This window comes from Actinacidiphila sp. bgisy144, from assembly GCF_057708105.1.
Map to the genome: position 1 here is coordinate 115343 of NZ_JBYIRM010000005.1, position 229079 is coordinate 344421.

189 protein-coding genes, 4 tRNA genes, 1 other RNA gene, 4 pseudogenes and 1 riboswitch (1 of these 199 cut by a window edge) are annotated in these 229079 nt (G+C 72.8%); of the genes and pseudogenes, 109 read left to right on the forward strand and 89 right to left on the reverse strand.

Annotated features, from left to right (window positions below):
• From AC3EVP_RS07810 to AC3EVP_RS07830, 5 genes are all read left to right on the forward strand, one after another.
• On the forward strand, positions 1–240 hold the 3' end of the coding sequence (locus AC3EVP_RS07810; RefSeq protein ID WP_435127535.1) for a phosphocholine-specific phospholipase C. Its footprint begins 1824 nt before the window's first position; 240 of the gene's 2064 nt are visible here — the last part of the coding sequence; the start codon falls outside the window, past its left edge; its stop codon occupies positions 238–240.
• A 212-nt stretch (positions 241–452) separates the two neighbouring features.
• Positions 453–752, forward strand: a complete 300-nt coding sequence (locus tag AC3EVP_RS07815; protein ID WP_488179793.1) for an SCO0607 family lipoprotein — start codon at positions 453–455, stop codon at positions 750–752.
• 48 nt (positions 753–800) lie between these two features.
• A complete protein-coding gene (locus tag AC3EVP_RS07820; protein WP_435127538.1) occupies positions 801–1415 on the forward strand; it encodes an SMI1/KNR4 family protein in 615 nt (204 codons plus the stop codon).
• Between the two features lie 331 nt (positions 1416–1746).
• Positions 1747–2049 carry a hypothetical protein gene (locus tag AC3EVP_RS07825; protein ID WP_335971571.1) on the forward strand — a complete coding sequence of 101 codons (303 nt, stop codon included), beginning with the start codon at positions 1747–1749 and terminating at the stop codon, positions 2047–2049.
• 502 nt (positions 2050–2551) lie between these two features.
• Entirely contained in the window at positions 2552–3394 is an 843-nt protein-coding gene (locus tag AC3EVP_RS07830; RefSeq protein ID WP_335971570.1) for a glycoside hydrolase domain-containing protein, read from the forward strand.
• A gap of 100 nt (positions 3395–3494) precedes the next feature.
• Here the strand turns inward: AC3EVP_RS07830 and AC3EVP_RS07835 are convergent, their stop codons facing one another.
• On the reverse strand, positions 3495–4076 hold the full coding sequence (locus tag AC3EVP_RS07835; RefSeq protein ID WP_435127541.1) for a SigE family RNA polymerase sigma factor: 582 nt from the start codon (positions 4074–4076) through the stop codon (positions 3495–3497).
• 242 nt (positions 4077–4318) lie between these two features.
• On the opposite strand from AC3EVP_RS07835, the gene AC3EVP_RS07840 reads away from it, so the two are divergent.
• Positions 4319–5965 carry a long-chain fatty acid--CoA ligase gene (locus AC3EVP_RS07840; protein WP_435127543.1) on the forward strand — a complete coding sequence of 549 codons (1647 nt, stop codon included), beginning with the start codon at positions 4319–4321 and terminating at the stop codon, positions 5963–5965.
• A gap of 74 nt (positions 5966–6039) precedes the next feature.
• Here the strand turns inward: AC3EVP_RS07840 and AC3EVP_RS07845 are convergent, their stop codons facing one another.
• The gene (locus tag AC3EVP_RS07845; RefSeq protein ID WP_435127545.1) at positions 6040–10029 is read right to left on the reverse strand and encodes a hybrid sensor histidine kinase/response regulator; all 3990 of its coding nucleotides are present in this window, start codon (positions 10027–10029) and stop codon (positions 6040–6042) included.
• A gap of 326 nt (positions 10030–10355) precedes the next feature.
• The gene (locus AC3EVP_RS07850) at positions 10356–11015 is read right to left on the reverse strand and encodes an SSI family serine proteinase inhibitor (protein WP_435127547.1); all 660 of its coding nucleotides are present in this window, start codon (positions 11013–11015) and stop codon (positions 10356–10358) included.
• 194 nt (positions 11016–11209) lie between these two features.
• Between AC3EVP_RS07850 and AC3EVP_RS07855 the strand changes: the two genes are divergently transcribed.
• Together AC3EVP_RS07855 and AC3EVP_RS07860 are read left to right on the forward strand one after the other, a co-directional pair.
• Positions 11210–11303 (forward strand) — tRNA-Ser (locus AC3EVP_RS07855).
• A 189-nt stretch (positions 11304–11492) separates the two neighbouring features.
• Positions 11493–11565 (forward strand) — tRNA-Arg (locus AC3EVP_RS07860).
• A 158-nt stretch (positions 11566–11723) separates the two neighbouring features.
• On the opposite strand, the gene AC3EVP_RS07865 is transcribed toward AC3EVP_RS07860, so the two are convergent.
• On the reverse strand, positions 11724–14024 hold the full coding sequence (locus AC3EVP_RS07865) for an eCIS core domain-containing protein (protein ID WP_435127549.1): 2301 nt from the start codon (positions 14022–14024) through the stop codon (positions 11724–11726).
• A gap of 270 nt (positions 14025–14294) precedes the next feature.
• Here AC3EVP_RS07865 and AC3EVP_RS07870 point away from each other — a divergent pair, with 270 nt between their 5' ends.
• Positions 14295–15215, forward strand: coding sequence for an NADP-dependent oxidoreductase (locus tag AC3EVP_RS07870; protein ID WP_435127551.1), 921 nt, complete (start codon positions 14295–14297; stop codon positions 15213–15215).
• A 73-nt stretch (positions 15216–15288) separates the two neighbouring features.
• Here the strand turns inward: AC3EVP_RS07870 and AC3EVP_RS07875 are convergent, their stop codons facing one another.
• The 6 genes from AC3EVP_RS07875 to AC3EVP_RS07900 form a co-directional block, all read right to left on the reverse strand.
• Positions 15289–16515 carry an alpha-L-fucosidase gene (locus AC3EVP_RS07875; RefSeq protein ID WP_435127553.1) on the reverse strand — a complete coding sequence of 409 codons (1227 nt, stop codon included), beginning with the start codon at positions 16513–16515 and terminating at the stop codon, positions 15289–15291.
• A 126-nt stretch (positions 16516–16641) separates the two neighbouring features.
• Positions 16642–17688 carry a hydroxyacid dehydrogenase gene (locus AC3EVP_RS07880; RefSeq protein ID WP_435127555.1) on the reverse strand — a complete coding sequence of 349 codons (1047 nt, stop codon included), beginning with the start codon at positions 17686–17688 and terminating at the stop codon, positions 16642–16644.
• 116 nt (positions 17689–17804) lie between these two features.
• The gene (locus AC3EVP_RS07885; RefSeq protein ID WP_435127557.1) at positions 17805–18716 is read right to left on the reverse strand and encodes a carbohydrate ABC transporter permease; all 912 of its coding nucleotides are present in this window, start codon (positions 18714–18716) and stop codon (positions 17805–17807) included.
• Positions 18713–19654 (reverse strand): carbohydrate ABC transporter permease, encoded by a 942-nt coding sequence (locus AC3EVP_RS07890; RefSeq protein ID WP_435127559.1) that lies wholly within the window; start codon positions 19652–19654, stop codon positions 18713–18715. The genes AC3EVP_RS07885 and AC3EVP_RS07890 overlap by 4 nt, the downstream gene beginning before the upstream one ends.
• Positions 19655–19666: 12 nt before the next feature.
• Positions 19667–20986, reverse strand: coding sequence for an ABC transporter substrate-binding protein (locus AC3EVP_RS07895; protein WP_435127561.1), 1320 nt, complete (start codon positions 20984–20986; stop codon positions 19667–19669).
• Positions 20987–21090: 104 nt separating this feature from the next.
• Entirely contained in the window at positions 21091–22167 is a 1077-nt protein-coding gene (locus AC3EVP_RS07900; RefSeq protein WP_435127563.1) for a LacI family DNA-binding transcriptional regulator, read from the reverse strand.
• Positions 22168–22347: 180 nt separating this feature from the next.
• Here AC3EVP_RS07900 and AC3EVP_RS07905 point away from each other — a divergent pair, with 180 nt between their 5' ends.
• Positions 22348–24753: a polysaccharide lyase 8 family protein gene (locus tag AC3EVP_RS07905; RefSeq protein ID WP_435127565.1), complete on the forward strand. Its 2406-nt coding sequence runs from the start codon at positions 22348–22350 to the stop codon at positions 24751–24753.
• 109 nt (positions 24754–24862) lie between these two features.
• A complete protein-coding gene (locus tag AC3EVP_RS07910) occupies positions 24863–26020 on the forward strand; it encodes a COG1470 family protein (protein ID WP_435127567.1) in 1158 nt (385 codons plus the stop codon).
• 27 nt (positions 26021–26047) lie between these two features.
• Here AC3EVP_RS07910 and hemC read toward each other — a convergent pair whose 3' ends face one another.
• The 3 genes from hemC to AC3EVP_RS07925 are packed head-to-tail and all read right to left on the reverse strand — an operon-like array spanning position 26048 to position 29398.
• Positions 26048–27010 (reverse strand): hydroxymethylbilane synthase, encoded by a 963-nt coding sequence (hemC, locus tag AC3EVP_RS07915; protein WP_435127569.1) that lies wholly within the window; start codon positions 27008–27010, stop codon positions 26048–26050.
• A 58-nt stretch (positions 27011–27068) separates the two neighbouring features.
• The gene (locus tag AC3EVP_RS07920) at positions 27069–28532 is read right to left on the reverse strand and encodes a hypothetical protein (RefSeq protein ID WP_435127571.1); all 1464 of its coding nucleotides are present in this window, start codon (positions 28530–28532) and stop codon (positions 27069–27071) included.
• Complete coding sequence (locus AC3EVP_RS07925) at positions 28529–29398, reverse strand: class I SAM-dependent methyltransferase (protein WP_335971507.1); 870 nt, start codon at positions 29396–29398, stop codon at positions 28529–28531. Before AC3EVP_RS07925 ends, AC3EVP_RS07920 begins: the two co-directional genes overlap by 4 nt.
• Positions 29399–29640: 242 nt before the next feature.
• Between AC3EVP_RS07925 and AC3EVP_RS07930 the strand changes: the two genes are divergently transcribed.
• Genes AC3EVP_RS07930 through AC3EVP_RS07945 form a run of 4 tightly spaced genes read left to right on the forward strand, consistent with a single transcriptional unit; the run spans position 29641 to position 36164 of the window.
• On the forward strand, positions 29641–30450 hold the full coding sequence (locus AC3EVP_RS07930) for a response regulator transcription factor (protein WP_335971506.1): 810 nt from the start codon (positions 29641–29643) through the stop codon (positions 30448–30450).
• Entirely contained in the window at positions 30447–32222 is a 1776-nt protein-coding gene (locus AC3EVP_RS07935) for a sensor histidine kinase (protein ID WP_435127574.1), read from the forward strand. The genes AC3EVP_RS07930 and AC3EVP_RS07935 overlap by 4 nt, the downstream gene beginning before the upstream one ends.
• Before the next feature lie 55 nt (positions 32223–32277).
• Entirely contained in the window at positions 32278–33765 is a 1488-nt protein-coding gene (locus AC3EVP_RS07940; RefSeq protein WP_435127576.1) for a bifunctional glycosyltransferase family 2/GtrA family protein, read from the forward strand.
• A complete protein-coding gene (locus tag AC3EVP_RS07945) occupies positions 33762–36164 on the forward strand; it encodes an ArnT family glycosyltransferase (protein WP_435127578.1) in 2403 nt (800 codons plus the stop codon). The genes AC3EVP_RS07940 and AC3EVP_RS07945 overlap by 4 nt, the downstream gene beginning before the upstream one ends.
• A 99-nt stretch (positions 36165–36263) precedes the next feature.
• On the opposite strand, the gene AC3EVP_RS07950 is transcribed toward AC3EVP_RS07945, so the two are convergent.
• Together AC3EVP_RS07950 and AC3EVP_RS07955 are read right to left on the reverse strand one after the other, a co-directional pair.
• Positions 36264–36725, reverse strand: a complete 462-nt coding sequence (locus tag AC3EVP_RS07950) for a PPOX class F420-dependent oxidoreductase (RefSeq protein WP_335971501.1) — start codon at positions 36723–36725, stop codon at positions 36264–36266.
• Between the two features lie 303 nt (positions 36726–37028).
• Positions 37029–37964, reverse strand: a complete 936-nt coding sequence (locus AC3EVP_RS07955) for an aldo/keto reductase (protein ID WP_435127581.1) — start codon at positions 37962–37964, stop codon at positions 37029–37031.
• A gap of 58 nt (positions 37965–38022) precedes the next feature.
• Between AC3EVP_RS07955 and AC3EVP_RS07960 the strand changes: the two genes are divergently transcribed.
• Positions 38023–38220, forward strand: coding sequence for a hypothetical protein (locus AC3EVP_RS07960; protein ID WP_335971497.1), 198 nt, complete (start codon positions 38023–38025; stop codon positions 38218–38220).
• A 37-nt stretch (positions 38221–38257) separates the two neighbouring features.
• On the opposite strand, the gene AC3EVP_RS07965 is transcribed toward AC3EVP_RS07960, so the two are convergent.
• The 7 genes from AC3EVP_RS07965 to AC3EVP_RS07995 all read right to left on the reverse strand — a co-directional run bounded on the left by AC3EVP_RS07965 (position 38258) and on the right by AC3EVP_RS07995 (position 42228).
• Positions 38258–39106 (reverse strand): RNA polymerase sigma factor SigF, encoded by an 849-nt coding sequence (locus AC3EVP_RS07965; protein ID WP_335971495.1) that lies wholly within the window; start codon positions 39104–39106, stop codon positions 38258–38260.
• 167 nt (positions 39107–39273) lie between these two features.
• The gene (locus AC3EVP_RS07970) at positions 39274–40104 is read right to left on the reverse strand and encodes an RNA polymerase sigma factor SigF (protein ID WP_435127840.1); all 831 of its coding nucleotides are present in this window, start codon (positions 40102–40104) and stop codon (positions 39274–39276) included.
• 257 nt (positions 40105–40361) lie between these two features.
• Positions 40362–40655, reverse strand: a complete 294-nt coding sequence (locus AC3EVP_RS07975) for a Dabb family protein (protein ID WP_435127584.1) — start codon at positions 40653–40655, stop codon at positions 40362–40364.
• A gap of 27 nt (positions 40656–40682) precedes the next feature.
• The gene (locus AC3EVP_RS07980; protein WP_435127586.1) at positions 40683–40847 is read right to left on the reverse strand and encodes a hypothetical protein; all 165 of its coding nucleotides are present in this window, start codon (positions 40845–40847) and stop codon (positions 40683–40685) included.
• A 202-nt stretch (positions 40848–41049) separates the two neighbouring features.
• Positions 41050–41139, reverse strand: a tRNA-Ser gene (locus tag AC3EVP_RS07985).
• A gap of 31 nt (positions 41140–41170) precedes the next feature.
• Positions 41171–41605 (reverse strand): nucleoside deaminase, encoded by a 435-nt coding sequence (locus AC3EVP_RS07990; protein ID WP_335971487.1) that lies wholly within the window; start codon positions 41603–41605, stop codon positions 41171–41173.
• A 71-nt stretch (positions 41606–41676) separates the two neighbouring features.
• The gene (locus tag AC3EVP_RS07995; protein WP_335971486.1) at positions 41677–42228 is read right to left on the reverse strand and encodes a tRNA adenosine deaminase-associated protein; all 552 of its coding nucleotides are present in this window, start codon (positions 42226–42228) and stop codon (positions 41677–41679) included.
• 289 nt (positions 42229–42517) lie between these two features.
• On the opposite strand from AC3EVP_RS07995, the gene upp reads away from it, so the two are divergent.
• Positions 42518–43153, forward strand: coding sequence for a uracil phosphoribosyltransferase (gene upp, locus AC3EVP_RS08000; protein ID WP_335971484.1), 636 nt, complete (start codon positions 42518–42520; stop codon positions 43151–43153).
• Between the two features lie 51 nt (positions 43154–43204).
• Here the strand turns inward: upp and AC3EVP_RS08005 are convergent, their stop codons facing one another.
• On the reverse strand, positions 43205–43849 hold the full coding sequence (locus AC3EVP_RS08005; RefSeq protein WP_435127589.1) for a LytR C-terminal domain-containing protein: 645 nt from the start codon (positions 43847–43849) through the stop codon (positions 43205–43207).
• Between the two features lie 21 nt (positions 43850–43870).
• Complete coding sequence (locus AC3EVP_RS08010) at positions 43871–44167, reverse strand: type II toxin-antitoxin system VapB family antitoxin (RefSeq protein WP_222961733.1); 297 nt, start codon at positions 44165–44167, stop codon at positions 43871–43873.
• Between the two features lie 111 nt (positions 44168–44278).
• On the opposite strand from AC3EVP_RS08010, the gene AC3EVP_RS08015 reads away from it, so the two are divergent.
• From AC3EVP_RS08015 to AC3EVP_RS08035, 5 genes are all read left to right on the forward strand, one after another.
• Positions 44279–45961 (forward strand): FUSC family protein, encoded by a 1683-nt coding sequence (locus AC3EVP_RS08015; protein WP_435127592.1) that lies wholly within the window; start codon positions 44279–44281, stop codon positions 45959–45961.
• The gene (locus AC3EVP_RS08020; protein ID WP_335971476.1) at positions 45958–46488 is read left to right on the forward strand and encodes a MarR family winged helix-turn-helix transcriptional regulator; all 531 of its coding nucleotides are present in this window, start codon (positions 45958–45960) and stop codon (positions 46486–46488) included. The genes AC3EVP_RS08015 and AC3EVP_RS08020 overlap by 4 nt, the downstream gene beginning before the upstream one ends.
• 106 nt (positions 46489–46594) lie before the next feature.
• On the forward strand, positions 46595–48316 hold the full coding sequence (locus tag AC3EVP_RS08025) for a SpoIIE family protein phosphatase (RefSeq protein WP_435127595.1): 1722 nt from the start codon (positions 46595–46597) through the stop codon (positions 48314–48316).
• A 197-nt stretch (positions 48317–48513) separates the two neighbouring features.
• The gene (locus AC3EVP_RS08030; RefSeq protein WP_435127597.1) at positions 48514–49002 is read left to right on the forward strand and encodes a DnaJ family domain-containing protein; all 489 of its coding nucleotides are present in this window, start codon (positions 48514–48516) and stop codon (positions 49000–49002) included.
• Positions 49003–49094: 92 nt separating this feature from the next.
• Positions 49095–49676: a hypothetical protein gene (locus AC3EVP_RS08035; protein WP_435127599.1), complete on the forward strand. Its 582-nt coding sequence runs from the start codon at positions 49095–49097 to the stop codon at positions 49674–49676.
• 13 nt (positions 49677–49689) lie between these two features.
• Here the strand turns inward: AC3EVP_RS08035 and AC3EVP_RS08040 are convergent, their stop codons facing one another.
• A complete protein-coding gene (locus AC3EVP_RS08040; RefSeq protein ID WP_435127601.1) occupies positions 49690–50712 on the reverse strand; it encodes a hypothetical protein in 1023 nt (340 codons plus the stop codon).
• A 263-nt stretch (positions 50713–50975) separates the two neighbouring features.
• On the opposite strand from AC3EVP_RS08040, the gene AC3EVP_RS08045 reads away from it, so the two are divergent.
• The gene (locus tag AC3EVP_RS08045; protein WP_335971466.1) at positions 50976–51239 is read left to right on the forward strand and encodes a hypothetical protein; all 264 of its coding nucleotides are present in this window, start codon (positions 50976–50978) and stop codon (positions 51237–51239) included.
• An 84-nt stretch (positions 51240–51323) separates the two neighbouring features.
• On the opposite strand, the gene AC3EVP_RS08050 is transcribed toward AC3EVP_RS08045, so the two are convergent.
• Complete coding sequence (locus tag AC3EVP_RS08050) at positions 51324–51824, reverse strand: DUF5949 family protein (protein ID WP_335971464.1); 501 nt, start codon at positions 51822–51824, stop codon at positions 51324–51326.
• A 281-nt stretch (positions 51825–52105) separates the two neighbouring features.
• On the opposite strand from AC3EVP_RS08050, the gene AC3EVP_RS08055 reads away from it, so the two are divergent.
• Entirely contained in the window at positions 52106–52390 is a 285-nt protein-coding gene (locus tag AC3EVP_RS08055) for a chaplin (RefSeq protein WP_335971462.1), read from the forward strand.
• A gap of 234 nt (positions 52391–52624) precedes the next feature.
• Here the strand turns inward: AC3EVP_RS08055 and AC3EVP_RS08060 are convergent, their stop codons facing one another.
• Together AC3EVP_RS08060 and AC3EVP_RS08065 are read right to left on the reverse strand one after the other, a co-directional pair.
• Positions 52625–53494 (reverse strand): tyrosinase family protein, encoded by an 870-nt coding sequence (locus tag AC3EVP_RS08060; protein WP_435127604.1) that lies wholly within the window; start codon positions 53492–53494, stop codon positions 52625–52627.
• A 27-nt stretch (positions 53495–53521) separates the two neighbouring features.
• Positions 53522–53953, reverse strand: coding sequence for a tyrosinase family oxidase copper chaperone (locus AC3EVP_RS08065; protein ID WP_335971458.1), 432 nt, complete (start codon positions 53951–53953; stop codon positions 53522–53524).
• 331 nt (positions 53954–54284) lie between these two features.
• Here AC3EVP_RS08065 and AC3EVP_RS08070 point away from each other — a divergent pair, with 331 nt between their 5' ends.
• Entirely contained in the window at positions 54285–55610 is a 1326-nt protein-coding gene (locus tag AC3EVP_RS08070; protein WP_435127607.1) for a glycoside hydrolase family 26 protein, read from the forward strand.
• 22 nt (positions 55611–55632) lie between these two features.
• On the opposite strand, the gene AC3EVP_RS08075 is transcribed toward AC3EVP_RS08070, so the two are convergent.
• From AC3EVP_RS08075 to AC3EVP_RS08110, 8 genes and pseudogenes are all read right to left on the reverse strand, one after another.
• Entirely contained in the window at positions 55633–56886 is a 1254-nt protein-coding gene (locus tag AC3EVP_RS08075; RefSeq protein WP_435127609.1) for a GNAT family N-acetyltransferase, read from the reverse strand.
• Positions 56883–57563 (reverse strand): YveK family protein, encoded by a 681-nt coding sequence (locus tag AC3EVP_RS08080; protein ID WP_335971452.1) that lies wholly within the window; start codon positions 57561–57563, stop codon positions 56883–56885. The genes AC3EVP_RS08075 and AC3EVP_RS08080 overlap by 4 nt, the downstream gene beginning before the upstream one ends.
• Before the next feature lie 236 nt (positions 57564–57799).
• A pseudogene (locus AC3EVP_RS08085) lies at positions 57800–58897 on the reverse strand (glycosyltransferase); the annotation flags it as partial.
• Positions 58894–59700 (reverse strand): polysaccharide deacetylase family protein, encoded by an 807-nt coding sequence (locus tag AC3EVP_RS08090; protein ID WP_435127612.1) that lies wholly within the window; start codon positions 59698–59700, stop codon positions 58894–58896. The gene AC3EVP_RS08090 and the pseudogene AC3EVP_RS08085, both read right to left, overlap by 4 nt.
• Positions 59697–61490: a murein biosynthesis integral membrane protein MurJ gene (gene murJ, locus AC3EVP_RS08095; RefSeq protein WP_435127614.1), complete on the reverse strand. Its 1794-nt coding sequence runs from the start codon at positions 61488–61490 to the stop codon at positions 59697–59699. Before murJ ends, AC3EVP_RS08090 begins: the two co-directional genes overlap by 4 nt.
• Positions 61487–62914: an O-antigen ligase family protein gene (locus AC3EVP_RS08100; RefSeq protein WP_435127616.1), complete on the reverse strand. Its 1428-nt coding sequence runs from the start codon at positions 62912–62914 to the stop codon at positions 61487–61489. Before AC3EVP_RS08100 ends, murJ begins: the two co-directional genes overlap by 4 nt.
• Positions 62914–64854: a sugar transferase gene (locus AC3EVP_RS08105; RefSeq protein WP_435127618.1), complete on the reverse strand. Its 1941-nt coding sequence runs from the start codon at positions 64852–64854 to the stop codon at positions 62914–62916. Before AC3EVP_RS08105 ends, AC3EVP_RS08100 begins: the two co-directional genes overlap by 1 nt.
• Positions 64851–66170, reverse strand: a complete 1320-nt coding sequence (locus AC3EVP_RS08110; RefSeq protein WP_435127620.1) for a glycosyltransferase — start codon at positions 66168–66170, stop codon at positions 64851–64853. The genes AC3EVP_RS08105 and AC3EVP_RS08110 overlap by 4 nt, the downstream gene beginning before the upstream one ends.
• A 485-nt stretch (positions 66171–66655) precedes the next feature.
• On the opposite strand from AC3EVP_RS08110, the gene AC3EVP_RS08115 reads away from it, so the two are divergent.
• From AC3EVP_RS08115 to AC3EVP_RS08155, 9 genes are all read left to right on the forward strand, one after another.
• Positions 66656–67066: a rodlin gene (locus AC3EVP_RS08115; RefSeq protein ID WP_435127622.1), complete on the forward strand. Its 411-nt coding sequence runs from the start codon at positions 66656–66658 to the stop codon at positions 67064–67066.
• Positions 67067–67436: 370 nt separating this feature from the next.
• Complete coding sequence (locus AC3EVP_RS08120) at positions 67437–67676, forward strand: chaplin (RefSeq protein WP_435127624.1); 240 nt, start codon at positions 67437–67439, stop codon at positions 67674–67676.
• 142 nt (positions 67677–67818) lie between these two features.
• Positions 67819–68307, forward strand: a complete 489-nt coding sequence (locus AC3EVP_RS08125) for a chaplin (RefSeq protein ID WP_335971439.1) — start codon at positions 67819–67821, stop codon at positions 68305–68307.
• A 317-nt stretch (positions 68308–68624) separates the two neighbouring features.
• Positions 68625–68975: a hypothetical protein gene (locus AC3EVP_RS08130; RefSeq protein WP_335971436.1), complete on the forward strand. Its 351-nt coding sequence runs from the start codon at positions 68625–68627 to the stop codon at positions 68973–68975.
• Positions 68976–69129: 154 nt separating this feature from the next.
• The gene (locus AC3EVP_RS08135; RefSeq protein ID WP_335971434.1) at positions 69130–69540 is read left to right on the forward strand and encodes a rodlin; all 411 of its coding nucleotides are present in this window, start codon (positions 69130–69132) and stop codon (positions 69538–69540) included.
• A gap of 156 nt (positions 69541–69696) precedes the next feature.
• The gene (locus tag AC3EVP_RS08140) at positions 69697–70260 is read left to right on the forward strand and encodes a dihydrofolate reductase family protein (protein WP_335971432.1); all 564 of its coding nucleotides are present in this window, start codon (positions 69697–69699) and stop codon (positions 70258–70260) included.
• An 88-nt stretch (positions 70261–70348) separates the two neighbouring features.
• Complete coding sequence (cbiE, locus tag AC3EVP_RS08145; RefSeq protein WP_435127628.1) at positions 70349–71608, forward strand: precorrin-6y C5,15-methyltransferase (decarboxylating) subunit CbiE; 1260 nt, start codon at positions 70349–70351, stop codon at positions 71606–71608.
• On the forward strand, positions 71605–72348 hold the full coding sequence (gene cobM, locus AC3EVP_RS08150; RefSeq protein ID WP_335971428.1) for a precorrin-4 C(11)-methyltransferase: 744 nt from the start codon (positions 71605–71607) through the stop codon (positions 72346–72348). The genes cbiE and cobM overlap by 4 nt, the downstream gene beginning before the upstream one ends.
• Positions 72349–72583: 235 nt before the next feature.
• Complete coding sequence (locus AC3EVP_RS08155; RefSeq protein ID WP_435127630.1) at positions 72584–73321, forward strand: cobalt-precorrin-6A reductase; 738 nt, start codon at positions 72584–72586, stop codon at positions 73319–73321.
• A 67-nt stretch (positions 73322–73388) separates the two neighbouring features.
• Here AC3EVP_RS08155 and AC3EVP_RS08160 read toward each other — a convergent pair whose 3' ends face one another.
• From AC3EVP_RS08160 to AC3EVP_RS08170, 3 genes are read right to left on the reverse strand one after another with little or no spacing between them, the layout of a single operon-like run.
• Positions 73389–74963: a precorrin-2 C(20)-methyltransferase gene (locus tag AC3EVP_RS08160; RefSeq protein WP_435127632.1), complete on the reverse strand. Its 1575-nt coding sequence runs from the start codon at positions 74961–74963 to the stop codon at positions 73389–73391.
• Positions 74960–75640, reverse strand: a complete 681-nt coding sequence (locus tag AC3EVP_RS08165; RefSeq protein ID WP_435127634.1) for a precorrin-8X methylmutase — start codon at positions 75638–75640, stop codon at positions 74960–74962. The genes AC3EVP_RS08160 and AC3EVP_RS08165 overlap by 4 nt, the downstream gene beginning before the upstream one ends.
• Positions 75637–77148, reverse strand: coding sequence for a hypothetical protein (locus AC3EVP_RS08170; protein WP_435127636.1), 1512 nt, complete (start codon positions 77146–77148; stop codon positions 75637–75639). Before AC3EVP_RS08170 ends, AC3EVP_RS08165 begins: the two co-directional genes overlap by 4 nt.
• Before the next feature lie 84 nt (positions 77149–77232).
• Positions 77233–77355: riboswitch (cobalamin riboswitch) on the forward strand.
• 184 nt (positions 77356–77539) lie between these two features.
• On the opposite strand from AC3EVP_RS08170, the gene cobN reads away from it, so the two are divergent.
• Both cobN and AC3EVP_RS08180 read left to right on the forward strand, forming a co-directional pair.
• A complete protein-coding gene (gene cobN, locus AC3EVP_RS08175) occupies positions 77540–81208 on the forward strand; it encodes a cobaltochelatase subunit CobN (protein WP_435127842.1) in 3669 nt (1222 codons plus the stop codon).
• 121 nt (positions 81209–81329) lie between these two features.
• Positions 81330–82274 (forward strand): D-2-hydroxyacid dehydrogenase family protein, encoded by a 945-nt coding sequence (locus AC3EVP_RS08180; RefSeq protein WP_335971415.1) that lies wholly within the window; start codon positions 81330–81332, stop codon positions 82272–82274.
• A gap of 24 nt (positions 82275–82298) precedes the next feature.
• Here the strand turns inward: AC3EVP_RS08180 and AC3EVP_RS08185 are convergent, their stop codons facing one another.
• Positions 82299–82892 (reverse strand): hypothetical protein, encoded by a 594-nt coding sequence (locus AC3EVP_RS08185; RefSeq protein WP_435127639.1) that lies wholly within the window; start codon positions 82890–82892, stop codon positions 82299–82301.
• A 201-nt stretch (positions 82893–83093) separates the two neighbouring features.
• Between AC3EVP_RS08185 and AC3EVP_RS08190 the strand changes: the two genes are divergently transcribed.
• A complete protein-coding gene (locus tag AC3EVP_RS08190) occupies positions 83094–84239 on the forward strand; it encodes a glutathione-independent formaldehyde dehydrogenase (RefSeq protein ID WP_435127641.1) in 1146 nt (381 codons plus the stop codon).
• 63 nt (positions 84240–84302) lie between these two features.
• On the opposite strand, the gene AC3EVP_RS08195 is transcribed toward AC3EVP_RS08190, so the two are convergent.
• The 5 genes from AC3EVP_RS08195 to AC3EVP_RS08215 all read right to left on the reverse strand — a co-directional run bounded on the left by AC3EVP_RS08195 (position 84303) and on the right by AC3EVP_RS08215 (position 90306).
• Positions 84303–85388, reverse strand: coding sequence for an S-(hydroxymethyl)mycothiol dehydrogenase (locus tag AC3EVP_RS08195; protein WP_335971408.1), 1086 nt, complete (start codon positions 85386–85388; stop codon positions 84303–84305).
• A gap of 132 nt (positions 85389–85520) precedes the next feature.
• Positions 85521–87176, reverse strand: a complete 1656-nt coding sequence (locus tag AC3EVP_RS08200; protein ID WP_435127643.1) for a DEAD/DEAH box helicase — start codon at positions 87174–87176, stop codon at positions 85521–85523.
• Positions 87177–87449: 273 nt separating this feature from the next.
• On the reverse strand, positions 87450–87653 hold the full coding sequence (locus AC3EVP_RS08205) for a cold-shock protein (RefSeq protein ID WP_103500173.1): 204 nt from the start codon (positions 87651–87653) through the stop codon (positions 87450–87452).
• A gap of 174 nt (positions 87654–87827) precedes the next feature.
• Positions 87828–89159 carry an ArsB/NhaD family transporter gene (locus tag AC3EVP_RS08210; RefSeq protein ID WP_435127646.1) on the reverse strand — a complete coding sequence of 444 codons (1332 nt, stop codon included), beginning with the start codon at positions 89157–89159 and terminating at the stop codon, positions 87828–87830.
• Positions 89160–89313: 154 nt separating this feature from the next.
• Entirely contained in the window at positions 89314–90306 is a 993-nt protein-coding gene (locus AC3EVP_RS08215; RefSeq protein WP_335971399.1) for a D-alanyl-D-alanine carboxypeptidase family protein, read from the reverse strand.
• A gap of 381 nt (positions 90307–90687) precedes the next feature.
• On the opposite strand from AC3EVP_RS08215, the gene AC3EVP_RS08220 reads away from it, so the two are divergent.
• The 4 genes from AC3EVP_RS08220 to AC3EVP_RS08235 all read left to right on the forward strand — a co-directional run bounded on the left by AC3EVP_RS08220 (position 90688) and on the right by AC3EVP_RS08235 (position 93887).
• Positions 90688–91305: a superoxide dismutase gene (locus AC3EVP_RS08220; protein WP_435127648.1), complete on the forward strand. Its 618-nt coding sequence runs from the start codon at positions 90688–90690 to the stop codon at positions 91303–91305.
• A 128-nt stretch (positions 91306–91433) separates the two neighbouring features.
• Positions 91434–92474 carry an ATP-binding cassette domain-containing protein gene (locus AC3EVP_RS08225; protein WP_435127650.1) on the forward strand — a complete coding sequence of 347 codons (1041 nt, stop codon included), beginning with the start codon at positions 91434–91436 and terminating at the stop codon, positions 92472–92474.
• Complete coding sequence (locus AC3EVP_RS08230; protein ID WP_335971395.1) at positions 92471–93286, forward strand: ABC transporter permease; 816 nt, start codon at positions 92471–92473, stop codon at positions 93284–93286. The genes AC3EVP_RS08225 and AC3EVP_RS08230 overlap by 4 nt, the downstream gene beginning before the upstream one ends.
• Before the next feature lie 52 nt (positions 93287–93338).
• Positions 93339–93887, forward strand: a complete 549-nt coding sequence (locus tag AC3EVP_RS08235; RefSeq protein ID WP_435127652.1) for a hypothetical protein — start codon at positions 93339–93341, stop codon at positions 93885–93887.
• Positions 93888–94016: 129 nt separating this feature from the next.
• On the opposite strand, the gene AC3EVP_RS08240 is transcribed toward AC3EVP_RS08235, so the two are convergent.
• Entirely contained in the window at positions 94017–94292 is a 276-nt protein-coding gene (locus tag AC3EVP_RS08240; protein ID WP_335971391.1) for a helix-turn-helix domain-containing protein, read from the reverse strand.
• 165 nt (positions 94293–94457) lie between these two features.
• On the opposite strand from AC3EVP_RS08240, the gene AC3EVP_RS08245 reads away from it, so the two are divergent.
• From AC3EVP_RS08245 to AC3EVP_RS08260, 4 genes are all read left to right on the forward strand, one after another.
• Positions 94458–95159: a hypothetical protein gene (locus AC3EVP_RS08245; protein ID WP_435127654.1), complete on the forward strand. Its 702-nt coding sequence runs from the start codon at positions 94458–94460 to the stop codon at positions 95157–95159.
• Between the two features lie 388 nt (positions 95160–95547).
• Complete coding sequence (locus AC3EVP_RS08250) at positions 95548–96189, forward strand: HdeD family acid-resistance protein (RefSeq protein ID WP_435127656.1); 642 nt, start codon at positions 95548–95550, stop codon at positions 96187–96189.
• A 112-nt stretch (positions 96190–96301) separates the two neighbouring features.
• Entirely contained in the window at positions 96302–96760 is a 459-nt protein-coding gene (locus tag AC3EVP_RS08255; protein WP_435127658.1) for a hypothetical protein, read from the forward strand.
• A gap of 44 nt (positions 96761–96804) precedes the next feature.
• Positions 96805–97407 (forward strand): nitroreductase family protein, encoded by a 603-nt coding sequence (locus AC3EVP_RS08260; protein WP_435127660.1) that lies wholly within the window; start codon positions 96805–96807, stop codon positions 97405–97407.
• Between the two features lie 38 nt (positions 97408–97445).
• On the opposite strand, the gene AC3EVP_RS08265 is transcribed toward AC3EVP_RS08260, so the two are convergent.
• Positions 97446–97988 (reverse strand): hypothetical protein, encoded by a 543-nt coding sequence (locus AC3EVP_RS08265; RefSeq protein WP_435127662.1) that lies wholly within the window; start codon positions 97986–97988, stop codon positions 97446–97448.
• Positions 97985–100945 (reverse strand): hypothetical protein, encoded by a 2961-nt coding sequence (locus AC3EVP_RS08270; protein WP_435127664.1) that lies wholly within the window; start codon positions 100943–100945, stop codon positions 97985–97987. The genes AC3EVP_RS08265 and AC3EVP_RS08270 overlap by 4 nt, the downstream gene beginning before the upstream one ends.
• A gap of 320 nt (positions 100946–101265) precedes the next feature.
• On the opposite strand from AC3EVP_RS08270, the gene AC3EVP_RS08275 reads away from it, so the two are divergent.
• Positions 101266–103521: an alpha-L-rhamnosidase-related protein gene (locus AC3EVP_RS08275; RefSeq protein WP_435127666.1), complete on the forward strand. Its 2256-nt coding sequence runs from the start codon at positions 101266–101268 to the stop codon at positions 103519–103521.
• A gap of 92 nt (positions 103522–103613) precedes the next feature.
• On the opposite strand, the gene AC3EVP_RS08280 is transcribed toward AC3EVP_RS08275, so the two are convergent.
• Entirely contained in the window at positions 103614–104024 is a 411-nt protein-coding gene (locus AC3EVP_RS08280) for a Fur family transcriptional regulator (RefSeq protein ID WP_335971376.1), read from the reverse strand.
• A gap of 298 nt (positions 104025–104322) precedes the next feature.
• Here AC3EVP_RS08280 and katG point away from each other — a divergent pair, with 298 nt between their 5' ends.
• Positions 104323–106554 (forward strand): catalase/peroxidase HPI, encoded by a 2232-nt coding sequence (gene katG, locus AC3EVP_RS08285; protein WP_335971375.1) that lies wholly within the window; start codon positions 104323–104325, stop codon positions 106552–106554.
• Positions 106555–106817: 263 nt separating this feature from the next.
• The gene (locus tag AC3EVP_RS08290; RefSeq protein ID WP_435127669.1) at positions 106818–108236 is read left to right on the forward strand and encodes a hypothetical protein; all 1419 of its coding nucleotides are present in this window, start codon (positions 106818–106820) and stop codon (positions 108234–108236) included.
• A gap of 49 nt (positions 108237–108285) precedes the next feature.
• Here AC3EVP_RS08290 and AC3EVP_RS08295 read toward each other — a convergent pair whose 3' ends face one another.
• A complete protein-coding gene (locus AC3EVP_RS08295) occupies positions 108286–110316 on the reverse strand; it encodes an ATP-binding cassette domain-containing protein (RefSeq protein ID WP_435127671.1) in 2031 nt (676 codons plus the stop codon).
• A gap of 419 nt (positions 110317–110735) precedes the next feature.
• On the opposite strand from AC3EVP_RS08295, the gene AC3EVP_RS08300 reads away from it, so the two are divergent.
• From AC3EVP_RS08300 to AC3EVP_RS08330, 7 genes are all read left to right on the forward strand, one after another.
• Positions 110736–110876: a hypothetical protein gene (locus AC3EVP_RS08300; protein WP_435127673.1), complete on the forward strand. Its 141-nt coding sequence runs from the start codon at positions 110736–110738 to the stop codon at positions 110874–110876.
• Positions 110877–111240: 364 nt separating this feature from the next.
• Positions 111241–111405: a hypothetical protein gene (locus AC3EVP_RS08305; protein WP_335971369.1), complete on the forward strand. Its 165-nt coding sequence runs from the start codon at positions 111241–111243 to the stop codon at positions 111403–111405.
• A gap of 185 nt (positions 111406–111590) precedes the next feature.
• Positions 111591–112883 (forward strand): radical SAM protein, encoded by a 1293-nt coding sequence (locus AC3EVP_RS08310; RefSeq protein WP_435127675.1) that lies wholly within the window; start codon positions 111591–111593, stop codon positions 112881–112883.
• Positions 112880–114049 (forward strand): glycosyltransferase, encoded by a 1170-nt coding sequence (locus AC3EVP_RS08315; protein WP_435127677.1) that lies wholly within the window; start codon positions 112880–112882, stop codon positions 114047–114049. The genes AC3EVP_RS08310 and AC3EVP_RS08315 overlap by 4 nt, the downstream gene beginning before the upstream one ends.
• A gap of 79 nt (positions 114050–114128) precedes the next feature.
• Complete coding sequence (locus AC3EVP_RS08320; RefSeq protein ID WP_335971362.1) at positions 114129–114947, forward strand: class I SAM-dependent DNA methyltransferase; 819 nt, start codon at positions 114129–114131, stop codon at positions 114945–114947.
• Positions 114948–115061: 114 nt separating this feature from the next.
• Positions 115062–116468 (forward strand): MFS transporter, encoded by a 1407-nt coding sequence (locus AC3EVP_RS08325; RefSeq protein WP_435127680.1) that lies wholly within the window; start codon positions 115062–115064, stop codon positions 116466–116468.
• A 268-nt stretch (positions 116469–116736) separates the two neighbouring features.
• Positions 116737–117327, forward strand: a complete 591-nt coding sequence (locus AC3EVP_RS08330) for a snapalysin family zinc-dependent metalloprotease (protein ID WP_435127682.1) — start codon at positions 116737–116739, stop codon at positions 117325–117327.
• 88 nt (positions 117328–117415) lie between these two features.
• On the opposite strand, the gene AC3EVP_RS08335 is transcribed toward AC3EVP_RS08330, so the two are convergent.
• The gene (locus AC3EVP_RS08335) at positions 117416–118681 is read right to left on the reverse strand and encodes a metallophosphoesterase (RefSeq protein ID WP_435127684.1); all 1266 of its coding nucleotides are present in this window, start codon (positions 118679–118681) and stop codon (positions 117416–117418) included.
• A 283-nt stretch (positions 118682–118964) separates the two neighbouring features.
• Here AC3EVP_RS08335 and AC3EVP_RS08340 point away from each other — a divergent pair, with 283 nt between their 5' ends.
• The 4 genes and pseudogenes from AC3EVP_RS08340 (at position 118965) to AC3EVP_RS08355 (ending at position 121905) form a co-directional block, all read left to right on the forward strand.
• The gene (locus AC3EVP_RS08340; protein WP_435127686.1) at positions 118965–120236 is read left to right on the forward strand and encodes a chitinase; all 1272 of its coding nucleotides are present in this window, start codon (positions 118965–118967) and stop codon (positions 120234–120236) included.
• A gap of 247 nt (positions 120237–120483) precedes the next feature.
• On the forward strand, positions 120484–121050 hold the full coding sequence (locus AC3EVP_RS08345) for a hypothetical protein (protein ID WP_435127688.1): 567 nt from the start codon (positions 120484–120486) through the stop codon (positions 121048–121050).
• A 123-nt stretch (positions 121051–121173) separates the two neighbouring features.
• Positions 121174–121374, forward strand: coding sequence for a hypothetical protein (locus AC3EVP_RS08350; RefSeq protein WP_435127690.1), 201 nt, complete (start codon positions 121174–121176; stop codon positions 121372–121374).
• Positions 121375–121472: 98 nt separating this feature from the next.
• A pseudogene (locus AC3EVP_RS08355) lies at positions 121473–121905 on the forward strand (P-loop NTPase family protein).
• On the opposite strand, the gene AC3EVP_RS08360 reads toward AC3EVP_RS08355, so the two are convergent.
• The 6 genes from AC3EVP_RS08360 to AC3EVP_RS08385 form a co-directional block, all read right to left on the reverse strand.
• Entirely contained in the window at positions 121888–123588 is a 1701-nt protein-coding gene (locus AC3EVP_RS08360; RefSeq protein WP_435127692.1) for a SulP family inorganic anion transporter, read from the reverse strand. The pseudogene AC3EVP_RS08355 and the gene AC3EVP_RS08360 sit on opposite strands and share 18 nt — an antisense overlap.
• Before the next feature lie 59 nt (positions 123589–123647).
• Positions 123648–125462 (reverse strand): alkyl/aryl-sulfatase, encoded by a 1815-nt coding sequence (locus AC3EVP_RS08365; protein ID WP_435127694.1) that lies wholly within the window; start codon positions 125460–125462, stop codon positions 123648–123650.
• 125 nt (positions 125463–125587) lie between these two features.
• Positions 125588–126268 carry a GAP family protein gene (locus tag AC3EVP_RS08370; protein WP_435127696.1) on the reverse strand — a complete coding sequence of 227 codons (681 nt, stop codon included), beginning with the start codon at positions 126266–126268 and terminating at the stop codon, positions 125588–125590.
• Between the two features lie 288 nt (positions 126269–126556).
• The gene (locus AC3EVP_RS08375; protein ID WP_435127698.1) at positions 126557–127390 is read right to left on the reverse strand and encodes a PIG-L family deacetylase; all 834 of its coding nucleotides are present in this window, start codon (positions 127388–127390) and stop codon (positions 126557–126559) included.
• A 182-nt stretch (positions 127391–127572) separates the two neighbouring features.
• Positions 127573–128850, reverse strand: a complete 1278-nt coding sequence (locus AC3EVP_RS08380) for an acyl-CoA dehydrogenase family protein (RefSeq protein ID WP_435127699.1) — start codon at positions 128848–128850, stop codon at positions 127573–127575.
• Positions 128851–128942: 92 nt separating this feature from the next.
• Positions 128943–129686 (reverse strand): IclR family transcriptional regulator, encoded by a 744-nt coding sequence (locus tag AC3EVP_RS08385; protein WP_435127700.1) that lies wholly within the window; start codon positions 129684–129686, stop codon positions 128943–128945.
• Between the two features lie 115 nt (positions 129687–129801).
• On the opposite strand from AC3EVP_RS08385, the gene AC3EVP_RS08390 reads away from it, so the two are divergent.
• From AC3EVP_RS08390 to AC3EVP_RS08410, 5 genes are all read left to right on the forward strand, one after another.
• Positions 129802–131217 carry an MmgE/PrpD family protein gene (locus AC3EVP_RS08390; protein ID WP_435127702.1) on the forward strand — a complete coding sequence of 472 codons (1416 nt, stop codon included), beginning with the start codon at positions 129802–129804 and terminating at the stop codon, positions 131215–131217.
• A 14-nt stretch (positions 131218–131231) separates the two neighbouring features.
• Positions 131232–131735 (forward strand): MaoC family dehydratase, encoded by a 504-nt coding sequence (locus tag AC3EVP_RS08395; RefSeq protein ID WP_435127704.1) that lies wholly within the window; start codon positions 131232–131234, stop codon positions 131733–131735.
• 37 nt (positions 131736–131772) lie between these two features.
• Positions 131773–132216, forward strand: a complete 444-nt coding sequence (locus AC3EVP_RS08400; RefSeq protein ID WP_335971335.1) for a MaoC family dehydratase — start codon at positions 131773–131775, stop codon at positions 132214–132216.
• Positions 132213–133427 carry a CaiB/BaiF CoA transferase family protein gene (locus AC3EVP_RS08405; RefSeq protein ID WP_435127707.1) on the forward strand — a complete coding sequence of 405 codons (1215 nt, stop codon included), beginning with the start codon at positions 132213–132215 and terminating at the stop codon, positions 133425–133427. Before AC3EVP_RS08400 ends, AC3EVP_RS08405 begins: the two co-directional genes overlap by 4 nt.
• 69 nt (positions 133428–133496) lie before the next feature.
• Positions 133497–134387 carry an HpcH/HpaI aldolase/citrate lyase family protein gene (locus AC3EVP_RS08410; protein WP_435127709.1) on the forward strand — a complete coding sequence of 297 codons (891 nt, stop codon included), beginning with the start codon at positions 133497–133499 and terminating at the stop codon, positions 134385–134387.
• 21 nt (positions 134388–134408) lie between these two features.
• Here AC3EVP_RS08410 and AC3EVP_RS08415 read toward each other — a convergent pair whose 3' ends face one another.
• Complete coding sequence (locus tag AC3EVP_RS08415; RefSeq protein WP_435127711.1) at positions 134409–135434, reverse strand: NADP-dependent oxidoreductase; 1026 nt, start codon at positions 135432–135434, stop codon at positions 134409–134411.
• Positions 135435–135504: 70 nt separating this feature from the next.
• Here AC3EVP_RS08415 and AC3EVP_RS08420 point away from each other — a divergent pair, with 70 nt between their 5' ends.
• On the forward strand, positions 135505–136611 hold the full coding sequence (locus AC3EVP_RS08420) for a GlxA family transcriptional regulator (RefSeq protein ID WP_435127713.1): 1107 nt from the start codon (positions 135505–135507) through the stop codon (positions 136609–136611).
• A gap of 207 nt (positions 136612–136818) precedes the next feature.
• Here the strand turns inward: AC3EVP_RS08420 and AC3EVP_RS08425 are convergent, their stop codons facing one another.
• Entirely contained in the window at positions 136819–137661 is an 843-nt protein-coding gene (locus AC3EVP_RS08425) for a hypothetical protein (RefSeq protein WP_435127715.1), read from the reverse strand.
• Between the two features lie 329 nt (positions 137662–137990).
• Here AC3EVP_RS08425 and AC3EVP_RS08430 point away from each other — a divergent pair, with 329 nt between their 5' ends.
• The 5 genes from AC3EVP_RS08430 to AC3EVP_RS08450 all read left to right on the forward strand — a co-directional run bounded on the left by AC3EVP_RS08430 (position 137991) and on the right by AC3EVP_RS08450 (position 143208).
• Complete coding sequence (locus AC3EVP_RS08430) at positions 137991–139715, forward strand: hypothetical protein (RefSeq protein WP_435127717.1); 1725 nt, start codon at positions 137991–137993, stop codon at positions 139713–139715.
• A gap of 499 nt (positions 139716–140214) precedes the next feature.
• Positions 140215–141102, forward strand: coding sequence for a DUF6414 family protein (locus AC3EVP_RS08435; protein ID WP_435127719.1), 888 nt, complete (start codon positions 140215–140217; stop codon positions 141100–141102).
• A gap of 1 nt (position 141103) precedes the next feature.
• Positions 141104–142237 (forward strand): AAA family ATPase, encoded by a 1134-nt coding sequence (locus AC3EVP_RS08440; protein ID WP_435127721.1) that lies wholly within the window; start codon positions 141104–141106, stop codon positions 142235–142237.
• The gene (locus AC3EVP_RS08445) at positions 142234–142545 is read left to right on the forward strand and encodes a restriction endonuclease (protein WP_435127723.1); all 312 of its coding nucleotides are present in this window, start codon (positions 142234–142236) and stop codon (positions 142543–142545) included. Before AC3EVP_RS08440 ends, AC3EVP_RS08445 begins: the two co-directional genes overlap by 4 nt.
• 111 nt (positions 142546–142656) lie before the next feature.
• Positions 142657–143208: an HD domain-containing protein gene (locus tag AC3EVP_RS08450; protein WP_435127844.1), complete on the forward strand. Its 552-nt coding sequence runs from the start codon at positions 142657–142659 to the stop codon at positions 143206–143208.
• Here AC3EVP_RS08450 and AC3EVP_RS08455 read toward each other — a convergent pair.
• Both AC3EVP_RS08455 and AC3EVP_RS08460 read right to left on the reverse strand, forming a co-directional pair.
• The gene (locus AC3EVP_RS08455) at positions 143196–143663 is read right to left on the reverse strand and encodes an NUDIX hydrolase (RefSeq protein ID WP_435127725.1); all 468 of its coding nucleotides are present in this window, start codon (positions 143661–143663) and stop codon (positions 143196–143198) included. The two genes, AC3EVP_RS08450 and AC3EVP_RS08455, sit on opposite strands and share 13 nt — an antisense overlap.
• The gene (locus AC3EVP_RS08460; protein ID WP_435127727.1) at positions 143650–143904 is read right to left on the reverse strand and encodes a hypothetical protein; all 255 of its coding nucleotides are present in this window, start codon (positions 143902–143904) and stop codon (positions 143650–143652) included. The genes AC3EVP_RS08455 and AC3EVP_RS08460 overlap by 14 nt, the downstream gene beginning before the upstream one ends.
• Before the next feature lie 56 nt (positions 143905–143960).
• Here AC3EVP_RS08460 and AC3EVP_RS08465 point away from each other — a divergent pair.
• Positions 143961–144119, forward strand: a pseudogene (locus AC3EVP_RS08465) (HAD family hydrolase); the annotation flags it as partial.
• A gap of 168 nt (positions 144120–144287) precedes the next feature.
• On the opposite strand, the gene AC3EVP_RS08470 reads toward AC3EVP_RS08465, so the two are convergent.
• From AC3EVP_RS08470 to AC3EVP_RS08480, 3 genes are all read right to left on the reverse strand, one after another.
• Entirely contained in the window at positions 144288–145433 is a 1146-nt protein-coding gene (locus AC3EVP_RS08470) for a hypothetical protein (RefSeq protein WP_435127729.1), read from the reverse strand.
• A 4-nt stretch (positions 145434–145437) separates the two neighbouring features.
• Positions 145438–145938, reverse strand: coding sequence for a DUF4365 domain-containing protein (locus AC3EVP_RS08475; RefSeq protein ID WP_435127731.1), 501 nt, complete (start codon positions 145936–145938; stop codon positions 145438–145440).
• A gap of 265 nt (positions 145939–146203) precedes the next feature.
• The gene (locus AC3EVP_RS08480; RefSeq protein ID WP_435127733.1) at positions 146204–147721 is read right to left on the reverse strand and encodes a restriction endonuclease; all 1518 of its coding nucleotides are present in this window, start codon (positions 147719–147721) and stop codon (positions 146204–146206) included.
• 177 nt (positions 147722–147898) lie between these two features.
• On the opposite strand from AC3EVP_RS08480, the gene AC3EVP_RS08485 reads away from it, so the two are divergent.
• On the forward strand, positions 147899–148432 hold the full coding sequence (locus tag AC3EVP_RS08485) for an NUDIX hydrolase (RefSeq protein WP_435127846.1): 534 nt from the start codon (positions 147899–147901) through the stop codon (positions 148430–148432).
• Positions 148433–148537: 105 nt separating this feature from the next.
• On the opposite strand, the gene AC3EVP_RS08490 is transcribed toward AC3EVP_RS08485, so the two are convergent.
• On the reverse strand, positions 148538–149155 hold the full coding sequence (locus AC3EVP_RS08490) for an HAD-IA family hydrolase (RefSeq protein ID WP_435127735.1): 618 nt from the start codon (positions 149153–149155) through the stop codon (positions 148538–148540).
• A 171-nt stretch (positions 149156–149326) separates the two neighbouring features.
• On the opposite strand from AC3EVP_RS08490, the gene AC3EVP_RS08495 reads away from it, so the two are divergent.
• The 9 genes from AC3EVP_RS08495 to AC3EVP_RS08535 all read left to right on the forward strand — a co-directional run bounded on the left by AC3EVP_RS08495 (position 149327) and on the right by AC3EVP_RS08535 (position 156751).
• Complete coding sequence (locus AC3EVP_RS08495) at positions 149327–150553, forward strand: helix-turn-helix domain-containing protein (RefSeq protein WP_435127737.1); 1227 nt, start codon at positions 149327–149329, stop codon at positions 150551–150553.
• 82 nt (positions 150554–150635) lie between these two features.
• On the forward strand, positions 150636–150875 hold the full coding sequence (locus tag AC3EVP_RS08500) for a hypothetical protein (RefSeq protein WP_435127739.1): 240 nt from the start codon (positions 150636–150638) through the stop codon (positions 150873–150875).
• 178 nt (positions 150876–151053) lie between these two features.
• Complete coding sequence (locus AC3EVP_RS08505; RefSeq protein ID WP_435127741.1) at positions 151054–151590, forward strand: ATP-binding protein; 537 nt, start codon at positions 151054–151056, stop codon at positions 151588–151590.
• Between the two features lie 256 nt (positions 151591–151846).
• On the forward strand, positions 151847–152350 hold the full coding sequence (locus tag AC3EVP_RS08510) for a hypothetical protein (protein WP_435127743.1): 504 nt from the start codon (positions 151847–151849) through the stop codon (positions 152348–152350).
• Positions 152347–152868 carry a DUF6907 domain-containing protein gene (locus AC3EVP_RS08515; protein ID WP_435127745.1) on the forward strand — a complete coding sequence of 174 codons (522 nt, stop codon included), beginning with the start codon at positions 152347–152349 and terminating at the stop codon, positions 152866–152868. Before AC3EVP_RS08510 ends, AC3EVP_RS08515 begins: the two co-directional genes overlap by 4 nt.
• Positions 152865–153749, forward strand: a complete 885-nt coding sequence (locus AC3EVP_RS08520) for a helix-turn-helix domain-containing protein (RefSeq protein WP_435127747.1) — start codon at positions 152865–152867, stop codon at positions 153747–153749. Before AC3EVP_RS08515 ends, AC3EVP_RS08520 begins: the two co-directional genes overlap by 4 nt.
• A 40-nt stretch (positions 153750–153789) precedes the next feature.
• A complete protein-coding gene (locus tag AC3EVP_RS08525) occupies positions 153790–154338 on the forward strand; it encodes a DUF6907 domain-containing protein (protein ID WP_435127749.1) in 549 nt (182 codons plus the stop codon).
• Positions 154339–154831: 493 nt separating this feature from the next.
• Positions 154832–155539, forward strand: a complete 708-nt coding sequence (locus AC3EVP_RS08530; protein WP_435127751.1) for a restriction endonuclease — start codon at positions 154832–154834, stop codon at positions 155537–155539.
• Between the two features lie 447 nt (positions 155540–155986).
• Positions 155987–156751 carry a DUF6193 family natural product biosynthesis protein gene (locus AC3EVP_RS08535; RefSeq protein WP_435127753.1) on the forward strand — a complete coding sequence of 255 codons (765 nt, stop codon included), beginning with the start codon at positions 155987–155989 and terminating at the stop codon, positions 156749–156751.
• A gap of 117 nt (positions 156752–156868) precedes the next feature.
• Here AC3EVP_RS08535 and AC3EVP_RS08540 read toward each other — a convergent pair whose 3' ends face one another.
• The 4 genes from AC3EVP_RS08540 to AC3EVP_RS08555 all read right to left on the reverse strand — a co-directional run bounded on the left by AC3EVP_RS08540 (position 156869) and on the right by AC3EVP_RS08555 (position 161976).
• The gene (locus tag AC3EVP_RS08540) at positions 156869–158587 is read right to left on the reverse strand and encodes a relaxase/mobilization nuclease domain-containing protein (protein ID WP_435127755.1); all 1719 of its coding nucleotides are present in this window, start codon (positions 158585–158587) and stop codon (positions 156869–156871) included.
• On the reverse strand, positions 158584–159309 hold the full coding sequence (locus AC3EVP_RS08545; RefSeq protein ID WP_435127757.1) for a MobC family plasmid mobilization relaxosome protein: 726 nt from the start codon (positions 159307–159309) through the stop codon (positions 158584–158586). The genes AC3EVP_RS08540 and AC3EVP_RS08545 overlap by 4 nt, the downstream gene beginning before the upstream one ends.
• A 170-nt stretch (positions 159310–159479) precedes the next feature.
• The gene (locus tag AC3EVP_RS08550) at positions 159480–160202 is read right to left on the reverse strand and encodes a DUF2637 domain-containing protein (protein WP_435127759.1); all 723 of its coding nucleotides are present in this window, start codon (positions 160200–160202) and stop codon (positions 159480–159482) included.
• Positions 160203–160455: 253 nt separating this feature from the next.
• Positions 160456–161976, reverse strand: a complete 1521-nt coding sequence (locus AC3EVP_RS08555; RefSeq protein ID WP_435127761.1) for a DnaB-like helicase N-terminal domain-containing protein — start codon at positions 161974–161976, stop codon at positions 160456–160458.
• Between the two features lie 281 nt (positions 161977–162257).
• Between AC3EVP_RS08555 and AC3EVP_RS08560 the strand changes: the two genes are divergently transcribed.
• The 3 genes from AC3EVP_RS08560 to AC3EVP_RS08570 all read left to right on the forward strand — a co-directional run bounded on the left by AC3EVP_RS08560 (position 162258) and on the right by AC3EVP_RS08570 (position 164480).
• Entirely contained in the window at positions 162258–162797 is a 540-nt protein-coding gene (locus AC3EVP_RS08560) for a helix-turn-helix transcriptional regulator (RefSeq protein WP_435127848.1), read from the forward strand.
• A 151-nt stretch (positions 162798–162948) separates the two neighbouring features.
• A complete protein-coding gene (locus AC3EVP_RS08565; RefSeq protein ID WP_435127763.1) occupies positions 162949–163251 on the forward strand; it encodes a helix-turn-helix domain-containing protein in 303 nt (100 codons plus the stop codon).
• An 11-nt stretch (positions 163252–163262) separates the two neighbouring features.
• Positions 163263–164480, forward strand: coding sequence for a tyrosine-type recombinase/integrase (locus AC3EVP_RS08570; protein WP_435127765.1), 1218 nt, complete (start codon positions 163263–163265; stop codon positions 164478–164480).
• Positions 164481–164568: 88 nt separating this feature from the next.
• On the opposite strand, the gene AC3EVP_RS08575 is transcribed toward AC3EVP_RS08570, so the two are convergent.
• From AC3EVP_RS08575 to AC3EVP_RS08585, 3 genes are read right to left on the reverse strand one after another with little or no spacing between them, the layout of a single operon-like run.
• Positions 164569–167547 (reverse strand): DUF499 family protein, encoded by a 2979-nt coding sequence (locus AC3EVP_RS08575; protein WP_435127767.1) that lies wholly within the window; start codon positions 167545–167547, stop codon positions 164569–164571.
• 2 nt (positions 167548–167549) lie between these two features.
• Entirely contained in the window at positions 167550–170342 is a 2793-nt protein-coding gene (locus tag AC3EVP_RS08580; protein ID WP_435127769.1) for a DUF1156 domain-containing protein, read from the reverse strand.
• Complete coding sequence (locus AC3EVP_RS08585; RefSeq protein WP_435127771.1) at positions 170339–173101, reverse strand: helicase-related protein; 2763 nt, start codon at positions 173099–173101, stop codon at positions 170339–170341. The genes AC3EVP_RS08580 and AC3EVP_RS08585 overlap by 4 nt, the downstream gene beginning before the upstream one ends.
• A gap of 817 nt (positions 173102–173918) precedes the next feature.
• On the opposite strand from AC3EVP_RS08585, the gene AC3EVP_RS08590 reads away from it, so the two are divergent.
• Positions 173919–174761, forward strand: a complete 843-nt coding sequence (locus AC3EVP_RS08590) for a PE-PGRS family protein (protein WP_435127773.1) — start codon at positions 173919–173921, stop codon at positions 174759–174761.
• On the opposite strand, the gene AC3EVP_RS08595 is transcribed toward AC3EVP_RS08590, so the two are convergent.
• Together AC3EVP_RS08595 and AC3EVP_RS08600 are read right to left on the reverse strand one after the other, a co-directional pair.
• Positions 174691–176307: a PE-PGRS family protein gene (locus AC3EVP_RS08595; protein WP_435127775.1), complete on the reverse strand. Its 1617-nt coding sequence runs from the start codon at positions 176305–176307 to the stop codon at positions 174691–174693. The two genes, AC3EVP_RS08590 and AC3EVP_RS08595, sit on opposite strands and share 71 nt — an antisense overlap.
• A 217-nt stretch (positions 176308–176524) precedes the next feature.
• Positions 176525–176612 (reverse strand) — tRNA-Ser (locus AC3EVP_RS08600).
• 72 nt (positions 176613–176684) lie between these two features.
• Between AC3EVP_RS08600 and ffs the strand changes: the two genes are divergently transcribed.
• The 9 genes from ffs (at position 176685) to AC3EVP_RS08645 (ending at position 186546) form a co-directional block, all read left to right on the forward strand.
• Positions 176685–176781: signal recognition particle sRNA small type (ffs, locus tag AC3EVP_RS08605), an RNA gene on the forward strand.
• Between the two features lie 142 nt (positions 176782–176923).
• A complete protein-coding gene (locus AC3EVP_RS08610; RefSeq protein ID WP_435127777.1) occupies positions 176924–179335 on the forward strand; it encodes a DNA polymerase III subunit gamma and tau in 2412 nt (803 codons plus the stop codon).
• Positions 179336–179630: 295 nt separating this feature from the next.
• The gene (locus AC3EVP_RS08615) at positions 179631–179966 is read left to right on the forward strand and encodes a YbaB/EbfC family nucleoid-associated protein (RefSeq protein ID WP_435127779.1); all 336 of its coding nucleotides are present in this window, start codon (positions 179631–179633) and stop codon (positions 179964–179966) included.
• A gap of 132 nt (positions 179967–180098) precedes the next feature.
• Entirely contained in the window at positions 180099–180698 is a 600-nt protein-coding gene (recR, locus tag AC3EVP_RS08620; protein ID WP_335982420.1) for a recombination mediator RecR, read from the forward strand.
• The gene (locus AC3EVP_RS08625) at positions 180691–181506 is read left to right on the forward strand and encodes a DUF5063 domain-containing protein (protein WP_435127782.1); all 816 of its coding nucleotides are present in this window, start codon (positions 180691–180693) and stop codon (positions 181504–181506) included. The genes recR and AC3EVP_RS08625 overlap by 8 nt, the downstream gene beginning before the upstream one ends.
• 218 nt (positions 181507–181724) lie before the next feature.
• Positions 181725–182999, forward strand: coding sequence for an aspartate kinase (locus tag AC3EVP_RS08630; RefSeq protein ID WP_202234598.1), 1275 nt, complete (start codon positions 181725–181727; stop codon positions 182997–182999).
• Between the two features lie 320 nt (positions 183000–183319).
• Positions 183320–183991: a SigE family RNA polymerase sigma factor gene (locus AC3EVP_RS08635; protein ID WP_435127784.1), complete on the forward strand. Its 672-nt coding sequence runs from the start codon at positions 183320–183322 to the stop codon at positions 183989–183991.
• Entirely contained in the window at positions 183988–185385 is a 1398-nt protein-coding gene (locus AC3EVP_RS08640) for a hypothetical protein (protein ID WP_435127786.1), read from the forward strand. Before AC3EVP_RS08635 ends, AC3EVP_RS08640 begins: the two co-directional genes overlap by 4 nt.
• Positions 185386–185574: 189 nt before the next feature.
• A complete protein-coding gene (locus AC3EVP_RS08645) occupies positions 185575–186546 on the forward strand; it encodes an SURF1 family protein (RefSeq protein ID WP_335982416.1) in 972 nt (323 codons plus the stop codon).
• Here AC3EVP_RS08645 and AC3EVP_RS08650 read toward each other — a convergent pair.
• The 4 genes from AC3EVP_RS08650 to AC3EVP_RS08665 form a co-directional block, all read right to left on the reverse strand.
• The gene (locus AC3EVP_RS08650; RefSeq protein ID WP_435127789.1) at positions 186526–188370 is read right to left on the reverse strand and encodes a S9 family peptidase; all 1845 of its coding nucleotides are present in this window, start codon (positions 188368–188370) and stop codon (positions 186526–186528) included. The genes AC3EVP_RS08645 and AC3EVP_RS08650 overlap by 21 nt on opposite strands.
• Positions 188371–188529: 159 nt before the next feature.
• The gene (locus tag AC3EVP_RS08655) at positions 188530–189039 is read right to left on the reverse strand and encodes a universal stress protein (protein WP_335982414.1); all 510 of its coding nucleotides are present in this window, start codon (positions 189037–189039) and stop codon (positions 188530–188532) included.
• A gap of 246 nt (positions 189040–189285) precedes the next feature.
• Complete coding sequence (locus AC3EVP_RS08660) at positions 189286–189873, reverse strand: TetR/AcrR family transcriptional regulator (protein WP_435127850.1); 588 nt, start codon at positions 189871–189873, stop codon at positions 189286–189288.
• 115 nt (positions 189874–189988) lie between these two features.
• On the reverse strand, positions 189989–190669 hold the full coding sequence (locus AC3EVP_RS08665; RefSeq protein WP_435127792.1) for a GNAT family N-acetyltransferase: 681 nt from the start codon (positions 190667–190669) through the stop codon (positions 189989–189991).
• 66 nt (positions 190670–190735) lie between these two features.
• Here AC3EVP_RS08665 and AC3EVP_RS08670 point away from each other — a divergent pair, with 66 nt between their 5' ends.
• The 7 genes from AC3EVP_RS08670 to htpG all read left to right on the forward strand — a co-directional run bounded on the left by AC3EVP_RS08670 (position 190736) and on the right by htpG (position 202426).
• Entirely contained in the window at positions 190736–191740 is a 1005-nt protein-coding gene (locus tag AC3EVP_RS08670; RefSeq protein ID WP_435127794.1) for an NAD(P)-dependent oxidoreductase, read from the forward strand.
• Positions 191741–191882: 142 nt separating this feature from the next.
• Complete coding sequence (locus AC3EVP_RS08675; RefSeq protein ID WP_435127796.1) at positions 191883–192485, forward strand: GNAT family N-acetyltransferase; 603 nt, start codon at positions 191883–191885, stop codon at positions 192483–192485.
• 76 nt (positions 192486–192561) lie between these two features.
• On the forward strand, positions 192562–193368 hold the full coding sequence (locus tag AC3EVP_RS08680) for an SAM-dependent methyltransferase (RefSeq protein ID WP_435127798.1): 807 nt from the start codon (positions 192562–192564) through the stop codon (positions 193366–193368).
• A gap of 104 nt (positions 193369–193472) precedes the next feature.
• Entirely contained in the window at positions 193473–196910 is a 3438-nt protein-coding gene (locus AC3EVP_RS08685; protein ID WP_435127800.1) for a hypothetical protein, read from the forward strand.
• Positions 196911–197349: 439 nt separating this feature from the next.
• Positions 197350–198441, forward strand: coding sequence for a DUF1996 domain-containing protein (locus AC3EVP_RS08690; protein WP_335982405.1), 1092 nt, complete (start codon positions 197350–197352; stop codon positions 198439–198441).
• A gap of 110 nt (positions 198442–198551) precedes the next feature.
• Positions 198552–200309 carry a discoidin domain-containing protein gene (locus AC3EVP_RS08695; RefSeq protein WP_435127802.1) on the forward strand — a complete coding sequence of 586 codons (1758 nt, stop codon included), beginning with the start codon at positions 198552–198554 and terminating at the stop codon, positions 200307–200309.
• Positions 200310–200458: 149 nt separating this feature from the next.
• Positions 200459–202426 (forward strand): molecular chaperone HtpG, encoded by a 1968-nt coding sequence (gene htpG / locus AC3EVP_RS08700; RefSeq protein WP_435127804.1) that lies wholly within the window; start codon positions 200459–200461, stop codon positions 202424–202426.
• 114 nt (positions 202427–202540) lie between these two features.
• On the opposite strand, the gene AC3EVP_RS08705 is transcribed toward htpG, so the two are convergent.
• Positions 202541–203590, reverse strand: coding sequence for a PASTA domain-containing protein (locus AC3EVP_RS08705; RefSeq protein WP_435127806.1), 1050 nt, complete (start codon positions 203588–203590; stop codon positions 202541–202543).
• A gap of 315 nt (positions 203591–203905) precedes the next feature.
• Here AC3EVP_RS08705 and AC3EVP_RS08710 point away from each other — a divergent pair, with 315 nt between their 5' ends.
• From AC3EVP_RS08710 to AC3EVP_RS08735, 6 genes are all read left to right on the forward strand, one after another.
• On the forward strand, positions 203906–206809 hold the full coding sequence (locus AC3EVP_RS08710) for a DEAD/DEAH box helicase (protein ID WP_435127808.1): 2904 nt from the start codon (positions 203906–203908) through the stop codon (positions 206807–206809).
• A gap of 134 nt (positions 206810–206943) precedes the next feature.
• Positions 206944–207477, forward strand: a complete 534-nt coding sequence (locus AC3EVP_RS08715; RefSeq protein WP_435127852.1) for an EF-hand domain-containing protein — start codon at positions 206944–206946, stop codon at positions 207475–207477.
• A 122-nt stretch (positions 207478–207599) separates the two neighbouring features.
• Positions 207600–209567, forward strand: coding sequence for an acyl-CoA dehydrogenase family protein (locus tag AC3EVP_RS08720; protein WP_435127810.1), 1968 nt, complete (start codon positions 207600–207602; stop codon positions 209565–209567).
• A gap of 194 nt (positions 209568–209761) precedes the next feature.
• Positions 209762–211123 carry a cytochrome P450 gene (locus AC3EVP_RS08725; protein WP_435127812.1) on the forward strand — a complete coding sequence of 454 codons (1362 nt, stop codon included), beginning with the start codon at positions 209762–209764 and terminating at the stop codon, positions 211121–211123.
• Between the two features lie 230 nt (positions 211124–211353).
• Entirely contained in the window at positions 211354–212157 is an 804-nt protein-coding gene (locus AC3EVP_RS08730) for a DUF4232 domain-containing protein (RefSeq protein ID WP_435127814.1), read from the forward strand.
• A gap of 110 nt (positions 212158–212267) precedes the next feature.
• Positions 212268–212393, forward strand: a complete 126-nt coding sequence (locus AC3EVP_RS08735) for a hypothetical protein (RefSeq protein WP_435127816.1) — start codon at positions 212268–212270, stop codon at positions 212391–212393.
• 18 nt (positions 212394–212411) lie between these two features.
• Here the strand turns inward: AC3EVP_RS08735 and AC3EVP_RS08740 are convergent, their stop codons facing one another.
• The 9 genes and pseudogenes from AC3EVP_RS08740 to AC3EVP_RS08780 all read right to left on the reverse strand — a co-directional run bounded on the left by AC3EVP_RS08740 (position 212412) and on the right by AC3EVP_RS08780 (position 223344).
• Positions 212412–213212, reverse strand: a complete 801-nt coding sequence (locus AC3EVP_RS08740; RefSeq protein WP_435127854.1) for a YncE family protein — start codon at positions 213210–213212, stop codon at positions 212412–212414.
• Positions 213213–213521: 309 nt separating this feature from the next.
• A pseudogene (locus AC3EVP_RS08745) lies at positions 213522–214931 on the reverse strand (alkaline phosphatase family protein); the annotation flags it as partial.
• A 165-nt stretch (positions 214932–215096) separates the two neighbouring features.
• Entirely contained in the window at positions 215097–215579 is a 483-nt protein-coding gene (locus AC3EVP_RS08750) for a hypothetical protein (RefSeq protein ID WP_435127856.1), read from the reverse strand.
• Between the two features lie 216 nt (positions 215580–215795).
• A complete protein-coding gene (locus AC3EVP_RS08755; protein WP_435127818.1) occupies positions 215796–216971 on the reverse strand; it encodes a glycoside hydrolase family 1 protein in 1176 nt (391 codons plus the stop codon).
• Positions 216972–217010: 39 nt separating this feature from the next.
• Positions 217011–217925 (reverse strand): alpha/beta fold hydrolase, encoded by a 915-nt coding sequence (locus AC3EVP_RS08760; RefSeq protein WP_435127820.1) that lies wholly within the window; start codon positions 217923–217925, stop codon positions 217011–217013.
• Positions 217922–219736 carry an ABC transporter ATP-binding protein gene (locus tag AC3EVP_RS08765; protein ID WP_435127822.1) on the reverse strand — a complete coding sequence of 605 codons (1815 nt, stop codon included), beginning with the start codon at positions 219734–219736 and terminating at the stop codon, positions 217922–217924. The genes AC3EVP_RS08760 and AC3EVP_RS08765 overlap by 4 nt, the downstream gene beginning before the upstream one ends.
• Positions 219733–220674: an ABC transporter permease gene (locus tag AC3EVP_RS08770; protein WP_335982387.1), complete on the reverse strand. Its 942-nt coding sequence runs from the start codon at positions 220672–220674 to the stop codon at positions 219733–219735. Before AC3EVP_RS08770 ends, AC3EVP_RS08765 begins: the two co-directional genes overlap by 4 nt.
• Before the next feature lie 5 nt (positions 220675–220679).
• A complete protein-coding gene (locus AC3EVP_RS08775; protein WP_335982385.1) occupies positions 220680–221660 on the reverse strand; it encodes an ABC transporter permease in 981 nt (326 codons plus the stop codon).
• Positions 221661–221691: 31 nt separating this feature from the next.
• On the reverse strand, positions 221692–223344 hold the full coding sequence (locus AC3EVP_RS08780; protein ID WP_435127825.1) for an ABC transporter substrate-binding protein: 1653 nt from the start codon (positions 223342–223344) through the stop codon (positions 221692–221694).
• 254 nt (positions 223345–223598) lie between these two features.
• On the opposite strand from AC3EVP_RS08780, the gene AC3EVP_RS08785 reads away from it, so the two are divergent.
• Positions 223599–224747, forward strand: coding sequence for a LacI family DNA-binding transcriptional regulator (locus tag AC3EVP_RS08785; protein WP_335982381.1), 1149 nt, complete (start codon positions 223599–223601; stop codon positions 224745–224747).
• Positions 224748–224819: 72 nt separating this feature from the next.
• Here AC3EVP_RS08785 and AC3EVP_RS08790 read toward each other — a convergent pair whose 3' ends face one another.
• Positions 224820–226487, reverse strand: a complete 1668-nt coding sequence (locus tag AC3EVP_RS08790; RefSeq protein ID WP_435127828.1) for an alpha-amylase family glycosyl hydrolase — start codon at positions 226485–226487, stop codon at positions 224820–224822.
• A gap of 497 nt (positions 226488–226984) precedes the next feature.
• On the opposite strand from AC3EVP_RS08790, the gene AC3EVP_RS08795 reads away from it, so the two are divergent.
• Entirely contained in the window at positions 226985–229036 is a 2052-nt protein-coding gene (locus AC3EVP_RS08795; RefSeq protein ID WP_435127832.1) for a TolB family protein, read from the forward strand.
• Positions 229037–229079 lie beyond the last annotated feature (43 nt).

Here is a 229079-nt window from a genome sequence, read left to right on the forward strand (position 1 = left end):
CCCGGGAGTTCGGCGGTCACCTTCACCGCCACCGACGCGTACGCCCCCGGCGACCACTACACCTACACCGTGGCGGCGGGCGGCTCGCGCACCGTTCCGGGCTGGGGAGTCGCCGCCGCGAACCACTGGTACGACGTCACGGTCACCTCCGACGCCGACCCCGCCTACGTACGCCGCTTCGCCGGACATGTGGAGACCGGCGCCGCAAGCACCAACGACCCGGCTACCCGAACGAGTTGACGTTCTGTCAGGATCGCCCACGGCGGGTCGCCCGGCCACGCACCGCCCGGCCGGTCGGCCCGCCATGGCACACCCGTGTCCTCGCACCCGCGTCCTCGCACCCAGGTACTCACCGGATGAGCTCAGGGCGGGTTGAGTAGGAGGCCCGATGAGGGGTGGCGGGCGTTCGGTGAGGGTGGAGGGGACCGGACAACGCCAGCGGCGGGGAGTGGATGGCAATGAGGAAGCAGGCCGGACGGGCGGCGGCGTACGGGCTGGTGCTCGCGGGCGCGGTGATGGCGACGGCGACGGCGTGCGGGGTGGACCTGCGGGACCACGAGTGCCAGAGCGACGAATACGTGGTCGCCGCGGTGGGGCCGGGCGGCGGGGCGCAGTGCGTCGCGAAGGGGGAGGAGCCGCCGCCGGGGACGGTGCGGTATCCGAAGGGGCAGGAGCCGAAGCGGGTGGGCGACAAGTGGGACGTCTACTGGCAGGACCACGGGCTGGACGCGAACGGCAAGCTGATCAAGTAGGGCATCCGGGGCGGTCGCGCTGTCATAGGCGGGTGCTAGGGATGGGGTATGGACGCGGAGAGGGTATCGGCGGGTGAGCTGGACGCGCTGCGTGCGGCGTTCGGGGTGGACTGCGGGAACGGGAGCGGGAGCGGGGCCGACGGGGACGGGGCCGGCGGGAACGGGGACGCGGGCGGCGGCAGCAGTGCGCTCGGCTGGGCGGGCGTGCGGCGGTTCGAGGCGGAGCACGGGGTGCTGCTGCCGGAGCCGTACCGGACGTTCGTGGCCGAGGTGGCCGACGGCTCGGCGCTGGGGCCGCCGGAGTACGGGCTGGCGCCGCTCGGCGCCGACGCGGGGCAGAACGGCGGGCGCAAGCGGGAGCTGGCGCGGCCGTTCCCGCTGACCGAGGGGTGGGTGTGGGAGGACGACCCGAGACCGGCGGCGCAGATCGAGCCGCTGCTCGACCGGGTCTTCGGCGACGGCTCCGTCGTGCTGGGCACGGACGGCTGCGGCATGTACTGGCACCTGGTGTTGTCGGGGCCGCACCGGGGGCAGGTCTGGCTGATCACGGGCGAGGGCGCGGTGCCGTTCGGCGCGGAGTTCGGGCACACCGGAGGGGCCGCCGGGTTCGCGGGGTGGGTGCGGCACTGGGCGGCGGACCGGCCGTGGTTCGACGAGGACTGACCAGGGCCGGCGGGGGCCGGCGAGATCCGATCGGGCCTGACGAGGACCGGCGAGGGCTGATGAGGGCTGATGAAAGCCGATGAGGGCCCCGGGCGGGCCCTGACCCGGGCCGCGGTCAGAGCCGGGCGCATGCCTCAAGTGCCGTAAAAAAGGGCGGAAGGCGGGTTTATCGACAGATCGTCACGCGTGCGAGGGAAACGGTTCATGGTGGCGCATCGGGGGCGCGCGGGTGGGCACATCTGCTCATGGCGACGCCGAGCAACCCCGGCGGAGCGGTCGGCCGGCCGCTCTTCCGCACCTCAGAAAGTCTGTCCCCCTGGGAGGGAACACCATGGCAAGCATCCGTACCGTCCGTGTCCTGGCCGCCGTTGCGGCACTGCCCCTCGCGGGTGTGCTGTTCGCCGGCGTCGCCGCGGCCGACGACGGTTCCATTGCGGGTGGCCACTCGAACGCGACGGTGGTGAGCAACTCCGGTGGCAACGTGCTCGGGAACCTCGGCAACGTGACCACGACCCAGCAGGCCGCCACCGGGGCCGGTGCGTCGAACCAGAACAACACCGCCAGCGTGGCCGGTTCGGCCTTCACCTCCATCCACCAGAACACGGTGGCCGTCCACTTCTCTCCGCTGTGGTGAGCCGCGGGCCGGACGCCGCGGGCGCGCCGGCCCGCTGAGAAGGGCCTGGTCACACGGGATGCGCGGCGGTCCGCGAGAGCTGCCGCGCATCCCGGGCTCTGGGGAGGGCCCGGGGAGGGCCCGGGGAGGGAACTGTGCGGAAGGCGGAGCGGCACCGTGCGGGACGGGCGTCGGGCGGTCAGAGGGGGATCGCCCGCTGAACGGCCCGCCGGAGCGCCCCGGGAGTGCCCGGCCCGGCAGAGGAGGGGAGGGTCCGGCACGTGAGGGGGTGGACCGGGAGGAGCCGATCGCGACACCCGGCGGCTTGTCCACAGCCTGTGGACGGATGGCGCGCCGAGGCCGTACGCCCGGTCGCCACCCGCCCCCGGAAGGACTCGGGAAAGGACTCGGGAAAGGACTCGGGAAGGACCCGCCGCCACCCCGCGCGAACACCGTACGCGGCTTTCGGCCGTGCACGGCGTGTCTGCGCGGCCCGGCGGCGGGAGCATCGTTGACTCACTGAATGACCGAAACCAGTGGGTTTATCCGTTATTTCCTCGCCGGTGCGCTCGCGCTGACCGGGCTGCTGCTTCCGGCCGTACCCGCGGACGCGGCCTCCCCCGGCCTGGCCCCGTCCCACGCCGGCCGCACCTTCAGCGGGCAGGCGTTCGACACCTGCCAGGCTCCGGACCTGGCCACCATGAACGCGTGGATCGCCCACTCCGACTACCGCGCCGCGGGCATCTACTTCGGCGGCCGGGCCCGCGCCTGCACGTCGCAGACGCATCTGACCCCGGACTGGGTGCGGCAGACCACGAAGGCGGGGTGGAGCCTGCTGCCGATCTACGTCGGTTCGCAGAGCCCGTGCGTGGCGGGCTCCAACAAGAACCCGTTCCGAATCGACAGCGCCCAGCCCGCCACCCAGGGCGCGAGCGAGGCCGAGGACGCGGTGCGGCAGGCCGGCGTGTTCGGGCTGGACCCGGGCAGCGCGCTCTACCTCGACATGGAGGCGTACGACATCGGGAACACGTCGTGCGCGGCGGCGACCCTGGCGTACATCCGGGCCTGGGACCGGGGAGTGGCGGCGGCCGGTTACGTCACCGGCTTCTACAGCAGCGCCGACTCGGGCATCACGCACATGGAGAGGTCGCGGCTGGCGGGGGTGGCCGACCTGCCGCAGGTGCTCTGGTACGCCCGCTGGGGCGTGAGCCCTACGCTGACCGCCGAGCCGTCGCTCGCGCCGTCCGCCTGGACCCCGCACGCGCGTATCCACCAGTACCACGGCGCCGTCACCGAGTCGCACGGCGGGAAGACGCTCAGCATCGACCGCGACCTGGTGGACGCCCCGGTCGCCGTGGTCGGCTGAGCCCGGACGGGCCGGGAAGAGGGGCCGGTCAGGGTAGGGAAGAGCCCCGGACGAGCCGGGAGGACCCGCGGGAGACGGCAGGACGCCCGCGCGGAACCCGTCAGGCGACGCTCAGCTCCAGCTCGGGGTCGTCGCGGAGCTTGCCGAGGGCGCGGGAGACCGCGCTCTTCACGGTGCCGACGGACACCCCGAGCGCCTCCGCGGTCTGCACCTCGCTCATGTCCTCGTAGTAGCGCAGCACCACCATGGCGCGCTGCCGCGGCGGGAGCCGGGCTATCGCCCGCAGCAGCGCGTCGCGCTGGACCTGCTGCTCGACGAGGTCGGGCCCGGCGGCGGCCGGCTCCGGCAGCTCGTCGGTGCTGAACTCGTCCACCCGGCGCTTGCGCCACTGCGAGGTGCGGGTGTTGACCAGGGTGCGGCGCACGTAGCCGTCGAGCGCGCGGTGGTCGTCGATCCGGTCCCAGGCGAGGTAGGTCTTGGTCAGGGCCGTCTGCAGCAAGTCCTCCGCGTCGGCCGGGTTCGGGGTCAGGGAGCGGGCGGTGCGCAGCAGCGTGGGGCCCTTGCTGCGGACGTAGGCCGTGAACTGCGACGTGCTGGCGCTGGCCGGGCCGGCGCTCGCCGGGCGGGTGCTGGCCGTACTGGCGCCGGCCGGGCGGGCGCTGGTGCAGACTGGCGTGGTCATGGCTCCAAGGTAGGAGCCGCGACCCGGGCGGCGGATCGGCCGGAGGTGCCGACACGGGATCACCCTCAGGTCGTAGGAGGGGGGTTCTCCCCACCCCCCGCGGGTGGAGCCGGGGGCGGCCGTCCCGCAGGGGATCGGCGCGGCGGAGTAGGGGGCGCCCGGTCCGGCCGGGGGTAGTGACATACCCCGCGGTATGGAAGCAGAATCGCGGGCAAACCCCTCGGAGCCGCCCGGAGGCCCGCGTGCTGAGCACCATGCAGGACGTTCCGCTGACCGTCACCCGCATCCTCGTGCACGGCACGCGGGTGCACGGCCGGTCCACGATCACCACCTGGACCGGGGACGAGCCCCGGCGCCGGACCTTCCGGGAGACCGGCACCCGCGCGGTGCAGCTCGCGTGCGCGCTGCGCGACGAGTTCGGTGTGGAGCGCGGTGACCGGGTCGCGACCCTCATGTGGAACAACGGCGAGCACATGGAGGCGTACCTCGCGATCCCCGCGATGGGCGCGGTGCTGCACACCCTCAACCTGCGGCTGCCCGCCGACCAGCTGACCTGGATCGTCAACCACGCCGCCGACCGGGTCGTCCTCGTGGACGGCACCCTGCTGCCGCTGCTCGCCCCGCTGCTGCCGCGGATGGAGTCCGTCGAGCACCTGGTCGTCGTCGGGGACGGTGACCTGTCGCTCCTGGCGGGCGCCCGGCCCGCCGTGCACGCGTACGAGCAGCTGATCGCCGACCGCCCGACCGGCTACGACTGGCCGGAGCTGGACGAGCGGGAGGCCGCGGCCATGTGCTACACCTCCGGGACCACCGGCGACCCCAAGGGCGTGGTGTTCTCGCACCGCTCGGTCTACCTGCACTCCCTCCAGGTCGTCTCCGCCGAGTCGATGGGCCTGACCAACCGGGACACGTCACTGCCGGTCGTGCCCATGTTCCACGTGAACGCGTGGGGCGTCCCGCACGCCGCCTTCATGGCCGGGATCAACCTGCTGATGCCGGACCGCTTCCTCCAGCCGGCCCCGCTCGCCGAGATGATCGAGCGCGAGCGGCCCACGCACGCGGCCGCCGTGCCGACGATCTGGCAGGGTCTGCTCGGCGAGCTGACCGAACGGCCCCGCGACGTCAGCTCGCTCAGGCAGGTCACCATCGGCGGCTCGGCCTGCCCGCCGGCGCTGATGAAGGCGTTCGACGAGCAGCTGGGGGTGCGCCTGGTGCACGCGTGGGGCATGACCGAGACCTCCCCGCTCGGCACCATCGCCCACCCGCCGGCCGGTGCGACCGGTGAGGAGGAGTGGGGGTACCGCGTCACGCAGGGCCGCTTCCCCGCCTCCGTCGAGGCCCGGCTGATCGGCCCGGACGGCTCGCAGATGCCCTGGGACGGCCGGTCCGCCGGCGAGCTGGAGGTGCGCGGGCCGTGGATCGCCGCCGCGTACTACGGGGGCGCGGGCGCCGAACCGCTGCGGCCGGAGGACAAGTTCAGCCCGGACGGCTGGCTGCGCACCGGCGACGTCGGGGTGATCTCCGAGGACGGCTACCTCACCCTCACCGACCGCGCGAAGGACGTCATCAAGTCCGGCGGTGAGTGGATCTCCTCGGTCGACCTGGAGAACCACCTCATGGCGCACCCGGACGTCGCCGAGGCGGCCGTGGTCGCGGTACCCGACGAGCGCTGGGGCGAACGCCCGCTCGCCACCGTCGTCCTGCGCGAGGGCGCCACCGCCGGCTACCCCGAGCTGCGCGCCTTCCTCGCCGAACGGGTCGCCCACTGGCAGGTGCCCGAACGGTGGGCGGTCGTGCCGGCGGTGCCGAAGACCAGCGTCGGCAAGTTCGACAAGAAGGTCATCCGCAAGTCCTACGCGGAAGGCGAGCTGGACGTCACCCGCCTCTGACCGGAAGCTTCTGACCGGAAGCTTCTGACCCGAGCCCCTGGCCCGCGGTTCCGCCGGGGCCGCGGGGCCCGCGGTCAGGTGCCGATCTTGCCGAGCAGGTCCACGATGCGGGACTGGACGTCGGCGCTGGTGGAGCGCTCGGCGAGGAAGAGGACGGTCTCGCCGGAGGCCAGCCGGGGCAGCTCCTCCGGGTCGATGTCCGCGGAGGTATAGACGACCAGCGGGGTGCTGTCGAGCCGGGCGTGGCCGCGGAGCCAGTCCACGATGCCCTGGCGGCGGCGCCGGATCAGCATCAGGTCCATCACCACCAGGTTGGGGTGGATCTGGGCGGCCTTGGTCATCGCGTCGGCCTCCGAGTCCGCGTGCGTGACCTGCATGCCGCGCCGCTCCAGGGTCGCCGCGAACGCCATCGCGATCGGCTCGTGCCCCTCCACCAGCAGGACCCGCGGCGGGTGCTGCTCGCTGTCGCGCGGCGCGAGCGCCTTCAGTAGCACCGCCGGGTCGGCGCCGTACGCGGCCTCGCGGGTCGCCTGGCCCAGCCCCGCGGTGACCAGGACCGGCACCTCGGCGGCCGCCGCGGCCTGCCGCAGCGCCTGGAGCGCGGTCCGGGTGATCGGCCCGGTCAGCGGGTCCACGAACAGGGCCGCGGGCGGCTCGGCGACCTGCGCGTCCACCTCCTCGCGGGACCGTACGATCACCGGGCGGTAGCCGCGGTCGGTAAGCGCCTGCCGGGTCGAGACGTCGGGCTCGGGCCACACCAGCAGGCGGCGCGGCTCGTCCAGCGGCTCGTCGTGGCGGTCGTCGGCCTCGCCCGCGGCCACGTCGGTGACGTCCACCGCGCCGTTCGGCCCGTCCAGCGGCTCCGGGCCCTCGGCCGCGCCCGCCGCGGGCGCCCCGATCGCGTACGACCGGCCCGGCTGCTGCTCCTCCAGCGGCGGTACGGGCCGCAGCAGCGCGGTGTCCCCGCCGGCCAGGCCGCGGCCGCGGGGGTCGCCGGGCCGGCGGACCGGGAGCTGGCCGCTGTCGGGGTCGGCCTGCGGGTGCTGGCGGGCCTGGTGCTCGCCGCCCGGGCCGGACTGCTGCTCCGGGCCGGGCGGCTGCGGCGCCTGCGGGTTCTGCGGGTTGGCGGGCTGCGGCGGGGCGAGCCGGCGGCGGCGCCCGGAGCCGCCCGCGGCGACCTGCGCGGGCAGCCCCTGCGGGTGCTGTGCCTGGACGGCCTGGGTGGGCGTCTGCTCGTTCGGGTCGCCGCCGGTGCCGAAGGGCACGCCCTGGCCGAGGGTGCGGACGCTTATGGCCCGGCCGTGGGTCTGGTGGGACGGGTCCTGCTGTCCTCCGTTGCGGGGGGCGGGCACGTCGTCGTGGGAGCCGCGCGGGTCCTGGAGGGCGCGCGGGGTGCCTTGGCCGCCGGCCTGCGGCCAGGAGGTGGGCGCGGGCGGGTTCGCCGGGCGGGCGGGGTCGGGCCAGGTGCCGGCCGGGGGCTGCTGCGCGGGTCCGCCCGGCTCCGGGGCGGCCGCGGCGCGCGGGTCGGCGCCGGGTGCGCCGGGGGCCGGCTGCGGCCAGCTCTGCGCGGGCGGGTCGGGCTGGTAGGGCATGCCGGGGACGGGGGGCTGCGGGGCGGGCCGCGCGGGCGGCGGCGCCTGCGGGGGCTGGGGCGCCTGGGGTGCCGGCGGCACCGCTTCGAGGGCGCGGCGGCCCCTGCGGCCGGTGCCGGGGGCGGGCTGACCGCCTTGCGGGTGCGGGGAGTTCGCCGGGTCCTGCGGGGCGCCCGAGTGCCGGGCGCCGTCGCTGCCGGTGGCGCCGCTGCTGTCGGTGCCGGCGGCGGGCAGGGCGTTGGGGATGCGCGGGGCCGGGAGGCTGCGCAGCTCGCCGCCGTCGGCCGGGGGCTGCTCCTCCTCCACGGCGGGGCGGCCGCGGCGGGCCCGGCGGCCGGTCGGCCGGGTGCCGTCCTCGGCGGTGCCGTTGCCGGGGGTGCCCGGTCCGCCCGGGCCCTGCGGCTGGGGCTGGGGCTGGGGCTGGGGCTGCGAAGCGTGCGGGACTTGCGGGGCTTGGGGGAGCTGGGGCACCCCGGACCCCCCCTGCGGGCCGGACTGCGGACCGGACGGGGCCGGCGGCAGCGCGTGCGGCCCGCCCTGCGCCTGCGGGTGCTCCGGGCGGCCGATCGGCCGCCGCAGCGCCCGGCGGCGCCCGGTCGGCGCCTCGACCTGGCCGGACGGCTGCGCCGCGCCCTGCTCCACGCCGTGCTCCACGCCCTGCCCCGCGGCCTGTCCCCGGCCCGCGTCCTGGCTTCCGCCCGGCGGCAGCGCCCACGGCGCCACCACGGTGCCCGTGTCCTCGCCCGGCCGCTGCTGCTCCGCCGCGCCGCCGGGCGCCGCGTGCGAACGGCGCGCGGCGCGCCCGCCGTTGGAGGGACCGGACGGACCGGACGGCGTACCCGGGGCCGTACCGCGCGCAGCGGCTGCCTGCGCGTCGCCGTTCCCGCCGGAGTGCGCACCGGCGCCCTTGCCGCGGCTGGCCGCCGTACCGCCCTTCGTACCGTCGCCGGGCGCCGGGCCGTCCGCGCCCTCGGCCGCCTCCCGTGCCTCCCGGGCGGCCCGCGCCGCCTCCGGGTCGAGCCCGAGCGGCACCTCGAGGACGTACGCGCTGCCCTGGCCGGGCACCTCGTGCGTCTGGAGGACCCCGCCGTGGCGCTCCACGATGCCGCGGGCCAGCGGCAGGTGCACCGGGTCGCCGCCCGCGCTCGGCCCGCGTACGTCGATGCGTACGACGTCGCCGCGCTGCGCGACCGCGACCACGATGGTGGAGTCCCCGGCGTACGCCACGGTGTTGCCCGCGGAGTCCACGCCCGCCACGTCGGCGACGAGGTGGGCCAGCGCCTGGGCCATCCGCGCGGCGTCCACCGACACCTCGATCGGCGCCGCGTGCACCGCGAACTGGGCCCGGCCCGGCCCGATCAGCTCGACCGCGCCGTCGACCGCCGCGGTCACCACCTCGTCCATGCCGACGGCCGCGCGGTGCAGCTTGTCCTCGCCGCGGTCCAGCCGCTGGAAGTCCAGGACGTTGTCGATCAGGGTGGTGATCCGGGCGTAGCCGGCGGAGAGGTGGTGCAGCGTCTGGTTGGCCTCCGGCCACAACTGCCCGGCCGGGTCGGCGGCGAGGCCGGTCAGCTCGGCGCGCAGCTCGGCGAGCGGTGCGCGCAGCGAGGTGTCGAGCAGCGCCCGCAGCTGCCGGGTGCGGGCGGCCAGCGCGTCGTACGGGGTGCGGTCGGTGAACGTCATGACGGCGCCCACGAGTTGGTCGCCGTCGCGGACCGGCGCGGTGGTCAGGTCCACCGGCACCGCGCGGCCGTCCTTGCGCCACAGCACCTGGCCGCGGACCCGGTGCTTGCGGCCGGAGCGGAGCGTGTCGGCGAGCGGGGTCTCCTCGTAGGGCAGCGGCGAGCCGTCGGCGCGGGAGTGGTGCACCAGCGGGTGCAGCTCCTTGCCGCCGAGGTCGGTCGCCCGGTGGCCGAGGATCTGCGCGGCCGACGGGTTGACCAGCACCACCTTGCCCTCGGTGTCCACGCCGACCACGCCCTCGGCCGCGGCCCGCAGGATCATCTCGGTCTGCCGCTGCTGGCGGGCGAGTTCGGCCTCGGTGTCCACGGTGCCGGACAGGTCGCGGACCACCAGCATCAGCAACTCGTCGCCGGTGTAGTGCGGCATGCCGTTGCCGAAGTCGGCGTACGGGGTGCGGCTGTCGTCCAGGTTGGCGCTCGTCACCTGGGCCGGGAACGGGGAGCCGTCGGTGCGGTGCGCCTGCATCCGGGTCGGCTTCGTCCGGGTGTCGTCGGCGGCCGCCTCCTGCGGGCTGCGCATGGACCCGGGGATGCGCTTCGGGTCGAACGACGGGAGCAGGTCCAGCAGTCCGCGGCCGACCAGGGCGGTGCCGGGCGCCTCGAAGGTCTCCAGCGCTATCGCGTTGGCGTTGACCACGGTGCCGTTGGCGTTGACCAGCAGGAGCGCGTCCGGAAGTGCGTCCAGGATCGATGCGAGGCGAGCAGCGCCTCTGGATGGCCTGCTGCTCACGAGACGCGTCCTCCCTGTTACCGCATGTGCTGTTACGCGTGGCGCAGTACCCGGCGTGGCGCGCAGGGTCGGGCGCGGCGCCCGGACGAACTCACCTGAGCCGTACGGGGCCGTCGGCTGACGTCACGGGTGGCCCATCTTGCCGCCGCCCACCGGGCCATGTCACTAGACCGAGTGTACGGGTCGGGGTTGCTCCTGTGGGGTGGGACGGTCATGTGCCGTTACGGGGTGGGGGGTTGGCGGGGGCGCGGTGAAGGTGTGGTGTGCGTCACGAAAACGGGGGTGCCGGGGCGCGGATGGCGCGAGCGGGTCCGGCCCCGCGCCGCTCAGCCGCGTACGGGGGCGGCGCCGTGGCGTGCCGCGTCGGCCACCGGGTTGGGCAGCGCGGGGACCATGCGGTTCCAGCGGCCGACCTCGCAGCCGTTGGTCCTGCGGTAGGCCTCCCGGACCGGGCGGCCCTGCCAGATGCCGGTCACGCGGGCGGTCTGGGGGCCGCCGTAGATCATCGAGCACATCTCGCCGGCGCGGACCGCGGTGACGGGGCCGCCGATGTCGGCGAGGTGGGAGCAGGCGCCGCCGGTTCCGCTGCCGTCGGTGGCCGTGCCGTCGTCGCCGCCGGTTCCGCTGCCGTCGGTGGCCGTGCCGTCGTCGCCGCCGGTTCCGCTGTCCTGGGCGGCGCCCGGCGTCTGCGCGGCCTCGTCGCAGCGCAGCCGGTACGTGCGGCGGTGGCCCGCGCCGTCGTCGTACGCCACGGTCAGCCGGGTCGGCTCCGGGGTGGTGCGGATGACCGGGGACGAGTGGTGCGGGCCGTCCGGCGCGGGCGTTGCCGGGTCGGCGCCGTACGCGGCGCCCGCGAGGACCGTGGCGAGGGCGGCGGTCGCGGTCAGCGCGGTGGCGGCCGAGCGGGCGAGGCGGGTGGCGCGGGCGGCTCGGGTGGGGGTCCGGCGGGTGGTGTGGGCCAGGGGGGCGGGCGGTGAAGAGTGCATGCCCGCGTTCCTACCGCCGGGCCGCCCTTCCCCCCGGTCAACCACTCCTTCGTGGGCGCGTCCGGGGCCCGCCGACCCGGCCAACCCCTTTGCCCTGCCCTTCCGCGTCCTTGTACCGTAGTCTCGGATTGGTCGCAGCCCTCCCGGCTGTGCCATCATTTCCCCACGCGCCCGCTCACGCGGGAACGTGATCAGGAGGCGTCGCCTAGTCCGGTCTATGGCGCCGCACTGCTAATGCGGTTTGGGTCTTACCGCCCATCGAGGGTTCAAATCCCTCCGCCTCCGCCACCTCGCAGGAGCCCCGCCGTCCCCACGGCCGGGGCTCCTTCTTTTTCCCCGGGCCCCGGGCCCCCGCTGCCGGCCCCGGCCCCGTTTCCGCAGCTCAGCGACCCTCCCCCTTATCGATTTCACCTCCCGCGCCCCCTCATGTAATGTTGTTCCCGCAACGCCGACCGGCCGCAAAAACCGGGAAGCCCCGCACTCGTAGCTCAACGGATAGAGCATCTGACTACGGATCAGAAGGTTGCAGGTTCGAATCCTGCCGAGTGCACAGCAGGTCGAAGGCCCCGTGGAGAGATCCACGGGGCCTTCGGCGTTGGTGGCGGGCAGCGGGTGGCGGCGCGGGGCAACGCCGCGCGGCCGCAGGGGTGTTCGCCGGGCGCGGGGGGCGCCGGGGGCGGTGGGGCTGCGGCCGCGGGGCGGGCGGGGTCAGTACCAGGCCTTCTTGTCCTTGGGGCGGGGGCGCTCCTTGCCGTCGATGCCGGTGTGGCGGCCCCGGGAGCGGATCTCCACGGTGTTGCTCCGCCTGGGCCCGGACTTCATCGCCACGGCCAGCTTCTTCATGTGGGCGAGCTGCTCCTCCTCGGCCCAGGCGCCGGCCGGTTCGGGGGAGGAGCCGTCCCAGTAGGCGTGCGGGGCCCAGTTGTCGCGCTTGCCCTCGACCTCCTCCACGGCGCCGCCCAGGCCCTGGCGGGTGACCGCGCCGCGGTGGGGCTCGGCCTCGCGGCGGGACTTGTCCTTCAGGGGCGGCGCGGTCCGCATGGTCGCCGTCACCAGCGCCTGGGCGGCGTGCCGCCAGGAGTAGCCCTTGAGCAGCTCGTACAGCTCCTCGGCCTCGGCCCGCGCGCCCGGCAGGTTGCTCCGCAGGCCCTCGATGGCCGCCGCCCACGCCTGCGCCCGCGCGTCGGCGCCGCCCGCGACCTCCTTGCCGCCGGCGGAGTCGACCTCGAAGGGGGCGTCGACCACGCCCGTGAAGGAACCGCTGGTCACCTGCGACAGGAACTGGGCCGCGCCGCTCTCCCCGTTGACCAGGACCGGCAGGGCGCGGCCGGCGCCCTCGGTGGCGACCAGCCCGAAGCCCTCGTGCAGCGACGGCATGATCACCGCGTGGGTGGTCTCCCGGTCGTGCTCCAGGTCCGCCGGGTTCTTGCTGAAGGGGAGCATGGTGACCCCGCCCTCGCCGTGGGCGTCGACGATCGCCTTCCACTTGGCGTACTTCTCCGGGTCCTCGTGCGGGTCCGGAGTGCCGCGGATCGTCATGTGGACGTCGAGCCCGCGGCCGCCCTGGTTCTGCGGGCGGCGCAGGATGCCGATCGCCTGGACGGCCGCCTCGACGCCCTTGATCTCGTCCGAGGCCCGCCCGGGCAGCAGCACCTTGAGGGTCCGCGGCAGGTGCACCTGGCCGTCGGCCTGCTGGGCCACGGGCGAGGCGACCGGCGTGCCGACCTCGGTGCCCGGCACGAAGTCGTGCAGCGCGGGGACCCGCAGCACGCCCTCCGAGAGCCGTTCGGCCTCCTTGGCGAGCAGCGTGCCCACGCCGGCCACGAGGTCGGCCTGCTGCATGGCCTTGCGCTCCTTGATGGCCTTCTCGGCGCCCTTCTTCGGCTCCTTCTTGATCTTGTCCAGCCGTACGGGGCTGGTGTGCAGGAAGTGCACCACGCGTGCGCCCGGGTACCAGGAGTCGCGGATCTTCTGGGCGGCGGGACCGGAGAAGCGGGAGTGGCCGATGACGATGTCGAAGGCCTTCGCGGACGTCGGCAGCCCGTACTGGTCGGGCGAGCCGCCGGCGACCTTGTCGAGGCGGTCGCGGCCCTCCTTCACCCCCGGGACCGAGGCGTTGACGATGCGGACGCCGTCGTGCTGGCTGGTCGCCTTCGCGTGGTCGTAGTCCTCGCGGGCGTTGACGGTGAGCATGGTGACGTCGTTGTCGTGGTGCAGGCCCTTGACCAGCTCCATGTTGAAGACGGGCACGCCGCCGAGGCCGAGCCCGCTCTCGTCGCAGACCACCAGCACCCGGTGGCGCGGCTGCTCCGCGTCCTCCGCCGGGCCCTCGCCCGGCGACGCCACGCGCTGCACGGTGGCCGGCAGCGCCGCGCTGCGCTGCACCGGAGCGCCGTGCGCGTCGCCGTGGGCGTGCGCCTCGCCGGGCCCGTGGTCGTGGCCGTCACCCGCGTGGTGCTGCACGGGGGCCGCGGTGTCGGCCAGCCGCTCGTTGGCGCTCGCCGCCCGCTCGAAGGGGTCGCCGGGGTCCGACACCCGCACGCCGTCGCCGCGGTCGGTGCCCGCGACCGGGCCCCTGCGCTGCTGGGAGACGTGGGTCAGCTCGTGGAACAGGGTGCGGTCGTCGATGCTGCCGGAGCCGGCGACGATGTTGTTGCCCACGGTGTAGGCGTGCGCGCCGACGTTCACCGCGGAGCGCTGCGCCACCGTATCTGTGTGCAGCCGCACGTCGGAGAAGTCCTCCTTGAACACGGACTCGGCCTTCGCGCGCCTGACCGGGTCCAGCGGTGCGCCGCCCCGGGAGGTCACGTCCTTGATCTGCGTGCCGGCGTCCGGCTGCTCGGTCTCCTCCTGGAGGCGGCCGGTGTCCCGCAGCGCCTGCACCACGGCCGCGTTGCCCGCGCTGCGCTGGAGCGCGGCCAGGCCCGGCCGCGGTGCGGAGGCCGACGGCCGGGACGGTGGCGCGGACCTCGCCGCATGGTGTTCGTCCCGGGCCTTGCGCATGGCCATCGCCGTCCTCGGTGTCGGTGGAGCTCTCCACCGACACACGTTAGGTTCGCGCGCGGCTCGCCACCACGGCAAAGAGGGCAGCCTTGGGGGCAGTTGCAGGGGCGACAGGGGCAACGCTCCTCCGCCGAACTGTCGGTGAACTCTGGCCGACGGCAGAGCCGGGGGCACCGCGGCGCCGCCGGACGGAAGGGATCGGCCCCGCCCGTCGTTGGAGACGTGTGCGCGGCGGGAGTTCGCCGGTGCGCACCCGGGCGGAAGGGCGGTCACGTGATGCGGGCAGTGCGGTTCCACGAGTACGGCGGGATCGACGTACTGCGGGTGGAGGAGGTGCCGCGGCCGGAGCCCGGTGCGGCACAACTGCTCGTGGAGGTGCGGGCGGCCGGTATCCAGCCGGGCGAGGCCCATATCAGGCAGGGCGCGCTGCACGACCGGTGGCCGGCGGTGTTCCCGTCGGGGCAGGGCAGCGACCTGGCGGGTGTGGTGGTGGCGGCCGGGTCGAGCGCGCGGGGCTTCCGGGTGGGGGACGCGGTGCTGGGCTTCACCCATCGCCGGGCGAGCCACGCGCAGTTCGTCGTGGTGGACGACGTGAACGTGGTGGCCGTCCCCGACGGGCTGGGCTGGGAGGTGGCCGGGTCGCTGTACGTGGCCGGCACGACCGCGTACGCCACCGTGTTCGCGGTGGACCCCGGACCGGGGGACACCGTGGTGGTGTCCGGCGCGGCCGGCGGCGTCGGGTCGCTGGCCGTCCAGTTGGCGCGGCGGCGCGGAGCCGCGGTGATCGGTCTGGCGAGCGGACGGCACCACGCGTGGCTGCGGGCGCAGGGCGTGGTGCCGGTCCCGTACGGGGACGGGGTGGCCGAGCGGGTGCGGCAGGCCGCCGCCGGCGGCCGGGTCGACGCGTTCATCGACACGTACGGGAACGGATACGTGGCGCTCGCCGTGGAGTTGGGGGTGCGGCCGGAGCGGATCAACACCATCCGGGACTGGCGGGCCGCGACGGAGATCGGTGCGCGGACCTACGGCGAGGGCGCGGCCGCGTCCGCGGTCGTCCTCGGCGAACTCGCCCGGCTCGCCGCCCGCGGGGAACTGGAGGTGCCGATCGCCCGGACCTACCCGCTCGACCAGGTGCGGGAGGCGTTCCGGCAGCTGGAGGAGGGCCACACCCACGGCAAGATCGTCCTGCTTCCCTGAGCCGGATGCCGGATGCCGGATGCCGGGGCGCGGAAGCGCGGGAAGCGCCGGACGCGGGCCGGCGCGGCGGGGGCTACAGGGGCGGGATCTCCTCGTGGCCGGTGGCGAAGGCGGTGACCGAGGTGAGGGCGGCGGCCGGGCCGCCGGCCAGGCGGATGCGCAGCTCGTCGGTGCGGACCGCCGGGAAGGCGTGCACCCGCCGGACACCGACCGTCCGGCCCGAGGCGACGACCCGGTCCGCCGCGAGGATCTCGTGGTGCTCGATGTGCTGCCCGCCGGTCAGCTCCTCCCGCAGTTCGAGGTGGTCGGCGGTGACCGGTGCCGGAAAACGCGCGAGGACGGTGCCATCGGCGCGGGCGGTCAGCTCGGCGGGCAGCGGGGCGGCGAAGCGGCGGGCGAGATCGCCGGTGAACTCCAACAGCCGGGTGCGGTCCGCGTCGTCGAGGAGGCCGCGGCGGTCGGGCGGGACGTTGAGCAGCAGCCCGGCGCCGAGCCCCACGGAGCGGTACCAGATCGCCGCCAGGTGCTCGCGGCTCTTGAGGGTGGCCAGGTCGTCCGGCTGCCAGAACCAGTTGGCGCGCAGCGGAACGTCGCACTCGGGCGGCAGGTAGCGGGCGGCGCCCAGCTCCTCGGCGCGGTCGGCGTAGACGCTGATGCCGGTGCGGTCGGTGACGTAGCGGCAGGGGTCCTGGGCGAGTCCGTCCTCGTTGCCGGCCCAGCGGATGGTGGGGCGGCCCATGTTGAAGACCATGGCGTCCGGTTGGTGGGCGTCGACCACCTCCATCACGGAGTCCCAGTCGTAGGTACGGTGCTCCGACCCGGCGCCGTCGAACCACAACTCGGTCAACGGGCCGTAGCGCGTGCACAGTTCGGTGAGCTGGCGGGCGTAGAAGGCGTCGTAGGCGGCCGGGTCGCCGTAGCAGGGGGCGTTGCGGTCCCAGGGCGACAGGTACAGCCCGAGCCCGATGCCGGCTTCCCGGCACGCCGCGGCCAGTTCGCCGACGACGTCGCCGCGCCCGCCCCGCCAGGGTGAGGAGCGCACCGAGTAGGCGGTGGTGTCCGTCGGCCACAGGCAGAAGCCGTCGTGGTGCTTCGCGGTGAGGACGACGTACCGCGCCCCGGCGGCGACCGCGGTGTCCGCCCACTGCCGCGCGTCGAGCTGGGTGGGGGCGAAGGACCGCGGGTCGAGGGTGCCGTCGCTCCACTCGCAGCCGTTGAAGGTGTTGACGCCGAAGTGCAGAAAGAGGCCGAATCCCATCTGCTGCCAGGCGAGTTGGGCCCGGGTGGGGGTCGCCGTCATCGGGGTGCGCCTTTCAAGTGCGGAGTGCGGAGTGCGGGTGCGGGTGCCGGTACGGGGTGCGGGGTGCGGGGTGCGGGTGCTTGGTGTGCGTACGGGGGCCGGGTGCGCGGGTGCGCGGGGGCGCCCTCACGCGATCCGGTCGAGCCGGTCCGGCCGGACCTCGTGCCGGAAGGGCCGCCCGGCGGCGTACCGGGCCAGCTCGTCCAGCGCCGAGTGCGCCAGCCGGTAGTGCTCGTTGCCCATCGACCCGGCCACGTGCGGGGTGAGCGTCACGTTCGGCAGGTCGTACAGCGGGGAGCCGGCCGGCAGCGGGTCGGGGTCGGTGACGTCGAGGACGGCGTTCAGGCGGCCGAGGGTGACCTCGGGGACGAGGGCCGCGGTGTCGACCAGGGCGCCGCGCGCGGTGTTGACGAGGGTGGCCCCGTCCCGCATCAGGGCGAGCTGCCGGGCACCGATCATGCCCTCGGTGGCGGGCAGTTGGGGGGCGTGCAGGCTCACCACGTCGCTGACCGCGCACAGTTCGTCCAGCGCCGCCGTCCGCACCCCCAACTCCCCTGCCGCCTGCGGGTCGAGGTAGGGGTCGTGGACGACGACGGCGAGGTCGTGCGGCCGCAGCAGCTCGATCACGCGGCGGCCGATGAGCGAGGCGCCCACGATGCCGACGGTCCGGCGGTAGTTGCCGATGTCCGGGTAGCTGTGGCGCCACGCGTGGCGGGTGCCGCGCACCCTGCGGAACTCCTCGCGGATCTGCGGGATCTGCTTGTTGGCGAGGAGGATCGCGGCGACGGTGTACTCCGCGACCGGCAGCGCGTTGGCCCACGCCCCGCTGGAGACGGTCAGGCCCCGGCGCCAGCACGCCTCGGTGACCAGGCCCTTCACCGAACCGGCGGCGTAGACCACCGCCTTGAGCGCGGGGGCGGCGGCCAGCAGCTCCTCGTCCAGCACCGGCGCCCCCCAGCTGGCGAACATCACCTCGGCGTCGCGCAGTTCCGCCGCGGCCCGCCGGTCGTCCAGGTCGTGCACGATCAGCGCTGGGTCCCACACGGCGATCTCGGCGAACCGGGCCCGCGCGCGGTCGTCGAAGAAGCCGTCGGCGAACTGCGGGTCCATCGCCAGTACCACTCGTGGTCGGCCGCTCGCGGCGGGTGTGGACGGCACCCGGGGGACGGGCATACAGGAACTCCTCGGCAGATCGGGGCAGAAGAAGGCGGAAGAAGGAAGGAGAAGCGGAAGAAGCAGAAGAAGGCATGAGGTCGGGGCGCCGCGCGCCAACCGCGCTGCGCCGAGCGCTACTTGACCGCGCCCGCGGTCAGACCGGACCGCCAGTAGCGCTGGAGGCACAGGAAGAGCAGCACCACCGGCACCACGGCGATGACCGCCCCGCAGATCGCCAGCGGCTTCATGTACGGGTCGGTCGCCGCCTGCATCGACCAGATGTAGATGCCGAGCGTGACCGGGTAGAGCTTGAGGTTGGAGAGCATCATCAGGGCGAGGAAGAAGCCGTTCCAGATCGCGGAGAACTGGAAGAGCGTCATCGTGGTGAAGCCCGACCTCAGCATCGGCAGGGCGATGGAGAAGAAGATGCGCAGCTCGCCCGCCCCGTCGATGCGGGCCGCCTCCAGCACCTCGTCCGGCACGTAGCCCGCGCTGAAGACCCGGCCGAGGTAGACCAGGAAGGGGTTGACGACCGAGGGGATCAGCACCGCCCAGACGGTGTTGACCAGGTGGACCTTGGAGGCGAGCAGGTAGAGCGGGATGGCCGTGGCGCTGGTGGGCACCAGGACGCCGACGAGCACCAGGGCGAACAGCTTCTCCTTGCCGCGGAACGCGTACTTGTCGAAGGCATAGCCGGCGGCCACCGAGACCAGTGCGCACAGCACCGCCCCGCCGCCCGCGTACAGCAGGGAGTTCAGGCACCAGCGCAGGTAGATGCCGTGGTCCTGGTGGACCAGCCGGGACAGGTTCCCGCTCAGGTCCAGGTCCTGGAGGCTGAAGACGCCCGCCATCAGCCCGGCGCCGGTCTTGGCCGCGGCCAGCAGCATCCAGGCGGCCGGGAAGAGGGTGTAGGCGGCGGCCAGGACCAGGGCGGTGTTGACCGCGATCTTGGAGGTGCTCCAGGGGCGGCGCCGGCGGGGTGCGGCGGGGCGGTGGCCGGCGGGTCGGGCGCCCGGCTCGGTACGGGGGTCGGCGACGGTGGTCACGCGCGGCTCCACGGGTTCGAGATGCGGGTGACCGCGAAGGACAGCAGGCCGCTGACCAGGGCGATGAGCAGCGAACCGGCCGCGGCCCGGCCGTAGTCGGCGTTCTGGAACGCCTCGGTGTAGGTGTACATGTTCGGCACCCACTTGCTGGTGATGGCCGCGGCGCCGTTCTGGCTCATCATCCAGGGCTCGTTGAAGAGCTGGAGCACCCCGACGCCGGTGAAGAGCCCGACCAGGCCCAGTGAGGTGCGGATCATGGGGAGTTTCACGCTCCAGGCGACCCTGGCCTCGGACGCGCCGTCGACGACGGCGGCTTCCAGGACCTCGCCGGGGATGGCCTGGAGCGCGGCGTAGAAGATGACGACGTTGTAGCCGAGCACCTCCCACAGGCCGATGTTGGCCATGCCGGGCAGGTCGGTGGTGACGCTGCTCAGGTTGAACGGGACGCCCACCGACTGGAGCACCCGCACCACCGGGCTGATGTTGGGCGTGTACAGGTACGCCCAGACCAGGGCGGCGATGACGCCGGGCACCACGTGCGGCAGGAAGAGCGTGAGCTGGAAGAACCGCTTGGCGCGGGCCAGCGCGGAGTCCAGCAGCATCGCGACCGCGAGGGCACTGGCGAGCATCACCGGGACGAACAGCACCGCGTACAGCGCCACATGGACGAAGCCGCTGCGGAAGGCCGGGTCGCCCAGTACGGAGGTGTAGTTGGCCAGGCCGGAGAAGACGGTGCTGGTGCCGCCGAAGCCGAGGCCGGAGCGGTGCGTCCGGAAGAGGCTGAGCCAGATCGCGTAGCCGATCGGGGCGAGCATCGCGGCGGCGAACAGGACGAAGAAGGGGGTGAGCAGCACGGCGGCTGCGGCGCGTTTGCGGTCGCGGGACGTGGGCGCCCGGCGGGCGGGCCACGGTCTGGCGGCCGGTTCGGGGACGGCCATGGTCCGCGGTCCTCAGTTCGCCGAGGAGACGGTCAGGCCGGCGGCCTTCATGTCGGCCGCGGTCTTGCTCTGGGCGGACTTCAGGGCTGCGGCGACGGTGCCGCCGTCGGCGACCTTGTTCAGGCCGTCGGTCAGGTGGCTGGTGGTGCTGACCATGGTCGGCCCCCACACCCAGTCGGTCTTGAGGGAGGCGGCCGCGGCCTTGAACGCCGCGTACAGGTCCTGGTCGCCGTAGTAGGAGCTGTCGAACGCCTGCTGGGCGACGTCGACCAGCTTCGGGACGGCCGGCAGCGCGCTGGAGGCGCCGCCCGCGACGCGGGCCTTGACGGCGGCGGCGTCGGTGGCGATCCAGGTGGCGAACTGAGCTGCCGCGGCGGCGTGCTTGCTGTTCTTGCTGACCGCGGAGGTGGACCCGCCCAGCGCGCCGGTGGCGGCGTTGCCGTCCCAGGTCGGCAGCGGGGCGACGGCCCAGCCCCCGGACTGCTTGGGCAGCGTGGAGGGGTTGTAGGCGGCCTGGTAGGGCGGGTCGATCAGCGCGACCTGCACGCCGCCGGCCTGGTTCGCCTGGACCGTCGGGCTGACCGACGGCAGCGCGCTGACCAGGTGGTCGTCGATGAGGCCCTGCCAGTACGCGGCGACCTTCCGGGTGCCCGCGTCGTCGAAGTCGACCTTCCAGGTGTCGCCGGAGGTGCCGAACCAGCGGGCGCCGGCCTGTGCGGCCAGGGCGGCCACGGTGGGGTCGTCGGTGTTGAAGTTCGTCAGCACCGCCTTGGGGTCGGCCTTCTTCAGGGCCTGCGCGGTGGACCGGAACTGCGCCCAGGTGGTGGGGACGGTCAGGTGGTACTTGGCGAAGAGGTCCTTGCGGTAGTAGAGCATCTCGGGCTCGATGTCGATCGGCACCGCCCAGTTCTTCCCGCCGAGCTTCGTCAGGCTGACCGCGCCGGGCGTGAACTGCGAGGTGACGCTGCTGCCGACGTAGGAGCTGATGTCCTGGACGTAGCCCTGGCTGACGAACTGCGGCAGCTCGCTGTACTCGACGTTGAAGACGTCCGGGCCGTTGCCCGCCTTGACCGCGGCCATCACCTTCGCGTAGCCGGGGGCGCCGCCGGCCTCCAGCACGTACTTGACGTGGACGTCCTGGTGCGTCTTGTTGAACGCGTCGACGACCTGCTGCGCGTTCTTCGTCCAGGTCCAGTAGGTGAGCTGCACCGGCTTGCCGGCGGAGGCGCTGTCCGACGTGCCCGAGGAGCCGCCGCAGGCGGTGGCGCACAGGGCGAGGGAGGCGACCGCCGCCGCGAGTGCGACAGCGGTCTTACGAGTAGGTGCCGTCATGGCGCTGCTCCTTCGAAGCTGAGGCGAAGCACAATGACGGCCATCATTCGGTTACGTTCGATCGTTGTCAATGGGTATCGACAGAAAACGCAACTCAAGCGAAGCTAAACGCTGCTCGACTCCCGGATGTGCAGCTCCGGCAGGATGAACATCCGGCGCCGCGGGCGGTGCGGGCTGCGCACCCGCAGCACGAGCAACTCCACGGCGGTGACGCCGACTTCGTGCTTGGAGGGGGCGACCGCGGTCAGCGGGACGTCGGCGAGGGCGGCGACCTCGTCGTCGTAGGAGACCACGGCGATGTCCCGCGGCACCGCCAGGCCGCGGCCGCGCAGCCGCTGGAGCAGCGCCAGCGCGTCGTTCTCCGGGTGCACGATGACCGCGTCGATCCGCCCGGCCGCCGCCGCGTCCAGGAACGTGGTCATCGGCTGGTCGTAGCTGACCGCCTCGTATCCCTCGCCGCCCAGGTCGATGAAACCGCCGTCCTCCGGCGCCGCCAGGCCCGCGGCGCGCAGGCCCGCGCGGTACCCCTCCTCGATCCACGGCGCCGTCGGGGTGTTGCCCCGCATGAGCAGCGCGATCCGCTGCCGGCCGATGTCCACCAGGTGCCGGACCGCCAGCCGCGCCCCGTAGACGTGGTCGGTGACGACGTGCTCCACGGCCGGCGCGTTCTCGTCGGGGCGGCGCTCCAGCAGGATCGTCGGCACCGGCAGCTCCTCGTGCCAGTGCGGCGCCCCGGGCCGGCCCACCTCGCCGGAGGGCGCGATCAGCAGCCCGTCGATGCCGCCGTCGATCATCTGCCGGGCCTGCGCGTGCTCCTCGCCGGGGTCGTAGTCGGAGACTCGCAGCACCAGGCGGGCGCCCTGCGCGGCTGCCGCCTCGCGCGCCCCCTTGATCACGTCCGGGTAGTAGTAGCTGGCGGACGGCACGATCATGCCCAGCACCAGGGGCAGCCCGGGCGCGGGGGAGGGCGCCGCGGTGTCCGGGGCGGTCTCCGCCACGGTCTCGGGGAGCATCGCGCCGCCGTGCACCCGGGCCAGCAGGCCCCGTTCCGCCAGCACCTCCACGTCCTTGCGGATGGTGACGGGCGACACCCCGAGATCGCCGGCCACGTCCGTGACCCGCATCGAGCCGTGCTCGCGCACCCGGCGCAGGATCGCCTGGTGTCGTTCCTCGGCGTGCATCTGGCAGCTCCCTCCGACGGCGGTTTCGCCTGGCGTAGCGGCAGTCTAGTGGCACCAAGCTCGCATCGGCACGATTTCTTTCGTTTGCTTGTGAACGATTGAATCCGAGCGCAAAGCATTGTCGGGCGCTGCGGTCCGGTGCTACAACCGGTCGCATTCCCGCGCTCCCGGAGGTGGCCCATGGCTTCCCGTCCCCCGTACGGCACCGTCTCCCGCCGAGGCCTGCTGCTGACAGCAGGCGCGTCGGCGTTCGGCCTCGCGCTCGCCGGCACCGGCGCCGCCGGCACCCCGGCGTACGCCGGCACGGCGGCGGACGCGGACCCGTACGCCACGGTGCGCGCCCAGTGGGCCGCGCTCGTCAGCGGCGGCGCGATCGACCCGTCCGACGCCGTGTACACCGCGGCGCTGGCCGCGCTCGACTCCCAGGCGGCGACCGTCGCGGCCGCGCTGGACACCACCGCCGCCAGGACACGGCTCTTCACCGACCTGCCGCTGGGCGCCGACTCCGCGAACGTGACGGCGAGCCTGACCCGGCTCCAGACGCTCGCCCTCGCGTACGCCACCCCGGGCACCGCCCGCTCCGGCGACGCCACACTCCGCCAACAGGTCCTGGACGGCATGGACTTCGTCGTCGCCCGGGCGTACACCACCGACCTGCCGCGGTACGGCTACGGCAACTGGTGGGACTGGCAGATCGGCGCGCCCCAGGCGCTCCAGGACACCGCCAACCTCCTGTACCCCGCCCTGGGCGACGCCCGGATCGCCGCCTACTGCGCGGCGATCGACCACTTCGTGCCCGACCCGACGGTGATCGTGCAGGCCAGTGGCACGTCGGTGTCCACCGGCGCGAACCGGCTCGACCTGTGCCGGGTGCTGATCATCCGCGGGGCGCTCGGCGCGGACGCGTCGAAGATCACCACCGGGGTCGCCGCCATCTCGCCCACCCTTCCCTTCGTCACCACCGGCGACGGCCTCTACGCGGACGGGTCGTTCCTCCAGCACACCTACATCGCCTACACCGGCACCTACGGCGCCATCTGGCTCGGCGACGTGGCCAAGCTGATGAGCGCGCTCGCCGGCACCTCCTGGCAGATCAGCGACCCGCAGGTGGACAACGTCTTCTTCGCCGCCACCGACGCCTTCGCCCCGGTCGTTTACAACGGCCTGATGCTGGACGCGGTGCGCGGCCGGGCGGTCTCGCGGGCCACGGAGTCCGGCGCCGCCGACGGCCTGTCCCTCGCGCGCACCCTTGCCACGCTCGCCCCCGCCGCCGACCCGCAGCTGCGGGCCCGGCTCAACAGCACGGTCAAGGGCTGGCTGCAGCGCACCCCGACCCCGCTGACCTCCGGCTCGGTCGCCTCCATCGCGCTGCTGGACGGCATCCTCGGCGACTCCTCGGTGCCCGCCGCCGCCGAGCCGGTGGGCCACCGCCTCTTCCCCGCCATGGACCGGGCCGTGCACCGGCGCAAGGGCTGGGCCGCCTCGATCAGCATGGCCTCGGACCGCATCGGCCACTACGAGACCGGCGGCAACGAGAACCTGCGCGGCTGGCACACCGGCTCCGGCATGACCCAGCTCCACCTGGACAGCGACAACACCCAGTACGACGACGGATTCTGGCCCACCGTCGACCCCTACCGGCTGCCCGGCACCACCGCCTCGCTGCTGCCGCTGGCCGACGGCCAGGGCGGCGCGTACGCCGAGCCCCGCCCCACCACCGCCTGGGTCGGCGGCGCCACCGACGGCGAGTACGCCGCCATCGGCCAGGACCTCCAGGGCCCGTTCTCCACCCTCACCGGGAAGAAGTCCTGGTTCTGCCTGGACGACGCGGTCGTCTGCCTCGACGCGGGCATCACCTGCGCTGACGGCACCGAGGTCGACACCGTCGTGGACAACCGCAACCTGCACGCCGGCGGCACCAACGCGCTGACCGTCGACGGGGCCCACCAGCCGGGCACCCAGGGCACGCGTACGTACACCGGCGCGCGCTGGGCCGCCGTGGAGGGCGTCGCCGGATACGTCTTCCCCGAGCGCGCCACCCTCACCGCCGTACGCGAGCCGCGCACCGGCTCCTGGCACGACATCAACACCGGCCAGTCCGCGACGCCGCTGACCCGCGACTACCTGACCCTGTACGTCGACCACGGCGTGGACCCGGTGGACGCCCACTGCTCCTACGTGGTCCTGCCCGGGGCGCGCGCCGCGCAGACCGCCGCGCGGGCCGCCGACCGCGACCGGCAGCAGATCCTCGCCAACTGCCGCGACCAGCAGGGCATCCATGTGCCCTCCCTCGGCCTGACCGCCGTCAACTTCTTCGCCGCCGGGACCGTCGGCCCGATCACCGCGAGCGCCCCGGTGTGCGTGCTGATCCGCGAGCACCGGGACGGCACCGCGACCGTCTGCGTCGCCGACCCCGCGCGCCAGGCCACGGCCCTGACCGTCACCTGGCACCGCCCGGTCCGCCGCGTCACCGCCCGCCCGGACGCCCTGACCGCCGCGACCACCGGCCGCACGCTGCGCCTGGTCTTCGGCGACCTCACCGGCCTGGTGGGCGCCACCCAGCAGACCACCGTCCGGCTCGGCTGACGGCGCCGCCCGCCCCGCCGGCCACGGCACCGCCCCCCGGCCGCCCGCCAGTTCGGCACCGGCGGCCGGGTCCCCGGCACCACCACGCCACGACGAGAGGACCAGGCCCATGCGACCCCCCGCGTACACCGCCCCCACCCGGGCGCTCCGCACCCTGCTGACCGGCGCGCTCGTACTCACCGCCGCCCTCGGCGCCACCCTGCTGCCCGGCACCGCCGCCCCCGCGCACGCCGCGGAATTCACCGTCTACACCAACGAACGCGCGGTGGGCCAGCCGGACCTGGCGCAGTACGGCGCGGTCCGCGCGACCGTCGCCTACGACGCCTTCCACTTCACCTGCGACGCCGACGGCTGCTACGCCAATGGCGGCGCGCTGCCCGACCAGGCCACGTTCGAGAACGACATCAGGACGTACGTCGGCGAGTTCGGCGGAGACTCCACCGCCCCGATCGTGCTGGACTACGAGAACATCGTGGTCACCGCGCTGTCCGGCCAGGCCGCCACCAACGCCTTCGACCTGTGGAAGAACGAGCTGATCCCCTGGACGCACGACGCCGAACCCGGCGCCCCGGTGGGCATGTACGGCTACGACTGGCAGACCGCCAACAACACGCTCACCCAGCAGCTGCACCAGGACGGCCTGTTCGACTTCTTCGCGCCCCGCGCCTACACCGGCAGCACCCAGACCGCCGCGAACTGGACCAGCACGCTGAAGAGTTCGGTCGCCAACGACCAGGCCCTCGCGCCCGGCCAGCCCGTCTACCCCTACCTCAGCCCCCAGTTCACCGACACCGGCGCCTCCATGAGCGGCACCCTGCTGGCCAGTGAGATCAGCCAGGTCCAGGCGCTGACCACGGGCGCCGTCATGTGGGAGCCCAGTGCCGCGGCGGCCGCGGACTGCCCCTGGATCGAGCAGTTCGCCTACACCATGGGCCAGTTGACCGGCACCGGCAGCAGCGGCCCGCTGTCCGTGACCGCGACCGTCCCGAACACCTGCGTCGTCACCCGCGGCGGCACCACGAGCGTCCCGGTCACCGTCACGAACAACGGGACCGCCACCAGCGCCGCCACGGTGATGCGGCCCGTCGCCGGACCGCAGGGCATCACCGAGTCCTACACCTACTACGACGTGCCCGCCCTGGCGCCCGGCGGCACCTGGACCACCACCTTGTCGATCACCGTGCCCGCCGCGCAGACCGACGGCAGCGCCCTGCTGGAGATCGACTACGGCACCGGCTTCCAGCGCCTGACCGTGATCGCCGCCTAGCGGGGGCGACCCGGCCGCGCCGCCGGCTCAGTGCGGGATGGCCTCGATGACGGCGCGGGCACCCCCGGCGAGCAGATCGGCGGCCACACGGGCGCCGAGAGCGGCCGGGGTGTCGCCCGCCGCCGCGGTGCGGCGCGCGTCGACGACGGTGCCGCCGTCGGCGGAGAACACCATGCCGCGCAGGGTGAGCCGGCCGTCGGCGGTGGTGGTGCAGTGCCCGGCGATGGGGCTGTTGCAGTGGCCGCGCAGGGCATGCAGCATCGCGCGCTCGGCGCCGACCTCGGCCGTGGTCCGCGCGTGGTCGAGGCGGGCGAGCAGCCCGGCGGTGGCGGTGTCGTCGGCGCGGCACTCCAGGCCGAGCGCGCCGGAGCCGACGGCCGGCAGGATCTCGTCGACGGTGAAGACCTGCCGGCCGCGGTCGGTCAACTCCAGCCGGGCCAGGCCCGACGCGGCCAGCACCATGGCGTCCGGCGGCGCGGTGTCGACCGGCGTGCGGCCGTCCAGCTTGTCGATCCGGGTGCCGACGGCGCCGCGCACCCGGACGATCTCCAGATCCGGGCGCAGCCGCCTCAGCTGCGCCGTGCGGCGTACCGCCGAGGTCGCCACGACGGCGCCGTGCGGCAGGTCGCCGAGGGCCGCGCGCGGCGACCCGGCGGGGAAGAGCAGGACGTCGCGGACGTCGTCGCGCGGGAGGTGGGCGGCGATGGCCAGGCCGTCGGGCAGCGGGGTGTCGCCGGGCATGTCCTTGACGCAGTGCACGGCCAGGTCGACGTCGCCGCGCTGGAGCATGACGTCGATCTGCTTGACGAACAGGCCCTTCCCGCCGAGCTTCGACAGGTCGCCGTGCCAGCGGTCCGCCTCGGTGGTGACGGGCACCAACTCGACCGTCAGGTCCGGCTGCTGCTTGCGCAGCAGGTCCGCCACCAGGTGGGCCTGCGCGAGCGCCATCGGCGAGCTGCGGGTGCCGAGCCGTACGGTCGGGGCGTTCATGGGGCAGCGGTCCTCTCGTTGCGCCGTCGTCCTTCCACGGTAGCTGCCGGCGGGCGGGCTACGGTCCGGTGGGTCGGCCGCGCTGGGGCGGCACCCCCGGGTTCCCCGGGTCGCCGCCACCGCTGCCACTGCCGTCGCCCGGGTCGGCCGCCGCAGCCGCGACGGGACCCGCGACGGGCCCCGCCGCCGCGCCGGGCAGGGCGGTCGCGCCCGCTGCGGCGCCCACCGCCGCGGCCACTCCCGCCACTCCCCCCGCGGGCGCCGTACCGGCCGTACCCGTACCGGCCACGCCCGTACCGGCCGCCTGAGGGGCCACGACCGGCCCGAGCACTTCGGGCGGCTCCGGCAGCGCCGCCGGCCCGCGCCGCAGGAACGACCGGCGCAGCGCGCCCGGCAGCATCGCCGCCACCAGCCCGGACGTCGCCATCCCGAGCAGCCCGGCCACCACGCCGATCTTCGTCCACAGCGACACCTGCGGCAGCACGAACACCGCGATGTCCAGGCCGAACGAGGCCGCGCTGACCACGGTGAGCGCGGCGGCGACCCGGTTGAGCCGGGTGTCCAGGGCCTCGGCCCGCTCCGAGGCGGCGGCCAGCAGCGAACTGCTCACGTAGCCCAGGAGTTTGTCCGCGCGCTCCTGCGTGTCGTCCAGGCCCATCGTCAGGCGCGCGGCCAGGTAGCTCGCGCGGTGCGCCTGGGAGGACTCCACGCGGTAGCTGTCCAGGTGGTGGAAGTCGGCCCACAGCCCGTCGAGGAAGCGGCGGAAGGCGTGCACGTCGGTGCTGGCGGGGTGCGCGTGCGCGAGGTCGCCGAGCACCCAGCGCCCGGCGATGAGCGCCCCGGCGAGCAGGGACTGCTGGGCGACCGCGATGTCGGTCGGCTCGGTCATCGTCAGCAGCTCGGCGAGCGGCGCGGCCGGGTCGTGGTCCCAGGCGTAGGTGTACGGCAGCAGGATGCGGCAGTCCGGGCCCGCGCTGACCTCGGGCACCCGCGGGTCCCGCCGCCACGGCGGGTCCTGGCAGACGTAGTGCGCGTTGTAGCGGGCCGAGCGGCGGTCGATCGGCGAGCGCGCGCCGCCCACCGCCAGGTCGGGGCGCAGCGCGATGCTGCGCACCAGGCCGCTGTTGACCGCGGCGGTCAGCACCGCGCTGAGGATCGGGCCGTCGGTCTCGCGCAGGACGCGGTTGACGCGGGCGTCCAGGGCGTCGAGGTCGAGCAGCTCCAGCTGCCGCAGGTCCTGCTCGTGGCGCAGCGCGTAGACCACCAGTACGGTGCCGGCGGTCAGGATGCGGGCGCGGCAGGCGACGACCTCCACGCCGGGCAGCGAGACGGCCGGGCGGATCAGGCCGGTCAGGTCCAGCTCGACGGTGGTGTCCGGGTTGTAGGCGAGGGAGTCCAGGCTGCCGAGCACCGGTTGCAGCTCGCCGTGGCCGGGCACGGCGAACAGGTCGAGGGCGGTGGCCGGGGTGCGGTGGTGCAACGGGTAGGCGCGGCACTGGAGGTGGAGCACCCCGGCGGTCACGGGCAGCCGTCCGCACCGTGCTCCCGGTGCGGGCCGCCTGCGCCCGCTGTGTGCCACGACACGGCGACGTACTCCGGGATGAGGGCGGCCTCGGGCACCACCACCCGCTGAAGGTAGCGGCGTTGCAGGTCCTCCGGGCCCTGGTCGTCCAGCGGCGCGCCCAGCAGCGCGGCCAGCTCGGCGTGCGTGTGGTGGCTGGCCTCCTCCGGGACGGACCTGCGGCGGAACCACGCGCGCTGGTCGGCCAGCACCACGCTGCCCGCCGCGGCCGCGGGCCAGTAGCTCACCGCGGTCACCGCGGTCGTACCGAACCGGGCACCGAGCGTGACGACTTCGCGGGCGTCCTGCGGCGACAGGTAGAAGACGACGCCCTCGACGACGTAGGCGACCGGCCGCCCGGCCGCGACCGCCCGCACCTGCCCGACCACCGCGGCGCGGTCCGCCGCCACCGCCAGGTCCGCGCCGATGTGCCGTACGTCACGCGCCGGTACGGTCCCGTCGGCGGTCAGCTCCGCCGCGCGCAGCCGCTTCGCCTCCGCCATGTGCGGCAGGTCCACCTCGATCGCCACCGGGAAGCCCAGCAGCCAGGGGTAGGAGGAGAAGCCCGCGCCGCACACCACCAGCACGGTGTCCGGGTCGGCGCGCAGCGCCTCGGCGAGGGTGTCGGCGATGAAGCGGCCGCGCAGCGCGACCACCAGGTCGTCGTGCGGGTAGACGGCGTCGGAGAACTCCTGCCACAGCGCCTTGACGTCCGGGCGCTGCGCCTCGGGAATCCAGGCGGCCGCCAGGCCGTCCTCGGCGAGGTCGGGCCGCCGGGCCCGCGACTCGTTGACGAGATACGCCGTCAGTCCGACTCCACCCTGCATGGTGCGACCTGCCCCCGATCGTGACGTGGCGTCAGCGTGCTTGTGCGGCAGCCGACTTCGCTCCTTCGTACCATCGCCGGGTGGGGCGGACGCAAGGGTGCGGGTGGCGCGGACGCCAGGGGGCGGGGGCGGCGGGCCCCGGCTCCCGCCTTGATCCAGGCTTCATGTTGCGGGCCCGATTCTCAGAATTTTCACAGAAACGGATTAAGGCTGCTCTCATAGCCCGTGCACAGGGTGTCCGTATGCCTTCCACTTCTTCGGCGGCCACCCGCTCCACCCAGGCCGCCGCCTCCGCGACCCATACCGCCCACACCACGCCCGGCGCAGCCGCCGCCGGCGACCTCGCCCGCCCGGACGGCTCCCCGGTCCGGGTCCTCGTCGTCGACGACGAGGCGCCCCTGGCCGACCTGCTCTCCATGGCCCTGCGCTACGAGGGCTGGCAGGTGCGTACTGAAGGCGACGGCGCGAGCGCGCTGCGTTCGGCCCGCGAGAACCGCCCCGACGCGGTGGTGCTCGACGTGATGCTCCCCGACATGGACGGGCTGGAGGTGCTGGCCCGGCTGCGCCGCCAGACCCCGGACGTGCCCGTGCTGTTCCTGACCGCGAAGGACGCGGTCGAGGACCGGATCGCCGGCCTCACGGCGGGCGGCGACGACTACGTGACCAAGCCGTTCAGCCTGGAGGAGGTCGTCGCCCGCCTGCGCGGGCTGCTGCGCCGCTCGGGCGCCGCCGCCGTACGCAACGAGTCCGTGCTCGCCGTCGGCGACCTCGTCCTGAACGAGGACAGCCACGAGGTCAGCCGCGGCGGCGACAACATCCACCTCACCGCGACCGAGTTCGAGCTGCTGCGCTACCTCATGCGCAACCCGCGCCGGGTGCTGAGCAAGGCCCAGATCCTGGACCGGGTCTGGTCCTACGACTTCGGCGGCCAGGCCAATGTGGTCGAGCTGTACATCTCCTACCTGCGCCGCAAGATCGACGCCGGCCGCGCCCCGATGATCCACACCCGGCGCGGCGCCGGCTACCTGATCAAGCCAGGCGAGCCGGTGTGACCCGGCCCGCCCCGACCACGGCGCACCCCCACGGCCCGGCCGCGCCGGCCGGACCGGGCCCCGGCGCGGCCGGCGCGGACCCCCGCACCGGACCCGGCCCCGGCCACCGCCGTGCCCCGGGCGGTGCCACACCCGCGCCCCCGCTCCCCCGCACCCCGCCGCGCGCCAGGCGCTGGGCGCCGCGCCGCTGGTCCCTGCGCCGCCGGCTGGTCGCCTCCTGCGTGGCCCTGGTCGCCGTCGTCTGCGCGGTGATCGGCGCGGTCACGATATTCGCGCTGCACGACTTCCTGTACGGCCAGCTCGACGCGAAGGTGCACGACACGGCGGCGCGCGCCGACGGCCCGCGCCCGGACCAGTCCGGGCCCGGCCAGAACGTCCCCGGCAGCCAGAGCACGCTGGGCCCGACCGGCACCGGCGCCGCCGACCTGCCCCGCAGCATCTCCTTCGTCTTCCTCGCCGGCGGCGGCCAGCCCGGCGAGACGGTCGCCGCGACCGTCAGCTCCACCGGCGCGGTCACCGAGGCCGCCGTCAGCGCCACCAGCCCCTCCACCGGCCAGCTCGTCGCCGACGACCTCACCGCCAAACAGGCCGCGGCCTTCGCCGACGTGCCGCGCGACGGCAAGCCGCACAGCATCACCGTCCCGGGCCTGGGCCAGTACCGCGTCGAGTCGGCCGCCGCCGCCTCCGACGGCAGCACCATCCTGGTCGGCCTGAGCACCGCGGGCACCGAGGACACCCTGTCCACCCTGCTGTGGGTGGAGGTCTCGGTCACCGCCGCCGGGCTCGTCGCCGCCGGCCTCGCGGGCGCCGCCCTGATGCGGATCGCCCTGCAACCGCTGCGCCGGGTCGCTGCCACGGCCACCCGCGTCGCCGAACTGCCGCTGCACCGCGGCGAGGTGGCCCCGCTGAGCCGGGTGCCGGACTCCGACACCGACCCGCGCACCGAGTTCGGGCAGGTCGGCGCCGCCCTCAACCGGATGCTCGGGCATGTCGGCTCCGCGCTGCACGCCCGGCAGGAGAGCGAGACCCGGGTCCGGCGGTTCGTCGCCGACGCCAGCCACGAGCTGCGCACCCCGCTCGCCTCCATCCGCGGCTACGCCGAGCTGACCCGCCGCGGCCAGGAGCCGGTCGGCCCCGACACCAAGCACGCACTGGGCCGGATCGAGTCCGAGGCGGCCCGGATGACCACGCTCGTGGAGGACCTGCTGCTGCTGGCCCGGCTCGACGCGGGCCGCCCGGTCGACCGGACCGACACCGACCTGTCCCCGCTGGTGGTGGACGCGGTCAGCGACGCCCGCGCGGCCGGCCGCGACCACATCTGGCGGCTGGAGCTGCCCGACGAGCCGGCCACCGTGTACGGCGACGCGCCGCGCCTGCAACAGGTGCTCGCCAACCTGCTCGCCAACGCCCGCAACCACACCCCGCCCGGCACGACCGTCACCGCCCGGGTGCGCTGCCGGCCGGCCGACCCGGTCGCGCGCCGCCCGGCGCACGTGCTGCTCCAGATCGAGGACGACGGCCCCGGCATTCCCGAGAAGCTGCGCCGGCACGTCTTCGAGCGGTTCGCCCGCGGCGACGCCTCCCGCTCCCGCGGGGCCGGCAGCACCGGCCTGGGCCTGGCCATCGTGCACTCGGTGGTCGCCGCGCACGGCGGCAGCGTGGACGTGGCGTCCGTGCCGGGCCGCACCGTCTTCACGGTCCTGCTGCCGGCCCGGGCCGGCACCGGGGTGACGCATGTCACAACAGCCTCACCTGCACCAACAGACTCATAGGTGGCCCTCAGTCTCGGCACATCGCCATGACAGGCCGGTTGCCGAGGCTCATGGCATGCGAACCAATCTCGGCAACCTGCCCGCCCGTCGGCACCTGCCGGTCACGGCCGCAGTCCATGCCACCGACGCCGCGACCCGCCCGAGCACCGGCGCCCCACCGGGGCCCGGTGCGCCCGTCGCCCCCGTACTCGACGTCGTCGTCCCCGTCTACAACGAGGAGGACGGCCTCGGCCCCGGCGTGCGCCGGCTGCACGCGCACCTCACCGAGACCTTCCCGTACTCCTTCCGGATCACCATCGCCGACAACGCCAGCACCGACCGGACGCCCGCGATCGCGGCGCACCTGGCCGCGGAGCTGCCCGAGGTCGTTTCCTTCCGGCTGGAGCAGAAGGGCCGCGGGCTGGCGCTGCGCACCGTGTGGACCGCATCGGACTCCCCGGTGCTCGCGTACATGGACGTGGACCTGTCCACCGACCTCAACGCCCTGCTGCCGCTGGTCGCCCCGCTGATCTCCGGCCACTCCGACCTGGCGATCGGCTCGCGGCTGGCGCAGTCCTCGCGGGTGGTGCGCGGCGCCAAGCGGGAGTTCATCTCCCGCACGTACAACCTGATACTGCGCGGCTCGCTCGCCGCGCACTTCTCCGACGCGCAGTGCGGCTTCAAGGCGATCCGCGCGGACGTCGCGCAGCGGCTGCTGCCGATGGTCGAGGACGCCGGCTGGTTCTTCGACACGGAGATGCTGGTGCTCGCCGAACGCGCGGGCCTGCGCATCCACGAGGTCCCGGTGGACTGGGTCGACGACCCGAACAGCAGCGTGGACATCGTGCGGACCGCCACCGCCGACCTGCGGGGCGTGTGGCGGGTGGGCAGGGCGCTGGCCACCGGACGGCTCGCGCTGGACCGGCTGCGCCGCCCGTTCGGGGAGGACCCGCGCGACCGCGAACTGCCGGGCGTGCCGCCCGGACTGGCCCGCCAGCTGGTCGGGTTCTGCGCGGTCGGCGTGCTCAGCACGGCGTTCTACCTGGTGCTGTACTTCCTCTTCCGCAACGGGATGAACTCCCAGTTCGCCAACGCGCTGGCGCTGCTGCTGTCCGCGCTCGCCAACACCGCCGCCAACCGGCGGCTCACCTTCGGGGTGCGCGGCTCGGACCGGGCGGTCCGCCACCAGGCGCAGGGGCTGGTGGTGTTCGCCATCGGCCTCGCGCTGACCAGCGGCTCGCTCGCCGCGCTGCACACCGCGGCGCCGCACCCCGCGCACCGCACCGAACTCGCGGTCCTGGTCGCGGCGAACCTTGCCGCGACGGTGCTGCGCTTCCTGCTCTTCCGCGCCTGGCTCTTCCCGGACCGCTCCGACCAGGACGGCCGCGGCACCGGGACCGTCCTCGACGCCGAGGAAGGCGCCGACGGCGGCTACGCCCCCCACCCCGTCCCCGCCGCGGCCGCCGACGGCCCGGACGGCACCGCCCGGGCCGGCCTCGTCGGCTATGACGGCTACGACGACTACGACGACCGCGACGACCACGATCTGAGGAGCGCCCGATGACCACCCCGAGCGACGCACACGCGCTGGACGGTGTGGCCGGCCCGCCCGGCCCCGCACCCGGCCCGGTCGCCGGAACCGCCGCCGAGCCGGCCGCCGCCGAGGCGTCCGCTGCCCGGTCGGCCGCCGTCGACGTACCGGCCGGTGACGTACCGGCCGCCGGCGCCCATGCCGCACCCGGGTCGCACGCCGCGCAGTCGGCGGGCGGCGCCCGGGGCCTGCCGCGCCGCGTCTGGCGCGGCCGCCCCGAGGACCCGGCCTGGGTCCGCCCGGCCTTCCTCGGCCTGCTGGTCGCCACGCTCGTGCTCTACCTGTACGACCTGGGCGCCTCCGGCTACGCCAACTCCTTCTACTCCGCCGCCGCCCAGGCGGGCAGCCAGAGTTGGAAGGCGTTCTTCTTCGGCTCCTCCGACGCGGCGAACTCCATCACCGTCGACAAGCCGCCGGCCGCGCTGTGGCCGATGGCCCTGTCGGTACGCCTGTTCGGCCTCGGCTCGTGGCAGATCCTCGTGCCCGAGGCGCTGATGGGCGTCGGCACCGTCGGCGTGCTCTACGCGTCCGTACGGCGGCGGTTCGGCCCCGGCGCGGGCCTGACCGCGGGCGCGGTGCTGGCGATCACCCCGGTCGCGGCGCTGATGTTCCGCTTCAACAACCCCGACGCGCTGCTGGCCCTGCTGATGGTCACCGCCGTCTACTGCGTACTGCGCGCCATCGAGGACGCCCGCACCAAGTGGCTGGTGATCGCCGGCGTCGTCTTCGGCTTCGCGTTCCTGACCAAGACCCTCCAGGCGTGGCTGATCCTGCCGCCGCTCGCCGTGGTCTACGCGGTCTGCGCGCCGACCCCGCTGCGCCGCCGCCTGCTCCAGATCCTCTACTCCGCCGTCGCGATGGTGGTCGCGGGCGGCTGGTGGGTCACCATCGTGGAGCTGTGGCCCAAGTCCTCCCGCCCGTACATCGGCGGCTCCCAGGACAACAGCTTCCTGTCGCTGACCTTCGGCTACAACGGCTTCGGCCGGATCACCGGCAACGAGACCGGCAGCGTCGGCGGTGGCGGCGGCCCGGGCGGCGGCAACAGCGGCGGCATGTGGGGCGCCACCGGCATCGGCCGGCTGTTCAACTCGGAGATGGGCGGCCAGATCGCCTGGCTGCTGCCGGCCGCGTTCGTGGCGCTGCTCGCGGGCGTGTGGATCACCCGCAAGGCCCGCCGCACCTCGGCGACCCGGGCGGCGTTCCTGCTCTGGGGCGGCGCGCTGCTGATGACGTTCGTGACGTTCAGCTACATGTCCGGGATCTTCCACCAGTACTACAACATCGCCCTCGCGCCCTACATCGCGGCGCTGGTCGGCATGGGCGCGTCGGTGCTGTGGCAGCGGCGCACCCACATCGCGGCCGCCTCGGTGATGGCGCTCACCGTCGCCGGCACGGCCGTGTGGTCCTACACGCTGCTGCACCGCAGCCCCGACTGGCACCCGTGGCTGCGGGTCGCGGTCGTCGTCGCCGGCGCGGTGGCCGCGCTGGCGCTGCTGGCCGGCGCGCTGCCGGGCATGGCGTCGGCACGGGTCGGCGCCCGGCTCGCGGTGCTGTCCGCGGTGGTCGGGATCGCGGCGATCCTGGGCGGACCGGTGGCGTACACGCTCGACACGGTGAGCACCGGGCACGAGGGGTCCATCGTGACCGCCGGGCCGTCCGTGCAGGGCGGCATGGGTGGATTCCCCGGCGGCGGTGGCGGTGGCGGCGGCAGGGGCGGTTTCCCGGGCGGCGGTGGCGGCACCCCGCCGACCGGCACCATGCCCGGCAACGGCAATGGCAGCACCAACGGCAACGGCAGCACCAACGGCACCGGCGGCTTCCCGGGCGGCGGCTTCGGCCAGCTGCCCGGCCAGGGCAACGGCAACTCCCAGGGCAACTCCCAGGGCCAGCTGCCCGGCCAGGGCAACGGCAACAGCCAGTCCCAGGGCCAGGGCACGAACGGCTTCCCCGGCGGCACCTCGGGCGAAGGCGGCATGGGCGGCAACGCCGGCGGCATGGGCGGCCTGCTCGACGGCGCCCAGGTCAGCTCCGCGGTCAAGGCGCTGCTGCTGAAGGACGCGAGCCACTACACCTGGGTCGCCGCGGCCGTCGGCTCGCAGAACCAGGCGAGCTACCAGCTGGCCACCCAGAAGCCGGTGATGTCCGTCGGCGGCTTCAACGGCAGCGACCCGTCGCCGACCCTGGCGCAGTTCGAGAAGTACGTCTCCGAGGGCCGTATCCACTACTTCATCGGTGGCGGCGGCTTCGGCGGCAGCTCGATGGGCGGCAGCAACGCCGCGTCGTCCATCAGCTCCTGGGTCTCCTCGCACTACACCGCCAAGACCGTGGGCGGCACCACCGTCTACGACCTGACGGCGCCGAAGTCGAAGTGACACCCCGTCCGGGCCGCGTGAGCGCGCGGCCCGGACGCAGCACGGCCCGCGGCCGGTTCGTCCGGTCCGCGGGCCGCGGTGCGTGCGGCGGGGGTGCGCTCAGGCGAGGCGGGCGGGGAAGCCGCCGGTCGCGATCGGGCCCCAGCGCTCCGGGGTGATCCGGATGATGGACTTGCCCTGCCGGACCATCGCCTCGCGGTACTCCGCCCAGTCCGGGTGCTCGCCGGAGATGTTCCGGAAGTACTCCACCAGCGGCTCGACGGAGTCCGGTACGTCCAGCACCTCCGCGCGGCCGTCGACCTGCACCCACGCGTCGTTGAAGGAGTCGGAGAGCACGATCACGCTGACCCGCGGGTCGCGCCTGGCGTTGCGGGTCTTGGCCCGCTCGGGGTAGGTCGAGACGACGATCCGGCCGGAGTCGTCCACCCCGCAGGTGAGCGGGGAGCCCTGGGGGCGGCCGTCGGCGCGGGTGGTGAGCAGGATGGCGTGGTGCCGCGGCCGGATGAACTCCAGCAGTTCGTCCAGGCCGACACGGGTGTTGGTGGCGATGTTGGGAGCCATGCCCGCACCCTACGCCGCTGTGTAGGTCCCGGCGGGCGGCCTCGGCCGTCCCCTGCTCCGGCCGCCGCCAGGACCCGTGCCCGTGTCGTACGACCCGACCTCTCCGCTGCGGGTGCGTGTCGTGCGACCGGGAGTCGTACGTCGCGCGGGCGGGGTGCCGGCCCGCGCAAGTGATTGCCTGAAGCAACCGTATGGCCGATGGTTGCACTGCGCAAGGGCGTGGGCGCCACGGCCGGGTGGAGTGCGCGACCTCACAGGGCGGACGCCGGCGCACCGCGGCGCCGCCGGCCCGCCCGCGGCGCGCTACGACGCGGCGGCGGTGAGGGCCGCCACCTCCTGCTCGGTCAGCTCCAGTTCGGCGACGGCGGTCAGCGCGGGCACCTGCTCGACCGTACGGGCGCTGGCGATCGGCGCCACCACCGTCGGCTGCGCGGCCAGCCACGCCAGCGCGACCGTGGTGACCTCGGCGCCGTGGGCGGCGGCCACCTCGTCGAGCGCCGCGAGCACCTTCGGGCCGGTGGGCGTGGACAGATACTGGCCGGCCTTGCCCGCGCGGGCGCTGTCGACCTCGGTGCCCGGGCGGTACTTGCCGGTCAGGAAGCCGGAGGCGAGCGCGTAGTAGGGCGCGGTGGACAGGCCGCGGGCGGCCACGAGGTCGGCGAGCGGGCCCTCGAACGTGTCGCGCTCGACCAGGCTGTACAGGGGCTGCACGATCTCGTACCGCGCCAGGCCCTCGCGCTCGGAGAAGTCCAGGGAGGCGGCGAGCCGCTCGGCGGAGATGTTGGAGGCGCCGATCGCGCGGACCTTGCCCTCCTTCACCAGGGCGTCCAGCGCGGTGATGATCTCCTCGACCGGCACCTCGGGGTCGTCGCGGTGCGTGTAGTACAGGTCGATGTGGTCCACGCCGAGCCGGCGCAGCGACGCCTCGGCGCCCTTCTTGATGGTGTCGGCCCGCAGTCCCTTGAAGTCGGGGTGGCTGCCGACCTTCGTGGCGATCACCACGTCGTCCCGGCGGCCGCGGCGGGCCAGCCAGGCGCCGATGATCTTCTCGGACACCCCGCCGCCGTTGCCCGGCACCCAGGCCGAGTACACGTCGGCGGTGTCGACGAAGTTGCCGCCGCGGCCGGTGAAGGCGTCGAGGACGGCGAACGACTGGGCCTCGTCAGCCGTCCAGCCGAAGACATTGCCGCCGAGGGAGAGGGGGAAGACGTCGAGTGCGGAGTTGCCGATGCGAGCCATGACAGGTGCAACAACCGGGGGTGCGGGTTATTCCGCCGACACGCTAGGGTCAGGCGGCATGTCGAACTCCTCGCCGAACCCTGAGAACAACTACGACCCGGCCGGCAGCACGCAGATGTTCCGCGCCTTCGTCGACGAGCAGCCGCCGCCCGTGCAGGTGCAGCGCGCGCAGAGCCGCAGCCGCGCGGGCCTGATCATCGGTGTGGTCGTGGTCCTGGTGGTGATCGTGGGAGTGGTCGCGCTCGCGATGAAGTAGCGGCGACCACTCCCCCTTCCTGCGCCTCCGGCGCTGGTCACGCCTCGGAGGTCAGTCCGATCCGGAGCTGCGCCAGCGTACGGGTCAGCAGGCGGGAGACGTGCATCTGGGAGATGCCGACCTCCTCGCCGATCTGCGACTGCGTCATGTTCGCGAAGAACCGCAGCATGATGATCTGGCGCTCGCGCGGCGGCAGTTGGGCCAGCAGCGGCTTCAGCGACTCGCGGTACTCGACGCCTTCGAGGGCGCTGTCCTCGTAGCCCAGCCGGTCGGCCAGGGTGCCCTCGCCGCCGTCGTCCTCCGGCGGCGGGGAGTCCAGCGAGCTGGCCGTGTACGCGTTGCCGACGGCCAGCCCGTCGACCACGTCTTCCTCGGAGACGCCGAGGCAGGAGGCCAGTTCGGCGACGGTCGGGGAGCGGTCCAGCTTCTGCGACAGCTCGTCGCTCGCCTTGGTCAGCGCCAGCCGCAGCTCCTGGAGCCGACGCGGCACCCGCACCGACCACGAGGTGTCGCGGAAGAAGCGCTTCACCTCGCCGACGATGGTCGGCATCGCGAACGTCGGGAACTCGACGCCGCGTTCGCAGTCGAACCGGTCGATCGCCTTGATCAGGCCGATCGTGCCGACCTGGACGATGTCCTCCATCGGTTCGTTGCGGCTGCGGAAGCGGGCCGCGGCGTACCGCACGAGCGGCAGGTTCAGCTCGATGAGCGTGTCGCGGACGTAGGCGCGGTCCGGGCTGTCGACCGGGAGCGCCGCCAGCCGCAGGAACAGCGAACGGGACAGCGTACGGGTGTCGATGGCATCGCTGTGCACAGCGCCATGCGCTACGTCAGCGTCGGTTGCGTCGGTACGAAGCACCTTGGGACTGCCCAACTGTACGGACATGCCACCCCCTTGAGGTCGCGGACGGGCGTCGCGAGCGACGGTTGTTCCTCCACTGGAATACCGGAGGACCGGCCGTCACAAACGCGCTATCCGCAGAATGTCACATGTCGGCAACACGCTGTAGCGTCATGTCGACTTATCTGTGCAGGTGGCTTGATCCCGTTGGGTTACGCTTCGATCTGATTTGCGGATCTGAGGCGGGCGAAGCTCCGCGACAGCAGCCGGGACACGTGCATCTGGGAAACTCCCAGCTCAGCACTGATCTGGGACTGTGTCAGGTTGCCGAAGTAGCGCAGCAGCAGGATGCGCCGCTCGCGCTCCGGCAGTTGCACCAGAAGATGCCGGACCAGGTCGCGGTGCTCGACGCCGTTGAGCGCGGGGTCCTCGTAGCCGAGCCGGTCCAGCAGCCCGGGGGCGCCGTCGCCCTCCTGGGCGGCCTCCAGCGAGGTCGCGTGGTAGGCGCGGCCGGCCTCCAGGCAGGCGAGCACCTCGTCCTCCGACAGCCGCAGCCGCTCGGCGATCTCCGCGGTCGTCGGCGAGCGGCCGTGCAGCACCGTGAGGTCCTCGATGGCGCCGCTGACCTGGACCCACAACTCGTGCAGCCGGCGCGGCACGTGCACGGTGCGCACGTTGTCCCGGAAGTAACGTTTGATCTCCCCGACCACGGTGGGCATCGCGAAGGTCGGGAACTGCACCCCGCGCTCTGGGTCGAACCGGTCGATCGCGTTGATCAGGCCGATCGTGCCGACCTGGACCACGTCCTCCATCGGCTCGTTGCGGCTGCGGAAGCGCGCCGCGGCGTACCGCACCAGCGGCAGGTTCACCTCGATCAGCGCGGCGCGCACCCGGCTGTGCTCGGGCGTGCCCGGCTCCAGCCGGGCGATCTGCTCGAAGAGCACCTGGGTCAGCGCGCGTGCGTCGGCCGCGTTGCTGTTCGGCGTCCGCGTCCTGCCGCGCGGATACGTCGTCGCTGGCGTTGACGCCGTACGGGCCGGCACCGGCACACCACACCCCTTATCGGTCCACTCCAGCCTGCTGCGACTGCAACATCCGGCGAACATCCGTCAAAGCGTCGGTCAAGAAAACGTCGGGCAAAGCGGTCATAGCATCACAATTCATGTGTGCTTTGTGCAAGCACCGCATATTGCCGTGTTGTACGAACGGTTGTACGTCGAGCGCGCGCCACCCGGCCGGCAGGGCATGGCGAAGCCCCCCGCCGCGGACGGCGAGGGGCCGGCAGTGAACAGGCGTGCGGTCAGATCTCGTAGTCGGCGATGACCCAGGTGGCGAAGGCGGACCACTGCGCGACCGCGGCCTGGTGCGCGGGGTGTTCGAGGTAGCGCGCCAGCGCGTCGGCGTCCGCGACCGTGGAGTTGATGGCGAAGTCGTAGGCGATCGGCCGGTCCGTGACGTTCCAGCCGCACTCCCAGGAGGCCACCTCCGGGATCTGCGGGCCGAGCTCGGCGAACGCCCGGCCGCCGGCGGCCACCCGCTCCTCGGCCCGGTCGACGCCCTCGTTCAGCTTGAACAGCACCAGATGACGGATCATCACCACTCCTCGCCTTGCCCGTGGCCGTCAGTTGGCCAGGTCGTGCATGAACTTCCCCAAGCTTTTGGCGGCGTTCGATATGCCGACGAACCCCACCTGGACGAGATCGGCCGCCCGAGCCGGCTGGTCGATGATCGTGTAGAGCACGAAGATCACCAGCACGATGACGGCGATCTTCCTCGCCTGCGCCATGCTCCTTGGCCTCCCCAGCAGCGACTCGGCCCAGCGGTCACACATGTGCAACTGCCGGATTCTATCCGCCGCATGGAGCAACCAGACGACCGGACTGCCTCATCATCCGAAAAAATGATGATGATTGCGAGGCATTCCCGCCGAGGGCCGAACGCGAACTGACCACCTGCCGGGGTCGGCAGGTGGTCAGTTCGTCCAGCTGTGGCGGTAGCGGTGGGATTTGAACCCACGGAGGAGTTGCCCCCTCACACGCTTTCGAGGCGTGCTCCTTAGGCCGCTCGGACACGCTACCGAGACTGATCCTAGCCCACCGGGGGCCGTGGTCAGAAATCGTTCGGCCGGAAGAAGCGGGTGAGGAGGGTCGCACTCGGCGCGGGCAGCACCTCGGCGACCACCTCGGGCCGGTGGTTGAGGCGGCGGTCGCGGACCAGGTCCCACAGCGAACCGGTCGCGCCCGCCTTCGGGTCGGGGGCGCCGTAGACCACCCGCGCCAGCCGGGACAGCACGATGGCGCCCGCGCACATGGTGCACGGCTCCAGGGTCACCGCCAGGGTGCAGCCGGTCAGCCGCCAGCCGCCCAGCGCGGCCGCGGCGCGGCGGATGGCGAGCACCTCGGCGTGCGCGGTCGGATCACCGGTCGCCTCGCGCTCGTTGCGGGCGCGCGAGAGCACCGACCCGTCGGGGGCCAGCACGACCGCGCCCACCGGTACGTCACCGGTGAGCGGGGCGTGCTCGGCCTCCGCCAGGGCGATCCGCATCGCGGGCACCCACGGGTCGCGTAGGACGTCGGGTGGTCCGGTGCCGGGGCCGGCACCGGCGGTCGGGTCGGTCAGCGGACGGCCTCCAGCACGTCGGCCGCGCCCAGGGCGTCGGCGATCTCGCCCAGGGCCTCCCCGGTCAGGGCGCCGTCCCCGCTCAGCGCGAGCAGGTCCGCGGCGCTCATCCCCAGGTCGGCCAGCAGGCCGGTCTCGCCCAGCGGGCCGACCGGCACATGGTCCTCCGAGAGGCCGGCCACGGCGTCCTCGTCGGTGTCGTCGGTGTCGCCGTCCTCGGTGCCATCGAGGTCGACAAGGTCGTCGAGGTCGTCCGCGTTCCCCGGGTCGCGGCCCAGCACCTCGTCGGTGAGCAGGATCTCCCCGTACGAGCTGCGGGCGGCGGCGGCCGCGTCCGACACATAGATCCTGGGGTCTTCCTCACCGTCGACGCGGATGACGCCGAACCAGGCGTCCTCCTGCTCGATGAAGACCAGGACCGTCTCCTCCTCGTCGCCGACCGTACGAGCCAGTTCGCTCAGGTCGGCGAGGGTTTCCACATCGTCGAGATCGGGTTCGCTCGCTTGCCAACCGTCCTCGGTGCGCGCGAGCAGTGCGGCGAAGTACACCGTGACTCTCCCACAGGTCTCAGGCCGTCCGGACCGGGTGGGCCCACCTTGCGGTTCATGAGGGTTCATGACGGTCCCACCCACTCGGCATCGTGGCAGAAACACCGGCGCTGCGAGAGGTCTTCGACACTGCGACGTGCCAGGACTTGGTCACTTCTGCGGAAAACCGCGATCTTGGCGGACCGCCGACCGGCCGCACGGTCACCCGGGAGCGTGCCGTGGTGACGTTGCGCACACCGCGGTCGCCGCGGGGCGGCGGGGCCGTCGGGCCGCCGGTTACAGTCCTCCCATGCGTCTCCACGTTGTCGACCACCCGCTGGTCGCGCACAAGCTGACCGCGCTGCGCGACCAGCGCACCGACTCGCCCACCTTCCGCCGGCTCGCCGACGAACTCGTCACGCTGCTCGCCTACGAGGCGACCCGTGACGTGCGCACCGAACAGGTCGACATCGTCACCCCCGTCGCCCAGACCACCGGGGTGCGGCTGTCCCACCCGCGGCCCCTGGTGGTGCCGATCCTGCGGGCCGGGCTGGGCATGCTCGACGGCATGGTCCGGCTGCTGCCCACCGCCGAGGTCGGCTTCCTCGGCATGGTCCGCGACGAGGACACCCTCCAGGCCACCACGTACGCCACCCGCATGCCCGAGGACCTCTCCGGCCGCCAGGTGTACGTGGTCGACCCGATGCTGGCCACCGGCGGCACCCTGGTCGCCGCGATACGGCTGCTGATCGAGCGCGGCGCCGACGACGTCACCGCCCTGTGCCTGCTGGCCGCCCCCGAGGGCGTCGAGGTGATGGAGCGCGAACTCGCCGGGCAGCCCGTGACAGTGGTGACCGCCGCGGTCGACGACCACCTCAACGGCCAGGGGTTCATCGTCCCCGGGCTCGGCGACGCGGGCGACCGCCTCTACGGCACGGTCGGCTAGCCGCCGCAGCGGCGGGGGCGGTTCGGCTCTCGGGGTGCAGGTCTTGGTGGTTCAGCTCTTGGTGGTGCAGGTCGGCTTGGGGGCCGGGGGGTTCGCCGCGGTGATCCGGGCCTCGGCCGCCTGCGCGGGCGTCGCCAGCTTCGCGAAGGCGTCGCCGATCAGCAGGTCGACGGTGGTGCCCTTGCGGGTGGGGTCGATCTTCACGGTGGAGCCGACGACCTGGGTGCCGGCCTCGCGGGCGGCGGCCTCGCCGCCGGGCCCGGAGACGATGAGCGCGGAGCCGGTGACCTTCGCGTCATAGGGGTCGGGCGCGTTCCCGAACTTCGCCACCTTGAAGCCGCGTGCGGCGAGCGCGTCCGCGGTGGTCTTCGCCAGCCCGCCGCGCGTGGTCGCGTTGAGGACGTTCATCGTGACGTGCGCGGGCTGCGGCAGCGTCAGCGGCTTGGCGGGCGTCGGGCTGGCCGTGGGAGTGCAGGTCGGACGGCTCGACGCGGCGTGCGCGGTGGTGCTCTTGCCCTTGCCGCCGAAGACGTCGAAGAGCTGCACAGCCCCCCAGCCGAAGAGGCCGAGGACGACGACCGCGGCGATCAGGACGGCCACGAAACGGCCGCGCCGCTTGGGCGGGCGCATCCGCGGATACGAGTTTCCCGTGACCCGGTACTTCCCGCCCATCCCGGAGGGGGTCAGCATGCTCATGAGCGCAGCGTAAGCGGATTGTCAGTCCATCTCCAGGACCCGGGCGTGCAGCACTTGGCGCTGTTGCAGCGCCGCGCGCACCGCCCGGTGCAGGCCGTCCTCCAGGTAGAGGTCGCCCTGCCACTTCACGACGTGCGCGAAGAGGTCGCCGTAGAAGGTGGAGTCCTCCGCCAGCAGTGTCTCCAGGTCGAGCTCCCCCTTGGTGGTCACCAACTGGTCCAGCCGCACGGGACGCGGGGCGACGTCCGCCCACTCGCGCGTGCTGACCCGGCCGTGGTCCGGGTACGGCCGCCCGTTTCCGATGCGCTTGAAGATCACACGGAAAGCCTACCGGCCCCGCTCGGCCGGGCGCAGCCTCGACGCAGGGATGGGCGCCTCCTGGGGCCTCGGATTTTGTTTTCCAGGTAAAACACTTGGTAAGTTTGTCCTATGAGCAAGGCCGCCCCCACCTCCCCCGGGCCGCGCAGACTCCCCACCGCAGGAGTGCTGCGGCTGGGCCGGACCTCCGACATCTGGTTCAAGCCCGCCGTCAGCGCGGTCGTCGCGTCGGCGATCCCCAACCTGATCCTGCTCTGCCTGGACCGGCTGGACCTGGCCATCTACACGATGGCCGGGTCGCTGTGCGCCACCTACGCGCACAACCGGCCGTACGCCAACCGCGCCAGGACCATGGTCGGCGTCATCCTCGGCATGGTCGCGGGCCTGGCCGCAGCCCTCGTCACGTCCTCGCTCGTCGACAGCACCATGGCGCTGATCACCGTCGGCGCGCTGCTGGCCGCCTTGCAGAAACTGCTCTGCGACGCCACGAGGATCGGCCCGCCCGCGCACGTGATCTTCACGTTCATCAGCTCGGCGGCGCTCTTCGTGCCGCAGACCATCGGCCAGGTGCCGGGCCACCTCGCCCTCACCGCGGGCGCGGCGGCCCTGGCCTACGCGGTGACGATGGCGCCCGGGCTGCTGCGCCCCCAGGGCCCCGAGCGGCGCGCGGTCCGCGGCGCCCTGCGGGCCACCGCCCGCTACGCCGGGCTCCCGGCCGGCGCCCCGGAGACCGGGCCGGCCCGGGACGCGGCGGCCGCCGCCATCCAGATCGGCTGGCAGAACCTGCTGCTCAGCGGCGACCGCCGCACCGAGGACCGGCGGGCCCTGGAGCGGCTGCTGATCCGCGCCGAGATCGCGCTGGCCAGCCCGACCGCGGCCGACCCCGGCCTGCTCGCCGGGTGGGCCGACCGGCTGCGCGGCACCGGCGCCGTGCCGCGCCCGGCCGACCCCGCCCACGCCACCGACCTGCTCGGCGTCGAGGTCGAGCACGCCTTTCCGGGGCCGTCGCTGCTGCGCCGGATGCGGCCGGGCGGCCTGCTCCTCCCGGTCGCCGCCCGCACCTTCGCCGGGTGCGCGCTGGCCGGATACGTCTCCTTCGGCCTGGGCGTCGGGCGGCCCTACTGGGCGATCGTCACCGCCGCCGCGGTCTCCCAGGCCAACGTCAGCCAGTCCTGGCGCCGCAGCATCCAGCGGGTGGTGGGCAACCTGGTCGGTGTCCTGGTCTTCGTCGCGGTCACCCCGCTCACCGACACCGGTCCGACCGCCCTGGTGCTGGTCGCGCTGGCCTTCAACTTCGCCGCCGAGGCGTTCATGCCCCGCAACTACTGGCTGGGCAGCATCTGCGTGACGCCGATGGCCCTGCTGATCGTGCAGTTCTCCCGGCACCAGGCCCCCGGCGGGCTGCTCACCGACCGCGTCGTCGACACCCTGGTCGGCGCCGTCGTCGGGATGCTGGCCGCGATGGCGGTCGTCACCCGCCGCCCCAGCCGGATTCTCGCGGTGGCGCTGACCGGCGCCCGCACCGCCCAGCAGAACGCGCGGGACGTGCTGGCCGCACCGCACCCGGACCCCGCCGCCCTGGACGCGGCCCGGCGGCGGCTGACCTTCGCGCTGGTCGAGCTGCGCGAGCTGCGGGACATCGCGGCCGGCGAGTGGTGGCAGGCCCCGCTGCCCGAACAGGACGTGCTGGCCCTCCAGCGCAGCGGACACCGTACGCTCGCCGAGACGGTGCGCGCCCAGGGGCTCGGGAACGGCGGCGCCGAGGCGGACGGCGGAGGGGGCGGCAGGGCATGACAGCGGCGGCGAACGGCGGACCGGCGGGCGACACGGTGGCCGCGGTGGTCCGGCAGTGGCAGACCGTGCGGCCCGACCTGGACACCGCCCCGATGGAGGTCATCGGCCGGATCAACCGCTGCGCGGCGCTGCTCCAGCACGCGGAGGACGCCCCGATGCGCCGGGCCGGCCTGACCCGCCCGGAGTTCGACCTGCTCAGCGCCCTGCGGCGGACCGGCCGCGAGCTGACCCCCAGCGAGCTGGCCCGGGAGACCTTCGCCTCCGGCGCCGCCGTGACCAAGCGGCTGAAGGTCCTCGGCGAGCGCGGCTGGGTGGACCGCCGCAGCGACACCAGGGACCGCCGGGTCGCCCGGGTCCGGCTCACCCGCAGCGGCCGGGAGCTGATCGACTCGGTCATGCCCGACCAGCTGCGGTACGAGACCGCCGCGCTGTCCGGCCTGGCCGACGGCGACCAGCGGCAGGTCGCGGCGCTGCTGGGCGAGCTGCTGGTCCAGCTCGAAGGGCGGCTCGGGCTGCCCCGCGCCTGACCCGCGCCCGCCCCCGTACGGACCCCGCGGCCCCACCCCGCGTCGAATCGCCGATCGGGCGACCTGCGGGCAGGGTTGGACGTACGACCCGGAGGAGGGACCGCCGATGCAGCCCGAGGTTCCGGCGCCCGGCAGCGCGGTGTGGCAGGTGCTGCTGGAAGGCACACAGGCAGGGGTGGCGCTGCTCGGCCCCGACCTGCGGTACCTGTACGTGAACCCGGCGCTGGCGCGGATGAACGGCGTCGACGCCGAGGCGCACTACGGGCGGCGGATCGTGGACATCGTGCCCGGCGTCGACATCGACGAGTCCCTGTTCCGCGCGCTGCTGGCCGACGGCCGCCCGCGCGAGCTGACCTTCAGCGGGCAGACCCGGGCCGGCTCCACCCACGCCCGGCGGCACTGGCGGGGCTGCTGCCACCGCGTCACCGCCGCCGACGGCCGGGTGCTGGGCGTGGGCGTGGTGCTGCTGGAGGTGAGCGACGACCTGGAGGTGCGGCGGGAGCTGGAGCGCACCAGCAAGCGGCTGCTCGTCCTGGACGCGGCGGCGATGCGGATCGGCTCCACGCTGGAGATGGAGCAGACCTGCCAGGAGCTGGCGGACCTGCTGGTCGAGGTGCTGGCGGACGCCTCGATGGTGGAGGTGCTCTCCAGCGGCGAGCAGGACGGCCACCGCCCGCCGCCCGGCGGCACGGTCCGGCTGCGCCGGTCCGCGCTGAGCACCGGCCCGGCGCTGCGCGCGGTCGCGGCGGGTCTGGGCGAGGCCGGCGAGTACATCGACTGCCAGCCCGGCTCGGCGATCCCGCGCTGCCTGGAGACGGGCCGGCCGATCGTGCTGAACCTGCTCTCCGACGACGAGATGATCCGGCACGCGCCCACCACCGAGCACGTGACCTTCTACCGCGAGACCGGCATCCACTCCGGCCTGATCGTGCCGCTGGCCGCGCGCGGGCAGCAGCTCGGCACCGTGTCGATGGTCCGGGCCGGGTCGTCGCCCGTCTTCGACGACGAGGACGTGGCCGTCGCCGGCGCGCTGGCCGAGCGGGCCGCGATCAGCCTGGACAACGCCCGCCGCTACACCCGCGAGCACGGCATCGCGGTGGAGTTGCAGCGCGCGCTGCTGGCCGCGCCCGGTACCCCGAACCCGCGGGTCGACACCGCCACCCGCTACCTGCCGGCGGGCGCCGACGACCTGGTGGGCGGCGACTGGTTCGACACGCTGGCGCTGCCCGGCGGGCTGACGCTGCTGGCGATCGGGGACGTGATGGGCCACGGCGTCGGCGCCGCGGTCGAGATGAGCCACTACCGCTCCATGCTGCGGGTCGGCGCCGGGGAGGGCGACGCGCCGGACCGGGTGCTGCGCCGGATCGACCGGCTGCTGACGGCCGGGGGCGTGGAGCGGCCCGCCACCTGCCTGCTCGGCATCGCCGACCCGCTGCGCGGCGCCGCGTGGTTCTCCAGCGCCGGGCACCTGCCGCCCGCGCTGGTCGCGCCCGACGGGCGGGTGCGGCTGCTGGACGTGCCGCCCGGCCCGCCGCTGGGCGCGGAGCTCGGCGGCGGCTACGAGACGGTGCACGCGCCCTGGCCGCCCGGGCACACCCTGCTGCTGTACACCGACGGGCTGGTGGAGCGGCGCGGTGAGGACATCGACGCGTCGCTGGAGCGGCTGGCCGGGCTGCGGCTGCCGCCTGCCGAGGCCCCGGCGCGCGCGGGGCTCGGTTCGCTGGACGCGCTGCTGGCGCGGGTCGTGCACCGGCTCGCGCCCGCCGAGGCCGAGGACGACGTGGCACTGCTGGCGGCGCGGGCGGTGCCGGGCCGCGGGCCGCGCTGAGGGCGCCGGGCGGGGCGCCGCGGGTGGAGCGCGTGGGGGCGGGCTGGGGCGCGTGGGGGAAGCGTTGGGGCGGTGTAAGGACCGAACTCCTGGCGGCTTGGCCCTTACCGCGAGGCGGGGCGGTGTTGTTAGCCTCGAAGGTGCGAGCCGCTGGTGACCGGCGACCCCCGGGTCGGGGCGTACCGAGGAGTGACCGCATGACCGAACGCAAGCCGCCAGGTGTGTCCTTCGAGACGTGGGCGGACCGGCAGATCCGCGAGGCGGAGGCGCAGGGCGCCTTCGCCGACCTGCCCGGCCGCGGCAAGCCCCTGCCGAACCTGAACGCGCCCTACGACGAGATGTGGTGGGTCAAGGGCAAGATGCGGCGCGAGGGGCTGTCCTTCCTGCCCCCGTCGCTGGCGCTGCGCAAGGAGGCGGAAGACGCCGCCGCCGCGGTGGCGCGGGCCCGCTCCGAGCGGCAGGTCCGGCAGATCCTCACCGCGGTGAACGAGAAGATCGAGGCCGCGATCCGCCGCCCGCCGCCGGGCCCGCCGCTGAACCTGCGCCCCTTCGACGTCGAACAGGCCGTCGCGCGCTGGCACGAGGGCCGCGACGGCGAGGCGGCCGAGGCGGCGGACGGTGGAATCACAGGCAGCGGCACCGCCGCGCCGCGCCGGCCCTGGTGGCGGCGGCTTCGCCCGACATGACGTCAGGACGCGGCCCGGCCGGGCGGATCGGGGCGCGGATCACGGCGCCCGCGGTGTTCCGGGCGCCGGACCGCCCCTGATAGGCATGGCCCGTGCGCTTCGACTCCGTCCCCAAGCCTCCGTCCGTCGAGGCCCGGCCCCGCGACGAGCGCGGCTACCCGGTGCCCGCGATCACCCCGTGGCAGGACGAGCGGCCGCAGTTCGCGCTGACCGACCACGGGCGCAGCGCGGACTGCGCCCGGCAGCGGCTGTGCTCGGTGTGCGGCACCCGCATGCCGCGCGGCACCGTGTGGCGGGTGGTGGGCGCGGCGGAGGCCGAGGCGATCGCGGACGCGCGGGCGGCCGGCCGCCCGTACCGCAACCTCGCCCCCACCACCGAGGGCCCGGGGCACCGGGCGTGCATGCTGTACGCCTCCATGGTCTGCCCCTACCTGGCCCGCCCGGGCGGGCGCCGCGGCACCGACGCCGAGCACCCCGACGCCATGACGGCCCACGTCGTACGGGGCGCGGCGCGCGGGGTGCTGGGCGCGGTGGTCGGCTTCGCGGAGTACGAGTTCGCGGTCACCGATCAGCGGACCCTCTTCCGCTTCCTCGACGTGGTGGAGTTCCTGCCGCACCAGAACGCCGACACGCACCTGGCCGAGCTGCGGGCCGAACTCGGCGCCCGCAGCTAGCCGTTTCGGGGGCTCACGACGCCCGGAAGGCGGGCAGGCCCTGGTAGTCGGAGACCTTCGCCGGGCTGCCGGAGCCGTCGGCGGGCAGTTCCACGATGCCGTCCGGGGTGCGGGCGGCGATCGTCCGGTTGTCGGGGGAGAACGCCGGCTCGGTGTAGTCGGTGGCGGCGTCCGGGGTGAGGTCCTTGAAGGACGGGCCGCTGTTCGTGGACTCCTCCAGGAACAGGTGGTCGTGGCCGTCCACGGAACGGACGAAGACCACGTCCTCGTTGCCGTCCGTGGTCATCGCCGGCTCCGAGCCGGAGGCGAGGACCGAGCCCTGCTGCCGCAGGTTGTCGTCGCGGATGTAGACCTTGCCGCTGTCGGGGTTGGCGTAGACCGCGGCGCCCTCGCTGCCGGCGTTCGGCCAGGTGTTGCCGGTGGTCGGCAGCGGGTCGGGGTTCTCGCTCGCCATCTCGTTGAGGCTGATCGGCTTCGGGGTGCCGCCGGAGGAGGGGACGGCCTCCAGTCTGGTGGTGCCGCCGGACCGCACGGCGAAGATCAGGTTGTCCAGCCCGGGCATGCCGGAGGACGCGTCCGCCTTGCGGGTCTGCCAGGTCGGGTGCGACCAGGTCTGCCCGCCGGGGTTCTTGGCCACCACCTGCCGGCCGGAGCCGTCGGGGTTGCTGACCGCGAGGTCGCCGTCGCCGTCGACGAACGCGGCCCGGCTGCCGTCGGGGGACCAGGTGAGGTCGCGCACCAGGGTGCCGAAGTCGACGCGGGTGCCGTTCATGACGACGTAGCGGCTGCCGTCGCTGATGGTCAGGCCGCCCTGGGCGGTGCCGTTGAGCCGCGAGCCGGAGCCGGCCGGGGCGGCGCTGACGGTCGGGCCGCCGGAGCCGGCCGGCGGCGTGGTGGTGGTGCCGTCGGCGGCCGGGTCGTCGGGCCCGCAGGCCGACAGCAGCAGGGCGGCGCCCGCGGTGAGGCCCGCGGTCAGTGCGACGGCTGCGGAGGTGCTGCGTCTGCGGCCGCGGCCGCGGCGGGTGGGCACGGACATCTCGGTTCCCCCATGAACGTGTGAGACGGCTGCTGCGGCCGACGGCGCCGGCCGCTGTGAGGGAAGCGTGGCAAGCCGACTTCGCCGCACCGTGCGGTAGTTGTCACAGACCGGCAACACCTTGGCACGTCCGGTCACGGCGGCCGGGAGTGCTCGGCCGGACGGGTGCGGCGCGCCACCTGCGCGGGTGAACGCCGCGGACCCGGGCTGACGCTCGGCGCCGTGGGCGTGCCCTGGGGGCGGGCTGCGGCGTTGTACGGCTCATGAACGTATTCCGCATCCTCACCACCGCCGCGGCCGGCTCCTTCGTGCTCGCCGCTGCCGCGCCCGCCGTGCAGGCCGCCGACCTCAGCTCCACCCTGGCGAGCACCGCGGTGACCGCCTCCGACACCGGCGCCCAGGCCGGCAGCGTCGCCTCCGGCGTGATCCAGCAGTCCGGGGTCGGCTCGAAGGTCGACGCCGTCCAGAAGGCCGTCAAGGCCGGCTCCGACGCGGTGACGGCGGGCAACGAACTGGTCAACGGCTGACCGCCGCCCGCACGGAAAAAAAAGGGGCGCCCCTTCGGTAAGGGGCGCCTCTTTCGCGCGCCCCGGCCGGGGCGGCGGTCCGGCTCAGCCGCGGAGGGTGCTCACCGGGACCGTGAAGTGGGCCGCGGTGCCGAGGACTTCCTCGTCGGCGGCGAAGGCGCGCAGCGACTCCTCGGTGATCGTCGCGCCCGGGACCGCCGCGGGCCACGGGCGGCTGGCCAGGATCACGTAGACCGACCCGCGGGCGCGGGCCGCGGCCGTCCACTGGTCCGGCACCGGGCAGGTCACCTTCAGGTAGGGCATGGTCAGCACCGCCTTGCCGCCCTCCACCAGCACCCGCACGTCCACCTTCGGGGCCTGCGCGACGTCCAGGACGGTGCCGCCGACCGGCAGCCCGATCTGCCGCGCGGCCTCCAGGACCGCCTCCTGACCGGCCGCCGGGCCGTCCGCCCCGTCGCCGAGGGAGTAGGCGAGCAGGAACGGGGTGTCCTCGCCGTCCTCGTGGCTGCCGGCCCACGGGATCACCACGAGGGTGCCCAGCCGGCTCTGGAGGGGCGACGCGGGGGCGGTGTTGGTCTGGCTCATGCGCCGGACCCTAACGGGCGACAGACCCGTTCCGGCGCCGATATCACCTCAGCGGGCGACCTCGGGGCACGGGATTCGCCCGTTCGTGGAAAGGGAGGCACCCCGGTTCGTATCCGGTGGCGGACGGGTGCGGGATACGGGTGCGGGAAGCGGGCGCGGGAAGCCGTCACCGATTCGGTCCAACCTGCGTGACCATTCCTGGTCCCGGCCGTTGCCCAATGCGTCGAAAGCCGCAGCGTTGCGGTGATTCTCATCTCGTAAGACGTCTCAGGGAGATCTTGATGTCGCGTATCGCGAAGGCCGCGGCTCTCACCGCCGCCGCAGGTGCCGCGCTGGCCGCTGGTGCGGGTGTGGCTTCGGCCGACGCCGGTGCCGGGGGCGCCGCGGTGGGCTCGCCGGGTGTCGTGTCCGGCAACCTCGTCCAGGTGCCGGTGCACATTCCGGTCAACGTGTGTGGCAACACCATCGACGTCGTCGGCGTGCTCAACCCGGTGTTCGGCAACCAGTGCGAGAACAGCTCCTCGCACGACGACGGCAACTGGGACAGCAGCGGCGCCCAGTACTGAGCCCCGCCCCACCCGCACGGCCCCCGCCCGGAGTACGCACCGGTCGGGGGCCGTTCGCATGTCGTGCCGGCCGTCCGCGAAGGGGCCCTGCGGCCACCCCCTCCGCGAACTCGTGCGTCAGCTCTCCCCTTTTTCGGTCGATCTTCCTGCTCGTTCGCTCCGGAGGCGGCCGCACATGTCGTGCCGGCCCTCCGCGAAGGGGCCCTGCGGCCACCCCCTCCGCGAACTCGTGCGTCAGCTCTCCTCGTACGTGTAGTACTTGCGGTAGTCCAGCACCCTTGAGGGCGGGACGTTGAACGGGGGCATCGGCTCGGTGAGGCTGATGACGCGGCCGTGCTCGGGGTCCTTCGTACCCAGGGGCTTCGCCGGGAGGTAGCCGGACTTGGGGTGCAGGCGCTGCCAGCGGGCCCAGATCAGGTCGATGAAGGCGTGGTGCAGCCAGAACACCGGGTCGTTCGGCGAGGACCCGCCGATCATGTGGCCGCCGACCCACTGGTGCACCCGGTTGTGCAGGTAGCCGCCCTTGGTGTCGCTGACGACCCACCCCTCCATCTTGTTGCGCAGCCCCTGGGTGCCGGGCGCGGAGTTCCACGGCGCGGTGTCGTACGTCGCGATCTTCAGCGCGTCGTTCAGCTCGGCGGCGGTCGGCAGCACGATCGGCCGGTCCGGGCGGCCCATGTTGCGGGTCAGGTACCGCTCCCGCGTGACGCCGTAGGTGATCGGCCAGTTGCCGGTCCCGTACGCGAACGGGCCGGTCATCACCTGGCCGTCGCTGGAGCGGCCGTTGCCGCCCATGAAGTCGTCGTCCCACAGCGCGGACGTCTCCGACCGGTCGGCGGTCCAGTCCCAGTACGGGATGGTCACCTCGGGGTCGATCATCCGCAGCTCGTGCTCGAAGACCAGCAGGAACTGCCGGTGCCAGGGGAAGAACGTGGGGGCCATGTGCGCCACCCGCAACCCGGTCTCGCCGTCGGCGCTGAAGTACTGGGTGTGCAGCTTGACGTACTTGTCGTACCCGCCGCTGCGCTTGAGCTGGAGCACGGCGCGGACGAAGCGCGCGCGCTGGTCGCTGGTCAGATTCCGCTGGTTGATCCGGGTGTACACAGGTGCGGGCCCCTCGACGCTCGTCGGTCAGTGATGGTGCGCGGCGGCGGCGTCGGCGAGTTCGGCGCTCCCGATGACGTCGACCGCGCCCCGTGCGGTGGCCAGCGGCGTCGGGTACGGCTGGAAGTGGTTGGCCATGCTCACGTAGCTGCCGTCGAACCGGCGCATGGCGCCCAGGGGCAGCCCGTCGACCAGGAGCAGCAGCCCGCTGGGGTCGTCGGAGGTGAAGCCCTGGATGCGGCGGCCGCGGTAGACCTCGTCGAAGAGCGGCACGCTCACGTCCTGCGGTGCGGAGCCCGGCCCGCCGTCCGCCGCCGGCTTCCCGTCGGTGCCGCCGTCCGCCGCGGTGGCCGCGGCCGGCTGCCCTGCGGCGAGCATGGGGCGCAGCCCCGCCGCGGTGCCCGAGACGGCCGCCGCGGTGATCAGTCCGGTGCGGAGCACTCTTCTGCGTGATGCCATGCCCGGCTCCTTTCTCGGCTCTCGGCCGCGGTTCATCTTGCCCGGCGCGGCCCCGAATCCCGGGACCACCGCCGACGACCGGCAACGTTGATCCGGAAATTCACCTGACCGGGTGATGTCGTCGGTGGACGGCGACGGGTCTGATAGGGGAAGGGGATTCCTTGTGGGCGCGGGCAGTTCGCCTTGAAAAGCCCGATCGTATGTCCATCTGAAGGTATGCGGCGCGGCCGTCTCCGAAGTACCGAATCCACGAGTGCCATTTATTCGTACGTTATGACTGACGGTCAGGCGGCTCTTCCCGCACGCCTTTTCCGTCGAACGAGGAGTGGCCATGGCCGAGCGGCACCACTGGTGGGCACGGGGGAGCGTCGCACTGGCCACGGCCGCGGTGCTGCTGTCCGGGGCGACCGCGACCGGGCTCGGCGACGACTCCGCCGGGCGGCTACTCGGGCGGCCCGCGTACGGCACCCCGGTCGCCGGCCCGCTGCCGTCGCAGACCGCCCCGCGCTCCGGGCCGTCCGCCGGCACACCGACCACCGCCCCCTCGGCCGCGCCGAGCCCCGCGGCACCGGCGAACGGCGGGCTGCCGGCGATGGGCGCGTTCACCGACTCCGGCGCCAAGGGCGTCCAGAGCCTGGCCGGGCTCCAGACCTGGCTCGGCGGCACCCAGGTGAACGTCGGCCACACCTACCTGCCGGGCGACGACTGGGACAGCATCGAGGGCGGCGGCGACCTGCTGCAGCCGTGGGCCGACTGGACCCGCGCCCAGCCCGGCCGGCTCTTCGTGCTCAATGTGCCGATGCAGGCCGACAACGAGGGCCATGTCCCGGACGCCCAGGTGCGCGACCTCATCGAGCAGGGCGCGAGCGGCGCCTTCGACGCGCACTTCACCACGCTCGCCCGGCGGCTGGTGCAACTCGGCGTCCCCGACACGGTGCTGGTGCTCGGCTGGGAGATGAACGGCACCACCTACACCCACCGCTGCGGCCCCGACCCCGAGGGCTGGAAGGCGTACTGGAACCATGTGGTCACCGCCATGCGCGCCGTCCCCGGCCAGCACTTCCGCTTCGACTTCGCACCCAACCGCGGCCAGGACGCGATCGGCTGGACCACGTGCTACCCCGGGGACTCCACCGTCGACATCATCGGCATGGACTCCTACGACCAGCCGTCCGGCGAGACCTTCCAGCAGCAGGTCACCGAGCCGTACGGGCTCCAGGCCCAGGTGGACTTCGCCGCCGCGCACAAGAAGGCGATCTCCTACCCGGAGTGGGGCCTGTTCCGCAACGGCGACGACCCCGACTACATGAGCCTGATGCTCACCTGGATCATCACCCACCACCCGCTCTACCAGACCATCACCGACTACTGCCCGCACGGCGTGTGGCAGTGCGCGCAGAACCCCGCCTCCTCGAAGGTGTACCGGGCGCTGCTGTACGACCGGAAGACCGTCAGCGCGGCGCCCGCCTCACCCGCGCCCACACCGTCCCCCGGCACCTCGCCGACGTCCGCGCCCGCCGAGAGCTGCGTGCCGATGCCGCTGAGCGAGGTGCTCAAGCAGTCCTACGCGAGCGGGCAGGTGTGCGTACGGCTCGAGCAGCGCCCGAAGCCGTCCGCTGCCGCCACGCCCTCCCCCGGGCCCACCAGCGCCCTGTGACCGTCCGGCCGGCGGACGCGGTCTAATTCCGGCGGCGCCTGCGCAGTCCGCGCAGCCGGGTGCGGGCGGCGGTCGCCAGCCGGCGGGCCAGCAGCGACGGCAGGGCGCGGCGGGTGCCCAGCAGGAGGCGGGAGTTGGGGGCCGGGGTCGGGCGCCAGTGGGACTTGTGCGGCTCGGCGCCCCGCAGCATGCTCAGCACCGGCCGCCCGGCGGCGGCGGTGAGGCGGGCGCCGTGCCGCATCAGGAGGGTGTTGAGGTCCACCCGCGCGGCCCGCAGGGCGGCGAAGTCGGCGCCGTAGAGGTAGCCGCCGGCCAGGGTCGGGGACAGCACGGTGAAGTTCGCGGCGACCACCTCGCCGCCGATCCTGAACTCGGTGAGCAGCGCCTCGCCGGACCGGGTCATCGCCGCGCCGGCCCGGCCGAGGTGTTCGGCGAACCGGGGCCGGACGTGTTCGGGGGTGACGCCCCGGCCTTCCCACTGGGCGGTGTGCAGCCGCAGCAGCGTACGGATCGCGGCGGGCACCTCGGCGGCCGGCACGTCGTGCTCCTCGACGCCCGAGGCGTCGATCTTGCGCAGGTGGCCGCGGATGCGCTGGCCGCGCGAGCTGCCGACCCGGGCGATCAGCCCGGCCATCGGGCCGCCGGGCAGCTCCAGGCAGTCGGAGTCGGCGAGCCGCCGCTTCGGGCCGCTCCACCGCGCGTACACCCGTTCGGCGGCGGCGCCCGCGGGCACCTCGCGCAGGTCCACGACCGAGCCGGCCGCCGCCTGCCGCAGGCCGCGGACGAGGGCGGCCGTGACCGGCCCGCCTTCGCCTTCGTCGTCGCGTTCGTCGCTGCCGCTGTCGTCGCCGTCGGCCGCCGGGTCGAGGAGCACGTCGGAGAAGTCCGTGATGGCCCCGCCGAGCGGCACCAGCGCGGGCAGCGGGCGGTACACCCGCATCAGCGCGGCCGCGCCGACCAGTTCACCGCCGCCGGTGCCGGTGCTGCCGTCGCCGTCGGTCCCGCCGTCGCCGCGCAGGACCAGCACGACCCGCAGCCGGCCCGCCCGCCCGTACGACAGCCACCACGAGTGCAGCCACGCGTGGCTCTGGAACGGGGTGGCCCGCGGGCAGCCGCGGTGCAGCCGGTCCCACGCGGGGGCGAGGGCGGCGAACTCGGCCGGGTCGCGGCAGATCCGCACCGTCAGCGCACCGCTGGGCGGTCCGGGCGGCGCGGGTCTGGGGCGCGGTGGCCGGGGGGCGGCCGGCGCCGCGGTGTCGGGGCCCTCCACCGTCACACCGCCGTCCGCTCGGGCCGCGGCTCGGCGGGCGACGGGGACGGCGCGGGCGCGGCCGGCGCCGGGAGCTGCGCCGTGCCCTCCTCGCGCCGGGGCCGGACCAGCAGGGCGAGCGCGCCGAGCAGCCCGCCCGCGCTGGCGCCCACCGCGCCGGACAGCGCCGCCGACGGGGAGGACGGCGCGGCGGGCGCGGCCGCGGGGGAGAACAGCAGCAGCCGGACACCGGTGCTGCCGCTGTCGCGGTTGCCGACGGCGGCCAGCGAGCGGGCCACGCCGTTGGCGATGGCCGCGGCCGTGCCCGCCTTGGCGGAGCTGCCGGTGACGGAGATCATCGGGGCGTCGGGCGACGTCGCCGCCTGGACCCGGCTCTTCAGGTCGGCGGCCGCGGTGTGGGTGGCCGCCTGCGCCCCGGCCAGCACCGCGGAGCCGGTGACGATCCGGCCGTATGCCTGGGCGAAGCCGAGCGCGGTCGGCGCGTCGGTGCCCTGCTGCGGTACGACCATCACGTAACTGGTCGCGGTGTACTGCGGGGTGGCCGCGAGGCCGTACCCGACGCCGCCGAGCAGGCCGACGCCGATACCGAGCGGCAGCGGCAGCCAGCGCGGCAGCGCCCGGCGCCGGAGCGGGGTGCGGCGGCCGCGGTCCTGCGGGGCGCCGATGTCGTCCGTGTGGTTCACGGTGTGTCTCACTTCTGGGCGGGTGTCGGGGTGGAGGTGGCTTCGGCGGCGGCGCCGGGCGCGGTGGCCGGCTCCTGACGGGACGGCGGCGGCGCGCCCTGCGCCGCGGCGGGCGGCGCGGGCGGTACGGGCGGCAGGGGCGGTGCGGCCGGGCGCGGGGTCGCCTGCGCGGGCGGCGCCGGGTACGGATGGGCCCCGGCGGCGCGGGCGGGGTGCGGCACGCCCGCGCCGGAGCCGCGCCGCGCGGCCTCCCGCCGCTCGCCCGCCTGCTCGTACAGCGCCTTGACCAGCTGCGCGGTACGGGCGATGTGGTAGTAGTCGACGGCCGCGGGCGCGGGCAGCCGGCGCGGTCCCGCGCGGTGCTCCGCGGCCAGCGCGGCGGGCAGTTCGCCCAGGTCGATCCGGCAGGCGCCGGGCGCGTCCTCGGCCGGCACGTCCTCCACGGCGGGGCACGCGGTGTACAGCGCGGGCAGCCCGGCCGCCAGCGCCTCGACCACCGCGAGCCCGAACGCCTCCTCGGCGGAGACCGACACGAACAGGTCCATCGCGGCCAGCAGCCCGGGCACGTCCGCGCCGCCGGAGTCGGTGACATGGACCCGCTCCACCAGGCCCAGCTGGTGCACGAGCCGCAGCAGCGGCACCCGTTCGGGGCCGTCGCCCGCGAGCAGCAGGTGCACGTCCGGCACCTCGGCGACCGCCCGCACCAGCGCGTCGAACCGCTTGCCGGGCACCTGCCGCCCCACCCCGCCGACGACATAGGCGCCGGCGGGGATGCGCAGCCGGTCGCGGGTCGCCGCGCGCGAGCGCGGGTCGAAGCGGAACCGGTCCGGCTCGATGCCGTTGGGCGCCAGGCGCACCCGCTCCTCCGGCACGCCCCAGTACACCAGCCGCTCCGCGACCGTCGCGGACACCGCGAGGGTGCCGTGGCCGAGCCGCTCGGTCGCCCGGTACAGGGTGCGGGTGCCCAGGCCCAGCGGCCGGCCCTCGATCTGGGTGGCGCCGAGCGAGTGCTCGGTGGCCACCACGGTGCGCACCCCGGCCAGCCGCGCGGCGATCCGCCCGTAGACGCAGGCCCGGTACAGGTGGGTGTGCACCACGTCGTAGCGGCCGGCCCGCATCAGGCGGGTCAGGCGGGGCAGCACACCGAGGTCGCGGTTGCCGGCCATCCGCAGGTGGTGCACCCGCACGCCGTCGGCGCGGATCGCGTCGGCCACCGGGCCGGGGTCGGTGAGCGTGGCCACCTCGCACCTGGCGTCGAGGTGCCGCAGCAGCAACCGCAGTTGCTGCTCGGCGCCCCCGACGTTCAGGCCGGTGATGACGTGCAGGACTTTCATGTGTCGCCTCCTGGGGGCGCGGCGGGCGAAGCGGCGAGTCCGGCCCGGCGGCGCCGGTGCACCAGCCGCTTGGCGTGCAGCCGCAGGGAGTTGTCGTCCTCGCCGACGTAGGTGCGCGGCAGGTCGTGGACGCAGGCGAGCGGCCCGGGCTCGACTCCGCAGGCGTAGTCGTATCCGGCCTGGCGGGTGGCGAGCATGGTGCGCGCGTCGGCCGCGCCGTAGGGGTAGCAGAAGCCGGCCGGGGCGGCGCCGAGGATGTCCGCCAGCAGGCCGCGGCTCTCGTTGACCTCGGCGTCCAGCTCCGCGTCGTCGAGGTCGGTCAGGCGGCGGTGCAGCAGGCCGTGCGAGCCGACCTCGATGCCGGCGTCGTGCACGGCGCGGATGCCCTCGGCGGTCAGCAGCGGCTTGCGCGGGCCCTCCGGGTCCCAGGCGTTGGTGCCGCCGAGCCGGCCGGGCAGCACGAACAGGGTGGCGGTGTGGCCGTGCGCGCGCAGCAGCGGCAGCGCCTCGTCGAGGAAGTCGGTGTACCCGTCGTCGAAGGTCAGCCCCACCAGCCGGCCGGCCCGGCCGTGGGCGCGCGCGGCGAGCAGTTCCCGGACGCTGACGCCGGTCAGCCCGCGGCGGCGCAGCCAGCGCAGCTGCCCCGCCAGCCGCTGCGGGGTCACCGTGATCCGGTACGGGTCGCCGGCCCGGCGGTCGCCCACCGAGTGGTACATCAGCGTCCAGGGCGCCAGGCTGTCGTCGGACGCGCTGGTGCCGGCGGCTGGTTGTGCGGTCCGCTGCGTGGTCGTCGGTCTGGTCATGGGCGGCCCTTCCGCGTGACGGTGGCGAGCAGGTACGGGACTTCGGGCACCCGGACGGCGAGCGCGGCGCCGGCGAAGACGGCGGGCACCGCCACCGCGCAGGCGGCGACGGCCACCACCGGGTCACCCAGGTGGTGAGCCACTACCCACCCGGCCCCGGTGGCGCACAGCGCGGCGAGGGTGATCCGCCCGATCCGGGGCGCCACCGCGGCCAGGCGCACCGCGACGGTGTGCGCGCCCAGGCCGCGCAGCAGCAGCGCGGCGGTCACGGTGATGCCGAGCGCGTTGCCCGCCGCGATGCCGTACGCGCCCCACGGCCCGACGGCGGCGGCGTCCGCGGCGGCGGTGACCAGCAGGCCCAGCCCCATGGCGGCGGCCGGGTACCAGGTCGGCCCGGCGGCCGAGAAGTACGGCCGGACCAGCGCCCCGACCAGGCTCTGGCCGAGCAGCCCGAGCGCGTAGACGCGCATCACGGTCGCGGTGTCCGCGGTGTCCGCGGCGGTGAACTCGCCGCGCTGGAAGAGGACGTTGATGATCTGCGGGGCGCACGCGATGACGTAGGCGGTGCCGAGCAGCACCACCAGGCAGGCGAGCGCGAGGTCCCGTTCCACCCGGCGCCTGGCCTGCTCGCGGTCGCCGTCGGCCAGCGCGCGCGAGAGCACCGGGAAGGTGACCGTCACGATCATCACCGACAGCGCCATCGGCAACTGGGCGACCTTTTCGGCATAGTTGAGGTGCGAGATGGCGCCGGCGGGCAGCGGGGCGGCGAAGAACCGCTCGACCAGCACCTGCGCCTGGCGGCTGAGGGTGAAGACGACCACCGGTGCGAGCAGGGCCGGGCCCAGCGGGTTGCGGCGCCGCGGGCCGTCCCACCCGGTCGGCGCGGCCGACCGCAGCACCTTCAGGAAGGACGGCAGCTGGGCCGCGACCATCAGCGCGCCGCCGACCGCGACACCGGCGGCGGCCGCCCGCACCCCGAGGTGGCCGTGCAGGGTGAACAGCACTGCCACGATGCCGGTGTTGTACGCGACGTAGATCGCGGCGGGCGCCGCGAAGCGCCGGTGCGCGCGCAGCGCGGCGCTGAGGTACCCGGCGGCGCCGAAGGTGAGGACGGTCAGCGCGGTCAGCCGGGTGCAGGCGGCCGCGGTGGCCGGGTCGGCGATGCCGGGGGCGAGGACGCGGACGACCCACCCGGCGCCCGCGGCCAGCGCCGCGGTCAGCAGCGCCAGTGCGGCGAGCAGCCGGGGCAGGGTGCCGCGGACCAGGGCGCGCGGGCCCTGGCCCCCGGCGAGCGCCGCACTGAAGGCGGGCACCATCAGCAGCGCCATCGCGTCCTCGATCAGGACGGTCGCCGCGACCTCGGGGATGGTCCAGGCGACGAGGAAGGCGTCGGACTCCGCGCCCGCCCCGAAGAGATGGGCGATGCCCTGGTCGCGCACCAGGCCGAGGACGGACCCGGCGACGCTGAGCCCTGCGGTGGCCGCGGCCGCGTGGGCCATCCGGGAGGAGGGCTCTCCCGGCCCGGTGGGGGAGCCGCCGGGGGCGGGCGCCGGGGTGGCGGCGGCCCTCCCGACGCGCGGGCGGGGCGGGGCGATGTCGAACGGTTCGGGCGCCGGCGCCCACACGTCCGGCGGCTCGGGTTCGGCGGCGGTGCGGACGGCCGGGCGGAGCGGAAGCCGGGGGTCGTCGGCCGGGTGGGTCCAGATGTCGTGGGGCAGCTCCCCGGCGTTCTCGCGCCGCCGCGCGCGCCGGGAGGCGGCCGGTCCGGCGCCGGGGGGCCGGCGGGTCATCGGGCGGGCTCGTCGGTGGAGTTCAGGGCCCACCAGGCGGTCAGGCCGAGCAGGACGGCGGTGAGCGGGGTGGAGGGGCCGCCGATGTCGGCGTACAGGAAGTCCACGGCCTGCCACAGCAGGAGCCCGACGGCGGCGAGGCCCGGGGCGACGGCGCCGCGGGCACGGAGGCGGCCTGCGGCGCCCGGGGCGGCGGCCGTTCGCGGCGCCGGCAGGAGCGGGCGGCGGGCGGCGCGGCGGGCGCGGTGGAGGCGGGCGCCGCCGGCGGCGAGCAGCGCCGCCCAGGAGCCGGCGAGCAGCCCGCAGCCGATGAGGCCCTGCTCGGAGAGGGCCAGCAGGTACATGTTGTGCGGGGAGAGCAGGGGTTCGCGGGTGAAGGTCTGCCCGGCGCCCGCGGTGTCGCTGCCGGAGTCGAGGGCGAGGGAGGCGTGGGAGTCGCGCTCGTCGGGGAAGCGCTTGAGGCCGACGCCGGCGGCGGGGTGCTCGCGCCACATCGACAGCGCCGCCGACCACAGGGTGTACCGGTCCGTGACGGACTGGTCGGGCGCGTCGGTGACCTGGGTGATGCTCGCCAGCCGCTGGGTGATCATCTGGGAGCCGACCCCGACCCCGCCGACCAGCAGCACCGCGCACGCGGCGAGCGCCGCGAGGACCCGTACGGCCTGCCGCCATCCGGCCAGCAGCGCCGTCACCGCCAGCGCGAGCGCGGTGGCGATCCAGGTGCCGCGGCTGAAGGAGACGGTGAGCGGCACCAGCAGCAGGGCCGCGCACACCGCGGCCCCGGTACGGACCGCGCGCCGCCCGGGCGCGAGCGCGTACCCGGCCGCGATGACGACCCCGTAGGCGACGACCGTGGCCATCCCCATGATGTCCGAGGGCCCGAAGGTGCCCACCGCGCGGACGTCCTCGCCCTGGTAGGAGGCGCCGGTCCCGGTGGCGTACTGCCAGACCCCGATCCCGCCCTGGACCAGGGCGAGGGCGACCACCGCGCCCGCGACGACGGCGAAGTCCCGCCGGTCGCGCAGCAGCAGGACGAGCGCGGCCGGCACGAGCACGAACACCTGGGCGTAGCGCACGAACCCGGTGGCCGAGGCGCCCGGGTCGGGCGAGGTGACGGTGGCGACCGCGAAGCCGACCAGGGGCGCCCCGAGGACTGCGGCCGCGGCCGGGCTGAGCAGCCGCCGCCGGTTACGCAGCAGCCGTACGGCGCAGGCGAGCACCAGCACCGCGCTGGCCGCGTCGGCCGGGGTGACCTTGCCGGACGTGCTGACGTCGCCCGGGGCGACGGGTGCGGCCAGCAGCGCGATGGTGGCGAGCGCGGGCAGCAGGTGGGCGTACTCCGTCAGGTGACGGCATGTCAGTTTACGGGTGTGAGCTTTCGGGTGTCGGGCGCGGCCGGGCGGCGTGCGGAGGGTCAGGGCCATCAGCTACCGCCGAACCGGAAGAACGACGTCGCGGTGCGGACGATGATCGCGACGTCCTGCCACAGCGACCAGCTCTCGATGTAGTGGTTGTCGAACCTGGCCCGGTCCGGGATGGAGGTGTCGCCGCGCAGGCCGTTGACCTGGGCCAGGCCGGTGATGCCCGCGGGCATGCGGTGCCGGTCCCGGTAGCCGGGCAGCTCGGCGCCGAACTTCTCGACGTAGAAGGGGCGCTCGGGGCGCGGCCCGACCATGCTCATGTCGCCGCGCAGCACGTTCCACAGCTGCGGCAACTCGTCGAGCGAGGTGCGGCGCAGCAGTCGGCCGACCGCGCTGGTGCGCTCGTCGTGGGCGATGTTCCACAGCGTCGCGGACTCGTTGTCGTCGGCGGGCCGCAGCGTGCGGAACTTCAGCAGGGTGAACGGCCGCCCGCCCAGGCCGATCCGCTCCTGCCGGAACAGCACGCCCGGGCCGTCCGAGAGGCGCACGGCCAGCGCGCAGCCGGCCAGCACCGGGGCGGCCGCGGCCAGCGCGAGCGCGGCGAGCACCACGTCCAGCAGCCGCTTGCCGCGCGGCAGCCGGTGCGGGCGGGCGGTGAACGGGCGGCAGGAGTAGCCCCACAGGTGCGCGGACCCGATCCGGTCGGCGACACCGCTGCCGCTCCGCCGCTCGTCCGCCTCGACCTGCCAGATCCGGCAGCCGCGTGCCGTCAGCAGTTCGGCGGCCGCCACCGTGGCCGGTCCGGCCGGGCCGACCACCACGACATGGCGGACCGCGTCGCGCACCGCGACCCGCGCGATGTCCGCGGCGGCGGTCACCGCCAGCCGCGGCAGCGGGGCGGCCGGGGCCGCCATGGGAGCCGCCGCGGTGCCGGCCGCCTCCGGGGCGCCCGGGCGGGTGGCCGGCAGCGTCGTACAGGGGTCCGGATGCCGTGCGGGGTGCGCGGCACGCCCGTCGGGGAAGGCGTGTTCGGGGGCGAGGGTGGCGAACGCCGCCCGGACCAGGTCGTGTTCGCCCGGCCCGTCGGCGTCCGCGGGCGTGGCGAGCGCCACCGGGGCGAGGCCGTACTCGGGGTGTTCGCGCAGCGCGGCCGCCAGGTGATCGGCGGCGGGGGCGGCGCCGACGACCAGGGTCGGGGCCGGGGAGCGGCGTCCGCGGGCGCGGTGCAGGCGGTGCGCGAGCGCGCGCAGGGCGACGGCCGTGCAGCCGGTGAGCGCGGCGGCGTCCAGGAGTTCGGGCCAGCCGAGCGCGCTGTGCCGCTCGGTGGCCGCACCCGCGGCGGCGGCCAGGCCCCAGGCGAGCACCGTGCCGAGCGCGACCGCGGGCACCTCCTCCAGCGCGGCGGGCGCGAGCGCGGGCCGGTAGAGGCCGGCTCTTCGGTGCGCGGCCAGCAGCACGCACAGCAGCACCACGGGCAGCACCGGCGCACCGGCCGGCCCGACCGCGCACAGCCCGGCCGCCGCCGCCAGGCAGTCCGCCGCGACGAGCGCGCGGCCGGGCGAGGGCGCGCGGCCGGCACCCGGGGCGCGCGCCGCGGTGTCCGCCCGGGGCGCGGAGTGCTGCTCCGGGACGGTCTCCCGAGCGGTCCGCGCCGCGCGCGCCGACCGGGCGGAGCGCGCCCCCGCGGCCCGGGCGGCCTGCGGCTGCGGCATCACCACCCTCAGGTCGGCGCTCCCGGGGCGCCCTTGGCCCGCGGCGGTCTGCCACCGGCTCGGGTCCGCCGCCGTACGGGTGGCGCTCCGGCCGGGGTGCGCGCCGTACGCCGGGTCGGCCGGGTCGCCGTACGAGGCCCCGGCGGCGTAGGGCGGGTCGCCGAACGAGGCGTCGCCGTAGGCCGCGTCGCCGTACGGGGGCAGGCCCGTCACCGGCCACGGCGGGGGCGGGGCGGGGGCGCCCTCGGGGGCGGCGCGGTCCGGGGTCGCGGGGCGGTTCACGCGGTTCACCGGGCGGGCACCTCGGCCTCGCGGACGGGCCCGGCGGCGGCCGTGCGCGCCAGGTGCGGCACCAGGTCGGCGTACAGCGACCCGACGGCCGCCGCGGCGCCGCGCACGTCGTGCCGGTCGCGGACGTGGGCGAGCGCGCGCAGTCCCGCTGCGGTACGGGTCGCCGGGTCGGCGAGCAGCCGCACCAGCGCGGCTGCCAGCTCCTCCGGTGCGCCCGGGGGCACCACGCACCGCTCGGTGTCGGCGGGCGGCAGGCTCTCCCGGGCGCCGCCGACGTCGGCGAGGACGACGGGACGCGCGCAGGCCATCGCCTCCAGGGGCGCGAGCGCCATCCCCTCCCAACGGGACGGCTGCACCACGACGTCGGCCGCCTGGTACCAGGGCAGCGGGTCCGTGGTGGCGCCGGTGAACAGCACGCTCATCGGGGCCGCGGCCATGAGCTGCCGCCGGTCCGGCCCGTCGCCGACCAGCACCAGCCGGGCCGACGGCAGCCGCGCGGCCACCAGCGGCCAGGCGCGCAGCAGCACGTCCTGGCCCTTCTGCGGGCACATCCGCCCGACGCAGGCCACCACGGGCGTGCCGGGGGCCAGGCCCGCGAGTTCGGGCAGCGCCGCGCGGGCGAGGTCACCGCGCAGCGGCGGCCGGAAGTGCTCGGTGTCGATGCCGTTGGGCACCACGGCCCACCGGCCGCGCACGCCGTGCGAGGCGCCGGAGTCGCGTTCGGCGCCGCTGACGCACAGCACGCGGTGCGCCCAGCGGGCGGCGGCGCGCTCCCAGCGCAGCGCCGCCCAGCCGGCCGGGCCGGACACCGCGTCGTAGGACCAGGCGTGCGGCTGGAAGACGGTGGGGACGCGGCCGCGGGCGGCCAGCCGGCCGGCCAGCCCCGCCTTGGAGCTGTGCAGGTGCAGCAGGCCGGGGCCGGTCGCGCGCAGCACCCGGGCCAGCGACCGCACCTCGGCGGGCAGCGCGGGCCCGGGCGAGCGGCCGGCGGGCCAGGCCGCGACCTCGGCGCCCACGGCGGCCGCCGCGGGCCCCAGGTCGCCGCCGGGCGGGCAGGCCACCACGACCCGGGCGCCGTACGCCACCTGATGGCGTGCCAGGTCGGTGACGACGCGGGCCACCCCGCCGTCCACCGGCTGCGCGACGTGCAGCACCGTCAGCCCGTCGAGCCGGGCTGCTGTGTGCGGCCGGGCGTCCCCGTCGGGGCGGAGGCCCGTGTCGGGCGCGGCCGCCCCGTCGTGCCGGGCTCCCCCGGCCACCGCGGTCCGCACGGCGGCGGTCGTCGGGGGGACCTCGTCGTCATGGTCTTGCGGCATCGCGCGCCGTTCCCTTTCTCCGGGACCCGGAGAAGTCCGAAGTCCGGTCGGTACCGCGGCCCGGCCGGCCGGCTCCGGCGGTTCGCCCGGAACGCTGGACCGACCGCGACCGAGGAGCGGTCGACCAGCCGTGGTCGACCGACCTTGATCAACGGGCCGCGTGCACTCAACGAATACGGTGCCTGTCAGGTAATCCCGATGGATTCCCCCTGCACGTTCCCAGACGACCCGGGGTAACCCGTGCAGGACGCGCGGCGCCGCCGGCCCGGAGCTCTGAGCTGGCCGTTTCTTATGACCATCGGATTTCGCGGGTCCGATGACGCATCGAAGGCAGGGTTCGTCAATCACTCGTGTGGGGGAATGCGTCCGTCATAGGGGCCGCTGGTTATCCGTTCGGGTGAACGTTCATTACCAACGGGCTGTCGCGCGGTTGATCAGACCGGCCCTGGTACCGGGGCCACCCTCTCTTCCCAGAAGGACCTATCGTGATCAAGAAGATCCTCGCCACGGCCGCCGTCGCGGCCTCGCTCGCGGGTGTCTCCGCGACGGTCGCCCCCGGCGCGATGGCCATCGGTGACGACCACGGCACCACCACCGCCAACGGCAACGGCTCCGAGCAGAACTACGGCAACACCTACACCAGCGGTGTGATGAGCCCGTCGTTCGCGCTGATCCAGGGCTCGCTCAACAAGCCCTGCATCGCCCTGCCGGCCAAGGCCAACCTCGGCTCGCTCGTCGGCGTCGTGCCGATCAGCGTCCAGGACCTCAACGTGCTGACGTCGCCGCAGAACCAGCAGTGCACCGAGAACTCCACCCAGACCCAGGGTGACGAGCCGCTGTCGCACCTCCTCGACCAGTTGCCGATCCTGTCCGGCAACGGCACGGCCAACCACTGACCCGGCCGACCGCCGACCGGCCAGGCAGCCGACCGGTGCCGCCGGTCCGCCCGGCTCCGTACGGCCCCGGCGCCCGACATCCCCGTCGGGCGGACCGGGGCCGTCGCCGTTTCCGGCGCGCGCCGGAAGGAATTCCGGCGGGCCCGGCATTGCGCGGCGGTCGGGCGGGCGCGGATATCGCGGGAACCGGACGAGTTCCACCGGCCATTCGGGTGGATCGCGTGTTTCGGCGGCCGTTTGGCAGTTTCCTCGGCACCGGGGTGGTCGTTGATCCGGTCGGCAGCGGTGTGCTCGGGTGTGGGAAATGCCCGGCGAACCGTCACGAAGGCCGTGGCGGTGCACGACGCCGTTTCCGGAAAAGGAGTTCACCGTGAAGTACACGAAGGTCGCAGCGGTCGCCGCCGGCACCCTGATGGCGGCCGGTGCCGCTGTCCCCGCGTTCGCCAGCTCCGGCGCCGGCGCCGTCGCGGCCGGCTCGCCGGGCGTGCTGTCGGGCAACGTCGTCCAGGTCCCGGTGCACGTCCCGGTCAACCTGTGCGGCAACACCGTCAACATCATCGCGCTGCTGAACCCCGCGTTCGGCAACACGTGCGTCAACGCCGACAACTGACGTCCGCCTGGCAGGCCGCGACAGCGCCCTGATCAGGTACCGCCCCGGAGCGCCGCATCTCTTCGCGCCCCGGGGCGGTGCGTCTGGCGGGGGCCCGCGAAGCGCCGCGCGCCCCTGAGAAGCGAAGTCGAAAGAAGAGTCGATGCGACAGATCCTGAGCCGGAGTCTGCTCACCGTCGCTGCCGCGAGCAGCGTCCTTGCCGCGACCGGGGGGTACGCACAGGCGGATTCCGGCGCCGACAGCACCGCGACCGGTTCGCCCGGCCTGCTGTCGGGCAACTCCGTGCAGGTCCCGGTGGACGTGCCGGTCAACGCGTGCGGCAACACGGTCGACGCCCCCGGGCTGCTGAACCCCTCGTTCGGCAACTCCTGCGGCAACACCTCGTCCCCGGCGCCGACCACACCGCCCGCGCAGGTGCCGCCGCCGCGCACGGAGAACCCGCCCACACCGTCGAAGACCCCGCCGGCCACCCCGGTGCAGCACCACCAGCTGGCCGAGACCGGGCTGAACGGCCACACGGCGGGCTTCGCGGGTGCCGCGGGCGCCGCCCTGCTGCTGGGCGGGGCGCTGCTCTACCGGCGCTCCCACACCGCGGCGCGCTCCGCGCGCACCTCCCCCCGCAACCGCTGACCGCAGACCGCTGACCGCTGACCGCTGACCGCTGACCGCCGGCTGCCGACCCAGGCTGCCGGCCCGACCGCCGACCGCTCCCGCCGACCGCTCCGGCGGGGCGCCGCCCTTTCGCCCGGGAAAAGCGGCTAGTACGAGAAATGCGCCGAGGTTCCGCACGTAAGGGTGATTGTCGCGGCGGTGGCCTGATTTCCGTTTCCTGTGGATCGGCGCGGTCGTTGTTCAGCGTGCCGGACTTCGGCGCTCCGACGGCGTTCCACGGCACCCCGACTTCCCAGGGTCGGGTCGCCGGCTCTCGGCTAAGGAAAGGGTGGCAAGTGAAGTACTCGAAGGTTGCGGCGGTACTGGCCGGTTCGGTGATGGCGGCCGGGGTGGCCGCACCTGCCTTTGCGGACGACACCGCCAGCGCCCCCGTCTCGGTCGACAACATGTCGACGATGCCCACGAGCATCAACGGCGGAGTGGACCAGGCGCTCAACGAGCAGCCGTTGCAGAAGGTCGCGGACGCCACGCACGTCCAGTCCGTCCTGAACACCCTCCAGGGCGCCACCGACTCCTTGCAGGGCGCCACCGGCCCCGCCGGGTCCGCCCTTTCGGGTGCCACCGGCGCCGTGCCCGGCGGCACGCTGCTCGGCGGTCTGCCGCTCGGCAGCCTCCCGCTCGGCTGATCCCGCCCGCCGGTTCTCCGGCCCGCCCGGCCCTTCCCACCCGGTTGTTACCCCGTCGGAGTGAAAGGCCGGAACCAAAACCCGCTGGAGCGGTTGATCAGGTCGCTCCAGACCTTCCAGAACAGTGCGACAAGCACCAAAAAAAGGGACAACAATGATCAAGAAGATGCTTGCCGGTGCTGCTCTCGCCGCGTCGGTCGTCGCTGTCGGTGCCACCGCCGCCCCGCAGGCCATGGCGATCGGCAACGACGAGGGCACCACCACGGTGAACGGCAACGGCGCCGAGCAGTCGTTCGGCAACACCCTGACCGGTGGCACCCAGAGCCCCCAGATCGGCCTGGTCCAGGGCACCCTGAACAAGCCGTGCCTCGGCGTGCCGGTCAAGGCCAACGTCGGCTCGCTGGTCGGCCTCGTGCCGATCACCGTCCAGGACATCAACGTGCTGACCTCGCCGCAGAACCAGCAGTGCACCGAGAACTCCACCCAGGCGCAGGGCGACGAGCCGCTCTCCCACATCCTGAGCAACATCCCGGTCCTGTCCGGCAACGGCGTGGCCAACCACTGAAGCACCCCCGGCCGCACCGCGGCCCCCGGCCGGTGACGCTCGCCCCCCCGAGCCGAACCGGCCCGCTCCACCCGTACGGGCCGCCGGCCTTCCCCCCTCGCCGGCGGCCCGTCGCCGTGCCCGGCCGCTGTCGGCGCCTGCCGCTACGGTCGGACGATGCCCAAGACGACGTACTTCACGGCGACGAGCATCGACGGCCGCATCGCGGACGAGGCAGGCTCGCTCGACTGGCTCTTCACGGCCGACCGGGGCGGCGAGGGCAGCAGCCGCTTCCCGGCGTTCTACGGCACCGTCGGCGCCTTCGCCCTCGGCGCCACCACCTACGAGTGGGTGCTGGAGCACGAGCAGTTGCTGCGGCAGCCCGAGAAGTGGCGCGAGTGGTACGGCAGCACGCCGTGCTGGGTCTTCACCCACCGCGAGCTGCCGGCCGTGCCCGGCGCCGACATCACCTTCGTCCGCGGCGACGTCCGCCCGGTCCACGACGCGATGGCCGCGGCCGCCGGGGACCGCACGATCTGGCTGATGGGCGGCGGTGAACTGGTGGGCCGGTTCGCCGACGAAGGGCTGCTCGACGAGCTGGTGCTCGGTGTCGCACCGGTCCTCCTCACCGGCGGCGCCCCGCTGCTGCCGCGGCGGCTGGAGTCCGACCGCCTCACCCTGACCTCCGCCGAGCAGGTCGGCGGCTTCGCCTATCTGACCTACGCCGTCGGCCCGGCCTGAGCAGCGGCGCCGCACCCGGCGCGACGGTTCCGGCCCGCGGTCGGTAGGGTCCTGCTGACCTGCTGCTTCCCCCCTCCGAGGTGTCCGCGTGAGCTCCGACCCCGCGCCGGTGACCGTTGTCGGCATCGGCGCCGACGGCTGGGACGGGCTGCCCGAGACCTCCCGGGCCGCGCTGCGCGCCGCGGACACGGTGATCGGCGGCCCGCGCCAACTCGACCTGCTGCCGCCGGAGTGCACCGGGCAGCGGCTGCCGTGGCCGTCGCCGCTGCGGCCCGCGGTGCCCGCCCTGCTTGCCGCGCACGCCGGCCGCCGGCTCGCGGTGCTGGCCAGCGGCGACCCGTTCTTCCACGGCATCGGCCGGGCGCTGGCGCAGACCGCGGGCCCCGCCGCGCTGCGGGTGCTGCCGCACCCCTCGTCCGTCTCCTACGCCTGCGCCCGGCTCGGCTGGCCGGTCGAGGACACCGCGGTCGTCTCGGCCGTCGGCCGCCCGGTCGCCGCGCTGGCCGCCGCCCTGCACGACCGCCGCCGCCTGCTCGTGCTCAGCGCCGGCGCCGCGACCCCCGCCGAGGTCGCCGCGCTGCTGCGCGACCGCGGCTTCGGGCCGAGCCGGCTGCGGGTGCTGGAGCAACTCGGCGGCCCCCGCGAACAGGTGGCCGCCGACGGCATCGCCGCCGGCTGGCCGCACCCGCCCGGTGACCCGCTCAACGTGGTCGCCGTCGACTGCCGCCGCGACACCGCCGCGCCGCGGCTGGGCGCCGTACCCGGGCTGCCGGACGAGGCGTACGACCACGACGGCCAGCTCACCAAGCGCCATGTGCGCGCCGCCACCCTCGCCGCGCTGGCGCCCGCGCCCGGCGAACTGCTCTGGGACGTCGGCGGCGGCTCCGGCTCCATCGCGATCGAGTGGATGCGCACGCACCCGTCCTGCCGGGCCGTCAGCGTGGAGCGCGACCCGGTCCGCGCCGCCCGGATCACCGCCAACGCCGACCGGCTCGGGGTGCCCGCGCTGCGGGTCGCCGTCGGTGCCGCGCCCGCCGCGCTCGCCGGACTCCCCGTGCCCGACGCTGTGTTCGTCGGCGGCGGGCTCACCGCGCCCGGGCTGCTCGACACCTGCTGGGACGCGCTTCCCGCGGGGGGCCGCCTCGTGGCCAACACGGTCACCCTGGAGTCCGAGGCGCTGCTCGCCGCGCACTACCGCCGCCGCGGCGGGGAGCTCGTACGGCTCTCGGTCGCGCACGCGGCACCCGTCGGCGGCTTCACCGGCTGGCGGCAGGCGATGCCGGTCACCCAGTGGGCCGTGGTCAAACCGGCCCCACCCGCAGGACCCGTAGGAGGGGCAGACGTATGACCGTGTACTTCATCGGCGCCGGGCCCGGCGCCGCCGACCTCATCACGGTGCGCGGCGCGCGGCTGCTCGCCTCCTGCCGGGTCTGCCTGTACGCGGGGAGCCTGGTGCCGCGCGACCTGCTCGCGGACTGCCCGCCCGGCGCCGAACTCGTGGACACCGCGCGGATGGATCTCGACGCCATCACCGAGGCGCTGGTGCGCGCGCACCGCGACGGCCACGACGTGGCGCGGCTGCACTCCGGGGACCCGTCGGTGTTCAGCGCGGTCGCCGAGCAGATGCGGCGGCTCGACGCCGCCGAGGTGCCCTACGAGGTGGTCCCCGGGGTGCCGGCGTTCGCCGCCGCGGCGGCCGCGCTCAAGCGGGAGTTGACGGTGCCGGCGGTCGGGCAGACCGTGATCCTCACGAGGGTGGCGCAGCGGGCCACGCCCATGCCGCCCGGGGAGGACCTGCCGACCCTCGCGGCCAGCGGTGCGCTCCTCGTGCTCCACCTCGCGGCCGGGTACGCCGAGCGCGTCGTCGCCGAACTCCTGCCGCACTACGGTGCGGACTGCCCCGCCGCGGTGGTCGCCTACGCGAGCCGGGCGGACGAGGTCGTCCTGCGCGGGACCCTCGCCACGATCGCCGGCCAGCTCGCGGAGGCGGGCATCCGCCGCACCGCCGTCATCATCGTCGGGCGCACCCTGGGGGCTTCCTCCTTCCCCGACAGCCACCTCTACTCCCCCCTCCGGGGGCGCCCCTGACCCCCGCCCACCCCGTCCCCTGCGGTCGCGGGACCACCCCCCGGCGGTGGCTCGTCGCGCAGTTCCCCGCTGCCCTCACCCGTTGCCGGGCGGATGCGACAGGTAGCTGGCAGCGGCGAGCAAGCTGAACAGGGGCGCGGGGAACTGCGCGATGAGCCACGACGCACCGGCAGGCGCACACGCACCGCAGGGGGCAGTCGCTCGGGTGTTCCACGTGGAACATTAGGGTGGCCCCGTGCATGTGCTGGTGCTCGGAGGTACGACCGAGGCGAGGCAACTCGCCCGGCTCCTGGCCGCGCGCGAGCGCACCGTGACGTCGTCGCTCGCCGGGCGCGTGGCGGCCCCGACCCTCCCGGAGGGCAACGTCCGGATCGGCGGCTTCGGCGGCGTCGAGGGAATGGCGCGCTGGCTGCGCGAGCACCACGTGGACGCCGTGGTGGACGCGACGCACCCCTTCGCGGAGCGGATCAGCGCCAACGCCGCGGAGGCGGCCACCCGCACGGGAGTGCCGCTGCTGGCGCTGCGCCGCCCCGGCTGGACCCCGGTCCCCGGCGACGACTGGCGCTTCGCGGACTCGCTCGCCCAGGCCGCGCAGTTGCTGCCGGACCTGTCGGACCGGGTGTTCCTGACGACCGGCCGCAGCGGCCTCGCGGCCTTCGCCGGGCTGGACGGCCTGTGGTTCCTGGTGCGGTCGGTGGACCCGCCGGAGGGCGAGGTGCCGCGGCGGATGACGGTGCTGCTGGACCGGGGCCCGTACACGCTCCAGGGGGAGCGGGAGGTGCTGCGGGAGCACCGGATCGGGGTGCTGGTGACGAAGGACAGCGGGGGTGCGGCGACCGCCGCGAAGCTGGTGGCGGCACGGGAGGCGGGGCTGCCGGTGGTGGTGGTGCGCCGGCCGCCGGGGGTGGCGGGGGTGGAGGTCGCCCAGGACGTGGAGCGGGCGGCGCGGTGGGTGCGGGAGCGGGTGGGCTGAGGGCACGGCGGCGGGTGCGCGGTGCCCTCAGCGCTGCGGGTGGTCCGGCGCCCGGGGGAGGGCGCCGTCAGTCCCGGGGGTAGGTCCGCGGCGTCCAGACGACCTGCTCGCCACCCCCGCGCACCACGGTCCTGGTCTGGGACGACCCGACGATCAGCAGGGTGCGCATGTCGACCTCGTCCGGGTCCAGTTCGGCGAGGCGGACGATCCGCACCCGCTCCCCCGGCCCGCCGACGTCGCGGGCGACCACCACGGGCGTGTCGGGAGCACGGTGCTCCAGCAGGAGTTCGCGCGCCTTGGCCACCTGCCAGGTGCGGCTCCTGGAGCCCGGGTTGTACAGCGCCAGCACCAGGTCCGCGGCGGCAGCCGCCCGCAGCCGCTCGGCGATGACCTCCCACGGTTTGAGCCGGTCCGACAGGGAGACGGTCGCGTAGTCGTGGCCGAGCGGCGCACCGACCCGCGCGGCCGCCGCGTTCGCCGCGGTCACACCGGGCAGCACCCGTATCGGCACGTCCTGGTACGGCGGTTGCGAGGCCGCCTCCACCACGGCGGTGGCCATCGCGAAGACCCCCGGGTCGCCGCCGGAGACCACGGCCACCCGTCGTCCCCTGCGGGCCAGGTCGAGGGCGAACTCGGCGCGCTCGGCCTCCACCTTGTTGTCGCTGCCGTGCCGCCGCTGGCCGGACCGCACCGGCACCCGGTCCAGGTAGGTGGTGTAGCCGACCAGGTCGTCCGCGGCGGCCAGCGCGCCGCGCGTCTCGGGGGTCAGCCACAGCGGCCCGGCCGGACCGGTGCCCACGACCACGACCTGCCCGCGCCCGCCGCCGTCGGCGTCCGCCTCGGACACCGCCGCGGGTACGGCCGTCCGCGGCTCCGTCGCGCCGCCCCGGCTCGGCAGCACCGCCACCGCGAAGTACGGCACCGACTCCGGGTCCACCTCGGCGAGTTCCGCGGTCCGCTCACCGGCCATCGTGGCCCGCTCGACGTACCGCGCGTCCGCCAGCCGCCCCGAGCGCTCCAGCGCCCGCCGCACCGCCGGGAACGTACGGCCCAGCTTCAGCACCACCGCGGTGTCCGCCGCCGCCAGCCGCGCGGCCAGCTCCTCCTCGGGCAGCGTGCCGGGCAGCACCGTCAGCGACTCCTCGCCCTCCACCAGCGGCGCCCCCAGCCGCGCGGCCGCGCCCGCCATCGACGTCACCCCGGGCACCACCTCCGTCGGGTACCGGTCGGCCAGCCGCTTGTGCATGTGCATGTACGACCCGTAGAAGAGCGGGTCGCCCTCCGCCAGCACGGCCACGCTGCGCCCCGCGTCCAGGTGCGCCGCCAGCCGCGCCGCGGCCTGCTCGTAGAACTCCTCCATCGCACCCTGGTAGCCGCCGGGGTGGTCGGTGGTCTCGGTGGTGACCGGGTAGACGAGCTGCTCCTCGATCTGGCCCGCGCGCAGGTACCCCGCCGCGATCCCGCGGGCGATCGACCGGCCGTGCCGCGCGCTGTGGTACGCCACCACGTCGGCCGCCGAGATCACCTCCACGGCGCGTACGGTCAGCAGCTTCGGGTCGCCGGGGCCCAGGCCGACCCCGTAGAGCCGCCCCACGCTGTCGGATGCGGCCGTCTCGTGGGCCGCTGACGGACGGCTGCTCATTCTTCCTCGCTCGCGATCGCGTTGAGCGCGGCGGCCGCGATGGCGCTGCCGCCGCGCCTGCCGTGCACCACCAGGTGCTCGAGGGCCGACGGGTCGGCGGCCAGGGCCTGCTTCGACTCGGCCGCGCCGACGAAGCCGACCGGGACGCCGATGACCGCGGCCGGCCGCGGGCCGCCCGCGGCGACGAGTTCGAGCAGCCGGAACAGCGCGGTGGGCGCGTTGCCGACCGCCACGACCGCGCCCTCCAGCCGGTCCCGCCACAGTTCCAGGGCCGCCGCGGTGCGGGTGGTGCCGAGTTCCGCGGCGAGCGCGGGCACCGACGGGTCGCCCAGCGTGCAGATCACCTCGTTGTCCGCGGGCAGCCGCTTGCGGGTCACCCCGCTGGCGACCATCGCGGCGTCGCAGAGGATCGGCGCCCCGGCCCGCAGCGCCGCGCGGGCCCGCGCGACCACGCCGGGCGAGTACGCCAGGTCGGCGACCAGGTCGACCATGCCGCAGGCGTGGATCATCCGCACCGCGACCTGGGCGACGTCCGCGGGCAGCCCGCCGAGGTCCGCCTCGGCGCGGATCGTGGCGAAGGACCGGCGGTAGATGGCCGCACCGTCCTTCTCGTACGCGTAGGGGTACGCGGAGCCCGGGGGGACCGGGGGCACAGGGGGCACGGTGGTCTCGCTCATTCGGTCGGCGCGCCGCGGCGCGCGGCCGCCACGGTGGCGGCGAGGTCGGCGGGCCGGGGGTGGGCGCTTCGCAGCGGGGCCCCGGTACGGAAGAGGTCCACACGGTAGCCGTTCGAGGTGGCGACGACTTCGACGCGGTCGGGGGTGCGGGGGCGGCCGCAGGTGCGGGAGCAGCCGGACCAGTGGACGGGGAGGGGGCGGGGGGTGGCGCCCCCGGGTTCCCCGCTCCCGGGTTGTGTGCCCTCGGGCTGTGTGTCCCCGGGTTCCCCGCTCCCGGGGGTGGGGCGGGAGGGCTCGGCGTCCCCGGGTGCCGGGTGGACGAGGGCCGCCGCGTCCGCGCGGACGTCGGCGAGCGACTTCGCGCAGCCGGGCCGCCCGGCACACGCGCTCACGCCCACCCACGGGGAGCCCGGGTCCGTCACCAGTCCGGCCGCCGCGAGCGCGGCCAGCTCCGCCCGGGCCCGGTCGGCGGGCACCCCGGGGACGACGGCGCCGCGCCACGGGGTGAGCCGCAGTTGCGCGGCCGGGGTGCGGGCGGCGAGCGCGCACAGGGCGCGCCACTGGTCGGGGGTGAGGCGGCCGAGGGGGGCGAGGACGGAGAGGGCGAGGGGGCCGCCGGGGGCGGCCGGGTGCGGGATGGGGCCGAGGGCGGGGGAGGCGGTGTGTGCGGCTTTCCCCCGGGTGCCGGCGGGGGAGGCGGCGGGCGGGGCCGCGGTGGTGGCGGGCGGTGCGGTGAGACGGCCGGCGAGGTCCGCGGTGAGGGCCGCGCCGCGGTCGGGCAGGTCGGCCACCCGCCACGCGGTGGGCTCGCCGCCGCCGTCGGGCGTGGCCGCGGCGAGGAAGCCCTCCGCGGCGAGCAGTGCGGCCCGGGGCGCGTCGGCGGCGGGAAGGCGGAGGGCCGCGTTGCGGCCGATCCGCAGCAGCGCCGTGCCGTCCGGCGCCGCGCGCAGCGTCACGTCGGGTCCCAGGGCCGCGACGTCGCCGCGCCCGTCGTCCAGCGCGAAGAGGAACCGCCCGGACAGCGCCGCGGCCGCCGCGCTCCCGCACAGCAGCCCGTCCAGCTCCCGCAGCCAGCCCCCGACGTCCAGGTGCCCCTGTCCGTCCAGGCCCGACAGCGGCGACGCCACGACGTTCCGTACCCGCTCGTGCGCCGCCGACGGCAGCAGCCCGGCCGCGCCCAGCAGTTGGGCCAGCTCCGCCCCGCAGCCCGCGGCCAGGCCGCGCAGTTGGACGTTGCCGCGCGAAGTGAGATGGACATCACCGTCGCCGAACCGCCGGGCCGCCTCGCCCAGCCGTTCGGCCTGCGCCGCGCCGAGCACACCGCCCGGGACGCGGACCCTGGCCAGCGCGCCGTCGTCGGCGGTGTGCAGCCGAAGGGCCCCCGGGCAGGCGTCCGCCCGGCCGCGCGGGGCCCGGGCGCCTTCCCCTACCGCCGCGTTGACGTCCGCCGGGCATGCGTCGGCGGCCGGCCGCGGCGGCTGGACGGGCTGGTCGGGGGCGGTGGACATGGCGGCGAGCATACCGACCGTGCCACAAATCGGGTCATCTGCCGAATGCCTACGGCGCTTACTATGCTCCCCGTGCGGACCTTCCGGTTCGCCATTGCCGCAGACGGCGACAGGGGAGGAAGCCCGGTGCGAATCCGGCGCGGTCCCGCCACTGTGAACTTGGCCACCGGTGCCTCCGGCGGTCGAGCGAGCCAGGAACTCCCGCCGTCCGACACCACCCGGGGCGCGGACACCCCGAGGAAGGGTTTTCGTTGTGACCGGATCATCCGAGTTGCCCCGTTCCGCCGACTCCAGCACCACCGCCCCGGTGCGGGGTGCCGAGGAACTGCCCCCGGCCGAAGCGCCTTCGCCCGCCGGTGAGCAGGGGCTCGGCGGGCCGCATCCCGAACGGGTGCTGCTGCTGAGCACGTCGGACACGGACCTGCTCAGCGCTCGGGCGGCCGGGGGACCGGTGGCGTACCGGTTCGCGAACCCGACGCGGGTGGACGTGGCGCTGCTGCCGGAGCTGCTGGAGGGCGTCGGCCTGGTCGTCGTACGCCTGCTGGGCGGACTGCGGGCGTGGCAGGAGGGGCTGGACGCGCTGCTGGCGACGTCCCTGCCCGTGGTGGTGCTCAGCGGCGAACAGGCGCCGGACGCCCAGCTGATGGCGGCGTCCACGGTGCCGGTGGGCCTCGCGGCCGAGGCCCACGCGTACCTGGCGCACGGCGGCCCGGCCAACCTGGAGCAGCTCGCCCGCTTCCTGTCCGACACGGTGCTGCTCACCGGCCACGGCTTCGAACCGCCCGCGCCCGCGCCCTCCTGGGGCCCGCTGGAGCGTACGGCCGCCGCGGCGCCCGCGGACGCCCCCGCCGTCGCCGTGCTCTACTACCGCGCCCACCACATGAGCGGGAACACCGCGTTCGTCGGCGCCCTGTGCGACGCGATCGAGGCGGCCGGGGCCCGGGCGCTGCCGTACTTCGTCGCCTCCCTGCGCACCCCCGAGCCCGGACTCGTCGCCGAACTGTCCGCCGCCGACGCGATCGTCACCACCGTGCTCGCCGCCGGCGGCACCCGCCCCGCCGACGCGTCCGCGGGCGGCGACGACGACGCGTGGGACGCGGGCGCGCTCACCGGCCTGGACGTCCCCGTGCTCCAGGCGCTGTGCCTGACCGGCTCGCGCGCCGCGTGGCTGGCCAACGACGAGGGCGTCTCCCCGCTCGACGCGGCCACCCAGATCGCGGTGCCCGAGTTCGACGGGCGGCTGATCACCGTCCCGTTCTCGTTCAAGGAGGTCGACGCTGACGGCCTGCCCGCCTACGTCGCCGACCCCGAGCGCGCCGCCCGCGTGGCCGGCATCGCCGTACGGCACGCCCGGCTGCGGCACATACCCGCCGCCGACAAGCGCCTGGCCCTGGTGCTGTCCGCGTACCCCACCAAGCACTCCCGCATCGGCAACGCGGTCGGCCTCGACACCCCCGCCAGCGCGATGGCCCTGCTGCGCCGCCTGCGCGAGGAGGGCTACGACTTCGGGCCCGACCCCGTCCCCGGCCTCGACGCGCCGTCCGACGGCGGTCCCTCCGACGTCACCCCTTCCGACGGCTCCCCCCTCCACCCCGGCGACGCCCTCATCCGCGCCCTCATCGACGCCGGCGGCCACGACCAGGACTGGCTCACCGAGGAGCAGTTGGCCCGCAACCCCGTCCGGGTCCCCGCCGCCGACTACCGCCGCTGGTACGCCACCCTGCCGCGGGAACTGCGCGACGCGGTCGAGGAGCACTGGGGCCCGCCGCCCGGCGAGCTGTTCGTCGACCGCAGCCGCAACCCCGAGGGCGACATCGTGCTCGCCGCCCTCCGCCACGGGAACCTGCTGGTCCTCATCCAGCCGCCGCGCGGCTTCGGCGAGAACCCGATCGCGATCTACCACGACCCCGACCTGCCGCCCTCCCACCACTACCTGGCCGCGTACCACTGGATCGCCGCCCCCGCCGCGGACGGCGGCTTCGGCGCCGACGCGATGATCCACCTCGGCAAGCACGGCAACCTGGAGTGGCTGCCCGGCAAGAACGCCGGCCTGTCGGCGGCCTGCGGCCCGGACGCGGTCCTGGGCGACCTGCCGCTGGTCTACCCGTTCCTGGTCAACGACCCGGGCGAAGGCACCCAGGCCAAGCGCCGCGCCCACGCCACCCTCGTCGACCACCTCGTGCCGCCGATGGCCCGCGCCGACTCCTACGGCGACATCGCCCGCCTCGAGCAGCTGATGGACGAGCACGCCCAGATCGCGGCCATGGACCCGGCGAAGCTCCCGGCGATCCGCGCCCAGATCTGGACCCTCATCCAGGCCGCCCGCCTCGACCACGACCTGGGCCTGGCCGACCGCCCCGACGACGAGGGCTTCGACGACTTCCTGCTGCACGTCGACGGCTGGCTCTGCGAGATCAAGGACGCCCAGATCCGCGACGGCCTGCACGTCCTCGGCCAGGCCCCGGCCGGTACCGACCGGGTCAACCTGGTGCTGGCGATCCTGCGCGCCCGGCAGATCTGGGGCGGCACCGCGGCCCTGCCCGGGCTGCGCGAGGCGCTGGGCCTGGACGAGTCCGCCGCCACCCGCACCGCCGCCGACGCCATCGAGGAGCGCGCCCGCGCCCTGGTCCAGGCGATGGAGGACGCCGGCTGGGACCCGGCCGCCGTGCCCGCCGTCACCGCCGGCAGCGGCGAACAGGTCGCCGCCGTCCTGGAGTTCGCCGCCCGCGAGGTGGTCCCCCGGCTCACCGCGACCACCGACGAGATCGACCGCACCGTGCACGCGCTGGCCGGCGGCTTCGTGCCCGCCGGGCCGTCCGGCTCGCCGCTGCGCGGCCTGGTCAACGTGCTGCCCACCGGCCGCAACTTCTACTCCGTCGACCCCAAGGCGGTGCCCTCCCGGCTCGCCTGGGAGACCGGGCAGGCGCTCGCCGAGTCGCTGCTGACCCGCTACCGCACCGACAACGGCGACTGGCCGGCGTCGGTGGGCCTGTCACTGTGGGGCACCTCCGCGATGCGCACCGCGGGCGACGACATCGCCGAGGCGCTGGCCCTGCTCGGCATCCGACCGGTCTGGGACGACGCCTCCCGCCGCGTCACCGGCCTGGAGCCGGTGCCGCTGGACGAGCTGGGCCGCCCCCGGATCGACGTCACCCTGCGCATCTCCGGCTTCTTCCGCGACGCGTTCCCGCACACCGTGGCCCTGCTCGACGACGCGGTGCGGCTGGCCGCCTCCCTCGACGAGCCCGACGACCGCAACCACGTACGCGCCCACACCCGCGCCGACCTCGCCGAGCACGGCGACGAGCGCCGCGCCACCACCCGCATCTTCGGCTCCCGGCCGGGCACGTACGGCGCCGGGCTGCTCCAGCTGATCGACTCCCGCGACTGGCGCACCGACGCCGACCTCGCCGAGGTCTACACCGTCTGGGGCGGCTACGCCTACGGCCGCGGGCTCGACGGCCGCCCGGCGCGCGGCGAGATGGAGACCGCCTACCGCCGGATCGCCGTCGCCGCGAAGAACACCGACACCCGCGAGCACGACATCGCCGACTCCGACGACTACTTCCAGTACCACGGCGGCATGGTCGCCGCGGTACGGGCGCTGCGCGGCACCGCCCCCGAGGCGTACATCGGCGACTCGACCCGCCCCGAGACCGTCCGCACCCGCACCCTCGTCGAGGAGACCTCCCGGGTCTTCCGCGCCCGCGTGGTCAACCCGCGCTGGATCGAGGCGATGCGCCGGCACGGCTACAAGGGCGCCTTCGAACTCGCCGCGACCGTCGACTACCTCTTCGGGTACGACGCGACCACCGGTGTCGTCGCCGACTGGATGTACGACAGGATCACCGAGGCGTACGTCCTCGACCCCGCCAACCGGGCCTTCCTCCAGGACGCCAACCCCTGGGCGCTGCACGGCATCGCCGAACGCCTGCTGGAGGCCGAGTCCCGCGGCATGTGGGCCGAGCCCGACCCCGAGGTGCTCGCCGAGCTGCGCCAGGTCTTCCTGGACACCGAGGGCGACCTCGAAGGCGGCGACGCCGGGGAGGGCGAGGAGTGAGCCCGGCGCGGCCGTAGGATCGCCCGAGCCGGGCACCCGACCAGCAGGAACCGACATCCGACCAGCAGAAGCCGGGCACCCCGAGCCGGGGCCGGGCCCCCGACCAGGAGGAGAACCGCCGATGCGCGTCGCCGTACTGGACGACTACCAGCAGGTCGCCGAGTCGCTGGCCGACTGGTCCGGGCGGCTGCCCGGGGCCGAGCCGGTCTTCTTCCCCCGGCACCTGGCCGACCGCGACGCGCTCGTCGCCGCCCTCGAGCCGTTCGACGTGGTGGTGGCGATGCGCGAGCGCACCGCCTTCCCCCGCGAGGTCCTGCGGCGGCTGCCCCGGCTGCGGCTGCTGGTCACCACCGGCATGCGCAACGCGGCCATCGACCTCGCCGCGGCGGCCGAGTTCGGCGTGCTGGTCTGCGGCACCCGCTCGCACCCGACCGGCACCGCCGAGCTGACCTGGGCGATGATCCTCGGCCTGGTCCGGCAGGTCGCCGACGACGACGCCGCGATCCGGGCCGGCGGCTGGCAGCGGCGGGTCGCACCGGACCTGGCGGGCGAGGTGCTGGGCGTCGTCGGCATGGGGCGGCTCGGCGCGCGGGTCGCCGCGGTGGGCGCCGCGTTCGGCATGGACGTGGTGGCCTGGAGCCCGCACCTCACCGCGGAGCGGGCGGCGGCCGGCGGCGCCCGGGCGGTCGGCAAGGACGAGCTGTTCGCCACCGCGAAGGTCGCCACCGTGCACATGGTGCTCGCCGACGCCACCCGCGGGATCGTCGGCGCCGCCGAACTCGGCGCCATGCGCCCCGACGCCTACCTCGTGAACACCTCGCGCTTCGGGCTGATCGACGAGGACGCGCTGCGCCGCGCCCTGGCCGCCGGCCGCCCGGCCGGCGTCGGCCTCGACGTCTACGACACCGAGCCGCTGCCCGACGGCCACTGGCTGCGCACCGCGCCCCGCACCCTGCTCTCCCCGCACATGGGCTACGTCACCGACACCACCTACCGGATCTTCTACGCCGACGCCGTGGAGGACATCGAGGCGTGGCGCGCGGGCGCCCCCATCCGCACCCTCTGACGGCCGGGCCCGTTCGCCCCTGCCTCAGCGCATGCCCGCGGACGTCAGCAGCTCGCGCGCCCCGGCCGCGTCGATCGACTCCGCCAGCTCGCGCAGTGCGCACCGGTCCGGCAGCAGCCCGGCGGCGTGCGCGCGGCGGGCACCGCGGTCGAGTTCGTGCCACAGGAACGGGTTCGCCACCAGCACCCGCACCTCCACCGACGCCCGCCCGCCGAACGCGTCGCGCAGCACCACCCGGCGGTCGATCTCCCCCAGGAACCGCGCCGAGACCAGGTGGTCGGTGTGCACCCGCCGCCGGCGCAGCAGCCCGCGCACGTCCAGCCAGCCGTCCCCCGCGGTGGTCCTGGCCGGCAGCAGGATCGCGAACAGCACCAGCGCGAGCGCCCCGCACACCGCCAGCCGCGGCACGCTCAGCCGGCCGTTCCACGCGTCGGTCACCAGCGCCACGGCCAGCACCGCCGCGGCCGCGCCGTACGCGCTCCACAGCCGCCCGGCCCACGCCCGGTCGCACGCCACCGCGGGCCCGCCCTGCCGCCGAGCCCGTATCCGCACCCGCAGCCGAGCCCGCACCCGAGCCCGCAGCCGTGGCTCCGCCCCGGAGCACTCCCCACGTCCCATGGCCCCGACGCTAGTTCCCCCACCCCCGCCCGCCGCCGCCCTTGACGCCCCCCTGACGCCCCGCCCCCGCTTCCTGGCTCCCCCTTTACACCCCCATGGCCCCCACCAGGTGCGGAGCACGGGTGGCGGTGGGGGCGCGGGGCTCCGTTTGAGATGTGGCCGGGGCGGGTGTTGGCTGGAAGGACCACGGAGGTGGTGAAAATGAAGGCTGTCGTCTATCAGGAACCTTTCTCCGTCGCGGTCGCCGATGTCGACACCCCCGGCATCCAGCACCCCAACGACGTGGTGGTCCGTGTGACGTCCTCCGCGATCTGCGGGTCGGACCTGCACATGTACGAGGGCCGCACCGCGGCCGAGGCCGGCATCGTCTTCGGCCACGAGAACCTGGGCATCGTCGAGGAGACCGGCGACGGTGTCACGTCCCTGCGGGTCGGGGACCGCGTGGTCATGCCGTTCAACGTCGCCTGCGGCTTCTGCAAGAACTGCCTGGCCGGCAACACCGGCTTCTGCCTCACGGTGAACCCGGGGTTCGCCGGCGGCGCGTACGGCTACGTGGCCATGGGCCCGTACGCCGGCGGTCAGGCCGAGCACCTGCGGGTGCCGTTCGCCGACTTCAACTGCCTGAAGCTCCCCCCGGGCGAGCAGTTCGAGACGGACTTCGTGCTGCTCGCCGACATCTTCCCGACCGGCTACCACGGCTGCGAACTGGCCGAGGTCTCCCCCGGCGAGTCCGTCGCGGTCTACGGCGCCGGGCCGGTCGGGCTGATGGCCGCGTACTCCGCGCTGCTGCGCGGCGCCGCCAAGGTGTTCGTCGTCGACCGGGTGCCGGAGCGGCTGGCGAAGGCCGAGGAGATCGGGGCGGTCCCGATCGACTTCACCAAGGGCGACGCGGCCGAGCAGATCCGGGACCTCACCGGCGGCGAGGGCACCGACAAGGGCATCGACGCGGTCGGCTACCAGGCCCAGGGCCACGAGGGCGGCCACGAGGAGCCCGCGACCGTGCTCAACGCGCTGGTGGAGACGGTCCGCCCGACCGGGCGGCTCGGCATCCCCGGCCTCTACGTGCCGTCCGACCCCGGCGGGCCCGACGAGCACGCCCGGCACGGCCAACTGCTCGTCTCGATCGGCAAGATGTTCGAGAAGGGGCAGCGGATGGGCACCGGCCAGTGCAACGTCAAGCGGTACAACCGCCAGCTGCGCGACCTGATCACCGCCGGCCGGGCCCGCCCCAGCTTCGTGGTCAGCCACGAACTCCCGCTGGAGCAGGCGCCGATGGCGTACGAGAAGTTCGACCAGCGGGTGGAGGGCTTCACGAAGGTGGTGCTGCACCCGGCGCTCGCCGCATGAGGCCGCGTCGGTCCGCGTGGGACGGCCGGCCCCGGACTCCCGGGGTCGGCCGGCCCGGTGCGCTCAGAGAACGACCACCGACCGCAGCACGTCTCCCTCGTGCATACGGGCGAACGCCTGCTCCACATCGGTCAGTTCGATGGTCTCGGTGACGAACGCGTCGAGGTCGAGCCGGCCTTGCAGGTAGAGGTCGATCAGCATCGGGAAGTCGCGCGAGGGCAGGCAGTCGCCGTACCAGGACGACTTCAGGGCGCCGCCGCGGCCGAACACGTCGAGCAGGGGCAGTTCGAGCCGCATCTCGGGCGTGGGCACCCCGACCAGCACGACGGTGCCGGCCAGGTCGCGGGCGTAGAACGCCTGGGTGTACGTCTCGGGGCGGCCGACCGCCTCGATCACCACGTCCGCGCCGAACCCGCCGGTCAGCTCGCGGATCGCCTCGATCGGCTCGCTGGTACGGGAGTTGACCGTGTGCGTGGCGCCGAGCCGCTGCGCGGTGGCGAGCTTGCGGTCGTCGATGTCCACCGCGATGATCCGCGCGGCGCCCGCGAGCCGGGCGCCGACCACCGCCGCGTTGCCGACCCCGCCGCAGCCGATCACCGCGACCGAGTCGCCCCGGCCCACGTTCCCGGTGTTGATGGCCGCGCCGAGCCCGGCCATCACGCCGCAGCCGAGCAGGCCCGCCGCCGCGGGCGAGGCCGCCGGGTCGACCTTGGTGCACTGCCCGGCCGCCACCAGCGTCTTGTCGGCGAACGCGCCGATGCCCAGCGCGGGCGACAACTCGGTGCCGTCCAGCAGCGTCATCTTCTGCCGGGCGTTGTGCGTGGCGAAGCAGTACCAGGGCCGGCCGCGCCGGCAGGCCCGGCAGTCGCCGCACACCGCACGCCAGTTGAGCACCACGAAGTCCCCGGGCGCGACCTCGGTCACGCCCTCGCCGACCGACTCCACGACACCGGCCGCCTCGTGGCCGAGCAGGTAGGGGAAGTCCTCGCCGATGCCGCCCTCGCGGTAGTGCAGGTCGGTGTGGCACACCCCGCACGCCTGCACCGCGACCACCGCCTCGCCCGGACCCGGGTCCGGCACCACGATCGTCTCGACGGCCACCGGCGCACCCTTGCCGCGCGCCACCACACCCCGAACCTGCTGCGCCACGTCATCCGCCTCTCTACGTGTACCTGCCGGAGAACCTCGACCCCGCATTCTCCCGCGCCGGGTACCGCCGCGCGACAAGCCACGCAACGGCCCCGCGGCCGGTCCCCGGCCCGTCCCCTGCGGTCCCCGGAGCTACGCGGCGCCGCCCCGCCGGGGCTGCCCGGTCCGCGCCCCCGCGGCCCGCCCGGCCCCGCCGTTCGCCCGGCCGGAGCCCCCGGCGGCGCGCGACGCACCACCCCCGGCGCGGGCGGCACCACCCGCGCCCCGGGGCGTACGGCCGCGCCCCGTACCGCCCTGCGCAGCCGCCGCGCCGCCGGTGGCACCGGCACCGCCCGCGCCGCCCGAGCGCGACCTGCGCCGCCCGCTCCCGCGCCGGGCGGACCCGCCGGAAGCCTGCGCGGCCGGCGCCTGCACCGGCACCGGAATCGTCACCGGCACCCCGGACGGCACCCGGGCACCGGTGATCCGGGCCAGTTCCTCGTCCTCGGAGTGCACCTTCGCCGTCTGCGGGGTGATCCGCGCCTTGGCCATCAGCCGTTCCATGTCGCGCCGCTGCTCGGACAGCACCAGCGTCACCACGCTGCCGGACGCGCCCGCGCGGGCGGTGCGGCCGCCGCGGTGCAGGTAGTCCTTGTGGTCGGCGGGCGGATCGACGTTGACCACCAGGTCCAGGTCGTCGATGTGGATGCCGCGGGCCGCGACGTTGGTGGCCACCAGCGCGGTGACCTCGCCGCTCTTGAACTGCGTGAGGGTACGGGTGCGCTGCGGCTGGGACTTCCCGCCGTGCAGCGCTGCCGCCCGCACCCCGTTGGCCAGCAGCGTCTTCGCCAGCCGGTCCACGGCGCGCTTGCTGTCCAGGAAGAGCAGCACCCGCCCGTCGCGGGCGGCGATCCGCACCGTGGCGGCGCGCTTGTCCTCGCTGGTGACGTGCAGCACGTGGTGCTCCATGGTCACCACGGCGCCGGCCGACGGGTCGACGGCGTGCACCACCGGGTCGGACAGGAACCGCCGCACCAGCGTGTCCACGTTGCGGTCGAGGGTCGCGGAGAACAGCATCCGCTGGCTGTCCGGCACCACCAGCCGCAGCAGCGCGGTGACCTGCGGCAGGAAGCCCATGTCGGCCATCTGGTCGGCCTCGTCGAGGACGGTGATCGTGACCTGGTCCAGCCGGCAGTCGCCGCGGTCGACCAGGTCGCGCAGCCGCCCCGGGGTGGCGACGACGACCTCCGCGCCGGTGCGCAGCGCGGCGGCCTGGCGGCCGATCGACAGCCCGCCGACGACGGTGGCCAGCCGCAGGCGCAGCGCCCGGGCGTAGGGGGTGAGCGCGTCGGTGACCTGCTGGGCCAGTTCGCGGGTGGGGACCAGCACCAGCGCGAGCGGCTGGTGCGGTTCGGCGCGCTTGCCCGCGGTGCGGGCCAGCAGCGCCAGCCCGAAGGCGAGGGTCTTGCCGGAGCCGGTCCGGCCCCGGCCGAGCACGTCGCGGCCGGCCAGCGAGCTGGGCAGCGTGGCGCCCTGGATCGGGAACGGCTCGGTGACGTCCTGCCGGGTCAGCTCCTCGGCCAGAGCGGCGGGCAGGTCCAGCTCGGCGAAGGTGGTCGCGGCCGGCGGCGCGGGGGTCTGCGTGGTGTACGCCGAGGTGTACGCGGACTCCTCGGAGCCGGTGTCGGCCGGGCGGCCGCCGCCGCGGGGGGAGCCGGTGCGGCCGGCGCCCTGCTGGGGGCCGCGGGGCCTGCGCCGGGCGGGGCGGGACGGTCCGCCGGTATTCGTCTGACGGGTTCTTTCGGGCATGCGTGGAGCCTTCCTCGAAGGCGGCGCGTGCCGAACAAAGACTCCGCGAAGAGTGACACCGGGCGGAGACCCGCGAAACGAGCCGGGAGCTGAACGGGTGAGGAGGTGAACAACTGCGGAACAGCGGTGGAACGGCGATGGGAAAGGCCGGGTGAACGGCCGGGGCATTCGGGCGGAAAAGCCGCCCGGGCCCGAAAAGCCGGGCCCCGCGTGCGAAGCGGCGGGACCCGGCTCGGGTACTGCTCGGGTACTGCTGGGTGGAGCTGCGTCCGGTCAGGCCGGGACGATGTTCTCCGCCTGCGGGCCCTTCTGGCCCTGCGTGACGTCGAAGGTGACCTTCTGGCCCTCGTGGAGCTCACGGAAACCCTGGGTGGCGATGTTCGAGTAGTGGGCGAAGACGTCGGCGCCGCCGCCGTCCTGCTCGATGAAGCCGAAGCCCTTTTCCGAATTGAACCACTTGACGGTACCGGTTGCCATGTCTGACTTCCTCTGATGGTGCAGTTCCTGATCCCGCACTTCACGGGCCAGGTGTCGCTGCAATGACCCCATCCTGGAGGCCGGAAAACAAAATGCGCCCGAGGGTCACATCCCGTCAGGCGCACACAGAGTTCATGGGTACCACAACCGCAACAATCCGACGGTAGCACAGGTCTACCGCAGCGCGAAACAGCGCAGCCAGAGGTACCCCGCGCTCACCGCCAGCGTGGCGGCCGCGACGACCAGGCCGTGGCGGGTGAACTGCCAGAAGGTGATCGGCCGGCCGGCGCGCTCGGCGATGCCGAGCACCACCACGTTCGCGGACGCGCCGATCGCGGTGGCGTTGCCGCCGAGGTCCGCGCCGATCGCCAGCGCCCACCACATCGGGTGGTGCCGGTCCCCGCCCAGGTGCTGGACCAGGTCGGCGGTGACCGGCGCCATGGTCGCCACGTACGGGATGTTGTCCACGACGCCGGAGAGCACCCCGGAGCCGCCGAGCAGCAGCATCGAGCCGCCGAGCTCCCGGTCGCCGACCGCGTGCGCCAGGGCGTTGGAGACGTGCCCGATCACCCCGGTCTCCACCAGCCCGCCGATCATCACGAACAGCCCGGCGAAGAACGCGAGGGTCGGCCACTCGACCTCGGCCAGTACGTCCTGGGTGCGGACGGAGGCCACCGCGGTCAGCAGCCCCGCGCCCAGCAGGGCGACGACGCTGGGCTCGTAGCCGAGGACCGGTTGCAGCACGAAGGCGGCGACGACCGCGGCCAGCACCGCCAGGCCCTGCACGAGGGTGCGCCGGTCGCGGATCGAGGCGCGCGGGTCGAGCGCCATCACCTCGGCGGCGCGCTCCGCGTCGTAGCCGAAGGAGGTGCGGAACATCACCCGGGCCAGGCCGATCAGCACCAGTACGAGCAGCGCGGCGAGCGGGGCGAGGGTGAGGAGGAAGTCGTCGAAGGTCAGCCCGGCGCGGCTGCCGATGAGGATGTTGGGCGGGTCGCCGACGAGGGTGGCGATGCCGCCGATGTTCGAGGCGAGCACCTCGGTGATCAGGTACGGCGCCGGCGGCAGGGCGAGGCGTTCGCAGACCAGCAGGGTGACGGGCGCGACCAGCAGCACCGTGGTCACGTTGTCCAGCAGCGCGGAGACGGTCGCGGTGATCACGGTGAGGGTCACCAGCACCCGGAACGGTCGGGCCCGGGCCTGCTGCACCGACCGGACCGCCAGGTACTCGAAGAGGCCGGTCGGCTTGAGGACGCCGACGATCACCATCATGCCCAGCAGCAGGAAGATGACGTTCCAGTCGATGCCGGAGCGCTCGGAGTAGAAGGCGGAACCGCCGTCGGTGGCGCCGATCAGCAGCATCGCCGCGGCGCCGCCGAGTGCGGCGGCGACCCGGTGTATTCGCTCGGTGACGATCAGGGCGTATGTCCCGACGAAGACCGCGACGGCGGCCCACGCCTGCCAGTCGGCGGTTCCGGCGGCTGTTCCCGAGGCCGTCGACAGCACCGGCACCAGCTCCTGTCAGCGAAGAGAGTTCTCCTGTCCTCGCCGACCAGACTTCCCGGCACACCAGCGGCCAACGTACACGACGGGGTCCGTCCCCCGACAGGCTCCGCCCGCCGGGGGACACCCCCGCGAACTGACGGGGTGTCAGCTCAGGTCACTTCTTGAAGGCGTAGTCCATGAGCTTCTTGGCGTCGGAGGTGCGTGCGTTCACCGAGGTGGAGGCGAGCACCGTGCCGATCACGGTCTTCTTGCCGCGGGTGGCGGCGAAGACCAGGCAGTAGCCGGCCTCGGGGCCCGAGCCGGTCTTCACGCCGATGGTGCCGGAGTAGGTGCCCAGCAGGGTGTTGGTGTTCGTCCACGACATGTAGCGGTAGCCGCCGGACTTGGTGGTGACCTTCTGCTTGGTCGACTTGGTCTTCACGACCGCGCGGAAGGTGCTGTTCTTCATCGCGTTGCTCGCGAGCTTGGTGAGGTCGCGCGGCGTCGAGTAGTTGCTGCCGTTGCCTATGCCGTCGAACGAGTCGAAGTGCGTGTTCTTCAGGCCGAGCGACTTGGCGGTGGAGTTCATCTTGCCGATGAAGGACTTGACGCGGGCGGCGCGGGTGGAGCCGGTGCCGAACTTGTCGGCGAGCGCGTAGGCGGCGTCGCAGCCGGACGGCAGCATCAGGCCGTAGAGCAGCTGCCGGACGGTGAGCTTGTCGCCGACGATCAGGTGCGCGGACGACGCGCCCTTGGCGACGATGTAGTCGCTGTACGCCTTCTGCACCGTCACCTTGGCGTCCAGGTTCAGGTTCTTGGTGGCCAGGACCACCCGGGCGGTCATGATCTTGGTGGTCGAGCCGGTGGAGCGGCGGGTGTCGGCGGCCTTGGTGTAGAGCGTGGCGCCGGTGCCGTTGTTCATGACGTAGCCGCCCTTGGCGGCGATCGACGGCGCCTTGAGGGTGGTGGCCGCGGCGGTCTTGGCAGCCGTGGCTCTGGCGGCGGTGACTCTGGCGGCCGTGGCCGGGGCGGACCGCGCGGAGGCGGGTGCCGCGTGCGGGGCCGCCGCCTGCGCCGCCGGGGCGGCGAGCGCGCCCGCCGCGACGAGGGCGGCGGCCGTGACCACCGCCGCCGAGGCCCGGCGGATGCTGCTGGTGTCGGTACTCACAACTGCTCCATAGGTCAGTGGGGCGGCATGCGGAAGTGCCGCTCACCGGAGAGACGTTGGGCACGGCCCAACGGTGCACCCGTGCCGCAATTATTTTCTGACGATCCGTCTTACCGATCCGCAAGCGCCGAACCAGCCGCCGGAGCAGCCGCCGGAGCAGGGGACGGAGCAGAGGGGCGGACGGCGGGAAGGGGCGGAACCGGCGCCGGCGGGTTGCCGGGTGAAAGACGATCAGCGCGGAAGGAACTTCCGGGGCTGTCGGGCCGGTTCCGCCCCGCCCTCATGCTGATGCACATCAGTCGTTGTTGCAAGGAGTTCGCAATAAAGGTCTAGGGTGGGTCGCGGCCGTCAGTTCCCACCCGCTGAAAGGGGCCGTGCCTGATGGGCACCTACGCGCTTCCCGACCTGCCGTACGACTACTCCGCGCTCGCGCCGGCGATCACCGGCGAGATCCTGGAGCTGCACCACGCCAAGCACCACGCCGCCTACGTCAAGGGCGCCAACGACACGCTGGAGCAGATCGCCGAGGCCCGCGACAAGGACGCGATCACCCCGACCGGCCTGGTCGGGCTGGAGAAGACCTTCGCGTTCAACCTCTCCGGCCACGTCCTGCACTCGATCTTCTGGCAGAACCTCTCCCCCGACGGCGGCGACCGCCCCGACGGCGCGTTGGCCACCGCGATCGACGAACACCTCGGCGGCTTCGAGGCGTTCAGGAAGCAGCTGACCACCGCCACCGCGTCGGTGCAGGGCTCGGGCTGGGGCGTGCTCGCCTGGGAGCCGGTCGGCAAGCGCCTGATCGTCGAGCAGGTCTACGACCACCACGGCAACGTCGGCCAGGGCACCACCCCGCTGCTGGTCTTCGACGCCTGGGAGCACGCGTACTACCTCCAGTACAGGAACGTGCGGCCCGACTACGTCACCAAGCTGTGGGACCTCGTCAACTGGACGGACGTCTCGCGCCGGTACGCCGCCGCGTCGGCCGCCGCTTCCGCGTGACCGCCCGGGCCGGGCGGAGGGCTCCGCCCGGCCCCGTTCGCCCTGGTCAGCCACCCTTCTGCGGCCTCGCGCGCCCGGGGCGAGAATGGAGGGCGAGGCAGATCCGCCATGCCGAGCGAGGTGGTCGTGTGGACCAGGCAGCCATCAGCGTCTCCGGCCTCAGCAAGCGGTTCGGCGCCGTGACGGCGCTGGACTCGGTCGACTTCGACGTCCGGCCCGGCACCGTCTTCGGCCTGCTGGGCCCCAACGGCGCGGGCAAGAGCACCGCGATCCGCATCCTGACCACGATCCTGCGCCCCACCGGCGGCAGCGCCCGGGTGCTGGGCCACGACGTCGTCCGCGAGGCCGGCACCGTACGGAACCTGATCGGCCTGGCCGGGCAGTACGCGGCAGTGGACAAGAACCTCACCGGCCGGGAGAACCTGCGGCTGATCGGCCGCCTCACCCACGTACGGCGCTCCCGGACCCGGCAGCGCGCGGCCGAACTGCTGGAGCGGTTCGACCTGACGGCGGCCGCGGACCGGCCCGCGCGCACGTACTCCGGCGGGATGCGCCGCCGGCTGGACGTCGCCGCCGCGCTGGTCCCCGACCCGCCGGTGCTCTTCCTCGACGAGCCGACCACCGGGCTCGACCCGCAGAGCCGGATCGCGCTGTGGGAGATGATCCGCCGGCTCGTGGCCGACGGCACCACGGTGCTGCTCACCACGCAGTACCTGGAGGAGGCCGACCAGCTCGCCGACCGGGTCGTGGTCATCGACCACGGCCGGGCCATCGCCGACGGGACCCCCGCGCTGCTCAAGGCGGAGCTGGGCAACACCGTCATCGAACTCGACATGGGCGGCCCCGGCCGGGCGGAGCAGGCGGCCGGCGCGCTCAGGGGGCGGCTGCCCGAGCCGCCCGGCACCGAGGGCGACCGGCTGCGGCTGGTCTCGCACGACGGCTCGCGGCCGCTGCTCGGGGTGCTGCGCGCGCTGGACGAGCAGGGCCTGGTGCCCGAGGGCGTGGCGGTGCGCGAGTCCAGCCTCGACGACGTGTTCCTCCAGCTGACCGGGCACCGCAGCGGCCCGGCCGGCGACGACGGGCCCGGGGACGGGTCCGAGCGCGGGTCCGGTCGCGGGTCCGCGGGCGGCGCGTCCGGGGGCGGCGAGGCGTCCCGGGAGGCGTCGTGACCGGGGGCGTGCTGGCACCGGCGGCACCGGCCCGGCCGCTGTCCCGGCTGCTGCGGACCGCCGGGGACGGCGCGGCCGTCGCCTGGCGGAACCTGATCGGGCTGCGCCGGGTGCCGCGGCTGCTGGTCTTCTCCACCATCCAGCCGCTGGTCTTCGTCCTGATGTTCCGCTACGTCTTCGGCGGGGTCGTCGCGCCCGCGCTGCACGGGGTGTCGTACGTCGACTTCCTGATCCCCGGGATCTTCGTGCAGACCGCCGTCTTCGGCGCGATGAACACCGCGATCGGGCTGGCCACCGACATGCAGACCGGGCTGATGGAGCGGTTCAGGTCGCTGCCGATGGCCCGGTCGGCGGTGCTGGTCGGGCGGACCATGGCGGACCTGGTGCGGAACGTCTTCGTGGTGGCGCTGATGACGGCGGTGGGCTTCGCCATCGGGTTCCGCATCCATGCCGGGGTGCCCGCCCTGCTCTGCGGCATCCTGCTGGTCCTCGCGTTCGGCTTTGCGATGTCCTGGATCTTCGCGGTGGTCGGCATGGCCGTCGGCGACCCGGAGACCGCCCAGGCCGCGGCCTTCCCGGTGCTGGCGCCGCTGGTCTTCGCCTCCGCGGCGTTCGTGCCCGTCAACACGATGCCCGGCTGGCTCCAGGCGTTCGCGCAGCACCAGCCGGTCTCACGGACCGCCGAGGCGGTACGGGCCCTGGTGCTCGGCGGGCCGACCGCCACGGACGTGTGGCAGGCCCTGGCGTGGGACGCGGGCATCGTCGCGGTGTTCGCCCCGCTGGGCGTGTGGCTCTACCGCAGGGCGGTGTGACGGGGGCGGGGGTGGGTGCGGCCGGGCTCGGGCGGCTTGACATGATGCCGGAATGAGCCGTGACCGCCGTACCGCACTTCGCTCCTCCCGGATTCCGCGCGCCGCCCGGGCGGTCGCGGGCGCGGCGGCCCTGGTCGCGCTCGCCACCGGCTGCTCCCACTCCGGCTCCGCGCACGCGGCGCCGTCGCAGTCCCCGACGGCGGCGGAGACACCCGGGCGGGCGGTCGTGCACGAGGACGGCGTCGACCTCACGATCAGCGACGCCGTCGCGCACCTCGACAGCGCGGGCAACGGCACCCTGACGATGGCGGTCCGCAACGACAGCGGGGTACCCGAGCACCTCGACATGGTGGGCGCCCCGGACGCGGGCCGCGGTGCCATCGCCGGCCGCACCACCGGGAAGACCGGGGACCCCGGTTCGCTGATGGACGCGGGGATCTACCTGCCGGATGGCACCACGGTGACGTTCGGCGGCACCGGTCCGACCGTCACCTTCACCGGGGTGCACGGGGTGACCGCGCAGCACACGTTGCCCCTGATGCTCCAGTTCGGAGTGGCCCGGCTGGTCCACCTGTCCGCGCGCGTGGTGACGACGGGCTGACAGCGGCGGGCGCAGCCGTACGCCCGCTTGTACGCGTACGGCTGCGCCCGTACGTCCGTACTCCTCACGCACCCCGCGACTGCGCGGCACTGCGCGGGTTTTGCTGCCCGGCTGCGCTGCCCGGCCTTCCTACCCGACCGCCGCGTCGTCGGAGGGGTCCGGGTCCTCGAAGAGGCGCTTTCGTTCCAGGACGACGACCGGGCAGTTCAGCGCCGTGGCGATCTTCTGGAGGTTGACCGGGGTGGCGCTGCGCCAGCCCGACTCGATCTCGCCCATCAACTGCTCGGAGATACCGACGAGGTCGGCGAGCGCGCGTTTGGTGAGGCCGGACTTCTCCCGCGCCCAGGTGACCGCCTCGGGCTCCTGGTAGAGCCGCCTCGGGCGGGAACGGCGGCGGGAAGTCATGGGGGACAAAGTAGCGCGTAGTAGGGCGGCCGATCAAGCAACTACGCGCGCACTGCGCGCCAAAAGCGCGCAGTAAGGCACTGACCCGCAGGCCGGGGACGGTTGCATGGCTCGCACGATGCGTGGAATTGGACTCGGAGCGCGTAGTAGTGCGAAGCTCGCGGTATGACTGAGGGCCTGCGGCCGCCCCCCGAGGGGCTGTTGCTCATCGCGGCGCGGGAGCGGCAGGACGAATCCGGGCACAGCGTCGCGCACAAGACCGCACTCAGCGCGGCGATCCTCAAGAAGCTCGGCTACCCCCCGAGCAAGCTCGGGCCGCTGAGCGAGACGTACTGGCGCAGCGTCGTCGGCGGGTTCGCATGGGTGGGCAAGAAGAAGGTCAAGGCCACTCCCTACGCCCGCGCAGTCGCCCGGTACGCCTACGCCCTCGGCGTGACCGCCGAGGAGCTGACGGCCGCGGGCCGCGCCGACGCCGCGGATCTCCTCCGGCTGATCCAGACCGAGGTCGCCAGGGAGGAGAAGGAGCGGCGCGACCTCGACGCCGCCCGCCGCGCCTCCGGCAACCCGGCCCGGGTGGAGGAGCGTTGGCTCCTGCTGGAGCCGCTACTGCGCCAGGCCCCGGTCGGCCTCGACGCCTACGAGCGCGACGACCTGCGCGACCGCGTCGACGGCCTCCTCACCAAGAGCGCGCAGTGGCAGGCGCCGCAGGACTCCGACCAGGACCCCGACTCCGCCGTACCGCCCGCCAGGTCCGCGAAACCGGCGAAGTCGGCCAAGTCGGCCAAGTCGGCCAAGTCGGCGAAGCCCGCCAGGTCCAAGGCGGCGAAGACCGTCAAGAAGGAGAGCCGGAGCCCGCGCAACCGCTAGGCCGGGTCTGACCACATCCCGCCTGACCGGCGGGGGCTGGCCCGCACGCTCTCCCCTGCCTCCGGCGGGAGACGCCCCCAGCGTTGTCGGTCGTCGGCGCGGCCCGCTGCCTTCTGTCCCCAGAGCCTCGCCCGGGAGGGCCCCACCCTCCCGCCTTGCGATCGGGGCGGCTCCCACGCCGCAGGCCACGGGGGAGCACCACACCCCGTCGGCCTCCGCCCTTGGGCGGGACGACGCCATCTGCCGGACACGGCCCAGCCGCGCCCCACTGCGCACCCGGCCGTCGGCACTGCGCGGGCGCTCGAACTGCGAAGTCGCGGCGGGCGTGGGACCGTGAGAAGGGCTTTGGCCTGTTTTGTCACGGGCCGTGCGCGAAAGGCGGAGTGCCATGACCCATCTCTCCGGCGGCGATGCGGAAGGCCACACCGAACGCCCTGCGGAAGGCGGCGCACCCGGCGGGATGCCAGGGGGCGTGCTGCCGGGCGGCGGGGCGCTGGCGGCGCTCGCCCGGGCCGCCTGGCAGGTGCTGCTCTTCGCGGGGATCGCGGCGATCGTGCTGGGCGTCATCGTCCTGGCCTGGCCCGGCGAGACGCTCCTGGTCGTGGGCGTCCTGTTCGGCATCTACCTGGTGGCCAGCGGTGTGCTCCAGCTCGCCGGCGCCTTCGGGCCGCACGTGCCCGGCGCGATGCGGGCCCTGCACTTCGTCACGGGCGCGCTGTGCGTGCTGCTCGGGCTGATCTGCTTCCGCGGCGCCGCCGAGTCCCTGCTGCTGCTCGCCCTGTGGATCGGCTTCGGCTGGCTGCTGCGCGGGATCATGATGCTCTCGGTCGCGATCTCCACGGAGGGTCTGCCGGCCCGGGGGTGGCAGATCTTCTTCGGCGCGATCACCCTCATCGCGGGCATCGTCCTGATCGTCTCCCCGTTCGGCTCGCTCGCCGCGCTCACGGTCGTCTCCGGTATCTGGCTGCTGGTGCTCGGCATCTCCGAGGTGGTGCACGCGCTGAGCCTCCGCTCCGTCTCGGCCCGGTGACGGCGGTCACCGTCCTGTCACAGGCCGTGCGCGCGGGAAACCCGAGGCCGTGGATCATGCTCTTCCCCGGTGTCAGTCGACACAAATGACCGGAATATCACCAGGGGAAGCCATGAACCGCCGTCTCGCGTCCGCCGCCGTCGTCCTCGGCTCGGCCGCCGCGCTGCTCAGCACCGCGGGGGCGTCGTACGCCGCCACGGGCGCGCCCGCCGCGCAGCCCGCCGCCTCCTCCGTCACCTGGCAGCCGTGCGCGGAGCCGTCCGGCTACGACCACTTCTTCGAGCTGCGCTCCGCCACCGTCCACCACGGCAAGGTGACCGTGCGGGTCACCCCGGAGACGTGCCGGGTGAACAAGCACGACGACGAGGACGTCGACTACACCGCGACCGGCGCCGCGCGCACGCTCGTGGTGCCCGCGTCCGCGTCGGTGAAAGTCCTCAAGGACACCACCTCGCCGCACAAGGTCACCCCGCGCTGGCTGGTGACCCACGACCTGGACCACGCCCACTTCTTCTACCGCCTCGACGCTCGGCACCAGGTCGGCGCGATGGAGCAGATCTACCACCCGTGAGGGACCGCTGACGCGGGGCCGGGGGAGTGGCAGGATCTGTCGCCATGGACTTCTCCGAAGTGCTTCGACGGCGGCGGATGATCCGGCACTACTCCGACCGCCCGCTGGCTCCCGACGTGGTCGAGCGGGTGCTCGCGTCCGCGCTGCGCGCCCCGTCGGCCGGGTTCTCCCAGGGCTGGGCGTTCCTCGCCCTGACCGACCCGGCCGACCGGGCCCGCTTCTGGCCGTTCGTGCCGACCCGGGTGGAGCAGACCCCGACCATGCAGGACGCCCCGCTGGTCGTGGTGCCGCTCGCGCACAAGGCGGCCTACCTGGCGCGGTACGCCGAGCCGGACAAGGGCTGGGAGGACCGGGCGGAGGCGCGCTGGCCCGCCCCGTACTGGTACATCGACACCGGCATGGCCGCACTGCTGATGCTGCTGACCGCGGTCGACGAGGGCCTGGGCGCCTGCTTCTTCGGCATCATGCCCGAGCATCTCCAGCCGTTCCGCGAGGAGTTCGGGGTGCCCGAGGAGTACGCCCCGATCGGCGGGATCACGGTCGGCTACCGCGCCGACGACGTGCCCGCGCAGAACCCGCGCACCGCGCAGCGCCGCCGGGACCCGGCCGAGGTGATCCATCGCGGCAGCTGGGGCCGCCATGCCTGAGGCTGGACCCGGCCCCGAGCCCCGCCCGGAGCGGGGGGCTACCAGCGGTTCAACGCGGCCCGGGTGACGGCGACCGGATCGCCGCCCAGCACCTGCGCGGCGAGCGCCTGGCGCAGCAGCGCCGCGGCGAGGGCGAACGCCTCCGTACCGGACCCGAGCGGGTCGAAGGCGGCGCGGTCCACCCGCAACAGCCCTGGCGGAAGGGGGCGTTCGCCGGGCGGGGCGACGAGCGCGCCGAGGACGGCGGGCACGAAGTCGGAGGGCAGGCCCGCCGCGAGCGGGCCGCCCAGCTCGCTGCGGCAGCCGCAGGCCGCGTTCAGTTCCAGCGGTGTGCCGTGCCGCACCTCGACCACGGCGGAGCCCCCGGCGGCGCCCGGCGCGAAGGAGGCGCCGAGCAGCGCGCGCATCGTGGCCCCGCCGTACGCGCGGCGCAGCTCCACCACGGTGCGGGCGGGCCGGCCGCGTCGCCCGTCGCCGGGTCCTGGCCGCTCGCGCCGCGCGGTGTGCGCCGCGGGGTACGCCGCCGAGGGCTCGTCGGGGCGGATCGCGGCGCGCCGCCCGCCCAGTCTGCTGACGATCATCGCGGTGCCATCCCCCAGGCGCGCCGCCAGGCGTTGTTGAAGAGTCCGGGGTGGTTGTCGATCACCTCGGGGCTGTAGTTCCGGGCGGGCGGGTGGGTGCGCAGCGCCTGCTCGTAGGCGTCCTGCGGGCTCGCGCCGCCGTCCATCAGCCGGGATTCGGTGAGTTGGTGGCGCAGGAAGTTGACCTCGGCCTCGCCCAGGGCGCGGCCGGCGGCCAGGGCGGTGCGGACGGCGGTGACCATGGCGTCGTTGGGAGCGAAGCGGCCGAGTTCGGGGCGGGCCAGGTGGGCGACGACGCGGGCGAGGTGCGCGGAGGTGAACTCCCCTGCGGCGGGCAGGGATTCGGCCCAGGTGGGCGCCGGCGCGCGGAGAGTGGGGGAGGGCGGCGGCCCGGCCGCAGGAGTGGGCGCCGGCCGCTTCGGGTCCGGCGGACGACTCCGCCCGGGAGCGGTGGGCCGGGTCGCCGCTTGAGGGGCCTGAGCGGTCTGAGGGGCCTGAGCCGTCTGGGCTGTCCGAGCCGCCTGGCCTGCCCGGCCGGCCCGCGCCGCTCGCCGCGCCCGTCCGCCGCGCACCGTACGGGCCGCCGCTGCGCGCAGTGCCCCGCCGCGCCCGGCGGACGGCCCGGCCGCGGCCGCCCGGCGCCGCCGCCAGTACCCGAACACCACGACCAGCAGCACCAGTTCGGGCAGCGCCCGGATTAGCGGCCGCACCCACCCCGTGCCGCTGCCGCTCTGCGCGGTGGTGCCCGCCGCGACCTGCCGGGGGGTGGCCGCGCCGAGCCACACCGTCCGCGAACCGGCGTCCGCCGCGGGCTTGTCGAGGGATTTCCCTACGCTGGTGGGCAGTTGGGCGTAGTCCGACCGGAAGCCGGCGCCGCCGACCTGCTGGAAGGGCACCTTCGTCAGGTCGACCCCGCCGTAGACGTAGGTGCGGGTGTAGACGGTGTCGCCCTCGGTGGTCTTGTGCGTGACGTGGAACTCGCCCTTGGTGTACGAGTCCACGTAGTCGTGGAAGGTGTCGGTGGGCTTCCAACCGGTCGCCGTGGTCCAGGGGGAGATGTCGCCCCGGTCCACCAGGCTGCCGTAGGAGGTTTCGCGCTCGCTGCTCAGCTCGCGGTACCACTCGGCGGCGACCCGGGCGAGGTAGACGCGGCGCAGGTCGGCGTACGCCGGTGCGGTGTTGATCTCCTTCTTCAGCTTCGGCAGGACCAGGCTGCGGAAGAGCTGCTCGTTGTGGGTCTGCGTGGCCTTGTCCTGCTTGGGGCAGGACGCGGCGGCGGAGGTGCCGCGCAGCTTGAGGTACTGCGTCTCCATCTCGACGTTCAGCGGGGCGTCGAGGATGTAGAGCTTGTCGCCGTCCTGGTGCACCTTGGCGGTGCCGGGCACGATCCAGGTCCGGTACGACATGCAGTCGCCCGCCATCCCGTCCCAGAACTGCTTGCCCAGCGCGGTGTCGGGGTGGATCAGGGCGCCGATGCTCTTCTTCATCCTCAGGTCGGCCTGGAGCATGATCCGCCCGGCGTCGGTGCGGCCCAGCTTGGCGTCCACGATCCGGTCCGGCTCGGTGGGGTTGAGGTTCACCCAGAACGCGGACGGGTCCAGCTCCAGCCAGACGAAGAACGCGTCGGAGCTCTCGGTCGCCGCCGCGGCGCCCGTGGACTGGCGGTTGTCGCCGCCCAGCGGGTCCAGGCCGGCGCTGAAGGAGTACTGCAACCCGCTGCCGTCGCCGGGGTCGGCGAGGTAGCTCAGCCGCAGCGTGGAGAAGTCGATGCCGCCGTCGGCCTGGCCGGGCGAGGTGAGGGTCGAACCCAGGCCCGTGGCGTCGGAACCGGTGTCGGACCCGGCGGCGGACCCGGACCCCGCGGACGGGTCGCCGTCCTCGTCGCCGCAGGGCCCGGCCGCGCGGACGGTGTACGCGGCCGGCACGGCGGCGGTACCGGCAGGGGACCTGGCAGCGGACCCGGCAGGGGACCCGGCGCTCCCCGCCGCCTTGCCCCCGGCTCCCGCACAGGGCGAGGACGGCGTGGTGAACGGCTCGGGCGCCGGCTCGGCCTCCTTCTCCATCGCCTTCCGCGCGCCCTCGATGTCGAGTTCCAGGTCCTGCTTGGCGCGGCCGTTGCGCTCGCTGCGGTACATCTCGTACTGGTCGCGGACCCGCTTCTCGGCCCGGTCCTGCGCCTTGGGCCCCTTGGCGGCCGCCGCCTTGCGGGCCGCGTCGATCTCCTTGTTCATCTGCGCGGTCTCCGCGACGCTCAGGTCGTAGGCCCGGCCGTACACCAGCGGCGTCTGCGGGTGGTAGAGCGGGGAGCACGTGGGGCACTGGCGGCGCTCGGAACCGCCCAGGGCGATGGCCTGCCAGGGGATGCCGAGCTTGGCGAGCTGCCGTTGGAGCACCACCTCGGAGTGCGGGCCCTTCGGGCTGTTGAGCGCGGACAGCGCCATGAGGTGCCCGCTGCCCGCCTGCGCCAACTGGGCTACCAGGGCCGGGTCCAGGTACTTCTTCAGCGGCTCGACCTCCGCGACCGACGCCTGCCAGGCGTTCTTGCTGGTGACGCTGAAGGTGGCGGTCTCCATCGCGAGCTTCTGGATCTGCTCGGCGGTCAGCATCAGGGGGTTGAGGAAGACGACGGCGCCGTTGCGCAGCGGGTCGAACGCCTTGTCCTTGTCGCCCTGGGGGAGTTCGTCGTAGAGCTTGAGGCGCAGTTCCATCACCGGCCGCAGCGGCGCGCTGAGCAGCGGGTTGTCCTCCGCCTTGGACAGGTCGGTGCCGTCCGCCGCGCCCGGCGGTCTCGTGCCGCCGGCCGGCTGCCCGCCGTCGGCCACGCCGCGCGGCGCCACGGCGACCGTCGCCGACAGGAGCAGCAGCAGGACGGTGAGGGCGCGCAGCACCGAAGGAACGACCGGGCGCGCCGCCTTGGGCCGGTGCCCGTGTACGCGTAACCGAAGCATGTCCACCACGACGTCGTATCCCCCGTGTCGTCGGCCGGTACCGCCCGGCCCAGCGTCCCACCGGTGCCGAACGCCCGGCAAGGCGGCGGGCGGCACCGGAGTCGGCGGCGGGCCCGTATTGAAGCTTTCAACCGGCCCTGGCGGCAGGCGGATCGGGGTGGGGCGTCGCGTCGCCGCAGATCAATTCCTGGTTGAACTGTTGATTGAACGAGGCGCCGGGGCTAGCGTGCGCCGGTGATTTGAATCGTCTCAGTCCGGAGTCGTGGGCAGCGGGGCCGTACGAGCGGGCGCCGCGGCACTGCCACGCGCCTGCAACGGGAAGAGGGGTCATGATCCATCGGTCGACAGGCAGGGGAACGCTGGCGGCACTGTCCGCGGGCATCACGCTGCTCGGCATGCTGACGGCGAACTCGGCGGCTGCGCAGCCCACTTCGGGCACCGCACAGACCGCGCACACCGCGGACAGCCCATGGACCGACACCGGCTACCAGCCCCGTCCGGGGGACTGGCAGCCCTACGTCCTCGCGCCGCGCGGCCACAGCGTCGACCCGGTCGCGGTGACCTCGGTCGCCGCCCGCGGCGGCTCGGTCCAGGGCGACCCGAAGGCGCTGCTCGGCGGCGCCAAGTCGCCGCTGCGGCTGACCAGTCCGGGGGACCGTACCCGATCCCCGCTGGTGACCCTGGACTTCGGCAAGGACGTCGGCGGCAAGATCCGGATACGGGTGGCCGGCGCGTCCAGCACCCCGCCTCGACTGCACGTCTGCTTCAGCGAGTCGCAGCAGTACGCGGCCTCCGCCACGCAGAGCAACAGCGGCGAGGACACCGTCGCCCCCGGCTGCGACACGGCCAACATCTGGAACGGCTACCCCGGCCAGCCCTACACCTACGACGCCGACAGCCACACCTTCACCCTCGACCCGGCGAAGCTCCCGGCGACCCTCACCGACAGCCAGCTGCGCGGCGGCTTCCGCTACGCCACCGTCTTCCTCGACGGCCCCGGCTGGGTCGACCTCGGGGCGGTCTCCCTGGACTTCTCGGCCGTGCCCGCGCAGGCGGACCCGGCCGACTACCAGGGCTGGTTCCTGTCCAGCGACAACGAACTGAACAAGGTCTGGTACAGCGGCGCGTACACCGTCCAGCTCGACACCTGGATGTCCGACACCGCCAAGAGCTGGCCCTACCAGACCGGCGAGGCCGACCACTCCGACACGCAGGTGCCCGGCGCCGACCCGGACCAGGAGGTCATCTTCGACGGCGCCAAGCGCGACCGGGTGGTCTGGCAGGGCGACCTCGCCATCCAGGCGCCGGTCACGTACCTGAGCACCGACGACGTGCCCGCCGTCGACAACTCCCTGTCCTCGCTCGCCTCCCAGCAGCTCTCCGACGGCTACGTCCCCGCCGAGAGCCTGGTCGGCCCGCACAACCAGGACGAGATCCGCAGCTACGGCGAGTACGTCACCTGGTTCGTGTACAACCACTACGAGCACTGGCTCTACACCGGCGACCGGGCCTACCTGGCGCGGTGGTGGCCGCAGTTGACCAGGGCGATGGCCTGGCTGGAGTCGGTGCGGCAGCAGGACGGCAGCGGGCTGATCTCGTTCGCCGCCGCCAACTCCTGCGGCCACTACGGCTACAGCGACTGCGGCCACGAGACGTACGTCAACGCGCTGTACAAGCGGAACCTCGACGAGATGGCCGAACTCGCCGGCGCCCGGGGCGACACCGGCGGCGCCCGGACGTACGCCGCCCGCGCCACCGAGGTGAAGGACGCGATCAACTCCCGCCTGTGGGACGCCTCGACGGGCGCCTACCGGCTGTCCACCGAGATCCCGACCGCCTACCCGCAGGACGCCAACGCCGCCGCCGTGCTCACCGGCGTCGCCGACGACACCCGCTCCGCGCAGGCGCTGGCCTACCTGCGCGCCGCCAACTGGAGCGCCTACGGCTCCCTGACCGTCTCCCCCAGCACCCCGAACCCCTCCATCCAGCCCTTCTACGAGCCGCTGCCCAGCGGGTTCGAGGTCAGCGCCCGGCTCGCCGCGGCCGACCCGACCGGCACCGAGCAGCAGCAGGCGCTCCAGCTGATCCGCACCTTCTGGGGCCACCAACTCGCCGAGGACCCCGGCAGCACCCTGTGGGAGAAGGCGAACCCCGACGGCGACCCGGGCATCGCGCAGTTCACCAGCCTCGCCCACGGCTGGGCCGCCGGGCCGACGATCTCACTGACCACCCAGGTGCTCGGCGTCCGGCCGACCGCCGCGGGCTTCGCCGGCTACACGATCGCGCCGGCCCCCGGCGGCCTGACCTGGGCACAGGGCAGCGTCCCCACCCCGCACGGCGCGATCACCGCGTCCTGGCGCTCCACCGCCGGCGGCTTCACCCTCACCGCGACCGCCCCGCGCGGCACCCGCGGCGTACTGGCCGTGCCCACCGGCGGCCACCGGGTCAGCGTCGCGCTCGACGGCCGTACGGTCTGGAACGGCACCCGCGCGGTGGGCGGCGCCCAGGTCACCGCCGACGCCACCGGCGTCCGCGTCTCGGGGGTCGGCCCGGGGCACCACACCCTGACCTCGCACCTGCTGTGACGCCGCAGGGCAGGTGACACCCGGCCCGGACCAGCCGCCTCTTTGCCGGCCGGCCGCTTCTGCGCGGTCGGCCGGCCCGCGCCGGTCAGGCGTCAGGCGCAGTCGGGGCAGAGCCCGCGGTAGGTGACCTCGGCGGCGGAGACGGTGAAGCCGAAGCGCTCCTGCTCGGGGAGGGCGGCGAGCGGGTCGCCGGTGGGGTGCACGTCACGGACCGTGCCGCAGCGGGCACAGACCAGGTGCTGGTGCGGGCGGTGGGCGTTCGGGTCGTACCGCTTGGCGCGGCCGTCCGTGGTGACTTCCACCACTTCGCCGAGGGAGACCAGCTCGCCGAGGGTGTTGTAGACGGTCGCCCGGGAGATCTCGGGCAGCCGCTCGATGGCGCGCGCGTGCACCTCGTCGGCCGTGAGGTGCACGTGCTCGCCGTCGAGTACCTGGGCCACGACGCGCCGCTGCGAGGTCATCCGCCAGCCGCGGCCCCGCAGCCGTTCCACCAGGTCGCTCATGTCGGTTCACCTCTTCGGGTTCGCGGGCTGCCCGCAATTTACCAGGGCGGGTCCGAAACTTGACCGGATATGCGTTTGGCCGGCTTCTTGACTTGGACAGCGTCCATCGTAGGATCGGTTCCGGCGACAGCCAAGGGCCGGGGAGAGCCTCGTGCGGCGGAAGAGGCCGGCGTGGCGGGGAACAGGCGCGCGACACCCGGACGTCGGACCCGGCACGGCACTTCCCTCCACCCTGCTGCCGCCGGTAGCCGTCCGCAGTGCCCGAGCACCGTGATCCGCCTGGTCCGGAAGGATTTCCATGTCTGACAACCCCAACAACGACGCGATCGTCGTGGACGCGAAGACGGAGGGTACGGGCGGCTGCCCGGTCGCCCACGAGCGCGCCCCGCACCCGACCCAGGGCGGCGGGAACCGCGGCTGGTGGCCGGACCGGCTGAACCTGAAGATCCTCGCCAAGAACCCCGCGGTGGCCAACCCGCTCGGCGAGGACTTCGACTACGCGGCGGCGTTCAACACCCTCGACCTCGCGGCGGTCAAGCAGGACATCGCCGAGGTCCTCACCACCTCGCAGGACTGGTGGCCGGCCGACTTCGGCAACTACGGCCCGCTCATGATCCGGATGGCCTGGCACAGCGCGGGCACCTACCGGATCAGCGACGGCCGCGGCGGCGCCGGCGCCGGTCAGCAGCGCTTCGCCCCGCTGAACAGCTGGCCGGACAACGGCAACCTGGACAAGGCCCGCCGCCTGCTGTGGCCGGTGAAGAAGAAGTACGGCCAGAGCCTGTCCTGGGCCGACCTGCTGATCCTCACCGGCAACGTCGCCCTGGAGTCCATGGGCTTCACGACCTTCGGGTTCGCCGGCGGCCGCGAGGACGTGTGGGAGCCGGAGGAGGACGTTTACTGGGGCCCGGAGACCACCTGGCTCGACGACCAGCGCTACACCGGCGACCGCGAGCTGGAAAGCCCGCTCGGCGCGGTCCAGATGGGCCTGATCTACGTCAACCCCGAGGGCCCCAACGGCAACCCGGACCCGATCGCCGCGGCCCGCGACATCCGTGAGACGTTCCGCCGGATGGCGATGAACGACGAGGAGACCGTCGCCCTGATCGCCGGCGGCCACACCTTCGGCAAGACCCACGGCGCCGGCCCGGCCGACGCCGTCGGCGACGACCCCGAGGGCGCGCCGATCGAGGCGCAGGGCCTGGGCTGGAAGAACAGCTACGCCACCGGCAAGGGCGCGGACGCGATCACCTCCGGCCTCGAGGTGACCTGGACCGACACCCCCACCAAGTGGGACAACAGCTTCTTCGACATCCTCTTCGGCTACGAGTGGGAGCTCGACAAGAGCCCGGCCGGCGCCAACCAGTGGAAGCCGAAGGACGGCGCCGGGCAGGGCACCGTGCCGCACGCCCACGACGCCACCAAGAAGATCGCGCCCGGCATGCTCACCACCGACCTGGCGCTGCGCTTCGACCCGATCTACGAGCCGATCTCCCGCCGCTTCCACGAGAACCCGGCCGAGTTCGCCGACGCGTTCGCCCGCGCCTGGTACAAGCTCACCCACCGCGACCTGGGCCCGAAGTCCCTGCTGCTCGGCCCCGAGGTGCCCGCGGAGACCCTGCTGTGGCAGGACCCGCTGCCCGAGGCGGAGGGCGAGGCGATCGACGCCGCCGACGTCACCGCGCTCAAGGCGAAGATCCTCGCCACCGGCCTGACCGTCTCCCAGCTGGTCTCCGCCGCCTGGGCGTCGGCCTCGACCTACCGCGGCAGCGACAAGCGCGGCGGCGCCAACGGCGCCCGGGTCCGCCTGGAGCCGCAGCGCGGCTGGGAGGTCAACAACCCCGACCAGCTCGCGGCCGTGCTGACCGCGCTCGAGGGCGTGCAGCAGGAGTTCAACGCCGCCGGCGCCAAGAAGGTGTCGCTGGCCGACCTGATCGTGCTCGGCGGCGCCGCGGCGATCGAGAAGGCCGCCAAGGACGGCGGGCAGGACATCGAGGTGCCGTTCACCGCCGGCCGCGTCGACGCGACCGACGAGCACACCGACGCCGAGTCGTTCGCCGCGCTGGAGCCGGGCGCCGACGGCTTCCGCAACTACGTCGGCAAGGGCAACCGGCTCGGTGCGGAGTACCTGCTGATCGACCGGGCCAACCTGCTCACCCTCAGCGCCCCCGAGACCACCGTGCTCGTCGGCGGCCTGCGGGTGCTGGGCGCCAACTACGACGGCTCGAAGCTCGGTGTGTTCACCGACGCCCCGGGCACCCTGACGAACGACTTCTTCGTCAACCTGCTTGACCTGGGCGTCACATGGACGCCGACGTCCGAGGACTCCACCACCTTCGAGGCCCGCGACGACGCCACCGGCGAGGTCAAGTGGACGGGTACCCGCGCCGACCTCGTCTTCGGCTCGAACTCCGAGCTGCGGGCGCTGGCCGAGGTGTACGCGAGCGACGACGCCAAGGGGAAGTTCGTCGCGGACTTCGTCGCGGCGTGGACCAAGGTGATGGACCTCGACCGGTTCGACCTGCGCTGAGGCTCCGCCCGGCTGAGCACTCGCGCAGCTGAGCACCCGCACCACTGAACACGCGGACCGCGTCCGGGCCACGGCCCCGGCGCGGTCCGCGCGTTTCCGCCCCCGCGCACCCCGCTGCCCCGCGCGCCCCGCCGTACGCGCCCTGGTTGTCGCCATATAGGACGAATGGGGCGTGGCTTCGCGGGAATCGGGGGCCGCGGTCTGCATGATGGCGGGGCGGCTGACTGTCGCCGGCCGCGGGCCGCGAGCGAAGTGGGTGGAGCATGCCGGAGCAGGGACTCTCCTCGTACGGGTCGTACGGTTCGGCCCGCGGGGTCAACCGCCGGGCGCTGCTCCAGGCGGCCGGGCTGGGCGCCGGGGTCCTCGCGGCGGGCGGGATGGCGGCGCCCCGGGCGGAGGCGGCCGGCCCGGCGGAAGGCGGCTCGGCGCCGGCCCCGTTGGACGCGGCGAGCGCGGAGCTGCCGCTGACCGGCGGCCCGGACTTCCCGATCGGCCTGTTCTGGCCGCCGCACCCGTACGAGACGACGCTCGCCCGCTACCAGGAGATGGCCGACGCCGGCTTCACCTTCCTGATCACCGGCAACTACCAGTTCGACGCGCGCAGCGCGGCGTACGCGCTCGGCCTTGCCGACCAGGTCGGGCTGAAGGTGCTGGTCGCGGACGACCCGCGGATCGAGGCGCTCGCCCAGTACCTGACCGTCACCGACGACCGCACGGTGCCGTCGTCGATCACCACCGCCGACGCCGCCTCCTGGGTGCGTACCGCGCTGGGCAGTTACACCAGCCACCCCGCGCTCGCGGGCGTCAGCGTCTACGACGAGCCCTCGCGGGTCCGCTTCCCCAACGTCGGCGCGCTCACCGCCGTCGTACGCTCCGCCGCGCCCGGCCTGCTGCCGTACGCCAACATCAACCGCGGCAACGGCGCGTCGTACGCGGACTTCGTGCAGACCTACGTCGACACGGTGAAGCCCGCGCTGATCTCCTTCGACCGCTACCCGATCCTCACCGGCGGCATCGACACCGACTACTTCGACACGTGGGCGATCGTGCGGGCCGCGTCGCTGACGTCGGGCCTGCCCGCGTGGACGTACATCCAGTCCACCGGCTACAACAACCACCGGGTGCCCACCGCCTCGCAGTTGGCCTGGCAGGTCAACATCAGCCTCGCGTACGGCTGCAAGGGCATCCAGTACTTCACGTACTGGACCCCCGACCCGGCCCGCGGTGAGGGCTACACCCAAGCGCTGATCACCACCGACGGCAAGCGCACCCCGCTCTACGACGCCGCCACCGCCCTCAACACCGGCTGGCTGCGGCCGGTCGGGCGCGAACTCAAGCCGCTGGTCTCGCAGTCGGTGCAGCACGCGGGCGAGACGCCGCTGCCGCCCGGCACCACCGCCTTCACGCCGGACGACGTCGTCGCCGCGGTCACCGGGGACGCCGCCGTGCTCGGCATCTTCGCGCCCGCCCCCGGCACCGCCGACGACGGCACCCGTCACCTCCTCGTCGTCAACCGCGACCCCGACACCCCCGCGTCGCTCCAGGTGCGGCTGGCCCCGGGCCGTACCGCCGCGGTCTTCGCGCCCGCCACCGGCACGTACGCCGAGCCGGGCGCTGCCGCCGTGCTCTCCCTCCAACTGGCCCCGGGAGCAGCCGCGTTGTACCGCGTCGAAAGCAACTGAGCCTGTTCGTCGGCTGGCTCGGGCCGACTCGGCTCGCGCTGGCAGGGCATCAGGTCATGGCGCCCGTCCGCTCGTTCTGGAGCGTCCACAGGTCGTGGAACAGGCCGGGGGCGTCGCGGAGTTCGGCGAAGGTGCCGTACTGCACGATCCGCCCCCGGTCGAGCACCGCGACCTTGTCGGCCACGGCGACGTTCGTCAGCCGGTGGGTGACCAGGACGACGGCCCGGTCGGCGGCGAGCGCGCGCAGCCCGGTGAAGATACGGTGCTCCGCGCGCGGGTCGAGTGCGGCGGTCGGCTCGTCGAGCACGAGTAGGCCGGCCTCGCGGTGGAAGGCGCGGGCGAGGGCGACGCGCTGCCACTGGCCGCCGGAGAGCTCCTGGCCGCCCCACCACTCGCGGGCGAGCAGGGTGTCAAGGCCCGAGCGCAGGGCGGCCACCACGTCGTCGGCGCCGGAGGCACGGGCGGCGGTGTGCACGGCGGCATCGGGATCGGGGGCGGTGTCGGGGTTGGGGTTGGGGCTGGGATCTGGGCCGGGGTCGCCGGGACCGGCGGTCCTGGCCGTCACGGGCTGGCCGAGCGTGATGTTCTCGCGGGCGGTCAGCGGCCACTGGGCGTAGTCCTGCGGCACCATCGCGACCCGGTGCCAGGCGGCCTGCGGGTCGAGGCAGTGGGTGTCGGCCCCGTCCCAGGTGACGGCCCCGGTCGTGGGCAGGTAGAGCGCGGCGAGCAGCTTGCTCAGCGTCGTCTTGCCGGAGCCGTTCTCGCCGACCAGGGCGAGCACTTCGCCCCGGCGCACGTCGAGGTCGATGTCCCGCAGGGTCGGCGCGTCGGCGTCCGGGTAGGTGTAGCCGAGGCGCTCGGCGCGGACGACCGCGGGACCGGTGGGCACCACGCTGCCGCGCCTGGCCCGGTGCCCGCCGGCCTCGTCGAGGAAGTCGGACCAGTCGTCGAGGTACATGCCGGTGCGGAAGATGATCGCGCCGTAGCCGACGATGCCGTGCAGCCCCGACGCCACCGAGCGCAGCGCGAACGTCGCGGTGCCCGCCGAGGCGACCGAGATGCGCCCGGTACCGATCAGCGCGATCAGCGCCGCCCACACCGCGCCCGACGCGAGCCCGCCGACGAGGCTGCCGGCCAGCGAGGTGCGCGCCGCCTGCCATGCCGCGCGGTCGGTGGCGGCGTCCACCCGGGCGCCCGCGGCGCGGTACTTGCCGAGCAGGAAGTCGGCCATGGTGCCCGAGCGGATCTGGTCGGCGTTGGCCTTGTCGACCAGGTGCCAGCGCAGCAGCCCGAGCAGGCGCCGGTCGCTCAGGGTGTCCAGCGAGGCGAGGTAGTTCAGGCGGGCGGCTCGCACCCCGGCGACCGCCTGGGGCAGCGCCGCCAGCACCAGCAGGGGCAGCAGCAGCGGGTGCACCGAGGTGAGCACGGCAGCCGCGGCGACCAGTGACGCGGTCGCGGCCAGGATGTTCTGGGACTGGTTGAGCAGGTCCTGCGAGACCTCGACCCCGCGGTCGGCCGCGTCCCACCGGTCGTTGTAGCCGGGGTGGTCGTAGGCCGTCAGCTCCGCGTGGGTCGCCGCGTCCAGCAGCCGCAGCTCCGCCTCGCGGGCGATCCGCGGCGCCAGCCGCGTGGACAGGCCGCCCACCGTGATGCCCAGCACCGCCCGTACCCCGGCCGCCGAGGCGAGCAGGGCGATCGACGGCACCGCGTCGCGCAGCCGCGCCCCGATGTGCCCGGACGCGATCACGGCCGTCACGGTGCCGGTCACCGCGAGCAGGCCGAGCGCCTCCAGCACCCCCGAGAGCACCTGGCACACCAGCAGCGCGACCACCGCCCGGCGGTCCACCTGCCACGCCATCCCCAGCGCACGCCCGATCAGTTGGGGCAGCCGCCGGGCCATCGCCCGCGAGGTGATGGCGTGCCCGGCACTCTGTAGCCGTCCTCCGAAGATCTCGAACCGCATCTCCTCCGGGGGCCCCTCGACCTCGGCCTTCTCCTTCTTCTCCTCCTCCTGCGCCGCCACGTCAGAAGGAGCCTCCCCCTGAGCTTCCTCCCGAGCTGCGGGCACCTGATCGACCATCGGGTCCCTCCCCCCACGATCCGGCCCACCAGTCTGCCGGGCCCCCACCCAAACCCCCACCGGCGCACAGGCGCACCCGCCCACCCCCAGCGCACGCCCCGGCGCCCGTGACGTGCGCCGCCCGCCGATGGTCGCGTAGATGCGCGTGGTGCGCGCGCACTGCGCGGTCTTACTGCGCGAGCGCAGAGAGGGGGTTGGCGCAGGTCAGTGGGGTGAAAGGCGGTGCGCGGGCGGGGAGTTGGCGGAGGGGCGGGTGAGGGCGGCTACGCGCGAATGGGCGTGCGGAGGCTCGGAATGGGGCTACGATGCTCTCTGTTCGCAGGATCTGAGCCCGAAGTGAGCATTTCGGGTGGATGGTCCTGTCCGGTTCGACGGCGAAGGGGTGCCCGGTGTCGGGTGGAGCGCAAGGCGGGGGTCCGGTGGTGAAGGGTGCCGGCGGCCCCGGGAGATGGGCGCGGGCGGGGCGGTGGCTGCGGACGGCGGGGCGGGTCTTCGTGGTCGCGGTGGCGTTCGCGAAGAATCTGGGGGACGTGGTCGGCGGGATCGAACGGCATCTGTGAAAAGGCGGCCCGTGGGCTGCGGATTAACCGGTAATGAACCGGAAAACGGTCGCTGTCCAACCGGCCGCGCGGAGACTGGGTCACCCGTACCGCCAGCACTGTCCGCACCGCCCGTGCTGCTCGCGCCGTGGCCGAACGAAACGCCTCTGAGCTGCACGGTTCTCCCTGATGTGGAAGTCTCGCACCGTCCTTCACGGCCGCCGGCACGGAGTTTTCCTTTCCCGTGCCGTTTTCCGGGAATACGTCCGAGGCGGCGGTCGGGGAAATCGGAAACCCGATATTGACACCCCTGAATGGGCGCCCTAATCTCGGAAATCGGGGGCGCTCAGCACCCGAAACCACCTTTACTTCCCTGGAGGAATTCATGGCTACTGGGGCCGAGAAGTTCGAGGGCGTCGAGGTCATCTGCGGCGTCTACGACAAGGACCTCGCTCCGGCGTACTCGGGTGACGACGTGGAGGCGCACTCGGCGGAGAAGCTCCCGTCGGACAGCGTCATCTGCGGCGTGTACGACAAGGAGAACGCCTGAGCTCGAGGGGAGCGGGCGCTCACGCGCCCGTACCGCCGTCGACGCGCCGCCGTTGACGTACCGGTCCCGTGACGACCTGCCTCCCAGGTCGTGAGGCCCGGGCCGGGTGCGCCGCCGAGAGGCCGCGCACCCGGCCCGGGATCTTCCGTCCGTCACGTCCCTCGACAGGAAGCCCACGGCGAACGATGAGAGTCCTCGAAGGAAAGTCCGGCGTCTGGTACCTCGGCCCCGGCTCGACCGTGCTCATGCCGAAGCGGTTCCACGACGGCGGGCGGCTGACGGCCGAAGGGCGCGCCGAGTTGGCGCGGCAGGGCGTCGAGCAGCCCAAGCCGGCCAGCCGCTACAGCCTCACCGTGGTCACCTCGACCGCCTGCAACCTCGGTTGCCCGTACTGCTTCCAGAACACCGAGGCGGCCGAGCCCGGCCGCTTCGACCCGCCGCGCATCGCGCGCGAAGTGCTCGATCGCCCGATGATCGAGAAGATCGCCGCCTTCACCGAACCCCGGCTGCGTGCCTCGGGCCTCGGCCGGCTGTTCGTGCTGCTGTTCGGCGGCGAGCCGCTGCTCAACCGCTGGGGCTGCGTCGAACTGCTCGGCCGACTCTCGCAGTTGGCCCCGCTGACCGCGTCCATGGTCAGCAACGGCGTCCTGCTGACCGCCCGGACGGCCGCCAAGTTGGAGGCGGCCGGGCTGCGTTCGGTGCAGATCACCCTCGACGGGCCGCGTGAACTGCACGACGGCACCCGCTTCACCCGGGCCGGCCGCGGCACCTTCGACAAGGTACTCGCCAACTGCGCGGCCGTGCAGGAGGCCACGGACCTGCGGCTGTCGCTGCGGCTGAACACCACCGCCGAGGGGCTGCCGCTGCTCGGCGGGCTCGTCGCGGACCTCGCGCAGCGGCTCGACCCGGCCCGCTGCAACCTCGACATCGCCCCGGTCCTCAACTACGACGGCATGTTCGACCCGGTGATGAAGCGGTCGGCGGCCGACGTCGACGTGCTGCTGCGGGCCTATGCCGACGCGCTCGAACTCGGCTTCACCGTCGGCTGGCCGGGCGGCAGCGACTGCGGCTTCTGCGGTCGGCGCGACGGCAGCACCGGCGCGGTGATCAACGCCGACGGCACGCTCTACAGCTGCTGGGAGACGATCGGCAAGGCGGGCTACGAAGTCGGCAGCGTGGAGGGCGGCTACACCGACTATCCGGCCGAACGCTGGGTGAGCTGCGGGGAGTTCGCGGTCAGCGCCACGACGGCCGCACAGTCCCAGGCGTTCGACGACGCGCTGACCGTGGGGCTGCTGGAGATGCTGCGGGCCAGGATGCGCCGGGCGGCGGCGCGGAAGGCGGCTCAGGCTCAGGAGACGACTCAGGAAGCGGCTCAGAAGGAGGCTCAGGGGGCGACTCAGGGGGCGGTCCGGGACACGGCCCAGGAGGAGGCCCGGCCGCCCGCGCCCGCGTCCTTGGCGGTGACCGGCTCGTGAGGGTCCTGCTGTGCCCGCTGAGCAGCGGCGGCTTCCTCTACCCGGCGACGGCGGCGGCCCTGGAGCTGCACCGGCGCGGGCATGACGTCACGCTCTTCGCCACGGGCGCGGCGGGGCGCGCGGCAGCCGCCGCCGGGATCGCGGTGCTGCCCTCGGCGACCGATGGCGCACCGCACGCCTTCGACGTGAGCCGGTGGTTCCGCGACGGCGCGTCGCAATACCGCGTCGTGCGCGAGGCGGCGCGGGCGCTGCGGCCCGATGTCGTGGTGACCTCGGTGCTCTGCCCGGGTGCGCTCCTGGCGGCGGAGGCCCTGGACCTGCCCGCCGTGGTGCTCGGCCTGGCGTGCCACCTGTGGCCGTACGCGGAAGGGGCGCCGGGCGGTGGGGGCGGCGACGCCGACAGCGAGGACCGCGAGTGGCGGCTGACGGAGACCTTGCGCCACTACCAGGCGCTGCGCGAGGAGTTGGGGCTCCGTATTCCCGAACCAGCGGCCGCCACACGGCAGTTGTACGGCGCCGCCTTCCTGTTGCGCGGCCACCCCGACCTCGAACGTCCGGGCGCCGTGCTGCCGCCGGGCGTAGGGCACGTCGGCCCGCTGTGGTGGGAGCCGCCCGCCGGGGACGGCGAGGGCGGCGGGGACGGCGAGGGAGCCGCACTCGCCGCACACCTCGACCGGGTGGGAAAGCCGGTCGTCTACGTCCACTTGGGGCGCACTTTCGGCGGCGAAAGCCTGTGGCGGTGGATCGACGAGGCGTTCACCGGCACCGGGCTCCAGGCCGTGGTGGAGCTCGCCCGCACCCCTGACCGCGCGCCGGCGCCCGGCTCCGACGTCATCACGGTCCGCCGGCCGCGGATGGGCGACCTGCTGGCGCGGGCCGAGGCCGTGGTCGGCAACGGCACCAGCGCACCGGTGCTCGGCGCACTGCTGCACGGCAAGCCGCTGCTGCTGCGGCCCAACGGCGGTGAGCAGCGGCTGCTCGCCGCCGCCTGCCTGCGGGCCGGGGTCGCGGCGCCGCTGCCCGAACGCCCGGCAGAAAGCGAGGCGTTGGTCCGCGCGGTTGCTGATCCCCGGCTGCGTACGGCCGTCGGCGCGCTCGGGGCCGCACTCGCCCAGGCCAAGAGCGCCGCCGCGGCCGCGCAGGTGATCGAGGAGGCCGCCCGTTGACGTCACCGCCCGCGACCCGCCCCGCCCTGTCTGCCCTGTTCGCCCCGCCCGCCCCGTCCCGCCGGACCGAGGAGCGCCCGTGACCGCCAGCAGCCCCGCCGCCGTCCCCACCGACCACGCCGCCGTCGCCTACGACGCCACCGCGCCCTTCTACGACCAGCTCTCCCAGGGCGACGACTACACCGTCTTCGGCGACATCCTGGAGACGCTGATCAAGCGCGCCGACCCGCCCGGCAACCGCCTGCTGGACGCCGGCTGCGGCACCGGCCGCAGTACCGTCGCCTTCGCCGAGCGCGGCTTCGACCCGGTGGGCGTGGACATCAGCGCCGGCATGATCGCCGTCGCACGCGCCAAGTACGCGGACACCGGCATCGGCTTCCATGTCCACGACCTGCGGCTGCCGTTCACCGCGGACGGCACGTACGACGTCGTGCTGTGCATGAGCGACATCGTCAACTACCTCGCCGACCCGCAGCACCTGCGGGAGGCGCTGGCCGGCATCGGCAGGGTGACCCGGCCCGGCGGCGTGCTGGTCTTCGACGCCAACACCGCCCGCGGCTACGGCCTGATGACCTCCACGCACGTCTACGAGTACGACGGCCTGTACGCGACCATGAGCGGCCGGTTCCTCGCGCGCGAGGGGGAGCCGCGGCGCTTCCGCATGGTCATGAACGCCTTCCGCACCTCACCCGGGCAGCCCGACGTGTGGCGGCGCGAGCGGGTCGAGCACCTCCAACGGCACCACAGCCACGAGGAGTTCGCCGAAGCGCTGGACGCCGCGGGCCTGGACCTGGTGGCCGCGCACGGCCTGGAGCGGGACGGCTCGCTGTCCGACCGGGTGGACGAGGACGCCCACACCAAGGGCCTCTACGTCGCCCGGCGCCGCGCTGCCGGCTGATCCGGCCCGCCACCCCCGTGGCCCGCCCGACTTGCTGCCCGACCTGCTGCCCGACCGCCGTCCCACCTGCCGTCCGACGCTCGCACGATCCGGCTCGCACCCCGGGGGCATGACGTGATCAACCGCAGTTTCACCCTGATCTGGGTCAGCCAGGCGCTGTCCGACGTGGCCAGCGAGATGACGTCGCTCGCGCTGCCGCTGGCGGTGCTCGCGGCGACCCACTCGGCCGTGGACGCGGCGCTGGTCGCCACCGTCGTCGGGATCGCCCAGCTCCTGGCGAAGCTGCCGAGCGGGCTGATCGCCGACACGTACCACCGCAAGCGGCTGATGCTGCTGTGCGACGCGGCGCGGGCGGCGGTCGCGCTGCTGCTGGCGCTCGCGCTGGCGACGGGGAACCTCACCACGATCGTGGCGGTCGGCTCCGCAGCGACGATCGCGCTGTTCTCCTCGGTGTTCGGGCCGGCCGAGTCCGGGGTGCTGCGCCAGGCGGTGCCGCTGGAGCGGCGGCGCGAGGCGATCACCCGCAACATCGTCCGCAGCAACATCGCCATCGCGGTCGGCCCGCCGCTGGGCGGCATGCTGCTCGCGGCCGGCGCACCGACGGCGTTCTTCGCGGACGCCTGCTCGTACCTGCTGTCGCTGGCGCTGGTGGCACGGGTCGCCTACACGCACGTCGCCCGGCCGCGCGCGAGCGCGGCCGCCACGCACCCGCTGCGCAACACCGCCAACGAGCTGACGCTCGGCTTCGGCTGGGTCTTCCGCCGCACCGGCCTGGTGGTGCTCATCGCGTTCGCCGCGTACGTCAACCTGCTCGGCCGCTCCATCGAACTGCTCGCGGCGTTCGGGGTGTCGCACGACGGCGCGCACCCGGTCTCCGCCGGGCTGGTCCTCACCGCCGCGGGCGTCGGCGGCATCGCGGGCGGGCTGTGCGCGGGGTGGATTCTGAAGCGGATGACGCCGACCGCGATCGTGGCCGCCGCGTCGGTGGCGTGGCTGCTGATGATGCCGTGCGCGTCCACGGGTGACGAGTTGACCAGCGCGGTCGCCGTCGGCCTGGTGGTGTTCTCGCTGCCGTCGGTCGGCTCGCTGGTGGGGCTGACGATCAGCGTGGAGGCCCCGACCCACCTCCAGGGCCGGGTGGGCGGCGCGGTCACCCTGCTCGCGATCAGCATCGCGTGGGCCGGCCCCGGGCTGACCGGCTTCCTCATCTCCGCCCAAGGGCCGCTCACCGCCTCGGTGGTGCTGGCCGCACCGATGGTCGTACCGCTGATCGTCCTGGCGGCGAGTCCGCGGCTGCGCGCGGCAGTCGGCAAGATCGGCACCGTGCCCGCCCGCGAACCCGAGCCCGAGCCCGAACCCGTCGCGGCCCCCGCCGAGCAGGACGTGCTGGCCCACGGCGAACCGGCGATCCAGGGTTCGCCCGCGGCCGCCGCCGCTCGGCCGTCGCTCGAACTCGACGACCCCCTCGGCCCGTTCGCGATGCTCGCACTCGGACTCGGACGCGCCCGGCCCCTGCCTTGACGCGGGCCGGGCAGGGCAGGGCCGGGCCGGGCCGAGGGTACGGCGGCTGGCAGCCCGGGTCGCCGTGTCAGCCCGGCCCACCGGGTGAGCGGTCGACAGCTTCGACCGGCGACGGCCGCACCGCCGTACCCGCACCAAACCGGGCAAGCCCGGCGACAACTCCACCCTCCTCAACGACCGCTCACGACCGGCTACTTGTGAAGCCGTCAGCCGCATGGTGCCCTTGTTCTCTCTGGTGCAACTGATGCCAAGGAGGCGGACGAGTCCCATGAACAAGCGAACAGTCGCCATGGCGGTGCTGATACCGGCCTTGCTGGGCACGACCTGCGGTGTCGCCTCGGCGCAGCCCGCGCCGAAGGCGGCCTCCTCGGTCGTCACCCTGACCTACGACGCCAGCCGGGCCGGCCAGTGGGCGAGCGCGATCACGCAGGGCGTGCAGAACTGGAACGACGCCGTGCACAACGTCCAACTGGTGCCCGCGACCTCGGCCGGCTCGGCCGACTACGTCTACGTCGCCACGAGCGGCTGGCCCGAGACCACGCTCGGCCCGATCTTCCCCGGCGGCAGCGGCGAGGTCGAGCTCGGCCAGGAAGCCGTCGACGAGGGCTACGACGTGACCCGCATCGCCGCCCACGAGACCGGGCACATCCTCGGCCTGCCCGACGACTACAGCGGCCCCTGCTCGGAGTTGATGTCCGGCCACGGCCCCGGCACCTCCTGCACCAACGCGCTGCCGTCCGCCGCCGAGGCCGCGCAGGTCGACGAGAACTACGCCGACGGCTCCGACGCGGTCCACCCGAACCACCACCAGACCGTCGTCGACGTCTGGACCGCGCCCACCCTCGCCGCCGCCCGCTGACCGGCCGCGACCGACCAGGTGTACGCGGCGGGCGGCCCGGCACCGCCCCGCCCGCCGCGGCCACCCGGACCTCGGTCGGCCAAGTGCCCTACCCGGCGTCCGGACCGGGACCCGGACCTCGATCCGGCCCCGGACCCGGCCCCGGGCGCAGGGTGAGCAGAGTGATCTCGCTCGGGGCGAAGACACGGAACGGCGGTCCCCAGAAGCCGGCACCGCGGCTGGTGTAGAGCTGGGTGCGCTCGCCGTGCCGGCTCAGCCCGTGCACCACCGGCTGGTCGATCCGGACGAGGAAGTTGAACGGCCATATCTGGCCGCCGTGGGTGTGCCCGGACACCTGGAGGTCGATCCCGGCGGCCGCCGCCTGCCCGACGTACTTGGGCTGATGGGCGACGAGCAGCACCGGCCGGTCGGGGTCCGCGCCCGCGAGCGCGTCCTCCAGGTTCGCGCGGTGCCCGGCGAGGCCGGACGACTCCGCCGTCACGTCGTCCACCCCGGCCAGGACCAGGGCGTCGCCGCCCCGTTCGACCGTCACGTGGCGGTTGTGCAGCGGCTCCCAGTCCAGCTCCGCCATCCGGTCCAGCCAGCCCTGGGCCTCGCTGAAGTACTCGTGGTTCCCCGTGACGTAGACCTTCGCGAGCCGGGCCCGGATCGTGCCGAGCGGCGCGGACTGCGCTCGCCGCTGCACCGGGGTGCCGTCGGCGATGTCGCCCGCGTGCACCACGATGTCCGCCTCCAGCGCGTTGACCGCCTCGGCGACCCGTACCGACCAGCGCTCACGGTCGATCGGCCCGTAGTGGGTGTCGGCCAGCAGCACCACGCGCGTCCCGTCCAGACCCGCGCCGAGCCGCGGTATCCGGATGTCCAGCCGCTTCACCCGGGGCACGCGCATCGCTTCGTAATGTCCCCAGGCCAGCAGGACGGCGCAGACCGCGGCGACCGCGACGGCGACGACCCGGGCCCGGTGGGCGCCGCCCGCGCCCGACCCGATCAGCACCAGGTGCACCAGACCGCCCAGCACCGACCAGGTGAACAGCACCCACACCGCACCGAGGGTGCTGTCCGCGATCCGGGATGCCCGGTCGCTGCGCCGCCGACCGTGACCCGCGGCCATCAGGAACGGGAACGCGACGAGGGACGCGCCGAAGACCACCGTGCCGACGACGAACACCGGCAGCGGCCAGTCGGTGCCCGAGCCGAAGAGCGTCCACCAGGGCAGGACGAACAGCAGGGCGAGGACCAGGAAGACCACGCCGCCGCCGAGCCGCCGGCGCAGCGACCCCCGGGGTCCGGGCGGTGCCTCCTCGGCCCCGCCCGCGACCTCCGCCGTCCCCACGGACTCGCTCTCCATCACCATGCCGCCACCCCTCACCTCAGCCGTCCCACCGTCAACTCCCATCATCCATCCATCCGGCAGGCCGCGGCGGAACGATCGCGGACGGCTGTGGATAACCCCGGCGCCCCTTGGAAAACCCGGTGAAAGCGCCCCAGAGCGGCCGTGACGACGCCTCCGAACACCCGTGAAAACGACGAAAGTTGGTCTAGTCCTCTTGACGTGGCGTGCGGCGCGCGGTTTGGTACGTACCAACTCAGGCCCGAGATGCACCTTCCCCCCACCACTTCACGCTTGAGGGGCTTTCATGCGCTTCGCGAAATGGGCGGCCTCCGCTGCCGCGCTCACGCTCGTGACCGCCGGTGCGGCCGTCGCCCTCGCCCCCGCCGGCAATGCCGCGTCGACCGCCGGCTACTCCGTGGCTCCCTACGTCGACATGTCGAACAGCCAGGAGGGCCTGCTCGACACCGCCATCACCGGCCACGGCCTCGGCTCGTACACCGCGGCCTTCGTCCTCGGCTCCGGCTGCAACCAGATCTGGGGCGACACCCTCCCCATCGGCGCCGACTCCTACACCGACCCGCTGATCGCCAAGGCGAAGTCCGAGGGCGCCTCGGTCATCATCTCCTCCGGCGGCGCGAGCGGGCTGCCGCTCGCCTGGACCTGCTCCACGCAGAGCTCGATCGACGCGGGCTACCAGGCGATCATCGACGACTACGGCGTCAACCGCCTCGACTTCGACATCGAGGGCGCCGCCATCGCCGACACGGCCGCCGCGGCGCGGCAGATGCAGGCGATGAAGGACCTCAAGGCGGCCAACCCCGACCTCCAGTTCTCGGTGACGCTGCCGGTCCTCACCAGCGGGCTGACCTCCGACGGCGTCAACATCCTCAAGGCCGCCAAGAGCGCGGGGATCAAGATCGACGTCGTCAACATCATGACCATGGACTTCTACGAGGGCACCGGCACCGAGATGGGCGACGGCTCGGTCGCCGCGGCCAAGGCCACGCTCGCCCAGATGCAGTCCGTCGACTCCGGCTACACCTACGCCAACCTCGGCATCACACCGATGATCGGCAAGAACGACGACGGCTCCACCTTCACCCTCGCCGACGCCCAGACGGTCGAGAGCTTCGCGGCCCAGAACGGCGTCGGGCGGCTGGCGTTCTGGTCGATCAACCGCGACCAGCCGTGCAGCGGCACCGCCAACTCCCTGCCCACGTGCAGCGAGATCAGCCAGAACAGCTTCGCCTTCACCGACACCTTCGTCCCGTTCGCGGGCGGCTCCGGCAGTACCACTGGCGGCTCCACGACGACCGGCGGTACCACGACCGGAGGTACGACGACCACCGGCGGCTCCACGACCGGCGGTACGACGACCACGGGCGGCACCACGACCACCGGCGGCTCAGGCGGCACCACCTGCACCGCCGCCTCCTGGAGTTCCAGCGCCGTCTACACCGGCGGCGACACCGTCTCCTGGAACGGCCACACCTGGCAGGCCAAGTGGTGGACCCAGGGCGAAGAGCCCGGCACCACCGGCGAATGGGGCGTCTGGCAGGACGAGGGCGCCTGCTGACCCACACCCCCCACCGTCCGGCCCGCCCCCTTCCCGGGGCCGGGCCGGACGCACGTCGGGACCTTTCCCGGACCCGTAAGCGGCGGTTCCTTCTTGGCGGGAGGGGGCGCGCGGCTTGGTAGGGAGAACGTTCGGTCTTGACAAGGGCCGCGGCTCCGCCTTTCATAGTGGGGAGACCGAACGTTCTCTCCCGTGAGGCGTCCGGTCGAAGCCCGGCACCGAACCGCTTCCGCTGAAAGGCACTTCCGTGGACACCCTCACCGCGACCCCCGCCCCCGCTGCCATCCCCACCACCGTTGCCGTGGCCCTGCGGAAGCTGTACTTCGTGCGCTTCGCGTTCGCCGCGGTCTGGGCGGCCCTGCTGTTCACGACCTCCGGCAAGCTCGGGGCGCCCGCGGCCACCCTGCTGGTGATCTACCCGTTGTTCGACGTCGCCTGCGCGGTCGTCGACCTCAGCTCCGCCCGCGGCAACGGCCAGCCGCTGCGCGGCCTCTACGCGAACGCCGTGCTCAGTACCCTCACCGCCATCGGCCTCGCCGCTGCCGCCACCTCCGGTATCCCCGCAGCCCTGCGCGTCTGGGGCGCCTGGGCCATCACCGCGGGCCTCGTCCAGCTCGGCGTCGCCGTCGCCCGCCGCCACCTCGGCGGCCAGTGGGCCATGATCGCCAGCGGCACCATCTCCACCCTCGCCGGCGCCTCGTTCATCGCCCAGGCCGCCAAGAGCGGCGCCTCCCTGCACACCCTCGCGGGCTACGCCTTCCTCGGCGGCGTCTTCTTCCTCGTCTCAGCCCTCCGCCTCCCCCGCACGGCCTGACGCCGGGGCGGGCTCCGTCCCCTGCGGGGTAAGCGCAGCCGAACAGCAGGTCGGACCGGGGTTGCGCCGCTTGCCCCCGCATGCTCGACAGTCCTGTCCGTCAACGAACGGACAGGAGAAGACATGCCTCCCAAGAAGAACTCCCGCGCTCAGGCACAGCGCAAGGGGCGCCGCGCCTACATCGAACTGAGCATCGGGCACGTCCGGTTCACCGCCCCCAAGCCCACCGGGCGCCTCGCCGCCCGCATCCGCAGGGCAACCGCCCAGTGCCTGGGGACGTGGTACGTCTGCCTGACGGCCTTTCACCTGATCCCGCGCCGCTGAACCCTGTCGGGCCCCGGGGGCGGACGGCGGACCCGCCTCCCGGGGCCCGGGTACGGTCGCCACCGTCGTACCGGCGGCTGTCGGTGGGAGCCCTTAGCGTGGTCAAGGTGAGGACGGGGACGGGGAGTGCGGGCACGGTGCTGGTCGTCGTGCGGGGCAACAGCGCGTCGGGGAAGTCGTCGATCGCGGCGGGGCTGCGGGCCGGCTTCGGGCGCGGGCTGGCGATCGTCGGGCAGGACAACCTGCGGCGTACGGTGCTGCGGGAGTGGGACCGGCCGGGCACGTCGAACATCGGACATCCCCTTCGAGGAGACGCTCCGCCGCCACACCACCAAGCCGCAGGACGGGGATTACGGCGAGACGGAGATGCGCGGCTGGTACCGCCCGGCCGACCTCCTCCCCGGCGGCGTCGAGACGGTCATCGGTGCGGACAGTGCCCTGACGGCGAGCGTCGACCGGATTCTGCGCGACACGGGCCTGGCGGGCAGCCCCGGCCGAGAGTCCGGGGGAGGGTCACTTCCACGGGGATGAGGGCGGTTCGGCCGCCGTCGTTGCGGTCATCGCGTCCTCGACGCTTCGGTGGACGCGGTCGCGGCCGAGCCGGGTGGCCAGGGGGTGGCGGTCGAAGTCGCGGCGGGCGGCGGCGCGCAGGCGGGCCAGGTGCAGGGTGGCGCCGCGGTGGTGGAGGGCCTCGCGCAGTTCGTCGAGGGTGTCCAGGACGGGGACGCCGAGGTGGTAGGTCGCGCTGAGGTCCAGGACGACCGTGTGCGGCGGCGGGTGGGCGGCCGCAGTGAGGGCGAGCAGGCCGAGGCGGGTGCGGTTGGCGTTGCCGAAGAAGAGCGCCCCGTCGGGGCGGACGACCAGCACGCCGGGGACGGTCGTCGCGCCCGGGTTCCGGTCGGTGTCCCCGTACAGCGGGCTGCCGGGGATCTTGCCGAGGACGGAGAGGCGGGTGGTGCTGGCGGCGGCGATGAACAGCAGCAGCGACAGCGCGACGGCCAGCAGGAGCCCGGGCAGCAGGTCGAAGAGGAGGACGCCGAACAGCGCGGTCAGCGCCACCCACAGGCTCGCGTGGTCGGCCTTGGCGTAGCGGCGCAGTTCGGCGGTCGACAGGAATCCGCGGACGGCGATGATGACGATGGCGCCGAGCACGGGTTCGGGCAGGTCGGTGAAGAGCGGGGTGAGGAACGCGCCGGTGAGCAGGATGAGCCCGGCGGCGATCAGCGAGGTCAGCCGGGTGCGGGCGCCGGCTGCCTCGGCGGCGGCGCTGCGTGAGGCGCTGCCGGAGACGGTGAAGCCGCGGAAGAGGCCGACGGCGATGTTCGACGCGCCGACCGCCGCCATCTCGCGGTCGGCGTCGACCTCGTCCCCGTGCTCGCGGGCGAAACGGGAGGCGATGCTGAACGCCTCGGCGAACACCACCAGCGCCACCCCGCAGGCGCCGCCGGCCAGCCGTCCCCAGTCGGCGGCGGGGATGCCCGGCAGGTGCGGGACGGGCACGGCCGAGGGGATCTTCCCCACCACCTCCACACCGTGCTGCTTCAGGTCGAGCCCCGCGGACACCACCAGGGCCACGACCAGCACGACCAGCGACGCCGGGGCCTTCGGCGCGTACCGCTCGATCGCCAGCAGGGCCGCCAGCGCCGCCGCGCCCACGGCCAGCGAGGTCAGGGACCAGTGCGGGAGGTGCCGCAGCAGTGTCCACAGCCTGGGGAAGAACTGGCCGTCGCCACTGGACGTCCCGGCGATCTTCGCGGCCTGGCGAACCACGATGGTCAGCGCCATCCCGAACAGGAAGCCGTTCAGCGCGGGTTCGGCCAGGAAGTTCGTCACGAACCCGAGCCGGGCGAGGCCCGCGACCAGCAGTACCGCCCCGGCGAGCACCGCGAGGGCCGCCGACAGCCCGACCGCCTGCTTCGGGTCGGAGCTGACGTCGGCGACGGTGGCGCCGGAGAGCACCGCCGCGGCCGACGTCGCCCCGATGATCAGGAACCGCGAGCGGCCCAGCAGGACGTACGCCACCAGGGCCACGGGCGCGGCGTAGAAGGCGTTCTGCGGGGGCACCCCCGCGATCTGCGCGTAGGCGACGCACTCCGGCACGATCAGCGCCCAGGCGGTGAGCGCGCCGAGCACGTCGCCGCGCGAGGCCCCGCCGCCGAGCACGGCCCGCGCCACCGACCGCGTTCGCGCAGGTGCGTGTGGTCGGTCGGCCACGCCTGCACCTCTCTGCTCAGCCGGGCCCTTTTCCTCGTTCGCCCGGAGCCGGTGGCGGTTCAGGGAGTGACGATGGCGAAGGCGGGATCGGGGTCGTCGAGGACCTCTGCGAGGCGCCGGAGGACGCCGGGGTCGCCGTCGTACCGGACACCGTCGGTCTGCTTGCCGGCCAGCAGCGGCATCAGCCCGCCGCGGGTGAGGGCGACGGACAGGTCGGCGCCGTCGGTGGGGCGGTCGGTGCGGGTGTGGACGAGGACGCCGTTGCGGAGCGTGAGCCGGTACCGCTCGTCCGCGTCGGTGAAGTGCCAGTCGACGGTGAGGGTTGTGGCCCAGGCCCTGGGGCCGTTGACGCGGATGGCGAGGGAGTCGAAGACCTGTTCCACGGTGAGGGCGCCGGCCATGCTGCCCGCGGTGATGGGCGTGGGCTTGACGCCCTCGCGCAGTTCCTTGGCGCCTTGGAGGTAGTTGTTGCGCCAGGTGCCGCATTCGGCGCCGTGGCCGAGGCGCTCGAAGGTGGTGGCGAGCAGTTCCTTGGCGTCGGACCGGTCGGGGGCGGCGAAGACGGCGTGCTTGAGCAGTTGGGCGGCGAAGCGCAGGTCCCCGGCGTCCAGGTACGAACGCGCCTTGTCCAGGGTGGCGTCGAGGCCGCCGACGCAGTCCACGTACCGGCGGGCGGTCTCGGTCGGCGGGTGCTCCCACAGGGAGGAGGGGTGGCCGTCGTACCACCCCATGTAGCGCTGGTAGATGGCCTTGACGTTGTGGTTGAGGGAGCCGTAGTAGCCGCGCGCGTGCCAGGCGGACTCCAGCGCGGGCGGCAGCTGGATCAGCTCGGCGATCTCGGTGCCGGTGTGGCCCTGGTTGGTGAGCCGCAGCGTCTGGTCGTGCAGGTAGGCGTAGAGGTCGCGCTGCTCGGACAGGAAGGCGGTCAGCCGGTCGTTGCCCCAGGTCGGCCAGTGGTGGGAGGCGAACAGCACGTCGGAACCGGGGGCGAACAGCTCGACCGCCTCGGTCAGGTAGCGGGCCCAGACCCGGGCGTCCCGGACCACGGCGCCACGCAGCGTCAGGATGTTGTGCATGTTGTGCGTGGCGTTCTCCGCCATGCACAGGGCCCGGCGCTCGGGGAGGTGGAAGTTCATCTCCGAGGGGGCCTCGGTGTCCGGGGTGAGCTGGAAGCGGAACCGTACCCCGTCGAGGGTCTCCTCCTGGCCGGTGCGGGTGACCTCCACGGTGGGCGGCCGTAGGCTGGGGGTGCCTCGGGAGGCGGTGAAGCCCAGGCCGACACCGATCAGGCCGGTCGGCCCCGGCGGCAGTTCGGCGCCGGTGTGGTAGATGCCGCGGCGCAGCATGGCGGTGCCGGCGTAGACGTTCTCGGCGACGGAGTTCGCCATGAAGCCGGGCGGCGCCAGGATTGGCACGTCGTCGTCCGGGCCGAGTACGCCGTCGATGCCGCCGAAGTGGTCGATGTGGGAGTGGGTGAAGACCACCGCGGTCACCGGCCGCTGCCCGCGGTGCGACCGGTACAGGGCGAGCGCCGCGGCGGCGCACTCGGCGGACACCAGCGGGTCCACGACCACCACGCCGCGTTCGCCCTCGATCAGCGACATGTTCGACAGGTCGTACCCGCGGACCTGGTAGACGCCGTCGGTCACCTCGAACAGCCCCGCCCGGGAGCACAGCTGGGACTGGCGCCAGAGGCTGGGGTCGGCGGTGTCCGGGCAGTCGCCGGCGAGGAACGAGGTCGCGTCGAAGTCCCAGACCACCTCGCCGCCCGCACCGGTGATCCGGTCCGTGTCAGGTGCGGCGACCAGACCGCGGTCGGCGTCGGCGAAGTCCTGGCGGTCGGCGAAGTCCAGCGGGTCGGTCGTGGTGGTCATGGTCGTCCTTTCGAGAGCTCGTCGGGGGCCACGGCCGGTGGTCCGCCGGTGGTCTGCCTGTGGTGCCGGTGGTCCGCCGGTGGTCTGCCTGCGGTGCTGGTGATCTGACGGTGGTCCGCCGGTCCTCATGAGGTCAGGCCGCTGATCGCGTCGCCGACGTACTTGGCGCCGAGTACGGCCAGGAGCGTCGTCATGATCGCCGCGTTGTGCAGGGCCATCCAGCCGCGCCACTCGCCCAAAACCGTCTGCGACCTGCTCCCGCCGAGCAGGTAGACGCCCAGCGGCAGCACCGTGCACAGCGAGGCGACGAGGACCATCAGCACTGCGGCGACGGTCTTCCCGCCGGCGCCCGCGCCCGAAGCGGCGATCGAGACCGCACCGCCGATCGCGAGCACCAGGTTCTTGGGGTTGGCGACCGCCAACGCGGCCGCGAGGCCCGCGGACCTGGCAGGCGTGAAACGGTCGACGGCCTTCATCCAGCCCGGGGTCGCCGCCTCCCGCCCTTCGCGCGGCCGCGCCCGCCACTGCTTGACGCCGAGCAGCAGGAACACCAGCCCGAGCGCCAGCTTCACCCAGTACGTCCAGCGCCCGGGCCCGCCCGCGCCGTGCGAGGCGTCGCCCCCGGAGCCGGCCACCACCACGACCGCGACCAGCACGGCCAGCGCCACGATCCACCCGGCGGCGAACGCCACACCGTTGCTGCGCCCCTTCGGCGTCGCCAGCATCAGGATCACCGCGATCAGCGGCAGCGGGCTGATGGCGATACCGACCGCCGAGGCCAGCATCTGGCCGACCGCGTCACCCACGGCGGCCCCGCAGGCTCGTGCGGGCGGCGAGCGGAAGCGGTGCGCGGTGGGGAAGCGGTGCGCGGTGGGGAAGCGGTGCGCGGCGCGGCGGCCGGCTTCGGGTGGGGCCGGCCCCGACGTCCCTCGCCATCCGGTGCTCCTCTGCTCGGTTGCCCTCCACGCTCGGCACGGAGGGCCCCCGCGACCACCCCGGGGCCGCCGTACGGGTGACGGAAACCGGACGGGCAAGGTGCCGGGCGCCCGTCTCCCGTCCTTCGCCCGATCGGGGTGGAGGGCGCCGTAAGAGGGTCAGCGCAGGCCGGCGAAGAGGTCGTTCTCGGGTACGGCCGCGCCCGTGGTGTCCCGGACCCGGACGAAGGTCTCCATGCCCATCAACTCGCCGAACCGCTCCTTGCCCATCTTGAGGAAGAAGATGTTCTCGCCCTGACTGGCGTGCGCGGCCAGCGCGTCGAACTTCTGGCCGCTGAACGCGGTGGTGTCCACCCACGTGGTGATCTCGTCGTCCGGCAGGCCGATCTCGGCCATCGCGGCGGCCTCGGCAGGGTCCGGTTCGGGCATGTCCTCGCCGAACTCGCGCATGATCTCGCCGAACCGCCGCAGCCCCGAGCGGGGCATCGTGGTCCAGTAGACCTTCGGTGCCGGCTCGGTCATCTCCAGCGCCGCCATGGTGATGCGGTGCGCCTGGATGTGGTCGGGGTGGCCGTAGAACCCGTTCTCGTCGTAGGTGACGACCACGTCGGGCCGGTAGTGCCGCATGAGTTCCGCGAGCCGGGCGGCGCCTTCCTCGACGGGGGTCTGCCAGAAGGCCCCCGGGGCGTCGTTGCTCGCCCAGCCCATCATCCCGGAGTCGGCGTAGTCCAGCGTCTCCAGATGGCTGATCTTCAACACGTCGCAGCTCACCGCGAGTTCCTGCCGGCGCATCAGGGCGACCGCGGCCGGATCGTGACCGGGATCGCCGGGCTTGACGCCCTCCGGCCCGTCGCCGCACCGGCCGTCGGTACAGGTCACGAGAACCGTGCGGATGCCCTCCGCGGCGTACCGGGCGAGGACCCCGCCGGTGCCGGTGGCCTCGTCGTCGGGGTGGGCGTGCACTGCCATGAGCGTCAAGGGGCGGTCAGTCATGGGGCGGTCCTCCTGCGGGGATTACGTCGTGAACCGAAGAGTGTGGCGTCCGTACCAGCATGCCGGGGCGCGAGCCACGGTGGGACGGGCGCCCCTGCCCCTCGGTGCAGGACTCTCCTCGGTGCAGGACGCCTCGCGATGCAGGACGCCTCGCGGGCAGGACACCTCGCGATGCCGGACTCTCAGCACAAGGGGCTGCGGGGCAGCAGCCGGTCCGAGATGATCTTCTGCTGGATCTGGCTGGTTCCTTCGAAGACGGTGGTCAGGCGGGCGTCACGCCAGTAGCGCTCGACACGGCGTTCGGTGGTGTAGCCGTTGCCGCCGTGCAACTGCATGGCCTGGCCGGTGACCTCGACAGCCATCTCGGTGGCGAGGAGCTTGGCCATCGCCGCCTCCCGTTCGCAGGGACGGCCGAGGTCGATCAGGTGGGCGACCTGCTGGTAGAAGGCGCGCGCCTGGTCCACCCGGGCGGCCATCTCGGCGGCCATGAAACGCAGGGCCTGGAAGTCACCGATGGGGCGGTCGAACTGGTGGCGCTCCTGCAGATACAGCAGGCACTCCTCGACCGCTGCCCGGGCGAGGCCGACCGCCCGTGCGGCGGTGTGCACGCGCGCCGCGTTGAGGCCCTGTTCGATGGCGCGGAAGGTGTTGGCGTCCTTGCCCTTGACCTTGACCTTGCCCTCGTCCTCGTCCTCGTCCTTGCCGCCGGCGCGGGCACGGCCCAGATCGGCCACCAGGTTGGCGACCGGTACGCGCAGCCCGTCGAACTCGAGGTTCCACGTGAGGAAGCCGTGGTAGCCGATCTTGTCGATGGGGGTCCCGGTCAGCCCCTCGGGAAAAGCACCGGGCTCCTTCTCGACGACGAGGGTGCCCATGCCGGCCGACCGCCGCTCGCCGGGCTCGGGGTCCCGGACCCGGCACAGGAGCTGGATGAAGTCCGCGGCTTTGGCGTTGCCGCACCAACGCTTGGTCCCGGTGACGACGAAGTGGTCTCCGTCGCGTACCGCGCGCGTGCTGACACCCGCGAGGTCGGAGCCGGCGCCGGGCTCGGACAGGGCGGCGGCGCCGATCCACTCGCCGCGCGCGCTCTTCTCCAGCAGGCGGCGGCGCCTGGCCCCGTCGTCGAAGCCGGTGCCCATGCCCTGCGCCCGGGCGATGATGCTGGCGACGCTCATCCATCCGCGGGCCAGCTCCTCGGCGATCAGGCAGTACTCGAACACCCCGAGCCCCATGCCTCCGTACTCGGTGGGGATGAGGATGCCGAAGTAGCCCTGCTTGCCCAGCTTCTCGATGAGCGAGCGCGGCATCTCGCCCTTGTGCCTGTCGAGTTCGTCGGCGACCGGGCGCACCTCCTCGTCCGAGAAGCGGCGAGCCTCGGTCTGGAGGGCCACCCGCGCACCGGTGTCGTACGGGGGAGCCAGGACCGGGACCGGCGGAGCGATGACGGTGGGAGAACTCATGGGCCACTCCTTCGTATCCCGCATGACGGCATGCCATGCCGTTTCTACCCTTCGGGACTATGCGCCCGGCCCAGGTCCCGCGTCAACCTGCGCTAGCTGGTGAGGTTCGCGCTGATCTCGGCCGCCGTCCTGACCGCCAGGTCCCCCCAGTGCGGCACCTTGCGGTGGTCGAAGCGGATGTCCGGCATCGAGATCGCGATGCCTGCGACGGGCCTGCGGCCGGGGCCGAGCACCGGCGCGCCGATGGCGCACACGTTGGCGCGGTTCTCGCCGATGTTGACGGCGTAGCCGAGCTCGCGGGTTTCGCGGATGTTCTCCCGGAGCCGGGCGGGGTCGGTGATGGTGTTCTCGGTGACCCGCTCCAGTCCGTGGGCGATGACGCGCTCCACGTCCGCGTCGCCCATGGCGGCCAGCATGCTGCGGCCGATCGCCGTGACGTGCAGCGGCCCCGAACTGCCCAGGCGGTTGTACGTGCGCACGGGCTGGTCGCAGTCCACCCGGTCGATCAGCACGATCCGCTCCAGGCCGTCGAGCACCGAGAGGTGGATGGTCTCCTGGGTGGTGTCGCGCAGCGCGGCCATGGGCTCGGCCGCCGCCTCCCGGACGCCGACCTCGCCCACCGCCCGCCTGCCGACGATCAGCGCCTTGGCCGTCAGGTTCCACCGGGTCTGCTCCTCCTCGGTGGGGCGCAGCCATCCCGCCTCGGCCAGCGTCACCAGGACGCGCTGCACGGTGGAGGTGGGCAGGTCGACCAGGCGCGAGAGCGCGCCCACGCCGATGGGCTGGTGCTCGGAGACGGCCTCCAGCACCCCGAGGCTGCGAAGCACGCTCTGCATGGCGGTTCTCCTTCATCGACGGTCGTTGCCGACGCATCGCTCACTGGCATCGCTCACTGACGTCGCTCATTGACGCCGGGGGCGACCGGAGCCATGCTGGGAATCCAATTTCGGGATGGCATGCCACATCGTGGCATGGATTCCCCTTCGCTTCAACGAGGAGGTGAAGGCGTTGCTCCGGACCCCACCCGCGCACTCGTCGACCGCGGTGCTGGCCACCGCATCGAGTCGACTGCGCTTCGAGGACCTTCCGCCGCAGGTGGTCACCCTCGCGCGGCAGTGCCTGCTCGACGTGCTGGGCACCATGCTCGCCGGAGCCCGCGAGCCGGCGGCGCGCATCCTGGCGGACTTCACAGGCGCGGAGGTCGCGGGCGGCCCCTGCACCCTGGTGGGGATGCCCGGCACGGCCGCCGCGTCGTCCGCCGCACTGGTCAACGGCACGGCCGGCCACGCACTCGATTTCGACGACGTGATCGGCACCGTGGGCCATCCCTCGGTCGCCGTGGCTCCGGCCGCGCTCGCTGTGGCCGAGCGGACCGGCGCTTCCGGGCGCGCGCTGCTGACGGCGTTCGTGGCCGGGGTGGAGACCCAGGCGCGGATCGCCGCGGCGGTCGGCCCGGCGCACTACGCCCGCGGCTTCCACTCCACCGCCACCTTCGGCTCCTTCGGTGCGGCCGCCGCGGTCGCCCACCTGCTGGGCCTCGACACTCCGCGCACCACCACGGCGCTGGCGATCGCCGGGACCCAGGCCGCCGGGCTGAAAGCGGTCTTCGGCACCATGAGCAAGCCCTTGCACGCGGGCCGCGCGGCGGCGAACGGAGTCGTCGCCGGCGAGTTGGCCGTGCGGGGCTTCACCAGCGCCGACGACATCCTCGGGCACGCGCAGGGCTTCGCCGCGGCCGAGTCCGACGCCTTCCACGCCCGGGCGCTGTCGCCGAGGTTCGGCGATCCCTGGCACCTGGAGGAGGTGCGGTTCAAGACCCACGCCTCCTGCTTCCTCACCCACGCCTCCGTCAACGCCCTGATCGCACTCCGCGCCCAGGCCGGATTCGACCCGGGCGAGGTGGAGCACATCGGGATCGCGGTGCCGCCGGGACATCTGGACGTGTGCGGCATCCCCGAACCGCGCACCGGACTGGAGGCCAAGTTCAGCCTGACCGGCACGGCCGCGCTCGCACTGGTCCACCGGCGCGCCACACCGGACCTGTTCACCGACGCCGCGACGGCCGATCCGGCCGTCCTGGCGCTGCGCGAGCGGACAGCCGTCGTCCCCGACCCGTCGCTGTCCGGCCCCGTCGCCGAGGTGCGCGTCGCGCTGCGCGACGGACGCGAGCTGCGATCCGCGTGGGACATGCGTGCGCCGGCCTGGACCGAGGACCCCGCAGAGCAGGACGACGCCCTGGCGGCGAAGTTCACCGGACTGGCCGAACCGGTACTCGGCCCCGAGCGCGCCGCCTTGGTGGCGCGGGCCGTCGCCGGACTGGCCGGATTGGACGACGTGCGTGTGCTGTGCCGACAGCTGCGCGCCTGACCGGAGGGAACCCCATGTCGCAAGAACTCGCGGCGATCAGGAAACGCGCCCGACTCCTGGCCAAGGGCCGGTACTTCGAGGACTTCGAAGTGGACCAGGTCTTCGAGCACCACTGGGGGCGCACCCTGACCGAGGCCGACTCCGTCCTGTTCACCACCTTGACGCTGAGCTACAACCCGATCCACTTCAACGCGGAGACCGCCCAGGAGCAGGGGCACGAACGGCTGGTGGTCCACCCGAACCTGCTCTTCCTCACGGTGTTCGGGCTCAGCGTGGAGGACCTCAGCGAGAACGGCGGCCCCTTCCTCGGCGTCGAGGAACTCACCTTCCACCGGCCGGTCCTGGTGGGTGAGACGGTCCGCGCGCGCAGCCGGGTCCGCACCGCGCGGCGCTCCGACAGCCACCCGGGCATGGGCATCGTCGGCTGGCACACCGAGGGCCTGGTCGGCGGCGAGGTCGTGGTGGATTTCGTCCGCACCAACTTCGTGCGCACCGCCGGCGCGCCCGGCGTTCTGTGAGCTGAGGAGACACCCACGACTGAAAGGTAGGACCGACATGTACTTCGAGGACTTCACCGTCGGCGACGTCTACGAGCACGCCCGCGGCAAGACCGTCACCGAGATGGACGGCGTCCTGATCACCAACATGGTCATGAACACCGCCCAGGCCCACTTCAACGCCCACTCCCGCAAGGGCAGCGCCTTCCCGCACGTCCTGGTCTTCGGCGGGGTGACCATATCCATGGTCATCGGCCTGGCCACCCAGGACACCGGGGAGCACGCGCTCGCCGAACTCGGCCTGGACCGGATCAGGCTGCGCGCCCCCGTCACCCACGGGCACACCCTCTACGCCTACACCGAGGTCCTGGACAAGCAGGACGCCGACCGGCCCGACGCCGGTGTGGTCCGCTTCAAGCACTGGGGTGTCAACCAGGACGACGTGCTGGTCTTCGAAGGAGAGCGCACCACGCTCATCCAGCGGGCCGGAGCCCCGCGGTGAACGGCCCACTCGACGGAATCGTGGTGGTCGACCTGACCCGCGCGCTGTCCGGTCCCTACGCGACCATGCTCCTCGCCGACCTCGGCGCCGACGTCATCAAGGTCGAGTCCCCGGCCGGCGACTCCTCCCGAGGCACCGGCCCCTTCCCCAGCGACGACGAGGCCCACCACTACGGCGGCTACTTCCAGAGCGTCAACCGCAACAAGCGCAGTGTCGTCGTCGATCTCCGCTCTGCCGAGGGCACCGCGGCGGTGCGTCGGCTGGCAGCAGGTGCCGACGTGCTGGTGGAGAACTTCCGGGCCGGGGTCATGGACCGGATGAGCCTGTCGTACGAGTCCCTGCGGTGCGACAACCCCCGCCTGATCTACGGCGCGTTGCGCGGGTTCGGCGATCCGCGGACCGGAACCAGCCCCCATGTGGACCGGCCTGCCTTCGACGTCGTCGCGCAGGCCATGGGCGGCCTGATGGGCATCACCGGCCCCTCGTACCAGCCCACCAAGGTCGGCGCCGGCATCGGCGACGTCTTCCCGGCGGCGCTGCTGGCCGTAGGCGTCCTGGCCGCCCTGACCGACCGCGCCCGCACCGGGCACGGCCGCTTCGTGGACGTCGCGATGTACGACGCCGTCGTCTCCTTGTGCGAGCGGACCGTCTACCAGCACTCCTACACCGGCGCGGTCCCGACCGGCGAAGGCAACGACCATCCGCTGCTCTGCCCCTTCGGCCTCTACCGCACCGCGGACGGCTGGGTGACCGTCGCCGCCCCCCGCGACCACCAGTGGCGGGCACTGTGCGCCACCCTCGGACGGCCCGACCTCGCCGAGGACTCGCGCTACGCCACCAACAACGCGCGGGTCGCCGTGCGCGACAAGGTCCGCGCCGCCATCGAGGAGTGGACCACGGGGCGCACCTCCGCACAGGTGGTGGCGGCCCTCGCCGCGGACGTGCCCTGCGGTCCGGTGAACACCGCGGCGGACCTGTACGCCGATCCACACCTGCGTGCCCGCGAGATGCTCGTCGAGATCGAGCACCCCGGCAGCGCACGGACGGTCACCGTGGCCGGACAGCCCATCAAGTTCGCCGGCTCCGGTGCCGCCGTCCACCGCCGCGCTCCGCTGCTGGGGGAGCACACTGCCGAGATTCTCGGCTCGGGCGGTCCGAGCCGCCCCAGTGGTCCCGGTGGCCCCGGTGGCCCCGCGGGCACGGACCGCTGATCACCAGCCGACCCGCTTTGACGTTTCCCCGTCCCCGTCCCCGTCCTTCATCGGAGGCATGCCATGCGGATGCGCCGCAGTGAACTGTCCACCCCCGGAAGCAACGAGAAGATGCTCGCCAAGGCCGCCGGCAGCGACGCCGACCTGGTCTTCTGCGACCTCGAGGACTCCGTCGCGCCCGCCGAGAAACCGGCCGCACGAGCCAAGATCGTGCACGCTCTGCTCAACCACGACTGGCGGCCGGCCACCCGGGCCGTGCGGATCAACGACCTGGAGACCCACTACGCCTACCGCGACATCCTCGACGTCGTCACCGGCGCTCGCGACGCCCTGGACATCGTCATCGTGCCCAAGGTCAAGTCGGCGCGGGACGTGTGGTGGGTGGACCGCCTGCTCACGCAGATCGAAGCCGACCTCGGCCTGACCAAGCGGATCGGCATCGAGGTCCTCATCGAGGAGGTCGAGGCGATGATCGTCGCGGAGGAGATCGCCCATGCCTCACCCCGCCTGGAGGCACTGATCTTTGGCCCCGGGGACTATTCCGCCTCCCAGGGCGTCCGGGTCACGGAGATCGGCGCCGCCGACGGCTACCCCGGCGATCTCTGGCACTACGCCCGCAACAAGATCGCCATCGCGGCCCGGTCCGCCCGGATCGCGGCCGTCGACGGCCCCTTCGCCGACTTCAGCGACCCCGACGGCTACCAGCAGCAGGCCCGCCTCGCCCACACCCTCGGCTTCTCCGGCAAGTGGGCCATCCATCCCAGCCAGATCGCCCTGGCCAACGAGGAGTTCCGCCCCACCGGCGAGGAGGTCGCCCGCGCCCGCAAGCTGGTCGCCGCCTTCGACGAGGCTCAGGCACGCGGACTGGGGGCGGTCGCCGTGGACGGAACCATGGTCGACATCGCCTCCGTGCGCCTGCTGCGCAACACCCTCGACCAGGCCGAGGCCCTCGGCCTGTGACCGCCGCCGAGCGGTTCCGCCTCAGCGCACGGTGATGACCAGCTTGCCGGTGGTGCGGCCCGTCTCCCCCAGCACGTGGGCCCGTGCGCCTTCGGCGAGGGGGAAGGTGCCGGAGACGTGAGCGCGGAGCTTGCCCCGGTCGGCGAGATCGGCGATGGCGCGCATACCGGCCCGGTCGTGCTCGACGGCCAGGTGGACGGCGCGGACCTGCGCCTTCTCGGCCGCGGCCCGGGTGTCCTCGGCGCCCGGCAGCAGGGTGACGAGGACGCCGCCGGGGCGGATCACGCGCACGGAACGGGGGGCGTTCCCCCCGCCGAGGGCGTCGAGGACGACGTCGTAGCGCGTGTCGGTGTCGGTGAAGTCCTCGGAGCGGTGGTCGATGCAGGCGTCGGCGCCGAGCCCGCGCAGGAAGTCGTGCTTGGGGGCGCTCGCCGTGCCGGTGACGTGGGCGCCGCGCTCCTTGGCGATCTGTACGGCGAGATGGCCGACCCCGCCGGCCGCGGCGTGGATCAGCACCCGTTGCCCGGCCCGGAGCCCCGCGGTGTCGACGAGGGCCTGCCAGGCGGTGAGCGCGGCCAGCGGCAGGGCGGCCGCCTGGACGTGGTCGAGACCGGCGGGCTTGGCGGCGAAGGCGCGCGTGGGGCCCGTCACGTATTCGGCGTGGGAGCCGGCCCCGTACGGGTAGGGCAGCATGCCGAACACCTCGTCACCGGGCTTGAAGAGGGTGACGCCGTGGCCGGCCTCCACCACGGTGCCGGAGACGTCCCAGCCGAGCGTTCGCGGCGGGGGCGGCAGGAAGCCGCTCTGGGCGCGGTGCATGTAGTCCGTGGGGTTGAATCCGGCCGCGTGCACAGCGACCAGGATCTCTCCCAGGCCGGGCGCGGGACGCGGAAGTTCGGTCAGCCGCAGCACCTCGGGTCCGCCGAGGGCGGTCTGACGCAGGGCGAGCATCACGGGAGCGCCGTCCCCGGCAGCGGAACTCCGGGGGTTGGCGGCCGCCGCCGGTTCCGGGGGATTGACGTGCTCAGAGGTGTCCGTGGAAGTCATAACCCCACCCTGACCGTGCGGCCCGGCCCGGGACGATGGCAGGAAAGTCATCTTTCGATACGATCGTGCCATGGCTGCCCCCACCGATGTCGGCCGACGCCTTTCCGACGCCGGCGGCCCGTCCGACGCCGGCGGCCCGTCCACCGCCCGCGGCCCGTCCACCGCGTCCACCGTGCCCTCGCGGGCCCCGGAAGGCTCCGACCGCGCGGCCGACCCGGGCTCGCGGCCTGGCTCCCACAAGGTCGTCGTCCTCGCCCTCGACGGCGTCTATCCCTTCGAACTCGGCATTCCGCACCGGGTCCTGGGCTCCGCCGAGGGCCGCTACGAGGTGCTTTCCGCGAGCGTGGACGGGCGGCCCGTACGTACCAGTTCGGACCTGACCGTCACCCCCGGACACGGCCCCGAGGCGCTGGCCGAGGCGGACACCGTGGTCATCCCTCCCTACCCGATCTCCCGGGCCTCGGCCGCCGCACCGGACCCGCGGGCCCTCGCCGCCCTGTCCCGCGTCCGCCCCGGCACCCGTCTCGTGTCCATCTGCGCCGGCGCCTTCCTCCTGGCCGCCGCCGGTTTCCTGGACGGGCGCAGGGCAACCACCCACTGGGCTCTCTCCGACTGGTTCCGGGAACTGTTCCCCCGGGTCGAACTCGACGCAGGTGTGCTCTTCGTCGACCACGGTGACGTCCTGACCTCCGCGGGGGCCGCCAGCGGGATCGACATCTGCCTGCACCTGGTGCGCCGGGACCACGGCAGCGAGGTGGCCAACCGGGTCGCCCGCCTTTGCGTCGCGCCGCCGTACCGGGACGGCGGGCAGGCGCAGTACATCGAGCGGACTATGCCGCACGCGAGCGGAACCGGCACCGGTCCGACCCGCGACTGGGCACTTCAACGGCTGGAACTGCCCCTGTCGCTGAACGACCTGGCCGCGCACGCGGCGATGAGCACCCGCACCTTCGCCCGCCGCTTCCAGGAGGAGACCGGTCTGAGCCCCGGCCGCTGGCTGACCCAGCAGCGGCTGCGGCGGGCGCGGCACCTGCTGGAGTCCAGCGACCTGCCGGTGGAACGGGTCGCCCACGAGGTCGGCTTCGCCACCGCCACGTCGCTGCGGCGGCACCTGGCGGAGGAGGCGGGGGTCGTCCCGTCGGCGTACCGCCGCACCTTCCGCGCCTCCCGCCGCTGAGAGGGAGAGCGACGAGACCGCTCACGGCGAAGCGGCCCCGCCTCCGCCCCGCCTCCGCCCCGCCTTCGCCCCGGCCGCGGACCACCTCGCACACCTGCGCACGCAGAAGCGGGGGCAGGCCGGGGCAACGAACAGCACCGAACGCGGTGGAGGACCGCCTACGGCAAGCCACCACAGCGCCGGAACCAACCTCGAGACAGCAACCAGCTAGCCGAGCGTCCGGAGCACCTCGTTGATGTTGGCCCGGTACAGCCGAAGCTGTCGCAGGCCGCGAGCGTAGCCGTCGTGGTGCTGCGCGATGTCCGCGGCCTGTTTCTGCGCCTGGACCGTGTGCCAGATCTCGACCGTGTGGTGGCGGCGCTTGCAGATGACGTCGGCAACCGCCGTGGCCCGCTCCCGCCGCGTGTGCGGGGTGTTGCCGTCGCTATTGCGGTGCCAGGCGGTGTCCGTGTAGGCCGCGACGGGGTCGGGATAGGGCGTGAATCCCTGCCCTGCCATACAGCGGGACCAGGTGTTCCATGCCGCGACCAGGCGCGGGTCACGCTCGACCGCCTTCTGGACCTCGACGACCCGGGTGCTCGCGTAGAGCCAGTCCCCCTTGAGGTCGATGCCGCGCACCAGTCGACGTCCTGCCTCGGCTTCGCAGGCCGGAAAGTCCACGAACTCGGCGCTGGTCATCCGGCGCCCCTTCGGCCGCCGGTCCGCGTCCTTCGCGGGGTCCCATCCGTAGCCCCAGCGGCGGGCACTGTCGAGCTCGAGGACCCCGTATTCGGTGCCGACCGCGGCGCCACGGATGGGGTCGACGGGGTAGCGCGGGTCGAGCGGGAAGCCCGGGTGGCCGTGGCCCGCCATGCACTGCCGGACCAGCAGCGCGGACGCCTGCTGGGACCGCTGGTAGTCCTGCGACGTGGACGTGTAGGGGTCGGCGGGAAGCGGGCCGGGAGCCGCCGCCGCACCGACGGCCTCCCCGCTCTGCGAGCCGGCGGCGCCCAGCGCCAGCAGTACCGCCATCCCGACCGCGATGCCGCGCCGTGCCCCCAGTCTCACCACAGCGAAAATGCTAACGCTCTGTCAGCCAAGCTCTGCCCGCCGAGGAGCGGCGTGCGGTGCGGAACCGACCCAGCTTCGCGAAAGTACGCCCCAGCAAGACGCCGGATCAGCCGCGCACGGGGCCCTCGGCTGCGCACTGCGCCGGCGGACGGCACTCGACCGGCTCGTAACCGAACCCGTTGGAGAGCGCTCCGCGGTCGCCCGTACGCTGGTGCGGCTCGATCTGTCGCCAACGCCAACACACTTGGCCAGTAGAGCAGTTCACACATCCCAGGGGGGACCGCCACGTGAAAGTTCGTTTGGCCCTACCAGGCGTAACGGCCGGCGCGATGCTGGCCGTCGCGCTGAGTTTGCCGGCCGCCGCAGCCGAGCCAGGCACGCCAACGCCGGGCACTCCGTCGTCCGGCGTCACCTCGTCCGCGCCGGACCCGACGGACACCACGTCCGCGCCGGACCCGACGGACACGGACACGCCGGCGGACCAGTTCGAGGTCTACGGTGTGGGCAACGCCCACTCGGACTACTGGAAACTGGCCCTGTCGGTCCTGAGCCTCAGCGGCGACCAGATCGCCAGTATGACCGCGCACTACCGCCCTCACGGCGCACCCACGGATTCACCGGACTCGGGCACCACGACCGCGTTCGGGTACGACCCCCTCTTCGGCGGGCAGATCTCCGCCGATCGGCCCGCGCTGCCGGCCCTGGGGGTGTACGACGTCTCGCTCGATGTCACCGACACCGAGGGCGCGACCGAACACTTCGCGGACGTAGGTGAGTTCACTTACGCGGCGAAGGTGAAGGTCGGTCGGCTGACGGCCGACCGCAGCTCCGTCGACTACGAGCACCGCTCGTACACCGTCAGTGCTCCGGTGACCGTCACCGACCCGTCCACCGGAGCCGCACTCGACTCGTCGGGCGTCACGGTCTCGTTGGACAACCCGGATCTGGCCCCCGGAACGGTGGCCACTGCCACGGTCGGCGCCGATGGCCGGATGACGGCGCCCGTCACGGTCAAGGGCGCCGCCAGCTACCGCACCTTCGACGCGCAGGGCACCGCCACCGCCGGCTACCCGTACGCGCTCGACAGCAGCGACTCCACTGTCCTCAGTGTGCCGGCGAAGGCCGAGACCACTCGCCTACGGATCCTCAGCAGCGCCGATGTGAAGCTCCCCAAGGGTGGGCACACCACCCTTCGTGGCGTGTTGGAGCGGAAGGTCGGCAACGTCTGGACGCCGACACCGGGACAGACGGTCAACGCCGACGGGCCGCCGTACTACCACGCCAGCGCCACCACCGATCCCAGCGGCATCTTCACGATCACCACCGGCACCGCCGGGGCCTACTACTTCGACAACTACCGCAACTACGACCCCTACCTCGACGAGAGCCAGACCACCACCCCGGTCTACGTGCACGTGCCCTCGCCCAGCCGGGTCACCCCGTTCCACGTCAGCGAGAACGAGTACGGCGAGGCGAAGATCGACGGCCGACTCAACCTGAACGGAGCGGAGTTCGTCTCGGGGACCCAGTCCGTGACGATCCAGTTCTCGTACGACAACAAGACCTGGCACACCGTGGGCACCACGAAGATCGGCCGTTCCGGCCTGGCCGGGGACGAGTTCAGCTGTTACGCGACCTACGGCGGCCAGGCCAACGGCTACTGGAGGGCGTACTTCCGCGGCACGCCGGACTACTCCCCGTCCTACAGCTCCGCCGTGAAGATCTACCGGACCCCGTCCCGGATCACCGGCGGCACGCCCAGCCACACCACGGTCCGCAAGAACACCTACCTGGCCTTCGGCGGGCACGTGGAGCAGCGCAGCACGTCCGGTAAGTGGTCCGGCATCTCCCACACCTACGTCTACCTGGAGTTCCGCCCCTCGGGCAGTTCCACCTGGCACTATGTTACCCGGGTGAAAACCGACTCCAAGGGCGCCTACCACCTGCGCGGCAAGGCCACCCGCACCGGCAGTTGGGCCGTCGTCTGGTTCACCTCCGACAGCCACCACATCGACTCCAACGGGCCGCAGCGCACCGTCGACGTCAAGAAGTAGCCACCATCGGGCCCACCGTCGGGCGGGGGCTCCGGCCACCGGCAGGGTGCCCCCGCCGCCCAAGCACGTGCGGAGCCGTACTCCCCCGCCCCGCCACGCGGACCCGGAGCCAGGTGTGAGCCGTCGTCTCGGCCGTTTCCAGGTGTGCGGGAGGCCGTGGATCTCCGACACCGACTGCCATCACTGGAATCCGTTCTCGTGAGGGGTTGCCCCCAACACGCTTTCCAACGGGTCATGGGGGAGTGCATGAGGAAGCGCGGGCGTTCCGAACTGGGGCGACCAAGGATGTAGCCGGGATCCGAACGCTGCCGGACAGGGTTGAACGAGACCAGAAATGAGACCAGGCGGGCTTCTCTCACCCGGCCAATCGGCCTTGCCACATCAGACCTGTCCCTCGCCGCCCGCGGGACCGTTCAGCCCATTGTGCGCGGGCCGTTCCTCGTCGATCTGCTGCTGCATGCCCCGCCGACCGAGGGAACTTAAAGGAGTAGACGTCACCGTGGGCTTGTCGGTGGTCAGCGCTACGCTGCTCGCGACCACCAGCCCACAGCGATCGGCTGAGGTGCTGACCTCCGGCTGTCGCTATCGACGAGGGACTCCACGGATGAACGCGACACCTGCGGCCCATCAGCAGCATCAGGGATCGTTGATCAAGATCGTCTACTTCGACGAGGAGTCGGCTTCGGACTACCTCGATATCTCTATTGGCGGAAAAGAGGCTTCTACCAGCGAGGAAATCAAGGAGCGCTCTAAGGACATGCATGGCAAGGTGGAAACAAGGCTGATCGCGAAACTCAGCTGGCTTCCGTTCCTCGGAACCTCCGCCGAGGCTAGTTTGGGATCGGGTTTCTCGGCCGCGGGCAAGAGCATTCTGAGTAAGACGTTGTCTAACACGATCCTCACCGACTATTTGACTAAATCGTCCCAGGACGAGAGAATCCGACAACTGCGCAGTCTTCGGGTGGCGGCCGTGCCCGGTTCCATGGCCTTCGCGAAGATGTACACGCCCTATATGATCATTGCCAATACGAGCGATACGGGTATCGACCTTTCGCGTCTTGACGAGGCGCTGGAGCACGCTAAGGGTTACTACGAGCTTGTCGGCGAAGGCGCACATGGCACCAAATATGTGCTGCGTTTTAACATCAGGGCGTTCCGCAACAACTACGGATTGACGGATCTCGGTCGGATGCGTTTGGTCTTCCACGGCGTCTTCGTCGGGAAGACGACCGAGCGTGCCCTCCTCGCGGAAGAGGAAATGAATCAAGGATCTGCAAGCACGGAGCCGCTTAGTGCGCGAGATCTGATCGACGGCACCAACACGATGAGTGTCCCGGAACTCGGCGTCTACGACGTCATCCTTGCCGGAGTTGAGCATGACGCATGATATGACTGTCACCATTTACTACGGCCCGCTGTCCTGGTTCGCCGAATCAATGGCCTCGAAGAATTCCAAGAGTCTGCTTGAGATTGCCTACGAGCTCGACGAGGCTTCGAGGGTCGTTAAGGTTATCCAGCAAGAACCGGGCGACGTTGATGAAGTGGACCTGCCGAAGCGGAATCGTCCAGGCCATGTGGCCGCCGAGACCAGCGACTACGCAAGCCTGAATGAACACACTATTTCGAACTTCGTTGGCTGGATCCGTTTGGTTAACCCGAAACATCTTCATCTCCACAACCCGCCAGTGCACGTGCACGAACAATTGCGGCGGAGCTTCTCGACGCAGGTGAAGCACTACGAATATCCCGTGATCACGCGCAAAACACTGATCGACTTCCGGGACCGCTTCGATGGTCATCTGGTCGGACAAGAAGGCGTCAAGGAGTCGCTCCTGGCAGCGGTTTATCCGCTGACAAGGCCGGAGCGAGACAAGCCGGTGGTCCTTATGTTTTACGGCCCATCCGGCGTCGGCAAGACCGAGTCGGCTCAATTTGTCAATGGGCTGCTAGGTGGTGCCTTGCTGCGCAAGCAGTTCTCCATGTTCCATAGCGACCAGTTTGCGTCATACCTGTTTGGAGGTAAGCATTCAGAGCCGTCATTTGCCCACGATCTACTTGATCGAGAATCTGGCATTATCCTGATCGACGAGTTCGACAAGGCGAACCCAATTTTTCACAGCGCCTTCTATCAACTCTTCGATAGCGGAGTATTCGAAGATAAGAACTACAGCGTGACCCTCGGGTCATCGCTAGTCATCTGCACTTCGAACTACAACTCGGAGAGCGATATTCAGAAAGAGCTCGGAGATGCACTCTACTCCCGCTTCGACGCCGTGATCCGATTCAATCAGCTTACGGTAGAAGAAATCCGTCAGGTGATCGACCGTCTGGTCAGTGCGCGTGTCGGAGAGCTTGCCGACGATGAAAGGGAGAACATCGACGCCAATTCTGTGCGTGATCTCCTGTATCGGTACGCTGAGAATGGAAATGGAAACGTTCGGAAGCTCGGCAAGACCGTGGATGAAGTGATCTCTCTGCTACTTGTTCGATCCATGCTCGATGAGCACGACGGCTCGACGTGACCGGGCGTGGCAGCGCGGCCCGCGACCTGCGAGACCTCCTCGGTTCCAAGGCGCACTTCGGCGCCGACCTCGCCGTCGTCGTCACCACGACGCGCTTTAGCCGTCAGTCACTCGACTTCGCTGTCCAGAACGGCATCGCCGCCATCCACCGCGACTCTCTGGGCCTGTGGAACAACGGCGCCGCGCTGCACTCCCTGCTGGGCATCAACGGAGCAGGCCAGGGCAACGAGCAGCACCGAGCCCGGTGGAAGAACACCTACGGCAAGCCATCACCGCGGCGACGGATGCGCGCACGCGGTAACAACTAGCCTGATTGGATGTGGGATTGTCCGGGGTTTTCCTGGCGCGCTGGGCCCAGCGGCTCGGGTGCTCGGGGCTCGCGCTTGCGAGCGATCGCTGTGATTGACTTGGAGGGCGCCGTGTACTGGGCTTGGTCGGTAGCTGAGAGCGAGTTGGCGGAGGTGCTTCCGCGGCGCTGGGTGCACTGCCAAGGGGTTGCGGCGCGGGCCGGGGAGTTGGCGGGGCTGCTTGGTGAGCAGGCGGCTCTTCTTCGCTCGGCGGCGGTGCTGCATGACGTCGGCTATGCGCCGCGCTTGGCAGCCACTGGGTTCCATCCGCTGGACGGCGCGCGGTTCCTTCGGGACGAGCACGCTGCTGACGACAGGTGGACGAGGCTGGTGGCCAACCATTCGTTCGCGCTTCTTGAGGCCGAGGAACGCGGACTGCGGGAGACGTTGGAGGACGAGTTCCCGCTCGTGGAGGACCGGCTGCTCGTGGACGCGCTGGTGTACTGCGACATGACGACGACGCCGGGCGGCGAGCTGACCACTGCGGGGGAGCGTGTCGCGGAGATCGTCGGCCGGTACGGGGCGGAGAGCACCGTGGGCAGGTTCATCCGGCGGGCGGAGCCGGAGATCTTCGGGGCGGTGGGACGTATCGAGAAGGGGCTGGCTGCGGTTCAGCCGAGGTAGGGGTAGGTGCCGGCGAGGTAGTCGCCTATTTGCTGGCGCATGCTGGGGTGGATGTCGTAGTGGTCGAGGTCGTCGGGTTGGACCCAAAGGACGCCGTCGGCTTCGTTGTTGATGGTGGGCTTGCCGCCGATCGGGCGGCCGATGTAGGTGTTCTCGTATTGCTGGCGGATCTCGCCGTCGGTGTAGGCGACGATGTGCTTCGGGTTGGTGTAGACGCCCAGGAAGCCGTTGATCTCCGCGATGATGCCGGTTTCTTCGAGGCACTCGCGGATCGCGCACTGGGCAGCGGTCTCGCCGATGTCCTGGGCCCCGCCGGGCAGTGCCCACTGGCCGGTGTCGCGCCGGCGTTGGAGGAGGATCGCGCCGGCCTTGTCCACGACCAGGAGGTTGCTGGCGGGGATGAGGGTGTTTGCTTTGGGGGCGTGGGGGTCGTTGTAGTACTCAGTCCTGCCCATGTGTGGTGGTCCCCTCGTGCTCGGGTGTCCAGGGGTGTGCGCGGACCCAGACGTGGTCGAAGCTGTGAGCGTAGTCGTCGAACCAGCCGCCGGCTCCCGCCCATTTGAGGTGCAGGATCGGGTTCGTGCTCGCCGGCTGACCGAGGACGTGCGGATTCACCAGGAGTATGTCGTCGTAGCGGAAGAGGGAGTTGTAGAGGGTCGTGTCGTGGAGACGGACCTCGCATCCGGCCACCGTCAACAGCGAGGGGTAGTAGAAGAGAGAAGCGCGGATCTTGGGGGCCAGCGTGTCGCCGATCCCTCGTCGATCTGCCTGTCGGCGCGTATGGTGCCGACGCCCTGGAGCGTCCCCACCTTGTCGGTGTTGCCCGTTGTCGCATTCAGCGGGACCGCGACCTGGCCGAGGGGACGCACACCGTGCTCGTGGGCGACACACCCCGCGACATCGAAGCTGCCCGCGCCTCAACGGGTCACAGGGAAGTGCATGAGGAGGCGGGGGGTCTGACCTGTTGAGCAAGGGGGTTGCCGGATGGGTGGCGGACGGCTCCGGACAGGGCTCAACGAGACCAGAAACTGAGACCGGAGGAGTCGTGTTGGCAGGAATCCCGGGTCAGCCTGACTCGCTCACTGGCCGGCAGCTTGGGCAAACGGCAACGAGGGATCAGGGCCGAAGCCACTGACTGTCATGTTGGCGTGGCCGCCGGGGGGAGTGCTGAGCACGCCTTGGACGCGTACCGGAACTCCCTCGTCGTGGCAGCGGACGGCGACGTGGTATGTCTCCGGGGGCAGGTGCATCCACACGATGCGGCTTCGGCGCTGGAGCAAAGTCTGCACACCCACGCGGCCGTCCTCGTCGTCGGGCTGGCGACTCAGGTCGGTGACGATCCCGTAGATCACATGCTGTCGTGTATAGGTGCGGGTCTTGAGCTGGGTAGAGACCTTTTCGATCGTATCGAGGGCGTCCTGGTTGAACGTCACCCGCAACGGCGTATCTGAGGGCGGAGCAGCCACGCGCGACCAGTTGAAAGAGACGTCCAGCGTATTGACGGAGCTGACGTTGACCACCTTGGCCAGGGCCTGGCACAACTCGTAGGAGACGCCTTCCCCGACGCTGTCACTGACCTCGCTGGGAGTCGGGTCGCGATCGGCGCTGGCCATCTCCTCCAGGACGCCAAGAGCCCGTGACATGGTCGCTGTGACGCGCCGGTCGAAGAGAACCTCCTCGACGCCTGCGTCGATGTCGCTCTGGCCCGGTGAGTAGACCTCGAGCGGGGATCGGGCCTGGCTGATGATCGGCACGATATAGGACCCACGCCGGGTTTGGCCGAGTCGGACTTCACGCGCCTGGTCTCGGGCGCGGGGTGGGAAATTTCGAAAATGGCCCTGCCGCCGAAGCGTGGCCGCAGCGGAGGCCACGCGCATGCGCTTCGCCGAGATGAACAGTTCGTATCCGGCTTCAAGTGGAATCGACCCGTCGCTTGTGGAGGGGTGAGCCGCTCGCAGGTCAGTGACGTCGTGGTACACCGTGGCGATGGCATCGTGCACCGCTCGGGTATCTTGATCTTGGACTCGAGCCAGATCTGTCAGCAGGATGTGAACGCGCTTGCCGAAGTCGGGAGCACCTTGCTTGAGGGGTACGAGGACGACTTCGTCTGCGAGGCCTGGCAGGTTCCACAGTTCGGCCAGTTCACTGCCGTCGATGGGCGCCCACCCGTTGACCCTGAGGTAACTTCTGATTTCGTTGGGCCCGAAGTCAGGTACGTCGTTCACCACCTCAGTTCACCCCCTGCCAGCTGCCAAGTGTCATGCGACGCGCCGCGTCGAACATGGTCGCCATTGCCTTGGACGTCAGCTCTTGCTGGCGGGGAATCCTGACGGTGGTGGTTTTTCCCGACGCGGCCTCCATGCCGTGGAGCGATGCCCAGTAGCCATGACAGGAGAGCACTATGGACTCTTGCTGGTGAGTGACCCAGCGGCCGATGTCAGGGGGAACGATCAATAAAGCGAGATGTCCCGGTGCTGAGCGCTCCGGATGGCGCAGCTTGTCATAAGTTTCGATGTCCAGATCGAAGCTGTAGCCGTCCCGGGTCGTCCGCGGATTCTGGGTGCACTTGAGCTGGATGTCGATCATCAACCCGCGCGAACGCAGGGTGACATCGACGCCGTCCTTGTCCACGTTCCACTCGCCGATCGTGTAGCCGCCCTGCGTGGCCAAGGCGTGCACGTAGGCACGGCTCACCTGTTCCTTCTGCCAGCTCGTCGCTTCAGCAGACATGCTCGCTCCCCCCACCTGGAACACGGCGTGATCGGGAGAATAGGTGCTTCCTCGCATCTGAGGAAGAGCGCGTTGTCGGATCAACGACGACGCTGGCTATCGCCGCAAGCAAGACGGCTGCACAGGATGCAGTGGCTCAGGCCGAGCGAGGACCCGCTTTGGGCTCGTCAAGCGATGGGTCTCTTCCCCCTGCGACAAGCGTTCCCACCTCGGTCCGGCAGTCTGCTGACGGGGCGCGGTGCGCTCTCTTCACGTGCCTGGCCCCTCACCGAAGATCATCGGGTGCCCAGCCGGGCGGAACCTTCGGGAGTCCGATGAGGGCATCGATCCCGAGGTGCTCCTGAAGGAGGGCTTTGAGGCCGCGGCCGTCGATGAGTTGCATGCGGCCCGTGCGGTAGGCGAAGTCGAGGCTGGTCTTACCGAACCACGCGGTCGTGATGAGGATGCCCTTCGCGGCGGCCTTGTCGTGCATGACGCCGGCCAGCGCACGCACGGCCTCAGCAGGGACCGTGTTCTTCGTGCGCTTGGCCTGGATGATGCACAGACCTCCGGTCATGGGGTCCTCGTTCGTCGCCACAGCGTCGACACCATCGTCCCGTGACGCCTGGGTGACCCAGGCTTTCATGCCGTACGCCTCGAAGAGTCGGCGGATGAGGTGCTCGAACTCGATCGGGTCCAGTGCCATCAGGTCCGGCCGGCTGTCGAGCCCCGCCACCACGTCCACTTCAGGAGCGAACTTGTACTTGCCGAGGTCGAAGGTGACAACTGGGCGAACTGCCTCGAGGTCGTACGGGTGTTGGGAGACGATGGCGTTGAGGTGACGCAGGCACAGGACCGGATCTAGTGCGGGTTCGTCCAGGACGAGCTCTTCGAAGTCGGCGCGCGTACAGCGAACGCTGATAAGGCAGGGCCGGATGGCCTTCCCCGTGGCGCGGTCCTTGCTCCTGACGTGGCCGTTGAAGGCGATGGTGTCGACCAGGGCGGGCGGGCTGACGGCCAGGACTTCGTCTATGGTGCGCAGGGCCAGGCAGGCGACGAGCCGCGCGTACTGCTGCTTGACCTCGATCTCCTTGCGGGGTTGAGGGACGACCTCTGGTGGTGACGATGCCTTGTAGCGGAACTGTGCTACGGCAGGTACCACTTCCTGACCGGGAAGATCGACCTCCACCACGAGCTCCCGCGTCTCTGGTGCGAACACGGAGCGCGACTCTCCTCGCAGACCATCGGGGTCGGACAACTGCCCGATGACGGCTTCGATTGCCGCGGTCATTCCGTCGGCGCCGTCGGAGTTGAACGCGTCTTCCACAGTCGGCCGATTCGCATAGAGACCTGGCTGCCGGTGCAGCAAAACGGCATCAAGTGCGGCAACTCGCTCCAGAACCTGTGCGGTGCGCTCCGTCGCCTCGGCCTTCAGCCGCTCCCCCTGGGCCTGTTTCGCTTGCCGCTCCGCGGTCACCTTCGCCCGCGCCGCTTCACGTTTCCGCCGCTCTTCGGCCTGCTTCTTTGCCGTCTGTCGCTTCTCCAGGTCACGCTCGATCTGCGCCGCCTTGCGTGCCCGTTCCGTATCCTGCCGTTCCTTCTCCTTGCGTGCCCGTTCCCACGCCTGCGTCTGCTCCCGCTCCTGCCTGGCACGTTCACGTTCCTCGCGAGCACGCGCCTGTTCAGCGGCACGAACACGCCGGGCCTGCTCCTGCTCCTGACGTTTCAGCTCGGCTGCCTTGGCCTTCTTCGCGTCCTGGTAAGCCTTCAGTAACTGCCCTGTCAGCGACTTCTTGCGCGGCATGCCACCCCTCCCGGTCTGCGACTCCGATCTCAGATGTGCCCATATCGCCGGCCGAGCAATCGACCGCTTCGGCGCTGAGAAGGCAGAGCATGGGGAAACTGGACGGTGATCGTTTTCACCCGCCGCCATGTTGCAGGTGTCATCCTGGAAGCCGGGCGGCAGGTGGGGGTTGGCGGGATGCGGTGGCAGGTTCACGGTGAGCGGCAGATCTACGGCAACCCGTGGGTCAACCTGTGGTTGGTGGATGTGCAGCAGCCTGATGGGCGCCGGTGGGAGCACCATGTCGTGCGGATGCGGCACCTGGCGGTCGCTGCGGTGGTGGATGAGCGGCAGCGGGTGTTGATGATGTGGCGGCACCGGTTCATCACGGACACGTGGGCGTGGGAGCTGCCGATGGGGTTGATCGAGGCGGACGAGTCGCCGGAAGAGGCGGCGGCGCGTGAGGTGTTGGAGGAGACCGGCTGGCGGGTGGAGTCGATGAAGCCGCTGGTGTACGCGCAGCCGGCGAACGGGATCACGGACTCTGAGCATTACGTGTTTCGGGCGGACGGGGCTACGTACGCGGGGCCGCCTACGGAGCAGAACGAGTCCGACCGGATCGAGTGGATTCCGTTGAAGGACATCCGGGGGATGATCGACCGCCGGGAGATCGTGAGCAGCGGCAGCCTGGTCGGGCTGCTGCACCTGCTGCTGGACAGCACGGGAGTCTGATCGTCACGGGAGGGGTCGAGCGCATGCGCTCCTCGGAGCTCAGCTCGGCGCACTCGTCCGTGATCGTTCGTCACGCGGTTCCCGGTGGCTGCAAGGAAGCGGGTGCTACGCCGCGAGTCGGTCCAGAAGAGCGTCGAGTTGGCGCACGGTTTCGTCGGGGTCGGTGTGGTGGATGGTGGTGATGCCGAGGGCCTCGGCCGGGGGCAGGTTCTGGGCGTGGTCGTCGACGAACACGCACTCGGGGCCGGTCAGTTCGAGGGCGGCCAGGGTGCGTTCGTAGATGAGCGTGGAGGGCTTTCGGACTCCCTCCAGTTCGGAGAGGATCACCGCGTCGAAGCCGTCCAGCATCCCGAGTTCGGCGTAGGGGTTGAAGGGCTCCAGGCCGAAGCTGTTCGAGAGCATGGCGACCTTGATGCCGGCCGTGCGGGCGCGCTCGACGGCGTCGATGATCACAGCTTCGGGGCGGAGGTTGGCCAGGGCACGCCGCATCAGGTCGGTGGGGTCGATCCCAAGGATCTTGCCGATCGTCTGGTTCCAGTCCTCCTGGGTGGCGCGGCCGACTTCGAGGTCGGCGTAGACCCGGACGCCTTCGGGGTGGTCGTTGAGGGCGGCGAAGTACGCGCCCGGTTGGAGCCCTTCGGATTTCTCGAAGGCTTGTCCGTTGAGCCTCATCCGGGTGGTGAGGACACCGCCGAAGTCGAGGATCAGTCCGCGGTAGGACAAGGCAACTCCTTGTTCGGAAAGCTGGCGTGCAGGGCTTCTTCCTCTCCCGGGTGGCGTCGGGCTGCCCCAGCCGACCCGGAGGGAGGGGTTTTCCAGTATCGCGCGTCCGGAGCATGGGCAGGCATACGCTCTATGGGAGTGCTCCGTCCGTGCGCACAGAGAGGCCAAACCATGGCGATCCCACGGCAGTTCACGATCGGTGAGCGCATCCGGTACTACCGGGAGCAGCGCGGACTGTCGCAGAAGGCGTTCGCCGAGCTCACAGGCCACAAGGAGAACTGGGCGTACAAGGTCGAGCACGATCAGCTGCCCATCGACAAGCTGTCGACGCTTCTCACCGTGGCGCGGGTCCTGCATGTGAAGGATCTCGCCGACCTCACCGGCGGCTATCTGACCGGCAGTGCACTGGGTCCCGAGAACGAGCACGAGCACGTGCCGGAGATCCGCCGGGCGCTGTCATTGCCGTCGTCCCTGCTGCCCCTGGCGGTCGGCCCGGTCTCGCCGGCGGCGCTGGCAGAGTCCGTGGCCGGCGCGTGGAAGGTCTACGAGACGCAGGCGGAGAACCGCTACGCCGTCGTTGGGGAGGTACTGCCCAACCTCCTGCGTCAGGGGCACGCCGCATTGCGGGACGCTGAGGACACCGAGGCGGAAGCCCTGGTCCTGCGCGAACTCATCAGTCTCTACGGCCTGCACCAGATCTGGCTGCGACGCGTCGGCGAGCCGACACTTGCACGTGTCGCGGCGGACCGTGGACTGGCCCTCGCCGACGACGCGAAGGACCCCGCTCTTCTGGCGGCGGCCGCCTGGAACCTGTCCTGCGTGCTCACTTCGACCGGCCACGTCGACGACAGCGTGGAACTCTCCCGGCAGGCCATCGCCACCTGCAAGCCCGGTGAGAACGCGACACCGGAGCATCTGTCCGCGTACGGGGCTCTGCATCTCCAGGCCGCTGTCGCTGCCGTTCGCGCCAACCTGGGCCCCGTCGCATGGGACCTGTTCCGGGCAGCGGAGCGCTGTGCCGCCCGGCTCGGAGAGGACCGCAACGACTGGCACGCCTGCTTCGGACCGACCAACACCGCTATGCACGGGGTGCATCTTGCTGCTGAGGAGGGCGACACCAGCGAGGCACTGCGCTTGGCGGACAGCGTGCACGTACCGGGATCGATGCCCCTGGAGCGGCGCGCGCGGTACACGATCGAGCTGATGAACTGCAACCGCATCCAGAAGGACGACTACGCGACCGTCTACATGCTCCGCGGCCTGGTCGAGCAGTCGCCCGAAGAAGTCACCTTCTCCCCGCTGGTCCGTGAAGCGGTCACCGACCTGCTGAAGCGTGAGCGGCCGACGTTCCGCGACGACCTCCGGAAGATCGCCAAGCACGTGGGGATCGCCGCTTAGTGACCGAGTGAACCCTTAGCGTGAGGCAACCCTGATTTTTTCGAAGGGCAGTCGCACGCAAGTGTCCCTACGTTTACGTGACATGAGGACACGTCACGCACAGACCGCCGCGGCCGCCTTACCCGACTGTTCGATCCAGCTCACCGTCGGCCGGAGCGTCCACCACACCCGCGCGGGACGCCTTGCACTCCCCCTGTCCCTGTTCCAGGGCGGGAACCACCGGGCCGACGTCTCCCTCGTCATGACGGCGAAGGAAGCTGAGACCCTGGTCTCCGAGCTGAGCAGCCTCCTGCTGCCCGCCACCGAGAGAGAGCCGTCGTGACGCGGCTCCGGCACACCGCCGCCGAGCGCGTACGACGCCTGGCTCTGGCGGACGCGTCCATCGCGCCGATGCCCGGGCACCTGGTAACGGGGGCGAACACATCCGGCAGTCGCTTGACTCCCGGGCAGGGAACCCCGATTCCACCGCGCGACAGTGTCGATGGGGGAGACGATCCGAAATGACCGTCACCTCCACTTCCCTGCTTGCCGAGATTCACGGTTGTCCGTCTCGTGACGTCCTGTCCACCGTGGTCGACGACCTCACGCTGATCGTCGATCACGAAAGTCCGTCCCAAGAGCACGGGATGCCGGCTTCCACCGCGATGTGGGCAGGGGCCCTGCGCCGAATCGGGGCGAAGAAGCTCGCCGCTTGCGGTCTTGCCGCCCTCGTGGACGACGCGCAACTGCTCATCAGCGAACTGGTGACGAACGCTCTCCAGCACGGTGCCGGTCACCAGCTCGTCTTCCACCTGGCCATCGGCACGGACGAGATCGTGATGGCGGTCTCGGACGGCTCGCCCGAGCACCCCACGGTGCGACGAGCCGGTGCCGAGGAGGAGAACGGGCGCGGCATGTTCCTCGTCGACGCTCTCGCGGACGCCTGGGGAGTCAGCCCGGACGGCACGAGCACCTGGTGCCTCCTGACAGTGCCCGAGGCCGCGAGAAACAGTGTGCAGCCCGGGTGCCGCAAGCGACGGAGCCCACACTCGCCGTAACTTCCCCTGCTCCGCTCCAGCGGCATGCCCGCAGGCGTCACCCACGTCGCCGTACGCACTCCCGTCCCCGTGCGGGCGGCAGCGGACTACCCGCTGGAGCGGCCCCTTCCCCGCTCCGGCCACGCCGAGTCAAGCAGGCATCCACGCCCCCATCGCTCCCCGCGGGGTGTGACGGACTCACGGCTCACCTGCCCGTGGCCGGGGCGGGCCCCACCCAACCCCCGTTCACAGCGATCCGACGAAGGAGTCGATCCGGATGCCCAGCCGTCACCCGCACGGCTTCACCTGCGGCCGGCGGACCTTCGTACCGCCCCGCCTTCTCACTGCGGCCCTGGGCATGGCCAACAGCGTGCCCCCGGCCTGGGACGGGCTGGTGTACAGCCCCGACGACGTCAGCGAGCTGCTGACCTGCACGCTCCAGCAGCACCGCGGTCCGGTCCACCACGGAGTGGTGCTGAACCTGCGCGGCCAGGAGGCCGGCACCGTCTGGGCGGCCTGGCGCGGCCGTGCGGCCCCCTACCTCCTCATCATGCTCCCTGACTGCCCTGCCACGACCGCCGACGGTGGCGAGGCGTGCAGCGAGTTCGCCGGACATCCCGGCGTCCACAGCTGGGAGTTGGCCGACCCGGTCCTGCCACCCGCCCTCATCGCGGCCTTCGGTCCGCTGCTCGCTGACCGGGCGCGGCCACCCGACGGACGCGTGCTCGATGCCACCAGCCGATTTCACCGACCCACCACGAACAGGAATCCCGCACGATGAACCCCGCGCTCCCCGTGCCTACCGCTTTACCCGCCGTCGAGCCCGACGCCACTCCCAGCTCGGTGCGGCAGTGGGCGATGACCACGACCACCGGCGAGCGCACCACCGGCTACCTGCCGCCCTGGGCTGCCGAGGATCCCAGCGAACACGACGTGCCCCCGCAGGAGCTGACCACGCGCCTCGCCGACATCCGTCACTCCACCGAGTTCCCCGGGCAGGTCCTGCGCGCGCACTCGCCCGGCAACGGGACCGACGCTCCGGAGGGGATGGAGATCCTGCGCGCCACCATCACCTGCACGCCCTACGCCGCCGCACCCGAGCCGGCCATCCCTGTCGCCACGGTGTGGGTCGCCGACGCGTTCCAGATCACCGACCTCGACCCGACGGGCCTGGCCGAGATCGTTCAGGGTCTGCGCGCCGTCGCCGACCGACTCGACCTCGTCGTCATCCCCCAGCTCAACGACATCCGCACCGAGTGGACCACCCACCACACCTCACGGGCGGGGGCCCGCCCGTGAGCACCGACACCACACCCGCCGACGCGGACCGCGAGAGCACCAGCACCAACCAACTCGCCCGCATCGCAGCGTCGTTCGCGGCCGGTCAGGTCAGCGCCCGGGCCCTGTACGCCCACCACCTCGCGTTCCTCCGCGAGAAAGCCGGCCTCTCCCTCCAGGGACTGGCCGACCAGTGCCACTACGAACAGTCCTACCTCCACCGCCTGGAAACCGGCGGCCGCCTCGGCACCCTCACCGTCGCCCAAGCCCTCGACCGCTACTACGGCACCGGCACTCTCCTCGCCGGACTGTGGCGCCTGGCCAAACGCGAAGCCAAACGCGCGGCCGGCGGACTCACCGCCCTGGAAGCCGCCGCGACCAGCATCCAGGAATACGCCCTCACCACCATCCCCGCCCTCCTTCAGACGCCCGCCTACGCCGAGGAGCAGTTCGTCACCACCAGCCCGCAGTCGCCGGAGGTCCTGGCTGCGCAGATCGACGCGCTCCGCGAACGGCAGGACCGCCTCACCGAGAGCACGCCTCATCCGGTTCGCTACCGCGCCGTCCTTGACGAGTTGGTCCTCCACCGCGGCGCCCGCAGCCAGGCGACCTGGGACGGCCAACTCGACCACCTCATCGCCACAGCCCACGAGCCCGCAGTCACCCTTCAACTCCTCCCCCTGCACGCAGGCCCCCACGACCTACGCGGCCCCCTCCAACTGCTGTCCTTCCGCACCCGCAGCCCCCTCGCCTACGCACACGGCACCCTCACCGACCACCTCACCGACGACCCCGACGACGTCGAGGAACTCAGCCGCCAGTACGACCAACTGCGCGATGTCGCTCTCACCCCCGCGCAGACCATCGAACACCTCCACACCCTCCGCACCACCACCCGCTGACCCACCAACCCACACCACCACCACCCAGGAGCCACCCCACATGAGCCCCACCACCCTGCTCACCAAGCCCGAACCCACCACACGGCCACCGGAACCGACCCCGCCCTGCACCTGGACGATCACCACCGTCGAGGGAATCACCCTCACCGGCCACCAGCCCGACTGGTCCATGGACGACCCCAGCCAGACCGGCATGACACTGGACCAGGCCGTGAATTACCTGCGCGAACACGCCCACTACACGATGCTCCCCGTCGACCCCGTCCTCCCGCCCGCCACCCTCGACATCGACATCAACGGCACCCGCTACCGCGAGTCCACCAGCGCGATGTTCGCCGCCCAGATCGCCTTCCACCCCTACTCCACCCAGCCACACCAGCAGGTTCCCACCGCCAGCCTCACGATCGTCGACGCGTGGGACTTCGAGGGCCTGACCCCCACCGACCTCGCCCGCTTCGCCACCCAGATCCGCACCCAGGCCGACTACTTCGAGAACACCGTCCTCCGCGACCTGATCACCGCCCGCGAGGACTGGGCCGCCCACCGGTCGCGTATACCCGAAAGCTGCCGCTCCGACCGCCGGCAATGAGACCGACCGCTCTTCCCACCCCACGGGGGATGGTCGGGGGCCGGAACGCACAAGTTCCCGCACGTGGCGGTGCCCGCGACGTGCGGGGGCGGCCGAAGCGGCGCTGCTGAGCAGCACCGACGACGGGTGCGACACCCAGAAGAACGGCGACTGCTGATCGGACCTCGGGTCGGCGGATGCGGTGGGTGTCCTGCCCGCCGCACCCACCACCCTGCGGAGACCGAGTAGGTCTCGGCTCGTCGGGCGGCCCACCGGCACCCGCCTATCCCGGCCGCGCAGCGGAGAGCGGCGCAGCCACCTCCGCACTTTGGCTTGGCATCCATCCTCGTGGACATCGGGTCGGGCGGGAGTGGCTGGTTCCTGACTGCGAAGCAGGTTTCACGGGCTCGTTCCGCCTGTCGGTGTCAGTGGTGACTGCTACACCGATTCCAGGAATGGCCGCATCGCAGGGTTCGGAGTGCCACTCGCGGTGCCGTGACATGGAGGGGACACCGTGTTCGAGGAAGACGGCTCGCTCGACCCGATGCTGAAGTTCATCCTGGTGATGATCCTCGTCCTGACCGCTGCCAGGATGCTGTGGGGGTGGATCACCCAGGACGTTCCTCACTGGTTAGGCCAGGACGTCGGTGGACCGATCGCCCATCACCCGTGGAGGACGGCATTGATCGGCGTCGGAGCGCTGATCTTTGTGGGACTCGTAGGGCGCTTCGTGGACTGGCTGTTCAGCGCCGACTTCGCCCCATACGAGGAGGCGGCGGCCCCGTGGCAAGAGGAGCAGGAACCGGCCGCGCTGACGTACCGGATGGCACAGTTCGAAGCCATGACCCCGACCGGCTTCGAGCAGGCGTGCGCTGATCTCCTGGCCCGCGACGGGTTCAGGCGCACCCGCCGAGTCGGCGGTGCAGGAGACCTTGGTGCCGACGTGCTGGCCTGGGACGAAGAGAACCGCAAGCTCGTCGTGCAGTGCAAGAAGTACGCCAAACCGGTCGGATCGCAGGACATGCAGAGGTTCAACGGAACGGCCCGGCCGGAACACGGCGCGGATATCGCGATGATCATCGGCTTGAACGGGTTCAGCCAACCGGCCACCCATTTCGCCAACCGTCACCGGCTGACTCTCATCGGGCGCCAGGAGCTCAAGCGCTGGGCCCACGGTGAGCACATCTACTCCGTCCTCGCCGGGCACAGCCTCACGCCGTAGGCAGAAGCAGTGGCGGGCCGTTCGACGTGTGGAGAGGCGCCGCAGAGTTGCCTGGGGAGCGAGCTGGCCTCGCGTCGTGCCCACTCGCCTTCCCGGCGAGGGCCGTTAGCGTGGGGTGGGTGAGGACGGGGAATACGGGCACGGTGTTGGTCGTGGTGCGGGGCAACAGCGTGTCGGGGAAGTCGTTGGTTGAGGCGGGGTTGCGGGCTGGGGAGTACCGCGCGGCCGACCTGCTGCCCTGTGGCGGTGAGACGGTCATCGGTGCGGACGGCGCTCTGACGGAGAGCGTCGAGCAGATCCTTGGAGACGCGGGCTTGTTGGGCCTGCCTGCCTGCGAGCGATGAGCCGGGGGCGCGTATGGCGTTGCCGGCGATGGAGAAGTCGGGCTCGTCCGGAGTCGTTCGCGCATGGCTTGGTCAACATCCGCGCTGGGGCGATGATGTGGGGATGACTGCAACCGGTCCGTCGGGGCAACCACATCGTCCGGACTCGGAGTTGTATCCGGAGGTAGCTGCCGCGGGCAGCCTCGCAGCCGCGCTCTCCCAGTGCGCTGCCAAGCACGCTCTCGACCTCGGTGATGTCCGGTCTTCGAGCGACGGTTCGTCGCTCACCTTCGCGTGGGTCGCGAGCCGTAATCCGCAGTTGGGCGGCTTCAGCGTGAACCTCGGTTCCGTTGAGCGGGTATTCATCGTTTCTGCGGGAGGTCGGGGGGTGACGCTGACCCACGGTTCCACTGACGACCTCGAACAAGTCGCGGCAGCGGCCGCGGCTTGGCATGACGGCGTCGGGCTGGTCGAGTTGCAGGCTACGACGCCGTTTCTTGAGGTCAGTGCCCTGGCTCTGGCCCATGAGCGTGGACCCGAGTATGCGGTGGCGGAGAAGTGGCGCGTCTATCTGGAAGAAGATCCGTACGTGGACCTGGAGATGATGCGGGCCGCGTACGCCGAGCCGAGGCTGCGGGCTCTCTTCCCTTACACGAGCCACCGCGCGCTCGGATTCAGCAGGTGCACGGGGTGGCCGTTCTCCCGCGACATGGCGGCGATCGAGCCCCTTGGCGACGGCAGGTACGCGCTGCGGCACCACGGTGAGGAGTTCCGCGCGGCGCCCAACTACACAGCACAGGAAGCCGTAGCACTGGTCGTCTCACGCATGGCGAAGACCTGGGGGCCAGCTGTAGCCGGGACTGAGCATGATCTGGGCGAGGGCGATTGAACGTGATGTTCGCCGACTGTCTCGGACATGGCGCGGAGCTTTCACGTGGCCGGGGCTGTCGCATTCCCGGCGGTGCGGTCTTACTCGGGGCGCCTCTATGACTCTGCTTCGCCTCCCCTACCGTCGAGGACGGGTGCGATGCGTCTCGGTTGTCGGGGTCCTGGGCGGCGTCCCCGCTGCTGCCTGAGGCGGTGCGGCCGTGAGCTGCGACCGGAGGCGGGCGGCTTCGGCGCGGCGGTTGGGGGCGGGGTTGCGGGCGGTGTGTTGGATGCGGGTGATCAGGACGCGGGCGGGCTGGCGGGCAGTGGTGAGTTCGCGTTGGGCGGCGGCCTCGGCGAGGAGCCGTCCGGGCTGGTGGCCCTTGGCTTCGGCGTCGGTGAGGACGGTGGCGAGGGCGGGCCAGGCGGGATCGGCGAGGATGCGGTCGGCGTGGTCGGGGAGGGAGACGCGTACGTCGGTGGCGAGGGTGCGTTGGTGATGCGGGGCGGGCTGGCGGGTGGTGAGGTGGGTGAGGGTCGGGTTGAGGGCGGTGTCGGCTGCGGCTTGGAGGTGCTGGACGGTCTGGCGGGCTGCGGCGGCTTGTTGGGCGTGGCAGTTGGCGTCGTGCCAGCGGGCGGCGAGGATGACGGCCCATACGAGGGTGGCGGTCAGGGCGGCGAGGGCGCTGCTGTTCGGGCCGGTGGCGGTGTGGACGATGTCGCGGGCGGCCGTGTGCAGGGTGTGGGCGGCGGCTTGTTCGGCGCGGACCTGGGAGCGTTGGGCGCGGGCGAAGGTACGGCTTGCTGCTCGTAGATCCGAGCTCAGGTCGGCGGGGGCCATCTGCGCGGTGGCTTCGATGAGTTCGCCGAGAGCGCTGATCTGTGCCTGGACCTGTGGATTGTGTTCGTCGCTCCTCGTGGCTGCCGGGCGGAGGGTATCGAGGGCGTCGATGGCCTGCTCCCAGGGTGTGCCGGGCTGGTTGCGTCGTGCGGTGGGGTGTTCTTCGGGGGTGCTGCTTTCCAGGCGGGCGCGGAGTTTGGGGAGGGTGAGGTCGGGGGCGATCTTCCCGCCGGGGTGGTAGATCTGCTGGCCGTTCTTGTCGAGGTCGCCGGGTCGGCCGGCGGAGTAGCCGATCAGGTCGCCGGACGGACCGCGGCGCGGTGTGACCATGACGTCGTCGGCTTCGAGGTAGGCGAGGAGTTCCTCGATGCTGGCGGCGTGGGGGATGGCGGCGCGGATGCGGTCCTGGAGCCAGGCGCGGCTGGTCTGTTCCCAGCCGAGGCGTTCGGCCTTGTGCATCTCGGCCTGGCTGGGGGCGCGGGTGGCGGTGCGGTCGCCCTTGTTGAGCCGGCGCAGGCCGTAGTCGTGCTCGATCTGGCGGCAGGCGTCGCCGATGCGGCGGCCGCTGCCGTGGAGTTTGGGGCGGCGGCCGTCTTCGCGGACGGTGGTGGCGAGGATGTGGATGTGGTCGTCGGCGTGGCGGACGGCGATCCAGCGGCAGGCGAGGTCGTCGCCTTCGGGGGCGATGCCGGCGGCGGTGACGATGCGGTGGGCGATGTCGGCCCATTCGGTGTCGGACAGGTGGCGGTCTTCGGGGGCGGCGCGGACGGGGCAGTGCCAGACGTGGTCGGCGACGGGCTTGCCGAACTCGCTGTTGCGCAACGCGACGGGGGCGTCGAGGTGGCGGGCGAGTTCGGTGAGGGTGGCGTTCTCGTCGCGGCCGGGGTCGGGCAGGCCGAGGGCGGCGAAGGCGGCGACGATGTGCGGGTCGAGGTGTTCGTCGTGGCGGCCGGGTCCGTAGAGGTAGGCGAGCAGGCCGCGGGTGTTGGCGCCGGAGGGTTTGATGGCGGCGATCACGGGCGTCCCACCTCCGTGTCGTCGTCGGTGGGTTGGCGCAGGGCTTCGGCGATCGTGGTCAGCAGGCGGTGCAGTTCGTCGAGGCGTTCGCGGATGTCGGGTGGGGTGGAGGCGCTGTTGAGGGTGCGGGCGATCTGGTTGACGTTGTTCCCGATGCGGCTGAGTGCGCGTAGGACCTGGGCGCGGAACATGTGGGTGCGGCGCCGGTCCTCGGACAGCGGCAGGTTCGCGGTGAACCGGCCGGTGAGGAAGGCGAGGACGATGTCGGCGGCGAACCCGGACTCGCCCTTGTAGCCGTGCTCCAGAGCGGTTTCGCTCAGGAGGGCGTGCTCGTCGGGGGTGAAGCGCAGGGGGCCGACGCGTACGGTGCGCTTGTCACCGGTGAAGCGGCGGATCGTGGGTTGCATGGTCTGCGTGTGCGGCGCGGAGTGCTCGGCGGACGCGTGGTCGAGGACGGCGGTCTGTGCGGTGCGGAGCATGTCCCGTCCGGGGGCGCTGGCCCCGGTTTCCTGGCTCGGCGCGCCCTCGCGCCGGGCCTGCTCCGCCACCCCCGGGGCGGAGAACCCCCCGATCCGGCCGCGAGTCGGACTCGGGGTACTACTGGCTCCGCCAGGGGCCGTCTTTCCGAACGCCCGCCGCCAGCGGTCCTTCACCTTACGGGACGTCGTCTGCTGTTCGGGCGCGTCGAGGCCGGTCTCTGCGGGCTGAGGGATGTGCGGCACGGCTGGTGCTCCGGAAGGTGAGGGCGGGCGGTCGCATCACCTGGCCGCGGGCGTGCGGGCGAGTGAGGTCGCGAGGCTCGGCGGCTGGTTCGGGTCGATGCCGCGCGGGGTGAGAGCAGTGGGCGGGCGGGGTGGTCGGAACCGTTCCGACCACCCCGGCTCTGTTCCGGTCACCCGGGCGTTCGGTCATCGCCCTGGGCCGTGTCGAGTTCCGCCCGCAGGACGCCCATGGCTTGGGTCAGCCGCTGGCCGCCGACCTTGAGGCCCTTGTCGCGTATGGCCTGTTGGACGACCGCGCGGGTGGCGTGTCCGTGCTCGGCGACGGCTACACGGCCGATCTCGACGAGCTGGTCGAGCGTGGCGTCTGCTGGGCGGCCTCCGCGTGGGAGGGGCTGTGGATCCGCGGGGAGAGGAGGAGCTGTGCGCGGCGAATCCGCCGGCTGTGAGGATGTCGGCGCTTCGGCACCGAGGGGTTCGGTCACGAGGTGGTGGATCTGGCGCATCAGCACGCCGAAGGCCAGGAGCGCGGCGGCCGGTGGGACCGCGGCGATGACGTAGTCGAGGAGAGGTACTGAACTGCCGTGCCTGGTTCCGCTGACCCCGGCCACGTTGAGCGCGATCGATCCGACCGACCCGGTCGCGGTCAGGGCGATGGCCCACCAGTCGGGGACCTTGCGCAGGCCGGCGCGGAGCATCAGCAGCTCGCCCGCGACGATGAACGCGTCCAGGGTCGCGGGCCAGGCCCACTGGCGGGCCGGGGAGTTGTGCAGACCGTGCTGACCGGCGACCTGGGCGAGGTGGGCGTACGAGAGCCAGAATCCGCCGGCGGTGAGGGCGACGATGACGGTCCCGGCGGCGATGAGGGCGTACCGCTCGGCGGTGTGCTTGGTCATGCGGGGTTCTCCATGGTGGTGGCGTGGGGGCGATCACTGGGCTCCATCGAGGGGGCGTACACGCGAACCCCCTTCTAAAGGGGGGGCCGCGCGTGTACGCCTGGCTGCGTGTGCGCCGTGTACGGTCGCGTGATCGTCTGACCAGGGGCTTTGTGGCCGCCGTGGACGGTCGGGAGCGCTCCGTGCGGCATGGCCCGGCAGGGGCCGCGTGTACGCCCCCGTGTACGGTCCGGGCGTCGCGGAGGAGGCGCGGTCAGCCGACGGCGATGTGCAGGTTGGAGACGCCGTAGCGGGCCTGCTGGCCGCCTCCGGTGCCGCCTGCCGCGCCCTCGGTCTTCCTGGCGTGGCCGCTCTTGACGAGGCGTTCCAGGTGCCGCCTGGCCTTCTCCACCGCTGACCGGTCCGGGTTGGCCTGGCCGCTGAGGACAGCGGCGAGGTCGCGGGTGGTGAGCCCGTCTGGATGGGCGCGGAGGATGGCGACCGGGTCGAAGGTGGGCTCGATCGTGGTGGTGCCGCGCTCGTGGTCGTGGATGACCTGGAGGGGGCCGATCTCGCCGGTCGGGGTCTTGAGGTGGTGGAGGGTGACGGCGGGGTCGCCCGCTTCTCCGGCGATGAACAGGACGCTGCCCGCTCCGGAGGTGATCCACGTCGAGCCGTAGACCCGGTCGAGGGTGGGGCGTTGGCCGCGCGGGGCGTCGGCGGTGGCCTTGCGCTGGTGGTGGAGTTCCATGACCTCGACGCCGTTGCGCAGGGCGCGCATGCGGGCGTTGTGGAACGCGACGGCGAGCGCGTCGTCGACGAGGGTGCTGACCGCGTCCTTGAGGCTGTCGATCACGATGGTGTCGGCCTGGTGGGCAGCGGCCAGGTCGGCGAGGAGGTCGGGCTCCTTGTCGAGGGTGGCGGGTAGCGGTCCCTGCCAGACGGCGAGTCGGTCGCGCAGGACGGACTCGTGATCGGGAGAGATGCGGCGGGCCATGGCGTGGGCGATCTGCTTGGGGCGGTCCATGGCCAGGTACAGCACCCGCTCGCTGGAGGAGACCGGCATGTTCAGGACGGTGTCCTGGAGGCCGAGGCGGGCGAGGATCACCTGGTGGGCCAGCGTCGTCTTGCCGACGCCGGGCGGTCCGACGATCATCAGGCTCTCGCCGGACGACCAGGCGGTCTGCTCGCGGGTGCCCCACAGCGGGTCGGTGTCCGCTCCGGTCTCGGTGACGAAGCGCCAGCCGTCGACCAGGTAGCGGGAGAGCCGGCCGCCGCCGGAGGCGAGGGAGCGGTCGCGCTCCGCGCGCAGCTCGGCCTCGGCGGCGCTGCGTATCGCATCGGGGTCGGCGCCGGGCTCGACGGCGAGCTGGACGGTGCGGATGCCGTTCTCGCGCAGGCGGCGCAGGTCGGCCTTGCGGCGAACGATCTCCGCGTAGTGCGCGGCGTTGGCGACCGTCGGCGGGGCGTCGGCCAGGACGTGGAGATAGGGCGTGCCACCGATACGGCTCAGGTCGCCCCTGCCGAGGAGGTAGTCGCCGAGCACGATCGGGTCGGTGGGTGCGTCCTCGGCGCGCAGGGCGAGAATGGCCCGCCAGATCGTCTCGTGCGCGGGCCGGTAGAAGTCCTCCGGTACCAGCTGCGCGCGCACCTCGTCCACGGCCTGGTGCCGGAACATGCATGCGCCGAGAATGGCCTGCTCAGCGGCCAGGTCGTTGGGCGGCTCATCGACGAGCGACGTCGCCGTCGATGGACGCGATGGCGTATCCGGCCCCGAGGCCGTACGCTGGTTCACGGAAACTCCTCACCTGGCAGGCAGCGGGACGGCAATCCCAGCCAGCCGGTCTTGATCGTTCGTGGGTACGGGCGGTTGAGGTTTCTGCTTCAGCCCCCGGCGTTCGTAGCGCCGGGGGCTTCTTCGTTCTCTCCTTCGCGTTCGGCCCCGTTCGGGGGTTCCACGAGGGTACCAGACGCATTGCCGAATGACTAGCTTGCATTTCGCTCCCGAATGAGCTTTACTACTTGAGCCCCGCCCGTGCCGTCGCCCGGCAGCTCGAACCGAAGGAGGAGGAAGCGATGTCCGAGGAAGGAGCAACTCGCGCCGCAGGACCCGAACGCCCTCTGCCGGAGGACCACGTCGCGCAGCGGGTGAAGATGGAGCGCGAGGTCCGGGGATGGAGCACCGTCACCCTGGCCGAGCGCATGACCGAGGCCGGCCACCCGATCAACCAGTCGGCGATCTGGCGCATCGAGAGCGGCAAGCCCCGCCGCCGGGTCAACCTCGACGAGGCGCTCGGCTTCTGCAAGGTCTTCGACATCTCCCTCGACGACCTCACCGCCGCCCCGGGCCACATCGCCAATCCCCAGGTCCGCAGACTCGTCGGCGAGTACGTCGAACAGTGGAAGCAGTGGCGCGCCCTGGGCAAGGCCATGGACGCCGTCCAGGCCGAACTCCGCGCCTACACCGAGGCACACGCTGACCAGGACGACATGGTCAAGGCCCTGCTCACCCACGAGATGACCGTCGCCTCCAACGGTGAGTTCCACCACCACCGAGGCGCTCCCCCCAAACTGCAGAGCTGGCTCCGCACCCCCGACCAGGGCGCCGACTCGTAGCCCAAGGGTCCTGCTTCCGCCGGTGCTACGAACACCGGCGGAACAGCCATGCCCTGCAGCGCAGTACACACAACCGCCCGTACCCACGAACGATCACGACCGGCGAGGCCGGGGTTGCCGCCCCGACGCCTCGCCAAGAGAGGTTTCCGCCTTGCACTCCAACGACCTTCCGGTCGCCCAGATCGCCCACCTTCTCGGCGTCCCCGAGGACGATCTGCGCACCCTCATCGCCGCCCGCAACGGCTCCCACGGCGACCCCACCCTCGTCGCCCTCACCGTCGCCGAAGCCGCCCGCCGCATCGGCATCAGCCGCACCAAGATGTACGAGTACGTCTCCTCCGGCCAGATCCCCTCCGTGAAGATCGGCAGCCTCCGCCGCATACCCGCCGAGGCGCTGGGGCAGTTCCTCGCCCGCCGCAGCGGCGACACCTCCGACTTCACCACCGCGGCCTGAGGGAGGCGGACATGGCCAAGACCCGCCAGCCCAACGGCGCCTCGTCCATCTACCTCGGCAACGACGGCCGCTGGCACGGCCGCGTCACCGTCGGGGTGAAGGACAACGGCACACCCGACCGCCGCCACGTGTCCCGCAAGTCCCGAGCCGATGTCACCAAGCTCGTCCGCGAGCTGGAGAAGCAGCGCGACGCCGGCACCGTCCGCAAACCCGGCCAGGCGTGGACGGTCAAGACCTGGCTCACCCACTGGATCGAGAACATCGCCCCGATCGGTGTCTCCGAGAACACCATCGCCGGGTACGAGGTCGCCGTACGCGTCCACCTCATACCTGGCCTGGGCGCCCACCGGCTCATCAGGCTGGAGCCGGAACACCTGGAGCGCTTCTACAAGAAGATGCAGGACGGCGGCAGCAAGCCCGCCACCGCCCACCAGGCCCACCGCACGCTGCGGGTGGCGTTGGGCGAGGCGGTCCGCCGGGGGCACCTCGCGGTGAACGTGGCGAAGATTGCCAAGGCGCCGCGCCTGGAAGAGGAGGAGATCGAGCCGTACTCGGTGGAGGAGGTCCAGCGCATCCTGCTGGCGGCGGGCAAGCGGCGGAACGCCGCCCGCTGGGTCATCGCCCTGGCCCTCGGCCTCCGGCAGGGCGAGGTGCTCGGCCTACGGTGGTCGGACGTCGACCTCGACTCCGGTGTCATCCGCGTCCGGCGGGGACGGCTGAGGCCGAAGTACGCCCACGGCTGCGGCGGCGACTGCGGCCGGAAGCCTGGCTACTGCCGCAAGCGCACACAGGTCCGCCGTGAGACGAAGGACACCAAGTCCCGCGCTGGCAAGCGCACGATCGGCCTGCCGGATGAGCTGGCCAAGCTCCTTCGCCAACATCAGGAAACCCAGGCACGGGAGCGCTCCGATGCCCGCCAGCTCTGGACGGAGAAGGGCTACGTCTTCACCTCACCGACCGGTGAACCCCTCAACCCCAACACCGACTATCACCGCTGGAAGGAGCTCCTCCAAGAAGCCGGCGTCCGCGACGCCCGACTCCACGACGCCCGCCACACCGCCTCCACGGTCCTCCTGCTCCTCGGCGTCCCCGAGCGGATCGTCATGTCGATCATGGGCTGGTCCTCGGCGTCGATGGCGAAGCGGTACCAGCACGTGACAGATCCGCTGCTTCAGGACACAGCGCGAAAGGTTCAAGGCGCGCTTTGGGGCACCGACCACAAGTTCTAGGGCCATTGCCTGGACAGCCGACTGGCCGGACGGCTCAATTGCGGGCCGTCCGGTCAGTCGGGCGATGCCACGTCGTCGACTGCGCCGGTCAGAAGTCATCGTCCTCGATCCGAAAGCGTGCGCCAGCCTGCTCTGCCTTCTGTTGGATCGCGCCTTGCCCTCCCTCAGCTGTGACAAGGGTGACATTCAAGCTGAGGAGCTGATGGTCGGCATCTGTGTCGATGACCTTGCTCAGCTCCTTGACGAGTTCCCACGCATGGCTGCGCGCATCGGATGCGGTGATGCTGCGGTTGCTGAGTTCGACGATGTACCGCTTGTAGGCGACCGGGTGCGCTGCGATTCTCGGTGTATTACCAGTGGTGCTGGCTGCATTCGTACGAGCTTGGTCGACCGTGGACCGGCCCTGCTGGTCGTTGTCCGCGGCCAGCGCGTCTTCCTGCCAACCGACGGCGGGGTTTCGTTGCTGGGGCAGTACGGCCGTCGTGTTGTTCCGCGGCGCAGGTGAGGTGGCCGGCACGGCCTCGGGCTGCACGACCACACGACGAAGGCTCTGGCTGATGGAGTTGATGGAGACCTGTGCCGCGGAGGAGATGGCGAGCGGATTGCCGTCGGAGTCAGCCATCTCCCACCCATCGTTGAGCAGGGCGAAGATGGCCGTGCGTATGTCGTCGGTGGCGGCGACCAGAGGGAATGAGGGGTGCTTGTAGAAGAACTGGACGACCTCACGAGGAGTCAGGGTTCGCTCGAAGGTGTCGAGCAGGGTGGCAAGGTACTCCGCTGATAGGCCGCCGGTGGTCGTCGCACGACCGGCCTGCACCAATGCGGACCATACCTGGTCCCCGCGCAGCGAGGACATACCGTCCCCGTCGAACCGCTTGAACTCCACGTGCAGTCCGTCGGCGGCACGCACCAGGTAGGCGTAGTGCTGAAAGGCCTTGTCGATGTCCTTCTTGAGCTTGTCCTCGGCCTCGGTGGTTCTGGCGGTGGCCTCGCGGTACTCGTCGGCGTCCTCGGGGTCGATCTGCTTGAGGACATTGCGCCAGGCGAGGACCTCCTTGGCACGCTTGCGTGCCATGTCCCGCCTCTGGGTGTTCACGCATGCCACAGTGCAGCTGGCGGCGTTGTCCATGCGGAGCGCATCATGTCCGAGGCCGAACAGCGCGGTGATCTCGGTCCGGCTGAGGGTGTCCTTCCCGTTCAGTAAAGTCCAGCGACGCGGGTCGAGCACCACCAGGCGGGTGGTGGCCGAGTCCACGCCCTCGAAGGTCCGCGCCAGGTCGATCGTGCCGGTAGCGGCCGGAGCGTCGATGAAGTGGATCTCGTCGAAGGTTCCCTTGTGGGCGAGCTTCTGTGCCTTGTCCCAGAGCAGCTTCTCGCAGGCCTGCTGGTCAACCAGGGCGTGGCAGGCGGTGTAGTACATCCGCAGCGTCTGCTTGATCGACAGGTAGTAGCGGCCCGGTGCGTTGGCGGGTTGTGTGATCTCCAGTGCGCCAAGACCATCTTCGCCGGTGAGGGCGTTGAAGACCTCTTCTGCGTCGGTGTACAGGGTGCCTGAAGCCGGGGCCGGTTCTAGGATGGCGGCGAGGAGTTCGGCCTTGGTCGCTCCCCTGCCGGCGCGAGGGCGGGAGACCATGGAGTAGCAGAACAGAGCGGTTGCCATGCGTATTGCGGGGTGCTGCTGGTCTGCGGTGACACCGTCTGCAAGTAACCTTCGGTCGATGGCAACAGCGCGTCCTGCGGTGCCGTCGCTGCTGGTGATGTCGGTGGTGGCTACGGAGCGGTAGCCCTGGACGGCTCGGTCGTTGTTCATAAACAGACCGGAGGACAGCAGTTGCTCCAGGGCTGTAGTCAGAGGAATGTCGCCGACTCCGATGAGGGCAGGGGCCCAACGTCCGGCCTTGTGCTCGGTTACCCAGTGCAGCGCTGTCCGAGCGAAGATCGCGACCGTGGAGCGCACCCGCTGGAAGTTCTGGACACGCGACCACTCCTCGCGCACTAGCCGCATCAGCTCGGGGTGGAAGGGATAGCTGGACGTGACCCGCTCGGCGAAGCCGGCTGCCCCTCGCCCGGGGCCGAGCTTGTCGAGGACTTTGTCCCGCCAGCTGCCCTGGTGTGCTGCGGCGTATTGCTGGGCGATCTGTGCGGCCACAGCACTCACATCGGCCGACTCGAACAGGCGGCGCTGGATGATGGCGGCGAAGTCGTGGGACGAGTTGACCGCGACCCTGCCGTCGGGGCCGTTGCGTACCAGCCGTTCGGAGATGTAGCTGCGGAAGCCCTCGGCCTGCGGAGGATAGCCGCGCTCGTCAAGTTCGCTCCGAATCATGACCACGACGAGGGCGACGCGAGGCACATCGTCGCACACGTCCATCAGGGCATTGAGGAACGCCTGCTCGCCGGGCATGGAGGCGATGTTCTCGGGCTCGGCGAGCTGCAGAACGTAGTCCATGAGCTCGTCCAGCAGGATGAGCACCGGGCGTCCCGCGTCGGTGAGTGCCTGCTGCAGGGTGTCCTTGTTCGGACCGCCGTCGACGTAGCGCTGGTAGCGGTCCATGTCGCCGCCAGTCAGCGACCACAGGAACCGCTCGAACAGGTTGGTAGCCGGGCCGAAGGTCTCACTCGTCCTGCCGGGGCTGAAGTAGTCGGCGGTCAGAACGACGGTCCGGGTGCCGGCCAGGTCCACATCGGTGCCACCCTGCTCGGCTTCGGCGCGGACCCTGCGGCCCAATTCCGTGGCGAAGAACTCCTGCGGGGAATGGGCCATATGGTAAAGACCGACCAGGGCGTGACTCTTGCCACCACCCATCCCCTGGTCGAGGTGGAACAGCGCCGCACGGTCGGCGTCGGTTCCCAGTCGGCGCGCGATGCGGCCAAAGAAGCCGACGAGGTTCGGGGTGGGCTGGGTGATGTCGCTGTAGTAGTCGACCTTGCGGTAGGGCACGTCCACGGTCTGGTAGACGGCCTTGTGCAGGCTCATCTGCAGTTCCCCGACCGAACCGTCGGAGTCGGTGACCTCAGGCCGCAGGGGCAGCAAGTCCGCCCAGTGGGCAGCAGTGCCGGTCGACATGCTCAGGACTCCTCATCGGGCAGGGACAGGGCAAGCTGGACGACAGGCTCGCCGGGTGCAGATGCGGTGGCGGCGCGGTGCGCCAGGCTGGTAATCGTGGCGGCGTTGCGCTGCACGGCAGTCAGCGCCTTGGCAACCTGGTCGCTCGGCGGAAGCTGCGCGACGATTTCCCCAACGACCGCCCACAGGTGCGCGTCGGTGGGCTGGCGTTCGCAGTCGGCCAGCACGGCGGCGACGCCTTCGGTGGCGTTCTGGTCCCATGCGGCGGCCATGGCCCGGACCACCTCGAAGGCCGAGGATTGCTCCCCTACAGCGTCCGGCGCGTCTAACCGCAACCGGTAGCCGCTCTTGCTCTCCGTCAACAGTGCGCCCCGCAGGTCCTCCAGCCGCAGGTTGTCCGCCTGGGCCAGGAATCGCGCCTCGCCCTTGGGGACGTCCGACCGCGCGTAGAGGCGCTGCCAGAAGACAGCGAAGCGGGTGGGGGCGTCGAAAGTCTCCAGCGGCAACTCGTCCAGCTTGAGAGCAGTGGCGTCACGGACCGTGGTACGGGCCAGCGTGAGGTAGCGGTCGAGTTCGGCCCGGCTGCCGTCGGGTTTGAGGATCTTGGAAAAGCGGCCGTAAATCTCCATGGCCGGCCCATAGGCGGCCATGAGCTGATCGGTAAGGGCCAGCCCGTCACGGTCCCATTCCCGGGCCGCGGCCTTGACCCGTTGAGTGACCTCGCGGTCGACCTGGGCGGCAGTGGCAGCCGGGCGGTTGGGGGCGGTGACGCGGCAGCCGATAGTGACCGTGACCTTGATACTGGCCACGCCCGTCGCGGCCGTCTCGGTCCGGGAGGGCCAGGAACTGGTGACCACGAGGCCCGCGTCGTGCAGGGCCCCGAGCAGGCGGCGCCAGGCGTCGGGGTCGGAGTGCCCGAAGACGACGACGAGGTGGCCGTCCGGACGCAGGACCCGCCGCGCTTCACTGAAGGAACGGCTGAGCATCTGTTCGTAGAAGTCGCGGGTGCGGTGCTCACCGGGGGCTTTGCCGCGCTTGACGATGATCTCGTCGGTCTTGTCCTGCAGCCCGTCGTGACCGACCTGGTCGAACAGGTCGGGCATCAGATCACGCAACGCACGGCGCAGCCAGACATAGAAGAGGTCGGAGGCGTCCGCGTAGTCGATCATGTTGTAGTAGGGCGGGTCCGTAATCACGGCGTCCACGGATCCGTCGCGGAAGGGCAGGGCGACGGCAGAGGCGCGTCGGAACCGGCCGGGGTGTCCAGCAGACGATTCCGCGAGTACCTTCTTTAGGGCGTTAAGGCCGCTCTCGCTGAGACTGGACCATGTACCCGGGCCATCGCCCGGTCCAGCCTCGACGTAGTCGAAGTTGAAGGAGACCTTGCTTTCATCGGAGAAGACGTCCGCCACTTGCACCCGATTTTGAGCGGAGCCGTTTGCTTTGCCGTGGCTCAATAGCTTGGCGCCCCGAGTGGCTCGGCGCAGTTGGCGGGGAAGGTTCGCAGCAGCGTACCCGGCGAGTGCAGTGGCGTACTCGGTGCTGACACCGGCTCTAATGCAGTCGGCGGCTACGTTCTGGATGGCGCGGGCGGTCGCGATGAACTTGGCCGTCTGGCGTGAATTCATCAGGTCGCCGTACGTACGGTAGCCATACGCGGAGGCCCGCACGGTGTCTTCGTTGCCGTTGGGGATGGCCTCATCAGGCACGGCGGGTAGCCCGGACAGCGGCGGAAGCTTCGAGAGGCCTACTGAGAGCGCAGTATCGATCTCCTGTTTGGTCGGCGCCCTGAAGACCTTCCGAGAACCCTCAAACTCCTCAGCGACAGCCAGCAGCGCATCGCGATACTGCTCGGCCTTCCCCATCCGCTTGACCGACTCCAAGCTGTGCACATGGCCGCAGGTGGGGAACGGGCACCGCGCACTCTTGCCTTTCTTACCGGCGGCGGCAGCAAAGGTCGGTTCCTGCAAGGGAAGTCCGTCGATCGCCTCGGTGCGCCAAGCGTCCTGCTCGACAACCAGATGCAGGGCTTGCCCGTCGTCCCCGGTCCGCTGGTAGGGATGCCTTAGAACCATGGAGCCGATCAGTGGAAAGCGGCGCCTACAGTGGTCACAGGGGATCGTTACCGCCCACACGTACGCCCACGGAAAGGCGCCATTGCGGCTACGTGGATACAGTGGCGACACTGCCTCCGCAACCCGGCCCCCGACCTCAGCCATGACCAGCCGGACATCCTTGAGTAAGCGGGGCATGGCCTCGCCGAACAGCGCCTGGTCCACGTGGGGCTTTGCAAAAGGAAGTTCGGGCTCGGAGGACCAGTCGCGCAGCGGGTAGTCAGCCAGCAGGCGCCCGGCCAAGGCCGCTAATGGACTGAGATCCGTGCCGACGGCGGTTACCCCGAGGCGCGCCGCCTCCAGCGGGATGATGCCGCGGCCGCTGAACATGTCAAGGACCACAGGGCGCCCTGACGGATAGTAGGCAGAAATGACCTTTCGCAGACGCTGTTGGGCTTCGGTGTCGGCGTCCCTGACTGCTGCCTCTACGTCGTCGTGGTGAGCAGTCCGGTCCGGCAGCAGCGCCGTCAGCACGGCGGCACGGGCCTGGGCGATGGGTCGGGAGGCGAACCAGGTGAACAGGGCCTTCTCGCTGCGTCCGGAGCCGGCCGGCGTACCGACCGCGGCGTCGACCGCGGCGCACGGAAACCAGCGGTCGATCAGGCGGCTTCCCGACTCCTCACTGCCGCCCTGTGCTGCAGGCGACGTACTAGCCGAGTGCACCTGGTCGCTCGTGGTCACCGCTGTTCTCCCATCAGCCGACGCAGGTCGGCAACCTTGATCTGGAATCGTTCGATGCGCCGCGGCCCGCTGGCCAGCAGGTCGGCCGGGTTCTGGGCCCGTACCGCAACTGTGGGGGCGGTGGCGCAGTCAACCACGACGTACAGCCAGTACTCGTGGGCACGCTGCTGTGCCTGGGCCCACTCGTGCTGCTCCAGCCATACCGGCGCCAGGCCCGCTTGCAGGCCCTTGACCTCCACCAGGCGCTGTTCGCGGGTGGTGCGGTGCCTGGCCAGCAGGTCGTAGCCCACCCCGGCGCTTTGGCGGTCGTCGACATCGAAGCCGAGCCGTTCCAGCTCGGCTAGGACAGCGGCCACCGCGATCGCCTCGCTATCGGGGTCGTAGCCGAGCTGGTCGGCGCGAGCCTCGCCGACCACGTATGCCCAGCCGACCAGGCGCGGAGCGCTCTCCCCGACCCTGCTGATGTCGTCGAGCTGGGCGAGGCGGTCGCGTTTAAGCTGCCCGAAGCGGGACATCCGCTCGCGCCGCTCTGCAGCGGGTAGGTCTTCGAGTTCGTCGAGGTAGCGGTACTCGACCTGGTCGAGCTGCCGACGCGCCTGGTCAACCCACGCCTCCCGCTCGGCGCGGGCCCGCGCGGCTTCACGGGCCAGTGCCGCTCGGGCTTCCCGCCCGGCGTCGTGGCGCAGCGCTGGGGACAGCGGCGGCGCCGTTCGGTGGGAAACGCCGCTGGGAGTGAGCAGCATCAAGGATTCCCAGGCGTTTTCGAAGGCGCCGGCACCGGAGTACCGGATCAGGACCGGGGTCTTGCGTCGCTGGCGTCGGATGCCGTCGTGGACCTCTACTTCGGCGTCGTAGACCAGCAGGGTGTAGTCGGTCAGAGAGGCGTAGTCAATGAGGACCGTGCCGCGGATCAGGTCGCTCTCGCCGATACGCAGGGCCAGGTCGGTCAGTTCGTGGAACGGCTCCTCAGTGGGGCCGAGCACGATCACGTCGTCCAGCCCTTGGGCGCCGTCATTGACGGCCTTGCGGACTGAGGCTCCGTCGGCAGCCACCAGTGCCTCGTGCCCGCCGCCGAGCGCTGATGGCAGCAGTCGGGTCGCGCTCAGGTGACGGATACCTTTGGCCGGGCCGGGGCCAGATGTCCAGTGTTCAGCGTAGGCGAGCTGGTCGACGAAGCCGTCGACGATGACCGGGTTGATGGCTTCCAAGCGGTCGCTGCGGAACCGGTCCAGTGCGGCCTCGGTATTGGCTGGCGTGTTGAGGCGACTCTCGTCCTTGACCAGTTCTTTGGCGGTGGCGAGTAGCTCGGCCATCTCGGGGACGTCCACATCGCGGCCGGCCTGGGCGTCGGCGAGCGCGCGGGTGTAATCGAAGCCAGCGCGGTCGGCGGTCGCGTCCATCAGGTCGAAGATCCGGCCACCGAGCGATTCCCCGGCGGCTTGGAGGTTGCCCAACATGACCTCTTGGACCCGCCCCTCGCGGGTCTGCGGCGCTACCAGGTGGTAGATGTGTACGGGCTGGGTCTGGCCGATGCGGTGTAGGCGGCCCATGCGCTGCTCGAGGCGGACCAAGGACCATGGGATGTCCCAGTTGATCATCACGTGAGCGGACTGCAGGTCGATTCCCTCGCCGCCCGCGTCGGTCGAGACCAGTACCTGGAACTGTCCGGTCAGGAAGCGCTGCTGGAGCCGGTCCCGTTCGTGGTGGCCAACTGCGCCCTGTAACACCTCAACGCTGTAGCCGACCCGCTCGAAGCACTCGGCCAGCCAGCGGGCGGTATCGGCGAACTCGGTGAACACCAGCAACTGCCCCTGCGCGGGCTCGATGCCGTGGGCCGCCAGGATCTCCTGTGCCCGCTCCCACTTTGTGGATGTCCCGGACGCCTGGCCGATCGCTGCCAAGACTCCTTCGACAACGGCAAGCTCACTGCCCTTGTCTCGGCTCCGGGCGCGGACCAGCGCCTCCTCAGCCCGCAGCCAGGCCTCGTCGTCCTCCACCGCGAGGTCCACCGTCCCGTCGCTGCCGGTGAATTCCTCGGGCACTAGGGGGGCGGTCCGGCCCGCGGCCGGGCCCCGGAGCATCTCCGCTCGCCGCCGAACAGTAGCGGCCGCGGCCGCCAGCGAGGAGGCGGCCCGCTTACCGTAGATCGAGCGGGCCAGGGTCGCGTTCTCGCCGTAGTGGGTATCCACGTAATCCATGACCGCGGTGTAAGCCGCCGCCTCCGCGCTGCTGAGGTTCACCGGCACCGTCTCGGCGAACCGGGGCGGGAACAGATCGGCACCGTTGAAGCCCTTCAGCTCCTCCTTCATCCGGCGGAGGAAAGACAGCGTCGAGGGCTTTACCGCCCGGTCGTACTCGGACTGACGCGGATCCCATGGGTACAGCGTTGGATCCAGCAGGTTGAGTAGTGCTCGAAAGTAGTGCTCCTTACCCCGGTGCGGAGTTGCGGTAAGCAGCAGCAGGTGGTGCGACCGGTTGGCCACTTCCCGCGCCGCACCTAGGTACTGGGAGGTGGGCGTGAGTCGGTGCGCCTCGTCGAAAATGGCTAGCGACCAGGATGTTCGGGCACCGGATATCTTGCGGCGGACATCGGCGTTGTGGGTAAACAGGTCAACGCTCGCTAGCCACACGCTGACTCGCGGATCAAGGTCGCGGGGATTTCTGGCGATCTCCCCTGTCACAACGGCAGCTTCGATCGCGAAGTACCGACGTAGGTCCCGCTGCCATTTGCCCACCAAATGGGCTGGAACGATGATCACCGTTCGACCAGGTACTAACCCCGCCGGGTACCTTCAGATATGTACATACCTGACATTATGGTTTTCCCGGTACCCGGCTCATCGGCCAGCAGAAACCGCAATCGAGGCTGCGCCAGCATGTGACTGAACACTGCTTCATCTTGGTGCGCGTATGGTCGTAGCGGGCGGGTTGCCAGCACCGCAGATCGGATGCGGGGAACGGCGTACTGCATCCAGCGCCCCCATAACGCAGCCAGAGCTCGTGCGGGCTCACCCTGAGCATCGTTGACCGGCACCGTTGATGCGAGTAGCTCGGCGGAGTTGAGTGTTACGTCAGTAAGCGTGCCGTCGCTCCGCCGGATGACCAGGTCGGCCCCGTCACCTGTAGGCGTTGTAGCAATGACCGTGGCCATCTCGCCGTCAACGCGGACCTGTGTGCCCGGAATGGGCAGGTCTTCGGGCGCGACTGAACCCACAGCGTGATCCCCCCAACCGAGCGGCCGAACCGCATGCGATGCGACTTAGTGACTCACATGCCCCGCGGGTCGGGTGACCAAGGTGCCCGATCGTGATCGTGATTGTCACCCGATTCGCCTGGATCCGCTTCGATCTGTAACCTTGGCGGCGCAAGGATGCCCCACTGTCGACCATGTCCGTCCGGTTCCCCTGGTGGAGGTGATCGGCGTCGGCGGCAGAAACTCTTGCAAATAGTGGGGCCGCTCGCTGCAGCGCTCACACATATCGCATGCCGCATCTTTTTGGCTTGCCTGTCACCCGACTGGGTGAAGAATCCAGGGAATCGAGTCGAGCGTCCTGCCGGCACTGACTGAGTGGTCACATGGAGATCGGTGAGAGCTGGGCCTATCGAGCGCGAGCTAAGGATTGGGGAGGCCCGGTCGGTCGGGTGGAGATCGTCCGGGTAGGAGGACCGCGGCGCACCGGGTGGGTGCACGTGAGGTTCCTCGAAGGAGAGGAGACGGGACTTCAGGAGTGGGTGACGCCAGACTGCTTGCTCGCGCCATGGTCCGACCTCGATGCCTTCAAGGCGGATGATGCCGCCGAGTCGGCTCTGGCCGAGGTGTCGCGAGAAGTGCGGGGGACCACCGCCTTCGAGGCTGCCCGGTTGGTGCTGAGCTTCATGCGGCCCAAGAAAAACGTGCGTCTGCGCAGAGGAGTCGCTGACGCCGGTGTGCTTGAGATCTCCTGCCTTGATGAAACTGTGAAACGCCTCGAACTCGATCCCGCTGAGCTGCGCTCAGACCCGATGTTCCACGAGAAGCGTGGTGGCCTGTGTCTGGTCGGCTGGCCGGTCACCGAGCGGCTCGCCCGCAGGGTTGCCGAGCGGCTTGCGGATGAGATCCTGCCTGAGACTGACCGTCGGGAACAGGCCCTTGCTGACGAACGATCCCAGTCACAGTGGAGTTCGTGGGGGCGGAGGGACGACCGGAAGCTGGATGCCGAGCAGGCCGTTCTGCGGATGGTTCGACAGTGGTGCGGTGAGGAGCGGGCCGAGCGCTACGACGAATTGGTTGCCTTGCGCGCGGAGGTGATTCGGCTCGGCGGACTGGTCGAGCGCGCGGTACGGGAGCTACGAAACCGGGGACACGGGGTCATCGCCTCCACCATTGAGCGCGACCTGGGCGTCCATATCTCCAGCCTTGGTCCAGACGTACGTCGATGAAGGCTCGCTGCGGCTCCGCCTCCGACCGCTGAGATGGGGGCTGAGCGGTTCGTTCCTTCTCGGGGCGGTTCGGGCTCCAGCCGTTCAGGAACGGGCGTAACTCCTCGCCTGTCGGCTCCACACTGAATTCTTCCGGTGCCGAGCCACGGCGGTCACCGGAAGTCGGGTCGAGGCTGTCTGCCTCTTGCTCTCCCCACCGGGCCCACTGCCGGAACTTCTCGGCCTCTGTCGGCTCATTGCAGCGTTCTGCCATCTCGTCGAATGCCGTACAGAACTGCCTTATCTGTCCCGCTATGAGCCACTTGTCGAACATTGTGGTGAACCGCTGACCTCTGGCTGCCTGGATCGCGGCGGCCCTGGCCTCGGTCAGCGCCGTTTCCCACTGCTGCTGCCGCCGATCCCGCTCTTCCACCTCTGCTCGTTGACGCTCAGCGAGTTGCCGATCCCGCTCCGCCTTCTGCCGCTTCCGTTCCGCTTCCTGGGTGAGCCTGCCCCGTTCCTGTTTCTCAGCGTGCTTCTTCACAGCGCGAAAGATCGAGTCAATCTGCTCCTCCAGCGTCTTCTTGGGACTGTCAGACCATTCGAGTTTCTCGCTGTAGCCCTGTGAGAGGCGCAACTCCAGCTCTCCCGACGGCTCAGTCCGGTACGCCGGGGTCGTCCGCTGCCAGTCGTAGATCCTTCGCTGGCCTCGCTGTGGGGGGACGTAACGGACCTGCTTCTCGCCCTCCTGGAAGCTGATCTCATAGGTTCTTCCGTGGACGGTGAGCATGGGGCGTGGGTGCCTGCGCTTTTTGGACACAGCGATGTCGCCATGGCGGCGCAGAGCCTCCTGAGCCAGGAGGCGGAGAAGGGACAGCACGCGGGGGAGCACATCCTCGGAGACCTCAAATGCGCTGTGGTCTGCCTGCACCGCGGCAATGACGTCGTCCACGTCAGTGATCGTTCTGCTGCGCTGCAGCCGGATGCGGTTCCATTCGGCGTCGTCCTCACCGGTGACCCGAAGCAGCCCCAGGAAGAAGTCACCCTTGGCCCGGCCGCTGTACTTCAGGGCGTACCCGGCTGGCGCACACGTGCGGGCTGCGTCGAACGCCCTTCTGTAACGGGCCCGTTCCTCAGGAGTCGGGTCGGGAATCCGCATGAAGCGCTCCGCCGCCAACACCTGCTCGATCAGCGCGGGCCCGCCGATCTCCCCGCCGCGCGTCCGTGCCGAGGCGCCGTGCTTCCGCGAGGCGCCCTGACGAGCGGCAGACCTCGAGACCTCAGTGACACGCGCTTCCGCGGAGTCGCTGGTCTCAACGGCGGTCCGGGGCCTTTTGGCGGGCCGGTCTGGATGGTGGCCGTGCTCCAGGTAGAAGGCGCCGGCGTCCGTGATCGCCGCTTGCCACTTCTTGCCGCCACCCCTGAGCATCGTGATCAGGCCCCGCTCCTTGAGCGCCCGAGCAGACTGGGCCAGCTCGGGACTGTCCGAGGTCACCGGATCATCGCCCGCGGCAATGCGGGTCAGAAGGACGAGCTGGCGTTCGTTGAGGCGTGACCAACGCTGCATGAGTCGGTCATACCGGGGACTGGCGACGCCGCACAGGCGTTCCTCTGTATGTCATCCCAACGAGGGACTGCCCCAAGCCGCTCCGCCCGCGTTGGGGGGCGTTCATGCAGGTACGGCCCGGATGGCTGGGTGTCCAACGAGACCAGAACTGAGACCAAGACGCCGCGAAGCCCTCGACCGGGTGCCGGTCGAGGGCTTCGTTCTGGCTGGTCAGCCATGGCGGAGGATACGAGATTCGAACTCGTGAGGGGTTGCCCCCAACACGCTTTCCAAGCGTGCGCCCTAGGCCACTAGGCGAATCCTCCGGGGGAGACATTACAGGGTGGTGGGGGGTGGTTGCGAACTCGTTCGCCGGGTGGGGGGTGGGGTAGGGTGGGCGCAGCCCCTCGCGTGGCGCTATCTCGCTGAACTCCCCCAGGGCCGGAAGGCAGCAAGGGTAGGTGAGCTCTGGCGGGTGCGTGAGGGGTCTTTGCATGTCCGGGGCCGGGCTGGGCCGGGCTGGGGCGGGTCCGGGGCGCGGGGCGGGGCGGCCGAAGCGCCGGGGCGGGGTGCCGAAACGAGGTGGGGGACCTCGGGGTGGGGCGCGGTGTCGGTGGGCCCGGATACCCTCGGAGGCGTGTCACTTGCCCTGTATCGCCGCTACCGCCCGGAGACCTTCGCCGAGGTCATCGGGCAGGAGCACGTCACGGACCCGTTGCAGCAGGCGCTGCGCAACAACCGGGTCAACCACGCGTACCTGTTCAGCGGGCCGCGGGGCTGCGGCAAGACGACCAGCGCGCGGATTCTGGCCCGCTGTCTGAACTGCGAGCAGGGGCCGACGCCGACGCCGTGCGGGGAGTGCCGGTCCTGCCGGGACCTGGCGCGCAACGGCCCGGGGTCGATCGACGTGATCGAGATCGACGCGGCGTCGCACGGCGGTGTGGACGACGCCCGTGACCTGCGCGAGAAGGCGTTCTTCGGGCCGGCCGGGAGCCGGTACAAGATCTACATCATCGACGAGGCCCACATGGTCACGTCGGCGGGGTTCAACGCGCTGCTGAAGGTGGTCGAGGAGCCGCCGGAGCACCTGAAGTTCATCTTCGCGACGACCGAGCCCGAGAAGGTCATCGGCACGATCCGGTCGCGTACGCACCACTACCCGTTCCGGCTGGTGCCGCCGGGGACGCTGCGGGACTACCTCGCCGAGGTGTGCGGGCGCGAGGCGATCCAGGTCGAGGACGGGGTCTACCCGCTGGTGGTGCGGGCCGGCGCCGGCTCGGTGCGCGACTCGATGTCGGTGATGGACCAGCTGCTGGCCGGCGCGGGTGCGGACGGTGTGACGTACGCCATGGCCACCGCGCTGCTCGGCTACACGGACGCCGCGCTGCTCGACGAGGTGGTGGACGCGTTCGCGGCGGGCGACGGCGCGGCGGTCTTCGGGATCGTGGACCGGGTGATCGAGGGCGGGCACGACCCGCGCCGGTTCGTCACGGACCTGTTGGAGCGGCTGCGCGACCTGGTGATCATCGCGGCCGTGCCGGACGCCGTGGAGAAGGGGCTGATCGACGCGCCCCGGGACGTGGTCGAGCGGATGCAGGCCCAGGCGTCGGTCTTCGGCGCCGCCGAGCTGAGCCGCGCGGCCGACCTGGTCAACACCGGGCTGACCGAGATGCGCGGCGCGACCTCCCCCCGGCTCCAACTGGAGCTGATCTGCGCCCGGGTGCTGCTGCCCGCGGCGTACGACGACGAGCGCTCGTTGCAGGCGCGGCTGGAACGGCTGGAGCGCGGCGTCAGCCTCGGCGGCGGTGCCCCCGCGGCGCCCGCTGGCGATGCGGCGTACCCAGGGGGCCCGGCGTACGGAGGGGGCGCGGCACCCGGCGGCGCACCTGCCGGTCCGGCGGGTCCGTCCGGTGCGGCCGCGGCGCGGGCGGCGCTGGGCCGTACGGCGGCGGGCCCGTCGGCACCCGCACCGGCCCCCGTACCCCCCGCGCCCGCGCCGAGCCCCACCCCGGCGCCCGCAGCCGCGCCCGTACCCCCCGTGCCGGAAGCACCGCACCAGCAGCACCCGGCCCCTGAACCGGCACCTGCCCCCGCCGCACCCGAGGCCCCCCGCCCGGGCGCGTGGCCGACGGCCGCCGCCCCGGGAGCCCCGGCGGCCCAGGTGCCCCCGGCCGCTCCGGCCAACGGGTCCCCCCGCCCGGGCGCGTGGCCGACCACGGCCGGCCCCTCGCGACCGGCGGGCTCAACCCCGCCCCCGCCCCCGCCGCAGCACCAGCAGACCCCGCCGGCCGCCGCCCCCGCCGCGCCCAGCGCCCCCCTCGGCGACCCGACCCGCGTCCGCGAGCTGTGGCCGCAGATCCTGGAGGCGGTCAAGCACCGCCGCCTCACCTGGATTCTGCTGCTCAACAACGCCCGGGTGGTCGGCTTCGACGGGGAGACGCTGCAACTCGGCTTCGACAACCCCGGCGCCCGCAACAGCTTCGCCAACGGCGACAGCGAGGACGTGCTGAAGCAGGCGATCGGCACGGTGACCGGGGCGCGGTGGAAGATCGAGACCCTCGTTGACCCGGGCGGTGGCGGTGGTGGCGGCGACGCGCGCGGCAGTGGCCGAGGCGGCCCGCAGCGGCCGCAGGCTCCCGGCGGCCCGGCGCAGCAGGGCCCGGGGCCGGGCGGCCAGGGCGGCGGCGCCGGACCGGGCCGGCCGCAGGGCCAGGGCCAGCCCCCCGCCGGCCAGGCACCGTACGGCCAGGGCGGCGCACCCGGCGGCGCAGCCGCGTACGCACCGGCCCGCACCGCCCAGTCGGCCCAGACCGTGCCCGCCCCGCCCGCACCGCGCCGGGAAGGCCACGGCGGTGCCCCCGCGCCGGGCCCCGGCGGCCCGGGCGGCCCAGGTCCGGACCCGTCCGACCCCTTCGACGAGCCTCCGCCGCTCGAGGACGACATCCCCGAGGACGACGACCCGGACCTGGTCGGCACCGTGCTCAGTGGCCACGACCTGTTCATCAAGGGCCTCGGGGCGACCGTCATCGAGGAGATCACCAACGACTGAGCGCGGGGCCGTACGACCGGAGCCCGCGCCCGGCGTGCGTACGGGCCGCTGGCACCCGTACGGCCCGCACGTACGCGTTACGTCCTGCGGGCAGGGCTACGGCTCCGGTACGGGCGCGCGTGCGACCGGGGGAGGGGCGTGCGCCGCGCCGATCCTCCGTACGGCGTAGGGCGCTGGGCCGTACGAGCACGTAGGCTCGCCCTGTCAGGTAAAACACGCGGCAGTCCCGTAGCCGCCCGTGGAGCCGCAGGGTTTTCGGGCGTGGACGACCGACGGCACAGGCAGGAGCGATTCCGTGATCCCCGGTGGTGGTCAGCCGAACATGCAGGCGCTGCTCCAGCAGGCGCAGAAGATGCAGCAGGACCTCGCGGCGGCCCAGCAGGAGCTGGCCGACACGACGGTGGACGGCTCGGCGGGCGGCGGCCTGGTCCGGGCGACGGTGACGGGTTCGGGCGAGCTGCGCGGGCTGGTCATCGACCCGAAGGCGGTCGACCCCGACGACACCGAGACCCTCGCCGACCTCGTGGTGGCCGCGGTGCACAACGCGAACGAGGCGGCGCAGAAGCTCCAGCAGGACAAGCTCGGCCCGCTCGCGCAGGGGCTGGGCGGGATGCCCGGGCTGCCGTTCTGACCTCGCGGGCCGGCTGAGCGGTCGCCCGAGCCCCGCGCCCCGGCGCCTGGACCTCGGCGCCCGGCCCCCTGAACCCCCAGAACCCCCCGAAACCACGAACCCCCCGAACCGAACCCCGAAGGAAGGCACGGCGTGTACGAAGGCGTGGTGCAGGACCTGATCGACGAGCTGGGCAGACTGCCCGGTGTGGGTCCCAAGAGCGCGCAGCGGATCGCCTTCCACATCCTCCAGGCCGACCCGGCCGACGTCCGGCGGCTGGCGCACGCGCTGTCCGAGGTCAAGGCGAAGGTGCGGTTCTGCGCGGTCTGCGGGAACGTCGCGCAGGAGGAGAAGTGCCGGGTGTGCAGCGACCCGCGGCGCGACCCGGCGGTGATCTGCGTGGTCGAGGAGCCCAAGGACGTGGTGGCGGTCGAGCGCACCCGGGAGTTCCGCGGGCGGTACCACGTGCTGGGCGGGGCGATCAGCCCGATCGAGGGCGTCGGCCCCGACGACCTGCGGATACGGGAACTGCTCGCCCGTCTCGCGGACGGCACCGTCACCGAGCTGATCCTGGCCACCGACCCGAACCTCGAGGGAGAGGCGACGGCGACGTATCTGGCCCGCATGGTCAAGCCCATGGGGCTGCGGGTCACGCGGCTGGCCAGCGGGCTTCCGGTGGGCGGCGACCTGGAGTACGCGGACGAGGTGACATTGGGGCGGGCCTTCGAGGGAAGGCGGTTGCTGGATGTCTGATGCGACGGTGGGCGAGGACCGAGACGGGAGCGGTGGGAACGTGGGCGTGACGGGAGCAGGCGCGACGGGCCAGGGCGCGGGTGCCGGTGCCGGCGTCAGTGCTGGTGTCGGGGCGGGCGCGGGCGAGGCCGGTGGCCTGGGCCGGCCGGACGCCCCGGGACCGATCCCGGTGCCGCAGGAGCCGGACGAGTTCGCCGTCCAGATCAGCGACCAGATCGAGAGCTTCATCCTCTCGGTCCGCGAGGTCGCCAAGGGCGACGACCCGGACAGCGCGGTGCCGTACCTGCTGCTGGAGGTCTCGCAGCTGCTGCTGGCCGGCGGGCGGCTCGGCGCGCACGAGGACATCGTGCCGGACGAGCGGTACGAGCCGGACGCCGGGCCGGAGCCCGACGAGGACGACCTGCGGCAGCGGCTGGCCACGCTGCTGGAGCCGATCGACGTGTACTCGGAGGTCTTCGACCCGTACGTGCCGCGCTCGACGCCGGTGGCGTGCCGTATCTCCGACGACCTGGCCGATGTGGTGGCGAACCTGGCGCACGGCCTGAGCCACTTCCGGGCCGGCCGGGTGTCGGAGGCGCTGTGGTGGTGGCAGTTCTCCTACCTGTCGAGCTGGGGGCTGACGGTGAGCGCGTCGCTGCGGGCGCTCCAGTCGCTGGTGGCGCATGTACGGCAGGACAGCCCGCTGGACGAGCTGGACGGCCTGGACACGGGCACCGACGAGGACGAGGAGCAGCTGGCGCGGGAGGCGGGCCGGGTGATGGAGGCGGAGCTGGGCACGATGGGGCTGCGCCGCCGGGGCCGCCGCTGACGGGTGGGCGGTCTGCTGCCGGGCGGTCCGGGACGGGCGGTCCGCTGGTCGGTTGTGCCGGGACGGGCGGGCCGGGCGCGGACGAGATCCACGGTGCCGAACTGATCAACTGGTGAACCTCGCGTCTCAGCATGTGATAAGGGCGGGGCGGTCGGCAGGGGCTCGTTAAAATGGGCCGACCGCATTCACCCGTGATCCACCCTGAGCGAGGAGCGCACGTGGGCCTTGTCGTGCAGAAGTACGGCGGCTCCTCAGTCGCCGATGCCGAAGGCATCAAGCGGGTCGCCCGTCGGATCGTGGACACCAAGAAGGCCGGCCACCGCGTGGTCGTCGTGGTGTCGGCGATGGGCGACACGACCGACGAGCTGATCGATCTCGCGGAGCAGATCTCGCCGATCCCGTCGGGGCGCGAGTTCGACATGCTGCTGACCGCCGGTGAGCGCATCTCGATGGCGCTGCTGGCGATGGCGATCAAGAACCTCGGCCACGAGGCGCAGTCCTTCACCGGCAGCCAAGCCGGTGTGATCACCGACTCCGTGCACAACAAGGCGCGGATCATCGATGTGACGCCGGGCCGGATCAGGACCGCGCTCGACGAGGGCAACATCGCGATCGTGGCCGGCTTCCAGGGCGTCTCGCAGGACAAGAAGGACATCACCACGCTGGGGCGCGGGGGGTCCGACACCACGGCGGTGGCGCTGGCCGCGGCGCTGGACGCCGAGGTGTGCGAGATCTACACCGACGTCGACGGGGTGTTCACCGCCGACCCGCGGGTGGTGAAGACCGCCCGCAAGATGGACTGGATCGCCTTCGAGGACATGCTGGAGCTGGCCAGCTCCGGTTCGAAGGTGCTGCTGCACCGCTGCGTGGAGTACGCCCGCCGCTACAACATCCCGATCCACGTCCGTTCCTCGTTCTCCGGGCTGCCGGGCACCTGGGTCAGCAACGAACCCCCCCAAGGAGACAGGCCAGTGGAGCAGGCGATCATCTCCGGCGTTTCGCACGACACGACCGAGGCGAAGATCACCGTCGTCGGCGTACCGGACAAGCCGGGCGAGGCCGCGACGATCTTCCGGGCGATCGCGGACGCCGAGATCAATATCGACATGGTGGTGCAGAACGTGTCGGCCGCGGCCACCGGGCTGACCGACATCTCGTTCACGCTGCCGAAGGCCGAGGGGCACAAGGCGATCGAGGCGCTCACCAAGGCGCAGACGGTCATCGCCTTCGACTCGCTGCGCTACGACGACCAGATCGGCAAGCTGTCGCTGGTCGGCGCGGGGATGAAGACGAACCCGGGGGTGACCGCGACCTTCTTCGAGGCGCTGTCGAACGCCGGGGTGAACATCGAGCTGATCTCGACCTCGGAGATCCGCATCTCCGTGGTCACCCGGATCGACGACGTGAAGCCGGCGGTGCAGGCGGTGCACTCGGCGTTCGGGCTGGACAGCGACAGCGACGAGGCGGTCGTGTACGGCGGCACCGGCCGCTGAGCGCGGGCGCGGTGCCGGCCCGGACCCGGGTGCCGGACGATTCCCTCCCCCGTGGCCGCAACCGGCGGCCGCGGGGGAGCGTCTTTGTGTCGACGCACACCCGTAGAGGCGCTCGGGGCCGGAGAGTTCACAGCGTTCCCCTAGGGTGGTGCACACTGAGCGCCGGCCCGGGGCGGTCGGTGCAGGTGGGGCACCGCGTGGCGGCACGCGGCAGTGCGCGGCATTGAGGAAGAGCTGGTACGCATGGCGATATGTGGCACTCCGTCGAGCGAAGTGCCTTGCGCGTACAACCCTCGCGGGGGGATGCGTGTCCAACTGGCGTGGCGGACGCATGGGGTATCGAGACGGGGTTCGGGCGGCGCGGCGGCACCCTCGCGCCTGCGCGGCCGTCGCGTACGGCGACCGGCGGGCTGCCGGTGATCGCGCCGTGGCCGGTCCGGGTGGCCGGTGCGAACGCCGACGTGGCGAGCCGCGACGGCGCGGGGACGACGGCCGCCGCAGGCACCACTGTCGACCACCTCACCGAGACCTACCGGGCCCACTACCGCTCCCTGCTCGGGCTGGCCGCGCTGCTGCTGGACGACACCGCCTCCTGCGAGGACGTGGTCCAGGAGGCGTTCATCCGGGTGCACTCCGCGCGAAGCCGGGTGCGTGACCCCGAGAAGACCCTCGCCTACCTGCGGCAGACCGTGGTCAACCTCTCCCGCTCGGCGCTGCGCCGCCGCATCCTCGGCCTCAAACTGCTGTCCAAGCCGATGCCGGACATGGCCAGTGCGGAGGAGGGCGCGTACGAGATCCTGGAGCGCGACCAGCTCAAGGCGGCCATGCGTACGCTCCAGCGCCGCCAGCGCGAGGTCCTCGTGCTGCGCTACTTCGTCGACATGACCGAGGCCCAGGTCGCGGAGACCCTGGGGATTTCCCTCGGCTCGGTGAAGGCGTACGGTTCGCGTGGCCTTGCCGCGCTGCGTGTCGCGATGGAGGCGGCGTCATGACGACACCTCCGTACGGCTCCCGGAACCCCGAAGGCCCCACCGGCCCCACCGGCCCTGGCGGTTCCCGCGCTACCCACGGCCCCGAAGGCCCCGACGACGCACTCGAGATGGACGAGCAGACCCCCCGAGACCCGCACGACGCGCAGCCGGACGACGCGACCGTGCAGCAGAAGCCGGCCGATCCGGTCACTCCGGCTGGTTCGGCTGGTTCGGCCGATTCGGCCGCGGAGCCGGCACCGACGGCGCCCGACGCGGGCGGCGACGGCGCCGACAGCGCGACCGCGGCCACTTCCGTCTTCGCCGCCTCCGAGGACACGGTGAACGTCCGCTCCCTCACCGCCGCCCTGTTCACGCCCGACGTGACGCCCGGCGGCGCCGACGGCGAGAGCGGCCTGGACGACGGCCTCACCGCGGACGAGGCCGCGCTGCGCGTCCTCATGCACCGCGCCGTGGACGGGCTGCACGCCTCCCCGGACGCCCTGGAGCACCTGCGGCGGGCCGTACCGATGCGCCGCCAGCGCCGCCGGCAGGCGATCCTCGGTGCCGCGGCCGCGGCGCTGCTCGTCTGCGTGGCGGTGCCCGCCGTCCTGCGGGTGGCCCACCGCACCGGCCACACCGCGGCCGCCCCGGTCGGCGTGGGCAGCTCCTACTCGCTCGCCCCTGGCACCGACGGCCACCACAAGGGCGGCCAGGCGGACCCCTCGGACAAGGCCACCCACTCGCCGGACGGCACGCGCACACCGTCCGGGCGGTCGACCGGCCACCACACCACCCCGCCCGTCACCGGCGCCGCGGTGCCGGACTGCTCCAGCACCCAACTCGGGCAGGGCGTCAGCGAGGCCGGCAGCCCCGATGCCGACGGCCGCGTCTACGGCTGGTTCCGCGTCAGCAACGTCTCCGCCAGCTCCTGCACCGTGCCCAGCCCCGGCGTGATCCGCGCCGTGGCGCACGGCTCGGCCGACCAGGCCGCCATACAGGTCGTCGGCCACACCGTGGGCGACCCGGCCTCCGGTCTGCCCGCCACCATGTCCGAGTCCCCGATCGTGCTGCTCCCCGGGCAGGGGTACGAGGTCGCCTTCGCCTGGGTGCCGACCACCGGCACCGGCGGGTGCACCGCCGCCACGACCTCGCCCACCACCTCGACGGCGACCCCCACCGCGACCGGCACCCAGAGCAGCGACCAGGGCACCGGCTCGGGCTCGTCCGGCGGCAGCGTCCAGTCCGCCGACGGCGCCTCCCCGACCACGGTCCCGGCCAGCGTCACCCTGGACCACACCCCGGCCGCGGGCGCGCCCGTCGTCACCGGTCCCGTCATCCAGGGCGCCTGCGCGGGCACCGTCTACACGACGGCCGCGATCGCCGAGTCCGCGTCGACCGGCGGCGCCGAGCAGTAGCGGCCCGGCCCGCGGCCCGCAGCGGCCCACGGCGGTACGGGGCGGTACGGGGCGGCCCCGGCCGTACGGGGCCGGTCCGGGCCCGTGAGCAGGGCCGTTCGCCGCACCGGCGCCGACCGCGGCCGCGGGCCCGGACCATCCGCCGGGGGCGGTTGCGGCCCGCCCGGGCCCGCACCGTAACGTGGTGGCGTGTACCGGTTCCTGCTCACCCCGCGCTGGCTGGCGGTCAGCCTGCTCGCACTGCTGGCCGTGCCGGTCTGCGTGTTCATGGGCAGTTGGCAGCTGAGCCGCTTCGACATGCGGGTCGAACAGCACAAGTCCGCCGAGCACGACGAGAAGCGCACCGCCGCCGCGGCCCCCGTGCCCCTGGCGCGGGTGCTGCCCACGACCGACGCCACCGTCGGCAGCGACGACACCGGGCGGATCGTCAGCGCCACCGGCCGCTACGACACCGCGCACCAACTCCTCGTCCCGAACCGCCTCCTCGACGGCCACGACGGCTACTACGTCCTCACCCCGCTGCGCCTGTCCGGTGGTGCCGCCCTCCCGGTGGTCCGCGGCTGGCTGCCGGGCAAGGCCGCCGACGCCGCCCGCGAGGGCCGGGTGCCGGCCCCGCCGGCCGGGCAGGTCACGGTCACCGGGGCCGTGCAGTACCCCGAGACCACCGAGACCAGCGGGGTGGACACCAGCGGCGCGCTGCCCACCGACGAGATCGGCATCATCAGCGGCGCCTCCCTGGTCAATGTGCTGCCCTACCCCGTCTACAACGGCTGGATCACCGCCAACCACCCGGCGAAGCCGCTGACCGCGGTGCCCCCGGCGGCGGCGCCGAACAGCGGCCTCGACCTGAAGGCGTTCCAGAACCTCGGCTACACCGGGCAGTGGTTCGTCTTCGCGGGCTTCGTCGTCTTCATGTGGTTCCGCTTCGTCCGCAGGGAGGCCGAGGCGCGGGCCGACGCCGCGCTCGGCATCCTCCCGGACCAGCCGGACGGGCCGGACGGGCCGGGCGGACCCGGCGGCTCCGGCCGGCCGGGCGGGCCCGCCGCCCCCGACCCGCACGCCGCGGACGGCGAGCCGGGGGAGCCGGACCCCGAGGGCACCCGGCAGGCCGAGGGCACCCGGGACGCCGAGCCGGTCGGGTCAGCCGCCCACGTGGCGTAGCGCGAAGGCCAGCTCCAGCCTGACCTGCTTGATCCGCTCCTCCACGACGAGCGAGCCGTGTCCCGCGTCGTACCGGTACACCTCGTGCGGTTTGTCGAGGGCGCGCAGCCGCTCCACGTAGTTGTCGATCTGGCGTATCGGGCAGCGCGGGTCGTTCATCCCCGCGCTGATGTAGACCGGTGCGGCGACCTTGTCGACGTAGGTGATCGGCGAGGACGCCTCGTAGCGGTCCGGGACCTCCTGCGGGGAACCGCCGAACAGGGTGCGGTCCAGGGCCTTGAGCGCCTCCATCTCGTCCGCGTACGCCGTCGCGTAGTCCGCGACAGGGACCGCGGCGATGCCGACCGTCCACGCCTCGGGCTGGGTGCCGAGGCCGAGCAGGGTCAGATAGCCGCCCCACGAGCCGCCGGTGAGGACCAGCCGGGCGGGGTCGGCGAGGCCGGATTCCACCGCCCACTGCCGCACCGCCGCGATGTCCTCCAGCTCGATCAGGCCGACCCGGTGCTTGAGGGCGTCGGTCCACTCCCGGCCGTATCCGGTGGAACCGCGGTAGTTGACCCGGACGACCGCGAAGCCGTGGTCGAGCCAGGCGGCCGGGCCCGCTGCGAAGGAGTCCGAGTCGTGCCAGGTGGGGCCGCCGTGGATCTCGAAGACCGTCGGGAACGGCGCCGGCGCCGCGTCCTCCTCGCCGGCCGGGCGGGGTGGCCGCTGCACGAGGGCGTGGATCGGCCCGCCCGGGCCCTCCACCCACACGTCCTCCACCGGCACCGACTCCGGGGCACGCAGCCCCGGCGCCTCCAGGACGATCCCGCCCGCCGTCGAGCGCACCGCGGGCGGCTGCGCGGCCGAGGACCACAGGTACTCCACGCTTCCGTCGGGCCGCGCGGTCGCCCCGCCCACACTGCCTGCCGGGGTGTCCAGCCGGGTCAGCGAGCCGTCCGCCAGGTCGTACCGGAACAGCTCGCCGCGGGCGTGGAAGTCATGCACCACCAGCAGCGCGGAGCCGTCCGGATACCACTCGGCGTGCACGTCGCCGGGCAGGTCGAAGGCCAGCTCGGTCTGCTCGCCGCCGGCCACGTCCCACACCATCGGCAGCCAGCGGCCCGTGCGCTGGTGGCCGACCAGGAGGCGGGTGTCGCCGGGCACCGGTGCGAAGCCGAGGCAGTCCAGACCCAGCTCCAGCCGGCCCCCGTCGGTGTCGTCCAGCTCGGCGACGGTACTGCCGTCGGAGACGCGCAGCACCCGCAGCGCGCTGTGCATCGCGTCGCCGTGCTCGGTGTGCTCGATGACGACCAGCGTGCCGTCCTCGGAGAGGTCGCCGACGCCCGCGGACTCCGGGTGCCGGTAGATCTCGTACGCCTCGCCGGACGCGGGCACGACGTGCACGGAGGTGCCCTCGTCGTCGCTGGAGCGGCCTATCACGGCCAGCCCGCCGACACCCAGCGCGAGGCCCGCGGGATAGGACGGGGGCAGGCCGGGTGCGGCCGGTATGTCGTCGCCGCCGCCGAACGGCTGCTTCATCCACACCCCGAACTCGTCGCCGTCGGTGTCGGAGAACCACCACACCCAGGCGCCGTCCCTGCTGAGGGTGCCGTCCGTCGTCCCGTTCGGCCGGTCGGTGACCTGGCGGCGGCCGCCGGTGGTGCGGTCCCACGCGTACAGCTCGTACGTCCCCGTGACGTTCGACACGAACAGGCTGCGGTCCGGGGCGTCCTCGGCCCACTCCGGCAGCCCCACCCGGGGCGCGCGGAACCGCGTCTCCCACGCCGGCATGGCGCCGGTCTCCGACATGGGCCCGACGGCGGACCCGGTGATCTCGTTCATGACCCCATCATGCTCCGCCGCGCCCGACTTCTGTGCGGCTCCCCGCACAGCCTGTGGATAACTTCGCGGCGCCGCGGGTCGGAGCGCGGGGCCGGAGCCACGGGACGGAGTGGCGGATCGGAGCCGCGGATCGGAGTGGCGGGTCCGGGTGCGTCCGGCTCAGTCGGCCTGCTGCGCCTCGCCGCGCACCACCACGACCGGGCAGGCCGCGTGCAGCGTCACGGTGTGGCTCACCGACCCCAGCAGCGTCGCGCGGAAGGTGCCGCGGCCGCGGACGCCGACCACGATCAGCTCCGCCCCCTCGCCGCGGTCGAGGAGGACCTGCGCCGGGTTGCCCATGACGGTGACCGGGCTGACCTCGGCGGCACGGGCGGGCGGCAGCGCCTGCTCGATCGCCTCGCGGAGCGCCTGCGCCGCCGACGCGCCCAGGTCGTAGTCCTCCGGGAGGCCCGGCACCGCCCCGCCCCAGCCGAACGACGCGGGCATCTCCCACGCCGTCACCGCCTCCAGCGTCGCCCCGGTCAGCACCGCCTGCCGGTCGGCCCAGCGCAGCGCGTGCAGGGAGGGGTCGGAGCCGTCGACGCCGACCACGATGCGCCCGTGCTCCGTCGCGGACTCGCTGGTGGGCGCGCTCGTGGCCTCGCTCTGCTCGGCGGCCGGCTCCGTCATGGCCTGCTCCTTACCCGCTGTGTCCCGCGGTCGGGCCGCGGAATCCGCCGCCGGGCGCGCGGCCCGGCCCCTGCCACTTCCTGTTCCTGTTCCTGTTCCTGTTCCTGTTCCAGGGCAACTTTAGGGGACATAACGGCGCATTGCCGGATGAGGCGGGCGAGGGCGCGGATGTGCGTGCGGGACGCCGGCGCATGTGCGGGCGTGGCGCGGCGGGCTGCGGGCGTGGTGCGGCGGGCCGCGGGCGGCTCAGTCCGCGGCCGGGCGCTCCGGCAGCCCCGCGCGCAGGTCGAGGAGCGGGCCGAGCTCGCGCGCGACCGTGTGCAGGGGCGCGGGCGACTGCTCGGCCCTGGCGATGAGCAGGGCCCCTTCGAGCGCGCTGATCATGAGGGTGGCGAGCGCGGGCGCCTGCGCGGCGGGTACGCCGAGGCCGGTGAGGGCGGCGGCGAGAGGTGCGTTCCAGGTGGCGAAGGCGGCAGCGGCGGCCTCGCGGGTGGACGCGGCGGACTCCGCGCAGTCGACGGTCGCCGCGGCCACCGGGCAGCCCGCGCGGAGCCCGTCGGCGTCGAACTCCCGCGTCCACTGCCCGACCATCGCGGTGAACAGCGCGCTCGGCGACGGCTCGGCCAGTTCGGCCACCTCGGCCAGGAAGCGGTCGACCCGCCCGGCGGCGTACCGGCCGGCCCACGCCACCGCCTCGTTGACCAACTGCTCCTTGCCGCCGGGGAAGTAGTGCTGGAGCGAGCCGCGCGGCGCACCCGCGTGGGCGGCCACCTCGCGCATGCCGGTCGCGTTCACCCCGTCGCGGCGGATGAGTTGGGCCGCGCTGAACACCATCCGCTCGCGCGGGCCGTACGTACGCGCCGGCGGGCCGCCTGCCCGATCGGACCCGCCCGCCGCCGAGTTGTCGCCGCTCCCCGACCCGTCCACCGTCGCGGCGGCGTCCGCCGCGTCAGCCGGGTTCCCCACGTCCGCCGTGCCCGCCGCGTTCGCCGTGTCCGCTCCCACCGTCTCCCGCCTCCGTCCACTCCGCCGGGTCCAGCCTATAGACGCCGGTCAACGTGTCGGTCGCGCGCGACATCCGCACCGGCCGCAGCCGCCGGCCCAGCGTGCCCAGCAGCGCCTGCCGGCCCGGGAGCACCGACGCCGACACCAGCCGGGTGCCGCGCGCCCGGGCCCGGTCGAACAGCACGTCGAGCATGGCCGCGCCGGCCCCGCGACGCTGCCAGCCGTCGACCACCAGCAGCCCCAACTCGCCCAGGGGGCAGGGGTACGGCGCCGCTCCCGGGCCGTCCGCCCACTCCGTCGCCAGGCTGCCGAGCCCCACGGGCGCCGGGCAACTGCTGTACGCCGAAGGGCTGTCGGGCGGGAAGGGCCCCTGCGGGTAGGCGATCACCGCGTCATGCCGCTCGGGTCGGCCGGCGAGCACCGCGTCCAGGTACGAGCGGGGCAGTTCCCGCAGCCGGCCGAAGAAGCGCAGCCGTACGGTCTCGGCCGAGCAGCGTGCGAAGAGCCCGTCGAGTACGGGGCCGTCCTGCGGTCGTACGGCCTCGACCCGCCACCGGAGAGCGGGGCCGGGGCCGGGGCCGGGGCTGGGCGTACTCGACGCCGCACCCGTTATGACGTTCGTCATAGCTCCCAGTATTATGACGGCTGTCATAGATCGCAAGCGGGGGCGGACGAGGCGGGGAGGACCGGGATGAACGCAGGTCACGCGGGTGGTACGGGAGGCGCGGGCGGCCGTACGGGGTTCATCGGCCTCGGCGTGATGGGGCAGCCCATGGCGCTCAACCTCGCCCGGGCCGGCGTCCCGCTCGTGGTGTGGAACCGCAGCCCGGACCGGTGCGAGCCGCTTCGCGCCGCCGGGGCGAGCGTCGCCGCGGACCCGGCCGACGTGCTCCGGCGCTGCCGTACGGTGCTGCTCATGCTCTCCGACGGCGCCGCCATGGACGCCGTACTCGGCCGCGGCACCCCGGACTTCGCCGCGCGCGTGGCCGGGCGGGTGATCGTCCACATGGGCACGACCGCGCCGGAGTACTCCCGGGAGTTGGGCGCCGACATCCGTGCGGCGGGCGGCGGTTACGTGGAGGCGCCGGTCTCGGGCTCCCGGGTGCCCGCGGAACAGGGGCGGTTGGTGGCGATGCTCGCCGGGGACGAGGAGGACGTCCGGACCGTACGCGAGCTGGTCGCGCCCATGTGCCACGAGGTGTTCGTGTGCGGGGACGTGCCCGAGGCGCTGCTGACCAAGCTGGCGGTGAACATCTTCCTGATCACCACCGTCACCGGGCTGGTGGAGGCGTTCCACTTCGCCGAGCGGCACGGGCTGGACCGCGAGCGCTTCCTCGCCGTGGTCGACGCCGGGCCGATGGCCAGCGGGGTCTCCCGGATGAAGGCGCCGAAGCTCAGGGACGACGACTTCGCCGTGCAGGCAGGGGTGCTGGACGTGCTGAAGAACAACGAGCTGATCGCGGCAGCCGCCAGGCAGGCGGGAATCGCCTCACCGCTGCTCGACGTCTGCCACGGCCTCTTCGCCCAGACCGCGCAACTCGGCCACGGCGGGGCCGACATGGTGGCGGTGCTGCGCGCCCTCGAGGCCCGCACCGAGGCGCTGCCCGGAGCCCGCGGCCAGGCGCGGACCGGAGCACATGACGAGGCCCAGCCCGGAGCCCAGGGCGGGAAAGCCGCCGCCTCCCGAACCGCCTGACCGCGCCGCCGCCCACCGCATAGGCTGCAACCGCCGCCCGCCCCTTACGTGTTGCGAGGTGCGGGACGGGACACCGGGGGCGCACAGACGCGGCCAGGACGGAACGCGGACGGACCGACGGCGGACGGAAGGCGGGCGCGCGATGGGTGTGGCGATACGCAGGGCCGGGGCGGACGACCGGGCGGCCGTGGTGAAGCTGCTGGACGAGGGCTTCGCGCAGGACCCGGTGAGCAACTGGGTGTTCCCCGACCCCGAGCGGTTCCGCCGCAGCCACGGCACCCTGATGGGCGCCTTCCTGGACATCTCGCTCGCCGAGGGCTGGACGGACGTCACCGAGGACGGCACCGGGTGCGCGCTGTGGGTGCCGGTGGAGGCGGGCGACCACGGTGACCCGGACGACCCGGCGCGCTTCCGCGAGGCGGTCGACCCCGGCAACGAACGGGTGGAGCAGATCGCCCGCCTCACCTCGGCGACCCACCCCAGGGACCGCGCCCACGCGTACCTGATGATGATCGCCGTCGCAGCGTCCGTACGCGGGCGAGGCGTTGGCGCCGCCCTGGTCAACAACACGCTGCGGCGGTGCGACCGCGACGGGCTGCCGGCGTACCTCGAAGCGAGCAGCCCGCGCAGCCGCGGGTTGTACGAGCGTCTCGGGTACGGATTCCTCGGCACCGCGGTGGAACTGCCCGGCGGGCCGCACATGTACCCGATGTGGCGCGAGCCGCGCACCCCGGCCCAGGGCTGAGCGCGGCGCCCGCCTCCGGGTGGCCGGTCGAAAACCGCTTCCGGTCGGCCCGGTCGGCCGCATAGCGTGCCCGCCCATGGACCAGCACCACGGCAGCGATCACGACAACGACCACGGCAACGACCACGGCACACCGCCGCGCCTGACCCGGCTGACCTTCCACGGGCCGCTCTCCGACGCCCGTGCGGCGGCCATCATCGACCGGCTGGCCGGCACCGCGCCGCCGCGGACCGTGCTCGACACCGGCTGCGGCTGGGGCGCGTTCATGCTCCCGGTGCTCGAAGCGGTGCCGGGCGCGACCGGTGTCGGCGTCGACCTGAACGCCGAGGACCTCGCGCGCGGCCGTGCGGCCGCCGAGCAGCGCGGCCTGGCCGACCGCGTGGCCTTCGTCGAGGAGTCGGGCATCGGCACCACCCGCGGGCCCGCCGACCTCGTCCTGTGCCTGGGTGCCGGGCACGCGCTCACCGACCAGAGCCCACCCGGCCACATCAAGGCGGCACTTGAGGCTCTGCGCGGCCTGGTGACCCCGAACGGCCGCGTGCTGTACGGCGAGGGCTTCTGGGAGCAGCCCCCGCCGCCGGACCGGCTCGCCGCGATGTGGCCCGGGGCGTCCGCCGGCGAACTGCCTGACCTCGCCGGGCTGGTGGACCTCGCGGTGGCCGCCGGGTTCCGCCCCTCCTGGATCGAGACCGCGAACGCCGACGAGTGGGACGCCTTCGAGTCCGGCTACCAGTCCGACACCGAGGACTGGCTCGCCGCGCACCCCGGCCACCCGCTCGCCGCCGAGACCCGTGCCCGCCTCGACGCCCACCGCGCCAACTGGCTGCGCGGCTACCGCGGTTACCTCGGCATCGCCTACCTCACCCTCACCCCGGCCACCTGAACCCGCCCTGCCTCACCCCGCCCTGCCTGACCCCGGCCGCCTGGACTCCCGCCGCCGAACCCGCCGCCTGGGCCTTGCCGACCGACCGCTTGGAGGACCACCGCATGACCCACGCACCCGGGTCCGTACGCGCCGCCGTCGACGAACTGCTCGCCGCTGTCGACCCGCTGCCCCACGGCGAGCGGATGCGGCACCTCGCCGCCTGGGCGCGGGAGCAGGCGCGGCGTCCGGCGGGAGCCGGTCCACCCGACCTGCGGGCCGCGCTCCACGAGTTGGACCGCCGCGGCAGCTACGGCCGCCGGCTGGCGGGCACCGCGGCGGTCGCCGGGCGGGACCTGGAGTTCCTGGAGCACCGCCTCCTCGACCCGGACCCCGCGGTGCGCCGCCACGCGCAGAAGGCGGCGGTCCGGCTGCCACTCCGCGACGACGCACTGGCCCGCGCGGTGCACGACGCACCGCAGGACGCCCGGCGCCGACTCGCCCACGTCGTCGTGGCCGGCGGCCGGACCGCACTGGCCGAGCGACTGCTGCCGACCGTACGGGAGTTGTGGGACGACGAGGAGGCGGCCCGGCTGCTGCCCGGCTGCGGCGGCGCGACGGTGGCGCGACTGCTGCCCGAGCTGTTCCGGGCGGTGGTGAACTGGCAGGCGCTCGGCCGCAGCCACCCCGACCAGGTGCTGGCCGAGGTGGAGCGCCAACTCGCCGATCTGCCGCAGCAGTCCCGCGCCGCCTGGTGGGCCCGCAACGCCGACGTGTTCCCCGCCGTCGCGAAGGCCCGCCCCGCGCGCGTCCTCGACCTGCTGGACGCGCACTGCCCGCCCCGGCTCCCGCCGCCGGTGCGGAGCATCCTCGGGCTGCTGGCCAGGGCGGAGCCGGGCCGTACGATCCGGCTGATCACCGCGCCCCGCCGCGCCGCCGCCCCCGCGAGCGACCTGATATCCCGTGCCGCCCTGGCGCGGATCGCCCGCTGCGACCCGCCCGAACTGGCCGACCTCGCCCGGGCCTGGAGCCACCGGCAGGACGCCCTCGCCCACCTGCTGCGCGCCCTGCCGCCCTCCCGCCGCGCGTCCTGCTACGACGCCGCCACCGCGGGGCAGGACCTGTCGCGCACCGAACTGTCCGACGCGCTGCTCGAGGTGCTGCCGCGCCCGCGGGCCCAGGCAGAGGCGCGGCGGACGGCCGGGCAGCTCGAACGCGCCGGCGCGGCCTGGCAGGTGGTGCTGGCCGCCGTCGCCCACCTGCCCCCCGTCGAGGCCCGCCCCCGGCTGCTGGCCGCCACCCGCCGGCCCGCGGCCGAGGACCGCGCACAGGCGTACCCGCTGCTGGCGGCCAACGCCGCCCGGTCGGGCGACCCGGCCGCGGTGGCCGAACTCGTCGGTGAACTCGGGAGGTTGCGCAACGAGCAGGAGCCGGTCCGCACACCCGCGCTCGCGGCCCTCGCACGCGTCCCGGCGCGGCTGTTCACCGGTACCGATGCCGACGCGCTCGACCGGATCGCCGCCGACGCCGTGGAGGCGCGGGACAGCTCGTACGGCACCCGGCACGCGCTGTCCCGGCTGGCCGTCGCACTGCTGCGGGAGCACGCGGTCAGCGGTGAAGAGCAACTGGTCGCCGCCGCGTTGAAGATCCTCGCCCGGCTCTCGGGCGGCACCGGTGGCGCGAACCTCGGCCGGCTGGACCAAGTGCTCCGCCGAGGGCAGGAGTTCCAGGTCTTCGACGTACTGCGGCCCTGGCTGGAGGCGGGCGCGGACCGGGTCGACCACACGCTGACCTTCGCGCTGGCCCGGGCCCTGGGCCGCCGGGCGCGCCGCATGTCCCAGCTCCAGGAACTCCTGTGGCAGGCCGTGCAGTTCGGCAACAGCACGACGGTACGCACCGCCGTCGACCTGTGGCTGGACGACCCGCGGACCCGCAGCGAGCGGGCCGTGCGGGTGCTGGAACTCGAACCGTCCGCCGCCGTCCTCGCCCCGGTGCTGCACGTCCTCGCCCGCCACCGCACCGACCTGCTCGACACGGTGCTGAACGACCGGCCGCCCTACGGCCGCTTCCTGACCCCCGGCACCCGCTGGCTGCCGCCCACCGACAGCGCCCACCGGTGGCTGCCGCGCCAGCAGCAGGCCGCGGCACGGCTGTTGCGGCGAGCCGCGGGCGAGGCGTCGCTGCCCACCTACCAGCGGGCCGGGTACATCCGCGACGCGGCCACGATCCCGGACGCCGGGTTCGACGTCGTACGCCGCCACCTCGGCGCCACCGACACGGTGCTCGCCGAGGCCGCGCTCGGCGCCCTGCCCTGGACCGACCGGCCCGCCGAAGCACTCCCGCTGCTGCTCGCCCACGCCGGCGACGACCGGGCGCGGGTCGCGCTGTACGCGGCGGGGCGCGCGGCGCGCTTCGTCGCCCCGTCACGGCTGGAGGCGGCGCTGCGGGCCGCGCTGCTGCCCGCGCCCGACGGCACCCCGCCGCCGGCGGCCAAGGTCACCAGCCGCAAGGAGATGATCCGGCTCGCGGCCACCCGCCTACCCGTCGAGGCGGCGAGCGCGCTGGTCGCGGCCGCCTACGGCCTCCAGGAGCAGCACCCGGACGTGCGGGCCTCGTGCGTGCCGTTCGTGGCCGGGCGGCTGCTGCGCACACCCGCCGCATGGGAACTGCTCGAACAGGCCGCCGCCGGGGCACCGGTCACCCAGGGCGCGATCCTGCGCACCGCGCCCTTCGAACTGCCCCCGGCCGAACGCGCCCGCTACGCACGGCTGGTGGCACGGGTCCGGGACTCCGCGGACCAGGAGACCGCCGACGCGGCCACCGGCCGGCTCGCCGCCTGGTCGCCCTGGTACCCCGAGGCCGCACCGATCCTGGTCGCCTCGGCGGTCGACCAGGGCAACCGGACATCCTGGCGGCCGGCCGCCGACGGACTGGTGTCGCTCGCCCGCGGCGCCGACGGCGCCCGGCCGCTCCTGGACGCCCTCGCCCGCCTCGTGGCGGACGACGCGCAGGCCGCCGCCCGCGGACTGGACGCCGCCGACGAACGGGACCGGCCCGCCCGGCAGCGGATCGACCACCTCGTGCAGCGGCTGACCGGCACCGTGTCCGCCACCGGCGGCCGGGCCACCCGCGCCGCCGTCCGCCGTGCGGGCGAACTCCTGAGTGCCCACGACGACTTCGTGCACCAGGGTGCCCATCTCGCCGCCCTCGCCCTCGACCTGGACGCCGAACCGCCCGCGGCGCTGGTCGAGTCGCTGGAGCTCCTGGCCGCACCGCTGCGCCGCCGGCCGGTGCTCGCCGCGCACATCGCGGGCGTCCTGCGCGCCCGGCTCGGCACCACCCGCCGCCCGGGCGATCCGCTCGCGCTCCTGGCCGCCGTCGACCGCCTCAGCGCGGCCGACGGGCAGGCCGCGGAAGGGCAGTTCGCGGTGGCCGTCACCCAGGCGCTCGGCGTCCGCACCGGCTGGCGCGAGGACTGGCGTGCCCGTCTGCGCACCCTGCGCCGCCACCCGGACCCGGACGTGCGCGCTGCGGCCCTCGCGGTGACCACGGCGGCGGAGTGACGGACGAGCCCCGACCCGTGCCTTTCGGGGCCGCGGTGGTGTACGACCCGGCAGCCCGGCGCCGTACACCACCGAGGCCCGTACGGCCGGTACGCCGTCCGCCCCTGGCCGCCACCGTTCGCCCCCTGAGCCCCGCCCGCCCCAACTCCCGCACAGCATGCGGAAGAGGGCTCCCCATGCTTCCTCCACAACCTTCACGACATCGCCACGACCTGTGAAGCGCCAGGCCAGCACCCCGCAGGCGCCCTTGCACGACGGGCCGCTCCGCACCAGCGACTTCAAGAACTGTTGACACCCCCGAACCGGAAGCGCAACATGCCGTGACGCGGGAGAGCGCTCTCCGAACTCTTCACCGCGTTGTCGGCCGCACCGCGGGCACCCTCGGGCGGAGCGGCCGCGCGAGGACATCCACCGGAGCCGGGAGGACGAGGAGGTTCCCATGGCACGCAGGTCCAGAAAGCTTCCAGGGCTGCTCATAGCGCTCGCGATGACCGCGGTGGGGGGTGCGGTGGCACTCACCGGAAACGCTTCCGCCGCACCGTCGTCGCACACCGCGGCGCACCACGCTGGCACGGCGGCGGCGATGGACATGCCGGTGTCCACGCAGACGTCGGGCGACGACCCCGACGGGGACGGCTACATCATGGCCGACCCGCCGGTCACCGGGGTGACGCCGTCGACGTACGACCCGCCGCACGCGTACTTCCACGAGTTCCAGGCGAAGTGCGCGCCGTCCCACACGCTGCCGGACGACCCGATCGTCTTCCCCGGGCAGCCGGGCAAGTCGCACGACCACACCTTCATGGGCAACGTCAGCACGAACGCCGACTCGACGACCGCCTCGCTGGAGGCGGCGAGCGGCACCACGTGCAACGCGCCCGGCGACAAGTCGGCCTACTGGATGCCGAGCATGTTCAACGGCGACCAGAAGATCCTGCCGATCGGCCCGCAGACGATCTACTACAAGTCGGGCGTCAACGACTACACCAGCGTCCGGCCGTTCCCCAAGGGGCTGCGGTTCGTGGTCGGCAACCCGATGCAGACCAAGGAGCAGTTCCAGAACCTCAAGGGCACGGTGGAGGGTTGGGAGTGCGGGAACAGCTACGGGAACTTCGACATCCCCGTCTCCTGTCCCGACACCCCTGACGTGCAGCTCAACATCCGCCTCCAGGCGCCCAGCTGCTGGGACGGCATCCACCTGGACACGCCGGACCACCAGAGCCACATGGCGTATCCGGTCCCGTCGGGCGCCAACCAGAACGTCTGCCCGGCGGACCACCCGGTGGCGCTGCCGATGATCGAGTTCAAGATGGCCTTCCCGGTCAACGGCGACATGTCGCAGGTCCACCTCGCAAGCGGGGCGGGCTTCTCCTTCCACTACGACTTCTTCGCCGACTGGGACGACGCCACGCTGGCCGCCATGGTCACCCACTGCATCAACGGCGGGTTGCAGTGCGACGACCACGGCTACGACCAGAGCCAGCCCGGCAAGGGCGCCGTGCTCGACAGCAACTACGAGTTGATCCCGTAACCCGTGCGCGGGTCTCTCCCGGAGGGCGCCGTTCCACGCCCTTCGGGAGAGCGCTCTCCCAACGTCTCGTACCGAGCGCGTACCAAAGCTCGTACCAAGGAGGAAGACACATGCAACGACCCTTCCGGAAGGGGCGGGCGCGACGCGCGGTCGCCCCGCTCGCGGCGACCGCGCTCGCCGTCGCCGGGCTCGCCGTGATCCAGGCGCCCGCCGCCCACGCGGCCGGGTCCGTGGTCAAGGTGACCGGCTCGCAGGGCCACTGGCAACTCACCGTCGACGGCGCCCCGTACGAGGTGAAGGGCCTGACGTGGGGGCCGGCCGCGACCGACGCGGCGCAGGACCTGCCGGACCTGGCGAAGGCGGGCGTCAACACAGTCCGTACCTGGGGCACCGACGCGACCAGTGCGCCGCTGTTCGACGCGGCCGCGGCCAACGGCATCAAGGTGATCGCCGGCTTCTGGCTCCAGCCCGGCGGCGGCCCGGGCTCGGGCGGCTGCGTCGACTACCTGACGGACGACACCTACAAGAACGACATGCTCGCCGAGTTCCCCAAGTGGGTGGACACCTACAAGGACAACCCGGGCGTGCTGATGTGGGACGTCGGCAACGAGTCGGTGCTCGGGCTCCAGAACTGCTACAGCGGCGACGCGTTGGAGCAGCAGCGCGCCGCGTACGTCAGCTTCGTCGACCAGATCGCGCAGAAGATCCACGCCGTCGACCCCAACCACCCCGTGACCTCCACCGACGCGTGGACCGGCGCCTGGCCGTACTACAAGAAGTACGCGCCGGATCTGGACCTGTACGCCGTCAACTCCTACAAGGACGTCTGCAACGTCAAGTCGGCCTGGGAGGCGGGCGGCTACGACAAGCCGTACATCGTCACCGAGGGCGGCCCGGCCGGCTCCTGGGAGGTGCCGAACGACGCGAACGGCGTGCCCGACGAGCCGACCGACCAGCAGAAGGCCGACGGCTACACCACCGCCTGGAACTGCGTCACCAGCCACCAGGGCGTCGCACTCGGCGCCACCCTCTTCCACTACGGCACCGAGGACGACTTCGGCGGCATCTGGTTCAACCTGGTGCCCGACGGCCTCAAACGCCCGTCGTACTACGCGGTGAAGAAGGCGTACGGCGGCGACACGTCCGGGGACGACCAGCCGCCGCTGGTCTCGGACATGACCGTCAGCGGCGCCACCGACGGGGTGCCCGCCGGCGGTGACGTGACGATCAGCACCGACACCACGGACCCGGAACACGAGCAGATCAGCTACCAGGTGCTCTACAGCAGCATCTACCTCGACAACAACGGCGCGCTCACCCCGGTGGCCGCCACCGTCAACGGCAACACCCTCACCGCCAAGGCACCCGACCGGCCGGGCGTGTGGAAGGTCTACGTCAAGGCCACCGACGGCCACGGCAACGTCAGTTACGGCGCGAAGTCGCTGAAGGTGGTGCCCCCCAAGGTGTCCGGCACCGATGTGGCGCTGAACAAGCCCGCCACGGCGTCCTCGTTCCAGACCGACCCGACCGGCGGCTGCCCCTGCACCGCGGCCGACGCGGTCGACGGCAACACCGCCACCCGCTGGTCCAGCGACTGGAGCGACCCGCAGTGGCTCCAGGTGGACCTGGGCCAGCACACCGCGTTCACGCATGTGCAGCTGTACTGGGAGGCGGCGTACGCGAAGGCGTACGACATCCAGACCTCGGACGACGGCGTCAACTGGACGACGGTGAAGTCGGTCACCGACGGTGACGGCGCGATCGACGACATCGATGTGAACGGTGCCGGGCGCTACGTCCGGGTGCTGGGCACCCAGCGCGGGACCGGATACGGCTACTCGCTGTACGAGTTCGGCGTGTACGCGTGACACAGGGCGGCCGAGCGGTCGCCCGACGGTCCCGCGGGCGCGCTGCCCGCGGGGCCGTTGCCCGATGGGCCGGTCGCGGGCGGCCCGGCTGATCTACAGTGCTGAGGTCAGGACCTGCCACCCGGTGATCTGTGAAGGACCAACGGACGATGTCGACCGAGACGTTCGAGTTCCAGGTGGAGGCGCGCCAGCTCCTCCAGTTGATGATCCACTCGATCTACTCCAACAAGGACGTGTTCCTGCGGGAACTCGTCTCCAACGCCTCCGACGCCCTCGACAAGCTGCGGCTCGAAGCCCTCCGCGACGACTCGCTCGGCGCGGACGTCTCCGACCTCCACATCGAGCTCGAGGCCGACCCGCAGGCCCGCACACTCACCGTGCGGGACAACGGCATCGGCATGTCGCGCGACGAGGTGGTCCAACTCATCGGCACGATCGCGAACTCGGGCACCGCGAAGTTCCTGCGGGAGCTGAAGGACACCGAGGGCGCCGCGGCCACGGAGGGCCTGATCGGCCAGTTCGGCGTGGGCTTCTACGCGAGCTTCATGGTGGCCGACGAGGTGACGCTGCTGACACGGCGCGCCGGCGAGTCCCAGGGCACCCGCTGGGTGTCCGACGGCGAGGGCACGTACACAGTGGAGACCGTCGAGGACGCGCCGCAGGGCACGTCGATCCTGCTGCGGCTCAAGCCGGAGGACGCCGAGGACCAGCTGCACGACTACACGTCGGCGTGGAAGCTCCGCGACATCGTCAAGCGGTACTCGGACTTCATCACCTGGCCGATCCGGATGGCCGCGCAGCCGGCGCCCGCGGCGGCGGAGTCCGGCGACGGTGACGGGGACGCCGAGACCGGTGACGGCGAGTCGGGCGGGGAGTCCGCGGCTGCCGCCGAGCCGGAAGTGCTCAACTCCATGAAGGCGCTGTGGGCCCGGTCGCGGGAGGAGGTGACCGACGAGGAGTACCACGAGCTCTACAAGCACATCAGCCACGACTGGATCGACCCGCTGGAGGTCATCCGCCTCCAGGCCGAGGGCACCTTCGAGTACCAGGCGCTGCTGTTCATCCCCTCGCACGCCCCGCAGGACCTCTTCATGCAGGGCTACCAGCGCGGTGTGCAGCTGTATGTGAAGCGCGTGTTCATCATGGACGACTGCGAAGCGCTGATGCCGTCGTACCTGCGGTTCGTCAAGGGCGTCGTGGACGCGCAGGACCTGTCGCTCAACGTCTCACGCGAGATCCTCCAGCAGGACCGCCAGATCCAGCTGATGCACCGCCGCCTGGCGAAGAAGGTCCTGTCGACGGTGAAGGACATGATGTCCGCCGCGCCCGACCGGTACGCCACCCTGTGGCGCGAGTTCGGGCGGGTGCTCAAGGAGGGTCTGCTCGACGACACCGACAACCGCGAGGCGATCCTCGGGGTGTCCTCCTTCGCGACCACCCACGACAAGGACGCGCCGACCACCCTCGCGCAGTACGTCGAGCGCATGAAGGACGGCCAGGAGCACATCTTCTACCTCACCGGCGAGTCCCGGCAGGCCATCGAGAACTCGCCCCACATGGAGGCGTTCCAGGCCAAGGGCATCGAGGTGCTGCTGCTCACCGACCCCGTCGACGAGGTGTGGGTGGACGCCGTGCCCGAGTTCGACGGGCGGAAGTTCCGCTCGGTCGCCAAGGGCGAGGTGGACCTCGGCACCGAGGAGGAGAAGGCCGAGGCCGGCAGCGAACGGGAGAAGCAGCAGGAGGAGTTCGCCGGGCTGCTCACCTGGATGACGGCCGAACTCGGCGACAGTGTCAAGGAGGTGCGGCTGTCCTCGCGGCTGACCGTCTCGCCCGCCTGCATCGTGTCCGACACCAATGACATGACGCCCGCGCTGGAGAACATCTACCGCGCCATGGGCCAGGAGCTGCCCAAGGTGAAGCGCATCCTCGAACTCAACCCCAAGCACGCCCTGGTGACCGGCCTCAACCGAGCCCACGGCGAGCGGGCGGACGACCCGGCCCTCAAGGAGACGGCCGAGCTCGTCCACTCCATGGCGCTGCTGGCCGAGGGCGGCGAACTCGCCGACCCGGCCCGCTTCGTCAAGCTGATGGCCGACCGCCTCGAACGCACCCTCTGACCCCCGCGTCGCGCCGGGCCGCCGCCGAGGGCCGCCCTCACCCGCCCCAGGCGGCGCCCAGCGCGACCAGCCGCTCGCGGTATTCCACGCCTGCGCCGACGCGGTCGACGGCGGTCAGGAGTGCCAGCGGTCGCGGCCGTCGGAACCGGGGCCGCAGACCATGGCGGTGCCGTGGTCGGTGACACCGGTGGCTCCGCGCGGCGAGCAGAACGCGCCAGGATGCACCGCGCCAGCGCTGCCGCCGCCGGTGGTGGACGAGGAACCGCCCGTCGAGGTGCCGGCTGCGTGGGATGCGCTGCCACCGCCGGTCGAGCCCGACGAGTCGGAACTGCTGCCCGGGAGGCTGCTGTCACCGGCGTGGTCCGGATCGTCCTCGGGGTTCTTGTAGGTCGTGTCCTTTGCCGACGGGCAGTGGTCGCCTGTGTCGGACGCGCTCCACCTGCCCAGGTCGAGCCGGACGGTGGTGGTGGATGTGATCTCCTCGCCGCTGCCCGGGTCTTGGAAGCAGACCCGCCATTCGTCGCCGTTCTTGGCCGCCTCCGTGGCGGTGGGTGGGGCGACGTCGAGGTAGACGTCGTCGAGCGTGACGCGGGTGAGGTCGATGTGGGCGTGTTCCAGGATCTTGACGGCCGCGTTGTAGGTGTGGCCCACGACCTTCGGCATGTCCGGCCACGGGAGCGGGCCGCCGTCCTTCGCCGGACAGGGCTCGTCGGTCTTGACCGCGGCGAAGTCGATGGTCTTCGCGGTCGGGTCCGCCTGCTGGAAGCACACGTTCCACCCGCCGCGGATGATGACAGTGCGGGCCTTGTCGGCGGCATCGTGGTCGATGGTGGTGAATCCGGCGGACCGTGCCTGCTCCTCAGCCGTGTCCAGCGGCTCGCCCGTGTAGTCGACGGTCCGCACAGCATGGGTCGTTGCCGCGGGCGCGGCGGCCGTCCGTGTTGCCCCCGGGGCGGCTTTCGGCTTGGCATCGGTCGTGCTGGCGCTCGTGTCGCTTGCCTGGCCCGTGAGCGCCGCACCGAGCGTCATGAGCGCGATGGCCCCGAACATGGCCCCCAGCTTCGCGAACCAGCGCCAGGGCGGCAGCACCCACACCAGCACCATTGCCGCGATCATGACGAGGCACCCGAGGACCGCGTTGACCGCGCTGAAGACGGCGATCAAGGCCAGTACGCCCAGCGTGGCGGGAGTCTTCCTCCACCAAGGCCGACGTGCCGCCGGGGAGTTGTACGGGTTCACAGGTGTCCTCGGTGCTCGGGGGGAGAGACGGGTTTCGCCATCGGCGGGTAGCCGACGAATCCTACCGAAAGTGTTCGCATCCTCGCGTTGGGTAACGACGATCTTCCTTGACGCACCCCGCGGTGCGTGCCGCACGCTGCTTCCGCTTTCCCGTCGCCGGGCGCAGAGGCGGGGGCGGGGGTCCAGGGGGATTGTCGGTGGGGGTGATTAGCCTGGTGGGACGGATGGAGGGGGGTCGGGGTGCTTGAGGTGGTGGAGGTGGAGCGGGGACGGTTGGGGGCCGCGGTGGCGGGGTTGGCGGGTGGGGAGGCGCTGTTCGTGGTGGGGGAGCCGCCGGGGCGGGGGCGGGTGGTGTTCTGGGGCGCGGAGGGGGTGGCGGACGTGGGGGTGCCGCCGGAGTGGGTGGCGGTGGTGTGCCCGGACGGGGAGGGCGGGCTGCGGGAGGAGAAGGTGGCGGCGGTGGCCGTCGGGGTGGAGCAGGCGGTGCCGGTGCTGACCCGCTGCCGGGGGCTGGGGGCGAGCGGCCGGGCGTCGGAGGGGATGGCGTTCTGGGGCGCGGCGGCGACGCTGGGCCTGGGCCTGCTGGCCCGGGGGCGGGCGGTGGCCGGGGTGACGGCCGAGGGCCACGACGCGTGGCGGATCGGCCCGTTGGACCGCGCCGACGAGGAGCGGCTCGCCGCACTGGCCGCCGCGATGCCGCACCGGGCCAGGGCCGTACCGGTGGCGGACGGGGCGCCCGTGGCGGTGCCGAGCGCCGAGGTGACGCTGCGGGGGTTCCTCGACGCGATGGCCGACGCGTTGACGCGCAAGCCCGCGACTCGGGAAGCGGCCGGCGGCGCACCGTACGCGTCGCACCCGCCGCGGGCCGTACGGGAGCGCGGCGCGCCGCCGGAGCCCGAACGGCGGGAGCCGGCACTGCGGGTGTCGCTCCGCGTCGAGGTGACCGGCGGGGCCGGCGGGGACGGCGGGGACGTGTCCTTCCGCGCCGTGGTCCAACTGCACAGCGCGGCCGACCCGTCGGTGCTCGCCGACGCCGCCGACCTGTGGGCCGGTACGGCCGCGGCGCCCGAACGGTTCGGCCCGTACCCGCGGTTGGACGCGCGGGCGCTGCTGCGGGAGGCGGCGCGCGGGTGGCCGCCGGCCGCGCGCCTGCTGGTGCCGACCGCGCCGACCGCCCTCGACCTGACCGACGGCGAGGCGCGGGAGCTGCTGGGCGCGGCCGCCGAGCGGCTCACGGCGGGCGGCATCGCGGTGCACTGGCCGAAGGACCTGGTCCGCGGCCTGACCGCGACCGGCGTACTGGAACCGGCGGACGCCGCGCGCCGCGCCACGACCTCCGCGGCCGCGTCCTTCCTGTCCGGCGGGCTGCTGGACTTCCGGTGGCGGGTGGCGCTCGGCGGCGAGGAGCTGACCGGCGCGGAGGTCGAGCACCTGGTCCGTACGCACCGCCCGGTCGTACGGCTGCGGGACAGGTGGGTGCCGCTGGAAGCGGAGCTGGTACGGCGGCTGCGGGCGGCCGCGCGCCGAGGCGGCACCCCGTCACTGACGCCGGTGGAGGCGCTGGGCGCGGCGCTGACCGGCAGCGTGGACGTGGAAGGGGAGCGGGTCGAGGTCACCGCGGGCGCGGCGCTGGAGGAGCTGCGCGCACGGATCGCCGACCCGGAGGCCCGCGCGTCCCGCGAGCCGCGCCACCCGCCGAAGGCCCTCGCGGCCACCCTGCGCGGCTACCAACTGCGCGGCCTGGACTGGCTGCACCGGATGACGTCCCTCGGTCTGGGTGCCTGCCTCGCCGACGACATGGGCCTGGGCAAGACCGTCACCCTCATCGCGCTCCACCTGCGCCGCCAGGAGCGCAAGGCCACCGCGGGCCCGACGCTGGTGGTCTGCCCGGCCACGCTGCTGGGCAACTGGGAGCGCGAGATCCGCCGGTTCGCGCCGACCGCGCCCGTCGCCCGCTTCCACGGCCGCGGACGTGAACAGGCCATCCAGGACGCGGTGGCCGCGGGCGGCTTCGTGCTGACCACGTACGGGACGATGCGCCGCGACGCGGAACTCCTCGCCGCGCGGCCCTGGTCGCTGGTCGTCGCCGACGAGGCCCAGCACGTCAAGAACCCGCACGCGCACACCGCGCGGGCGCTGCGCCGTATCCCGTCCCGCGGCCGGGTGGCGCTGACCGGCACCCCGGTGGAGAACAACCTGTCGGACCTGTGGGCGCTGCTCGACTGGACCACGCCCGGGCTGCTCGGCACCCTCGGCGCCTTCCGGGACCGCTATGCGCGGGCCGTGGAGGGCGACCGCGACCCGCGGGCTGCCCGCGAACTGGCGTCGCTGGTACGGCCGTTCCTGCTGCGGCGGCGCAAGTCCGACCCGGGGGTCGCGCCGGAGCTGCCGCCGAAGACCGAGACCGACCGGCCGGTGCCGCTCACGAAGGAGCAGGCGGCGCTCTACGACGCGCTGGTCCGGGAGCTGATGGCCGAGATCGAGGGCGCGGACGGCATGGCCCGGCGCGGGCTGGTGATGAAGCTGCTGACCGGCCTGAAGCAGGTGTGCAACCACCCGGCGCAGTACCTGAAGGAGCCCGAGGGGGTGGGACTCGGCGACAGGTCGGGGAAGTTGGCGCTGCTGGACGAGCTGCTGGACACGGTGCTCGCCGAGGACGGCTCGGTGCTGGTCTTCACGCAGTACGTGGCGATGGCGCGGCTGATCGAGCGGCACCTCGCCCGGCGCGGTGTGCGGGCGCTGCTGCTGCACGGCGGCACCCCGGTCGGCCGGCGGGAGGAGATGGTGGACGCCTTCCAGAGCGGCGCCGTACGGGTGCTGCTGCTCTCCTTGAAGGCGGCCGGGACCGGTCTGAACCTGACGCGCGCGGGCCATGTCGTGCACTACGACCGGTGGTGGAACCCGGCGGTGGAGGACCAGGCCACCGACCGTGCGCACCGGATCGGGCAGACCCGTGCGGTGCAGGTGCACAAGCTGGTCGCCGAGGGCACGGTGGAGGAGAAGGTCGCCGCGCTGCTGCGGCACAAGCGCGAACTCGCCGACGCCGTCCTGGGTTCGGGCGAGGCGGCGTTCAGCGAGCTGAGCGACGGGGAACTGGCCGAGCTGGTCGCGCTGCGCGGGCGGGTGCCGCGCCGGAAAGGCTGAATTCATTCGAACGAGGGGTCGGCGAGGGGTCGGCGAGCGGCCGGTTCACTCGATCGAGTGTGGTTGCCGGTCATATGCGGGGGGAGAATTCCTGATGTGGCCGGGCGGTCATTCCGGGAGGGTGGAGGGGCATGATGGGGGCTTTGCTGGACCGTAAGTACGAGCGGCTTTTCGCGCTCTTGGACGTGAATGGCGACGGCGTCATCGCGGAGGACGACTTCGTGTTGATGGCCGGTCGTGTGCGCGCCTCGTTCGGCGAGGAGCGCAGCCTCGCCAAGGGCCGGCGGTATGCCGACGCGATGACGCACTACTGGCAGGCGCTGCGCGCTACCGCCGACACGGACGGCGACGGCGTGATCGACCGGGACGAGTTCCGCCGGGCCGTGCTGCACGTGAGCGCCGACTTCGACACGCTGATCGGCCCGCTCTACGAGGCGGGCTTCCACTTCGCCGACCGCGACGACGACGGGCTGGTCGGGCGGGACGAGTTCGCCGCGGTCATCGCCGCCGTCGGCGTGCCCGAGCGGCACGCGGCGCAGACCTTCGACCTGCTGGCCGGCCCGGACGGCACGCTGACCCTGGAGCGGCTGATGGCCGCGGCCGCGCGGTACTACCGCGGCGACGGCTCGGCCGACGACGCCGGCGACCAACTCTTCGGACCGCTGTGAACCCCTACCCCACGGTGACCCCGCCCGTGTGGATGCCGACGGCGCGGCTCGCGGACGGGCCGGGCCCACCGGGTGCGCCGGGCCGACCGGGCCCACCGTCCGGCGCGGGCGGGGCGGTCCCCGTGGACACCGTCCCGGTCGAGGCCGTCCCGGCGGGCGCGGTGCGGGCCGGACCGCTGACCGACGCTCTCTTCGACGGCGGCTTCGAGGCGGCGCACCGGCCGTGGACCGAGGTGCTGCGCCGAGAGGTATTCCGTTACCGCGACGGATTATCGCTTTCCGAGCGGGCGGAAGCCGCCTATGAACGGCTGCGGGAGGTCAATGGCGCCGTGGGTTCGGTCCCGGAATTCGTCGGTTCGACCACGCGATTGGTCGCGCTGCACGAATGGCTGGGCATGGTCGACGGCTCGCTCACCACACTCGCGACAATCCATTACAACCTCTTCCTGGGCAGCCTGCTCCGGCTGGACCCCGGAAAGGCGGTCGACCCGGCGCCGTTCATCCGGCTCGACGACTACGGCGCGGTGCTGATCACGGAACTCGGCTACGGCAACAACGCGGCGGACCTGGAGACCACCGCGACCTACCGCCAGGAGACGGACGACTTCGTGCTGCACACCCCGACCGCGGGCGCGCAGAAGTTCATGCCCAACACCGGCCCCGCGGGCGGCCGCAAGAGCGGCCTGGTGGCGGCCAGGCTGATCGTCCGGGGCCAGAACTGCGGGGTGCACCTGTTCTTTGTACCGCTGCGCGACGCGCGGGGGCCGCTGCCCGGCATCCGCATACGCCCGCTGTCGGAGATCCCGGGGTCGTCGGTCGACCACGCCCTCACGTCGTTCGACCGGGTGGTGCTGGCGCGGTCGGCGCTGCTGGCGGGTGAGCACACGGAGTTGACCGCCGAGGGCGCCTTCCGCAGCGCGGTCGGCAGCCGGCGGCGCCGCTTCCTGCGGTCGATCCAGCGCGTCACCACCGGCAAGCTGTGCCTGAGCGGGGCGGCGGTGGGCGGCGCCCGGTCGGCCCTGGCCATCGCGGTGCGGTACGCCCACCACCGCCACACCTTCGCGCCGGTCGGCCGGACCGGGGTCCCGGTCTTCGCCTACCGCTGCCATCAGACACGGCTGCTGGGCGCGGTGGCGCGGGCGTACGCGGCGACGTTCCTGCTGCGGGCGGCGGTGCGGGAGTGCGGCCGCCGGGACGACGGCGAGTTCGCGGAGGCCCGGAACGGCACCGGGGAACCGGGCGGTGGCACCGGGGCGGCCGACGCCGCCGAGGTGGACGTGCTCGTCGCCGCGGCGAAGGGCTGGACCACCTGGCAGGCCCGGGACATCGTGCTGGAGTGCCGTGAACGCTGCGGTGCGCAGGGGCTGTTGTCCGTCAACCGGATCGTCGACCTGATCACGCCCATCGAGAGCACCATCACCGCGGAAGGGGACAACCTCGTCATCTGGACCAAGGCCGCCGCGGACATGCTGACCGGGCGCGGCTACCGGCCGCCCGCCGAGACGGGTACCCCGGCCGAGTCCGCCGTACCGGCCGCGTCCGCCGTGCCTGCCGGGGCGGCCGGGGCGGCCGATCGCGCCGGACCCGCGGCCGCGCCCACCGGCTCCCGCCGGCTGCTGGAGGTGCTGATACGCCACGAGCTGCGGTGCCTGCGGCGGGCCAGAGAGCGGCTCGGCCGCCCCAGCACCGGGCCGCTGGACCGCTGGAACCACGCGGTGAACCCGGGGCTCGAACTGGTCGACGCGTATGCGGCCCGGCGGGCGGCGGAAGCGTTCCTGGCGGCGGTCGACCAGGTCGGCGACACCGCCACGCGTACGGTGCTCGACCAGCTCTTCCAGCTGTTCGCGCTGCAACGCCTCGCGCCGCACGCGGGCCTGCTGCTGGCCGACGGCCACTTGTCCGCCGAGGACGTCCGCGAACTCGGCCCGGCCGCCGACCGGATCAGCGCCTGGCTGGCGCCGCACGCGCTGACGCTCGTGGACGCCTTCGCCATTCCGGACGAGGTGCTCCAGGCGCCGATCGCGACGGAGGGGTTCGCCGCCGCCTACGACGACCCGGCCGGCCCCTGGCGGGAGGAGGACGCCGGCTGAAGCAGGCGGGGCCGGGCGAACGGTGTGCCGGTGCGGTGCACGTCAGCCGGCGCCGGTGAGCCGAGGCACCTGGCCTGGGACGCGGGGCCGTGAAGCGCGGAGCCGGACCCCCGGCGCCGGACCCGCGGAGCCGGACCCGCGGCGCCGTGAACCGCTGGTCGGAACTCGTGGGACCCAGGAGGGGGAGGTCGGGCATGAGTGACCCGTTCGCGCGGGAGCCGTCGTGGGACCCGCGGCGCTTCCCGCCGGCGGCCAGGGCGCCGCGGGCTGTGCAGACGCTGCGGATGCTGCTCGACCCGCAGGGGTACGGACTGGCGCTGCGCGAGCGGTTGGGGCCGGTGTTCTCGCTGCGGGTCCACCCGTACCGGGCGGCGCTGGTGTGCTCGGCGGACATCGCGGCCAACCGGGCGGTGCTCACCGACCACGAGCGGTTCGCCGGCGGGGACGGCGCGGCGCTGCTGCGGCCGGCGGTCGGCGCGGGGTCGCTGATCTGCACACCGCCGCCCCGCCATCTGCCGCACCGCAAGCTGCTGCTGCCCCCCTTCCACGGTGATCGGGTCGTCCGCTGGGCGGCGCGGATGCGGGAGTTGGTGCGCGCCGGGCTGCCGGAGCTGCTGACCGGCGACGGCGTGGCGGTACGCCCCTGGGCGCAGCGGGTGGCCCTCGACGTCATCCTGCGGGTGGTGTTCGGCCTGACCGACCCCGGCCGGGTCGCGCTGTTCCGGCGGGCTCTGACCGCGTTCGCCGGGATGGACAACGTGGCGGTGCTGTTCCTGCCCAGGCCGTTGCAGCGCGACGCGGGCCGGTGGTCGCCGGGCGGCCGCTTCGCACGGCTGCGGGCGGCCGTCCAGGACCTGACGCGCACGGAGATCGCGGTGCGCCGGGCCGAGAGCCGCCGGCGCGGCGGCACCGCGCGGGACGACGTGCTGTCGATGCTGCTCGAGGCCCGGGACGAGCAGGGCGCCGGGCTCGACGACGAGCAGGTGCTCGACGAGCTGACCGGCCTGGTGCTGGCCGGGTACGAGACCACCGCGACCACGATCGCCTGGACGCTGCACCTGCTCGCCCACCACCCCGCGGCGCGCAACGCGTTGATCGACGACCTCGACGCGGGCTCCGACCGCCTGCTGAAGGCGACGGTGAAGGAGTCGACCCGGCTGCGCCCCGCTGTCTACTACGCGATCCGCACCGCCGTCCGGGACACCCGGCTCGCGGGGTACCCGGTGCCTCGGCACGCGTTCGTCGCCGCGCTCTTCCCGCCGGTCCACCTCGACCGGCGGCTGTGGCCGCAGCCGCACCTGTTCCGGCCGGAGCGGCACTTGGCGGCGGACCCGGTGGCGTACTCGCTGACGCCGTTCGGGGGCGGGGTGCGCCGCTGCATCGGCGCACCGCTGGCGCAGTTGGAGGTGGAGACGGTGCTCCGGGAGGTGCTCGCCCGGGCCGTGCCCGCGCCGGCCGGCCCGCCCGAGCCGGCCCGGCTGCTGTCGGTCACGCTCGTGCCCGCCCACGGAGCCCGGGTCCGCTTCCACCGCCGGCTGCGACCGGCGGTCCGGTAGGGCGGCGACGGGTCGGCGAGGGAGCGGCGAGGGGGCGGCAGGGGCGGTGCCCGGCCGTCGGGCGTCCCGTTCCGCCGTTCCAGGGGAAGCACGTTCGCGCTGGTCAGATGGTGTTTCGACGTTCCATCGTCCCCAACCGGCCGCCAGGCGTGGCGGCTGGGACGGATCACGCCGCAGGCTCAGGTCGTCCAAGCGATCCACCGGCTCGAACCGCGAAAGAGGCCCACCCGATGTTCAGCATCCGCACCACCCGCACCCGTACCGCTCGTGCCGCCCGTACCCGTACCTCGGGTGTCCGGCTGGCCGGCGCCGCCGCGGCCGTCGTCGTCGCCGCGCTGTCCCTGACCGCCTGCTCGGACGACGGCACGGGCAGCCGGGCGGAGGGCGCCGCGAACGGCGTCTCCACCACGAAGACCGCGGACCCGGCGGTGACGCTCCCCGCGGACCAGGCGCAGACCCCGACCGCCCCCGCGGCCCAGGGAACCGACCCGGCCAAGGCCCCGGCCGCGGACGACACCAGCGGGAAGAACACCGGCAGCGGGAACAGCGGGAACAGCGGGACCAGCGCCGGCAACGGGAACAGCGGGAACAGCAGCGGCACCGGCAAGGCGGTCACCTGCGAGGCGTCGAACACCAAGACGGTGGCCGCCCCGCTGACCCGCCCGGTGAACCACCTGCTCCTCACGGTCACCAACACCGGCACGCACACCTGCTACCTGTACGGCTACCCGGAGCTGGACTTCACCGGCGCCCAGGCGGTGCCGCCGGTCATCGACGACTCGCAGCCGCAGGCCGTGGTCACCCTCAACCCGGGCGAGTCCGGCTACGCCTCCGTCTCGCTGTCGGCCACCGACGGCAGCGGCAAGTACGGCTACACCGCGAAGACCCTGGACGTCCTCTTCCAGCCCCGCTCCCTCTCCGGCAGCGTCGGCGGCGCCGCCCACCCCGCGCTGCCGCCCAAGGGCGTCTACATCGACGACACCCTCACCACCACCTACTGGCAGCAGTCGATGGACGACGCCCTGAGCTGGTGACCGCGCGGGGTTCGCCCTCGGCAAGCAGCCGCGGACGACCCCCGGTCAACCCCCCGCGGACCCCGCGGGCCCCGTCCCCCCCGCAGACCCGATCGGACAGGTGGCACCTCATGCGCAGCACCCGCAGGATCTCCCGTTTCGTGGCCGCGGTCGCCGGCGCGGTCTTCCACGTCGTCGTCCTGGGCGACGTGGGCGCCTCGGCCCTCGAGGCGGGCGTCCGCCGCCGCCCGCACTGACCGAGGCACCCCCGTGGCTCAGGCGACGACGAGCCCCACCGGGCTCGTGGTCAGCCCCAGCGGCGTACTCCCCAGGAGCGCCAGGGACTTCGCGTCGATCGCGTCGATCGTCGCGGAGGCGTTGGTGGCGACCCAGACGGTGGAGCCGGTCGCGGTGACGGTGGTCGGGACGTGGGCGACGCCGACGGTGCCGACCACCCGGTTGCGGGCCGCGTCGAGCACGGAGACCGTGTCGTCCCTGGAGTTGGTGACGTAGAGCCGCGAGCCGTCGGGGCTGACGGCCACCTGCCAGGGGGTGCGGCCGACCCGGACGCGGTCGAGCACCCGGTGGGTGCGGGTGTCGACCACCGAGAGGGTGTCGTGCCAGGTGTTGACGACGTAGACGCGGGTGCCGTCGGGGTGGACGGCGACGCCCTGGGCCTCGGCCTGGTCGGTGAGCAGGGCGCGCTGCCTGCCGGTGCCGGTGTCCACGACCGACAGGCCGTCGTAGCAGGAGACGTAGAGGGTGCGGCCGTCGGTGCCGGGGGCGACGGAGTGCGGGCTGTTGCCGGTCTGCCAGGTGGCGGTGACGGTGTCGGTGGCGGTGTCGAGGACCGACAGGGTGCGCGAGCCGCCGAACCCGCTGTCCGGTCCGGTGTTGGCGACGTAGAGGCTGCGGCCGTCGGGCGAGGTGGCCAGGCCGTGCGGGTAGGGGCCGACGCCGACGGTGCCGGTGACCAGGCCGGTGGTGGTGTCGTAGACGGAGACGGAGTTCTCGCCGGAGCTGCTGAAGTACAGCTTGGCGCCGCCGTCGGCGCTCGCCAGGCCGTACGGGCTCATGCCGGCCTTGACGCTGGCGACGAGTTGGCGGCTGGAGGCGTCGATCACCGCGAGGGTGAAGCTGACCACGCCGACGGTGTAGACGTGGGTGCCGGTGGTGGGGCCGACGGTGGGCACGGCCTCCTGGGTGCCGGGGAAGTCGGTGCCCTTGGTGCCGTGCGGGAAGTCCGAGCGGTGCGTGGTGGCGTTCTCGACGATGCGGCTGATGGCGTACGGGCGGGTGCGCGGGTGCGCGGACCCGGTGGCGGGCGCGGTGTCCGGTCCGTACGGCCCGCCGGACGCGGGCTGCTTCGCGGTGTCCTCGGCGGCGCGCTTCCCCTCCTGGTGCGGCGGGGTCTGGTCGGCGCCCGGCAAAGTGATCGGCGGCAGCGTGGCGACCTCGTTCTCGGCGGCCCAGAACTGCTTCTTGGTGTCGGGCAACCGGGGGAAGGGGCGGGAGCCGGGCAGCCCGAGCGCGGAGGTCAGGTCGCCGAAGGTGGAGCGGCGCCAGGCGCTGATGTTGGTCTCGCGCACTCCGGTGATCCGCTCCAGGAAGCGCAGCACCGAGGTGTGGTCGAAGGGCTCGCCGGCGACGTAGCCGCCTTGCGTCCAGGGGGAGACGATCAGGCACGGCACGCGGACCCCGGCGCCGATGGGCAGCCCGCCGACGAACTCGTCCGGGGTGCCGGGCGGCGGCATCGGCGGGACCATGTGGTCGAACAGTCCGTCGTTCTCGTCGTAGTTGACGATGAAGACGGTCTTGCGCCACACATCGGGGTTGGCCGCGACCGCGTCGAGCTGGCGGGCGAGGAAGTCGGCGCCGGCCGCCGGGGTGTAGTCGGGGTGCTCGCTCTGCTCGGAGGTCGGGATGATCCAGGAGACGGTCGGCAGGCGGTCGTTGACCGCGTCCCGCGCGAACTGGTCGGCGGGGCCGATGGTCAGGGCGTGCTCGTGGAGGGCGTCGCCGGGTCTCGCGTCCTGGTAGGCCTGGAACCACTCCAGCGGGTTGGTGCCGTAGTCGTCCTCCTGCTGGTAGACGTGCCAGGACACGCCGGCCGCGGTGAGGCGTTCGGGGTAGGTGGTCCAGCGGAAGGGGGCGGGGATGACATTGCTGATCACCGGGCCGCCGGCCAGGCCCGCGGGGTCGATGGTGCCGCTCCAGTGGTAGAGCCGGTTGGGCCAGGTCGGGCCGAGCAGCGAGCAGAAGTACGCGTCGCACAGCGTGAACGACTCGGCGAGCGCGAAGTGGAACGGGATGTCGTCGCGCTTGTAGTAGCCCATCGTGTAGGGGCCGTTGGCCTGGCCGTCGGCGGCGCGGTGGGCGGGCAGCCACTGGTCCATCCGGCCGCCGTTGACCGCCGCGTGCTGCACGGTCCAGGCGTGGCTGGTCGAGGGGATCGCCTGCGCACTGCTCGACCTGGTGTCGAGGTGGAAGGGCAGCAGGTAGCCGTCGGGGTTGACCGGGTCGGGCTGGTAGAAGACCGACCGCCCGGTGGACAGCGTCACCGCGTCCGGGTCGTCGAAGCCGCGGACACCGGGCATGGTGCCGAAGTAGTGGTCGAACGAGCGGTTCTCCAGCATGAGGACCACCACGTGCTCGATGGCGTCGAGCGAGCCCGGGTTCCCGGCCGGCTCGGCCATGGCGCGCCGCAGGTTCGGGGGCAGCAGCGTCATCGCCGCCGCCGCGCCGCCGGCGCCGAACGCGGACCTGAGCAGCCGTCTGCGCGAGAAGTCAGCCATGTTCCACACCTTCACCGTCGAAGATCGGGAACGGCCGTACGACACACCACCAGGCCGCCGAACGGCCGTGCACACAACGCGCTGTCGCCTCAATGGGCGGCCGCCTCGACGGGCGGCCGCCGGACCGGGGACGCCGGTATGTCCCCACATCCCCACGTCGGTACGTCAGTAGACGGTGACGTCCCAGTGGTTGCCCTCGTCGCAGTAGAGGTTGCCGGACGCCGCCTGCCACTGCGGGTAGCCGTCACCGCGGTAGCCGATGTACGTGAAGCTGTTGTGCACGTAGGCGTCGATGCAGGTGTTGTGCGACAGGTCGACCTTGTAGCCGTTGTAGTGGCTGTAGGTGCCGGAGGCGTGCCCGACCTCGGTGCCGCCGGTGATGTTGAGGGCGCATCCGCTGGCGTTCTTCAGGGTGACCATGGCGTCGACCGTGCCGGAGTTGATCTGGTCGAAGGAGGTGCAGGTGGAGTTGGAGCGGGTGGTGCAGTTGCCGCTCGAACTCCAGGTGATGCCCGCGGCGGACAGTTCGGCGGCCGCCGCGGCCTGGGTCATCTTGCTGCCGCTGGCCTGGGCGAGCGGCGCCGCGGCCAGGAGGGCGGCCGCCGCGACCAGCGTGGCGGCGGCGAGTCGGCGGGGGCGTACGGACACGGGCGCGGACGCGGGCACGGGGCCTCCTGGGGCGAGGGGGACGGGCGGGACGTACGGACCGGGCAGCTCTCAGGCTAGCCCGATCCGTGAACATGACAAGTACGTCGCGCCGCCCGGCCGTTGTCCGGCCGCCGTGCCATCCGGCCGGTGTCCGGCCGCCACCCGGCCACCGTGCCGCCGCGCCGCCCGGCCGTTGTCCTGCCCGTCCGGTTGCCGCTACCGCGGCTCGACCCCGCCTGCCCGCGCCACGCCCCCCAGCCACGCCAGCGACGGCTTCGGGGTGCGGACGAAGGTCTGCCGGTCCACGGCGATCAGCCCGAAGGTCGGCCGGAAGCCGGACGCCCACTCGTAGTTGTCCAGCAGGCTCCAGTGCAGGTAGCCCTCCACCTGGACGCCGTCCGCGATGGCCGCGTGCAGTCCGGTGAGCGCGCCGCGGGTGTAGTCGATCCGGCGGGCGTCGTCGGCGGTGGCGATGCCGTTCTCGGTGACGAACACCGGGGTGCCGCCGGTCTTCTCCCACGCGCTGCGCACCCCGAGCTCCAGCGCCCGCGGGTAGAACTCCCACCCGGTCAGCGTGGTCTCCACGCCCTCGGGCACCTGGCGCGGGCCGTCGGGGCCGATGATCGTACGGGTGTAGGCCTGCACGCCGACCCAGTCGTCGCCGCGCGCGGCCTCCAGGTACCAGTCGTCGCGGTGGTAGCCGTAGGCGTGCGCGATGTCCTCGCTGCCCGGCTCGGCCTGGAACGCCTGGGTGGCGACGGTCCAGCCGGAGCGCACCCCGCCCACGCCGGACAGCACCTCGCGCGCCCGCTGGTGGCAGGCCAGCAGGGTGTCCGCGACCTGGAGGTCCGGCGCCGGCAGGCCGTACGCCACCAGGTTCGCCGGGTCCTCGCCGCCGGCGATCATCGCCGCGATGTTGGGCTCGTTGACGGTGCAGACCCACTTCACGTCGTCGCCCAGCACCGGCAGCGCCAGTTCGGTGAACCGCGCGAAGCGGTCCGCCGCCTTGGGGCTGCGCCACATGCCCTCCTGCGCGAACCAGCGCGGCACGGTGAAGTGCATCAGCGTCACCATCGGGGTGATGCCCAGTTCCAGCGCGGTGTCCACCATCCGCCGGTAGTGGTCGATCGAGGCGCGCGAGACCACGCCCTCCTCCGGCTCGATCCGGCTCCACTCGATGCTGAACCGGTACGTGTCCAGGCCCGCGTCACGCAGCAGCGCCATGTCCTCGCGGAACCGGTGGTAGCTGTCGCAGGCGTCCCCGGAGGGCTCCACGATGCTGGTGCCGGGCGCGTGCTCGCGCGGCCACCAGTCGTTGTTGATGTTGTTCCCCTCGATCTGGTGCGCGGCGGTCGCGGCGCCCCACAGGAAACGGTCCGGGAAGTGCAGCACGGAGAAAACCTCGTTCGTGTCGTGAAAGGTGACGACCGGTCAGCCGGTGTGCGACCAGAAGTCGGAGAGCAGGTCCGCGGTGGCGGCCGGGTTCTCCTGGTTGGGCAGATGGCCGGCGTCGGCGATGACCTCGTGGCGCGCGCCGAGGCGTTCGGCCATCGTGCGCTGCCACTCCTGCGGCCAGGCGTCGTCGTACGCGCCGTGGGCGACCAGGACGGGCAGTCCGGTGGCGGCCAGGTGAGGGGTGGAGTCGGCCGGGTCGGCGAGGATGCCGATGGCGCCCAGCAGGTGGTCCACGCTGGTGCGTAGCGACCGCTCGCGCAGGAACCGCTCGGTGGGGCTGAGCCGTTCCGGGGCGCGCCGGGCGGTCCTGGCCGCCTCGGGCCGGTCGAGGGTCCACAGGTCGGTCTGCTTGCCGGCCCCGCGCAGCCGCGCCTCTTCCGCGGCCTTGCGGCCCGGCCAGCCGTGCGGGCCCGAGCAGAGCATGGCCAGGTCGGCGAAGACCGCCCGGCCGCCGCGGATCGCCGCCGCCCGGGCGACGGTGCCGCCGAAACTGTGGCCCAGCAGATGCGTGCGCTGATGCCCCGTCAACTCGGCGATGAGCGAGGCGACATGGAGGACGTCTCCGGTGAACGCGTCCAGCGTGTACGCCTCCTCACCGGCCGGCGCCGCCGAGTCGGCCTGCCCGCGCTGGCTGAACGCCCAGGCGTCGACGCCGCGTTCGGCGAGCAGCGGCAGCAGCGGGAGGAAGTCCTCCTTGGAGCCGGTGAACCCCGGCACCAGCAGCGCGGTGCCGCCGGCGGCGGGACCGGCGGGGTGCGCCCGCAGGGCGGTCAAAGTGCCGACGGGCGCCTCCAGTTCCAGCACCTCGACGGTGTCTGGCACCGGCAGGACGCTGAACGGGCGGCCCGGGCGGACCTGCCCGCCCGGCAGCGCGCTTCCCTGCCCGCTCATGCCGCGCCCTCCCCCGCGGCGCCGCCGCCGCTTCCCTCACCGCTGCCGGCGGCCGCCGCGAAGCGGCGCGCGGGCTGCGGGATGGAGTCCAGCAGCCGTGTCGTGTAGTCGTGTTCGGGGAAGCGCAGCACCTTGGCGGTCGGCCCCGACTCCACCACGCGCCCCTGGTGCAGCACCATGATCCTGTCGGTCACCACGCGCGCCGACAGCAGGTCGTGGGTGATGTACAGCAGCGAGACCCCGAAGTCGGCGCGCAGGTCCCGCAGCAGGGCCAGCACCCCGGCGCGCAGCGAGACGTCGAGCATCGAGACCGGCTCGTCGGCGATCAGCACCTGCGGGTCGCTCGCCAGCGCGCGGGCGATCACCACACGCTGCCGCTGGCCGCCGGACAGTTCGTGCGGCAGCCGCGCGGCGAACTGCTCGACCGGCGTCAGCCCGACGATCTCCAGCAGTTCCAGCACCCGCTTCCTGGCCGCCGCGCCCTTGCGCCCGGTGAAGTTCACCACCGGCCGGGTGAGCGTGTACTCGACCGTGTGCAGCGGGTTGAGCGCGGCGTACGGGTCCTGGAAGACCATCTGGACATCGGCGTGCAGGGTGTGCAGCTTCCGCCGCCGCAGCCGGTCGACCCGCAGGTCGCCGAAGGATACGGTGCCGCTGGTCGGCTGCTCTACCCCGGTGATCAGCTTGGCCAGGGTGGACTTGCCCGAGCCGGACTGGCCGACCAGGGCCATCGACTCGCCCGGCTCCAGCCGGAAGGAGACGCCCTCCACCGCCGTCACGGGGGCGTCCCCGCGCCGCCGCCCCGGGTAGACCCGGCTGACATCCGCCACGACCATCGCGTCCTGCGCGGCCGTACGCGTTCCCGTCCGCGTTCCCGTACGGCCGCCGGTACGACCGCCGTTACGGCCACGCGCGACGGTCGCGGCGGATGCCGTACCCGTATCCGTAGCTGCGCCCGCCGTACCCGTACCCGCCGCCGTGTCCGTACCTGAATCCGCTGCGGGCAGCCCCGGCAGCTCCACCACCTCCGCGCGCGGGTCGGCGTAGTGCCCCAGCAGCGACCGCGTGTAGGGGTGCTGCGGCCGCTCGAAGACGTCCTTGGACGGCGCGTCCTCCACGATGACGCCGTCCTTCATCACCAGCACCCGGGCCGTGGACTCCAGCACCACGCCCAGGTCGTGGCTGATCAGGACCGCGGTGAAGCCCTCGCTCTCCTGGAGTTCGCGGATGGTGCGCATCACCGCGTGCTGGACCATCACGTCCAGCGCCGTGGTCGGCTCGTCGAAGACCATCAGCCGCGGCTCCAGGCACAGCGCGAGCGCGATCGACACGCGCTGCCGCATCCCGCCGGACAGCTCGCCCGGGTAGCGGTCGAGCACGGCGGCGGTCAGCTCGACCTTCTCCAGCAGTTCCACCGCCCGCGCCCGGCGGCGCGGCCGCGGCACATGGCCGTGCGCGGCGAAGATGTCACCGAAGTGGTGGCCGATGGTGCGCACCGGGTTCAGCGCGTTCATCCCGGACTGGAGCACCATGGCGAAGCCGCCGTGCCGCTGCAACCGCACCTGCTCGGTGTCGAGTTCGGCGATGTCGGTGCCGTCGAAGAGGATGCGGCCGGCGGAGATCCGCGCCGGGGGTTTGGCCAGCCGGGTCAGCGCGAAGCCCAGGGTGGACTTGCCCGACCCCGACTCGCCGACCAGGCCGACGAACTCGCCCTGCGCCAGCCGGAAGGACGCGTCCTTGACCGCGAGCGTCGGCTCGGCGCCGCGCGGCTCGTAGACGATGCTGAGGTTCCTGACGTCGAGCAGGCTCATCGCGTGCTCCCTTCCCGCAGCCGCGGGTTGCTCAGCCCGTCGACACCGAAGTTGACCAGGGTCATCGCGGTGGCCAGCAGCGCGACGCACAGACCGGGGGCGAACAGCAGCACCCACTGGCCGGTGAGGAGGGCGTTGGAGTTCTGCGCCCAGTAGAGCATCGAGCCCCAGCTGACCGTGAAGGGGTCGCCGAGCCCGAGGAAGGACAGCCCGGACTCCGACAGCACCGCGGCGGTCGCCGCGCCGAAGAAGGAGCCGGCGATCATCGAGGTCATGTTGGGGAGGATCTCCCGGAAGACCACGCGGGTCGCGCTCTCGCCGCTGAACAGTGCCGCGGTCACGAAGTCCCGGCTGCGCAGCGACTGGGTCTGCGCCCGCAGCACGCGCGCCCCCCACGCCCAGCCGGTGATCACGACCACCAGCACGACCATCTTCAGGCCGCCGTTCTGGAGGTAGGCGGCGATGATGATCATCAGCGGCAGGCCGGGGACCACCAGGAAGAGGTTGACGACGAAGTTGACCACGTCGCCGAGCCAGCCGCGCAGGTAGCCCCAGGACAGGCCGACGGCCACCGCCACCAGCGTGGCCAGACCGCCGGCGACGAAGCCGACCACGATCGACACCCGCGCCCCGTACAGCAGTTGGGACAGCACGTCCTCGCCGGCGCCGGTGGTGCCCAGCAGGTGTGCCGAGCTGCTGCCGGCGCCGGTGGCGAAGTCGTTCTCGTGCGGCGAGTACGGCGCCAGCACCGGCGCGAAGACCGCCACCAGGACGAAGAGCGCCAGGATCACCAGGCCCACCCGGGCCTTGCCGTTGCTCCACACGGTGCCGAAGGAGCGGCCGAAGACCTGGGCCGCGCGCATGGCGCCCGAACTCGACGGCGCCGCGGGCCCGGTCGGAAGCGCGGGGCCCGGCAGGTTCGTTGCAGGGGAGGTCATCTCGGTCACCGCCTGGTCCGGGGGTCCAGGACGCCGTAGAGGACGTCCACGATGAAGTTCGCGACCAGCACGCACACCGTGATCATCAGGAACAGCGCCTGCATCAGCGGGTAGTCGTGGTTGGTCACCGCGCTGTACAGCAGGTGGCCCACACCGGGGTAGTCGAAGACCTGCTCCACCAGCAGCGAGCCGCCGACCACCCCGCCCAGCGCCATGCCGAAGCCGGTGAGGTTGGGCAGCAGCGCGTTGCGTGCCGCGTACCGCAGGGCGACGGTGCGCCCGCGCAGGCCGTTGGCCTCGGCGAAGGTCACGTAGTCCTCGCCGATGGTGCCGATCATGGTGTTGCGCATGCCGAGAATCCAGCCGCCCAGCGACGTCAGCAGGATCGTCAGCGCGGGCAGCACCGCGTGGTACAGCGAGTCCTGGACGAAGCCGAACGACAGGTTCGGCACCGCGTCCGCGGAGTACGCGCCCGAGGTCGGGAACCAGCCGAGCACGTATCCGGCGAAGAAGACCAGCAGCAGCGCGGTCCAGAAGTACGGGAACGCCGCCAGGAACGCGCCGGACAGCGTCGGCAGTGAGTCCAGCCAGGTCCCGCGCCGCCAGGCCGCGGCCACGCCGATCAGCGAGCCGACGACGAACGCCAGCACCGTGACCAGGCCGACCAGCATCAGCGTCCAGGGCAGCGCCTGCGCCACCATGCTGGACACCGACTGCGGGAAGAAGGTGTACGACACCCCGAACCGCAGGTGGACCACCGTGTTGAGGTACTCCACGTACTGGTGCCACCAACTGCCGCTGGGCACGCCCAGTTGGGCCTCGATCGCGGCCCGGGTCGACGGCGACACCGGGCCGCTCTGCGAGAGCTTCGCCACCGCCGCGTCGGCCGGTGAGCCCGGCATCAGCCGGGGGAGCGCGTAGTTGAGCGTGACGGCGGCCCACAAGGTGAGCAGCAGCAGCCCGAACTTGCGCAGGATGTAGCGCATGAGGGGTTCTCCTCGTCCCTTCCGCGGTCGCCTACTTCGCCAACCGCAGATGCGTCATCACCAGCAGCGGGGTCGAACCCCAGGTCATCAACGACGCATACGGATTCTTCTGGCTGGGCCAGCCGGTGAACTTCTTGTCGCTGGACAGGCCCCACAGGCCGCCGTAGAAGAGCGAGATCTCGGGCAGCTGCCCGTACACCACGTTCTGCAACTGGTCGGCGAGGCGCTGTTGCGCGGCCGGGTCGGTGGTCGTGCGCAGCGTGTTGAGCAGCTTGTCGGTCGCCGCGTCGCCGTAGCGCTCGTAGTTGGACGCGGTGGAGGTGCCCACCGCCTTCTTGAACGCGGAGTTCAGCAGGTTGTTGTAGTCCTGGTAGAGCGAGCCCGAGCCGCCGACGGTGCCCAGCGCCAGGTCGAAGTCGCCGTTCTGGAGGTCCTGCTGGTACGCCGCGGGCTGCGGCTTGTCGAGCTTGACGGTGATGCCGACCGCGCGCAGCTGCTGGATGATCTCCTGGGCGCCCTGGAGCCAGTCCGACCAGCCGTCCGGCACCGTGAGGTCGACGCTCAGCGGCCTGCCGGACGCGTCCACCAGCTTGCCGCCGTGCTTGGTGTAGCCGGCCTTCGCGAACGCGGCGAGCGCGGCGGCGGTGTCCTGGGTCACCATGCCCTGGTCCGGGATGGCGGTGTTGAGCGACGCCTTCTCGTTCGGCAGCAGCAGCCCGGTCTGGCTGGCCGCCTGCACATAGCCCTGCTCCGCCTTGTCGGCGATCTGCTGGCGGTCCAGCGCGAGCGACAGTCCCTTGCGGAAGTCGATGTTCTTGAACGGCGCCTTGGTGAGGTTGGGCAGCAGCGAGACGATGCCGCCGGGCGGGAACCAGTAGCTGTTGTGCTGCTCGTCCGCCTTCACCCAGGTCTTGTCGACGTTCGGGAAGAAGGAGTACGCCCAGTCGAAGCCCTGGGTGGCGATCGCCAGGTCCGAGCTGGAGCCCGGCACGACGACCTTCTGCACCTCGACCTTGTCGGCCTGCCAGTAGCTCTTGTTCTTCGCCAGGGTGTACTGGTTGGGCGTGAAGCGCGCCAGCGTGTAGGGGCCGGTGACCACCGGGTTCGGATCGGTGTAGGTCACCGGGTCCTTGACCTTGCGCCAGACGTGCTCGGGCACGATGAGCGTCTGCTCGATCAGCTTCGCCGCGGGCACGTCGGAGTTCTTCAGGTGGAAGACCACGTCGTCGCCGGCGACGGACACCGAGCGGATGTGCTGCCAGACGCCGGCGGTGTCCAGTGCGGCATGGGTGCGCAGCAGCTGGAAGGTGTACGCGACGTCGGCCGCGGTGAACGCCTTGCCGTCCGACCAGCGCACGCCCTGCCGGATGTGGAAGTCGACGGTCCTGGCGTTCGGCAGGTCGTAGCCGGTGGCGAGGAACGGCGTCTCGGCGCCGTCGAGGTTGTTGACGACCCCGAGCGGCTCGTACATCCACGTCGTCAGGTTGCGCTTGTTCGGCGAGAACGGGTTGAAGTTCCGGAACAGCGCCGGTGAGCCGTTGTCCGCGCCGCCGACCAGCAAGGTGGTCGGGCCGACGTTCGAGGTGCCGGACTTCACCGAGACCGAGCAGCCGGTGGCGACGAGCATGGCGGCGACCCCGAACGCCGCGGCGGCTTTCAGCCGTCTCCCGCTGGCACGCGTCATGGTGGGGTGATCCTCTCCCTTGAGGCACCTCCGAGGAGGGAGGGCACAGGCTCCTGCCTGCGCTTTCCGCACTGTATGCGCATACATTTCGTTTCCGCAAGGTTCCTGTTCTGTGAACTGCGCACGGCTTCGGGCGGTCCCCGGCGGCCCTCCCGGGCGGACGGTGGCCGTCTTCCCGGGAGGTACCGTGTGTGCTGCGTGTATGCGCATACGGGGAGCAGGCGTGTTCGCGCGCACCGGAAGAGGAGCACCAAGTGGCCACTGCGCGGAAACCGGCGACCGGCACGACCGGGACGCCGACGGTCTACGACGTGGCCGAGCTGGCCGGTGTGTCGATCGCCACGGTCTCCCGGGTCTACCGCTCGCCCGACGCGGTCCGCGCGCCCACCCGGGAGAAGGTGCTCGCCGCCGCCCGCGACCTCGGCTACGTCCCCAGCGGCAGCGCCCGCGGCCTGGCCAGCCGGACCACCGGCATCCTCGGCCTGTGCATCCCCGACCACGCCGACCCCGAGACGGACACCCCGGGCGACGGTGACGAGGGCGCCGCGACCCTCTACGCCGACCACATCATCCGCGGCATGGAGCGCGCCGCCCGCAGCCGCGGCTACGCCCTGCTGGTCGCCGCCTCGCTGCGGGACGGCCCGTCGAGCCTGGTCGCCACGCTGGCCGGCCACGTCGACGGCTTCGCGATCATGTCCAGGACCGTGGCCGCGCGGGAGCTGGAGACGGTCTCCCGCCGGATGCCGGTGGTCATGCTGGCCGGGCCGCCGGAGCTGGACCACCTCGACAACGTCCAGGTCGACAACCGGGCCGGGCAGCGCGAGCTGACCCGCCATCTGGTCGAGGAACACGGCCTGCGCCGGCTGGAGTTCGTCGGCGGGCCCGCGGACTCGCCGGACGCCGAGGCCCGTTTCCTCGGGTACCGGGACGCGTGCCGGGACGCCGGGCTGCCGGTGCCGGAGGAGCCCGCGCTGCGCGGCGACCTGACGCGGACCGCGGGGCGGGACGCGGCGCGCGCGCTGATCGACGCTGCCGGGGGCGCCGTCGCGGGGCCGGACGCCGCTGCCGGGGGCGCCGAACGCGGGCTGCCTGACGCGCTGGTGCTCGCCAACGACCAGATGGCCGTAGGGGCGTTGGAGGAGTTCGCCGCCCACGGCATCCGCGTGCCCGAGGACATCGCGGTGACCGGCTTCGACGGCATTCCGCTCGGTGCGATGGCCCAGCCGCCGCTGACCACCGTCCGCCAGCCGAGCCGGCGGATCGGCGAGGAGGCGGTCGCGCTGCTGGTGGACCGGATCGGGGCGCCGCCGCGCGAGCCGCACGCCCTCATGCTCCCGGTCGCGCTGGTGCTGCGGGCGAGCTGCGGCTGCGCGGAGTCGGTGCCGGCGCCGCGCCGCGGTTGACGGGCGCCCCAAGTCCCCTTCGGTTGAGGGCCCGTCGGCCGGGACCCGGGGCGCCTGCGGCCGGGTACGCCGTCAGTCCGCCGTGGCGACGTCGGCGTCCTCGTACGCGGAGACCTGGGCGCCCGGGGCGAGTTCGTAGACCGCGTAGGAGAACCCGGCGGCCTGGATGCCGGACGCGGTCAGCTCGACGCCGTGCGCGGCGAGCACCCGCGGGGCCGGGCCGCTCGCCGGCCAGGGCGCGCCCGCCGGTTCGCGGCGCCCGTTGACCACCACCAGGTGGCTCTCGCCGCGCAGGTAGACGAACGGGTAGTCCCGGTGCAGCACCCGTACGGTGCCGCCGCTGCGGAGCGCGGGGGTCTGCTTGCGCAGCGCGATCAGCCGGTGGACGTGGTGCAGCAGGGAGCCCTCGTCGGCCCGCTCGGTGGCCACGTCGGGCCGGTCCGGCGCCGGGTCGACCGGCAGGTAGTACCGCTCGGCGCCGGCGGTGGAGAAACCGGCCCCCGCGGAGGCGTCCCACTGCATCGGGGTACGGGACCCCTGGCGCGCCTCGGCGTCGAGCTGGCTGCCCTCCTTGTCCGGCAGCCCGGGGACGTACCGCATGCCGATCTCGTCGCCGTAGTAGATGACCGGCAGCGTGGGCCAGGTGAGCAGGAAGGCGAAGGCGGGCGCGACCATGTCGCGGGTGCGCGGGCCGCAGGTCAGCCGGGAGAAGTCGTGGTTGGCGGTGGGCAGGGCGATGTGGCCGGCGCCGTCGATCGCCTTGTCCGCCTCCCGCCAGGCGTCGAGGAAGGTGCCCATCGAGCCGCCGCCGTCGGGGTCGAAGTAGCAGGGGCCGATGGCCGGCCACGAGCCCTGGCTGCCGGTGCCGTTGTCCCACAGGGAGCGCAGCGCGGTGCCGGTGAAGTGCAGGAAGAAGTCCGCGTGGAATCCGGCCGGCACCGACGTCTTGGGGTCGCCCCACTCCGACAGCAGGATGCGGCCGGGGTACTCCCGGTCGATCCAGTCGCGCATCTCGGCCCACAGCCGGCCGGTCTCGACCGACCCCGGGTCGTCCTTGACCAGCGAGGCGGCCATGTCGACGCGGAAGCCGGACACGCCCCGGTCGAACCAGTACGCCATGACCTCCCGCAGCGCGGCGCGGTTGGCCCGCGGGCCGGGCGCGTCCACCGGCTGCCGCCACGGCTCGGCCGGGTCCGGCCGGGCGTAGCCGAAGTTCAGGGCGGGCTGGATGGCGTAGAAGTTGGCGAGGTAGTAGCCGCCGCGCCCGGCGTGGTTGGGAATCCAGCCGCGCACCGGGGCCCCGACGCGGTCGGACCAGATGTACCGGTCGTCGTCGGGGTTTCGTATCGACTCCAGGAACCACGGGTGCTCGTGGGAGGTGTGCCCGGGCACCAGGTCGAACATGATCCGCATCCCGCGGGCGCGGGCGGCTTCGATCAGCGCGTCGGCGTCCTCGTTGCTGCCGTAGCGCGGGGCGATGGTGAGGTAGTCGCTGATGTCGTACCCGCCGTCCCCGAACGGCGAGGCGAAGCAGGGGCTCAGCCACAGCGTGTCCACGCCGAGCCAGGCCAGGTGGTCGAGGTGCTCGCGCACCCCGCGCAGGTCCCCGATGCCGTCGCCGTTGGAGTCGGCGAAGGCCGCCGGGTAGATCTGGTAGATCACGGCTTCGGAGAGCCATGCCGGTGGGCGCCGGTGGGCGCCGGCGCCCGTCGTGCCGTGCGGTTGTCCGTCGAGAGCCACAGATGCCCTTTCCTCGAAGCGAGATGGTGATGGCGCTGTCACCATGTAAGCGCATACGCGCGGTGATCGGGGACGCCGGCCGTATGACGTTCCCCCCAGGGCGCCGCGGCCCTTCCGGCCCGGCGGGGGCCGCGCCGGCGTCCGGCGGTGGGCCGCTGTTCACCAGGATTTCCCCTGCCGCCCCGTGCCCGCGGCAACCCGGCCCGCATAGGGTCTGCGGGCCGGCAGGAGATCGTCAGGAGCAGCGGTGTGCGGCGGGGGCGCACGCCGGGGGGACACGGCCGACGGTCGAGGGGACCGGGGCCGGATCTGACGGCACCCGCACGCAACGCACCACCGGCACTCGGGCAGCACCGGGAGCAGTCCGCCTCGTTGAGCGGTCGGCCGCCCGCGCCCGCGGGCCGGAGCGCGCACCGCCACCGCACCTGCTGCACGCCGGCACACACCGTATGCCGTAGGTCGATGCCGCACGGCATCGCATCTTTGGGGGGCTCCACGTGAAAGCTCGTACGCGCCGCGGTCTCGCGGCGCTCACCTCGGCCGCGTCGCTGGCCACCGGCCTGCTGTACGTGACCGCACAGCAGGCCGGGGCGATGACGGTCGCCGCCGGCACCGGCCAGATCTCGGTCGTCGACTCCTTCGGCGTGAACACCGCCGACGCCGACGCCAACGAGGCGTCGGAGGTGCCGAACCTGCCCGACACCGCTCGGCTCTCCGCCAACTGGGCCCCGGACGGCAGCCGTCTGGTGGCCGGCGGCCAGGACCCGACCCGGCTCACCAGCACACGCCTGGTCGGCTCCCCCTCGCACGTCACCACCGAGTGGCCGCAGGGCGCCTCCGGCGCGCAGTACACCGACGCCGCCTTCTGGCTGGACGGCAGCGACATCGTCACCAGCACCGGCCAGGAACTCTTCTACGGCCCGTCCGACGCCTCCTACGGACAGCAGCCGCTGCTGACCGGCGACAACCAGCAGCCGGCCGGGACGTGCGACACCCACCCGAGCGCCAGCATCCTCGGCCCGCTCGCCTTCGAACGCGCCACCTGCGGTGAGACCGGTTCGGACATCTGGACGCTCGACCCGAGCACGAACGCCGTGCGGCGGATCGTCTCCGACGGCGCCGACCCCGCCTACTCCGCGGACGGCAGCCAGTTGGCCTTCACCCGGGTCGTCGACGGCTACCGCCAGATCTTCGCCGCCGCCGCCGACGGCACCGGCGCCAAGCAGATCACCACCGACGCCGTCAACCACGTCGACCCCGCCTGGGACCCGGCCGGCGGGCGGATCGCCTATGGCGCCGCCACCTCCTCGTCCGCCTCGGCCGACGCCGCCACCACCAGGATCGTCAACCTGGCCAACGGCATCAGCACCGTCTACAGCAACAGCGGCACCAAGCCCGCCTGGCAGCCGGTCCGCAACAACACCCTCGACCGGGTCTACGGCACCGGCGGCATCACCATCGACCAGGCCGCGTCCCGCTTCACCTTCGACACCACCGGCGCGACCCACGAGCCCGGCCTGATCACCGCGCACTCCGCGGTCCTGGTCGACAAGGCCAACGCCACCTACGCCACCCCCGCGATCTCGCTCGCCGCGGAGAAGCAGGGCCCGATCGTGCTGACCTCCAGCACCTCGCTGGACGCCACCGCCACCGCCGAACTCAAGCGCACCCTCCCCAAGGGCAGCACCGTCTACCTGGAGGGCAACACCTCGCAGTTGAGCGCCACGGTGCTCTCCCAGGTCACCGCGCTCGGCTACACCGCGCTGCGCATGGACGGCGCCGACCTGGCCTCCGTCTCGGCCCGTACGGCCGTCCAGATCACCAAGAAGCCCGACTGGGTCTTCGTCGCCGACGGCATGGACTACCACGACCCGGTCGCGGCCTCCACCGCCGCCGGCGCCCTCGGCTACCGCGGCCTCGGCGTGGTCCTGCTCACCAAGGGCACGACGATCCCCGCCGCCGTGAAGACCTACCTCAACTCCCTCGACCCGGACACCACCGGCCTGGTCTCGGTCGGCGCCAACGCCCGTACCGCGCTGGAGAACACCCCGCTCGCCGCACAGTGGCAGTTCTACGACGTCAGCGGCAGTTCCTACGAGCAGACCGCGGTCAACCTCGCCCAGTTCTGGTGGACCTCGCCCAACGTCGCGACCGTGGACGGCGGTTCCACCTGGTCCAACGCCGTCACCGGCAACGCGGTCACCGCCACCTACGGCCCGGCCCTCTGGTCGGCCGCCGACTCCCTGTCCCCGCTGACCGCCGGCTACCTCACCAAGGAGTCCGCGAGCATCCAGGAAGTCGTCGCCTTCGGCGGCAACGACTCCTACGCCCCCGCGGCCCGCACCTCCATCGGCAACGCCGTCGCGATCAGCAGCGCCCAACTCACCACCGTCTGGTGGGCGGGCGGCGCCGCCCCTGCCGCCGCCTCTGCCAAGACCGCGGCCAGGGCCCTGCCGACCCTCCGCGCATCCACCACCACGGACCGCCTCGCGCCCACCCTCCAGCCCCACGGCACGCACCGCTCCACCCCCACCGCCCGCACCCCCTGACGGGGCCGGACACGACTGCGGGGGCGGTGCGCTTATGTGCGCA

Excerpts from the sequence above, each read along its gene's own strand:
- AC3EVP_RS08760 (WP_435127820.1), bottom strand. The coding sequence starts at position 217,925 with ATGAGCGGGCAGGGAAGCGCGCTGCCGGGCGGGCAGGTCCGCCCGGGC.
- AC3EVP_RS08265 (WP_435127662.1), bottom strand. The coding sequence starts at position 97,988 with ATGATCGTCAGCAGACTGGGCGGGCGGCGCGCCGCGATCCGCCCCGAC.
- AC3EVP_RS07820 (WP_435127538.1), top strand. The coding sequence starts at position 801 with ATGGACGCGGAGAGGGTATCGGCGGGTGAGCTGGACGCGCTGCGTGCG.
- AC3EVP_RS08660 (WP_435127850.1), bottom strand. The coding sequence starts at position 189,873 with ATGGTGTTCAGCGCGGCCCAACTCATCCGCCGCGACGGGGTGAACGCG.
- AC3EVP_RS07890 (WP_435127559.1), bottom strand. The coding sequence starts at position 19,654 with ATGGCCGTCCCCGAACCGGCCGCCAGACCGTGGCCCGCCCGCCGGGCG.
- AC3EVP_RS08550 (WP_435127759.1), bottom strand. The coding sequence starts at position 160,202 with ATGACCAAGCACACCGCCGAGCGGTACGCCCTCATCGCCGCCGGGACC.
- AC3EVP_RS08680 (WP_435127798.1), top strand. The coding sequence starts at position 192,562 with ATGGACCAGCACCACGGCAGCGATCACGACAACGACCACGGCAACGAC.
- upp (WP_335971484.1), top strand. The coding sequence starts at position 42,518 with ATGCGTCTCCACGTTGTCGACCACCCGCTGGTCGCGCACAAGCTGACC.
- AC3EVP_RS08430 (WP_435127717.1), top strand. The coding sequence starts at position 137,991 with ATGCTGGCCGTCGCGCTGAGTTTGCCGGCCGCCGCAGCCGAGCCAGGC.
- AC3EVP_RS08015 (WP_435127592.1), top strand. The coding sequence starts at position 44,279 with ATGAGCAAGGCCGCCCCCACCTCCCCCGGGCCGCGCAGACTCCCCACC.
- AC3EVP_RS08055 (WP_335971462.1), top strand. The coding sequence starts at position 52,106 with ATGTCGCGTATCGCGAAGGCCGCGGCTCTCACCGCCGCCGCAGGTGCC.
- AC3EVP_RS08235 (WP_435127652.1), top strand. The coding sequence starts at position 93,339 with ATGAGCCGTGACCGCCGTACCGCACTTCGCTCCTCCCGGATTCCGCGC.
- AC3EVP_RS07870 (WP_435127551.1), top strand. The coding sequence starts at position 14,295 with ATGCGGGCAGTGCGGTTCCACGAGTACGGCGGGATCGACGTACTGCGG.
- AC3EVP_RS08375 (WP_435127698.1), bottom strand. The coding sequence starts at position 127,390 with ATGACTGACCGCCCCTTGACGCTCATGGCAGTGCACGCCCACCCCGAC.
- AC3EVP_RS08590 (WP_435127773.1), top strand. The coding sequence starts at position 173,919 with ATGGAGATCGGTGAGAGCTGGGCCTATCGAGCGCGAGCTAAGGATTGG.
- AC3EVP_RS08775 (WP_335982385.1), bottom strand. The coding sequence starts at position 221,660 with ATGCGCTACATCCTGCGCAAGTTCGGGCTGCTGCTGCTCACCTTGTGG.
- AC3EVP_RS08170 (WP_435127636.1), bottom strand. The coding sequence starts at position 77,148 with ATGTCCACCGCCCCCGACCAGCCCGTCCAGCCGCCGCGGCCGGCCGCC.
- AC3EVP_RS08165 (WP_435127634.1), bottom strand. The coding sequence starts at position 75,640 with ATGAGCGAGACCACCGTGCCCCCTGTGCCCCCGGTCCCCCCGGGCTCC.
- AC3EVP_RS08070 (WP_435127607.1), top strand. The coding sequence starts at position 54,285 with ATGGCCGAGCGGCACCACTGGTGGGCACGGGGGAGCGTCGCACTGGCC.
- AC3EVP_RS08595 (WP_435127775.1), bottom strand. The coding sequence starts at position 176,307 with ATGCAGCGTTGGTCACGCCTCAACGAACGCCAGCTCGTCCTTCTGACC.
- AC3EVP_RS08030 (WP_435127597.1), top strand. The coding sequence starts at position 48,514 with ATGACCGAACGCAAGCCGCCAGGTGTGTCCTTCGAGACGTGGGCGGAC.
- hemC (WP_435127569.1), bottom strand. The coding sequence starts at position 27,010 with ATGAACGCCCCGACCGTACGGCTCGGCACCCGCAGCTCGCCGATGGCG.
- AC3EVP_RS08480 (WP_435127733.1), bottom strand. The coding sequence starts at position 147,721 with ATGCCGCGCAAGAAGTCGCTGACAGGGCAGTTACTGAAGGCTTACCAG.
- AC3EVP_RS08110 (WP_435127620.1), bottom strand. The coding sequence starts at position 66,170 with ATGCCGCAAGACCATGACGACGAGGTCCCCCCGACGACCGCCGCCGTG.
- AC3EVP_RS08310 (WP_435127675.1), top strand. The coding sequence starts at position 111,591 with ATGAGAGTCCTCGAAGGAAAGTCCGGCGTCTGGTACCTCGGCCCCGGC.
- AC3EVP_RS08335 (WP_435127684.1), bottom strand. The coding sequence starts at position 118,681 with ATGGTGATGGAGAGCGAGTCCGTGGGGACGGCGGAGGTCGCGGGCGGG.
- AC3EVP_RS08275 (WP_435127666.1), top strand. The coding sequence starts at position 101,266 with ATGATCCATCGGTCGACAGGCAGGGGAACGCTGGCGGCACTGTCCGCG.
- AC3EVP_RS08670 (WP_435127794.1), top strand. The coding sequence starts at position 190,736 with ATGAACGCAGGTCACGCGGGTGGTACGGGAGGCGCGGGCGGCCGTACG.
- AC3EVP_RS08410 (WP_435127709.1), top strand. The coding sequence starts at position 133,497 with ATGCGCCGCAGTGAACTGTCCACCCCCGGAAGCAACGAGAAGATGCTC.
- AC3EVP_RS08020 (WP_335971476.1), top strand. The coding sequence starts at position 45,958 with ATGACAGCGGCGGCGAACGGCGGACCGGCGGGCGACACGGTGGCCGCG.
- AC3EVP_RS08725 (WP_435127812.1), top strand. The coding sequence starts at position 209,762 with ATGAGTGACCCGTTCGCGCGGGAGCCGTCGTGGGACCCGCGGCGCTTC.
- AC3EVP_RS08560 (WP_435127848.1), top strand. The coding sequence starts at position 162,258 with ATGTCCGAGGAAGGAGCAACTCGCGCCGCAGGACCCGAACGCCCTCTG.
- AC3EVP_RS08280 (WP_335971376.1), bottom strand. The coding sequence starts at position 104,024 with ATGAGCGACCTGGTGGAACGGCTGCGGGGCCGCGGCTGGCGGATGACC.
- AC3EVP_RS07850 (WP_435127547.1), bottom strand. The coding sequence starts at position 11,015 with ATGCACTCTTCACCGCCCGCCCCCCTGGCCCACACCACCCGCCGGACC.
- AC3EVP_RS07975 (WP_435127584.1), bottom strand. The coding sequence starts at position 40,655 with ATGATCCGTCATCTGGTGCTGTTCAAGCTGAACGAGGGCGTCGACCGG.
- AC3EVP_RS08090 (WP_435127612.1), bottom strand. The coding sequence starts at position 59,700 with ATGACCAGACCGACGACCACGCAGCGGACCGCACAACCAGCCGCCGGC.
- AC3EVP_RS08340 (WP_435127686.1), top strand. The coding sequence starts at position 118,965 with ATGCGCTTCGCGAAATGGGCGGCCTCCGCTGCCGCGCTCACGCTCGTG.
- AC3EVP_RS08160 (WP_435127632.1), bottom strand. The coding sequence starts at position 74,963 with ATGAGCAGCCGTCCGTCAGCGGCCCACGAGACGGCCGCATCCGACAGC.
- AC3EVP_RS08690 (WP_335982405.1), top strand. The coding sequence starts at position 197,350 with ATGGCACGCAGGTCCAGAAAGCTTCCAGGGCTGCTCATAGCGCTCGCG.
- AC3EVP_RS08290 (WP_435127669.1), top strand. The coding sequence starts at position 106,818 with ATGCCGGAGCAGGGACTCTCCTCGTACGGGTCGTACGGTTCGGCCCGC.
- AC3EVP_RS07930 (WP_335971506.1), top strand. The coding sequence starts at position 29,641 with ATGCCTTCCACTTCTTCGGCGGCCACCCGCTCCACCCAGGCCGCCGCC.
- AC3EVP_RS08500 (WP_435127739.1), top strand. The coding sequence starts at position 150,636 with ATGAGGACACGTCACGCACAGACCGCCGCGGCCGCCTTACCCGACTGT.
- AC3EVP_RS08250 (WP_435127656.1), top strand. The coding sequence starts at position 95,548 with ATGACCCATCTCTCCGGCGGCGATGCGGAAGGCCACACCGAACGCCCT.
- AC3EVP_RS07880 (WP_435127555.1), bottom strand. The coding sequence starts at position 17,688 with ATGCCCGTCCCCCGGGTGCCGTCCACACCCGCCGCGAGCGGCCGACCA.
- AC3EVP_RS08190 (WP_435127641.1), top strand. The coding sequence starts at position 83,094 with ATGAAGGCTGTCGTCTATCAGGAACCTTTCTCCGTCGCGGTCGCCGAT.
- AC3EVP_RS08415 (WP_435127711.1), bottom strand. The coding sequence starts at position 135,434 with ATGACTTCCACGGACACCTCTGAGCACGTCAATCCCCCGGAACCGGCG.
- AC3EVP_RS07910 (WP_435127567.1), top strand. The coding sequence starts at position 24,863 with ATGCGACCCCCCGCGTACACCGCCCCCACCCGGGCGCTCCGCACCCTG.
- AC3EVP_RS08765 (WP_435127822.1), bottom strand. The coding sequence starts at position 219,736 with ATGAGCCTGCTCGACGTCAGGAACCTCAGCATCGTCTACGAGCCGCGC.
- AC3EVP_RS08570 (WP_435127765.1), top strand. The coding sequence starts at position 163,263 with ATGGCCAAGACCCGCCAGCCCAACGGCGCCTCGTCCATCTACCTCGGC.
- AC3EVP_RS07960 (WP_335971497.1), top strand. The coding sequence starts at position 38,023 with ATGTCGAACTCCTCGCCGAACCCTGAGAACAACTACGACCCGGCCGGC.
- AC3EVP_RS07830 (WP_335971570.1), top strand. The coding sequence starts at position 2,552 with ATGACCGAAACCAGTGGGTTTATCCGTTATTTCCTCGCCGGTGCGCTC.
- AC3EVP_RS08655 (WP_335982414.1), bottom strand. The coding sequence starts at position 189,039 with ATGACGGAGCCGGCCGCCGAGCAGAGCGAGGCCACGAGCGCGCCCACC.
- AC3EVP_RS08135 (WP_335971434.1), top strand. The coding sequence starts at position 69,130 with ATGATCAAGAAGATGCTTGCCGGTGCTGCTCTCGCCGCGTCGGTCGTC.
- AC3EVP_RS08025 (WP_435127595.1), top strand. The coding sequence starts at position 46,595 with ATGCAGCCCGAGGTTCCGGCGCCCGGCAGCGCGGTGTGGCAGGTGCTG.
- katG (WP_335971375.1), top strand. The coding sequence starts at position 104,323 with ATGTCTGACAACCCCAACAACGACGCGATCGTCGTGGACGCGAAGACG.
- AC3EVP_RS08350 (WP_435127690.1), top strand. The coding sequence starts at position 121,174 with ATGCCTCCCAAGAAGAACTCCCGCGCTCAGGCACAGCGCAAGGGGCGC.
- AC3EVP_RS08715 (WP_435127852.1), top strand. The coding sequence starts at position 206,944 with ATGGGGGCTTTGCTGGACCGTAAGTACGAGCGGCTTTTCGCGCTCTTG.
- AC3EVP_RS08065 (WP_335971458.1), bottom strand. The coding sequence starts at position 53,953 with ATGGCATCACGCAGAAGAGTGCTCCGCACCGGACTGATCACCGCGGCG.
- AC3EVP_RS07865 (WP_435127549.1), bottom strand. The coding sequence starts at position 14,024 with ATGGCCATGCGCAAGGCCCGGGACGAACACCATGCGGCGAGGTCCGCG.
- AC3EVP_RS08380 (WP_435127699.1), bottom strand. The coding sequence starts at position 128,850 with ATGAGTTCTCCCACCGTCATCGCTCCGCCGGTCCCGGTCCTGGCTCCC.
- cobM (WP_335971428.1), top strand. The coding sequence starts at position 71,605 with ATGACCGTGTACTTCATCGGCGCCGGGCCCGGCGCCGCCGACCTCATC.
- AC3EVP_RS08770 (WP_335982387.1), bottom strand. The coding sequence starts at position 220,674 with ATGACCTCCCCTGCAACGAACCTGCCGGGCCCCGCGCTTCCGACCGGG.
- AC3EVP_RS08240 (WP_335971391.1), bottom strand. The coding sequence starts at position 94,292 with ATGACTTCCCGCCGCCGTTCCCGCCCGAGGCGGCTCTACCAGGAGCCC.
- AC3EVP_RS08100 (WP_435127616.1), bottom strand. The coding sequence starts at position 62,914 with ATGGCCCTGACCCTCCGCACGCCGCCCGGCCGCGCCCGACACCCGAAA.
- AC3EVP_RS07945 (WP_435127578.1), top strand. The coding sequence starts at position 33,762 with ATGACCACCCCGAGCGACGCACACGCGCTGGACGGTGTGGCCGGCCCG.
- AC3EVP_RS08220 (WP_435127648.1), top strand. The coding sequence starts at position 90,688 with ATGGGCACCTACGCGCTTCCCGACCTGCCGTACGACTACTCCGCGCTC.
- AC3EVP_RS07940 (WP_435127576.1), top strand. The coding sequence starts at position 32,278 with ATGCGAACCAATCTCGGCAACCTGCCCGCCCGTCGGCACCTGCCGGTC.
- AC3EVP_RS08665 (WP_435127792.1), bottom strand. The coding sequence starts at position 190,669 with ATGACGAACGTCATAACGGGTGCGGCGTCGAGTACGCCCAGCCCCGGC.
- AC3EVP_RS08515 (WP_435127745.1), top strand. The coding sequence starts at position 152,347 with ATGAACCCCGCGCTCCCCGTGCCTACCGCTTTACCCGCCGTCGAGCCC.
- AC3EVP_RS07965 (WP_335971495.1), bottom strand. The coding sequence starts at position 39,106 with ATGTCCGTACAGTTGGGCAGTCCCAAGGTGCTTCGTACCGACGCAACC.
- AC3EVP_RS08650 (WP_435127789.1), bottom strand. The coding sequence starts at position 188,370 with ATGAACGAGATCACCGGGTCCGCCGTCGGGCCCATGTCGGAGACCGGC.
- AC3EVP_RS08575 (WP_435127767.1), bottom strand. The coding sequence starts at position 167,547 with ATGTCGACCGGCACTGCTGCCCACTGGGCGGACTTGCTGCCCCTGCGG.
- AC3EVP_RS08005 (WP_435127589.1), bottom strand. The coding sequence starts at position 43,849 with ATGAGCATGCTGACCCCCTCCGGGATGGGCGGGAAGTACCGGGTCACG.
- AC3EVP_RS08485 (WP_435127846.1), top strand. The coding sequence starts at position 147,899 with ATGCGGTGGCAGGTTCACGGTGAGCGGCAGATCTACGGCAACCCGTGG.
- AC3EVP_RS08255 (WP_435127658.1), top strand. The coding sequence starts at position 96,302 with ATGAACCGCCGTCTCGCGTCCGCCGCCGTCGTCCTCGGCTCGGCCGCC.
- AC3EVP_RS08205 (WP_103500173.1), bottom strand. The coding sequence starts at position 87,653 with ATGGCAACCGGTACCGTCAAGTGGTTCAATTCGGAAAAGGGCTTCGGC.
- AC3EVP_RS08440 (WP_435127721.1), top strand. The coding sequence starts at position 141,104 with ATGACTGTCACCATTTACTACGGCCCGCTGTCCTGGTTCGCCGAATCA.
- AC3EVP_RS08640 (WP_435127786.1), top strand. The coding sequence starts at position 183,988 with ATGACGACACCTCCGTACGGCTCCCGGAACCCCGAAGGCCCCACCGGC.
- AC3EVP_RS08475 (WP_435127731.1), bottom strand. The coding sequence starts at position 145,938 with ATGTCTGCTGAAGCGACGAGCTGGCAGAAGGAACAGGTGAGCCGTGCC.
- AC3EVP_RS08040 (WP_435127601.1), bottom strand. The coding sequence starts at position 50,712 with ATGTCCGTGCCCACCCGCCGCGGCCGCGGCCGCAGACGCAGCACCTCC.
- AC3EVP_RS08330 (WP_435127682.1), top strand. The coding sequence starts at position 116,737 with ATGAACAAGCGAACAGTCGCCATGGCGGTGCTGATACCGGCCTTGCTG.
- AC3EVP_RS08740 (WP_435127854.1), bottom strand. The coding sequence starts at position 213,212 with ATGAGCCCGTACGGCCTGGCGAGCGCCGACGGCGGCGCCAAGCTGTAC.
- AC3EVP_RS08420 (WP_435127713.1), top strand. The coding sequence starts at position 135,505 with ATGGCTGCCCCCACCGATGTCGGCCGACGCCTTTCCGACGCCGGCGGC.
- AC3EVP_RS08180 (WP_335971415.1), top strand. The coding sequence starts at position 81,330 with ATGCGCGTCGCCGTACTGGACGACTACCAGCAGGTCGCCGAGTCGCTG.
- AC3EVP_RS08455 (WP_435127725.1), bottom strand. The coding sequence starts at position 143,663 with ATGGGCAGGACTGAGTACTACAACGACCCCCACGCCCCCAAAGCAAAC.
- AC3EVP_RS08185 (WP_435127639.1), bottom strand. The coding sequence starts at position 82,892 with ATGGGACGTGGGGAGTGCTCCGGGGCGGAGCCACGGCTGCGGGCTCGG.
- AC3EVP_RS08365 (WP_435127694.1), bottom strand. The coding sequence starts at position 125,462 with ATGACCACCACGACCGACCCGCTGGACTTCGCCGACCGCCAGGACTTC.
- AC3EVP_RS08495 (WP_435127737.1), top strand. The coding sequence starts at position 149,327 with ATGGCGATCCCACGGCAGTTCACGATCGGTGAGCGCATCCGGTACTAC.
- AC3EVP_RS08510 (WP_435127743.1), top strand. The coding sequence starts at position 151,847 with ATGCCCAGCCGTCACCCGCACGGCTTCACCTGCGGCCGGCGGACCTTC.
- AC3EVP_RS07815 (WP_488179793.1), top strand. The coding sequence starts at position 453 with ATGGCAATGAGGAAGCAGGCCGGACGGGCGGCGGCGTACGGGCTGGTG.
- AC3EVP_RS08125 (WP_335971439.1), top strand. The coding sequence starts at position 67,819 with ATGCGACAGATCCTGAGCCGGAGTCTGCTCACCGTCGCTGCCGCGAGC.
- AC3EVP_RS07950 (WP_335971501.1), bottom strand. The coding sequence starts at position 36,725 with ATGGCTCCCAACATCGCCACCAACACCCGTGTCGGCCTGGACGAACTG.
- AC3EVP_RS08675 (WP_435127796.1), top strand. The coding sequence starts at position 191,883 with ATGGGTGTGGCGATACGCAGGGCCGGGGCGGACGACCGGGCGGCCGTG.
- murJ (WP_435127614.1), bottom strand. The coding sequence starts at position 61,490 with ATGACCCGCCGGCCCCCCGGCGCCGGACCGGCCGCCTCCCGGCGCGCG.
- AC3EVP_RS08505 (WP_435127741.1), top strand. The coding sequence starts at position 151,054 with ATGACCGTCACCTCCACTTCCCTGCTTGCCGAGATTCACGGTTGTCCG.
- AC3EVP_RS08735 (WP_435127816.1), top strand. The coding sequence starts at position 212,268 with ATGCGCAGCACCCGCAGGATCTCCCGTTTCGTGGCCGCGGTCGCCGGC.
- AC3EVP_RS08245 (WP_435127654.1), top strand. The coding sequence starts at position 94,458 with ATGACTGAGGGCCTGCGGCCGCCCCCCGAGGGGCTGTTGCTCATCGCG.
- AC3EVP_RS07925 (WP_335971507.1), bottom strand. The coding sequence starts at position 29,398 with ATGCAGGGTGGAGTCGGACTGACGGCGTATCTCGTCAACGAGTCGCGG.
- AC3EVP_RS08780 (WP_435127825.1), bottom strand. The coding sequence starts at position 223,344 with ATGACGCGTGCCAGCGGGAGACGGCTGAAAGCCGCCGCGGCGTTCGGG.
- AC3EVP_RS07875 (WP_435127553.1), bottom strand. The coding sequence starts at position 16,515 with ATGACGGCGACCCCCACCCGGGCCCAACTCGCCTGGCAGCAGATGGGA.
- AC3EVP_RS08390 (WP_435127702.1), top strand. The coding sequence starts at position 129,802 with ATGGCATGCCACATCGTGGCATGGATTCCCCTTCGCTTCAACGAGGAG.
- AC3EVP_RS07980 (WP_435127586.1), bottom strand. The coding sequence starts at position 40,847 with ATGGCGCAGGCGAGGAAGATCGCCGTCATCGTGCTGGTGATCTTCGTG.
- AC3EVP_RS08200 (WP_435127643.1), bottom strand. The coding sequence starts at position 87,176 with ATGCCCGAAAGAACCCGTCAGACGAATACCGGCGGACCGTCCCGCCCC.
- AC3EVP_RS08535 (WP_435127753.1), top strand. The coding sequence starts at position 155,987 with ATGACTGCAACCGGTCCGTCGGGGCAACCACATCGTCCGGACTCGGAG.
- AC3EVP_RS07835 (WP_435127541.1), bottom strand. The coding sequence starts at position 4,076 with ATGACCACGCCAGTCTGCACCAGCGCCCGCCCGGCCGGCGCCAGTACG.
- AC3EVP_RS07825 (WP_335971571.1), top strand. The coding sequence starts at position 1,747 with ATGGCAAGCATCCGTACCGTCCGTGTCCTGGCCGCCGTTGCGGCACTG.
- AC3EVP_RS08625 (WP_435127782.1), top strand. The coding sequence starts at position 180,691 with ATGTCTGATGCGACGGTGGGCGAGGACCGAGACGGGAGCGGTGGGAAC.
- AC3EVP_RS07955 (WP_435127581.1), bottom strand. The coding sequence starts at position 37,964 with ATGGCTCGCATCGGCAACTCCGCACTCGACGTCTTCCCCCTCTCCCTC.
- AC3EVP_RS08305 (WP_335971369.1), top strand. The coding sequence starts at position 111,241 with ATGGCTACTGGGGCCGAGAAGTTCGAGGGCGTCGAGGTCATCTGCGGC.
- AC3EVP_RS08685 (WP_435127800.1), top strand. The coding sequence starts at position 193,473 with ATGACCCACGCACCCGGGTCCGTACGCGCCGCCGTCGACGAACTGCTC.
- AC3EVP_RS07895 (WP_435127561.1), bottom strand. The coding sequence starts at position 20,986 with ATGACGGCACCTACTCGTAAGACCGCTGTCGCACTCGCGGCGGCGGTC.
- AC3EVP_RS08295 (WP_435127671.1), bottom strand. The coding sequence starts at position 110,316 with ATGGTCGATCAGGTGCCCGCAGCTCGGGAGGAAGCTCAGGGGGAGGCT.
- AC3EVP_RS07905 (WP_435127565.1), top strand. The coding sequence starts at position 22,348 with ATGGCTTCCCGTCCCCCGTACGGCACCGTCTCCCGCCGAGGCCTGCTG.
- AC3EVP_RS08730 (WP_435127814.1), top strand. The coding sequence starts at position 211,354 with ATGTTCAGCATCCGCACCACCCGCACCCGTACCGCTCGTGCCGCCCGT.
- AC3EVP_RS08400 (WP_335971335.1), top strand. The coding sequence starts at position 131,773 with ATGTACTTCGAGGACTTCACCGTCGGCGACGTCTACGAGCACGCCCGC.
- AC3EVP_RS08385 (WP_435127700.1), bottom strand. The coding sequence starts at position 129,686 with ATGCAGAGCGTGCTTCGCAGCCTCGGGGTGCTGGAGGCCGTCTCCGAG.
- AC3EVP_RS08045 (WP_335971466.1), top strand. The coding sequence starts at position 50,976 with ATGAACGTATTCCGCATCCTCACCACCGCCGCGGCCGGCTCCTTCGTG.
- AC3EVP_RS08395 (WP_435127704.1), top strand. The coding sequence starts at position 131,232 with ATGTCGCAAGAACTCGCGGCGATCAGGAAACGCGCCCGACTCCTGGCC.
- AC3EVP_RS07990 (WP_335971487.1), bottom strand. The coding sequence starts at position 41,605 with ATGCGGATCGCCCTGGCGGAGGCCGAGCACGCCCCGCTCACCGGTGAC.
- AC3EVP_RS08140 (WP_335971432.1), top strand. The coding sequence starts at position 69,697 with ATGCCCAAGACGACGTACTTCACGGCGACGAGCATCGACGGCCGCATC.
- AC3EVP_RS08260 (WP_435127660.1), top strand. The coding sequence starts at position 96,805 with ATGGACTTCTCCGAAGTGCTTCGACGGCGGCGGATGATCCGGCACTAC.
- AC3EVP_RS08695 (WP_435127802.1), top strand. The coding sequence starts at position 198,552 with ATGCAACGACCCTTCCGGAAGGGGCGGGCGCGACGCGCGGTCGCCCCG.
- AC3EVP_RS08525 (WP_435127749.1), top strand. The coding sequence starts at position 153,790 with ATGAGCCCCACCACCCTGCTCACCAAGCCCGAACCCACCACACGGCCA.
- AC3EVP_RS07900 (WP_435127563.1), bottom strand. The coding sequence starts at position 22,167 with ATGCACGCCGAGGAACGACACCAGGCGATCCTGCGCCGGGTGCGCGAG.
- htpG (WP_435127804.1), top strand. The coding sequence starts at position 200,459 with ATGTCGACCGAGACGTTCGAGTTCCAGGTGGAGGCGCGCCAGCTCCTC.
- AC3EVP_RS08050 (WP_335971464.1), bottom strand. The coding sequence starts at position 51,824 with ATGAGCCAGACCAACACCGCCCCCGCGTCGCCCCTCCAGAGCCGGCTG.